Raw genomic sequence first — 227,027 nt, 5'->3', positions numbered from 1 at the left:
CCTGTTCCTCGGTTGGCAGCTCTGGTGGAACGACGCCATCATGGCCGGACAGCAGTCGTCCGCGGCATCCGAGCTCAGCAAGGAATGGCAGGAGCAGGCCCGCGCGACGCAGGGAGCGACGCCTCCGCCGGACCCCGCGAACTACGGCGCGCCCGTGGTGGACGCGACCGAGTACGCCAACGGCGACGCCTTCGCGGTGATGTACGTGCCCCGCTTCGGCGAGGACTCGCAGCGCAACATCGCCGAGGGCTACGGGCTCGACGTGCTGAACAGCTTCGACCTCGGCGTCGGCCACTACCCGCAGACGCAGCGACCCGGAGAGGTCGGCAACTTCGCGATCGCCTCGCACCGCAGCGCGTACGGCGGCGGCATGCACGAGATCGAGCAGCTGCAGCTCGGCGACGCCATCTACATCCAGACGAAGGACGGCTGGTACACCTACCGGTTCCGCGACTTCGAGTACGTGACCCCCGAGACGGTCGACGTGCTGGCGCCGGTGCCGCACCATCCCGACCTCGCGCCCACAGACCGCATCGTCACGCTCACGAGCTGCAATCCGCTGTACTCGACCGCGGAGCGCATCATCGCCTACGGCGTGCTCGAGTCCTGGCAGCCGAGCGCCGCCGGCCCTCCGGCCGAGATCGCGCCCATCGTCGCAACCTGGGGGAGCTGAGACATGTACGGTGCACTCTGGAGAGTGCTGCCCGGCCCTGTGTGGCTGCGCATCATCCTGCTGCTGCTGCTCGCCACGGCCGTCGTCTTCGCGCTGTTCACATGGGTGTTCCCGTGGGTCGACGGCGTCCTGAATCCGATCAACGTCACGGTGGAGTGAGCTGACATGGAACACACCTCGACCCGGGTGCTCGTCGTCGACAACTACGACAGCTTCGTCTACACCCTGAACGGCTACCTGCAGGAGCTCGGCGCCGAGACCGAGGTCGTACGCAACGACTCGTTCGGCATCGACGAGGTGCCCGCGCGGATCGCCGAGTACGACGCCGTGCTCATCTCGCCCGGGCCCGGCAAGCCCTCGGATGCCGGTGTGTCGATCCCCATCGTCGAGGCCGCCCTCGCAACGGGGCAGCCGATCCTCGGCGTCTGCCTCGGCCACCAGGCGATCGCCGAGGCGTTCGGTGCGGTCGTCACGAACGCCGAAGAGCTCATGCACGGCAAGACCTCTCTCATCACGCACGACGGCAGTGACTTCTACGACGGCGTGCCGCAGCCCTTCACGGCGACGCGGTACCACTCGCTCGCCGTCGTCGACGACACCGTGCCCGGCGAACTCGTCGTGACGAGCCGCACACAGGGCGGCGTCATCATGGGACTGCGCCACGAGAGCGCCCCCATCTTCGGCGTGCAGTTCCACCCCGAGTCGGTGTTGACCGAGGGCGGCTACCGGATGCTCGGCAACTGGCTCGCGGTCGCGGGCTTCCCAGCCGCCCGCGAACGCGCCGTGGGTCTCAGCCCGCTCGTGCGGGCGACGGCGGGCTGACGGCCGCACGCGGCTTCTCACGACACAGGTGCGCGAGGCTGCGTGCGTGCACGCACGCACCGCCCGGGGCTTCGGCGGGCGTGCAAGGGCTCCGCCGGGGCGTCAGCTCGCGGAGCGGGGCGTCAGGCAGCGGAGCAGGGCGTCAGCCCGCGCAGTAGGTGAGTTCGACCGTCGAGTGCTGGGGCACGTCGCCGGGCGCGAGCGACTGGTTGGTGACCGGCGAGCCCGGTTCCGCCTTGCAGGAGGCGTCGGGCTTCGGCACCGCCGTGAGCTGCAGGTTCTCGGCCGCGAGATACGAGGTCGCGGCTTCGAGGGTTTGTCCGGTCACGTCGGGGAGCGTGACGCTGCCGCTCGAGATGCGGAAGTCGACCGTCGAGCCGACCTCGGCAGCAGCGCCCGCCTCGGGCGTGGTGCCGAGCACGGTGTCGCCCGGCACGGTCGGCGACGGCTCGCGGTTCTCGGCGCCGGGCACGAGTCCGAGGGCGATGAGATCGGCCTTCGCCTGCTCGAGCGTCTTGTTGCGAAGATCGGGCACCGCCACGGCCTGCTTGCCGGTCGAGACGAACACGGTCACTGCCGTGCCGTTGTCGACCTTCTCGCCGGCGGGCGGATCGGTGCCGATGACCTGGCCTGCCGGCACGGTGTCGTCGGTCTTCTCGACAGAGCTCGCCGGAAGTCCGAGCTCTTGGAGCGCGTCGACCGCCTCTTCGTACGTGCTCCCCGTCAGTGTTGGGATCTCCTTGACGTTCGGCGGCAACTCGGCCGTCGGCTGCAGGTTGAACGCCCAGTACATGACGGCGATGACGATGACGACGACGCCGATGATGCCCGACCAGATCCAGATCGCGGGCGGGCGACGCTGGGTTCGCGTCATCGTCTCGTCTTCGGCGAGCTGGCGCAGGGCGAGCTCGGAGCTCGAGAGCGAGCCGGTCGGCGCCCCGAAGAGCATCGTGGCCTGATCGGGTTCCCGGTGGACGGGCACGCGACCGGATGCCGCGGTGTCGACGTCCGTGCGGAACTCGGCGGCCGACTGGTAGCGCTGGTCGCGGTTCTTCGAGAGGGCGTGCATCACGACGGCGTCGAGGGCCGGTGAGACCTTCGGGTTGATGACGCTCGGCTTGACCGGCTTCTCGCTGACGTGCTGGTAGGCCACCGCGACCGGGGTATCGCCGCGGAACGGCGGACGACCGGTCAGCATCTCGAAGAGCACCACGCCGGTCGAGTACAGGTCGGTGCGGGCATCGACGGTCTCGCCCTTCGCCTGCTCGGGCGAGAAGTACGAGGCGGTTCCGAGGATGGCCGTGGTCTGCGCGACGGTCGTCGAGGAGTCGGAGACTGCGCGCGCGATGCCGAAGTCCATGACCTTCACCTGGCCGGCGGTCGTGATCATGATGTTGCCGGGCTTGATGTCGCGGTGCACGACACCGGCTCGGTGCGAGTACTCGAGCGCGGTCAGCACGCCGTCGATGACGCGAACCGCAGCGGCCGCCTCGAGGGGTCCGTCGTGGATGATGTCCTTCAGCAGCCGTCCTTCGACGAACTCCATCACGATGAACGGCAGCTGCACCTCTTGACCGGCAGCGTCGACCACGGTCTCTTCACCGGCGTCGAAGACGCGCACGATCGTGGGGTGGGCCATGCGGGCCGCCGACTGCGCCTCTTGACGGAACCGCATGCGGAACGCCGGGTCGGTCGCGAGCTGCGGTTTCAGCAGCTTGATCGCGACCTGCCGCCCCAATCGGGTGTCGGTGCCCACGTGCACGTCGGACATGCCGCCGCGCCCGATGAGAGCGCCGACGCGGTATCGACCCGCGAGCACTCGTCCTTCATCGTTCACCGTGCAGCTCCATGCCCTTTCTCGTGTTCCGCGGTTCCGTCGGTCAGTTGTCGACGGTCACCGTCAGCGGAGGCGAGGTCGGGGAACTCACCGGGCCGCAGAAGTACAGGTAGGTCACCTGGAACTCGTCCTGCCCGGCCATGACCTGCGCCGTTGTGGTACCGGCCGGCACCGGACCAGGTGCTGTCGCGTCACCCGTGACCTGCACGGAGTAGCCGGTCAGCTCCTGCCCGGAGGGGCACTGCTGAGCGCTCCACGAGATCGTGACGGGCACCTTCGCGTTGGGATCGGACGACGGCGTGAACGGGTTCGGGTTCGCGGTCGGTGCCGACGTCGGCGCAGTCGGCGCCTCGGGAGCGGCGTAGTACGTGATCGTCACCTCGGAGCCGATCTTCATGTTGCCCGTGGGGTTGACGTCGTACACGCGGCCGGCTTCGTCGGCATTCGCGGCGGGATTGCCCTCGACGGCGTTCACGACCATGCCGATGCCCTCGAGCTTCGCGCGGGCCTCGTCGACCGTGAGACCGAGGTAGTCTTCACGGTTGACCTGCGCGTTCGTGGGGGCCTCGGTGGTGGGCGGCGGGGGCGGCGTCGTGGCCGTCTTCGACGGAGGAGTCGAAGGTGCCGTCGACGGCGCCTCTTTGCCGCCGCCGTTCAGGGCCAGCGCGATGATCGTGCCGATCAGCACGATCGCGAGCAGCGCGATGAGGACGATGAGCGGCCAGGTCCAGGGGCTGCGCTTCTTCTTCTCTTCGAGTGGCTCTTCGCCGTCGAGCGGCGCGCCCGCGGCCGACGGCATCACCGTCGTCGCGGCCGTGGCACCGGCAGCGGGCATGAGCATCGTCGCGGCGGTGGCGCCGGCAGCGCCCAGTACGGCGGGCACGGCAGCGGCGGCAGCCTGCACGTCGCCGCGGCGGAGGGCCGTGGCTGCGCGTGCGAGGTGCGCGGCGGACTGCGGCCGGTCGGCCGGGTTCTTCGCGATGCATCCGTAGACCAGGTTGCGCACCGGCTCCGAGACCGTCACCGGCAGGTCGGGCGGCGTCTCGTTGATCTGCGCCATCGCGATCGCGACCTGCGACTCGCCCGTGAACGGACGGCGGCCCGCGAGGGCCTCGTAGGCGACGATGCCGAGCGAGTAGATGTCGGTCGTCGGCGAGGCCGGGTGACCCGACGCCTGCTCGGGCGACAGGTACTGCACCGTGCCCATGACCTGGCCGGTCGCGGTCAGCGGCACCTGGTCGGCGATGCGCGCGATGCCGAAGTCGGTGATCTTGACGCGCCCGTCGGGCGTGATGAGCAGGTTGCCGGGCTTGATGTCGCGGTGCACGAGGCCCGCTGCGTGCGCGGCCTGCAGTGCCGCCGCGGTCTGCGCGACGATGTCGAGCACCTTGTCGGTGGAGAGCACGTGCTCGCGCTCGAGTATCGTCGACAGCGCTTCGCCGGGCACGAGCTCCATGACGAGGTAGGCGCTGCCGTCCTCCTCGCCGTAGTCGAAGACGTTGGCGATGCCCTCGTGGTTGACGAGCGCGGCGTGGCGGGCCTCGGCGCGGAAGCGCTCGAGGAAGCCCGGGTCGCCCAGGTACTCGTCTTTCAGGATCTTGATCGCGACCTGACGGCCGATGACGAGGTCTGTGGCCTGCCACACCTCGCCCATCCCGCCGATCGCGATGCGGGACTGCAGTTCGTAGCGCCCTCCGAAGGTGAGCCCTGCGCTCGGTCTCATTTGTTCAGCACCGCCTCTAGTACCTGCTTTGCGACGGGTGCGGCGATGAGATTGCCGTACCCCTCCTGGCCAAGTCCCCCGCCATCCTCAACGAGCACTGTGATCGCATACTGAGGATTGTCGGCGGGGGCAAAACCGGTGAACCAGAGAGTGTAGGGGTCACTCTCGCCGTTCTCCGCTGTACCTGTCTTACCGGCCACGCTGACGCCGTCTATTCTTGCATTACTCGCGGCACCGTTCTCGACGCCGTTGACCATCATCCCCACCATCGTGTTCGCCGTCTCCTCGCTGATGGCCCGCCCGAACTCCTTGGCCTCGAACTCCTGCAAAGGAGTGAAGTCGGGAGCCGTGATCTGATCGACCAGGTTCGGGTCCATGACGATGCCGCCGTTGGCGATCGCAGCCGACACCATGGCCATCTGCATGGGGGTCGCGCGCAGCCCGTCGCCCTGACCGAATGCGCTCAGCGCGGTCTGCGGTTCGTCGAGCACTCGCGGGTACGTGCTCACCTCGGTGACCGTCGGGATCAGGAACTCGCTGTTGAACCCGAACTTCTCGGCCTGATCGCGGATCGCGTCGTCGCCGAGTTCCATGCCGAGCTCGGCGAACGGGATGTTGCACGAGAGACGGAGCGCGTCGGCGAGGGTGACGGTCGCGCCGCCGCCGCACGACCCGCCGCCCGAGTTCCGCACGATGGAGTCGGTGCCGGGCAGCGTGAGCTCGCCCGGGTTCGGGAACGTGGACTCGGGCGTGTACCGGCCCGACTCGAGCGCCGCCGCGGTCACGACGAGCTTGAACACGGATCCGGGCGGGTTCATGTCGCCGCCCGTGGCACGGTTGAAGAGCGGGTCGGCCGGATCGGCGAGGAGGCCGTCGTAGGTGGCCGTCACCTCCGCCGAGTTGTGCACGGCCATCGAGTTCGGGTCGAACGTGGGCTTCGTGACCATCGCGATGATGCGGCCGGTCGACGGCTCGGTGACGATGACGGCGCCCGTGTAGTCGCCGAGGGCGTCCCACGCGGCCTGCTGCGCGACCGGGTCGATCGCCACCTCGACGGATGCGCCCATCGGGTCCTGTCCGGAGATCAGGCGGTTGAGGGAGTCGAAGAACTGGCTCGACGACTGGCCGCTCAGGTACTCGTTGACCGAGCGCTCGAGGCCCGTCGCCTCGCCGTTGACGGGGAGGTACCCCGTGACCGGCGCGTACAGAGGCCCGTTGGCGTACACGCGCTGGAACTTGTAGTCGTCGTCGGAGGGCTGCGAGTACGCGATCGGCTCCCCGCCGACCAGGATCGGGCCGCGCTCGATCGAGTAGCTCTCGTAGAGCGTGCGCGAGTTGCGGGGATCGGCCGCGAGGGCCTCCGCCTGCACGTACTGGATGATCGTCGACGAGACGAGCAGGGTCAGGAACATGAGGAACGCGACGATGGAGACGCGCTTGAGTTCTCGATTCATCCGTCGATCACCAGCCTCGGATGGTTGCGGACCGTGTCGGAGAGTCGCAGCAGGAGCGCGACGATGATCCAGTTCGCCACGAGCGATGAACCACCCGCCGCGAGGAACGGCGTCGTGAGGCCGGTCAAGGGGATGACGCGCGTGACGCCGCCGACGACGATGAAGACCTGCAGCGCCACGACGAACGCGAGCCCGACGCCGAGGAGCTTGCCGAAGTCGTCCTGCCCGGCGAAGCCGATGCGGAACCCGCGCGCCACGAACAGCAGGTAGAGGGCGAGGATCGCGAAGATGCCGGCGAGGCCGAGCTCCTCGCCGAGGCTCGCGATGATGTAGTCGCTCTGCGGCACCGGGGTGAGATCGGGGCGCCCCTGGCCCCAGCCGGTGCCGATGAGGCCACCGTTCGCGAGCCCGAAGAGACCTTGCACGAGCTGGTAGCTGCCGCCGATCTCTGCGCTGAAGCGATCATCGCTGAACGGGTCGAGCCAGTTCGCGAAGCGGTTGCCGACGTAGTCGAGGGTCTGGCTCGCGATGATCGCGCCGCCGATGAAGAGGCTCAACCCGAGCACGACCCACGAGAGCCGGCTCGTCGCGACGTAGAGCATCACGAGGAAGAGGCCGAAGTAGAGGAGCGCGGTGCCGAGGTCGCGCTGGAACACGATGACGGCCATCGACAGCGCCCACACGATGAGGAGCGGGCCGAGATCACGCGCCCGCGGGAACTGCATGCCGAGGAACTTCGTGCCCACCATCGACAGGGAGTCGCGGTTGCGCACGAGGTAGCCGGCGAAGAAGACGGCCAGCGCGATCTTCGCGATCTCGCCCGGCTGGAAGGTCGCGATGTCGCCGATGCCGATCCACACCCGGGCGCCGTACACCTCGCGCCCGAGACCGGGCACGAGCGGGAGCAGCAGCAGGACGATCGCCAGGAGCCCCGCGAGGTAGGTGTAGCGGAAGAGCACGCGGTGATTGCGGATGACGAGGATCGTCGCGATCGCGCAGATGATCGCGATGGCGCTCCACACGATCTGCCTGACGGCCGCGCTCTCCCACCCGGCATCGCCCTCGGCGATGTCGATGCGATAGATCATCGCGATGCCGAGGCCGTTCAGCACGGTCGCGATCGGCAGCAGGAAGGGGTCGGCGTCGCGCGCCGTGTAGCGCATCGCGATGTGCAACCCGAAGACGAGGAACGAGAGGCCCGCGCCGAGCAGCACGAGCTGCGTGTCGACGCGGCCGAGCGCCCCGAGCTGCACGAGCACGATGGCGGCGGCGTTGATGAAGCACGCCACGAGCAGGAGCCAGAACTCGAGGTTGCGCAGCTTCTGCGGGATCCGGATGCGCCGGATGCCCTCTGGCGGCGTGCCCGTCAGCGGCACGGACTGGAGATCACTCAATGGATTCCTCCAGCCGCTGCACGATGCGATACGCCTCGGCGTAGGTGCCGGCGCTGATCGTCTGCTGGACCCGCTGCTGGTCGTAGGTGCGGAGCTCGGCGACGTCGAGCTCGGTCTCGGTGAACAGCTCGTGCAGCGAGATCGGTCCGAGGTTCTGCTGGATGCCCTGGTAGATGGCGACCCGGCCGTTGGACTCGCCGACGTAGAAGCGGGTCTGCGTCCACTGGTAGCCGAGCGCGAAGGTCGCCACGATCGCCCCGATCAGCAGGACGATCCAGAAGCTCCACATCCAGCGGCGGCGCCGGCGTCGGCGCGCATCCTCCTCGATGATCTCGTCGAAGAAGTCCTCGGAGTCGGGCTCGAAGTGCGTCTCTTGAACCGGGTGAGGACGGAAGGGCGTCAGGCGGATGCCGCGGGCGCGCGCCGGCTCGGACGGCTGGCCGAACGCCGGCGGGGCGGCGGCCGAGCCGACGATGAGCGGCGGCGTCGCCGGGGCGGGCGGCTCGCCGATGTCGAGGATCACGACGGTGACGTTGTCGGGGGCGCCGCCGTCGAGCGAGGCCTTGACGAGTCGGTCGGCGACCTGCTTGGCGCCGGCGTCGGCCGACATGATGTCATGGATGTCGTCGAAGGAGGCGACGCCCGAGAGCCCGTCGGAGCAGAGCATCCATCGGTCGCCGTCACGGGTGTCGAGCACGAGGGCGTCGATCTCGGGCGAGGCCTCGACGTCGCCGAGCACGCGCATGAGCACCGATCGCCGAGGGTGCACCATCGCCTCTTCGGCCGTGATGCGCCCGGCGTCGACGAGGCGCTGCACGAAGGTGTGGTCGGTGGAGATCTGGCTGAGCTCGCCCGACCGCAGCAGGTAGATGCGGGAGTCGCCGATGTGCGAGATGACGACGCGGTCGCCCACGAGCAGCACGGCGCTGACGGTCGTCCCCATGCCGGTCAGCTCGGAGTGGTCGGCGACGGTCGCCGCGAGCTGACGGTTGGCCGCGATCAGGGCGCCTTCGAGGGACGCCGAGGCCTCGGCCGTGTTGTCGTAGTCGACGTCGGCCTCGGCGATGCGCCGTGTGGCGATCGCGCTCGCGACGTCGCCGCCCGCGTGCCCGCCCATGCCGTCGGCCACGACGAACAGGCGGCGGCCGGCGTAGCCGGAGTCCTGGTTGTTCGAGCGGATCCGTCCGACGTGCGAGACCGCAGCGCTCGCCTTGATGTTCGCCATGGGCTACCGCCGCAGCTCGAACGTCGTCGCTCCGACCTTCACGGTGGCTCCGAGCGGGATCGGGGTGGGCACGGTCACTCGGGAGCCGTTGAGGAAGGTGCCGTTGGTCGAATCGAGGTCTTGGAGCATCCATCGACCGTTCCACTGCATGAGACGCGCGTGATGGGTCGAGGTGTAGTCGTCGCGGATGATGATGGCCGAGTCGCTCGAACGGCCGATCGTGATCTCGTCGTGGCCGAGCGGGAACTCTGCGCCGTTCTTCGTGCCGCTCGTGATGACGAGCCGCGTCGCGTTCTCGCTCGAGGCGAGCTCGCCGGTGCCGCCGCCGGAGGCAGCTGCGTGCGAGACCGGCGCCGTCGCGGCGGCGGGCGCCGCCACCGGGGCGCTCGGGAACGCGGATGCCGCGGCGGGGGCCGCGGGAGCCGGAGCGGCCGACGCGGTCTCGGGCCGCAACTTGCGCACGCGCTGGCCGAACAGGTCGCTGCGGAGCGCGTAGACGATCGCGAAGACGAAGACCCAGAGCAGCAGGAGGAAGCCGAGCTGGAGCACGAGGAGGGTGAGTTCGCTCATTCGCCGGGCCCCCAGAACCCGCCCATGTCGTGGCGTTCGGTGGCCGGGTCGGTGCGGCCGCGCGTGTTTGCGCCAGAGCTCGAGGCCTGCGCCAGCACGCGGAACGTGATGCGGGACCGGCCGATGCCGATGACCGAGTCGGGCTCGAGGATGGCCTCCTTCACCGGGGAGCCGTTGAGCTGGGTGCCGTTCGTCGAGCCGAGGTCGCGCACCCGCGCGCGACTGCCGTCCCACTGCACCTCGGCGTGCCGACGCGACGCGCCGGAGTCGTCGAGGGTGACGTCGGCCTCGCTGCCGCGGCCGATGACGGTGCGGCCCTTCATGATCGGGTAGCGCTTGCCGTTCACGTCGAGCACGGGGGTCCAGGCGACCTGGCCCTTCACGTTCTGCGAATCGACCTGCACCATGCCCACGGAGAGGCCGGGATCGGCGTGCAGCGACAGGGTGATGCCGCCGGCGAACTGGAAGTGCTGGCTCGCGGCGTGCTTCTGCACGAGGTCGACGAGCTCGTCGATGAGCGCCGGCCCCAGGCCGGACATGCGCGCGTGGTCGTCGGGCGCCATGCGCACCACGAAGCTGTTCGGCACGAGCACGCGGTCGCGCGAGACCACGGCCGCCTTCGTGTCGATCTCCCGCTTCAGGGCGGAGGTGATCTCGACGGGTTGCAGCCCCGAGCGGAAGGTCTTCGCGAAAGCGCCGTTGACGGCGCGCTCGAGACCCTTCTCGAAGTTGTCCAGTAGGCCCACAGGTCTCCCGCTCCAGATTTGCGCCGACGCCGTCGTTTCGAACCGACGCCGTCATGACTTGTGACATGGTAGCCCGAAGGGCTGGGAAGACTCGTGATCAGTCCATCTGGATCGCCGAGTCGGCTTCGTCGACATCGAGCGACAGGGTCGGGATCGACGCCGTCAGCAGGCTTCCGTCGGCGCGGCGGGAGCCCGTGACATCCCGCATCGTCGGCGCGCCGTACAGGCGCGGGCCCTGGCCGTCGAGCGGCACCGAGACATCCGAGCCGGTGCTCACCACCACCTCCGCCCCGCGCACCCTGACCCGTGCCTCGATGCCGTCTTCGACGGCGAACGAGATCGCATCGGGGGTGAGGTCGACGCGCAGCCGCGTGCCGCGGAGCGTGACCCGGAACGTCAGTCGCTGCCAGCCGTCGGGCAGGCGCGGATCGAACGTGAAGACCCCGTTGTGGTCGCGGAAACCGCCGAAGCCCGAGACGAGGGCGCTCCACACGCCGCCCGTCGAGGCGACGTGCACGCCGTCGGCCGTGTTGTTGTGCAGGTCGGCGAGGTCGACGAAGAGCGCCGAGCGGAAGTACCGCATCGCGAGCTCGTGGTAGCCGACCTCGGACGCGATGATCGACTGCACGACCGCCGACAGCGTCGAGTCGCCCGTGGTCAGCGGGTCGTAGTACTCGAAGTTGGCGCGTTTCGCCTCGGTCGAGAAGCGATCGCCCTGCAGGTAGAGGGCGAGCACGACGTCGGCCTGCTTCAGCACCTGGAAGCGGTAGATGACGAGCGGGTGGTAGTGCAGCAGCAGGGGGCGCCGGTCCTCGGGCGTGGCCTCGAGATCCCACAGCTCCTTCTGCAGGAAGGCGCTGTCTTGGGGGTGGATGCCGAGCTGCTCGTCGAAGGGGATGTGCATGTGCGCCGCCGCCCGCCGCCAGCCCGCGACCTCGGCCGGCGTCACCGAGAGGCGCTCGACGAGGCGGTCGTAGGCAGCCGGGTCGAGCACCTGCAGGTCGTCGACGGCGGATGCCGCGGCGGCGAGGTTCGCCCGCGCCATCACGTTCGTGTACAGGTTGTCGTTGACGACCGTCGTGTACTCGTCGGGGCCCGTGACGCCGTGGATGTGGAACACGTCGTCGGCGTTCGAGCGCCAGAACCCGAGGTCCTCCCACATGCGCGCCGTCTCGACGAGGATGTCGATCGCGCCGCGGGCGAGGAAGTCCTGGTCGCCGGTGGCCCTGACGTACTGGTTCAGCGCATAGGAGATGTCGGCGTCGATGTGGTACTGCGCCGTGCCGGCCGCGTAGTACGCGCTCGACTCCTGCCCGTTGATCGTGCGCCACGGGAACAGGGCCCCGAGCTGGTTCAGCTCCAGCGCCCGGGCGCGGGCGGCAGGAAGCATCCGCTGCCGGAATCTCAGCACGTTGCGCGCCACGACCGGCGCCGTGTAGCTGAGGAACGGCAGCACGTACACCTCGGTGTCCCAGAAGTAGTGGCCGCCGTAGCCCGAACCGCTCACGCCCTTCGCGGCGACGCCGTCGCCGTCGGTGCGGGCGGTCGCCTGCGCGAGCTGGAACAGGTTCCACCTGGTCGCCTGCTGGATCGCGGCCTGGCCCTGGACCTCGACGTCGGCTCGCGCCCAGAAGTCGTCGAGCCATGAACGCTGCTGCGCGAACAGCTCGGCCACGCCGAGTTCGGCGGCGCGGTCGAGCGTGCGGTCGCACCGGTCGACGAGTTCGCGCGTCGGCACGGTGCGGGCCGTGTGGTAGCTGATCGTCTTCGTCACGCGGATCGGCTGGCCCTGCTTGGCGTGCACGCGGTAGATGTGCTTCGCGAGGTCGTCGCCGATGGAGCTCGACTCGCTGAACTGGTTCTCGGTCGCGATCTGGTGCTCGGCACCGACCGCGATCGTCATGCCCGAGTTCGTGGTCTGGTAGCCGAGCATGTACCGCCCGCCCTCGGCCCGCTTCACCCGCGGCTGCATGACGCGCTCGTTGAACATCTCCGCCTTGCGCGGGTCGAAGCTGCCGATCGCCTCGGGCACGCCGGAGCGGTACTCGTCGCGGCCGTCCTGCCGATTCAGGATCTGGCTCGAGATGGTCACCGCCGCGTCGGCGTCGAGCATCTCGACCTCGTAGTCGAGCACCGCGAGGTGGCGGTCGGTGAAGCTCACCATGCGCCGGCTCGTGATGAGCACGCGCTTGCCCGACGGCGTGCGCCAGACGATCGACCGGCTGAGCGCGCCGAGACGGAAGTCGAGCCGGCGTTCGTAGGAGAGGAGCTCGGCGACCGTGAGCACGAGCGGCTCGTCGTCGACGTAGAGGCGGATGACCTTCGCGTCGGGCGCGTTCACGATGGTCTGGCCGACCCGGGCGAAGCCGAACGCCTCTTCGGCGTGGCGGATCGGCCACGTCTCGTGGAACCCGTTCACGAAGGTGCCGTGCATGTGGCCGTCGCGGCCCTCCTCGACGTTGCCGCGGAGGCCGAGGTACCCGTTGCCGACCGCGAAGATCGTCTCGGTGCGACCCATGTCGGCCTCGCCGAACTCGGTCTCCACGAGCGCCCACTCGTCGATCGGGAACCGCGTGCGGTTCAGCGGGTCGTGGTCTGCGAACCTCATTCGCCGTCCTCTCGTGGGGTGTCGTTCGCGTGCGTGTCGGAGCCGACGGGAAGCAGCGGGATCAGTTCATCGAGCTCGTCGACCACGATGTCGGCGCCGAGGCCCTCGAGCGCGGCCCGGCCGACGCCCCGGTCGACGCCGATCACGATCCCGAACTCGCCGGCCGCGCCCGCGGTCACGCCCGACTCGGCGTCTTCGACGACGGCGCACACCGTGGTCGGCACCCCGAGCAGCTCGGCCGCGCGCTCGAAGGTGTCGGGGGCCGGCTTGCCGGGGATGCCGTCGCGCGCGGCGACCGCCCCGTCGACGACGACCTCGAAGCGATCGGCGAGCCCGGCGGCCGCCAGCACCGACGGCGCGTTCTTCGAGCTCGAGACGACGGCCACGAGGCATCCGCTCGCCTGCACCGCGTCGAGGAAGGCGACGCTCGCCGGGTACGCCTCGACGCCCTCCTCGGCGAGGGTCTCGTTGAAGGCCTCGTTCTTGCGGTTGCCGAGTCCGTGCACGGTGTCTTCGCTCGGTGCGTCGGTGACGTCGCCCTCGGGCACGCGGATGCCGCGGCTCTCGAGGAGGCTCCGGACCCCGTCGTAGCGCGGCTTGCCGTCGATGTACGAGAAGTAGTCGGACTCGGTGTACGGCGCGGCGCCGTGCTGCTCGAGATACGGCGTGAAGAGGCGCGCCCACGCGTGCATGTGCACGGTCGCGGTCGGCGTCAGCACGCCGTCGAGGTCGAAGAGATAGGCACGGATGCCACTGAGAGCCCGGGTGGACTCGCTGGGGAGCGTCAAGCTGCGGTCCTTTCGTCGCGACGGTCGGGGCAACGGAACCCGGTGATCGATGCTATTCCCGCGTGGCAGGGCAGCGCGAGGTGCGAACCGGACTCGGAGGAATCGTGGAGGGTCGGGTGCCGGTCCTTCGGCCCCCCGGCGCTGTGGCAGGCAACTCGGCCGGGGCGTGCTGAGTCGCAGGTCGGATCTCCCGACACGCCGGGGGCCGTCGGCGTGTCGGCGCGTTCATCCTGCGACTCAGTGCACCGCCCGGGGCATCCGCTGCGCTCGAATGGCTTTGCCGGGCGCGAGATGTTAGTCTCTCGTGGTTGGACGCACGAGAGTGCGACCACACGTGCGCGAGTGGCGGAATTGGCAGACGCGCTGGCTTCAGGTGCCAGTACTCGCAAGGGTGTGGGGGTTCAAGTCCCCCCTCGCGCACCACACATCGAACGGTCCGGGTCTCCATGAGGCTCCGGGCCGTTTTCGTTTGCGGCGCGGGTCGCATGCGCGCGAGTCGGATGCGCGTGTCACACCTCGGGCGCTACGGCGTCTTTCTCAGTAGGGCCGGCAACAGGCGGGCCCCATGAAGAAAGGCCTCGTCCATGGCGAACCCCGTCACCTCGCTCGACCAGCTCAACCTCGCGTTCGCCGACCGGTTCAACGCGCGCGACCTCGACGGCCTGATGGCGCTGAACGTCGACGGCGTCGTGTTCGTGCCGGCGCCCGGGCAGCCGGTGCAGGGCGAGGAGAACGTGCGCGGCGCGCTCGAGCAGTTCCTCGGCCTGAACCTGCCGATCACGATGATGGTGCGCCACGTGTTCCAGCGCGGCGACACCGGCCTCGCGATCGCCGACTGGACGATCACGGGCACCGGCCCCGACGGCTCCGACATCGCGCTGGCCGGCACGACCGCCGACGTCGCCGTCCACGACGAGCAGCACGGATGGCGCTACGCCGTCGACAACCCGTTCGGCACCGCCTGACGCACGCCACGGGAGGGCCGGCCGCTGGGGGAACAGGGCCGGCCCTTCCGTCGGGGGAGTTGCGTGCACCGGTTCGACCGTGAGCTCGATCCGGTGCACCCGCAGGGGCGGGGAGCGAGTCAGCCGGCGTCGGACATGCCGGACTCCCGGCACTCGGCGAGCGACTTGCGGGCTCGGGAGATGCGCTGTCGCGCGGCGGCGGGCGTGATCCCGAGGCGCTCGGCGATCTCGGGTGCCGGGAGCTCGTCGACGACGCTGAGGAGCAGCGGTTCGCGAAGGGAATCGGGAAGGCCGCGGATGGCGTCGAGGGCGCCGTCGAGGATCAGCCGCATCTCGACGTCTCCGGCGACGCTCGTGCCGTCGGCGAGATCGGGCAGGTCGGCGTCGAGCGCCGCCACCGGTCGGCGGGCCCGCTGGCGGGCGAGGTCGGCCGCGGCGTTCCGTGCGATGACATCGAGCCAGGAGCACATCTGCCCGGGTTCCGGCGCGTGCAGCTGCTCGATCGAGCGCCAGGCCCTGAGCAGCGCCGTCTGCGCGACATCCTCTGCATCATCGGGCGCGACGCCGAGCGAGATGCTCCGCCGACGGAGCCGGTCGGGCTCCGCGGCGATCATCGCGGCGAGCGAGGCGCGACGGCCGTCGTCGCGGCGGTCGCGCCCGCTCGGCGCCTGCTCGGACGTCATGCCTCCGAGGCTAGCCGTTGGTCGACAACGTGTAGTCGCCGTCGGCGCAGCCCGTCACGATCCATCCGCCCGGAACCTCGGTCGTCTCGACCTCCTCGATGCCGGTGACCTCGACGTCGGGTTCGGCCGCGCCGGGGATCCACACCTCGAGGTCGCAGCCGCGGTCGGGCGTCGTGCCGGCGAGATCGACGGCGGCGCCCTCGGCCTCGAGCGAGGTCAGCACCCCAGGAGCGGACTGCGGGTAGGCGCGGCTCAGGATCTCGAGAAGATCCGCCTTGGGCGGAGCGTCGCCGCCGGTCTCGCACTCCTGCATCATGAGGGCGTTGCCGAAGGGTCCGATGCCGTTCTGCGGGTCGCCGCAGGCCTGCTTCCAGACCCAGTACGCGCTGCCGAGCCTGCGCTCGTCCTCTTCGTCGGCGTAGCGGTTCATGCGGGCGAGCACGTCGTCGTCATCGCCCCAGTAGCCGTACTCGCCCGACCACAAGGGGGCGTCGTAGAGGTCGGCGACGCGCTGAGCGAGCGCGAACTGGCGCTCGATGCTGACGATCGGCGGGATGCCCAGGTCGCGGTCCATCGTGATCGACTCGGCATAGAGGTGCGGCGAGAAGACGATGTTGTCGTCGTCGGTGAACCCGGGGGTGGGGCCGGTGTCGAACCCGAGGCCCGACCAGAGGATGCTCGGCTCGAAGAACACGATCTGCGGTGCGCCGGCCTCGCGGATCTCGTCGATCGCCCGGTCGTAGAACCTCCCGAGCTGGTGGGAGGTCGTCACGGGCGCCGTCTCGCCGAAGCCGGGCTCGTTGATCAGGTCGAAGCCCGCGACCATCGGCTCGTCGGCGAACTCCGCGGCGAGCTCGCCCCAGGTCTCGGCGAACGCCGTCTGCACCCCGTCGGTGTCGAAGTAGAAGTTCTGGAAGGCACGGTCGCCGGCGGGGGAGATGTCGCGCCCGGTGAACTGGCAGCGCGGCGCGTCATCGGTGATCGTCGCCCATTCCGGGGCGCCGTCGTAGCCCCACATCTCCTCGGTGCCGGGGCGGCACGCGGTGCCCGCTTCAGTGGGGCCGTTCCACCAGCCGTCCTGGTGCATGTCGAGCACGGTGTAGATGCCGTACTCCTCGCCCCACGCCACCGCTTCCTCGATCTTCGAGAGGTATTCGGGGTCGAGCGTGCCCCGCTCGGGCTCGAGCGCCGACCACGAGAGGTTCAGTCGCACGACGTTGAAGCCGTACTCGGCCATGCTCGCGTAGTCGTCTTCGGTCAGCGGCCGCGTCGCGGGCACGTCGGGCTGGTGCTGGTAGAAGTCGACGAGCTGGTTGACGTTGACGCCCCGCAGCAGCACCTGGTTGCCGGCGCCGTCGGTGATGATCGAGCCCTCGGCGCGGAGGAAGCCCTCGGGGGGCGAGGTGCTCGCGTCGACTGCGCTCGCGGCATCCCCGCCGGGCAGGAGGAATGCCGCGCCCATCGCGACGACGGCCACCGACGCGGCGACGAGCTGCGGGCCGCGCGACGCGCCGCGCCGCGCCAGCACCCGGTCGGTGACGACCGCGCTCACCCCGACGATCCAGCCGGCGCAGGCGCCGAAGGCGAGCCCGTCGGCGACCGTCACGTACGCCGCCATCAGCGGCCAGATGTCGCCGGCGAAGCCGCCGTCGACGATGAGGGCGACGACCGCCTGCACGATGCCGACGAGTCCGCCGGCGACGAGTGCCGCGAGCCAGCCGCCGAGCACGCCGGGCACGCGTGCCCGCATCCAGCGCAGGCACAGGGCGGTCGCGCCGGCGATCAGGACCACGGCGATGAGCATCGAGGGGATGCCGCGGTCGAGGCGCGCCACCGGGATGCCGTCCGCATAGACGGCGCCCGTCCACCAGAGGCCCGCGAGGAGCGGTGCGAGGACGGCGAAGATCACGGCGGCAGGCCAGATCGAGCCGCGTTGGAACGACCGGCGATCCGTCGGGCCGCCGAACCAGCGCGCGAGGGCTGCCACGATGAGCGCCGCGGGCACGGCCTTCGCCGTCACGAAGCCGGCGGCCCACGCGGCGACCGCGAGGTCCCACGTCATGACGAGGCAGGCCGCGGCCTGGGCCAGCAGGACGGCGAGCACGACGCCCGCCGTGAGCGTCCAGAACCGGTCGCCGGCTCGCACGGCCGCCCACCACACGACGCCGAGCACCACGGGCACGAACACCAGGTACGGCGCGAACGGCCAGACGCCGGCACTCGCCTGCGGAATCGCACCCGACCAGCCGACGAGGGCGAGCAGTCCGGTCGGGTCGGCGACGGCCTGGACGACGATCAGGGCGAGCATCGCGATGACGGCGACGAGCGGGCGACGAGCGGCGTGTCGAGCCGCGGTCGTCTCGGAGGTGGCCTCGGAGGTGGTCTCGGAGGCCGTCTCCTGGGCCGCGCGATCCGCCCGATCGTCGGCGTGCGTCGTGGGGGCGTCGTGCATCGGGAACCTCGCTGTCCGTCGAACTGGGTCGCTTGACCCAGTTCCGGCCAACACTAGCCGTCGGCGACGGCGCGCGGAAGGGTCGTTCGATCACGAGACCGCATCGATGGCGACCGCAGCCGACCGGAGATCAGTCGACGACGCGGATGCCCAGGTGACTCGCGAGCGTCGTCGCGAGCAGCGCGACCTGCATGCCGTCCATCGTGGCGCCCCGCAGCCCGTCGATACCGGCGATCGCGGCGAGGTCGAGACCGCGCAGGTCGACGTCGGTGAGCCTGGCGCCCGTCACGTCGAGCGATCGCACGTCGCACTGCTCGAACGCGACGCGGTCGGCCCGCGCGTTGCCGAGGTCGAGCTCCTCGATGGTGCAGTCGGTGAAGCGGATGTCGCGGACCTCCGCACCCCGCAGGTTGACGAAGCCGAGCTTGCAGCCGACGAAGCGGACCGACTGCCAGGTGTTGTCGTAGAACTCGACCGACCCGATGCGGGAGCCCGACACGAGCACGTCGCGAAGCGTCGCGCGCGGTGCGCGCAGCACGGGGGCCTCGAGCCGCTCGACCACGGTCTCGGTGAGTGTCGCCCCGCGGAGCAGCGCATCGTGGGCGAACACCCCGACGAGCTCGCACTCGCCGATGGTCACCCCGGTGAGGTCGCGTTCCGAGAGATCGCCGCCGCGGAAGCGACGGCCTTCGACGCGGTCGCCGGCGGCCAGTTCGTCGATCTTGCCGTCGACGAGGTCGGTGAGCACGATCTCGTCGATGCGGGGCGGCTTGAGTCGAGCGTCTTTCGGCATGGCGTCCTTCGTCTGCTGCCCGTGATCGCGGGCCGAATCGAGGTTAATGCCCGGCGCCGACAGCGCCGACTCCTCCGCCGGCGGCGCGGCCTCCTACGATGAGGGCATGCGTGGCACGCTGTTCGTCATCGTAGGGATCCTGCTCAGTTGGGTGCTCGGCGCGGTCGTCGTGCGCCTCGGCCTCGACTGGGCCGACACGTTCCCGTACAGCGAGGCATCCGAGTGGCGCTACCTCGGTGTCGCCGTCGCGGCACTGCTCATCGCGGTCGGCGGCTCGGTCGCGACGCTGCTCATCGCCCTGCGACGCCGTCGGCGCGTCGCCGCGACGGAGAGCTGAGCGCTCGCGGAGTTCGGCCAGCCGAGTTGGCTATCCCGGGCGCTGCGCGATCGGCAGCACCTCGGCGTTCGGCAGTCTCGCGAGCAGCGCACCCGGGACGAGCAGCTTCGAAGCGCGGATGCCGCTGCCGACGATGAGCCGTTCGTGCTCGGCGACGGACTGGTCGACGAGGATCTGCCAGTCGGCGGGCAGGCCGATCGGCGTGATGCCGCCGTACTCCATGGCGGTGAGCTCGACCGCGGCGTCCATCGGGGCGAACGAGAGCTTGCGCGCGTCGAGATGCCGGCGCACGGCGCCGTTCACGTCCAGCCGGTCGCCGCCGCGCACGAGGCACGCGGCGTGCCAGGTGCGCTCGCCCCGGCGCGCCTGCACGATCACGCAGTTCGCGCCGTCGCCCATCGAGATCTCGTAGTGCTCGCAGAAGGCGGCCGTGTCGGCGAGACCGGGGTCGATCGCGGAGACCAGCACCGCCGAGGCATCCGCTGCCGGCATCGCGCCGACCGCGGCCGCCGTGGACGCCGCGAGCAGGGCGGGGGAGGCGGCGGCGGGCGTGAAGTCGAGCGTTCCGAAGCGCATCCGAGCAGCGTACTCGGATGCCGTGCGCCATCGCCCGACCGGGTGCGACCAAGAGGGCGCCGGCCGCGGGACTGCGATCGGCGCCCTCTGTGACGCGTCGCTACTGCCCGCGGCGCAGGTCGAGCTGTCCGGTGCTGACCGCGGCGACGACACCGCCGTCGACCAGCAGGTCGGTGCCGGTGATGAAGCTCGCGTCGGGACCCAGCAGGAACGCCGCGGCATCCGCGATGTCGTACGGGGTGCCGACTCGACCGGTGCCGGAGCCGGCGATCATGGCGCGCATCTGCCCGCCGGACTCGCCGGCGAGCTCCTGCTGGCCCATCGGCGTCGAGATGACGCCGGGGCTGATGCTGTTGACGCGAGCACCGCGTGCGCCCCAGCGGGTGCTCGCTGCGCGAACCCGCAGGTGGTTGCCGTGCTTGGCGAACGGGTACGCCGCCGTGGCATCCGTGACCGAGGCGAGCACCGGCAGGGCGAGCAGCTCGTCGCTCGGGGTCGTCGCGAGTGCGTGCGAGACCTCGGGCGGCAGCGGTGGCAGGAAGTGACCGGCCATGCTCGCGATGACGAGGCCGGCACCGCCCGGGGCGATCACCCGCTCGAACTCGTCGAGCACGTGCGCGGTGCCGAGCAGGTCGACCGCGAGGATCGCGTCGCGCGGCGCCTGCACCGGGGAGAGCCCGGCCGTGTGGACGACCTGCGTCACCCGGCCGAGCTCGGCGGCCGCATCGGCGAGTTCGGCGACGGAGCCCCGCGACGAGACGTCGACGACGTGCGTGACGACCTCGAAGCCGTCGCCGCGCAGAGCCCCGCCGACGCGTTCGAGGGCGGCCTCGCTGAAGTCGGCGAGCACCACGGTGCGACCGGTGCCCTGCCGACGCGCGATCGCCTCGCCCATGCCGCCGACGCCGATGACGACGAGCACGTCGCGCTTGCCCGCCTCCGCGCCGGTGCTCATGCCGCCGACCAGCCGCCGTCGCTCGCGAGCACGACGCCGTTGATGTTGACGCCGTCGTCGCTCAGCAGGAAGGTGATGGATGCCGCGAGCGCCTCTGCCTCGGCGGCGTCGGGCAGGATCGTCATCGCGAGCTGCACGCGCTCGGCGCCGAGCGGTGAGGCGAACTTCGCCTCGATGTTCGTGATCGTGGCACCGGGAGCCACCGCGTTCACGCGCAGTCCGCTCGGGCCGTACATGAACGCCGTCGACTTCGTGAGGCCGACGACCGCGTGCTTCGACGCCGTGTAGGCGACACCCGCGGCCGAGCCGCGGAGGGCGGCCTCGGAGGCGGTGTTCACGATCGACCCGGTGCCGCGCGCGACCATGACGGGCACGACGGCCCGCATGAGCTTCATGGTGCCGTCGACGTTGACCGAGAAGACGCGCTTCCAGACGGCGTCGGTGAGCTCGCCGATCGGCGTCATGTCGTCCATGATGCCGGCGATGTTCGCGAGGCCGTCGATGCGGTCGCCCGCTGCGGCGACGATCTCGGCGACCTTCGCGTCGTCGGTGATGTCGGCCACGAGCGTCACGATCTCGGCGCCCGCGTGCTCCGACGCGAAGTCGTCGAGGCGCTCCTGCGAGACGTCGACGGCGATCACGCGGCCGCCCTCGCGGGCGATGCGGGAGGCGGTCGCCCGACCGATGCCGGAGCCGGCGCCCGTGACGATGACGGTCTTGCCGGCGAAGCGGCCCTGGTCGAGGCGCTCGACCCACTCGGGACGCTCGACCGCGGATGCGACGCCAGCGGCACCGCCGGCATCGGCGGACTCGGTCGTCGGCTCGGGCGCCTCGGCGGAGGCATCCGCTGCTCCTGCCGGCACGTCGCCTGCCGCGGCGCGCGCGACGAGCTGGTCGACCATCTCCTGGCTGAACTGGCCCTTGCTGAGCTTGATGAGGCGCTTGATGGCGAGGCGCTGCACGGGGCGCATGACGTCTGCGTCCTGCCCGGCCTGTGCGAGCAGGTCACGCAGGATCGGGCCGCCCACGGGGTGCTCGAGCCAGGTCTTGATCGAGTCGTCGCCCGTGAGGGTCTTGGGGGTGTTCATGTGGTGCTTCCTTCTCTTCGATGTGGTGCGAAGCCATACCGGACATCCTTGTCCGGTAGTAAGGTAGCACCCGTGCCTGAACGCGGGAAGGGAACTTCCGAGGGCCGCAAGGCCAATCGCGGGCCGAGCGCCGGCCCCGGCAACCGGCGCGCCATCATCGCCGCCGCGCGCGAGGTCTTCGCGACCGACGGCCTGCAGGGTCCGTTCAACGCCATCGCCAAGAAGGCGGGCGTCGGGCAGGGCAGCCTCTACCGCCACTTCCCCGATCGGCTCTCGCTCGCCGTCGCCGTCTTCGACGAGAACATCGACGAACTCGAGTCCGCCGTCGAACACGAGGGCGCCACCCTCGACGACCTGCTCGAGGCGGTCATCGGGCAGGTCGTCGTGTCGACGGCGCTCATCGACCTCATCTGGCAGCACCAGCACGACGACCGGGTCGTCCACCTCGGTGAGCGGCTCGGAGCGGTCGTCGGCGCCCTCGTGGCACGCGAACGAGTGGCAGGCCGCATCGGCGACTCCGTCGAGGACGCCGACGTGCTGCTCGCCGTGTCGATGCTCGCCGACCTGCTCGCGCGCACCGGCGCCGAGGATCGCCGGCAGGTCGCCCAGCGCGCGTGGTCGATCTTCCACGCGGCATTCGCTCCGCGCTAGCAGGCGGCGCGTTCGTCGGCGCGCGCGGCGATCGTCAGGCGGTGACGGATGCCTCGGCGTCGGCGTCATCGCCGACGGTCTGCGTCTCGGCGTCGGCCGCGGCATCCGCTTCGTCGCCGTCTGCGCCGTCGCTGTCGGTGCCGCCGCTGCCGCGCCCGGTCGTCGCGACGATGGCCGCGACCGCGCCGACCACGAGGCCGAGCAACGCACCCGTGATCGCGGAGACCACGACGTTCGCCGCCGTGGTGCCGAGGTACGTGCCGAGGTCGGCGTGCACCGTGAAGCTCGTGAACACCCCGCGCACGAGGTTGCCGGCGACGACCGCGACGGTCGTGACCCACACGCCGCGGCCGAATGCGCGACCGGGGCTCGGCACCGCACGCCGCTTCGGTGCGCGGAGCATGACGAACGCGACGAGGAGCATGACGAGCACCCCCGCCACATCCGCGAGCCAGAACGCCCACGTCGTGTCGCCGAGCGGCATCAGTCGCAGTGCCGGGATCAGGTACGGCAGCCCGGCGGCGGCGGGCACCGCGAGAAGCGGCACGTACGTCGTGAGGACGCCGGTCAGCGGCCAGATGCCGACGAGGATCGCGAGCGCGACGAGTGCCGCGAGGACGGCCCGATCGGCTCGATGGAGACGATGTGGGTCAACTGTCCTAGTCGGCATGGGTTTGATGATAGCCTCCCCCTCACATACGTCAAGGAGGACCGGATGTTCGCCGCTCGAAGCACCGTCGCCGCAGGGTTGGGAGTGCTGCTCGTCGTGGGCGGCGTGGCCGCGGCGATGCGGACGCCGGGGCCGGCGGAGGCCGCCTCCTTCATCACCGACGGCGACGGGCGCTCGCTCGTGCAGCACGGGTTCTCGACCGCGAGCAGCTCGAAGAGCGTGCCCGACGGCATGCCCGACTTCACCGAGGACCAGCTCGTGCAGGAGCAGGCCGACATGGGCACGAACTTCGTGCGCTTCCTCATCTCGTGGCGCAAGGTCGAGCCGAGCCCCGGCGTCTACGATCAGGGCTACCTCGACGACGTCGAGGAGCGTGTGGGCTGGTACGAGGAGCGCGGCTATCACGTGATGCTCGACATGCACCAGGACCTCTGGGGTTCCGGCATCACGCCCGAGGGCGACAACGGCAACGGCGCGCCCGAGTGGGCGACGTACCTCGACGGCTTCCCCGTCGCCCACCACGACCAGTGGGAGCTGTACTACCTCGAGCCCGGCGTGATCCACGCGTTCGACAACTTCTGGAACACGACGGGCGAGCACCCCGAGCTCACCGACCACTACGCCGGGGCCTGGCGAGCCGTCGCGGAGCGGTTCGCCGACAACGACGCGGTGGTCGCCTACGACCTCATGAACGAGCCCTACGGCGGCACCGTGCAGGGACCGGCCTTCGAGGCAGGCCCGCTCACCGCGCTCTACCAGAAGACCGTCGACGCGATCCGCGAGGTCGACCAGGACTCCTGGGCCTGCCTCGAACCCCAGGCGCTCGGCTTCAACTGGGGGCTGCCGAGCGCGCTCGGCGCGGTCGACGACCCCCGCGAGGGCGACCCTCGCATCGCCTTCTGCCCGCACCTCTACCCGCTCCCGATGGATCTCGGCGAGGGATTCAGCGGCACCTCGCGCGACCTCGTCGAGACGACGGTGGCCGCGTGGCGCTCGAACACGCTGCGCACGGCCGAAGCCCTCGGCGGGGTGCCGATCATCCTCGGCGAGTTCGGCCTCGACACCACGCTGCCCGGCGCGCTCGACTACGTCGACCTCGTCTACACGACGTCGGATGCCTCGGGCATCGGCATCGCGTACTGGTCGCGCGACCCGGGGCCGTGGGGGCCGTATGAAGAGGACGGAACGCCGCGCAACCTCATCACGGTGCTCGACCGGCCCTACCCGCGCGCGATCGCCGGCGAGCTGCACACGTGGAACTCCGAGCCCGACTCCCTCGAGATCTCGGTCACGCCGACCGCCGACGGCTCTGCGACGAGCGAGGTCTACCTGCCTGCGGGCGGGTTCCCCGACGGCGGGGTCGTCGAGGGCGGCGAGGTCGTGTCGTGGGACCCGGAGCTCCGCATCCTCCGCTTCACGATCGACGCCGGCGACGACGGCGAGGGCGGCGCGCAGACGGTCGTGGTGCGACCGAGCTGACGCCCGCGGTTCCGTCTTTCGTTCGATGCGTCGGCGGCCCGCAGAAGGGGAGTATCGAGGTGAGGCTCGACCACCTCGCCTGCCTCCGAAGGGAACCGCCATGCAGAAACTGTTCTACGCATCGTTCGCGTACATGATCGTCGGCGTCGCCTCCGGCCTCTTCTACCGGGAGTTCACGAAGGCCAACGACTTCCCCGAAGGGCAGTTCACCCAGCTCGGCCTGGCCCACACCCACCTGCTGACGCTCGGCTTCATCGTGCTGCTCATCGTGCTCGTGATCGAGAAGGTCTTCGTGATCTCGAAGAGCCACCTCTTCGAGTGGTTCTTCTGGGTCTACAACGCGGGCGTCATCGTGACGTCGGCCATGCTCATCTGGCACGGCTCGCTCACGGTCATGGGCGAGGAGTCGACCTCGGCGATCGCGGGCATCGCGGGCCTCGGCCACATCGCGCTGGCCGCGGGCATGGTGCTGCTCTTCCTGGCACTGCGCAGTCGCATCGTGGCACCGGCGGCGGCCCAGCCGGTGGTCGAGGCGACGGCCGCCGAGTAGGCGGCGACCGGCCTCGTCGCGACTGTCAGGTGCGTGCGTCACACTGAAGTCGTGATCGCCGACCATGCCCTCAGCTGGCGGCCGCGGCATCCGACCGATCTGCGCCAGACGCTCGGAGCGCTGCGGCGCGGCGTCGGCGACCCGGCGTTCCTGCTCGACGCGACCGGCGCCGTCTGGCGCACGACGCGCACGCCCGAAGGCGATGCGACCCTGCGACTGACCCAGCCCGATGCCGAGACGCTGCGCTGCGAGGCGTGGGGGCCGGGTGCCGGTGCCGCGGTCGTGCAGGCGCCCGAACTGCTCGGCGACGCCGACGACCCCACGGGCTTCGAGCCGCGACTGCCGATGCTCGACGACGCGCACCGGCGCAATCCCGGCCTGCGCATCACGCGCACCGCGCAGGTCTTCGAGGCCCTCGCCGCAACGATCCTCGAGCAGAAGGTCATCACCCTCCAGGCGCACGACTCCTGGCGCCGCCTGCTCATCGGCTTCGGCACGCCGGCCCCCGGCCCGACGCCCCGGCCGATGCGGGTCGTGCCGTCACCCGAGGTCTGGCGCACGATCCCGAGCTGGGAGTGGCATCGCGCGGGCGTCGACCCGAAACGGGCGCGCGCGCTTGCGAACGCGGCGGGATACGCCGACAAGCTCGAGGCCGTCGTCGCGATGAGCCCCGCGGATGCCGCGGCTCGCCTCACCCTCATGCCGGGCGTCGGCCCGTGGACCGTCGCCGAGGTCGCCCAGCGCGCGCTGGGCGACGCCGATGCGCTCTCCGTCGGCGATTACCACCTCTCCAACTACGTGGGACACGCGCTCGCGGGGCGCGACATGACCGACGACGAGATGCTCGAGACGCTCGAGCCGTGGCGCGGCCATCGCTATCGCGTCGTGCGGCTGCTCGGCGCCGCGGGAGTGCGCGGGCGGCCTCGGCGGGGCCCGCGCATGGCGTTCGTCGACCACCGCGCGATCTGATGGAGAGGCGCGGGAGCCGTTCGTCGTCCGGGAGATGTTCCCCTCGCGCATAGGACACGCATAGGCTCTGCAATTACCGTGCTCTGAGGCCGACCCGGCCTCTCCCGATTGCGAAGGACACACACATCGTGAATACAACCGCCTCCAAGGTCAACGTGCCGCTGATCCTGCTCTGGGTCGCGGCAGTGGCGCTGATCGGCGGGGGCTACTGGCTCCTGAGCTCGTCGACCGCCAGCCAGGTCGAGTTCTACACCTCCGGCTCGCAGGATGTCGCCGGGCTCCTCGGCGCGCAGACGAACACGACGGTCGCGGGCCTGCTGCTCGCGGTCGGTGCACTCGCCGTCGTCATCGCCCTCGCGGTGCACGCACTCGGCCGGAGCGCTCGTGTCGCGTCGGCGGAAGCCGCCGCGCTCGTCGCAGCTGAGGATGCCGCCTTCGAGGCGGAGCTCGATCGCGCCGAGGCGGAGTTCGACCGCGCCGAGGCTGAGGCCGCCGCTGCCGGGGTCGCGCCCGTCGCCGAAGCGCCTGCCGTCGTCGAAGAGGTCGTCGTCGAAGAGGTCGAGGCTTCCGAAGCCCCGGCCGAGCCCGCTGCGGACGCGGCATCCGCACACGCCGCCGCCGCCGAGCCGGGAACGTCGGGCGATACCAAGTAGCAGGGACCGCGCGCTCCAGCTGCGCCCGACCTCCGGCCGAACGCGTCGCATCCCGACGATCGAGCGTGACCATCCCGTCTCGTCTCGTCTCGATGCGGCGCGTTCGCGTCTTCGCCGACAGGCCGAACGCGAGTGACATCTGTCACGATCGAGACGAGACGAACGGCTCTGCCGTCGCCTGCATACGGTTTCTAACCTCGAATCATGACTGCACAACGCGAATCCACTCACACCCTCGGCACGTCGCCGAGCCTGCGGCGGGGTGCGCCGCCGGCGCGGGCGACCGGTGCCGTACTCGGAGCCGTCTTCGGAGCGCTGCTCATTTGGGCGATCGCGGTGCCGATCGCCGGCATCGACCTCGAAGCGCGAATGGGTGCCGGTGCGCAGCCGGTCGGCCCGGCGCTCGTCGCGATCGCGGCCGTCGTCGGCGCGGCCGGCGCCCTGGCCGTTTCCGCGCTCATCGCCAGGTTCGCACGGAACGCGCGGCGACTCTGGTTCGTGATCTCGATCTGCGTCGGAGTGCTCTCGCTCGCAGGCCCGCTTCTGAGCGCGGCATCCGGTGCCTCGACGGCCGTGCTGCTCGTGATGCACGTGGTCGTGGGCGGGTCGCTCATCGTCGGACTGGCGCCGCGCCGCGCGGTCGAGGTGCGCCGATGACGGATGCCGCGAGCGGGCGCTCGAGTGCCGGCACGAACCAGTGGCGCCCGGGCGCTCGAGCCTTGGCAGCGGGCTCCACGGGTTGGTTCCTCGCGTGGATCGGGAGGCACACCGGACTGTGGATGACCGTCCTCTGGTGCACCATCCTGCTGTTCGCGCCGGCCGCAGATCTCGTCGGGCTCGTGCTCGATGGCGCCGAACCGTTCCGGATCGCCCTTGCCGTAGCGTTTCTCGTCGGGGCGGCGGCGACCTTCGCGGTGGCCGTCGCGGTCGGGTCGCGCCGCCGGGACGCGCCGCTCGCCGTCGGCGCGCTCGTCCTGCTCGCGGGTATCGCGTGCGCGAGCATGGGCGCATTCTCATGGGTCACGCCGCTCGCGCTGCCCGCGATCGCAGCCGGGGTGGCGCTGCACGAACGTGTGGTGCTGCCGGTGATCCTCGCCATGTCGGCGTTCGCCGGCCTGCTCGTGGGTTTCGTCGCGCTCGACGTGTTCGCGGGTCTCGGCGCCGCCCTCTTCGTCTTCCTCGCCGGGCTCGGCAACTTCGTGGTGCACCGGCTCGTCGCCGTGATCGCCGAACTCGACGCCGCACGCGAAGAACTCGCACGGGCCGCGGTGGTGCACGAGCGCGTGCGATTCGCGCGCGACCTGCACGACCTGCTCGGACACAGTCTGTCGGTGATCGTCGTGAAGGCGGAGCTGGCGCGACGGCTCGCGCACGACGACGCGGATGCCGCTGCGGCGCATGCCGCCGATATCGAGACGATCGGGCGACAGGCGCTCGCCGACGTGCGCGCGGCCGTCACCGGCTATCGCGACGCGGGCCTCGCGCTCGAGCTCGAGCGCGCGCGCCTCGCTCTCGTCTCATCCGGCCGCGCCGTCGATATCCGCAACGATGCCGGACCGCTCCCGACCGCGACCGACGAGCTCTTCGGCTGGGTGGTTCGCGAGGGGTCGACGAACATCATGCGGCACTCGACCGCGCGGCGCTGCCGTGTCACGATCGAGCACGTGGAGGGCTTCGACGTCATCGAGATCTCGGACGACGGCCGCCCGGCGTCGACGCCTGAGCCGACGCCGACGCCGGACGGAACGGGACTCCGGGGTCTCCGTGAACGGGTCGCCGAGGCGAACGGCGAACTCCACGCCGCCCATGCGGCAGACGGGTTCCGCATCGTGGTGCGCGTGCCGACGAGCGATCGGCTGAAGGGGGAGTCATGAGGATCCTGCTCGCCGAGGATCAGACGATGTTCCGCACTGCTCTCGGAACCCTGCTCGATCTCGAACCCGACTTCGAGGTCGTCGCGCAGGTCGGGCGTGGTGACGCCGTCGTGGCCGCCGCCCGCGAGAGTCGTCCCGACGTCGCCCTGCTCGACATCGAGATGCCCGGCGCCACCGGGCTCGAGGTCACGCCGCTCCTCCTCGCCGAGGTGCCCGGCGTCGTCGTCGTGGTGCTGACGACCTTCGGGCGTCCGGGCTACCTCAAGCGCGCACTCGAGGCGGGCGCGCGAGGATTCCTGCTGAAGGATGTGCCGGTCGAGCGGCTCGCCGAGCAGTTGCGGGCGGTCGTCGGCGGATCGATCGTCGTCGACCCGCAGCTCGCGGCATCCGCTCTGGCGACTCCGCCGAGCCCGCTGACCGATCGCGAGCGGGAGGTGCTGGTGGAGGGCGCCCGCGGGGCGACCGTGCAGGAGATCGCGGTACGACTGCACCTGTCGCCGGCAACGGTGCGCAACTACCTGTCGTCGGCGATCGGCAAGACCGGTGCCAGCAACCGCGTCAGTGCGGCAAAGGTCGCCGAACAGCAGGGCTGGCTGTAGTCCGTGCGTGCCTGCCGGCGTCAGCCCGCAGTCTGGCGCTCGGTGGGAACGACACGTGCCTGACCCCACTCGACGAGCGGCTGCAGCAGCTCGATGAGCTGCAGGCCCGCGGTGCTCGGCGTGTAGGTGATCGTCACCGGCGTCGTCGCCCGCACGTGCCGTTCGAGGACGCCTTCGTCTTCGAGCTCCTTGAGGCGGGCGGCGAGCAGCCGGTCGGAGATGCCGGTGACGGTGCTGCGGTACTCCGAGAACCGGCGGGCCCCGCGCACGCCGGCGAGCAGGATGGCCGCGTTCCACTTGCGGCCCGCGAACTCGACCGTGCTCTGGAATCGGCGGCACTGCGCCTCGTCGATGTGGCCGAGTTCGTGCAGGCGGGTGCGTCGGTCGTCGAGCAGCGCGACGGCCGCGTCATCCGCGTCATCCGTCTCCGAGTTGCTTACCATAGGTAAGTAGCTTACCCCTCTCGTGCGACCGCCGCACCCCGTGCCGGAGGATGGGAGCGTGGCGCAGGACGATGCCCGTGCGCCCGCGATCGATCGGAGCACGATGCACTACGGCCACGACCTGCAGTTCGGCACCTTCATCACGCCGAAGAACGACCCGCCGCAGTTCGCCGTGCGACTCGCCGAGCTCAGCGAGGCATCGGGCTACGACCTCGTGACGTTCCAGGACCACCCGTACCAACCGGCGTTCCACGACACGCAGACCCTGCTCACCTGGGTCGCGGCGCGCACCGAGCGCATCCACCTCGCCGCGAACGTGACGAACCTGCCGCTTCGGCCGCCGGCCGTGCTGGCCCGTGCCGCCGCGAGCCTCGACCTGCTCTCGGGCGGACGCTTCGAGCTCGGCCTCGGCGCCGGCGGGTTCTGGGATGCGATCGACGCGATGGGCGGCCGCAGGCTCACCCCCGGGCAGGCGGTCGACGCGCTCTCCGAGGGCATCGACGTCATCCGCGGCGTCTGGGACCAGGGCGAGCGAGCGCGTTTCCAGGTCGACGGCACCTACTACCGGGTCGACGGCGCGAAGCGCGGCCCGGCGCCGGCGCACAACATCCCGATCATCATCGGTGCGCTGAAGCCCCGCATGCTGCGACTCATCGGCCGCAAGGGCGACGGCTGGCTGCCCTCGCTCGGGTACATGCAGCCGGGCGACTACGCGGCCGGCAACGCACGCATCGACGAGGCCGCGATCGCCGCCGGCCGGGACCCCCGCGAGATCCGCCGGATGGTCAACATCGGCGGCCGGTTCGGCGGCGGCGGGTTCCTGAACGGGCCGGCCGCGCAGTGGGTCGACGACCTGCTGCCGTACGTCGTCGACGACGGCGTGGGCACCTTCATCCTCGCGAGCGACGACCCCGGCACGATCGTGCACTTCGCCGAGGAGGTCGCGCCGGCCCTTCGCGAAGCGGTCGCACGAGAGCTGCGAGCAGCGGATGCCGCGGCATCCGCCGACTCGATCGCTCTGTCTGCCGGGAGCCCTTCGACAGGCTCAGGGAACGGGGGTGCAGGCTCAGCGAGCAGACCGGTGCGCAACTCGGCCGTGCGCGGTAAGCGACGCGACGGCATCGACTACGACGCGGTGCCCGCCTCGCTCGCCGCCGACGCGATCGAGCCCGGCGACGCCGGCTACGTGCGCGTGAAGTCGACGTACATGCGCGGCGGAGCCCCCGGCCTCGTGCTGCGCCCGGCCGATGCCGCGCAGGTCGCCGAGGCGGTCGACTTCGCACGTGCGAACCCCGAGGTGCCGCTCGGCGTGCGCAGCGGCGGGCACGGCATCAGCGGTCGATCCACGAACGACGGCGGCATCGTCATCGACCTCTCCCGGCTGAACGCGATGGAGGTGCTCGACGAGGAGCGCCGGCTCGTGCGCGTCGAGGCGGGTGCGCGCTGGCAGGACGTCGCGGCGTTCCTCGCGCCGCACGGCTGGGCGCTCTCCTCCGGCGACTACGGGGGAGTGGGCGTCGGCGGACTCGCGACGGCGGGCGGCATCGGCTGGCTCGTGCGCGAGCACGGCCTCACGATCGACCACGTGCGCGCCGTCGAGATGGTGCTGGCCGACGGCTCCGTCGTGCGAGCGGATGCCACGCGGCATCCCGACCTCTTCTGGGCCGTTCGCGGCGCCGGCGCGAACATGGGCATCGTCACCGCCTTCGAGTTCGAGGTCGACGAGGTCGGCGCCCTCGGCTTCGCGCAGCTCGCGTTCGACGCGAGCGACACCGCCGGGTTTCTGCAGGCCTGGGGCGACTGGGTCGTCGACTCGCCGCGCGACGTCACGAGCTTCCTGCTCATGGGAGGTGCCCGCCCGGGCGAGCCGCCCGTCGCGCAGGTGATGGCGGTCATCGACTCCGACGACCCCGACACGGTCGTCGCCCGACTGCAGCCGCTCGCGGAGGCCGCGCCGCTCATCGGGCAGGACGTGCGCCTCACGACCTACGAGTCGATCATGGCGAACGCCGCCGACGGCAGCCACGCCGCCGAGGGCGAGCCGACCGCGCGCACGGGCCTCATCGGCCGCATCACCCCGGAGTTCGCGGCGGATGCCGCGCGATTCATCGAGAGCGGGGCGACCTACTTCTTCCAGTTGCGAGCCGTCGGCGGCGCCGTGCACGACGTGCCGGCGGATGCCACGGCCTTCGCCCATCGCGCGGCGGAGTTCTCGGTCGTCGCCTTCGGCTCGAGCCGGCACCGCACGAGCGAGCGGTGGAACGAGTTCATGGCGCCGCACTTCTCGGGCGCGTACGTGAGCTTCGAGACCGAGGTGGGTCCGGCGTCCGTCACCGCGGCGTATCCTCCCGCGACCCTCGAGCGGCTGCGCGCGATCAAGGCCGAGGTCGACTCCGGCAACATGTTCCGCGACAACGCCAACCTCGAACCCGCCTGACTCGAATCGTCATTCTCGGAATCGGATCGGCATCCTCGGAATCAATCCGCGTTGCACGCGTTGCATCCCAGCATGACGAACCTCGCTCCAACTGACATCGGAATCATCGGCGCCGGCAACATCGGCGGCGCGCTCGCTCGAAAGCTCGTCGAGCTCGGTCACCGCGTGACGATCGCGAACTCGCGCGGCCCCGAGACGCTCGCCGAGCTCGTCGCCGAACTGGGCCCGAACGCGTCGGCCGGCACGGCCGCCGAGGCCGCGGAGGCGGGGGAGTTCGTCATCGTGACGGTTCCGCTGAAGGCCTACCGCGACATCCCCGTGGCACCGCTCGCCGGCAAGATCGTGATCGACACGAACAACTACTACTGGGAGCGCGACGGCCGCATCGCCGAGCTCGACTCGGGCGAGGCGACCGTCTCGGGGCTGCTGCAGGCGCACCTGCCCGAGTCGAAGGTCGCCAAGGGCTTCAACAACATCCTCGCCGCCTCGATCCTCACCGACGGCACTCCCGCAGGAACGCCCGGTCGCCGAGCGCTGTCGACCGCGAGCGACTTCGACGACGCCGCGGCGCTCGTCACTGCGCTCCTCGACGACTTCGGGTTCGACTCGGTCGAGTTCGGTCCGCTCTCCGAGAGCTGGCGCGCCGAGCGCGATCAGCCGGCGTACGTCACGCCGCAGACGCGCGAGGAGCTCGTGGCGAACCTCGCGCGCGCGGAGCGGCTGCTCGCGGCCTAGCCACGGCCGCCTCAGCGGCTCATCGCCGGATGGCTCGCCTCACTCGAGCCATTCGGTGATGAAGGTCGGGCTCGCGTGGATGTGGGTCGAGATCATGGCCTCGGGTCCGATGATCACGAACTTGTGCGGGGTGTGTGCCGGCACGACGAGCACCTGGCCGCCGACGGCTTCCAGTTGTTCATCGCCGACCGTGAACAGCGCCCGCCCATGGCGGATGACGAACGTCTCGGAATACGGATGCAGGTGCAGCCGCGGACCGGAGCCGACCTTCGAGCTGTACGTGAGGATGAGCGACACGTCGGAACCGATCGAGGCGCCCTCGATCGACTCGTGCCAGTACACGTCGTCTTCGGCCACGCCGCTGCGCTGGTGCATCAGAACCATGGTGTGCTCCTCGCTTTCGCGGCACACGGTACACCCGGCGACGTCCGGCCGCATGCGGGGTCGGCCCGCACCAGATGCTTCCCTGCCCAGCTGCGCGAGTGCGGCTGCTCAAGCGACCGCGGCCGTACGAATCGGACCGGCGCGCCGACGGGCGAGTGCGGCGGCGCGCCGAGCCGGTGACACCGTCGATGCGCGCCACCGCTGCGGCCCCATGCCGGGCGGCGGCATCACCTCGGGCGTGCCGTCGTTCATGCGAATGCGCCACCCCGAGCTGTCGATCGAGCGGTGGTGGAACCAGCAGCGCAGCACACCGTTGTCGGTGTGGGTGGCGCCGCCATGCCACCACGGGACGACATGATGCACCTCGGTGGCCCACGCAGGGGTGTCGCATCCGGGAATGATGCAGCCGCCGTCGCGTGCTGCGAGGGCACGACGCTGTGCGCGGTTGAAGCAGCGCTCGGTCGTACCGATGCCGACGACCCCGCCGTTGGCGGCCAGCGTGACGTGCTGTATGCCGTTCGCGCTCGCATGTTGTTCAACAGCCCGCATCGAGATCGGTTCGTCGATGCCGTCGACGTGGCCGACGCCATGACCGGCGCGGAAATCGTCGGCGAGCACTGTGACGACGATCGTCGGGGACGCGCCTCCGAGGGTCGGAAGCTCATCGGCCCGTGCCGCGATGTCGAACACGGTCGCGATCGCGTCATGCTGGCGCTGCGCCCGGGTGCGCGGGTCTCTGCTGCCGGATGCCTCGGGCTCCGCCTGCTTGACGTCGTCTTCGACGGGAGCGGCCGCCGAAGGATCGGCGACCGGCACGAACCCGGTCGACTGCCGAAAGTTGGTGATCGAGTCGAACACTCGCCGCACCATGCCCGCGACCTCGGGCAGCAGTGCGCCACGCACGGGAACGAGGCCGTCTCGAGCGGGAAGGAGTTCGAACCCGCGGGCCGCCCACTGCCGATGCGACGGCTCGGCGCCGTCGGGGTCGAGGACTTCGGCCCACACGGCGGCCTGCATGCGCGTCTCGGTGGCCGTCACGGGGGCCGAGACCTCAGCGCCCGGCGCAGCGGCGACGCCGATCGCCGCGCAGACGAGTTCGTGTTCAGCCGCGCGCACTCCGTCGAGGTCGCCGTTGGCGTGGCGCGGGAGCACCGCGTCGAGTGCCTTCGCGATGGCGACCGCGGAGTCGAAGCCGAGCTCACCGGTGCACAGGCCCCCGGCGAGGCGCTCGAATCGGGGTGGCGTCGAATCGCCGAGCAGCGTGGACGTGCGGCGAACTGCCGCCCCGAGCCTGAGCCGCGCACGCGCGGTCGGCGAGGAGACGCGAGTGAGGCGTTGAAGGAGCTCGGCGGCGCTCGTACACCCCTTCTTCGCCGCGAGCCCCTCGCGACCGAGCGAGGTGCGGCTGCGGTGCTCGATCTCGCCCGCGGCATGGACGCGCAATGCATCGGCGAAGCGGCCGAGCCGTTCGACCTGCGCGACGAGTTCGAGGAGTTCGACGTCGCGCGCCGAAGCCAGGGCAGGCACCGTGTTCGCCGGCCCGCTCGCGGCATCGAGGAGGTCGCCGACCGGATCGGCGACCTCGGCGATGCGAGCGGTGAGGGCGTGCTCCATGTCTTCGACACTAGGGGCGACCACTGACATTTCGGTTCGAATGAAAATCAGCGCTGACCTGCATATGTAGCTGTGGAGAACGAGGGTCGACGGCTGCCTGTGGAGGAGGAGTGGGGAGGGTGCGGTGGGTCTCGATACGCTCGCTGGCGCTCGCTCCTCGACCGACGTGGGTGCTCGTCCGGTGGGTCTCGATACGCTCGCTGGCGCTCGCTACTCGACCGGCCTCGGCGCCGCGTCGAGCACCCCGTCGAGCGCGGGGTGCAGGTGCCGCGTCGTGAGCACGGTGGCGGCATGCCGCGCGCCCGCCTCGAGCGCCTCGTCGAGCGCCGCTCCGTCGAGGTGCGCGTCGAGCACTCCCGACATGAAGGCATCCCCCGCCCCGTTGGTGTCGAGCACCTCGACGGGCACCGCCGCGACCTCGGACCGGAGCATCCGACCGTGGTCGCCGGCGCTGATCGCGATCGCGCCCTGCGCGCCGAGCGTGCAGACGACGACGGATGCCCCGCCGCGCACGCACTGCTCCATGAACGGCCGCGGGTCGTCGCCGATGCGGTCGGCGTTCATGAAGATCCAGTCGGCGGCCCTGATGAACGGGCGGTGGAACTCGGCACTGCCGTCGTAGTCGTGGATGTCGGTCCAGATCGGGCGGCCGGTGGCGCGCGCCGCGCCGATGAGCCCGTGCGAACGCTCCGAGAGGTCGAGCACGATCGCCGGGGCATCCCGCATCGCCTGCGCCAGCTCCGTCGACGGCGGCGTGCCGGGGTCGGCGGGCGCGCTCAGGTAGAGCGAGACGCGCTCGCCCTGCCGGGTCATGAGGTTCAGGTGGCTCTCGGTGCGCGCTGCGGCGAGGCTCGCGAACGCGACACCGGATGCCTCGAGCGCACCCCGCACGCGCCGCCCCTCCTCGTCGTCCCCGATGAGCGTGTGCAGGAGCACGGGCCGGCCGAGGGACGCGAGCCCGAGCGCCTTGCCGGCGGAGGTGCCGCCGATCGTCTCGTAGTCGTCGAGCGCGAACTGCATGTGCGGCACCGGCTCGGGCAGGTGCTCGAGGTAGACGATGCGGTTCCAGGCGGCCGGGCCCGAGACGACGATGGGTGCGTTCATGGTTCGCAGCGTAGCGGCGGCGACGTGCCGATCCTCCGGGCCGGCACTGATGCCGCAGCGTGTCGCACGGTCGAGGCTGATCATGAGGATCACTCACGAGGGGAGCGCGCCATGTCGGTCAGCATCGGGGGAGTGGAGCTCTACATGGGGCCGGTCGCAGTCGGCGGCCCCGACGACCTCGACCAGGCGATCCGCGACTTCATCGACGCGGCGCAGCACAGCCTCGCCATCGCCGTGCAGGAGATCGATTCGCGGCCCATCGCCCAGGCGATCCTCGCCGCGAAGCTGCGCGGCGTGCGGGTGCGCGTCATCCTCGAGGGCGACTACCTCACCGAAGAGAAGGCCCTCGCCGACCCGTGGGGCGTCACCGGCGCGCACGAGGAGAACCGCGTCATCATGGGCGCCCTGCTGAAGGCACGCGTCGACGTGATCAGCGACCTGAATCCGAAGATCTTCCATCAGAAGTTCATCGTGCGCGACTCGGGCAAGCCCGGTGCCGCGGTGCTGACGGGCTCGACCAACTTCACCCTCACCGACACCGGCAAGAACGAGGAGGTCGGCATCGGGGCCGGCCAGAACCTCAACCACGTGGTCGTCCTGACCGGCCAGCTCGCCGCCACCGAGTACCTGCGCGAGTTCGAGCGGATGCGGTCGGGCACGTTCGGCGACCTGCACGAGCGCGTCGAGCCGAGGCCGAAGGAGTTCGACCTGCCCGACGTGCGGGTGAAGCCCCTCTTCGCACCGCGGCATGGCCCCGAGATGGAGATCATGAAGCAGATGCTGAAGGCGAAGGACTCGATCGACTTCGCGATGTTCACCTTCGCCCAGTCGTCGGGCATCGACGACACCATGATCCGCTTGCGGCCCCTCGTCTCGCGCATCCGCGGCGTGCTCGACCGCGACCAGGGCGCCGCGAAGTGGGCGGCGACGAGCGACCTCGGGCACGGCGACGTCGAGCTCTTCGCGAACCGCCGCAACACGGGGGTGCGCAAGCTCCACCACAAGCTCATGGTCATCGACGAGCGGCTCGTCATCGTCGGCAGCTTCAACTACACGGCGCCGGCCAACACCCTGAACGACGAGAACATCATCGTGATCGGCGACCTCGAAGAGGAGGCGGGCAGTGCAGCGGATGTCGCGCAGCGCACGCTCGCCCGCTATGCGCTCACCGAGATCGACCGCATCATCGACGACCTCTCCGCGCCGGTGCCCGTCGTGCCGTAGCGCGGTCGGGCCGTTGGCGCTCGACGAGACCGGTGGCTGACGGCGAAGTGGTAGCGTCGCCATCGTGAACGCGACCGGCACCCTCGCCATCGACGCCGGCCAGTCGGGCATCAAGGTCAGGCACTCGGATGCCTCGGGCTCCGGCGAGTGGTCGGCCCCCGGCATCCGCACCGACCTGCCGCTGCTGCCGCAACTCGCACGCGTCATCGAGCAGGCTCACGAGGGCGGTCGATCCGCGGAGCGCATCGGACTCGGTGTCTCCGGGCTGACCGAGGACGAGGTCGACGCCGGCTACCTGCTCGCCGCCGCGGCCCCGATCGGCGCTCGCAGCGTGCACCTCGCCCACGACTCGATCACGGCGTACCTCGGTGCGCTCGGCGACGAGCGCGGCGTCGTCGTCGCCGCGGGAACGGGTTCCGTCACCCTCGCCGTCGGTGCCGTCGAGATCGCGAGGGTCGACGGGTGGGGCTACCTCATGGGCGACGCCGGCAGCGGTTACTGGCTCGGTCGGGCGGGGCTCGAGGCGGTCATGCGCGACTACGACGGGCGCGGGCCCGCGACCGCCCTCAGCGAGGTCGTGCGTGCGGACTTCCCCGACGTCGAGGCGGCCTACATCGAACTGCAGGCCGACCCCGAGCGGGTGCAGCGCATCGCGTCGTACGCACGGGCGGTGGCGGATGCCGCCGCCGCGGGCGACGAGGTGTCCGTGGCGATCGCCTCCGCCGGCGCGCGAGAGCTCGCGATGTCCGCCATCGCCGGACTCCGACGAGTCGGCGAGCTGGGTGCCCCCGTCTCGCAGGTGCGCGGGGTCGGCGGCCTGTTCCACGGCGAGGTGCTCGGCCGCGAGTTCGTCGAGACGCTGCGCGCCGAGCTGCCGGGTGCCGAAGTGCGGCTCGGCGAGGCGCACCCGCTCGACGGTGCCGCGGCACTCGCCGACGTCGCGCCGACGAGCGCGCTCGCGGCGCACATCGCCGTCGCGCGGATGGGTCCGTCGGTCGAGTAGCGACGCAGGAGCGCATCGAGACCTGGTGCGGGGGTCTCGACACGGCCGCGGGCGGCCTACTCGACCGGCGAGTGGGCCGCGGGCGGCCTACTCGACCGGCGCCCGGGGCTACATCGTGTCGAGGATCGCGACGAGGTGCTCGAACGTGGTGTTCGGGTTCACGATCGCGAAGCGGGTGTTCGGCCGCCCGGCGTGCGAGCTCGGCGTCACGAACGCACGCTGCTCGTCGAGCAGTCGAGCCGACCACGCGTCGTAGTCGGCCTTCGTCCAGCCGTCGCGCTCGAAGACGACGACCGAGAGCTGCGGGGAGCGCACGAGGCTGAGCCCGTCGCGCCGCTCGATCTCGTCGGCGATGCGCTGCGCGAGCGCGATCGAGCTCGAGATCGCCTCGCGGTAGGCGGTGCCGCCGTAGGTCGCGAGCGAGAACCACAGCGGCAGGCCGCGTGCCCGTCGCGTGAGGTGTGCGGCGTAGTCGGACGGGCTCCAGTCGCCGCCCTCGGTGAGCGTGTCGAGGTACTCGGCGTGCTGCGTGTGCGCACGGCGGCCTTGCTCGGGGTCGCGGTAGATGAGCGCGCACGCGTCGAAGGGGGCGAAGAGCCACTTGTGCGGGTCGACGATCACCGAGTCGGCGTGCTCGACGCCCGCGAAGCGGTCGCGCGCGAGCGGCGAGAGCATGCCGGCGAGCCCGTAGGCGCCGTCGACGTGGAACCAGAAGTCGAAGTCGCGCTTCAGCGCCGCGATCGAGGCGAGGTCGTCGACGATGCCGAAGTTCGTCGAGCCGGCGGTCGCGACGACGGCGAAGACGGATGCCCCGTGCTCCTCGAGTGCTCCTCGAACGTCGTCGCCGCGCAGCATGCCGTCACCGGCCGGCTTCACGGGCACGACGTCGACGTCCATCACGCGGGCGGCCGAGGCGATCGAGGAGTGCGCCTCTGCGCTGCACACGATCTTCCATCGACCGCCGGGCGGCGCGGGCACCGCGGCATCCGCTGCCCCTTCGCTCAGGCGGTGACGCGCGTGCTCGCGTGCGGCGACGAGGGCCGAGAGGTTGCCGAGCGTGCCGCCCTGCACGAAGACGCCGCCCGAGCCCGCGGGCAGGCCGAACTCGCGGCCGAGCCACGAGAGCACCTCGTTCTCGGCGTAGACGGCGCCGGCGCCCTCGAGCCAGGAGCCGCCGTAGAGCGCACTCGCCGAGACCACGAGGTCGAACGCCGTCGCCGCCTTCGTCGGCGCGGTCGGGATGAAGGAGAGGTACTGCGGGTGGTCGGTCGTGATGCAGGCGGGGGCGAGCACGTGCTCGAAGAGCGCCAGGGCCCGAGCGGCGCCGATGCCGTGCTCGTCGATCGTGCGGCCGGCGAGGCGCCGCAGCTCGGGCTCGGTCACCGGCTTGTCGAGCGGGGTGTCGTCGCTCAGGATGCGGCGGCGCGAGTAGGCGAGCACGAGGTCGACGAGGTGCGAGGTCTCGTCGGAGGTCGAGTGCATGCGGGTCGCGGGGTCGCGCGGCTCGTTCGCGTCGAGGTCGAGTTCAGTGCGGTGCATCCGGATGTCCCTTTCGGCTCGGCCGAGCCGGTTCGCCGGCGGGCCACGGAAAAGCTTCACATATCCTTGCGGTTTCGCAAAAAAGCATCACGAATCCTGCGTCGTGCGCCAGTTTCGGCCGGAAAGCGACACGCGAACGCAATGGATGCTACTGGTGACGCAATGCCGCTCGTAGATGCTCCTCGGGGTCGACGAGGTGATTGTGGTCGTCGACCCCGAGGGCGACCTCGGCCCAGTTCAGGGTGCCGCTGAACGCGCCGCCCCACACCTTGTAGCCCTCGTACGCCGGCATGCCGGTGTCGCAGCCCGTGTCGAGCCCCTCGTCGAACGAGAAGTAGAGCGCGTGCGTGTGCTCGACGCGGCCGCTGCCGACCGCCTTGCCGTCGATGAACAGCGAGACGTCCCCGCCCTTGCCGATGCCGCCGCCGTCGTAGGCGAACTCGACCCGCACCTGGTGCTCGCCCGCGCCCATCGCGGCATCCGACAGCGTCGTCGAACGCTGCAGGCCGCAGTAGTTGTAGTGGAAGCCGAGCTTGCCGTCTTCGGCGAAGAACGACCACCCCCCGGTGCGGCCGCCCTGTGCCACGATGGCGCCCTCGAGCGAGCCGTCGTCGGGCACGACCACCTCGGAGGTGACCGAGAACGAGCGGTTCTTCACGTTGATCGCGACGTTCTCGCCGAGGCGCACCATGCCGGGGTAGAGCCGCAGGCGGTCGCCCTTCACGAGCGTCGGCCGGCCGGCGAGCTCGGGGTTCATGCGCTCGGCGGCGCGGTCGTCCATCGGGAACACGTTGTGGCGGGCCGCCTCGATGAGGAAGAGCCGCTGCAGCTCCGCGAGCTTCTCGGGTTGCTCATCGGCGAGGTTCCTCGCCTGCGTCCAGTCGGTCGTCGTGTCGTAGAGCTCCCAGACGTCGAGCGAGAAGTCGGGCGCCTTCGAGACCACGTCCCACGGGGTGCGGTGCTTCGTGACGGCCGTCCAGCCACGGTGGTAGATGCCGCGGTTGCCCATGAGCTCGAAGTACTGCGTCGTGTGGCGCTCGTCGGCGGATGCGTCGTCGAAGCTGTAGGCCATCGAGACGCCGTGCATCGGCTCCTGCGTGACGCCGTTGAACGTGTGCGGCTCCGCGAGCCCGGCTACGTCGAGCACGGTCGGCGCCACGTCGATGACGTGATGCCACTGCTCGCGCACCTCGCCCTTCGCGGCGATGCGGCTCGGCCAGTGCACGATCGTGCCGTTGCGGGTGCCGCCGTAGTGCGAGGCGACCTGCTTGGTCCACTGGTACGGGGTGCACATCGCGTGCGCCCAGGCGACCGAGTAGTGGTTGTACGCCTCGGGGCCGCCGACCTGGTCGAGGTGCTCCTTCCAGAACTCGACCGTCTCGAACTGGCCGCCGCCGTTCGAGGCTGTCGTCAGCATGTAGGCGCCGTCGATGCCGCCCTCGGCCGAGGCGCCGTTGTCGCCGATGATGTAGTAGATGAGCGTGTCGTCGAGGATGTCGAGTTCCTCGAGCGCGTCGATGACCCGGCCGGTGTGGTGGTCGGCGTACTCGAGGAAGGCCGCATAGACCTCCATCTGGCGGGCGAGCACCGGCTTCTGCTCATCGGGCACGTCGTCCCAGGCGGGCAGGCCCTCGGGGCGGGCTGTCAGTTCGGAGTCGGCGGCGATGACGCCGAGTGCCTTCTGGCGGTCGAAGGTCTCCTCGCGCTGCGCGTCCCAGCCGAGGTCGAACCTGCCCTCGTACTTGGCGATCCAGTCCTTCGGCACGTGGTGCGGTGCGTGGGTCGCCCCTGGCGCGAAGTACACGAAGAAGGGCTTGTCGGGCGTCAGGCTCTGCTGCTGGCGCACGTAGTCGATCGCCTTGTCGGCGAGGTCGGGCATCAGGTGGTAATCGGGGTCGGTCGGCGGCGCGATCGCGGTGAGCCCGTCGATGAGCGCCGGCGTGTACTGGTTCGTCTCCCCGCCGATGAAGCCGTAGAAGCGCTCGAACCCGCTCTGCGCGGGCCAGTGGTCGAACGGGCCGGTCGGGCCCGACTCCCACACGGGTACTTCGTGGCACTTGCCGAACTGCGCGGTGTTGTAGCCGCTCTGGCGGAGGATCTCGGGCAGCGGCACCGCGGTGTTCGGCCGCGTCGAGCGGTAGCCCGGCGCGGGCGTCGCGGTTTCGGTGATGTGGCCCATGCCGACGGAGTGGTGATTGCGACCCGAGAGCAGCGCGGCCCGTGTCGGCGAGCAGAGCGCGGTCGTGTGGAACCGCGAGTAGCGCAGGCCCTCGCCCGCGAGGCGTTCGGCGGTCGGCGTGCGGATGGGGCCGCCGAAGGCGCTGGATGCCCCGAATCCGACGTCGTCGAGCAGGATCACGAGCACGTTCGGCGCCTGGGCCGGTGGGCGCGCCGGCTCGATCGGCGGGAACTTCTCGTCGAGCTTCTTCGCGTCGTACGCGACCGGCCCCTGGTACGGGCGATCGGGCACGGGAAGCACGGATCCCGGTCGGACGTCGTTCATGTGTTCCCCCTCATGCACGTCGGGCGTCGTCGCGCCATTCGATCATCGCAGCCGCGTCGCGCGTGAGGGGGAGTGCCGCTCAGCGGCGCACGAACTCCTGCACGAAGTCCTCGTCGACGCTCACGCCGAGGCCCGGGCCGGTCGGCACGGTGAAGTCGCCGTTCGGCGCGACCTCGAGCGGGGTCGTGAGGATCCGGTTCGCAACCGGCAGTGTGAGCGGCTGGTACTCGAAGGCGAGGAGCGACGGCGAGCTCGCGGCGACGTGGAGGCCGGCGGCCATCGCGATGCCGAACGCCGCGGAGTGATGCGGTGCCACCTGAGCGTGGAACGCGTCGGCGACGGCCGCGATCGCGAGCCCCTCGGTGATGCCCGTGCGCCCGATGTCGGGCTGCGTGAGGCCGACGGCCCGGCGTGCGAGCCAGTCGGTGAACTCGAAGCGACTGCGCATCGCCTCGCCCACCGCGACGGGGGTCTCGATGGATGCCGCGAGGTCGCGGTGGCCCTCGACGTCCTCGGGAGCGAGGGGCGCCTCGAAGAACCAGGCGTGGCGTTCGTCGAGTTCGCGGCCGAGCGCCTTCGCCTCGCCGAGGCGGTAGCTCCAGTGCGCGTCGAGCGCGACCTTGAGGTCGGGGTGCGCGTCGTTGACGGCGTCGAAGGTCGCGAGGTCGGTGCGCAGGTCTGTGCCGAGGTGCATCTTGAACCGGCGCACGCCCGCTTCGACGAGCACGGCGGTCTTCTCGGCGATCTCGGCGTCGTCGGCGCCGCGCACTCCCGACACGTAGGTCGGCAGCACCTCGGCGAATCGTCCGCCTGCGAGCTCGGAGACCGAGAGGCCGGTCGCCTTGCCCCAGAGGTCCCACAGTGCGATGTCGACGGCGGCCATGGCGTCGGCCTGGTGGCCGGTCAGGTGCCCGCGTTCGCGCATCGACTCCGACATCCGGTGCCAGAGCGTCCGCACCGAACGCGGGTCCTCTCCGATGATGAGCGGCGTGAGGAGGTGGTCGACGATCGCCGCCGCGACCTCTGGGGCGACGGGTGCGAGCCCCTCGCCCCAGCCGACGAGGCCGTCGTCGGTCTCGATCTTCACGATGAGCGTCTCGTAGCCGGGGGAGTAGAGGCTCCGCCACGGCGGCCTGATCATGTAACCGCGGTGCTCGACCGCCGCCTCGCCCGCGTAGGAGTCTTCGGCATCCTCCTTCGAGATGAAGAGGGGGAACGTTTGGACGCGCGCGATTCTCACAGGGTCTCCGATGACGAGGGATGATCGAGAAGCCGTCGACGGATGCCGCGGCGTGGGGTTCGAGTGTCGGGGTCTACAGGGCGGCGTACGCCGTCGCGGAGTGGGAGGGGCTGTAGCCGAGGGCGACGGAGATCTCGTCGGCGGCCTCGATGACCTGCAGCGCGATCTCCTGGTGGGGCGCCTGCAGGTCGAGCACCGAGAGCGGACCGCTCGCGGAGAGGCCGGCGACGATCTCACCGGCGCGGTTGCGAACGGGTGCCGCGATGCAGGCGCGCCCGAAGGCGAGCTCCTCGATCTCGGTGGCGTACCCGCGGCTGCGCGTCTCTTCGAGGGCGATCTCCATCGCGTCGCGGTCGACGATCGTGTGCGGGGTGAACCGCTGGGGCGTGTTCGCGAAGTACTCGTCGATGAGGTCGGACGGCATGCCCGACAACAGCGCCTTGCCGAGCCCCGTGGCGTGCAGCGGCGCCGTGCGCCCGGCCATCGCGAACGACTTCGGGGCGAGCGCGCCCTCGAAGTTGCAGAGGTAGGTGAAGGTGAAGCCGCTGAGTTCTGCGACGTTCACGCCGATGCCGAGCCGGTGCGCCAGGTTCTGGGCGATCTGGCGCGAGGCGCGGAAGATCGGGGAGCCGTTGAGGGCGATGGTGCCGAGCGAGACGGCGGCCGGCCCGAGCCGGTAGAGGCCGGTCCGGTCGTCCTGCACCACGAACCGCATGCGGTCGAGCGCCGACATCATGCGCGACACGGTCGATTGCCCGAGCCCCGTGAGTGCGCAGAGCTCCGACACCCGCAGCTCGCCGGCCTCCTCGGTGAAACACGCGAGCAGGGACATAGCCCGTTCGACGGTCTGTGTGCCGCCGACCGATTCCGATGCCATCGGGACTCCTTCTCATGCAGTTGCCGCGCGTCGTTGCTTACCCGCTCGGGCTGCGCCGTTGCCGTCAGTGTAGTAACCGGAATCGGCTGAGGCAATCCAAATATGGGTGAGTTATGCATTTTGTGGATTTCGCATCCGCATTGTGGTTTACTGGCCGCACGTCAGCGTTGACCACTTGTGACGACGACGCACAGGGGCCCCTGATGAGGGGTCGCCATCTCTCGGGAAGTGAACGCAATGCAGCAAGCCATCCTCGAACGACCCGCGACACGCGAGGCGACCGAGCCGACCGGGCCGCGATCCGGGCGGCGTTCGACCCTCGGTGCGAAGGATCGCACCTTCGGATTCATGATCGCACTCCCCGCGGTCCTCCTCTTCCTCGTGATCGCGATCTACCCGCTCGTCTCGAGCATCGGCACGAGCCTCTACGACCAGTCGTTGCTCACGCCCGATCGCACCTTCGTCGGCTTCGACAACTACGTCGCGATCTTCGGCGAGTTCATGGCGCGGCTCGGCACGACGCTCACCTTCGCGACGCTCGCGACGATCTTCCCCGTGCTCCTCGGCGTCGCGCTCGCCGTGCTGTTGAACGCACGACTCCGCGGTAGAAACATCCTGCGCGGCACGCTCATGCTGCCGTGGCTCCTGCCCGGCGTCGTGGTCTCGTTCCTCTGGGCGTGGATCTTCAACGACAGCTACGGCGTGCTCAACCACCTGCTGACGATGGTGGGCCTGCCCGAGGTGAGCATGCTCGGCAACCCCACCGGCGCGATGGCGGCCGTCGTGATCGCGAAGACCTGGCACTCGTTCCCCTGGATCATGGTCGTCGCCCTCTCGGTGCTGCAGACCCTGCCGGCCGAGCAGCTCGAGGCCGCGACGATCGACGGGGCCACGCGTTCGCAGCGGTTCCGCTACATCTCGCTGCCGCACATCGTCGGCCCGGTCGCCCTCGTCGCGACGCTCGAGTTCATCTACAACTTCGGCAACTTCGACACCATCTTCGTGATGACGGGAGGCGGCCCCGGAGATTCGACGACGACGCTCGCCGTCAGCCTCTATCAACTCGCGTTCGGCAGCTACGAGCTCGGCAAGGCATCCGCCATGGGCGTGCTCTGGCTCATCCTGCTCGCGATCATCTCGAGCGCATACCTGCTGCTCAACCGACGTCTGGAGAAGCGATGAGTCACGGCCGCGACATCGGAGAGGCGATCATCCGCCCGAGACTGTCGATCCCCGGGCGCCTTGGGCTCATCCTGCTCGCCCTCTTCGGCCTCCTGCCGATCTACTGGCTGACGTCGACGGCGTTCATGAAGAAGGAGGCGGTGTTCGCCCTCGATCGGCCGCTCTTCCCGGTCGACCCGACGCTCGACAACTTCATCGGGTTCTTCCAGAACGACGCGCTGCTCCAGGCGCTCGCGAACAGCTTCATCGTCTCGACGGGCACCGCCGTGCTCTCCGTGCTCGTCGGCGGCATCATGGCCTACTCGCTCTCGAAGTTCCGCTACCGCGGGCGCAACGCGATCATGTTCATGTTCCTCATCGGGCAGCTCATCCCGGGGGCGCTGCTCCTGATCTCGCTGTACCTCATGCTGAGCTCGGCCGGCCTGCTCTACACCTACACGGCGCTCATCATCTCGTTCACGACGTTCACGCTGCCGCTCGTGGTGTTCCTCCTGAAGGGCATCATCGACGGGCTGCCCGACGACATCCTCGAGGCGGCGAAGGTCGACGGCCTCTCGCGCATCGCGACGATGTTCCAGATCGTCTTCCCTCTCGTGGTGCCCGGCCTCATCACGGCGGCGATGTTCGCCTTCATGCGCGGCTGGAGCGACCTGCTGTTCGCGCTCACGCTCGCGGGCCCCGACAAGCAGACCCTGCCTGCCGGTCTCACCCAGGCCTTCATCCGCGAGGGCACGGCCGACTGGCCGGCACTCATGGCGGCATCCCTCATCACCTCGCTGCCGCTCGCCATCATCTTCATCCTCCTCCAGCGCTACTTCGTCTCCGGCCTCGCGTCGGGGGCCGTGAAGGGGTAGCCGTGATCCGCAGCACCGCACCGAACACACATTCCGACGAAGGAGCAGTCCACATGAACCTCTCGACCTCGCAGCTCAGCCGCCGCGCCTTCATCGGCGGCGGTACGGCATTCGCCGCACTCGGCGCGCTCGCGCTCGCCGGCTGCGCCACCCCGGCCGCACCGGGCGCCAGTGCCGGCGCCAACGCTGCGACCAAGGCGAAGACGATCAACTTCTACGGCAACTCGCTCGGCGAGGAGGCGCTGAAGCCCGCATGGGAGGCGATCCTCAAGGACTTCTCCGCGGAGGAGGGCGTCACCGTCTCGCCCGTCATCTACCCCTACGACCAGGCCGCGACGCAGCTCGCACTCACCGGTCGCTCGGGCAAGCTCATGGGCGTCGGCCAGTCGGGCGGATGGCAGGTGCTCACGCCCATGGACGTGCTCGCCGACCTCTCCGACCTCGCCAAGGGGCTCGGCATCCCGCAGGGCGTGCTCGACTCGTACACGATGGGCGGCAAGCTCCTCGTGCTGCCGCTCACGGCGTCGGGCATCGGCATCATCACGAACGGCGAGATCGCCAAGAGCGTCGGCATCAAGTCGGGCATGACGGTCGAGCAGTTCGCGACCGCGCTCGAGAAGATCAAGTCGCAGGACTCCTCGTTGATCCCCTACGCGGCGGTCACGAAGAACCCCGACCTGAAGGATGCCGCGCACTGGATGTGGGGCTGGGGCAGCCCGGTCGTCACCGACGACTTCGAGTGCACGATCGGCGACAAGGAGAGCGTCGAGGCGATCACCTGGTACAAGGCGCTGCAGGACGACGGCCTCACCCAGGCGAACGTGGCCCGCAGCGACGCGCGCATCCTGTTCGCGAGCGGCCGCGCCGCCCTCTACGACGACGCCCCGCTCGCCTCGACCTTCGTGAAGACGAACGGTGCCGCGCAGAACATCATCGACAACATCAGCGCGATCGAACGACCCACGGCCAACGGCAACCCGTCGTACAACCGCGCCTGGGGCGGCGGACTGTTCGCGAGTGCCGGCGAGGGCGAGCTCACGAGCCGCGACTTCATCACCTACGCCGCGACGAACATCGACGCCGCGACCGCGCAGTACGAGCAGTCGGGCGTCGCACCGGCCGCGAAGTCCGTCGCCGACCAGATCCCGGCGCTCGCCGCCGACGAGTACCAGACCACGTTCCGCACCGAGGTCTCCGAGCACGCTCGCGGCGCCGCATGGGACCGCGTGCCCGTAACCGCGCAGATCGACGCGGCGATCGGCGCCGGCGTGGCGACCATCCTCGCGGGCCAGGTCGACGTGCAGACGGGACTCAACTCGCTGAAGAAGGAAGTCCAGGACCTGCTCGACGCGAACTCGTAGTCGATCGTTCGGCGTGCGCCGCGGCATCCGCTTCGTGACGGATGCCTCGGGCCGCTCGCCGCGTGCTCAGGCCAGGCGGTCGTCGGGGAGCGCGAAGAAGTCGGCGGCGTGCTGCCGCGCCATCCGCTCGGAGACCTCGGCGATCTGGCCGTCGAGGTGCCCGTTCGCGCGCACGGTGAGCCGCTTGGGCCCGGTGAGCGCGTGGAAGACGGCGAACTGGCCTCGCGGGTCGACGGCCGGGTCGAGCACTGCCGCCGCCACGTGCACGGGCACGCGGATGCGCCGAGCCGCCACGGCGGCGTCGAAGTAGCCGAGCACCTCACGCGCCTCGGGGTGCTCTTGCACGTGCTGTCGCACGGCCTCGCCACTGCCCGTGCAGCGCCGGGTGAGGCGGATCGCGTGGTGCCCGAAGCTCGGGACGTCGAGCGACGCGCGCCGGAAGCGGGCGTCCCAGGGCAGGGCCATCGCCCCGATGCCGCCGCCGAAGCTGCCGCCGCTGAAGTCGAGCGCCGCGGCTGCCGCCGGGGCGGCGTCGAGCAAGACGGTCGCGGCTCGCCAGACGTCGGCGGCGGCGAATCGGTGCGAGTAGGTGTCGCGGTGCGCGATGCCCGCGAGCACGTGCTCGTCGGGGAGCGCCGGGAAGCGACTGCCCGTGTTCGGCAGCGTGCCCGGCGCCGCGGGGAAGATCGCGGCGGTGTCGGCGGGCACCTGATCGAGGTCGGGCGCCGTGCGGCCGCCGTATCCGTGCCCGATCACGAGGCCGCGTCGGATCGCTGCCTCGAGGCGCGGCACCATCAGGAACGCCACGGCCGGCTCGCCGGCGGACGAGTCGAACCGGATCTGCCTCACCTGGTGGGTCTCGGTGGCGTCGAGGTCGCGCGTGGCCTCCCAGCCGACCCGGCCGGCGCCGTACGCCTCGAAGGTGCCGCGCCAGAACTCGTCGAAGTCGGCCGGCTCCTCCGGCGGCCCAGGCGGCGTCAGCAGCGCGGTCACCGAGTACTCGGTCAGTTCCTCGGAAGGGGAGTTGGTCACTGCGTGGTCCTCTCGGGAGTCGGCATGGTCGACGCTATCGGCACCGCTGGTTGCATTGCCATTGACACTGTCGCATAACGGATGCATCATATGCATCATGGATTCAAGGATGAGCCCAGCGGCCGACCACGATTCGATGGACCCCGACGCGTCACCAGCGGATGCCCCACCAGCTGCCCCCGGGCAGTGGAGCCGGCGCTCTGCGCTGCAGCTCCTGCTGGCGGCCGGCGTGCTCCCTGCCGTCTTCGGAGGCCACCCGGAGGCCGCTGCGGCGGATCCCGGGTTCAGCGGCACCAGCGGCGCCTACGCCGACGCCCTGCGGCGTCTCGACAAGCCGAACCTCTCGCTCACCCGCGTCGCGCGGCTCGTCGGGCGAAACCATCGCATGACCTTCCACCAGGCGCGGTGGGACGGCGGCGAGACGATCGTCCGCGACCTCGAGATCAAGCACGACGGACAGTGGCTGTCGGTGACGAGCCCCGACCACCGCTTCGACGAGCAATGGGTCGTGCTGGCCGGCACGCTGCCCGACGGCAGCGCACCCGAGCTGTACGGGCCGCTGCAGCCGAGCTGGCTGGGGTTCACCTCGTATCGACGCCTCAGCGGGCAGGTGATCGAGCTGCGCACCAGCACCGACGACGTCGAGCTCGTCGTGCGCTGGCGGCTCGACGGCGACCAGCCCGAGGCGCACTACGTGCTGAAGGCGAAGCAGGCCGGCGACTACCTCGTCGGCTACCAGAGCCAGGACGTCAAGGGCATCGACGACCTCGACGAGGTGCTCTGCGGCTCGTACCAGCACGCGCTCACCGTGGTCGACGGCTCGGCCCCGCTCGGCGCGTGGGAGCTGTTCGCGCCCATGGCGCTGACCCAGTACGCCGTCGCCGGCGTCGCCGTCACCTCGGGCGTCTACCTGCCGGCCGAGGTGGCCGAGTTCGTGCACGAGCGCCAGCTCATGTCGGATCGGCAGCCCTACGGGATGAGTCTGCGCAACGACAGCCTCGACGTCGTGCCGAGCGTCTACGCGCCGCAACCGGGCCTGCGGACGGCCATGGCGGCCGGAGAACGTCGCGGCTTCGCCTTCGGCGTCGCGGCCCGTGTCGGCAGCCTCTATGACGCGTACACGGCGCTGTGCCGCGGCGAGTACGGCCTGAAGGCGTACCGCAGCAACGTCTACGACCGCTCGCTGACCGATGCCGTCCACGCGATGACGGAGCTCATCGCGATCGAGCCCGACGGCGACGACTCGGTCGACTTCATCCCCTCCTACTCAGGTTGGTGGAACCGCGCCAAGGGATTCGTCGACGTCGAGAACGAAGACGCGGTGCGCACCGCGGCAAGCGGCGTGCTGCTCTCGGCGCACTACCTGACCGGCACCGCCGACGGCACCCTCTACGACCGCCGAGCCCGGCCCGCCCTCGAGTACCAGCTGTCGCGCAAGGGGATCGGCCACTCGCCCGTCATCGGCGGCTCGGTCTACAACGACAAGACGCAGTACCGGATCGGCCGGATCCCCACCGACGCGGTGAACCTCGCGGCGCTGTCCCAGCTCACCCACGGGCGCAACGCGGCCTTCCAGCGGCTCGCGGTGCAGGCCACCAAGGCCGGCGTCGTCGGGCAGAGCCGGGCACCGTTCGCGACCGCCCTGGCCACCTATCAGCTGACCGGCGACCCGGCCTACCTGACCGAGGCGACCCTGATCGGCCGGCGCTACGTGCAGGAGGAGATCCTCACGCCGTACCGCGGCAACGGGCAGCCGCCCGGTGGATTCGCCTACAGCTTCTCGAAGTACTGGGTCGACCTCCTGGTGCTGTTCGAGCTGACCGGCGAGGCCGTGTTCCTCGAGGGCGCGCATCGCGAGGCGCAGCGATTCATCACGCAGACGGCGGTTCGGCCGGTGCCCGACCAGACGATCACGGTGCCCGAGGGGCACGTGGTCGTGCAGCAGTACGACTGGGAGTCGCGATCGTCGCTTCCCGACTATCCGACGACGGATGTCGCGCCCGAGACCGTGCCCGCCTGGTACGTCTCGCCGACCGGCCTCACGTTCGAGGCGCTGTCGTCGTTCAAGCTCGGGACCAGTTCGCTGACCGATCCCGGCGGCGGGTACGTCTTCAACCCGTGCTGGGCCGGCGCCCTGCTGCGGCTGGCTCACCACGCCGGCGACCCGCTGCTCGCCGACGTCGCGCACAACATGGTCATCGGCCGATTCACCACCTACCCCGGCTACTACAGCCGCCAGTTCCAGGTCGCGCAGATGAAGCCCGACTTCGCGACGAGCGGCCCGGTCGGGATCACCGGCTACTACTTCCACCACGCACCCGCCCAGCTCGGCCTCGCGATGGACTACCTCATCAACGAGAGCTTCTACCGCAGTGCAGGGCAGATCGACTTCCCGCACGTCTTCGAGGCCGACTTCGCGTACTTCAAGTACTTCGCCTACGGGCACGCCCCCGGCACCTTCTTCGGCGAGGACGGCGTGTGGCCGTACTTCCCGGCCGGCCTGATCTCGCTCGACAACCCGTTGGTCAACTGGATGACCGGGGTCGGGAACGACGCCCTGTACGTGAGCCTCACGAACTCGGCGGCCGATGCGCAGTTCGTCGTCGTCGACCTCACCGGTGAGCTCACCGGGCTGACGGGCGGCGACGCCCCCGCGGTCGAGGTGGTGGCCGCCGACGGCACCCGTTCGGCGCAGGTCGCCGCCGGCGGACGCATCAAGGTGCGAGTGCCCGGCCACGGGCTCGTCGCCCTCGTCGTCCGCGGCGTCACGGTCGACCGGCCGGCGCAGCCGTTCGACGACCTCGTCGATCGCGGCACCGACAGCTTCCACGAGGTCGACTCCGACCCGGGCACCGACTACGGCCTCGCCCGCGGCGTGCTCCTCGTGCGACCCGGCGGCGACGGATACGACGCCTACGTGCAGATCGACACGGAGGAGCCGGCCACCCTCGGCTACCGCATCGGCGACGAACCCGTGAAGCAGGCGGCGTCGAAGGGCTACCCGTACGAGTGGACGATCCCGGTCGCCTCGTCGGCCGACGCGTTCAGCTATACGATCACGGTCGGCGCCAAGACCACCGAGGAGGTCACGCTGCGCGTGCCCGGTCGCATCGGCGGCGCCGATGCCCCGATCGCAGGCGACGTGGTCGCGCAGGCGACGAGCACGGCCGGCGACCGGGTGCCGCTCATGTTCGAGGTGCGCAATGCGAGCGACGACCCGTTCGCCGGTGAGGTGGCCCTGACGCTGCCTGCCGGGTGGCAGCTCGACGGTGCGGTGCCGGCGGTCTCCGTTCCGCCCCAGGGGTTCGCCCGGGTGGAGTCGGCGGCGATCATCGCGCCCGGCACGCCGCCGGGCGAGGTCCAGGTCGAGGCATCCGTGTCGGTCGCCGAGGGCGACCCCCTCGAACTGCGGCCCGCGTCCATCGAGGTGATCGACAGCCGCCGACTGGTGTCGCTGACCACCGACACCGCGATCATCAGCGGCCCGGGCGCCACCGCGCGACTGACGGCTCTGGTGATCAACACCGGCGTCACCCCCCTGCGCGGCACGCTGTCGCTCTTCGGCTTCTCGGGGTGGACCGTCGGCCAGAAGGACGTCGTGATCGAGGTGCCGCCGCGCTCCGACCTGACCCACACCTGGACGGTGACCGCGGGCGCGGCCGTGAAGCCGGGATCCACGACCCGGTTCGAGGCGCGACTCGACGGGACCCTGCGTCGCGGCGTGCTGGTGCGGGTCGCCGACGAGGGCGTGATCGCCCACACGCAGTCGCCGTGGCCCGGCTACCTGGAGACCGGGTTGTGGTTCCCGAGCGGCCTGGCGGGCTGGAACGGCACTCGCACCCGCTACAGCGACGTCGATTCGGTGGGCAGCACGGTGACCTGGCAGGTGGACCTGCCGGACGCCGGCGAGTACCGGGTCTCCGTCTGGTATCCGACGAACCCGACGACGACGACATCAGCGGCCTACATCGTCGAGCATCAGGGCGGCAGCACCGAGGTCATCGTGGACCAGACCGTCGGGGCGGCTGCGTGGCGTCCGCTCGGCACGTTCCGGTACGACGCCGGTGCGGTCGGCGTCGTGCGACTGGAGGTCCGCAACACCTCGTTCCACCGGGTCAGCGCCGCGCAATTCGTCCGCGTCGGGAACTGACGGCGAACGCCTGCCGGCCGAGTGCGAGAGCACCGGCCGGCAGGCGTTCTGCTGCGGAAGGCGCAGCGATGAGCAGGTGGCGTGCAGCGCCGGGCGCCGGGCGCCGGACCGGGGCTCAGAGCCAGCGGTCGCGCAGGGCGGGCTTCAGCCAGGCGGCGGGCGACGAGATCGACAGCCCGCCGTCGACGGCGATGGTCGTGCCCGTGACGAACGAGGAGGCGTCGGAGCCGAGGAACGCCACGACGGCGGCGACCTCTTCGGGGCGGCCGATGCGGCCGAGCGGGTAGCCCTCGCTCTCGCCGGTGTCGGTCGCCGAGATGCTTCCGGGTGCCACCGCGTTGACCCGGATCCCGCGGGGGCCGTAGTCGAGGGCGAGCTGGCGCACGAGGCCCTCGACGCCGGCCTTGGCGGCGGCGTAGGCCGGCAGCGCCGGGGCCGCGAGCGAGGCGTTCACCGAGGTGACCGCGACGATCGACGAGCCCGAGGCGAGGCGAGGCAGCGCCGCACGTGCCACGAAGAACGCGGAGTCGAGCGTCGCCCCGAGGGACCCCCGCCAGTCCTCGTCGCTCGTGGCGTCGGCACGGCCGATGGGCATGCGGGCGGCGGCGAGCACCACGACGTCGAGCCGGCCGAGCGCGAGCTCGGCGTCGGCGACGGCCTGCGCCGCGGCATCCGCTCGGCTGCAGTCGGCGACGAGGTACCGTTCGAAGACGGGGTCGGCGGATGTCTCGAGCCCGACGCCGACGACCGCGTCGCCCTGCTCGGCGAAGGCACGGGCGATCGCGAGCCCGATGTCGGAGCCGCCGCCGATCAGCAGGACGCCGCGGCGGGTCACACGCGCACCGCGGTGGGCAGCGGCGGGAGGTCGAGCTCCTCGATCACGAGGTCGACGGCGGCGCGGCTGCCGGCGTCGAGTCGGGCGGCCGGGTAGCGCACGGTGGCGTGGTCGATGATGCCGCGCGCCACGAGCACCTCCTTGTGCACCGCCCACGCGATGCCGCCCTGCAGGCCCACCAGCACGAGGGGGAGCATACGTCGGAACCCGGCGCGCGCCTCGTCGACGCGCCCGGTGATGAACTGCTCGAGCACCGGCGCGAGCAGGTCGGCGAACTCGCAGGCCGGCATCGTGCCGACCGCGCCGCGCGCGTACTCCTCGAGGCAGAACTGCGCGTTCTGCCCGCCGAGCACGGCGAAGTCGGCGTCGCCGATCGCCTCGACGACCGCGCCGACCTTGGGCGCCGTCGGGGGAGCCTCGATCTTCACCGAGTCGACGCCGTCGAGGCGGGAGAGCTCGGCGATGAGCGACGGGGCCATGGCGACGCCCGTCACGCCGGGCGCGTCCTGCACCATGACCGAGAGGGAGGTGGCGGCGGCGACCTCGGCGTAGAAGTCGACGAGGCTCGCGGCGGGCGGCTTCACCATGAACGGCGGCAGCACCATGAGCGCGTCCGCGCCGCCCTCCTGTGCGATGAGCGACTGCTCGATCGAGGTCGCGGTCGAGGTGCCGTTGACCCCGGCGATGACGGGCACGCGGCCGTCGACGAGTTCGACGACGTCGGAGAGGATGGTGCGCCGCTCGGCGGCCGTGAGGGCGAAGCCCTCGCTCGCCATGCCGAAGACGGCGACGCCGTCCACGCCGGAGGCGAGCTGGAACTCGACCAGTCGGCGCAGGCTGGGGCGGTCGAGCGCGCCTGATTCATCGAACGGGGTGGCAAGAATCGGCATCAAGCCATGGAGCATCGGGGCCATCGGCCAGTTCCTCACTTCAGCGTCGTTGCTTCTGCCAGTCTCGCAACTGACATTCATATTGTGAGATAGCCTGCCACATATCGGGTAACACCACCACCGAAGGATGACACGGATGTCGCGCTCCACTCCCTCACGAACCGTCGAGATCATCTCCGCCGAGCGGTACGTCCAGGCCGAGTCCCCGCGTTGGGACGGCCGTGACGGCGGCCTCGGCTGGATCGACATGGCGACCGGTGCGTTCCACCGCGGGCGTCTCGACGGCGGAATGGTGGTGCCGACGACCGCGACGATCGTCGGGCGGCAGATCGGCGCGCCCGTGCCGCTCGCCGAACGAGGCGCCGGCTGGGCCGTGGCCGTCGACCAGGGGCTCGTGCATGTGGGCGACGACGGTGTCGTCTCGCCGATCGCGGTCGGCATCGCCTCGGGCGACGACTACATGAACGACGGTGGGGCCGACCCGCTCGGCCGCTTCTGGGTGGGCAGCCAGTCGATGCCGAGGGACCCGCATTGCTCGCTCTGGAGCTTCGACGCCGACGGGGTGGCGACCGAGCGCCTCGGTGGCGTGACCGTCTCGAACGGGCTCGCGTTCGATCCCACCGGCGAGACGCTGTACTACATCGACACGCTGCCGCACCGGAGCATCGAGGCCTTCGACGTCGCGCCCGACGGCGCGCTCGGCAACCGGCGCACCGTGTGCCGGGTCGAGGGCGGCAACCCCGACGGCCTGGCGATCGACCTCGAGGGCATGCTCTGGGTGGCGGTCTGGGACGCCGCCGAGGTGCGCCGCTACTCGCCGAGCGGCGTGCTGCTCGAGACGATCGAGCTCCCGGCGAAGCGGCCGACGGCCGTGGCGCTCGTCGACCGGCTGCTCGTGATCACGACGGCGAGCATCGGGCTGCCGGATCCGACCGATGCCGACGGCGCCCTCCTCGGCGTCGAGGTCGAGGTCGGCGGCGCCCCGGCGTTCCCGTGGCGCGGCGTGCCGCCGCGGGTGCTCTCCAGCGCTCTCGCGTAGGCGGGAGCGTCGACGACCCGGCCGGGTTGCCATTTCCGCGTCACGGATCTAAACTGACTAGTCAGTACAAGTCCGAAGGATGCATCGTGTCGATCATCGTGCGGGCGCACGAACTCGCCCTCCACTCCAAGCGCGGCCCCGTCTACGGCCCCGTCAACCTCGTCGCCGACCGCGGCCTCACCGTGCTGCACGGCCCGGCCGGCAGCGGTCGCACCTGCCTGCTGCTCACGCTGGCCGGCCGCATGAAGCCCTCGAGCGGCACCGCAGAGACGCTCGGCTACGAATTGCCGCGCCGCGCGCGACCCGTGCAGCGCGCCACCGCGATCGCCGGGTTCCAGGGCATCGACACCCTCGAGGAGTCGGTCACCGTCGGTGCCGCGATCCGCGAGCGCGCCGCCTGGCTGGCGCCCTGGTGGGCGATCGTGCGCCGCACCGACGACGCGGAGCTCCGGCGCGTGCTCGCCCCCGTCTTCGGGAACGTGCAGCTGCCGTCGGTCGACACCCTCATCTGGGACCTCGACGAGGTGCAGACCGTGCTGCTGCGCATCGCGCTCGCGATGATGAGCGAGCCCGAGGTGCTCTTCTTCGACCAGATCGAGCAGGTGCAGTCGCCCGCCGCTCGGCGCGTGCTCTGGCAGCGCCTCGACGCGATCACGCGGGCGGGCACCGCCGTCGTGGCATCCGCTGCCGCGCCCGACACCGTCATCTGGAACGAGCTCGGCATCGCGCCGCTCGCCTTCGACCTCACCACCACCGCGCCCGAGGTTCCGGCAGAAGCCGACCCCGACGCCCTCGACCTCATCCTGGAGCACGCCTGATGTTCGCCTTCCTCTCCTCCGGCACGGAGCTGCGCCGCTTCGGCAAGGGCACGCTGCCCAAGATCGCGCTCGTCGTGCTCCTCTTCATCCCCCTCATCTACGGCGCCCTGTACCTCTGGGCGTTCTGGGCGCCGACCGACGAGTTGAAGAACCTCCCCGTCGCCCTCGTGAACGAAGACGTCGGCGCGAGCCGCGACGGCGAGCCGATCACCGCCGGTGACGACCTCGTCGACGAGCTCACGAGCCGGAACGACCTCGACTGGCAGGTGACGGATGCCGCGGACGCCACGACCGGCGTCACCGACGGCGACTACTACTTCGCCGTCACGATCCCGGCCGACTTCTCCGCCAGCGCCGTCTCGGTCGGCTCCGACGACCCGAAGCCCGCGACCGTCGAGGTCGACTACAACGACTCGAACAGCTTCCTCGCGTCGACACTCGGCAAGCAGGCCATGATCCAGCTCCGCGACACCGTGGCCGAACAGGTGGGCCAGCAGACCGCCGACGCGATGCTCATCGGGTTGAACGACGCCGGCGACGGCATCCGCTCCGCCGCCGAGGGAGCGACGACGCTCGCCGACGGCATCGCCACCGCGAACGACGGGGCCGGCCGACTCGTCGTCGGCCTCGGCGACCTCGCGAGCGGCGCCGGCACCCTCGATGCGGGTGCGGTGCAGCTCGCCGACGGCACCGGCACCCTCGCCGACGGCCTCCAGCAGCTCGCCTCGGGTGCCGGCACACTCTCGGCCGGGGCGACGCAGGTCTCGAACGGCGCGGCCGAGCTCTCGGGCAAGGTGAACGACGCAGCGAACGGCTCCGCCGTGCTCGCCCAGAAGGCGCACGGCCTCGCGGACGGCGCAGCAGGGATCGCGGCGAAGACCGGCGACCTCGCGGCCGGCACGGAGCAACTCTCGGGCTCGCTCGAAGCGCTCGCAGCGCAGATGCAGGCGAACCCCGACCTGCCCGCGAGCAGCCTTCTTCCGGCAGTGCAGGCGATCTCGGCGGGTGCCGGCGAGCTGAACAGCGGGGCACAGGCCGCCCTGCCGACCGTGCAGGGGTACGCCGGGCTCAGCAGCCAGTACGCCGGGGCCGTCGACCAGCTCTCCGCCGGACTCACGGCCGGTGCCCCGAAGGCTGCGGAACTCGCGGCGGGCGCCGCCCAGGTGAGCGACGGAGCGTCGACGCTCTCGACGAAGTCGGGCGAAGCGGCATCCGGCGCCCAGACCATCGCGAACGGTGCCGCGCGGCTCAGTTCCGGCACCGACGGCCTCGTGAGCGGCACCGGCGAGCTCGCCGCAGGCGGCACCGCGCTCGCCTCGGGTGCCGCGCAGCTCTCAGACGGCAGCCGGACGCTCGCCGACAAGCTCGGCGAGGGCGCCGCGGAGGCGCCGCAGCTCAGCTCCACCGACATCGAGGTGAAAGCCGACGTCATGGCAGCACCAGTGCAGCTCGACGAGAGCTGGCAGAACGAGTCGAAGAGCTTCGGCGAGGGCTTCGCCCCGTTCTTCATCGCCCTCGCGACCTTCGTCGGCGGGCTGATCACGTGGCTCATCCTGCGCGCGCTGCCGACCCGGGCGCTCGCCGCCTCGGCCACGGGCCTTCGCGCCGTCATGACCGGCTTCCTGCCCGCGATGGCGATCGGTCTCGGCCAGGTCGTGATCATGGTGCTCGTGCTGGTCTACGGCATCGGCCTCGAACCGGTGTACTGGCTCGGCACCTCGGCGTTCATCTACCTCGTGACCCTCGCCTTCCTCGCGCTGCAGCAGATGTTCATCATCGTGCTCGGCACCGCCGCCGGCCGGGTGGTGAGCCTCGTGCTGCTCATGCTGCAGCTCAGCTCGTCGGGCGGCACCTACCCCGTCGAGACGACGCCGGCCTTCTTCCAGTGGCTGCATCCGTACATGCCCGCCTCCTACGTGGTGAGCGGCCTGCGCGAGCTCATCACCGGAGGGGTGGACTCTAGACTGTGGCTTTCGGTGCTCGTGCTCGCCGGCATCCTCGTGGGCTCGCTCGCGATCAGCGCCTGGAGCGCCGGCCGGCAGCGCATGTGGAGCGTCAGCCGGCTGCACCCCGAGCTGGCGATCTAGCCGGCCCGGCGGCAGCCGGCAACGCCACCGCACAGCTCGAGCGAACGACGAGGAGACGACATGGCACGCGCGAACACGACGAAGCGCGCCATCCTCGACGCCGCGCTCGAGCTGGCGGCCACCAAGGGCATCACCGGCACGACGATGGACGAGGTCGCCGAACTCGCCGGCGTCGCCAAGGGCAGCCTGTACTACAACTTCAGCTCGAAGGACCAGCTCTTCGAGGCCATGCTGCAGGAGGGGGTCGGCGCGCTCGCCGAGTCCCTCCGCAGCGCCAAGGGCGAGCTCCGCGGATGGGACGCGGTCGACGCGCTCGTCATCCGGCTGCTCGACATCGTCGCCGAGAACTCAGCGCTCGCGAGGCTCATGGCGTCGGAGATCTTCCGCACCGACCGGGCGTGGCAGGAGACCCTGTTCGCGCTCCGGCACGATGCGCTCGCCGTGTTCGCCGAGGCGATCGACGAGACGGATGCCGCGGCCGGGCGCAGCAGCATCATGGCGTCGGGCGTCTTCGGCGCGGTGCTCATGTCGGGGCTCGAGTGGCTCGTCTTCGAGCCCGAGCGCAGCCGCGACGAGGTCGCCGCCGCGATCCTCGCGACGCTCCACGTGCGCTGAGCGCCGGTCCACGTTCGCTGAGCGCCGGCCGACCTGCGCTGAGTGGTCGGTTCGTTCGAGACTCCAGATCGCGCATGTGAGACCTGCCTCATGTGAGGCGGATCTCACACGAGGCATCCGGTCGATCCGTGCACGAGTGCGGGGGACGCGCGCGTCGCCGGGTGAGCGTAGGGTACGCGCATGGCAGCCGATGTATTCGACGTCGCAGTGGTGGGCGGGGGTCCGGCCGGGCTCAGCGCGGCGCTCTCGCTCGCGCGGGCGCGCCGGCGAGTGATCGTCTTCGACGCGGGCGACCCGAGGAACGGGGTTGCCGAGCACATGCACGGAGTGCTCGGTCACGACGGCATGCCCCCGACCGCCCTGCTCGAGCGGGGTCGCGGCGAAGTCCAACGGCACGGTGGGATCGTCGTCGAAGGGCGGGTGGGCAGGGTTCGCGTCGGCCCGGCCGGCATCGACGTGGACGGCCCCTCGGGTACCGTGCGGGCACGGCGGCTGATCGTGTCCACCGGCCTCCGCGACGAACTCCCCGAGATCGCCGGCCTGCGGGAGCAGTGGGGTCGTGGCGTGGTCGTGTGCCCCTACTGCGACGGGTGGGAGCGGCGCAACGACACCATCGGCGTGATCGCCACCGGCCCCAAGGGCATCGATCAGGCGCACCAGCTGCGCCAGTGGTCCGACACGATCGTCTACTTCCCGAACGACGTCGGCGAGCCCGGCGCCGGAGCGCTGCGGACCCTCGAGGGGCGGGGCATCCGGGTCGAGCGGGGTCGGGTGCGAGCGGTCCGTTCGAATGAGGGCCGGGTCGGGGCCGTCCAGCTGGACGACCGGTCGGTGCAGGTCGAGTCGATCTTCACGGCGACGACGCTGCACCCGCGAGATCGGCTGCTGCGAGAACTCGGAGCGCGAACCATCGATGACGCCGACGGTTCGTGGGTGGAGGTCGATGCCGACGGCCGCACGAGCGTCGAGCACGTCTGGGCCGTCGGGAACGTGGTCGATCGACGCTCGAACGTCTCGGTGTCGCTCGGAGCGGGGTCGCTCATCGCCGGAGCCGTCAACGCCGACCTCACCGCAGAGGACATCGCACGATCGGTGCGGCGGGACCTCGAACGCTGAGCGAGCCGTCGAGGTCAGGCGCTCTCGGTGCCCTTCAGCTCGATGCTGATCTGCTCGGCGTCGAGGTCCTCGAGCGCGGCACTGAGCGCCGCGGCGCTGAACGTGCCGTCGTCGCGCGCGTCGAGCAGGGCGGTGCGCTCCGCCTCGATCATGCGGAGCCGCAACAGGCGCACCTGCTCGGGATCGATCCGGCGGGCGGATGCCGCGGCGCGAGACCCGGCCGAGTTATCCGTGTCGTCCGCAGCATCCGAGGCATCCGTGTCGTCCGAGGCATCCGTGTCATCCGCAGCATCCGCTTCGCCCTCGGCGTTCGAGAGCTGCCAGGCGGCGCGCATGCGCTCGGCGACCTCGCGCACTGCGGGGTCGTCGTCCCTCGCCATCTCGGCCATCGCGGCGCTGCGCAGCACGCCCTCGAGCTCGCGTCGCTCCGCGAGGCTCTCGCCGGGGTCGCGGGCAGGCAGGAGCCGGTGCACGAGCCACGGCAGCGTTCCGCCCTGCACGAGCAGCGAACCGACCGCGACGACGAACGCGATCAGGACGAGGAGTGAGCGGCTCGGCGTCTCGGACGGCAGCGTCTGCGCGGCGGCGAGCGTCACGACGCCTCGCATTCCCGCCCACACGACGATCGTGCCCTCGCGCCAGCCGAGCGGCTGGGCGAGGAGGTAGTCGATGTCGGCGACACGTCGCCGCCACACCGTGCGGAACCGTTCGGCCGTCGCCGGCGAGGGAGGCTTCGAGCCGCGGCGCCCGTCGCCGAGCGAGGCCCGATGCTCGAGGTGCTTCGTCTCGATGGCGGCGCGCCCGCGCTCCCGGCCGCGGCCGGGCCCCCGCTCGAGGCTCGCCGTACCGCCGGCGGCGCGGTCGGCGATGACGTCCTTGATCGTGGCCGCGCGTCTCGCCTGACGCGAGAGCGCGGCGAGCAGCGGGGCGACGAAGGCGGCCCGGATGAGCACGGTGGCCGTCAGCGCGATCGCCGCGAGCCCGACCGCGAACCAGGCGCCCTCGTGGGCCTCCTCGACGTCGGCGACGATCGCGGTGAGCTCGAGCCCCATCACGAGGAACACCGCGCCCTCGAGCACGAGCTCGACCGTGCGCCAGTTCTGGGCGTCCGACAGTCGATGCTGCGGGCTGAGGTAGCGCGCCGCGCCGCGGCCGGTGACGAGCCCCGCGACCACGGCGGCGACGAGGCCCGATGCGCCCAGGTGCTCGGCGGGGATCGCGGCGAGGAAGGGCATCGTGAACGAGATGACGGTGTTGACCGTCGGATTGGCGATGCGGGCGCGCACCCGCAGGTTGACCCAGCCGACGGCGACGCCGATCACGGCGGCGATGACGATCGAGTAGACGAACGAGCCGGCGACGCCCCAGATCGAGACGGATGCCGCGGCGCCCGCGATCGCCGCACGCAGCAGCACGAGGGCGCTCGCGTCGTTGAGCAGGCTCTCGCCCTCGAGCATCGCCACCACGCGGGGCGAGACGCCGAGACGTTTCACGATCGAGGTCGCGACCGCGTCGGTGGGGCTGACGATCGCACCGAGCGCGATGCCCCACGCGATGCCGAGTCCGGGGATCAGCCAGGCGAACAGCAGGCCGAGCAGCACCGCCGTGATGACCACGAGCACGACCGAGAGCCCGCTGATCGCACCGAAGTCGCGGCGGAACTCCATCGCCGGCATCGAGACCGCGGCCGAGTAGAGGAGCGGCGGCAGCACGCCCGCGAGGATCCACGCCGGGTCGATCTCGAACTCGGGCACCGCCGGCAGCAGGCCGACGCCGAGGCCCACGAGCACGAGGAGCAACGGCGCGGCCACGCCGAGCTTCGGCGAGACGGCGGTCGCGGCGGCGATGGCGAGCAGTGCGAGCACGCCCGCGAGGAGCAGATCCATGTGAGCATTCTGCCGCGACAGCGCTCGCCGCCGCTCGGTCGCTACGCGGCGGCGGCGACCCTGAGGCCCGGTGGTGGCCTAGTGCTGCCTGCGCATCTCGCGTACCCCGAGGACCACGAAGACGACGGCGACCACGAGGGCGATGCCGGCGATGCCGAACGGCCCGATCGATCCGAGCAGGGCCGAGAAGCCGGCGCGGCGGCCCGAAGATCCGTCGGCGACCTCATCCCAGAGCGGGGTGAAGCACGCCACGGCGATCGTGAGGGCGATCGCGCCGCCGCCGAACCATCCCCACGGTGTCTCGCGCTCCTCGTCGTGCGCAGTCGACGGATCGGCGTCCGACGCCGCGGGCGGTGTCTGCGGCTCGTTCGGGGTCACGGACGCCACAGCGCACCGCCTTCGTCGAGGTTCGAGGAACCGACGTACACCCCGATGACGCCGTTGTCGCCGTCGGACGAGAGCGGGAAGCATCCGGAGACCGTCTCGCCGGCCGCGAGCGCCTCGACGATCTCGGTCGGGCTTCCGCCCTGCGCGCCGTTGCACTCCTCCATGCCGGTGAACGTGGAGTCGAGGTAGTCGCCGTTCGCGAGTTCGGAGTAGATGCCCGAGAAGAGGAGGTTGAGGGTGGCGGGGTCGTCGACGGCGTCGCCCGTGTAGCGGAAGTCGATGTCGGCGAACCAGATCTCGTCGCCGCCGGAATAGGCCTCCGCGACAGCTGCGGGCGCCTGCTCGAGCGAGGTCACCGAGACCTCCACCGGCAGCGTCGCCTCGCCGGCGGTCAGGTCGAAGCTCGCCGACTGGCCGATCTGCTTCGTCTCGGGTCCGGAGCTCGAGCATCCGCTGAGCATCAGGGTCACCGCGGCACCGGCTGCCGCGAATGCCATCAGGGTCGGCTTGGTCGCCATTCGTGTCTCTCCTCTGCACACAGCCGCGAACGCGGCGGACCCATCCTGTGGTGGGCGGAGCGTGCGTCGTGAGTTTCCCGAACGAGCCCGAACGGCCGTCGCGATCCGCTCAGCCGACCAGCGCGACGCGTTCGCGGAGTTGCGGGGTGCGCGCGTGGCCGATCGATTCGAGAAGATCGAGCGCGCGTCGGGCCGCGACGCCGGCGGCCGCAGGATCGCCGGCCGACTCCAGCACCGCCGAGTGCACTGCGAGCGACCTCGCCAGCTCCAGAGGATCGCCGATGGCCTCGGCGACCGACTGCGCCGCGGTCGCCCGCCTGCCCGCGAGGCCGAACTCGCCGGTGGCGACGGCGATCTCCGCGAGCGTGTTCAGGGCGTCGGCCTCGACGAGCGGCCAGCCGACCTCCCTCGCCTCGCGGAGCGCTCGCGCCCCGGCCGCCGAGGCGTCGCCGAAGCGCCCGCGCGCGAGCTGCACCTGGGCCTCGAGCACGTCGAGCTCCGGTTCGACCTCGATGCCCTCCGAGCCGTCGAGCATCGCGCGGCACTCGGCGATCGTCGCCGCGGCTTCGTCGATGTCGCCGGCCGCGACCAGGATGCCGGTGCGCACGACCCGGAGGTACGACGCGGAGAAGCCGGTGGTGCCGTGCCGGATGAGTCCGTCGATGTCGGCGAGGGCCTCTGCGGTGCGCCCGATCGCCCCCCGGAACATCGCCCGATTCGAGCGGATGATCGCGAGGTTGACCTCGTCGCCGGCCGACTCGCTGATCTGCCGAGCGTGCTCGTACCCGGCTGCCGCCTCGGTCGACCTGCCGCGCAAGCGCGAGAGATCGGCGAGGTTGCCGATCGCCCGCCCCTCGGTGATGCCGTTGCCCGCCGCCGCGGCTCGTTCTCCCGCCGTGCGGTACGCCTCCTCGGCGAGGTCGTAGCGGCCGAGCATGCGATGCACGTTGCCGATGATGTTCCAGCGACGCCCGGGCATCGCCTCGGTGCCGATGCGTTCGGCCCGGTGCAGGGCCGCGAGGGCTGCGTCGACATCGCCGAGGCGCTCGGACGCCCGGGCGAGCAGCTCGGCGATGTCGCCGCGCTCACCGGGTTCGGCCGAGGCATCCGCTCGCACCAGGAGGTCGTGCGCCTCGGCCCAGTAGCCGGCGTCACCGAGCTGTTCGGCGAAGCGCTGCGCGAGGCCGACGAGCTCGGAGCGGAGGCCGAGCTCGTCGGCGAGCAGTGCCGCGGCATGGAGCTGACCCACCCCGACCCGGTCGAGCTGCGAGCGCTCGGCGACGACCCTCACGAAGGTGCGGCCGAACTCGCGGCGAACCGAGAGCGGATCGGTGTCGAGCGCGAGGCGGCGGGCGAAGGCTCGCACGGTGTCGTGCATGCTGATCAGCCCTGATTCGGACTCCACGAGGTGCAGCGAGGTGAGGCGGCCGATGCCCGCGCCGGGTGCGAGGTACCCGATGATGTCGCGGTGGATCGGTGCCGAGAGCAGCCCGAGCGAGCGGAACAGCGCCATCGCGTCGTCGTCGAGGGTGGCCACCGTCGACCGGAGGAACGGGCGCACACGCTCGTCGGCATCGCCGCTCTCGAACCGTTCGGCGACGTCGTCGAGGCTCCACCGCGGATTGTCGCGGACGAAGCGGGCGATGACGGAGAGGTCGAGTCGGATCCCTCCCGAGGCCCGCGCCAGGCGAGCGATCGCGTCGTGCCCTCCGGAGGTGATGCGATCGCCGAGTTCCCGCTCGAGCAAGGCGATCGCCTGCTCGCTCGTGAGCGGCTCGACGACCAGGCGCCGTACCCGCGGCGACGCCGAGCGGTCTGCCGACCCCGCGCGCCCGCGCTCGATCTCGGCCTCGAGGTCGTCGAGCATCGCGCGCGACGTGACGAGGATCTGCGCGCCCGGCGTACCGATGAGGAGCGGTGCCACAGCTGACGCTGCTGCCGCGTCCTCGAGGAGCAGCAGCGTGGGGCGGCGGGCGCACGCCTCGGCGATGCGCCGGCGGAGGATGCCGGCGCCGGCGCGGTGCTCGGTTCGGGCGCCGAGGGTGCGGGCGATGCCGCGGAGCGCCTCTTCGGCAGCGACGGGCGCCTGCACGCTGTCGTAGCCGCGGAGCTCGACCCTCAGGGCGAGGTCGACCCGGCCCGCGGCCCGCTCGCCCGCGGCCAATCGCCGGGCGAGCATGCTCTTGCCCACGCCCGGCAGGCCGGTGATGACGAGCACCGTGCCGGGAGCGACGGCGGGGGTCGACGGTGGAGCGTCCGACGAGGCCGGAGACGCTGCACGGCCGGCGCCCAGCTCAGTCACGACGACGTGATCGCCGAGGGTGGCACCGGCCAAGCGGAGTGCGAGCCGCCGCCAGGCCTCGGCCGGACCGGCGGGCACCCCGAGCGCGAGCACGATGTCGCCGACGAGATCGGCGTCGATCCGTCTCCGGTCAGGTCGGAAGCAGTCGTAGACGGTCACCCGGCCGGGCGCGGCGCCCGACCCTCGTCGCTCGCGCAGCACCGCGACCTGCCTGGTGAGCTCGGCGAAGCTCGGCGCTCCCTGATCGAGGCGGAGCTGCGTGAGCGCGCGCGAGAACGCCGCGAATCCATCGATCCCGGGCGAGGGCATGAACGCGGCGGATGGCGCGGGGCTTCGCGTCGGTCCGTTCACAGCCGTTCCTCTGCATCTCGGGAGATCCGGGCGCATCGCGAGGTCACCGCCCGCACGGTCCCACCACCCTATCGAGCGGGTCGTCGCCGACCTGCACTAGTGTCGGAGGCCGCCACACCCGCGACGAGAACGGAATCCACCATGGCCTGGCTGTTCCTCACCCTCGCGATCGTGTTCGAGGTCGCGGCGACGAGCTTCATCGGCAAGACCGAGGGGTTCACGAAGCTCTGGTGGACCGTCGGAGTGCTCGCGGCCTACGGGGTGTCGTTCGCGATGCTCGCCCAGGCGGTGCGCGAGCTCGAGATCGGCATGGTCTACGCGATCTGGTCGGGCGTGGGCACGGCGGCGATCGCGACGATCGGGGTGCTCTTCCTCGGCGAGAGCCTCACGATGCCCAAGCTCTTCGGCATCGGGTTGATCATCGCGGGTGTCATCGTGCTGAACGTCTTCGCCGCGCCGGCCGCGCACGCCTGACGAGCCGCCCGGCCGCCCTCGACCTCAGTCGTGCGGGGGATCCGTCGGCGCGCGGCATCCGGCAGGCTGGACGGATGGACCTCGACCTTCTGAGCGGAGCCGCCCTCACCGGCCCCGCCCTCCTCGGTGCGCTCGCGCTGCTGGCGCTCGTCGACTCGACGAGCTTCGGCACCCTGCTCATCCCGACGTGGCTGCTCCTCGCGCCCGGCCGCCTGCGGCCCGGCCGGATCCTCATCTACCTCGCGACGGTCGCGGGCTTCTACCTCCTGGTCGGCATCGTGCTGCTGACCGTCGCGGCCACCGCCCTCCCGCAGCTCATGACGCTCGCCGCGACCCCCGGCTTCCTCTGGGCGCAGCTCATCGTCGGCGCGGCCCTGCTCGTCGGGTCGTTTTTCATCGGCGGCAAGCGCAAGCGCACGGGACCCGGCCGCTTCGCGCGCTGGCGCGAGCGAGCCGTCACCGACGTGGGGGAGGAAGCGGGTAGCCTGCTGCCGCTCATGGGGCTCGCGGTCGCCGCCGCTGCCGTCGAGGTCGCGTCGATGCTGCCGTACCTCGTCGGCATCGGACTGCTCTCGACCTCGGAGTTCGACGCCGCCGCCCGGCTGCTCGTGCTCGCGGGGTACTGCCTCGTCATGGTCCTGCCCGCCCTCGTGCTGCTCGGCCTCCGTCTCGTCGCGGCACGGGCGATGGAGCGACCCCTCGCACGGCTCGGCGCCTGGATGGAGAGGAACGCCGCCGAGACGACCGGATGGATCGTCGGCATCATCGGGTTCCTGCTCGCGCGGGCGGCGGCCGTCGAGCTCGGCCTCTTCGAAGCGATCCTGTAGCGCTCGTCCCGACCGGGTCGACACCCGAGACGCGGAACGCGCGCACCGACCGGGTGGTCGGTGCGCGCGTTCGCGTGGTGCGTCAGTCTGCCAGCAGGTCAGTCCCACTCGACGACGGCGCCGTCGGTCGCGAGGTTCATCGACGGGGTGCCGAACGACGGGCCGAACAGCACGGAGCACGTGCCGGTGGCGCCGTCCTTCGTGCACTCCGCAGTGACCTCGACCGAGCCGAGGTACCCGCCCGTCACCAGGGTGGGCACGTCGTAGCTCAGCTCGGGCTGGAACGCGCCGATCTCGGCGCGCGTCTCGGCGGGCAGCGTGCGGCTGATGGTGCCCTCGGTGAGCACGGTTCCGTCGCTCAGCGTGGCCGGAATCGTGAGTCCGCAACCGGCCTCGAGCGTCGTCGACACGATGCAGGCGTCGACCGAGGCCGAGACGGCCTGCCGGAAGGCGTCCGCCGCCTCGGGCGTGAGCACCGCGTTCATGCCACTCGTGTCGGGGTACTCGCTCGGCGCGGTCACGACGATCACGGTCTCGCCCTCGAGGGCGAACCCGTCGACGGTCACGCCGTACTCGTACGCGCCGGGGAACGCATCGACGTACTCGCCGCTCACCGGGACGCCGTTGATGGTCGGCTCGAGGCCGTCGAGCTGGTAGACGCTCAGCTGACCGGTGCCGCCCGTGACCGTCCACCCGTCGGAGTCCTGGGAGACGGAGATCTCGGTCGTGACGGGCGTGTCTCCGATCGAGTAGGTGACGGGCACCAGGCCGTAGCCGCCGGTGATGTCGGGCTCGCCGATCACGATGTCGGTGAGGGGTGCGAGCTCCTGCGACGCGGCGAGTACGTCATCGGTCAGCAGCGGGCTCGACGAATCCGGTGCGTAGATGAACGAGAGCGCCGCCTCCGCATCGCCGTCGGCGATGGCGGTGAGGTATCCCTCTGCCGTCTCCTCGGCGCTCCCGCCCCCGGCGAAGGGGCTGCCGCCGCCTGCGATTCCGCGCAGGGCGCTGATCGCGAACACGATCGCGACGATGAGGACGACGAGCACGACGAGCCCGCCCCCGACGATGCCGAGGATCGCGCCCGTGCCGAGGCCTTTCTTGGGCGCGGGGGCCACGCCGCCGGGTGCCGCAGCCTCAGGAGCCACCGCCGGCGCGGGCGCCGCCTCGGTCGTCTCGGGAATGGTCTCTTGGGGCTCTTCGCCCCGGGAATCTTCAGTCAATGTTCCCCCTTCGGTGGCCAGCCTATGTACGCCGGTGAGGGGGTCACGGCGGGCCGGGGGTGGAGGGCTCCCCATTGCGGATTTGTCGGCAGGTCGTGGTCGACTCTGGGCATGGGATTCGACACGCAGTTCCTCGGAGTGCCCGCACCGATGCCGCGAGCAGGTGAGGTCGAGGCCGCGGCTTCCGTCGATCTCGAGTACCTCCACTTCTCGGTCGTGCTCGACACCGTGCGGCGCCTCGCGCGGGTCACGGGCGTCAACGTCGACGGGCCGTCGCTCATCGACCTGCCGCGCGGCGACGACTGGAGGCTCGACGAGCGCATCCCGGCCGATTGGCAGGCAGGCCCCGAGATCTACGCCCGCAACGACTTCGACCGCGGCCACCTCGTGCGCCGTCGCGACCCCGTCTGGGGCGCGCCCGAGATCGCGGCGCGGGCGAACGCCGAGACCTTCCGCTACCCCAATGCCGCCCCGCAGGCCTCTGGCTTCAACCAGTCGAAAGAGCTGTGGCTCGGCCTCGAAGACCACGTGCTCGAGCACGCCGAGGTCTACGGTCTGCGGCTCAGCGTGTTCACGGCACCCGTGCTCGCGGCGGGCGACCCGCCGTATCGAGGCATCCGAGTGCCCCTTCGGTTCTGGAAGGTCGTCGCGTGGAACGACGGCGGACGCCTCGCGACGACGGCCTTCGTGGTCGACCAGGCGCCGCTCGTCGACACGAGCGAGGTCGTGGCGCCGACTCCGGGCGAGACGCCGCCGCTCGGGCCGTTCCGCACCTTCCAGGTGCCGGTGTCGGATGTCGCGGAGCTCACCGGCCTCGTCATGCCCGAGCTCGAGGCAGCCGACGTGCTGCCCGTGACCGTCGCGGTGACCGGCTGGCGGCAGCTCGCGGGCGCCGGCGACATCCGGCTCTGAGCCCGCGCTCCCGGGCGCTCGCTACTCGACCGGCGAGACGGCCGGCGCGAGGGGCGCGCGTTTCGCCTTCCGAGCCGCCTTCGCCGCGGCATCCGACTCGGCCATGAGCGCCTTCGTCTCGTCGAGCTCGCCGAGCATCGGGCGGAGCCAGAAGGAGTTCGGGTTCGAGTCGACGAGCACCATGCGCACGAGCAACGTGAGGGGAATCGCGAGAATTGCGCCGATCGGGCCGATGACGACCGCCCAGAACAGCACCGAGAAGAACGTGATCGTCTGGCTCAGCGCGACGGCGTTGCCGACGACGCGCGGCTGGATGACCGACTGGATCACGGCGTTGATGACTCCGTAGACGACGATCACGGCGATCACCGTCGGCCAGCCGCCCACGAGCGCGCCGAAGATGATCGGCGGGATGATCGCGATGAAGTAGCCGATGTTCGGGATGAAACTGCAGAGGAAGGCGAGCAGACCCCAGATGAACGCGCCGGGAACGCCGATGATGAGGAGCGCGATCCAGTTCACGACACCCTGCGCCACGCCGAGCACCGTCGTCACGACCATGTACCGGCGGACGTTGCTGCCGTAGTTGACGAGCGAGGTCGCGACGAGTGGGCGATGCGGCCGAAGCTGCCGCAGCAGTGTCGGCAGGTAGCCCGCGTCCATCGCCATGAGCAGCAGCATCGTGAAGAGCACGACGAGCGTCGTCGTCCACCCGGCGAGGCCGCCGACGAGTCCGCCGACGAACCCGATGACGGTACCGGGATCGAAGTCGGAGAACAGCGCGTGCACCTCGTCGGCGTTGATGCCGATCGAGACCAGCCACTGGGCGAGGTCGGCGCCCCACGACTTGATCTCGCCGGCGAACTCGGGCAGCAGGTTCGCGAACTGCCCGAACGCGACCATGACGGCGTAGCCGAAGGCGACCAGCAGCAACGTGACGGCGGTGATCACCGACCCCGTCGCGATGCCGCGGGGCACGCCGTGGTCTTCGAGCCACACTCGCAGGGGATGCACGCAGATCGTGAGCACGAGGGCGAAGAAGACCGGGGCGATGATGCCGGAGAGGGCGGCGATGCCGAACGCGGCGACGGCCGCCCCGCCGAACCCGATGAGGATGAACGCGTTGCGGTGCTCTCCGCCCGGCACCTCCCTGCGGAGCGCTTCGGCCTCGGCCTCGCTCGTGACGCCCTTCGGCCCGGTTCGCTTCCTGTTCCACCACATGAGGACTCCGTTCGGCACGGTGCGCGCGCGTCTTGCCTCACGATAGCGAGCGGCGATGCCGGGCAGCGGGAGCGGCGCGGCACGGCGGGGCTCAGGGTGCCGGCGCCGACCGGCCCGGCAGGAGCGGCGGGCTCGCGGCATCGGAGAGCGTGAGGACCGCCCGGCCCACCTGCCGATGCTGTTCGAGCGCGTCTTCGAGCGCGCGCAGTTCGGCCGCGACATCCGCTTCGCCCCGATCGCCCACGAGGTCGACCGCTGCGATCACGAAGACCGTGTCGGGCCCCGTGAACTCGATGTGGAGGAAGGTGACGCGATCGATCTCGGGTCGCTCGAGCAGTTCGGCGAGCACCACGTCGCGCGACTCCTCGTCGATCGCCTCGCCGAGGAGGAAGGCGCGGTTGCGGCCGATCAGCACGACCGCGACGACGCCGAGCAGCACGCCGACGAGGATCGAGCCGAGGGCGTCGTAGACGGGCGAGCCCGTGACCTGGTGCAGCAGCACGCCGAGGAAGGCGAGCACGAGGCCGATGAGGGCGGCGGCGTCCTCGGCGAACACGGCCCGAAGTGTGGGGTTCGAGCTCTTCGCGACGTGCTCGATCGTGTGCCGGCTGCGCTCGCGTGCCGCTGCGCGCGCCTGACGGTAGGCCCGTACGAACGAGATCGCCTCGAGCACGAACGAGACGGCGAGCACGACGTAGGCGACGCCGAAGTCGCTCGCCGGCTCCGGATCGATCAGCTCGGTGATGCCGTGCTGGATCGAGACGACCGCGCCGGCGGTGAAGAGGCCGAATGCGGCGAACATCGACCAGATGTAGGCGTCCTTGCCGAAGCCGAGCGGATGCCGCGCATCGGCCGGTTTCCGCGAGCGGCGCTCGGCGATGACGAGCAGGACCTCGTTGCCGGTGTCGGCCCAGGAGTGCGCGGCCTCGGCGACCATCGACGCCGAACCGGTGATCGCCGCCGCCGCGGTCTTCGCGATCGCGATGAGGGCGTTCGCGACGAGTGCGATGACGACCGTGAGCAGGCTCTCGCCCGCGGTGTCGTTCGCGCTGTCGCCGTCGGTGTCGCCCATGCCTGCCCTCCCCGGTTCGAGTCTGGCATCCGGCGCGCCTCGGTGCGACAGTGGAGGCATGGGCGCGGGCGCAGGGCGCATCGACACCGACGTGCTGATCGTCGGTGCCGGGCCGAGCGGGCTCATGACCGCGGTGTGCCTCGCGAAGCTCGGGGTCGACGCGGTGATCGTCGACGGGAAGCAGGGGCCGACCCGCGAGTCCCGGGCGCTCGCCGTGCAGGCCCGATCGATGGAGCTCTACGACCAGCTCGGCCTCGTCGACCGGGTGCTCGCCGAGCGCTCGGCGGCCACGACCGTGGTGCCGGGGGCCGGCCGGGGTCGACGCCCGTTCGGGCGCATCCGCCTGCGTGCGCTCGGCACCGGGGTCACGCCGTATCGCGAGATCACGGTGTTCGAGCAGAGCCGCAACGAGCGCCTCCTCGTCGATGCGCTCGGTGAGCTCGGGCGCGAGGTGCGGTGGGGCCATCGGCTCGAGCGGCTCGATGTCGCACCGCATACGGACCGAGACGACGACGGCGGCGACGGCGGGCGAGCGGATGCCGCGGCATCCGTCACCGCGACCCTCGTCGGACCCGACGGGCCGGTGACCGTGCGCGCCCGCTACTGCGTCGGCGCCGACGGCGCCCATTCGCCCGTGCGCGAGTCGCTCGGGATCCCCTTCGAGGGCGTGACGAACGAGCACACCTTCTACGTCTCGGATGCCTCGGGCGTCACCGGGCTCGTCGGCGACGCGATCAACGTGCGCGTGACGGCCGAGCACTTCCTGCTCGCGTTCCCGATGGGGCCGGGGCGGGCACGCCTCCTCGGCGTCGTGCGGGACCGCGACCGCGACGAGCACGGAGAGCTGCCCGAGGCCCTCGTGCGCGGCATGCTCGACCGGGAGTTCGGCGTGCGGTACGCGGCATCCGTATGGTTCACGACGTACCGGCTGCACCACCGCCTCGCCGCGCGCTTCCGCGACGGGCCGTGCTTCCTCGTCGGCGACGCCGCCCACATCCACTCGCCGGTCGGCGCGCAGGGCATGAACACCGGCCTGCAGGAGGCGCACGGTCTCGCCTGCGCGCTCGCCGACGTCGTGGTCGGCGGCATGCCCGACGCGCGGCTCGACCGCTACGAGGCGGAGCGGCGACCGGTCGGGAAGGTGCTCGTCGCGACGACGGATCGCGCGTTCGCCGCGGTGACCTCGGCCTCACCCGCCGCGCGCTTCGTGCGCGGCCGCGTCGTGCCGCTCATCGGCCCGATCGCCGTGCGCCTCGCGCCGCTGCTCATCGGCGGACGGCGGGTGTTCGGCTACCTCTCGCAGACCCGCGTCCGCTACCCGGTTCCGGATGTCGCGGGCACCCGCCGGGACGCGGCGGTGGGCGTTCGCCTGCGATGGACGGGGGAGAACTTCGGCGCGCTCCGCTCGATGCAGTGGCAGGTGCACGGGTACGGCGTGCCCGAGCGGGCCGTGCGGCGCATCGCCGGCGAGCTCGGGGTGGAGGCGCACGTCTTCGGTCGTGACACCGGGCATCCGCGTCGAGCCCGGCTGCGGACCGATCGGGTCTACCTCGTGCGCCGCGACGGCTTCGTGGTCGCCGAGGTGCTCGCCCCCGGCACCGGTCGCGACCTCGATGCCGCGAGGGCCCGCCTCGCCGGATTCTGAGGCGCGCTCGGCGACGCGTATCGTCGTATGGTGACCGACGAGACCATGCCCGCTGCGGCGCCCGCTCACGGTGCGGAGCGAGGCAGGAGCCTCGCCGGAGCCGCCGTGCAGCTCGGCACCGAGGTCTCCATCAACTTCGGCTCATCCCTCGCGGGCCTCGTGATCCCGGTCGTCGGCTCGTTCGTCGTCGTCGCCGTGCGACAGCTCGTGATGGTCGTCGCCGTGCTGCCGTTCTACCGTCCGAAGCGCGCCGAGCTCACGTGGCGCCGCCTCTGGCCGGCGGTCGCGCTCGGCGTCGTGCTCGCGATCATGAACGTGACGTTCTACGAGTCGGTGCACCTGCTCGGCCTCGGCGTCGCCGCGACGATCGAGTTCCTCGGGCCGCTCGCCATCGCGCTCGCGAGTTCGCGGCGCGTGCTCGATGTGATCTGCGCGCTCGCCGCAGGGGCCGGGGTCGTACTGCTGATCGGCCCGGGCGCATCGGATGCCGCGGGCATCGACCCGTGGGGCCTGACGCTCGCCCTGACCGCGGCGGCCGCCTGGGCCGGGTACATCCTGCTCACGCGCAAGGTCGCTCACGGCCTGCCGGGGCTCGAGGGGCTCACCGTCGCGAGCATCGTCAGCCTCGCGCTGCTGGCACCGTTCGCGGCGGCGACCTTCGACCCGGCGGTCGTCGACTGGGCCGTCGTCGGCCTGCTGCTCGGCGTCGGAGTGCTGTCGTCGGCGTTGCCGTACAGCCTCGACACGTGGATCCTGCGCCGCATCTCGCCGCGCATCTACGCGATCGTCACGAGCTTCGGCCCCGTCATCGCGGCCGTGTTCGGCTGGCTCGTGCTGTCGGAGACCTTCTCGCTCACCGAGGTGATCGCGATCGTCATCGTCTGCGGGGCCGCGGGCACGGCGCTGGCCACCCAGCGCGCACGGCCCAAGTCGCAGCTCGAGCAGACCGCAGAGGGCATGGCCTAGTCGTACTGACCGGAGCGGCCGATCGAGCGACTCACTCGCCCCGACCGTGCACCGGTCTGGCGTTCGCCGGGGGTTCTCCGACCTCCTGGATGGTGTGGCCGCTGCAAGCCGTCTTGGTCACGCTGGCTCGCTCGATGCGCGACACGGTGAACCATCGCATCGCATTGCGCAGTCGGCACCACCCGACCAGGTACCACTGGCCGTTCGGGGAGGCGAACAGCACCGGTTCGACGTCGCGGGTGGTCGTGGTCCCCTCTCTCGACGTGTAGCGGATGCGGACGACGCGCTGCTCGGCCATCGCCTCCTCCAGTGCCGACCTGGTTGCGCGCGAAGCGGGGGAAGGAATCGCGTCGACCCAGACGCGGCCGGCCAGCTCGTCGGCTCGTGCTCGGGTTCTGGGATCGAGCACGTCGAGGATCTTCCGGATCCCGGCTGCTGCCAGATCGGCGTAGGGGGCATCGGGTGCAGCGGACACGGCCGCCATGAGCGCCACGGCCTGCGCCGGCGACAGGCTGACCGGCGGCAGGGACGCGCCTTCGGCCAACCCGTATCCACCGCCCGGACCTGGGCGCGACCATACGGGCGCGCCGCTGTTCTCGAGCCCATCGAGGTCTCTCTTGACCGTTCGCACGGACACGCCGAACTCTCTCGCCAATCGTTCGGCGGAGACTCCTCGCGCGCCGCTGCGGCGCAACATCTCGGAGAGGGCATGGAGCCGTTCGGTTCGCTTCACCGTTCGGATCCCGACGAATTCATGACAGAAATAGTGACACACTCTTGTCCATGGGGCCTGTGAGAGTTGTGACATGACAACTCCCGCGACCAGTCCGACCATCATCCTCATCGCCGGCCACTGGCTGGGTGCTTGGGCCTGGGATGACGTCCTCGAACACCTGAGCACCGACCACTCGCGCGCAATCGCAATGACGCTGCCCGGTCTCGACGGGGACGATTCCGAACGTGCGGCGAAGACGCTCGACGACCAGGCGGATGCGATCCTCGGAGTCATTTCCCAACATGGAGATCGGCCCGCGGTCCTCGTCGCCCACAGTGGGGCGAACGCCCCCGTCAGTCTCGTCCTCGACCGGCACCCGGAGCTCGTCCACCGGGTGGTGTGGGTCGACTCCGGCCCCGTGGCGGCGGGTAGTGTCTTCGCTCCCGACTTCCCGGATGAGGCGAAGGAGTTGCCGCTGCCGTCGTTCGATGTGCTCGCACAGCAGGCGAGCCTCGAAGGCCTGAGCCCGGAGGTCCTCGAGCGTTTCCGGGCCCGGGCCGTCCCCGAGCCGGGCCCCGTGCTTCGTCAGCCCGTCGAGCTCACGAACGATGCCCGCCGCAAGGTCCGGACCACCCTGGTGTGCTGCTCGATCTCGAGCGAACAGGTCATGGAGCTGGTCCGAGCAGGCCATCCCATGTTCGCCGAAGTCGCGAACCTCGAGCACCTCGACGTCATCGACCTCCCGACGGGGCATTGGCCCATGTGGAGCCGTCCGCGCGACCTCGCCGCGGCCATTCAGTCGGCTGCTTCCCGAACCGACTGAACGGCACGTACAACCGGCAGGGCCAGCCGAATCCGGCTGGCCCTGCCGGTCCGTCAGCGCTCGGGTCGCTGCTCGTCGGCGTCGGCGCTGGCGTCCGCGTCCGTGGCGGCGGCCGCTTCCGCCTCGAGGGCCCGGAGCAGCGCGCCCACGCCGCGCGTGAGCGCCCGGAGGTCTTCGATGTCGAGCCGTTCGAGCGGCGGGCGACTGAGCTGCGGCCGGGCGGCGAGCAGCTCCTGCATCACCTCGCGACCCCGATCGGTGGCGACCACCCGGCGCACCCGGTGATCGTTGAGATCTTCGACGCGCGTGGCCATGCCCTGGCCGGTCAGCCGGTCGACGATGCCCGACATCGTCGCGAGCGAGACGCCGAGCGTCTTCGAGAGGCCCTGCACGGTGCTGCCGTCGGCGTCGGTGAGGATGATGCCGAGCACCTTGAGCTGCTGCATCGTGAGCCGGATCGAGAGCAGCGGCTCGACGAGCTCGGGCACCACGATGGTCTCCATCGCGGCCTGCAGGCGGAGGAGTTCGTCGAGGAGTTCGCCCTGACCGGCGCTGTCGACTTCGAAGCTCTCCACTCGAACACCGTACCCCGGCATTCTCAGCCGCGGCACAGGGAAGAATACGTAGCCTAAAGCGAAGCTTCGTGTGATACGAAGCAAATTCCCCCTCGGTACGACCACGCCCCGACCCCCAGGACGGCCATGTACAGACTCGCCCGATTCAGTCTCGCCAACCGGGCGCTCGTCGCGCTCGTGACGCTCGTCATCGCCGGCTTCGGCCTGTTCTCGATGACGCAGCTCAAGCAGGAGCTCATCCCGTCGATCGAGCTGCCGCAGACGACCGTCGTGACGGTCGTGCCGGGCGCGAGCCCCGAGGTGATGGACGAGCAGGTGAGCCTGCCGATCTCGAACGCGCTGTCGAACCTCGACGACGTCGAGTCGGTCGTCGCGAGCTCGTCGAGCGGGGTGTCGACGGTCTCCGTCGCCTATGCCTACGGCACCGACGCCAAGGAGTTCACGGCCTCGCTGAACGACGCGATCGCCGGGCTCGACGGAACGCTTCCCGAGAACGCCGAACCCGAGGTGCTCGCGGGCAGCACCTCGTCGCTGCCGATCATGTTCCTGACGGCAGGGGCGACGGATGTCTCGCTGGCCGAGCTCTCCGCGACGCTCGCCGACATCGTCGTGCCTCGCCTCGAGGCCATCGACGGCGTGCGCTCCGCCACGGTCTCGGGCGGCGCGACCGAGCGTGTCGTGATCACCCCCGACCAGGCCGCGCTCGCCGAGCAGGGCATCTCCCCGATGGCCGTCTCCGATGCGCTCGAGGCCAACGGGCTCGTGATGCCGCTCGGCAGCATCACCGAGGACGGCCAGCTGCTGCCCGTCCAGGGCGGCGAGTCGATCGACTCGCTCGACGCGCTCCGCGAGATCCCGCTGGCCTCGACGACGCAGCCCGGCACCGTCGTGCAGCTCGGCGACGTGGCATCCGTCGAGCTCGAGACCGAGCCGCAGACCTCGATCACCCGCACCAACGGCGTCGAGGCGCTCTCGCTCTCGATCGTCGCGACCCAGAACGCCGACGTCGTCGCCGTCTCGCACGCCGTCGACGATGCCCTCGCCGACCTGTCCGACGAGCTCGAGGGCATCGACCTCACGGTCGTGTTCAGCCAGGCGCCGTTCATCGAGGAGTCGATCCAGCACCTCGCGATCGAGGGCCTGCTCGGCCTCCTCTTCGCGATCGTCGTCATCCTGATCTTCCTCATGTCGGTGCGCTCGACGCTCGTGACCGCGATCTCCATCCCGCTCTCGGTGCTCGTGACCTTCATCGGGCTGAACCTCGGTGGCTACTCGCTCAACATGCTCACCCTCGGTGCCCTCACGATCGCGATCGGACGCGTGGTCGACGACTCGATCGTCGTCATCGAGAACATCAAGCGGCACCTCGCCTACGGCGAGGCGAAGGTGCAGGCGATCCTCGGGGCCGTGCGGGAGGTCGCGGGGGCGATCACCTCGTCGACGCTCACGACCGTCGCCGTCTTCCTGCCGATCGCGCTCGTCGGCGGTATGGTCGGCGAGCTCTTCGCGCCGTTCGCCCTCACGGTGACGATCGCGATGCTCTCCTCGCTCCTCGTCTCGCTGACGATCGTGCCCGTGCTCTCGTACTGGTTCCTGCGGCAGCCGAAGAACCTCGACGACATCGAGGCCACCCGCCTCGCCGCCGAGGAGAAGGAGCGCACGGGCTGGCTGCAGCGCGGCTACGCCCCAGTGCTCCGCGGCACGCAGAAGCATCCGGTGATCACCCTCGTCTCCTCGGTGCTGCTCCTCGTCATCACCTTCGCGATGGTGCCCTTCCTGAAGGTCGACTTCCTCGGCTCGACCGGCCAGAACATGGTCACGGTCACGCAGGAGTTCCCGGCCGGCACCGACCTCGAGACGATCTCGGCAGGAGCCGAGAAGGTCGAGGACGTGCTGCTCGACCTCGATGGCGTCGAAGACGTCATGCTCACCGCCGGCTCTGGCGGCATGATGTCGATGCTCGGCGGCGCGGGCGGTACGGCGACCTACATCGTGAACACCTCGAAGGACGTCGACCAGGCGGCGCTGCAGGACGAGCTGCGGGAGAGCCTCGCCGAGATCGACGACGCCGGCGAGATCGCCATCGCCGACTCGGCCGCGATGGGCGGCTTCGGCGGCACCGTCGACGTGATCGTGCAGGCTGCGAACGAGAGCGATCTCGCCGCGGCATCCGAGGACGTGCTCGCCGCGCTCGAAGACACCCCGAACGCCGCGGAGGTCACGAGCGATCGCGCCCCGGCGCAGCCGATCGTGCAGGTGACCGTCGACCGCACGGCCGCGCTCGAGAACGGCCTCACGGAGGTGCAGGTGCTCGGCATCGTGGCGGGCACGCTCTCGCCGCAGTCGATCGGCTCGATCGGGCTCGACGGCGAGGAGTACCGCATCTACGTCGACGGCGCCCCCGCGCCGCAGTCGATCGCCGAACTCGAGCAGGTCGTGCTGCCGAGCACCGCGAGCCCCGTCGGCTTCGTGCCGCTGTCGGCGATCGCGACGGTCGAGGAGGTCACCGTGCCCACCTCGATCGCCCGCCAGTCCGGCGAGCTCGTCGCGACGATCTCGATCACGCCCGACGAGGGCGAGCTGGGCGCCGTCACCGCATCGGTGCAGGAGAGCCTCGCCGAGCTCGAGCTGCCGCAGGGCGTCACCGCCGAGATCGGCGGCCTCGCCGAGACCCAGACCGAGTCGTTCGAGCAGCTCGGCCTCGCGATGCTCGTCGCGATCGCGATCGTGTTCATGCTGCTCGTGGCGACGTTCCGGTCGCTGCGCCAGCCGCTGATCCTGCTCGTGTCGATTCCGTTCGCCGCAACCGGCGCCATCGCGCTGCTGCTCGCGACCGGACGACCGCTCGGCATCTCGGCGCTCATCGGCATGCTCATGCTGATCGGCATCGTCGTGACGAACGCGATCGTGCTCATCGACCTCGTGAACCAGTACCGGGCCCAGGGCCAGCGGGTCGCCGACGCCGTCTTCAACGGCGCCCGTCAGCGCCTGCGCCCGATCCTCATGACGGCGCTCGCGACGATCTTCGCCCTCATGCCGATGGCGTTCGGCGTCACCGGGTCGAGCGGGTTCATCTCGCAGGACCTCGCGATCGTCGTGATCGGCGGACTCGTCTCCTCGACGGTGCTGACCCTCGTGCTCGTGCCCGTGCTGTACCTCCTCGTCGAGGGTCGCCGCGAGCGACGCGAGGCGAAGCGGGCGGCGAAGCACGAGGCGAAGGCTGCGGATGTCGCGGGGCCTGCGCTCCCCGCTGCGACCGACGCCTGACGCTCGACGCCTCGCGCGAGCGTGAAGCAGGAACGGGCGCCCCGACACGGGCGCCCGTTCCGCTCCGCTCCGCCCTTCATGTCGGGCGTCGCGTGCACGGGCGTGCCACTCATTCGGTCGTCGTGACTCGTGCGAGACCTCGGCGATCTCGTGCGAGAGCGGCCGAGCCTCGTGCGAGACCGGCCGAGCCTCGTGTGTGAGCGCCCCAGCCTCATGTGAGACCCGCCTCATGTGAGGCAGATCTCACACGGTCGGTTCGCACGCTGTTCGCGCCGCATCGGGTGCATTGCCGTGGTGAGGAGGCGACCGTATCGTGGACGCGAGGGCGCATTGCCGCGTCGCGACGTCGGGAGGAACCATGGCCACCATCGCGTGGATCGGTCTGGGACACATGGGCGGGCCGATGGCGGGAAACCTCGTCGCGGCCGGTCATCTCGTGCGGGGCGTCGACCCGGTGCCGGCGGCGCGCACCGCCGCCGCCGAGCGCGGCGTGCGCATCGTCGCGACCGTGGAGGAGGCGGTTCGGGAGGCCGACGTCGTCTTCACCTCGCTTCCGCGGAGCGAGCATGTCCGCGAGGTCTACGGGGGCGACGGCGGGGTGTGGGCTGCGGCGCCCGCCGGGGCATTGCTGCTCGACACGTCGACGGTCGATGTCGCGACGTCGAGGTTCTGCCACGAGGCATCCGTCGAACGCGGGTTCCGCTTCGTCGACTCGCCCGTCTCCGGCGGCATCGCGGGGGCGGAGGCGGCGACGCTCACCTTCATGCTCGGCGGCGATCCCGAGGATGTCGCCGAGGCCACTCGGCTCGTCGAGCCGCTCGCGGCGCACGTCTTCGACCTCGGCGGCCCCACGATGGGCATCGCCGCGAAGCTCGCGAACAACCTCATGCTCTTCGTCTCGCTGCTCGGCGTCGCCGAGGGCTCGCAGCTCGCAGCCGAGCTCGGGCTCGACCCGGCGAAGTTCTTCGAAGTGGCGTCCGTGTCGTCGGGGGAGTCGTGGCCGCTCCGCACCTGGTACCCGGCGCCGGGCGTGGTGCCGACGAGCCCGGCGAACCGCGGCTTCGACGCGACCTTCTCGGCAGTGCTCGCCCAGAAGGACCTGTCGTTCGCGCTCGCCGCGGGCGCCGCCGCCGGGCTGCCGATGCCGGCGTCGCGCATCGCGCTCGAGCAGTTCGAACGGCTCATCGACGAGGGTCTCGGCGGCAAGGACGCGAGCCTCATCGTGAAGTACGCCTCGTCCGACGGGAGCGTCGCGGGGTTCGACCCCGAGGCGTGAGGGTGCGGCGGGTCGCACTCGCCCGACCCGGCGGGCGTGGGCGCCCGGCTCAGCCGTGCTGCACGGCCGTGATGACCTCGGTGAGGCGGTCTCGCAGATGCCCCAGCTCGTCGAGGCTCATGCCGAGGCGGTCGACGACCTGCGGCGGGATCGCGAGCGCCTGCTCGCGGAGCGCCCGTCCGGTCGGAGTGAGCGCGACGTCGAGGGCGCGCTCGTCGCGCGTGCTGCGCTCGCGCGTCAGGTAGCCCTGCGCCTCGAGCCGCTTCAACAGCGGCGACAGCGTCGCGGGCTCGAGCTGGAGCGCCTCGCCGAGGTCGCGCACGGTGCGGGGGCTCCGCTGCCAGAGCGCGAGCATGACGAGGTACTGCGGGTGCGTGAGGCCGAGCGGCTCGAGGATCGGACGGTAGACGCCGATCACGCCGCGCGCCGCGACGGCGAGGGCGAAGCAGACCTGGTTCTCGAGCGCCAGCAGGTCGTCGGTCGCAGCAGCGCCGCCGGGCTCAGCGGATGGCGCGGCAACCGGCTCGTCGGTGGTGTCGGGGAGTGCGCTGCTGGCGTTCATGGGCTTCCAGTATGACGTGGCGACAAATCATTAGTACACTAATGATTGTGACACGAAGAAAGCGGGACACGCCACCCGGGGCCCAGCGCGGCTACGCCGGCTTCATCGACCGGCTGAACGCTAGGCTGCTGCCCTACATCGGGCCTCCTCCGCTCGGCCCCTACGACGAGGAGCCGGCGCCAGCCACGCCTCCCGCCTGCCCGCTCTGCGGCGCGCCGATGTCGAGCCACACGATCGACCGTTCATTCGAGCGCACGCAGCTGCACTGCCCCTGATCCGCGGGCGCACGGTCGCTCGTGCTCGTGCTCGTGCCCGTGCCCGCGCCTCGTGCCTCGCGCGAACCCGCCGCGCGCGTCCCATCGCTCCGCGACCGTCGAGATGACGCTTCTCGTCGGTTCGACGCGGGTCCATCCGACAAGAAGCGTCGTCTCGATGGGTCGAAGCGGCGAGGCATCCCATGAGGAATGCCGCGGCAGCGTGTCGGCGCCGCCCGCTACTCTGGCGACGTGAGCGACTACGAAGTGCTGGAGATCGGCGGCCTCGACGAGTGGCGGGAGCACTTCGGCGGCTTCCGCCCCGAGAGTTCGCGCGACGGTCGGCGGGTCGTCGACCACGACCTGACGATGCAGTACATCGGCATGACCGCCAACGCCCTCGAACCGGGCGAAGAGGCCGGCTACTGGCACACCCACTCCCGCGTCGAGGAGCTCTACGTCTTCCTCGGAGGCCGCGGGCAGATGGGCCTCGACGGCGAGGTCGTCGACGTCGGCCCCGGCAGCGTCGTGCGCGTCGGCCAGGGGGTCTGGCGCACTTGGCGCTGCGTTCCCGACGGTTCCGAGCAGCTGCGCTGGCTGTGCATCCGCGCCGGTGGCTCCGAGCTGCCGCACCTGCCCGACGACGGGCAGCGCGACAACGACCGCCCGTCACCCTGGTAGTCGGCGGCAGAACGACGACCGAGACGAGCGCCGCGCGAGTGGGTGACATGTCGATCAGCGAAGTGCGAGCGGCCTACACCGAGCGAGCCGAGGAGTACATCTCGCTGCTCGGATCGGTCGCCGACACCCACGAGCTCGACCGCGAACTCATCACCCGATGGGCCGCGTCGCTCGACGGACCGCTGCTCGACGCCGGGTGCGGACCGGGGCACTGGACCGATCACCTCCGACGGCTCGGTCATGACGTCGAGGGCGTCGACCTCACTCCCGCGTTCGTCGCCCGCGCGGCTGAGCGGTTCCCCGCGGTGCCGTTCAGGGTGGCGTCGTTCGACGACCTCGGCGTGCCCGCTGCCGGCCTCGCCGGGATCCTCGCGTGGTACTCGCTCATCCACCTCGAACCCGACCGTGTGCCGTCGGCCCTCGATGAGCTCGCACGATGCATCCGCCCCGGGGGGAGCCTGCTGCTCGGCTTCTTCGACGGCGTGAGCATCGAGCCATTCGCGCACAAGGTCGTGACCGCCTACTTCTGGCCGCCGACCGCCATGGCGCAGCGCCTCGAGGCGGCGGGGTTCGCGGTCGAAGAGGTGCACACCCGCACCGACCCCGGCCGCCGACCGCACGCGGCGATCATCGCGCGGCGAACCTCCTAGCTCTGCGCCGCCAGCCGCCGGCTCACCCAGCGGTCGTACTGCGCCCACGGGTCGGCGATGCCGAGTCGCAGCTCGGCGATGTGCGCGAGCAGTTCGTCGTGCACCCCGAACCATTCGGTGCCCGCGAACCGGTGTCTCGCGAACTGCGCGTGACGGCGCTGCTCGACCGTGCGGTCGCCGAGCTCGAAGGCGAGCACCTCGTCGTGCGGCAGGCTCGCGAACCGCACCCGGGGGTTGCCCGAGGTGCCGATCTTGATCTGGTCGCGATAGCCGAGGTAGTAGACGACGTCGACCCGGGGATCGGCCAGCCCGTCGTCAGGCGCGTCGCCGAAGCGCCACTCGCAGATCGCGCAGATGCGACCCGACGGGTACACGATGCCAACCCGCGAGCCGCAGACGAGGCAGGGCCCCGGCAGCAGGTCGGTCACCCCGACGTCTCGCGCCACCCAGTCGTATGCCTCGAGCAGGTGCCGGGTGCACAGGTCGAGCGGCGCGCCCGGCTCGACCGACGCCGCGCACGGGCCGTCATCGAGGCGGATGCTGCACGCCCGCCCTGCGGCATCCGCTCGGTTCATACCGGAAGGCTAACCGCGACCACCGACGCGAGAGTGAGCCGCGATAGGCTCGATCTCCGACGCCGAATGGCGGCGGACACCGACGTTCGGAGGTCGATCGGCATGCCCCTGTGGCGCAAGCGGCAGAGAAAACGGTTCAAGCCGTTCGACCGCACCGCGCTGCCCGAGGCCCCGACGCCGACCTTCGACGAGATGCTCGCGGAAGGCGTGCTCGTCGCCGAGTCCGCCGGGCGCATGGCGTTGAAGAACCGCATGATCGTCGAGGCGCTGCGCGGTGAGGAGCCGTTCGCACCCGAGCGCGCCGCCGCCGCCGCTCGCGAGGTGCTCTACGAACTCGTGCAGGAGGCCGACGAGGTCGCCGAGATTACGAGCGAGGCCCGGTCCGCCGCCGCCAAGCGCGACGGCCGTTCATCCCACGAGCACGACTACCGAAGGGCGGATGCCGCGAACCTCCGCCGCCGCGAGCAGGTGTATGCCGCCGTCGCGAAGGAACTGTGGGAGCGCCGCAACGACCCCGAGTACCTCAGGGCCTTCGCCGAGCGCGCACGCGAAGAGGCCTGGGACGAGGTCTCGGGTGCGATCGAGACGCGCCTCGACCGCGAGTGGGGCGAGTGGCCCGAGATCGAGGTCGACGAGACCTACGAGGCCGAGCGCGACGACCGCATCCACGACTTGCTGGCCGACCTCGATCGAGGCGTGGCGGCTGCCGAGGCCGAGCGTGCGCGCCGCGCCGAGGCGAACGACCCGTTCCGCGGCTTCGCGGGCTGAGCCGGGCGGCCCGAACGTTCATCAGGGGTTCACGGCCCGCAGCGGCGGTCGTCGGCGCTCCGCGATAGCGTGGGAATGATGAGCCGCACCGACCGTATCGACCGAGTCGAAGCGTCGCCCGTGCCGGCCGGTCGGCCGGGCCTGCGCCTCGCCGCGCTGTCGATCGGGCAGGTCGTCAGCTGGGGCATCCTCTACTACGCGATGATCGTCGCGGCGCCCGAGGTGGCGCGCGAGACGGGCTGGTCGCTCGTCGCGATCACCGCCGCGTTCTCGGCCGGACTCGTGGTGTCGGCGCTCGCCGGGGTCTTCGTCGGCCGCCTGCTCGACGAACGCGGACCGCGCACCGTCATGAGCCTCGGCTCGCTCGTGGGTGCGGTCGGGCTCGTGGGCGTCGCCTCCGCGCCCGACCTCGTGCTCTTCGCCGGCGCCTGGATCGTGTGCGGCATCGCGCAGTCGGCCGTGCTCTACCAGGCCGCCTTCACCGTGATCACTCGTCGCTACGGTGCACGCCGCCAGCTGCCGATGACGATCCTGACGCTGGCGGGCGGGCTCGCCTCGACGATCTTCGCCCCGATCGTCGCCGGTCTGCTCGCGGTGCTCGACTGGCGGGCGACCTTCCTCGTGCTCGCCGCGGTGCTCGCGATCATCACCGTGCCGCTGCACCTGCTGTCGCTCGAGCGTCGATGGCCGCACCGGCACGCCGTGCACGACGAAGCCGTGCACACGGTCTCTTCAGTGCTTCGAACGCGTCGCTTCTGGATGCTCGAGAACACCATGATCACCGTCAGCGTGGCGCTCATGAGCACGACGCTCGCGGCCGTGCCGCTCTACATGGAGAAGGGCCTGACCTTCGAGTTCGCGGCGCTCGCGCTCGGCCTGATCGGCGCCGGCCAGGTGATCGGCCGGTTGCTGTTCCTTGTGCTGCCTCATGGCGTGCGGCCGTGGGTGCCGGTCGCGATCGTCTGCGCGCTCGCCGCGATCTCGCTCGCCGCGCTCGCACTCGTGCCCGGTCCGATCTGGCTGCTCATCGTGATCGGCGTCGTCGCCGGTGCCGTGCGCGGCGCGTACACGCTCGTGCAGGCGTCGGCGGTCGCCGACCGCTGGGGCACCCGCAACTACGGTGCCATCAACGGCGCCTTCGCTGCGCCGATCACGATCGCGATGGCCCTCTCTCCTGCGATCGGCGCGGCGGTGGCCACGGGCGTCGGATCGTACGCCGCGATGACGGCCGTCATGGCGGGGCTCGCGTTCGTCGCGATGCTCACGGCGCGCGCGACGTGAGCCCGACGAAGGTCGATCACGAGACGTCGGATATCCCACCGTCACGAAGGGCGGGAGACGTGAGTGCCGCGGTGTGCTGGAACTCGGCTCGGTAGGCGACGAAGAGCGAACCGGCGAACACCAACAGCACCACGCAACCGATCCAGCCGCTGAGGTCTCTCAACGCGGGGACGGCGAAGATGGCGACCGCCCCGACCGCCACCAGGACTCCGGCCAAGACACCGTACGAGCGCATCCCGTAGAGCGAGATGAACGTGAGGTAGTGGGCCCCCACGATGATGAGCGAGGCCGGCAGGAACAACGAGGGTTCGACAGCGCCGAGCGCGATCGCCACGAGCAACCCCAGCGGCACGGTGAATGCGCTTTGCATGGCGAGGGCGATTGAAGGGTGCCCTTTGGCCAGGGAAGCCGGTCCACCCATCAGCTTCAAAACAAGCGAGGACAGCGGAAAGATCAACATCCCCCCGAAGAAGAGGACGGCCATTGCTGTTGCCGAGGAACCCCACTGAGACGCGGCCGACGCCGCCGCCCAGATCACGGCGGCGACGAGTGGACCCGAGAATCCTGCCCGGTAGACACGGCGAACATCCTCTTGCGCCTGTTTCACGTTCACGCGTTCATACTCGCAGAAGACGCGCGAGGGGCTCGAGAGCGGCCGGAATCGACCGTGTGTCCGGCGTTCGCGAATGCGGTCATCGACCGCAGCCGAAGCCTTGTCAGACTTGCCCTAGGCGCCGACGGGCGCGATCTCGGCGATGAGCGCCTCGACGCGAGCACGAATGTCGTCGCGCACGCGCCGGACCGTTTCGAGCTCCTTGCCGGCGGGGTCTTCGAGCTCCCAGTCCTCGTACCGCTTGCCGGGGAAGATCGGGCACGCGTCGCCGCAGCCCATCGTGATCACGACGTCGGATTCCCTCACGGCGTCGACGGTGAGGACCTTCGGCGTGCTGCCGGCGATGTCGATGCCCTCCTCGGCCATCGCCTCGATGGCGACCGGGTTGATCTCGTCCTTGGGCTCCGAGCCGGCCGAGAGCACCTCGACGCGGTCGCCCGCGAGCGCCCGCAGGTAACCGGCGGCCATCTGGGAACGGCCGGCGTTGTGCACGCAGACGAACAGGACGGTGGGGGTGTCGTTCACGGGTTCTCGCTCTCGATGGTCGGCAGCAGCCTAGACGGGTGAGGTGACGCCGGGGTGAACGAGCGGTTCAACTGCAGCATCCGCTCGCCTCCGCCGCAGCGCCGCCGCTCGTCGCGGCTGCAGTGCCCGTGGAGCACACGCCCGTGGCGGGCAGCACGAGCTCGACGTCGCGGGCGGCCGCAGCGTCGCCGGCGAGCCACGCCGACACCGAGCGGACCTGCTCGTACCCGGTCGCGAGCAGGAAGGTCGGCGCCCGCCCGTAGCTCTTCATGCCCACGATGAAGAAGTCGCGCTCGGGCTGGGTGAGCTCGGCGAAGCCATGCGGTTCGACCGTGCCGCAGGAGTGCACGTTGGGGTCGATGAGGGGGGCGAGGCGGCGGGGCGCTTCGACGATGTCGTCGAGCTCGAGCCGGATCTCGCGGAGCATCTCGAGGTTCGGGCGGAAGCCGGTCGCGTTCACGATGCGGTCGGCCGAGATCGTCTCGAGCCCGTCACCTCGGCGGCCGGTGATGCGGGCGACGGATGCCTCGTCGTCCAGGCCGCGCGCGAGCCGCACGATCTCGAACCGATCGACGAGCTCGATGCGTCCGGCGTCGACGAGCGCGTCGACGCGCGCCCCGATCGATGCCCGCGCCGCGAGCTCGTCATCGGGTGAGGTCGAGACGCGTGCCGCGGTGGCGTTGCGGATGACCCAGGTGATGCGGGTGCTCGGCTCCTGCTCGGCCAGCGTCGCGAGCTTCAGCAGCGTGTTGGCGGCGGAGTGCCCGGCTCCGACGACGACGGTGTGCCGGCCGGCGAAGGCGGCTCGTTCACGACCGACCACGTCGGGCAGCGCGTGGCTGACGAGGTCGGCCACCTCGGGCAGGCCGAGCGGGTCGAGTCCCGAGGAGCCGAGACTGTTCGGGGTGAGGTACGTGCCCGAGGCGTCGATCACGGCACGCGCGGTCAGCTCGTCGACGCCGTCGGCGGTGCGCACGCGCAGCAGGAACGGCGTCTGCGCCCGGCCGGTGGTGCGCGTGCGGTCCATGCCTTCGCGGGTGATGTCGGTGACGTCGACGCCGAGACGCGTGCGCCCGGCGATCGCCGGGAGTGCCGCCAGTGGTGCGAGGAACTGTTCGACGAGCTCTGCACCCGTGGGCAGGGAATCGGCGGGCGGTTCGACCCAGTCGGTCTCGGCGAGCAGGCGCTTCGCTGCAGGGTCGACGAGGTGCTTCCACGGGGAGAACAACCGGGTGTGGCCCCATTGCTCGACGCTCGCGCCGATGCGGTCGCCGGCTTCGAGCAGCACGAAGTCGATGCCGCGCTCGGTCAGGTTCGCCGCGGCGGCGAGGCCGATCGGGCCGGCGCCGACGATGGCGACGGGCAGGCCCTGCAGCCGCGAGGGAGCCGTGGTGGTCGGGGTGATGAGGTCGATGAGGGTCATCCGTGTCTCTCATTCATTGAAGTTCGTCGATAGAGCGAGTGTGGCGACTATATCGATAGATGTCAATATACGGGTAGAGTGGTGCTCGTGACCATGATCGAGCTGCCCCTCCTCTCGCGCGACGCCGCCGAGGCGGAGGCCGTCGCTGCCGCCGGGGCCGCGCCCGCCGCGTGCTGCGGTCCGCTCACCCGGGAGACCATCACCGCCGCCGATGCCGACGTGTTCGCCCGGAAGCTCAAGGCGCTCGCCGACCCCGTGAGGCTGCGTCTCGTCTCGATCGTCGCGGCATCCGAGGGTCAGGAGGCGTGCGTGTGCGACCTCACCGAGCCCGTCGGCCTCAGCCAGCCGACCGTGTCGCACCACCTGAAGATCCTCACCGAGGCCGGTATTCTCTCGCGTTCGAAGCGCGGCACATGGGCGTACTTCCGCTTGGTGCCGGGTGCGCTCGAGGCGATCGCGGCACCGCTCGTCAACGTCTGACGCCGCGCCCGAAGCGGGCGAGGAACGTCGTGACCGCCTCGTCGGCGATGCGATCGAGCTCGACGTCGTCGTAGGGCCGGGCGGTTCCCTCGAGCGTGAGCCGGTTCAGCGGTACGGCGATCACCAGCCACGTGAACTGCTCTGCGGCGATGTGGGCCGGCTCGGCGTGCAGCACGCCTCGCTCCGAGAGCACCGAGAACGCGTTCGCGAGGGCCGTGATGTTCCGCTCCCAGCTGCGCTCGACGTAGTCGGACGCGATGGCGGGGAAGCGTGCGGCCTCGGCCGCCACCAGTGTGCGCATCTGCAGGACGGCCGGAGAAAGCACGCCGCGCTGCAGCACTCCAGCGAGCTGTCGCAGCTGCGCGGCGGGATCGTCCGCGATCGCCAGGGCGTCGGTGTGGGGCTTCATCGCATCCCGCCCGCGCTCGACCCAGTCGGCGACCACCGCGGCGAACAGTTCGTTCTTCGACGGGTAGTCGCGGTAGAGGGAGGCCTTGGAGATGCGTGCGGACGACGCGACCGAGTCCATGGTCGTGCCGGCGAAGCCGTGCGACAGGAACTGCGCCCTCGCGATGTCGAGGAGCGCGGCGCCGGCCGTTCCGCGTGGGCGACCGAGGCGGCGCGCTTGGCTGGTGACCATGTTCCTCCGATTTAGTACTTGACAGTACTTTACAGGGCGCCTACCGTGTAACTAAAGAACCCAGCAGTACTAAAGTCGAAGGGTCGGGAGATGGTCTTCCTCGGAATCGCGATCGCGGCGGTCGCCGCCTTCATCCTCAGCTCCGTCTACTACATCGTGGCGCCGAAGGCACCGCCGGCCTCCGCCGAACGCGGCACCGCCCGCGACGAGCGCCCCAAGCCGTGGCAGATCCTGCTCGAACTCGTGCGCAGCGCCATCGTCGCCGGTCTGCTGGCCGGCCTGATGATCGCCGCCGGATGGTCAGGGGCCTGGGCCGGTGCGCTGCTCGGGCTCTCGCTCTTCGCGCTGCCGCTCGTGCTGCTCGCCGGATCCGTGCAGTGGGAGAAGGTTCCGGTCTCGACCGCAGTGCTCCACGCCGGCGACTGGCTGCTCAAGCTCGTGCTCATCGGCGTCATCGTCGGCCTGTTCGTCTGAGCCAGGAGACGTGTTCGTCAACGAGGAGAAAGGATGATCATGACCAGCAAGGCAGGGCCGCTCGACATCACGTTCAACGCCGTGCTCGGCAAGGCGCAGCCGGGAGACACCTGGACCTGCGTCAAGCTGCCCGACTCGGCCGCCATCTTCGGCACCCGCGGACTCGTCAAGGTCGCCGGCACCGTCGACGGGGTGGAGTTCCGGAGCTCGTTCATGGCGCTCGGCGACGGCACCCACAAGCTGCCGATCGCCGCTGGACTGCGGCGTTCGATCGGGAAGACCGACGGCGACGAGGTCACCGTGCACCTCACCGAACGCCTCGGGTGACGAGGCGAGACCAGTGAGCGGATGCCCCGGCGCGCTGCCGGGGCATCCGCTCACTGCCGTCTCATCCGGCCGGCTCAGTCAGCCGGCGCGATGTTGTGGTTGCGGCGGAACACGTTGCCCGGGTCGACCTGCCTCTTGATGCGGCGCAGGCGCTCGAGCGTCGCCGGCGGGTACATCGACGCCGTGACCTCGGGGCCGTACTCGGCCGAGAAGTTGCCGTAGGTGCCGCTCGTGAACGCGAGCGCGGCATCGCTGCCCGCCTTCACGGCCGCGAGCTGCTCGGGCGAGGCATCCGCCGCGAGCACCCCGTTGACGATGAGGAGCGCCTCGGCATCGCGGTGGGGGATCGCCGTCGCGTCGGGCGCGACCCGGGAGAAGGCGCCGCCGAGTGCGCGGAGCAGCACCATGGTGGGCACCTCTCGGGCGTATGCCGCCGCGACCGCGTCGAGCGCCGCATCGGACAGGTCGGGCACGAAGCCGTTGCCGCCGACGAACAGGAACGGCGGCCGACCCGGCGGGGCGTCTTCGAGCAGTTCGCTGTAGGCGACCGGGGCGAGAGACACCTCCACGACCGACGGGAGCGCGAGCAGCGGAGCGAGGAGCTCGTGGAGCCTGGACTCGTCGCCCTTCAGGGCCACGCCGAGCTGCGGCCCGCCGGGCATCTCGGGCCCGAACGGCGGCAACAGCATGAGGGACGAGTTCAGTTCGTCAGGGCCTGCCCGCATGACGTCGCGCCACGCGCGGAGCACCGCGGGCACGTCGGAACGGTCGAAGCGCACGAGCCCGCCGACGAGCCCGTCTGCGGGGATCGCCTGGAAGACGAACCTCGTGGCGACGCCGAAGTTGCCGCCGCCGCCGCGCACCGCCCAGAAGAGCTCGGGGTGCGACGTCTCGCTCAGGGTCAGCACCTCGCCGGCCGCCGTGACGAGCTCGACCTCGCGGAGCGCGTCGATGGCGAGGCCCTGCTCGCGCACGAGCCAGCCGACACCGCCGCCGAGCGCCAGGCCCCCCACGCCGACGTCGCGGGTGTCGCCCGAGCTCACGCCCAGCCCGTGCGGGCCGAGCACGGCGGCGACGTCGCCCCAGTGGGCACCGCCGCCCACAGTGACGAGGCCGGTCGCGTCGACCTCGATCGCGGTGAACTCGGCGAGGTCGACGACGAGGCCGCCGTCGACCGGAAGCAGGCCGTGACCGCCGCTGCGCACGGCGATCGGCATGCCCGCCGCGGCGGCGAGGCCGACGGCGGCCGCGACCTCGTCGACGGTGTGCGGTCGAACGACCGCGTCGGGTTCGCCGACGCCGGCGAACACGGTGCGCCCGGCGTCGTACTCGGATGCGCCGGGACCATGGGCCCGGCCTGGAACTCGTTCGCTCAGATCGGAGAGAAGAGACATTTCGTCAGTCTGGCAGCGGCCTGCGACATCCGGAACGGTGCTCGCTCTGCGCGGAATCGGTGCGTTCGCATGCACCGATGCGGGTGTCGGCGGAGCGGCGTACGGTGTCGCGCATGACGTTCAACGACGGCCTCGTCACGGCCAACCTCTCGATCTCGCTCGACGGATTCGTCGCCGGCCCGAACCAGACCCGTACCGACCCGCTCGGCGAAGGCGGCGAAGACCTGCACCGGTGGATGTTCGAGCAGCCCGACGAGAACGCCGGCATCGTCGAGCAGATCCTCGCGCCGGATGCCTACATCATGGGCCGCAACATGTTCGGGCCGATCCGCGGCGAGTGGACCGACGAGGACTGGAAGGGCTGGTGGGGCGAGAACCCGCCGTACCACGGGCCCGTCTACGTGCTCACGCACCACCCGCACGACCCGATCCCGATGGAGGGCGGCACGACCTTCCACTTCGTGACGACCGGCATCGAAGACGCGCTCGCCCAGGCGAGAGCTGCCGTCGGCGACGATGGCCGCATCTCGATCGCGGGCGGCGCGAGCACTGTGCGGCAGTACCTCGCCGCCGGCCACATCGACCGCATCATCATCACGATCTCGCCGATGATGCTCGGCGGCGGCGAGCGGCTCTTCGAGGGCATCGACGACCCGGCCCTCACGCCGGTCGAGGTGCTGAACACCCCGCTCGCGACGCACATCACCTACGAGCGGCGACGCTGAGCTCACTCGCCGCTCGGGTGCGCCCCCGCCGCGTCGACGACCCACGCGTAGGCGAACGCGCGCTCGCGCCAGGCCGCATAGCGGCCCGAGACGCCGCCGTGCCCGGCCGCCATCTCGATCTTCAGCAGCGGGTCGGCCCCGACGTCGCGGAGCTTCGCCACCCACTTCGCCGGCTCGACGTAGAGCACGCGCGTGTCGTTCAGCGAGGTCACGGCCAGGATCGGCGGGTAGTGGTTCACGTGCACGTTCTCGATCGGCGAGTACGACTTCATGTAGGAGTAGACCTCCTCGTCGTCGAGCGGGTTGCCCCACTCGTCCCACTCGATCACGGTCAGCGGCAGCGACGGGTCGAGGATCGAGGTCAGCGGGTCGACGAAGGGAACCTCGGCGAGGAAGCCCGAGAAGTACTTCGGCGCGAGGTTCGCGACGGCGCCGATGAGCAGGCCGCCTGCGCTGCCGCCCTGGGCGACGAGCCGGTCGGGGGCGGTGATGTCCTCATCGATCAGGTGCCGCGCGACGGCCGCGAAGTCGGTGAAGGTGTTGCGCTTCTCGAGCTTCTTGCCGTGCTCGTACCAGAGCCGCCCCATCTCGCCGCCGCCGCGCACGTGGGCCACGGCGAAGATCATGCCGCGGTCGAGCAGCGACAGCCGCGGGATGCCGAAGCCCGGGTCGATCGAATGCTCGTACGAGCCGTAGCCGTAGAGCAGGGTCGGGGCGGGCCTGCCGAGGTCGACGAGGTCGTGCCGATACACGAGCGAGACGGGGATGCGCGTGCCGTCGTCGGCCGTCGCCCACTCGCGTCGCTGCGAATAGCGGGTCGCGTCGTAGTCGCCGAGCACGGCCTGGCGCTTGCGGAGCCGTCGCTCGCCCGTCGCGACGACGACGTCGTAGACCGTCGAGGGGGTCACGAAGCTCGTGTACCCGATGCGCAACGTCGGCTGCGCCCAGTCGGGGTTGCCCGAGAGGCCCACCGCGAAGAGGGCCTCGTCGAAGGCGAGCTCGTGCAGGGTGTCGTCGGGCGTGGCGTCGGCCGGGAGGCCGGCCGCCGGCACCTTCGCGACGGCCACGCGCGGCAACCCCTCGCGGCGGTACTCGACGGCGACGAAGTCGCGGAACGCGTCGACGCCCTCGAGTCGCACGGCCGGGTCGTGGGGCAGTAGCGTGCGCCGGTCGCCCTGCGGGTCGGATGCCGCGACGCTCACGAGCTCGAAGTTCACGGCCTGGTCGTTGTGCACGATGAGCAGGCGGTCCTTGCCGCCGGCGACGACGTGCTCGACGTCGTACTCCACCCCGTCTTTGCGGGGCCAGACGACGGAGAACTCGCCCGTCGGTTCGGCGGCGTCGAGCAGCCAGGTCTCGCTCGTGACGTTGGAGCCCGCCTCGATCACGAGGAACCTGCGGCTCCGCGTCACGCCGACGCCGAGCCAGAAGCGCTCGTCGGGCTCGGAGAAGACCGAGACGTCGTCGGATGCCGCGGTGCCGATCTCGTGCCGCCAGATCGTGTCGGGCCTCCACGACTCGTCGACCGTCGCGTAGAACACGAAGCGCCCGCTCGGGTCGAACGTCGCTCCGCTCGAGGTGCCCTCGATGACGTCGTCGTACTCCCGCCCCGAGCCGTCGAGCGAGCGGAGCCGGATCGTGTACCGCTCATCGCCCTCGAGGTCGGTCGCGTAGAGCAGGGTCGCGCCGTCGGCCGTGACGTCGAAGCTGCCGAGCGAGTAGAAGTCGTGGCCCTCGGCCTCTGCGTTGTCGTCGAGCAGCACCTGCTCGCCGGGCAGTGGGGAGCCCGAGTCATCCGTCACGGGGGGCTCCCAGTCGTCGGGGCCTGCGGCGGGCACCCGGCAGTGGATGCCGTATTCGCGGCCCTCGACGGTGCGGGTGTAGTACCACCAGTCGCCCTCGCGGGTCGGCACGCTGAGGTCGGTCTCCTTGGTGCGGGTCGTGATCTCCTCGAAGATCTGCTCCTGCAGGATCGAGAGGTGCTCGGTGCGCGCCTTCGTGAAGGCGTTCTCCTCGTGCAGGTGCGCGAGCACCTCGGGGTCGTCCTTGTCGCGCAGCCACTCGTAGTCGTCGACGACGACGTCGCCGTGGTGCACGCGTTCGGTGGGTCGCTTGTCGGTCTTCGGCGGAGTCAGCACGAACCCACGCTACGCCCCTGTGCGCGGCCGGTGTCATCCGCCCGCGAAAACCGTGACCAGCATGGCAATCCGATGTGACGACCGAGGTTCGCGGGAACGAGCACCTTAGGTTAGCCTTAGCTCAATCCACTCCATTCGTACCGGGAGACGCGCGTGCTCGCCAACTACCTGATCGGCCTTCGCGAAGGCCTCGAGGCGGGGCTCATCGTCGGCATCCTCATCGCCTACCTCGGCAAGATCGGCCGCCGCGACCTCTTCGGCCGCCTCTGGTTCGGCATCGGCATCGCCGTCGCCGTCTCGCTCGGCGTCGGTGCGCTGCTCACGTGGGGCCCGTACGCCATGACGTTCCAGGCGCAGGAGATGCTCGGCGGCACGCTCTCCCTCGTCGCGGTCGCGCTCGTGACCTGGATGATCTTCTGGATGGGCACGCACGGCGCCGGCCTCTCGAAGGAGCTGCGCGGCCAGGTCGACGCCGCCGTCGACCGGTCGTGGTTCGCCATCGTGCTGCTCGGCGCGCTCGCCGTCGGGCGCGAGGGCATCGAGACCGCCCTCTTCGTCTGGGCCAACGTCTCGGGCGGCAACGACCCCGTGCTCGGCACCGTCGGCGCGCTGCTCGGCATCGTGACCGCGATCGTCATCTCGTGGGGCATCTCCCGCGGGCTCGTGCGCATCAACCTCTCGAGGTTCTTCACGTGGACCGGGCTCTTCCTCATCCTCGTGGCGGCGGGCGTGCTCGTGTACGGCATCGGCGACCTGCAGGAGGCGTCGGTGATCCCGGGCTGGGGCACGCACGCGTTCAGCCTCGTCGAGGCCGTGCCGCCGGGCAGCTGGTACGGCACCGTGCTCGCGGGCATCTTCAACTTCACCCCCGAGCCGACCTGGGCCCAGGTCATCGGGTGGGTGCTCTACGTCGCGATCACGACGACGCTCTACCTCGGCATGCTGCACCGCCGACGCCGGCCGGTGACCGCCGTGGCTCCCGCCTCGGCCGCGCCGACGACCGCCGCCGTTGCGGCGAACTGACCCCGACCACCCCCCGTCTCACCCCACCTCGAATCCAGGAGCATCCATGACCCGACGCGCCCTCGCGGCATCCGCTGCCGTGACCGCACTCGCGCTCGCCCTCACCGGCTGCGTCGCGAAAGCCGACCTCGCATCGGCGATCGCCGTCGACATCACCGATGACGGATGCGCCGTGGCCGCCGCCACCGCGCCCGCCGGCGCCGTGACGTTCGCCCTCGCGAACAACGGCACCGACGTGAACGAGTTCGAGATCCTCGCCGACGACCAGCTGCGCATCGTGGGCGAGAAGGAGAACGTGACCCCCGGCCAGGAGATCGACTTCACCGCCCACCTCGAGCCGGGCACGTACTACACGGCGTGCAAGTTCCAGCAGGTCGGCGCACCGATCGGCCTCGCCGAGTTCACCGTGACGGGCGAGGCATCGGCGGTGTCGGCCGGCGACGAGGAGCTCTCCGACCAGGCCGTGACGGAGTACCTCGCCTACGTGCGCTCGCAGTCGGCCGAGCTGCTGCCGCTCGTCGAGGCGTTCGCCGCGGCCTACGCCGCCGGCGACGACGAGACCGCCCGATCGCTCTTCGCCGCGACCCGCGTGCCCTACGAGCGCATCGAGCCCACGGCCGAGGCGTTCGGCGACCTCGACCCGAAGATCGACTTCCGCGAGGTCGACGCCGTGGCCGACGGCCTCGAGTGGACCGGTTTCCACCGCATCGAGAAGGACCTCTGGGCCCCGGCCCCCGGTGACCTCAACTCCGACGGGCAGGACGCGTTCCTCGACTGGGCTCCCTCGACGCCCGAGGAACGTCAGGCGTACGCCGACGGCCTCGTCGCGGATGTCACCGAGCTCCACGACCTCGTGACCGCCGACGACTTCACCGTCTCGCTCGACGCCATCTCGAACGGCGCGATCGCGCTGCTCGACGAGGTCGCCGCCGGCAAGATCACCGGTGAGGAGGACTGGTGGTCGGGCACCGACCTCTCCGACTTCGCCGCCAACGTGCAGGGCGCCGGCGTCGCCTTCGGCGCGGTGCGCGCGCTCGCCGAGTCGAAGGGCGACGAGGGCACGGCGCTCGCGACCGAGATCGACGAGCAGTTCGCCGCCCTCGAGGCCGCGCTCGCCGAGTACGGCTCCCTCGAATCGGGCTTCGTCGACTATGCGACCCTGACCGATGTCGACAAGAAGACGCTCAGCGACGAGGTCAACGCGCTCGCCGAGCCGCTCTCGCAGCTCACCGCGACGGTGCTCGGGGCCTGATGGTCGAGGAGCGCGACGCCGGTCGAGAAGGACGCGACGAGGGAGCGACCGTCTCGAGACCTGTCTCCGAATCGGAGCAGGGGTCTCGAGACGGCGCTGGAGCGCCTGCTCGACCGGCGGAGGCCGGCGTGAGTCGCCGTGGTCTCTTCGGGCTCCTGGGCGCGGGCGCGGCCGGCGCCGTCGTCGGGGCTGCAGCGGGGGCCGGCGTCGCCGTTGCCGTGACGGGCGGGGCGGATGCCTCGGGCCCCGCGGCATCCGTCTACCCGTTCTTCGGCGAGCACCAGGCCGGCATCGTGACCCCGGCTCAGGACCGTCTGCACTTCGCGGCGTTCGACGTCGCCGAGACGCTCGACCGCGAGGGCCTCATCGCGCTGCTGACCGAGTGGACGGACGCTGCGGCGCGACTGAGCCAGGGGCTCGAGGTCGCCGAGGGCGGGGCCGTCGGCGGCTCCGACTACGCGCCGCCGGCCGACACCGGCGAGGCGCTCGGCCTGCCCGCGAGCGGGCTCACGATCACGTTCGGGTTCGGCCCCGGCCTCTTCGCCGACGCCGAGGGCGCCGACCGCTTCGGCATCGCGACCCGGCGCCCGGCCCTGCTCGAGCCGCTCCCGCGCTTCCAGGGCGACGCGCTCGTGCCCGAGATCTCCGGCGGCGACCTCTGCATCCAGGCGTGCGCCGACGATCCGCAGGTCGCCGTGCACGCGATCCGCAACCTCAGCCGCATCGCCTTCGGCCGCGCGAGCCTGCGCTGGTCGCAGCTCGGCTTCGGTCGCACCTCGTCGACCTCGACGACCCAGGCGACGCCCCGCAACCTCTTCGGCTTCAAGGACGGCACGGCGAACGTCAAGGCCGAGGAGACGGCAACCGTCGACGAGCAGATCTGGGTGAACGCGAGCGACCAGCCGGCGTGGCTCGAGGGCGGCTCGTACCTCGTGGCACGCCGCATCCGCATGATCATCGAGAACTGGGACCGCGTGCAGCTCGGCGAGCAGGAACAGCTCGTGGGGCGCTCGAAGGGCGAGGGCGCGCCGCTCTCGGGCGGCACCGAGTTCACCGAGCCCGATTTCGAGAAGACCGGAGCGACCGATGCGCCGCTCATCGGCACCGACGCGCATGTGCGGCTCGCGCACCCGACGTCGAACGGCGGAGCTCGTATGCTCCGCAGGGGATACAACTTCGTCGACGGCAACGACTCGCTCGGCCGGCTCGACGCCGGGCTCTTCTTCCTGTCGTTCCAGCGTTCGCCGCAGCAGTTCATCGACGTGCAGCGGAACCTCGCGCGCGACGGGCTGAACGAATACCTGAAGCACGTCGGGTCGGCGATCTTCGCGGTGCCGGGCGGCGTCGCCGAGGGCGAGTTCGTGGGCCAGGCGCTCTTCGACACCCCCTGATCGGCTCGAGGGAGCCCGGTACCGGACCCCCCGAACGGCCGGAACTGTTGTTATCTCACCTTGCGCGGCGGGACACTCAGTCATGTCCACTACACGGCGGGGCCCGGTGCTCGGGCGAATCGTGGTGTTCGCATGCGCGCTGGGCCTGCTCGCCGCATGCACATCGGGCGGCGCGACGCCTGCTGCGTCACCGAGCCCCCTTCCGGCATCGACGGCGCCCGATGCATCCGATGAGGTCGCAGCTGACGACGCCGTGAAGGCCGACGCCGTGATGCAGATCGTGCGCGACTACATGGAGGAGGCGCACCTGAAGGCCGTCATCGTGAAGGTGTCGGTCGACGGGGCCGAGATCGTGACCGCCGCCGAGGGTGAGTCCATGACGGGGATTCCGGCGACGCCCGACATGCACTTCCGCAACGGCGCCGTCGCGATCTCGTACGTGTCGACCCTGATGCTGCAACTCGTCGACGAGGGTGAGATGAGCCTCGACGACAAGGTCTCGATGTACCTGCCCGACCTGCCGCACGCCGACGAGGTCACGGTCGGGCAGCTGGCCCAGATGACCTCGGGCTACCAGGACTTCGTGCTCGGCAACGAGGAGTTCGCCGAGATCGCCTACGCCGACCCGTTCAAGGCGTGGACGACGGAGGACCAGCTCGCCCTCGCGATGGACAAGCCGTTGTGGTTCGAGCCCGGCACCAACTGGGCCTACGCGCACACCAACTACGTCATCCTCGGGCTCGTGCTCGAAGAGGTCACGGGGATGTCGCTCGAGGACGCCTTGCAGGAGCGGGTCCTCGATCCGCTGGGCCTCGCGAACACGACGGCCTCGCTCACCGCGGAGATCCCCGAACCGGCGCTGCACGCCTACAGCTCGGAGCGACGATCCTTCCTGAACATCCCCGAGGGAGTCCCGTTCTACGAGGACTCCACGGGCTGGAATCCGTCGTGGACCATCAGCCAGGGCGCCATCCAGACGAGCAACATCGACGACCTGCTGACGAGCGCGATCGCGGTCGGCACGGGCGAGCTGCTCTCGAAGGAGTCGTACGAGGCGATGACGTCGACCGACCTGCGCGGAAAGACGACCGCGATCGACGGCTGCGTCAACTGCCGCCCGCTCGACGAGTTCGCGACGTACGGACTCGGACTGTGGATCTCGGGCGACTGGCTGCTCCAGAACCCGCTCTTCTACGGATACGCGGCGGTGAACGCCTACCTGCCGTCGGAGAGGATCGCGATCGCGGTCGCGGTCACATACGAGGAGGAGGCCTTCAACAGCGAAGGCCAGTACTCGAACGGCGGCGACGAGTTGTTCCGGAGGATCGGCGCATACCTCGCGCCCGATGACGCTCCGCCCGTGCGGCCGACGCCGTAGCGCTCAGCCCCGGAGCGGCGTCGCCGTCCTGAGTCGCCGACCTGAGTCGCCGACCTCAGTCGCCCAACTTCACGAGCCAGCGCCCATCACCCTGGTCGATCAGCATGCCGCTCACCCGCGTGCCGTCGGCGCGTTCGGCCGTGAAGTCGATCGGCGGCAGGCCCTCGTCGGAGAGGGCCATGCCGCCGCTGAAGGTGGGCGAGATGTAGCCGAGCTCCTCGAGCGCCTGCTCCCGCGCTTGCGTGTCCCAGATGCCCGACAGCGTCCACGCCATCGCGCCAGCGGTGAGCGCTGAGACGAGGAAGAGCACGTAGCCGAGCTCGCGGAGCGGCTTCGAGCGGCGCCGCGTGCCGACGAACGAGACGACGACGCCCGCGAGCAGCACGAGCAGCGGGATCGCCACCGGCCAGGGGTTCCACGGCGCGATCGTGATGACGACCTCGGTCGCGGCGGCCGGGGTCATCCGGTCTTCGTCCAGTCGAGGTTGATGACGTCGCCGATGTAGACGTTCTCCCCGAAGTCGTGCACCTGCGCGTTCATGCGCAGGAGCTGCTGCTGCGGCAGGTCGAAGCGCTGCGCGATGTCGAAGAAGCTGTCGCCCGCGACGACGACGTAGCTGATCGGCATGCCGCTGCCGTCGAGCGACGGGGTGCCGTTCGCACCGTCGCGCGCCCCGAGGTCGACGGCCGGGCCGGGTTCGTAGACGGGGGCGGGCGCATTCGGCACCGGCTCGGGGGCGGGGGCCGGCGCGGGTGCGGGTTCGGCCGGGGGCGCGGTGGGCGTCGGAGTCGGCTTGGGCTTCGGGGTCGCGGTGACGGTCGCGACGATCGTCACCGGCGGGGGCGTGGGTGCCGCGACGCATCCGCTCAGGAGCAGCGCCACGGCGACCGTTCCGAGCGTGACGGATGCCCCGATACCACCGACTGCTCGCCGCACTGCGCCTCCAACCGTAGGGTGGCGTGCCACCCCTCGGCGCGCCGGTCGGTTCACCCTATCTGCTGCGCCGGGCTCGCGACAGCGGGCCGAAGGTCGCATTCGCGGGGTTCGCGCCCGCCGGCGCCGGCCGCCGTCGAGATGACGTGAATCGTCGCCGCTGGGCGCGCGAGGCGACGATTCCCGTCATCTCGAGGTCACGCGGCGAGTGCGTCGAGGACGGCTCCGCGGATGCGCCCGAGCGCCTCGACGAGCTGCGTGTCGCTCGGTGCGGCGTAGCCGAACACGATGCCGTGACGCCGCGTGGTGCCGGGGGCGGCCCAGTAGTCCGAGAGCGGGGCGACGGCCACGCCCTCGTTCGCCAGCCGGGTCACGAGGGCAGCGGATGCCGCGGCATCCGGAAGCTCGACGACCGCGTGCAGCCCGCCGTCGAGTCCCGAGAGCGGTGCGCCCGGCAGCCCGTCGAGCGCGGCGAGCACGAGTCCGCGGCGATGGGCGTACTCGCGACGGGCGACCGTGATGTGCCGTCGCACGGCGCCGCTCGCGAGCAGCTCGGCGATCGCGTGCTGCGCGACGCCCGGAACCGGGCAGGCCTCGTCGTCTCGCGAGGCGGCGATCGCGTCGCGGAGCCGCCGGTTCGCGGCGGGCAGCACCAGGTAGCCGAGGCGGATCCACGGCGTCAGCACCTTCGAGAAGCTGCCGATGAGCACGACCCGGCCCGTGTCGTCGAGCGAGGCGAGCGCCGGGAGGGGCGGCCCGAGGTGCCGGAACTCGCTGTCGTAGTCGTCCTCGATCACGAGCGCGTCGTGCGCGCCGGCCCACGCGAGCAGCTCGAGCCGGGTCGCGACCGGCAGGCGACCGCCGAGGGGGTACTGGTGGCTCGGCGTGACCATGACGGCGGCGGGCACGACCGGCAGCCGCCGCAGGGCGCCGACGTCGAACCCGTCGCCGTCGGCCCCGACGGGGTGCGTGCGCACGCCGCGACGTTCGAACAGGCGCCGCGCCGAGGGGTAGCCCGGATCCTCGATCGCGAGGTCGGGAGCACTGCCGGCGATGTGCGCGAGCACGGATGCCACGAGCCCGAGCGCCTCGCTCGTGCCGGCGGTGACGACGATGTCGTCGGGCGAGCAGGCGAGTCCGCGCGCGTGCCGCAGGTGGTCGGCGATCTCGGCGCGCAGTCGGGGCACGCCGAACGGCGGCGGCGAGTCCGCCGGGATCTCGAGCGAGGCGGCGCCGCGCCAGGCCGCGCGCCAGGGGCGGGGGTCGATGCGCGAGGTCGACGGGCGGCCGGGGAGGAGGTTGATGCGCGGTTCGGGCGAGGCTGAAGGTTCCGCCGCCATCGCGGATGGCTCGGCCCCTGCGGCACGGGCGGATGCCGCGGCATCCGCTGCCCGCTCGACCCGGGGCACGAGCTCGGCGACGCGGGTGGCAGCACCCTGTCGCGTCTCGAGGTAGCCCTCGCCGGCGAGTTGGTCGTAGGCCGTCACGACGACGCTGCGCGAGAGGCCGAGGGCGCTCGCGAGCGCCCTCGTCGACGGCACCGGATCGCCCGGGCGGAGCTCGCCGGCCAGCACGCGCCGCCGCAGCCCGTCGACGAGCTGCACGCCGAGGGGCACCGTCGACGTGCGGTCGAGGTCGATGATCGGGCCGTCCATCCGACTCCCAACTGGACTGGTTGATTCTGCGAGAACTGGACTGCGAACTCAACCAGTGTACGCCCGAGACTCGAAGGGTGACCACGAACGACGCCGCAGCCCAAGCCCCAGCACCCCGCCGCATCCGCCGCATGTCGGAGCGCCAGACGACCGATCGCGATGCGCTCTTCGAGCTGCTCGACGGCGAGCTCGTCGGCCACCTGGCCGCGGTCGTCGACGGCGTGCCGATCGTCGTGCCGATGGGCTACGCCCGCGATGGCGAGCACGTGCTCGTGCACGGCTCGACCGGCGGCGGATTCGCGTTGCGCGCGGCATCCGAACGGCAGGTCGTCGCCTTCGCCGTGACCGCGCTCGACGGACTCGTCTTCGCCCGCTCCCTCTTCGACAGCTCCATGAACTACCGCAGCGTCGTCGCGTACGGGGTGCTCGAACCCGTCGAGGGCGAGCGAGCGGATGCCGCGCTCCTCGCGCTCTCGGAGCGGCTCATGCCCGGCCGTGCCGACGAGGTGCGGGCGACGACCTGCAAGGAGATCGCGGCGACCCGGGTGCTCCGGCTCCGCCTCGACGACGTCGTCATGAAGGCGCGGGCCGCCGGCGCGTCGGAGGAGCCCGACGACGGCGAGGACCACTCCGTGTGGGCGGGGGTCGTGCCGCTCGGCCGCCGCTGGGGCGCGCCGGAGCCCTCCGTGCTGACCCCGGCGGGCACCCCGATACCCGACTCCGTGGTCGCCCTGACGACGTCGACGGAGCCCGACGACAAGCTTCACTGAGATTTCGTCAGATTCCGTGAAGACCTGCAGAAGGGAGGTGCGCCATGTTCTCGACACTGTTCCTCGCCGTGCTCGCACTGGTCGCCGTCGTGGCGATCTCCGCCGCGGTCGTGCAGTTCGGTCGCGACGGCTACCGCCGCACGCCCACGATCCTCGGCTGAGCGCCGGCCGCTCGGTCCCCGCTCGCGGTGCCGCCTCAGACGGATCTGAGGCGGCATCCGCATGAAATAGGGCGATCGCCCGATGAGCCTCAGGTGCCTCAGAGCGCACGCTGGAGGCATCCGGTCGAACGATCGGGGAGACCCAGGAGGGGAACATGCAGTTCTCTGCAGACTTCATGGCACTGCACGCGCACCAGAGCGACGTGCACCGCGCCGAGTGGGAGCTCGGGCTGCGTCGCGCGGCCGACGAGTCCGGTTCCGACGACGCGGGGGCGTCGCCCGAACCGGCTCGTCGCCACCGCCGCATGCACCGGGCGCCGCGTCTCGCCCTGCGGTGAGCACGACCGCGACGGCGGAGGCGGTTCGCACGGTCGATCCGCCGATTCCGCCATCCGCGATCACGGGTGCCGCGGCAGCTGCCGCTGTCGGGGGGACGTGGCACGATGAGATCGTGACCACGTCGACGGCGGCCATGGTCGGCCGCGACGCCGACCTCGCGAGGCTCAACGAGCGCCTCGACGAGGTGCGCGCCGGCGCGCCCTTCACCGTCGTGATCGGCGGTGAGGCGGGCATCGGCAAGACGCGGCTCGTGCGCGAGTTCGAGCGCGGGCTGCCGTCAGACGTGCGCCTCCTGGCCGGGCAGTGCGTCGACCTCGGCAGCGTCGCGGCGCCGTACGCGCCCGTCAAGGCGGCGCTGCGCACGCTCATCGCCGACCTCGGGCGCGAACGCGTGCTCGAGGCGGCCGGCCCCGGCCGGCCGGCGCTCGCGGCGCTCCTGCCCGAGCTCGCGGCATCCGACCCCGACGCGGCCGCGGCCGCAGCCCCCGCCGGTGTCGGCGCCGCAACGGGCCAGCTGCACGAGGGCATCGCGGTGCTGCTCGAGAGCGTCTCGCGCGAGCGGCCGGTGGTGCTCCTCATCGAAGACCTGCACTGGGTCGACGCCGCCACGCTCGCCCTGCTCCGATTCCTCATGCGCGCCCTCGGCTCGAGCCGGGTGCTCACGGTGCTGACCTACCGCAGCGAAGACGTCACCAGGGGGCATCCGCTGCGGGCCTTCCTCTCCGAGGCCGAGCGCGACCGCTGGGTCGAACGACGCGACCTCTCGCGCCTGACCCGCGCCCAGGTGCGCAAGCTCACGAAGTCGCTCGTCGGCGATCCGCCCACCGACGCGGTCATCGACACCGTCTTCCGCCGCAGCGACGGCGTGCCGTTCTTCGTCGAAGAGCTCGTCGGCCTCGACGGGTGCCGCGATGAGCGCGAGCTGCCCGACACCCTCCGCGAACTGCTGCTGGCGCGCTACGAGCGCCTCAGCGATCCGGCCCAGGCGCTGCTGCGGGTCATCAGCGTGGGCGGCGTGCGCATCTCCCATGCCATGCTCGAGACGGTCTTCGACGGCTCGGCCGACGAGCTCGAGCTCGCAGCACGTGAGAGCGTGGTGGCCGGCGTGCTCACGATCGACGGCGACGACTACGCCTTCCGGCATGCGCTCGTGCGAGAGGCGATCCTCGCCGACCTGCTGCCCGGCGAGCGGGCGCGATTCCACTCGCGGTACGCCGAGGCCTACGAGGCCGCCGCCGCCGCAGGCACGCGGCGCCTCGCGGCCGAGATCTCGTTCCACTGGCTCGGCGCGCACGACGCGGCTCGCGCATTCCCCGCCACGATCCACGCGATGCGTGAGGCGCGCGCCGCGGCCGCCTACGCCACCGCCGCACAGCTCGGCGAGCGGGCGATCGGCCTGTGGGACGTCGTGCCCGAACCCGAGCGATCGTCGGGCATGACGAAACTCGAACTGATGGGGCGCACGGCCTCGCACCTGCGCAACGCCGGCGAGGGCGAGCGCAGTCTCGCGCTCGTCAAGGCCGCGCTCGCCGAGTGCCCGCGCGACGAGCCGCAGTACCCCCGATTCCTGCGCGACAAGGCGATGGATCTCGCCAGCGTCGGGCGACCGGGGTCGATCCCCGTGCTCGAAGAGGCGCTCGAGGTCCTCGGCGAGCGTCCGAGCGAACTCCGCATGACCGTGCTCATCGTGCTCGCCGGCCGGTTCATGATCGAAGGGCGTCTCGACGAGGCCGTCGACACCGCCGAGCGTGCGCTCGAGGTCGCCATCGAGGTCGAATCGCCCCGCTACGCCTCGCTCGCCGCGAACGTGGCCGCCGTCAGCCGGGCGAGTCGCGGCGAGGTCGATGCGGGGTTCGCCGGCCTCGAGCATGCACGAGAGCTCTCCCACGGCGACGGCGCTGCGATGCTGCGCTACTGGGTCAACGCCTCCGACCTGCACTTCCTCGTCGGCAACTACGCCGAGGCGGTGCGCCTCGCCGAAGAGGGCCTCGAGCAGGCGAGGGCGCAGGGCGTCGAGCGCAGCTCCGGCCTGATCCTCGCCTCGAACGCCGTCGACCCGCTCTTCGCGCTCGGCGAATGGGATCGCGCGGCGGTGCTCATCGAGCGCGCCCTCGCACTCGACCCGCCGGGGCCGTTCGGGGTCTACTTGCAGCGGGCGCGCATCTGGTCGATCCTCTGGCTCGGCGAGCCCGTGCGTGCCGCCGAGCAGTTGCGGAGGGTCCGCTCGACGATGACCGAGATCATGGAGGTCGAGGTGCAGACGCGCCTCAGCGTCAGTCGTGTCGCTGCCGAGGTCGCACTCGCCGGAGGCGACGTCGCCGGCGCATGGCGCGAGGCGAAGCGCGTGCTCGACGAACGGGGCGGGCCCCTGCCCGGCTACGGACTCCCGCTCGCCTGGGTCGCGGCCCGGGTCATCGGGGCGGCCCGTGCCGGCGCGGGAGGGGTCATCGGCCGTGAACAGGCCGGCGGCATCCCCGCCGAGCTCGTCGCCGAGATCAGCGCGGCGGAGCCCGCCCTTCGCGAGGTGCTCGCGGGCATGGACTGGCCCACCCGCTCCCTCTGGGCCGCGTTCTTCGAGGCCGAACTCGCCGAAGCACCCGACGGGGCGGCCGGCTCCGACGCCGAAGCCTGGCGGGTCGCGGCGAAGGCGGCAGCGGCGCCCTCGGCCCCGGGATACCTCGCGCCGTACGCCCTCACCCGCCAGGGAGAGGCCGAGCTCGCCGCCGGCGACCGCGCCGCCGCGAAGGTCACGCTGCAGAGCGCCTTCGACCTCGCCCTCAGCGGCGGCGTCGGCGCGGTACGCGATCGCGTCGAGCAGGTCGCCGCGGCCGCCGGGCTCGCGCTCGACGGCGGCATGGGGTCGGGCAGGCCCAAGGCCGGGGCGGGTGCCGGCCCGGGCCTCGCGGGTTCTGCGGCATCCGATGCCATTGCGGCCGCCGAGGTGACCGCCGAGCTCACCGCCCGTGAACGGCAGGTGCTCGAACTCATCGCCGAGGGGCTCAGCAACCGCCAGATCGGCGAGCGGCTCTTCATCAGCGGCAAGACCGCGAGCGTGCACGTGTCGGCGATCCTCCGCAAGCTCGGCGCGGCCACCCGCACCGAAGCGGCCTACCGCGCCGGCGTGCTGCGCTGACCCTGCCGGCACCGGGCCGTTGCGTGGTGCGAGAGGCACCGTCTCGCGTGGCAGGCACCCGCTTCGCGTCCTCCGGCACGCTTCGTTGCCCCGACGTGCGCCGCAATGGCCCTGCGTCAGCGCGCCGCCTGGAACCCCCGCGCCACGTCGATGAGGATCCGCGTGCCGAACCCGGTGGCGCCCTTCGAACGCCACGATTCGTCGGCATCCGACTGCATCGTGCCCGCGATGTCGAGGTGCGCCCACGGCGTCGTGCCCACGAAGTGGTCGAGGAACAGCGCCGCCGTCGTCGCGCCCGCGAAGGTGCCGCCGAGGTTCGAGAGGTCGGCGACCTGCGAGTCGAGCTGCTTGCGGTAGCGGCGCTCGAGGGGCAACCGCCAGACCTGCTCGTCGGTCGCCGCTGAGGCGCGCTCGACCGAGGCGAGGGTCGTCTCGTCGTTGCCGAAGAGCGCTGCGGTCGAGGTGCCGAGCGCCATGAGGGCGGCGCCCGTGAGCGTCGCGATGTCGATGATCGTGTCGACGCCCTCCTCGTTCGCGAGGGCGATGGCATCCATCATCACGAGCCGGCCCTCGGCATCGGTGTTCTTCACCTCGACGGTCGTGCCGTTCCGCGCGGTGAGCACGTCGCCGAGCTGGTACGCCGAGCCCGACGGCATGTTGTCGGTGCACATGAGCCAGCCGGTGACGGTCGCGGTGGAACGCAGCGCCCGCAACGCGGTGAAGGCGCCGAGCACGGATGCCGCGCCGCCCATGTCCATCTTCATGAGCAGGTGCATCGGGTCGGACGGCTTCAGGCTGATGCCGCCCGAGTCGTACATGATGCCCTTGCCGACGAGCCCGAGATGCCCGGTCGGGGTGCCGACGGGCGTGTAGCGGAGCTTCACCATGCGCGGTTCCTCGGTCGAGCCGCGGTTGACGCCCAGCAGGCCGCCGCACCCGAGCTCGATGAGCTGCTGCTTGTCGAAGACCTCGACCTCGAAGCCGAAGCGCACGCCGAGCGACACGGCGACGTCGGCCAGATCGGTCGCGGTCAAGTGGCCCGGGGGAGTGTTCGCGAGGTCGCGGGCCACGTTGGCCGCGCGCGCGGTGACGAGGCCGGCCTCGATGCCGGCGGCGAGTTCGACGGCATCGGAGCCGGCGGTCGGCACGTCGCCGATGCGCAGGACGAGTCGCTCGAACGGTGCACCGCTCGGCTTCGTCGAGCGACCGGTGTACCGGTAGCTTCCGAGGGCAGCGCCCTCCGCGATCGCCTGACCGGCCGATGCCCGGTCGAGCGAGCCGAGCTCGGGGATCTCGAACCCGATGCGCGAGGCCTTGGCGGCGGCGCGCACGAGGGCCGCCGCGGCATCCCGCAACCCGTTGATCGTGAGTTCGGCGGTCGGGCCGCCGCCGACGAGCACGGTCGGCTCGGCACCGGGCACGTACAGCGTCTGCCCCGTTTTCGCCTCGAAGCCGGCGCGCTCCCATGCTGCCTGGTCCAGACCGGCGATCGACTCGGCGTCGGCGACCGGGGTGGTGACGAGCACACCCGTCACCTCGGTGTCGCCCAGCGCTTCGTCGAGCACGACGGACGGGGAGTTCGCGAGCGACGACACCGCGTCGAAGTCGTCGGGGATGAGCTTGTTCGCGCTGCGGGTCATGCCGGTGTCTCCTTCTGGGCGAGGTCGTCGAGGTCGAGTCCATCGAGGTCGTTGACGTCATCGAGGTCGACGGGGTCGATCGGATCGCCGTCGTCGGGCTCGAGCTTCTCGGGCAGTTCGTCGCGACGGCGTCCGGGCATTCGGGTCGCCGGCACGATCGCGAGGAGCGAGAGCGCTGCGAGGCCGAGCAATGAGACCTTGAGCGCCTGCAGGCGCGCCTCGGCGTTGATCGCGATCGCGGCGTCGAGCTGCGGCCCGCTCGCTCGGGACTCGAGCACGGCGGCGAGCTGCTCGTTCGTGAGGAAGTCGGCTTCGTTGATGTTCACCTGCGCGATGAGCTCGTCGGAGATCTCGGGATGCTCCTGCGCGCCGCTGAGCAGCAGCGTCGAGAGCATGCCGACGGCGAACGCCGTCGCCACCGCGATGCCGACGCTGCCCGAGAGGTTGTGCACGAGCCCGCGCCACGCACCGACGTCGCCCGCGAGCTGCCTGGGCGCGGAGGAGAGCAGGGTGTTGAAGACGAGCGCGACGATCGCGCCCTGGCCGAGGCCGAGCAGGATGAGTCCGGCGACGACGAAGCCCTGGCTCCATTCGCCGCGCACGGTGAAGGCGAGGAGCGTGAGCGCCGACGCCACCACGACGAAGCCGGCACTCGCGATCGCCTTCGGCGTGAACCGGCCGTAGAGCGAGGCGACGAACGTCGAGGCGAGGAAGATCGAGAGCGTGTAGGGGATGATCGAGAACGACGTCTCGATGCTCGAGCGGCCCTGCACGACCTGGATGTAGAGCGGGATCAGGAAGTTCGCCGCGGTGCCCACGAACAGCATGATCGCCATGCACGCCGTGATGGCCCGCTCGGAGCCCGTCGCGAGGACGCGCAGGTCGAAGATGCGCGGCTTGCCCTCGCGCCCGCGGCGACGCAGCCAGGAGAAGAACACCTGGCCGACGATGAGGCCGGCGATCACGAGCAGCGGTGCCGGCGAGATGCCGAGGATGTCGAATGGCGCCTGACTCGTCGCGAGCCACACGCCCCAGGTCGAGAGCCCCGAGAAGCCGAAGCTCAGGAGGATGACCGCGACGGCCGCGAGGATGGCGCCGGTCCAGTCGATGGAGAGACCGGGCTGTGCCGTCACCCGCTTGAGCTTGAAGCTCAGCAGCAGGTTGACGACGGCGAGAGCGACCATCAGCACGAACGACCAGCGCCAGCCGATCGTGTTCGCGAACCAGCCGGCGAGCAGGAGTGCCAGCACGCCGGCCGCGGGGATGGCCGCCGCCAGGAGGCCGATCGCCCGGCCCTGCTGCAGGCCGTGGTAGTTCGTCGCGATGAAGACGGTGAGCGCCGGGGCGATGAGGGCGATGACCGCGCCCGACGAGGCTTGGGCGATGAACAGCATCGCGGGCGACACGCTGAGCGCGACGCCCAGCATGGCCAGTCCGTGGATCGCGACGGCGATCTGGAAGACGCCGCGGCTGCCGAACCGCGAGCCGATCTTCGCCCCGAGCAGGATGAATGCCGCCATCGCGAAGGTTCCCGCGGTGATCGCCGTGCCGACCGTGCTCGCCGGAGTGTCGAGTTCGGTCGTGATGCCGGCCATCGAGACGGTGAGGGCGTTCACCGCGAACGAGACCTGGATCTGCGTCATGACGACGACGACGAGGGCGAGCCACGATGTCTTCGCGATCGGTGCGACGACGGATGCTTCGGCCTGCGTGCTCATGAACGTCCCCTCGAGTTCAATCTGCTGTTGCTGCTCACCGTAGCGGCACACGGGTCGCCGGCGATACGGCACGGCGTTGAGCCCCTCGGGCGGCCGAGACTACAGTGAGCGACATGTCAGCCGGGGGGCGAATGCGGATCGTCGTCGCGATCGGCGCGCTCGCCGGCGCGGCATGGTTCGGCATCGGGTGGATCGCGGCGACACCGCCGGCCGCTTGGGCGACGTCGACGGCGAGTGTGACGGCGCCGGGGGCCGCGCCGATCGTCGAGCCGCTGCCGACCGATGAGCCGATCGAGTCGACGCCCCCCGCCACGGAACCCGAACCCGAACCCGAACCCACCCCGACGACCGAGCCGGAGCCGACCAATGAGCCGGTGCCGACCACGCCGCCGCCCACGACCGAGGCGCCCGCGTCGGAGGTGCCGCCGACGCCGACCGAGACGCCGTCGCAGGCGCCGGTGCTCGAACCCGTGCCGCCCGCGGTGCTCGACGAGAGCGAGTCGCCGTGGTCGTGGATCATCGCGGCGGTCGTGCTGCTCGCGAGCGCAGCGGTGCTCTTCGCGATCCGCAGGCCCGGAGTGTCGGAGGAGGACGCGGCGACCGGTGAGCTCGTCACGGGCGTGCTCGCACCGGGAGGGCCGCCGGCGGGCACCACCCCGCCGCCCGCCGTCACGCTCGCCGCGATGGAGTCGGTCGGCGAGGCGATGATCGATGCCGGCTACTCGGTGACCACCGTGCACGCCGCCCTGCTCGACATCGCCACGGTGAACGCCGCCCCGGCGACGGAGATCATCGTCTTCCCGACCGCCCTGATCGTCTCGGCCCGCGGCGTCGGCGACCTCAGCACCGGTGCCGTCTCGAGCGGCAGCAGCAAGCTCACGCTGTCGCAGATCGACGCGCTGAACCGCACGGTCGAGGCCGCCCGCTCCGGTGCGATCGACCCAGCCACGACGCGGCGACGCATCCGCGCGCTCCGCCGGCAGCCGATGCCGTACTCGCCGGTGCAACGGGTGGTGGCGTACGCGCTCCTCTCCGGCGGACTCTCGGTGCTGCTCGGCGCCTCGTGGGCGGGCGCGGGAGCCGCCGCGGTGCTCGGCGTGTTCGCGGGCGCGGCACAGCTCCTCTCGGCTCGAGCGCCGCGCGACTACCAGGCGCTCGTGACGGTGGCGATCGCGTTCGGCGTCTCGATCGCCGTGTTCCTGCTCATCAGGGCGGGTCTCGACCCGGGTGTGCTCCCCGCCCTCATCGCGCCTCTCGTGACCCTGCTGCCCGGTTCCCTCCTCACGACCGGCGTCATCGAGCTCGCGACCGGCCAGATGATGTCGGGCGGTGGTCGCCTCGCCGCGGGCACCATGCAGCTGGTGCTGCTCGCCGTGGGCATCGTCGGGGCGGCCGCGCTCGTCGGGGTGCCGCGCATCGACTTCACGACGGCGTCGCTGCCGATCGGTCCGATCGCTCCCTGGATCGCCGTCGCCGTGTTCGGCGTCGGCATCGTCGTCTACAACTGCGGGCGACGCGACTCCATCGTCTGGATCCTGCTGGTGCTCTACTCGGCCTACGGCGCCCAGGTCATCGGCGACGTCTTCTTCGGCGGCGTGCTCTCGGCCTTCGTGGGAGCGCTCGTGATGACGCCCGTCGCGGTGCTCGTGGCTCGGCAGCGCACCGGCCCGCCGGCGGTCGTCAGCTTCCTGCCGGCATTCTGGCTGCTCGTCCCCGGGGCGATCGGGCTCGTCGGCGTCGCCACGATCCTCGGCGGCGACCAGGCCGGCGCTGACACCCTCGTGACCACGGCGTCGACGATGGTCGCGATCGCGCTCGGCATCTTGGCGGGGTCGGCCGTCACGGGACGGCTGCGGTCCTCGCGCGGCCCCCTCCTGTAGCGGATGCCTCACAGCTAGTCTGTGCCCATGGACCCCGTCGCGACCACGCTCGTCATCCTGGCGCTCGCGATCATCGCGTTCATGTCGAACCGCGTGCCGCTCGGCATCGTGGCGATCGGCGTCTCCGTCGCGCTCTGGCTGACCGGCATCCTCGATCTCGGGCAGGCGCTCGCCGGGTTCGGCGACCCGACCGTCATCTTCATCGCCGCCCTCTTCGTCGTCAGCGAATCGCTCGACTCGACGGGCGTCACGGCCTGGGCCGGGCAGCAGGTCATCGGCCGGGCCGGCACGAGGCGCGGCCCGCTGCTCCTCGTCGTGTGCCTGCTCGTCGCGGGGGTCACGGCGCTCATCAGCGTCAACGGGGCGGTGGCCGCGCTCATCCCGGTCGTCGTCGTCGTCGCGACCCGCGTCGGTATCGCGCCCTCGCAGATGCTCATGCCGCTCGCGTTCTCGGCGCACGCGGGGTCGCTGCTCGCGCTGACGGGCACCCCGGTGAACATCATCGTGAGCGAGGCCGCCGCCGACGCCGGTGCGCGCCCGTTCGGCTTCTTCGAATTCGGCCTCGTCGGCGTGCCGCTCGTGGTCGGCACCCTGCTGATCATCTCGCTCCTCGGTCGTCGGCTGCTGCCCGAACGCGCGGCGACCACGCTGCCGCAGGACGTCGGCAAGCACGCGCGCACGCTTCGCCAGCAGTATCACCTGCCCGAGGGAACCGAGCTCATCGGGGTGCGCGAGGGCGCCACCGAGGTCGTGGTGGCACCGCGCTCGTCGCTCATCGGCCTGCACCTCTTCCCCGGGATGTGCACGCCGAGCGGCGATCTCGTCGTGCTCGCCGTGCAGCGCGGCGGCGAGGACCTCGTCGGCAGCGACTCGCTGCTGCAGGCCGGGGACACGCTCCTCGTCAGCGGCCCGTGGGGCGAGCTCGAGCGCAACACCGCCGGCCCCGACGTGCTCGTCGTCGACGACCCGGCGACGATGCGCCGTTCGGTGCCGCTCGGTGCCGGCGCGAAGCGCGCGCTCGTGATCCTCGCGGCCATGGTCGTGCTGCTCGCCACGGGTCTCGTGCCGCCGGCGATTGCTGGGCTCGCCGCGGCATCCGCTCTCGTGCTCACCAAGGTCGTGAGCCCGACGCAGGCCTATCGCAGCATCTCGTGGACGACGGTCGTGCTCGTCGCCGGCATGATCCCGCTGTCGACGGCGTTCATCTCGACCGGCACCGCGGCATTGATCGCCGACGGCCTGCTCGGCCTCGTCGGCGACGCCTCCCCGTACCTGGCGCTGTTCGCGATCTGCGCGCTGACGATGGTGCTCGGCCAGCTCATCTCGAACACCGCGACCGTGCTCATCGTGACGCCCGTCGCCGTCGTCGTCGCCGCGGACCTCGGGGTGTCGGTGCTGCCGTTCATGATGGCGCTCACGGTCGCCGGTGCGGCCTCGTTCCTCACGCCCGTCGCGACGCCCGCGAACACCATGGTGCTCGAGCCCGGCGGCTACCGCTTCGGCGACTACTGGAAGCTCGGGCTGCCGCTGCTCCTGCTGTTCCTCGTCGTCGCGGTGTTCTTCGTGCCATTCGTGTGGCCGTTCTGACGACGCCCCTCAGGTGCTCGGGGTGCGAATCATCCGCTGCACCCGCAGCCGACCTCGGAGATCTGCATTGGATCGGACGGAGGTGAACCCTCCGCTCGAATCGCCGCAGATCTCCGAGGTCGCGCCTGCGCTCGCGCGGCTCGCCCGGCCTGCCCGGCTCAGCCGGCCACGCGCACGAGCAGCTCGCCGCTCGGCGTGACACCTGCCGAGTTCTCGACCTCGACCGAGTAGCGGTGCTCGCCCGGCGCGGCATCCGTGACGTCGAACTCGACGACCCGGCCGTCGCCGGCCGAACGGTAGACGCGACCGACCACCGAGCCGTTCTCGACGAGGCGGACGACGGTCGTCGGCTCGCCCTTGGCGACCTTGACCTTGACGACGAAGTCGCCGTCGGCATCCGGGCCCTTCCGCGGCCCCGTGAGCGCCGACACCTCGGCCGCAGCCGGTGCCGCCGTGGCATCGTCGGCACCCGCCTCCCGGTACATCGCGCCGTGCATCGGCGTCACCGTGAGCGACTCGAGGGTCGAGCCCTCCCCGTCGGCCCAGAGCCCGATGGTGTCGGCACCGGCGTTCGGGAACACCTGGTCGGTGATCGTCGTGCGCCCGTCGGCCGTGAACACCTCGACCGAGGAGCGGTCGATGTAGGCGGTCAGCGTGACCGTACCGTCGGCGTCGAGCGCGACGGGAGCGTCGTCGAGCGAGGCGAACGCCGGGTGGAAGCCCGTGTTCCCCGAGTCCCGCCGGTCGACGAAGAGCCGGCCGGATGCCGCGTCGTACCCGATGCGCGTCGCCGACTCGTCATCGCCAAGCACGCTGAGCCCGACGGCGTCGGCGTCGCCGGGTCGCAGCACGGCGTCGATTCGCACGACCTCGCCCGAAACGGGCAGCGTCGAAGCACCGTCGGCGATCGGCCGCGCGGCATCCGTGAAGGCCCGATCGGTCTGCTCGAGCTCGGCGAACTCGGGTACGACCTGCTGCACGAGTCGCGGTCCGCGCCCGGTCGTCACGAGCGACACGTCGCGCGGCAGGGCCATGGCGCTTCGCCACGTGCCGGTCGGGATGTCGTTCGCGTAGTCCCAGTTGTTCATCCAGCCGAGCATCACGCGCCGGCCGTCGGGAGCGCCCGAGAACGACACGGTCGCGTAGTAGTCGCGGCCCCAGTCGAGCCAGTCGTAGCCCTCGATGCGCGGCGCGGCCGCGACATCCGAGAACATCACCTGGTCGACGAGCACGTGGCCCCAGCCGAAGCGGTTGTTGTCGACGATGCGAACGGATGCCTCCTGCCCGGCGAACTCGGCGACGTTCCAGTTCACCCAGTCGAGGTTCTCGCTGCCCCGGCCGGTCGCCGTGCGCACGACCTCGCCGTCGATGATGAGATTGACGCTCGTCTCCTCGCTGCGCGGAAGGGCTGCTGCTGCGCCGAGCATGAGGTGGTCGACCGTGAGGTGGCCCCAGCCGCCGGTGGCGTCGTCGTGCACCTGGAACTGCGCGTCGCGGCCGGCGAACTCCGAAACATCCCACGACTGCCAGTTGAGCTGTCCCCCTTCGGGGCCGTACGCCGTGCGCACGACCTCGCCGTCGACGAGCAGACGCGCCTCGAGCGTGCCGTTGAAGCGCTTGCCGCCGCCGAGCAGGAACGACAGGTGACCCTCGCCCGGCTCGATCGTGAAGGCGGGCGAGGTGAGGTCGCCCAGGTTGGTGTCGCCGTACGGCCCGGATTCGAAGGTGTTGATGCGCTTCTGACCGAGGTAGTAGTCGCCGCCCTGCGTCGACGGGCTGCGGCTCGGGTCGATCGCGAAGTCGCCCGTCGCCGTCCAGCCGGTGTCGGCGAGGGTCGTGCCGTCGGCGAGCTCGAAGCCGTCGAAGAGCAGGCGCCCGGCGGGCGGCTCATTGCCGAGCTGCGTGCCGTCCACGTGCGGGTGGTTGCCACCCCCGACGAGCAGGTTCACGAAGGGCTCGTCGATCGTGAACTCGGGAGACTCGAGCGTGCCGACGGGCCAGTCGAAGTCGTTGAACCCGTTCACGAGGCCGGCGCCGAGGTGGCCGGTCACGGCGTTCTGGCCAGGCAGGGTTCCCGACGCGGGGGCGTCGCCCCAGGGCCCGTTCTTCCAGTTGCCCGGCTCGTTGCCGACGACCCAGTCGCCGTACGTGCCGTCGTCGAACCCGGCGAAGAGCTCGCCGGGCGGCACCGCGGCATCCGACACCGTGCTCTCGGAGGTGAAGGTCGTGCCGTCGAACTCGCCCACGAAGTACTGGCCGCCCGAACCGCCGGCGACCGCACCCGGGTTCAGGTTGACCACCATGACCCATTTGGTGTCCGCGGGGTCGCCGTCGACCGGAAGCGGGAAGAGGTCGGGGCACTCCCAGATGCCGCCAGCGGCGTTCGCCGGACCGAAGTCGCTGAGATGCGTCCATGTCTTCAGGTCGTCACTCCGCGAGAGCACGACCTTGTACTGCAGGGCCTCGACCGCGGCCATCACCCAGTACGACTCGCCCGTGGCCGGGTTCGTGTAGCGGAAGACCTTCGGGTCACGGAAGTTCGCGGAGTCGCGGTCGTAGACGGGGTTGCCCGCGTACTTCGTCCAGGTCTGCCCGTGGTCGAGGCTAAAGGCGAGCGACTGGGCCTGCTTGCCGGCGTGCGTCGGATGGGCGCTCGTGTAGGCGCTCGTGTAGATCGCGATCATCGGCGGGTTCTCGGCCGTGCCGAAGCCGCTCGTGTTCTCGTCGTCGACCACGACGGAGCCCGAGAAGATGTCCTCGATCGCGACGCCGTTCTCGTCGAACGTCTGCGGGATCGCGACCGACTGCTCCTCCCAGTGCACGAGGTCGGTGCTCGTGGCGTGACCCCAGCTCATGTTTCCCCAGCGGGTGCCCGACGGGTTGTGCTGGAAGAAGAGGTGCCACGTGCCGTCGTCGTAGACGAGGCCGTTCGGGTCGTTCATCCAGTTGCGCTCCGGCGAGAAGTGCAGCGAGGGCCGGTACTGCTCGGAGGCAGGGTCCGGACCCGTGTCTGCGCCTTCGGCCATCGCGGGCATCGCGCCCAGGAGTCCGAGCGCGACTGCCGCGGCCGCCGTAGCGCCGACGGCCGTGCGCCATCGTGATTTCGTCGTCATCGTTCGAATCGCCCTTCATTGCACGAGTGTCGATGCCTGCTTGACATCGTTGTCAGTCAACGACGGCGATGCTACGGACTGTCCGGCGGACATTGCAAGCGGTCGGACGGATGCTCCTTCGCCCACCCACCCCGTACCCTCGACGAATGCACCACACGAGCATCCGACCCGCTGTCATCGCCGACGCCCCGGGCATCGCCCGGGTGCACTGGGACAGTCACCAGACCACCTACGTGGAGCCCGGTCGTGTCGCGCGTGAGCGGGTCGAGGCGTGGACCATGGCTGACCGCATCGCGCGGTGGACGGCGAACCTCGCCATCTCGAATGACGTGTACCCGGCACCCGAGGGGTTCCATCGCATGGCGATCTGGGTGGCCGTGGTCGACGGCCGGATCGTCGGCTGGGCGAATACGAGCGCGGGCCGCGACGCCGACGGTCCAAGGGACCTCGAGCTCGAGGGGCTCTACGTGCTCGACGCCCACCACGGCACCGGCGTCGGCCAGGCACTCCTCGATGCGGCGATCGGCGATCGACCCGCCTACCTCTGGGCCCTCGCCGACAACCCGCGCGCCCACGGCTTCTACCGGCGCAACGGCTTCGTCGCCGACGGCACGCGGAAGTTCGACGACCTCTGGCAGATCACCGAGGTGCGCTTCGTGCGCTGACGGTTCAGCTGGAGTGCACGGCCTCTGCATCGGCACGCGGCATCCGCAGCAACGCACCCTCGTGCCGAACCGTCGCCGCGGCGATCAGCATCGCCTCGTGCAGCGCCTGCGCCCAGGCCGTGTCGGTCGCAGGCAGCCCGTCGGCGGCAATGCGTCGCACCATTGCCGCGAGGGTCGCGTCACCGGCACCCATCGTGTCGATCACCAGCCCGGGCAACGTCACGATGCTCGCGTGCACGGGGCTGTCGACGTGGTGCAGCGTGGCACCGTCGCGCCCGGCCGTGGCGAGCACAGCCGATGCGCCTGCGGAGCTGAGCCGCCCCACGAAGGCGTCGAGCGTGTCGCCCAGCAGCAGCTCGGCGTCTTCGTCGCCGACCTTCACGAGGAGCGAGCGCGACGCGAAGTCCTCGAAGTTCGCGAGGAAACGTGCGCGATCGGCGAGCATGCCGGCGCGCGGGTTGCCGTCGACGATCACGCGGCCCGCGGGGTCGGCGATCGCGCCGACGAGCTCGGCGTATTGCTCGGCGTCGTCGAACGGGAAGCAGCTGACGACCACGAGGTCTGCCTCGTCGATCGCGGCGCGGGTGGCGTCGTCGAAGCGGATGCGGCGCCGCTGCGCGGCCTCGTTGAACTCGTAGCGCGGCTCGCCGTCGGTGCGGTCGGAGACGGCGCGCGACGTGCCGTGTTCGGACGGGCTCTCGATGAGACGCACACCGTAGTCGCGCAGGTAGGCGCGGATGCGCGTCGCCGGTTCGTCGTCGCCGAGCATCGCGACGAGCGTCGCCTGTTGGCCGAGCAGGGCGAGCCCGACGGCGACGTTCAGCGCTGCACCGCCGACGAACTCGCGGGCGCCCCTCGGGTCGCGGAGCTCGTCGATGAGCGCGTCGCCGATGACGGTGACACGCGCCACGGAGCCGGACCCGGAGGAGCCGGTGCGTTGCTGCGGCAGTTGCTGCGACATCCGTTCAGCCCTCCGCTCGCGGGGCGATCTCGCCCGAGCCCCGCTCGAGCAGCCGCGTCGGAACGATCGTACGCGCGGCGACCGAGGCATCGCCGTCGAGGCGCGCGAACACGCGTTCGGCGGCGATGCGTCCGATGGCCTGCGGGTTCTGCGCGACGACCGTGACCCCGGGTTCGAGGAGGTCGCCGAGCGGCACGTCGTCGAAGCCGACGAGCGCCGTGTCGTGCTGGCGCCCGAGTTCCCGCAGCGCGCGGATGACGCCGATGGTCACGAGGTTCTGGCTCGAGAAGATCGCGGTGGGCGGGTTCGGAACGTCGAAGAGGGCGAGGGTCGCGGCGCGTGACGTCGCCTCGTCGTGGAGCCCCTCGACGACCTGCTGGCCCCGGGTCGAGACGCCCGCACGACCGAGCTCGTCGAGGTAGCCCCGGTGGCGCTCGCGCGCGGTCTGGATGTCATGGCGGTCGCCGAGGTAGGCGATGCGGCGATGCCCGTGCTCGAGCAGGTGCCTGGTCGCGAGGGCGGCGCCGTCGGAATTGTCGCTGACGACCGCGTCGGAGGTGAGGCCGGCGGGCTCACGGTCGACGAAGACGACCGGGGTGCCGCGCCGCAGTTCGGGCGCGAGGTAGGCCTGGCTCTCGGAGATGGTGGTGAGGATCAGGCCGTCGACGCGGCGGCGGAGGAAGGCGGAGACCGCCTCCTGCTCGCGATCGGGGTCGTCGTCGAGGCTCGACGCGAACACCGAGACCCCGCGAGCGAGGGCGGCGTCTTCGACGGCCCGGTGCACGGCGCCCGAGAACGGGTTGTCGACGCTGCCGACGAGGAGGCCGAGCGTGCGCGTGCGGCCGTCGGCCCTGCGCAGGTTTCCGGCGTGCAGGTCGGGCTGGTAGTCGAGCGTGCGGGCCGCGGCCTCGACCTTGGCGATCGTCGCCGCGGAGACGTTCGGCTCGCCGTTGATGACGCGCGAGACCGTCTTCACGCCGACACCGGCGAGGGCGGCCACGTGCCGCATCGTCGGTCGCGAACGTGCGCTGTCCGGCGCGGTACTCGAGTTTGACAACGGTGTCACGATTTGCTCCCAAATGTGCAAGTTGGACTTGACTATACATGCGACGGTGAGCTAGACCTATCCCTGACATCGTTGTCAAGGCGACAACGGGCCTTCCAACACCAGAGGAGATTCATCGATGAATCACACAGCACCAGGTGCGCTCCGCCGCCGCCTCATCGCCGCAGGATCGCTGACCGCCGCAGCGGCGCTCGCCCTGACCGGCTGTGCCGCCGGCGCCGACGCAGGCGGCGACAGCGGTGACGCCGACGCGATCGGCGTCTCGCTCATCGTCAAGACCACGACCAACCCGTTCTTCGTCGCCATGCAGGACGGCGCCGAGGCCGCCGCCGACGAACTCGGCGTCGAGCTCACGCTCGCCGCGGGCAAGGAGGACGGCGACGAGGACACCCAGATCCAGGCCATCGAGAACGCCATCTCCAAGGGCGACGCCGGCATCCTGATCACTCCGAACGGGCCCGGCGTCGAAGACGCGCTCGTGAAGGCCCGCGACGCCGGCCTCTTCGTGATCGCGCTCGACACGCCCCCCGCCGATCCCGAGGCCGTCGACATCACCTTCGCGACCGACAACTTCGCGGCCGGCCAGGAGATCGGCGAGTGGACCGCCGCCAAGCTCGCCGGCGAGAAGGCGACCATCGCGCTCATCGACCTCTTCGACGACAAGATCGTCTCGGTCGACTACAACCGCGACCAGGGCTTCCTCGACGGCATGGGCATCGACACCGCCGACGCGGCAGTCAACGGCGACGAGGCGAAGAGCGGCACCTACAGCGGCGGCGACTACGAGATCGTCGGCAACGAGGCATCCGGTGGCGCCGAGGACGGCGGCCGCACCGCCGCCGAGACCCTGCTCTCGAAGAACCCAGACATCAACGTCGTCTACACGATCAACGAACCGGCCGCCTACGGCGCCTACGAGGCGTTCAAGGCCGCCGGGAAGGACGACGTGATCGTCGTCTCCGTCGACGGCGGCTGCGCCGGCGTCGACCAGGTGGCCGAGGGCATCATCGGCGCGACGAGTCAGCAGTACCCGGTCAAGATGGCCGAGCTCGGCGTGCAGGCGATCTTCGACCTCGTGAAGACGGGCAAGGCCCCCGAGACGACCGAGGGCCTCGACTTCTTCGACACCGGCGTCGCGCTCGTCACCGACGACCCGCAGGAGGGTGTCGACTCCATCGACACCACCGAGGGCGGCGAGATCTGCTGGGGCTGATCCCCGGCACCGCATCGTGAGCGGTGCGGGCCGGTGAGGATGCCGCGACGCGGCGCCCCTGGCCATGACCCCGCCCCGCGGCATCCGGTCCCTCCCGGCCCGCACCGCTCACTCACCGAACAACGGAGTACAACGTGACCCAGCAGACCACCGAGCCGCCGACGTCGGCGCTCGACCTGGCCGAGGAGTTCCTCGACCGGACCACCCCGCTCAGCCGCATCCGAAACACGCTGCACCGCTACCCGGCGGTCAGCCCGGCGATCGTGCTCGTGCTCGCCGTCATCGTCTTCGGCCTGCTCAACGATCGGTTCCTGAACCCGGCGAACCTCTCGCTCATCACGCAGCAGGTCGCCGTCGTCGGCACGCTCGCCGTCGCCCAGACGCTGATCATCCTCACCGCGGGAATCGACCTCTCGGTCGGCGCGGTCATGGTGCTGAGCTCGATGGTGATGGCGCAGACGAGCGTCCAGCTCGGCCTCCCTGGCGTGCTCGCCATCTTCCTGGGCCTCGTCGTCGGACTCGCGGCCGGCGCGTTCAACGGATTCCTCGTCACCCGCCTGAAGTTGCCCCCGTTCATCGTGACCCTCGGCACGCTCAGCATCTTCGTCGCGCTCACCCTGCTGTACTCGGGGGGCGCCACCGTGCGCGGCGCCGAGATGCCCGAACTGCTCACCGCGATGGGTGCCACCTTCAACATCGGCGGCGTGAACTTCACGGTCGGCGTGCTGATGATGCTGCTGCTCTACGTGGTGGTCGCCCTGATCCTCGGGAAGACGGCCTGGGGCCGACACGTCTACGCGGTCGGCGACGACCCCGAGGCCGCGCGCCTCGCCGGCATCAGCGTCAATCGGGTGCTCATGAGCGTCTACCTCGCGGCGGGCGCGATCCTCGCGCTCGGCGCCTGGATCCAGATCGGTCGCACGAACGCGGCATCGCCCAACGCGGGCGCTGAACTCAACCTCGACTCGATCACCGCCGTCGTCATCGGCGGCACGAGCCTCTTCGGCGGTCGCGGCACCGTCTGGGGCACCCTCCTCGGCGCGCTCATCGTCGGCGTGTTCCGCAACGGCCTGTCACTCGCCGGGCTCGACGTGCTCTGGCAGACCTTCGCCGTCGGCGTGCTCATCATCGTCGCCGTCTCGGTCGACCAGTGGATTCGAAAGGTACGCAAATGACCACCGCAACGGATGCCGCGGGCCAGGCGCCCGCCCCCGGCCCCGCAGAGACCCGCACCCCGATCCTGCGCGCCCGCCGACTCGTCAAGACGTTCGGCCGGGTCGTCGGCCTCGACGGGGTGAGCCTCGAGCTCTATCCCGGCGAGGTGCTCGCGATCATCGGCGACAACGGCGCCGGCAAGTCGACGCTCATCAAGTGCCTCACGGGCGCCGAGATCCCCGACGAGGGCGAGCTCTTCCTCGACGAGAAGCCGGTGCACTTCAAGCGCCCGCAGGACGCCCGGGCCGCGGGCATCGAGACGGTCTACCAGAACCTCGCCGTCTCCCCGGCGCTCGACGTGGCCGCGAACCTGTTCCTCGGCCGCGAGGAGCGCAAGCGCGGCATCCTCGGCTCGGTGTTCCGCGTCGTCGACCAGAAGGGCATGCGCGAGAAGGCGCGCAACGAGCTGAAGGCGCTCGGCATCTCGACCCTGCAAGACGTCACGGTGCCGGTCGAGAACCTCTCGGGCGGGCAGCGGCAGGCCGTCGCGGTCGCCCGGGCCGCGGCGTTCGGGTCGAAGGTCGTCGTGCTCGACGAGCCGACCGCCGCGCTCGGCGTGCGGGAGTCGAACCAGGTGCTCGAGCTCATCAGGAACCTGCGCGACCGGGGCATCCCCGTCATCCTCATCTCGCACAACATGCCGCATGTCTTCGACGTGGCCGACCGCATCCACATCCAGCGGCTCGGCAAGCGTGCCGCGACGATCACGCCCGAGTCGCACACGATGACCGACGCCGTGGCGATCATGACCGGCGCGCTGCGCGCGTGAGCGAGGCTGCCCCCGACGCTGATGGTCGAATCGAGCTGATCGCCGAGTTCACCGCGATCGCCGGCCGTGAGGAGGAGGTCGAGCGCCTCCTCCTCGCGCTGGCCACCGACGTTCGTCACGAGAGCGGATGCCTCGACTTCACGCCGCACCGCGTGGTCGAGGCGCCGAGCGGGCCCGTCTTCGCGGCGGCAGCAGCGGCGACCGGGCCGGCGCCGGTCGGCGCTCGGTTCGTCGTGACCGAGGTCTATCGCGACGCCGCGGCATTCGCCGAGCACCTCGCCGCCCCGTACGGCGCCGACTTCAATGCCGCGCTCGGTCCGCTGATCGTCGAGCGCGGTTCGGTGCTGACCTTCCTGTCGTCGCTCGACTGACGGGCGCCGACGGGCGCCGGCGGTCGTTCGGGCGCCGACCGCGCGGTTACGCTTGGGGGTCGAGCGCGAGGAGCAGCATGAAACCCGGACCGAGGCGCAGTGTCAGCCAGGTCGACATCGTCGACGCGGCGTTCGAGATCCTCGAGCAGAAGGGCTTCGCCGCCGTGTCGGTGCGCGGGGTCGCCGCGGCGCTCGGCCTCACGCCCACGGCGATCTACACGTACTTCCCGTCGAAGAACGCGCTGCTGCGCGCGATGGTCGAGGAGCTGCTGTCGAGCCTCGACCTCGCTGCCGCGGCCGACACCGGCGCCCCCTGGCGAGAGCGCGTGCACGCGCTCGCCGCGGCGATGCGCGCACGCATCGCCGAGCACACGGGCGCCATGGTGCTCGTCACGAGCGGTCCGCTCGACGGGCGGCATGCACTGGGGCTGAACGAGACGCTCATCGCCGGCTTCATGGCCGAGGGGATGCCGCAGGCCGATGCCGCCCGCGCCGCCTACGCCGTGCGGGCCCACGTGCTCGGGGTCGCCGCCCTCGATGCCGCCGAGCGGGTCGACGACGTCGAGAAGGCAGCCGACCGGTCGACGGCCGGGGCGCTCTGGTCGGATGCCGCGAGCCATCCGCTCACCGAGGCGACCGAGCACCTCGTGTCGGGCGATGCGGAGCCATCGGCCTTCGCGTGGGGGCTCGATCGATTGCTCGACGGCGTGCTCGTGGGTAGCGCCGCCTCCTGAGGCCGGCCCGGTATCGCCGCCGGGCGAACGGCGGATGCGCCTGACACGCGGCGAGGCGCCGGCCCCCGAAGGGAGCCGACGCCTCGTCGTTCGTGCCGGTGATTCCGATCAGCCCGCCGTGGGCGGAGTGATCGAGATGAGGGCGGACTGGTTGCCCTTGAACGCCTTCTTCACCGTGATGACGGTGCCGTAGCCCACACCGTCGTCGGCAGGGTTGCCGGTGCCGAAGACGCCACCGAGCGGGCTGGCCGCACCGTACAGATCGGTCAGCGGGTTGCCGTCGAAGTCGACGATCCGCGTGCTGTACGGCGCGTTTCCGACCGACGGCACGACTGCCGAACCGTCGCGGAAGCGGCGGGCCATGCGGCCGTCGGGCAGCACCTCGAGACCCGAGGTCCAGCCGAGGTCGTCGGTGAACGTGCTCACCGGCGCGCGCGACGGAACGTCGGTGCAGTACTCGGTCGTCAGCTCCGCACCCGTGATGCACTCCGTGAAGGCGTGCGTCGGGGTGAGGCCGAAGGCCACGTCGGAGGACTGCGAACGCGACGGCAGGTTGTGCTGCAGCGTGCCGTCGGCCGCGGCGGCGTCACCGGTGCGACGCAGCGGGTCGAAGTGGCTGTCGACGAGCAGCAGGCCGCCCTTCGCGCCGTAGCTCGGCAGTGCCGTCTCGTTGGTGCGCACGTGGTTGGTGTTGCCGTAGGTCGTGTCGCGGTACCAGACCAGCGCTCCGGGAGCGTTGTACGCGACCTTCTCGACCTTCCACGCGCCGGCGCTGTACACCGAGTTGTAGCCGTACTTCAGGCCCTCGTCGAACCCGTCGAAGTTGCGCCACTCGACCATGTAGTACTGCGCCTTGTGCGACGTACCGGTGTCGATGCGCCAGCCGGGGCCGGTCGTGTCGGCGAAGCTGGCGACCTCGGCGGTCCAGCCGTTGTCACCGCTCTCGACGTCGTCGGTCCAGACCTCGGTCGCTCCGCTCGTGACGGCGAAGTCGTCGGCGAACCATCCGCGCTCCTGGAAGGCGGCGTCGGTCGCGAGGCGCAGGCGAACGCCCACCGTGGTGCCCGCGTACGACGAGAGGTCGATGTACTGGCGAGCCCAGCCGTCGCTGCTGCCCGTGAGGCCGTACGTCTTGTCGCCGAAGGTGGCGAGGTTGCCGTTCGGGTCGGGGTAGTCCTCGGACGTCGTGGCCTCGGTTCCGTCTTCGTTGAAGACCTTCACGTCGGTCCAGGTGGTGCCGCCGTCGGTCGAGACCTCGACGAAGCCGAAGTCCCAGTCCTCCTCGATGACGAAGTTGTTGCTCATCCAGAACTTCGCGTCGGTCGGGACGTCGACCGTGCGCGAGATGCGGATGTCGCCCCAGTCCTGGTCGGCACCGGTGTACCACATGTTCTCGCCGCTGGCCGGCTCTGCGAGGGTGATGACCTTGTCGGGCAGGTTGATCTTCACGCCGTCTTCGGTGCCCTTGGGCGAGCGGGACGCCTGGCCGACCTTGATCGTCTCGGCGTCGTCACCGGGGTTCATCACGACCGGGTCGACCCAGCCGAGGACCCACTTGTCCCAGATGCCCATGTGGCTCGGCATCGACTGGAAGATGGGGCCGGAGTGCGAGCCGGAGCTCATGAGGTCCCAGAAGTCGATGTCGGAGTTGCCCTGGTTCGACGTGTCGTACAGGTCGGGCAGGCCGAGGTCGTGGCCGTACTCGTGCGCGAACACGCCGACGCCCGAGTCCTCGGGCTGCACGATGTAGTTCGACAGCTTGAGGTCGGTGCCCGGGATGTCCGCGCCGCCGGCGACAGCCGAGGAGTGCGCCCAGATGGCGTACGTGCCCTGCTCGCCGCCGCCGCCCGACTTGTCTTCGCCGGCGTGCACGAGCACGACGTGGTCGATCACGCCGTCGGGCTCGTTGAAGTCGCCGTCGCCGTCACGGTCGCCCTGGTCCTCGATGTCGTAGTCGCTCCACGGGAAGTCGGGCTGCGCCTCTGCGAGTGCCGCGACCGCGTCGATCGGCAGCTGACCCGCGGCCTTGGGGTTGTCGGGGTGGCCGTTCTGGTCCTGGATCTCGCCGGCTTCGTACTCGCCGGCCTCGTTCAGGAAGCAGCGGCTCGCGCCGTACCAGGCTTCGGAGTGCGGCACGGTGATCCAGGGAGTGGCCTCGCCGTGCACCGTGTAGGCGCCGCGCGACATCTCCTCGTACATGTTCTTCATCGTGTAGCCCGAGATGTCGAAGCCGGGCTTGCCGTCGGGGCCGGTGAGGTCGGTGCGCACTCGATCGGTGATGCCGTCGTCGGTGAAGAGCATCTTGTTGTAGTGCTCCGACGAGAAGTCGGGCACCCACATCGAGTTGTTGTCCTCGAGCTCGTAGTCGGCCGGGTTCGGGATGCCGTTGTGCGTCGGGCCGTTCTGGATGTCGCCCGGCTTGCATTCCTTCGAGCCGAACTCGGTCGGCACGTAGGTGCCGGTGAAGTCGTCGTTCGCGTTCTCGTTGAACTCGACGAGGATCGTGAGCAGCTTCGCTTCCTGCGTCGACTCGGCCTGCTTGAAGTTCGTCTTCTTGGGCTTCTTGTCGTGCTTGGGCTTCTTCAGCTCCTTGGGGTTCTTGCCCGTGGCGAGCGACTTCGCCTCCAGCGAGGCGAGCCCCTTCGCGGCGATCGGGTTGCCCTGCGAGTACTTGCGGTCGACGGCCTCGGCCTCGGCCAGGACCTGCGCCGACGACCTCGCGCTTGCGTCGGCTCCGTCGACGAGGACTTCGCCGTCGGTGTCGAACTGCCCCTCCGCGCGAGGTGCCACGTAGTTCATGTAGTACTCGGAATCGCTGATCACCGGTGGTGAGACCGGCGATTCAGCCGCGACCGCTCCCGATGCGCCGAATGACACCAGACCGGTGGCAGCGAGCGCGAGTACCGGGATGACCGCAACCGCGCGCTTGCGCGCGCGGCCCGTGAATCCAGACATGCTTCTCCCTTCGAACGCCCCGTGGAGGTGACCGCGGGGCGCGTACGACGTTCGTCGGTGGGCGAACGTAATCGGAATACTGCACTGCACTGCCTGCCTATGGAAGAGCTGTACCTGCTTTCGAACAGCACGACGCATGTCTGTTGCGTTCGCTTCGTGATCCGCGTCGATCATGCGCGCGTGCCACCCGGATGGGGGAGATTCTTGCGATCCCTCGACGCTGAGGATCCATCAAGTTATGTATTCGCCCTGAGCGTCGGCGGCGATCGGGTGGGGGTGCCGCGCGGCATCCGCTCGGTCTACGCTGAACGGAACGGCACCGGGGGGCGCCGCGGGCGGAGGGGTGCACGATGGCCGATGGAACGAGTGCGAGCGAGCGGATGCCCCGTGCCGGGCGTCGCGCGGTGCCGCCCCTGCTGCTCGCGGTCGCGGCCGGCGCGCTCCTGCTCGCCGGGTGCTCCGCCGGATCCGGCACCGGCACCGGCGCCGACACGCTGCCAGCGCCCGTCGTCGTCGAGATCGCCGACATCGAGGGCGAGACCATCGAGGTGGTCGACGGCAACGTGATCGATCTGACGGGCGACGACGAGACCTACGCCGAGTGGGACGCCGAGATCGAGGACCCCTCGATCGTCGAGTTCACGCCGGGCCGTGACGACGGGAGTGCGCAGTTCAACCCCGGACTCACGGCGCTCGCCGTCGGATCGACCGCGGTGACGCTCGAGAACAGCGAGACCGGGGAGACGGTCGCGTTCACGGTCGAGGTCGTGCCGGTGGCATCGGACTACTGAGTCCGTCAGCCGAGCAGCAGGTTCCGCAGCTGGTCGGCCGAGTGCACGACCGCCATGGCGTCGGCGGCTTCGTCGGGGGAGCCGTAGCCCCACTCGACGAGGATCGTGGGCACGCCGTTGGCGAGGGCGCCGAGCGTGTCGTATCCACGATCGCCGACCATCACGGCGTTCTCGGTGTCGACACCCGTCGCTTGGAGGCGGCGCAGCGCCTCGGCGACGACGTCGGCCTTGGTGCTCCGCTGCTCGTCGTCGCTCGCGCCGGCGATCTCGGTGAAGTACTGGCTGAGACCCTGGTGGTCGAGCACCTTGCGGGCCATCGACTCGGGCTTCGACGTCGCGAGCGCGATCGGGATGCCTGCGGCGTGCAGCCGTTCGAGCACGCCGGCGACGCCGGGGAACACGGGGGAGCGCAGCACGTGGTCGGCATAGTGCTCGCGGTAGATGGTGAGTGCCTTCCAGGCCTCCGCGTCGTCGAACCCGGCGGACAGCCGCAGGCTGTCGAGCAGGGGCGGGCCGACGTATGCACGCAGCACCTCGTCGGAGGGGACGTCGAGGCCGAGCGTGGTGAACATGTGCGCGAGGGACCCGGTGATGTCGGCGGCCGAGTCGACGATCGTGCCGTCGAGGTCGAACAGCACGGCCGACCAGGTTCGCGGCGGCGCGACGGTCTCGATGGGGGTCGTGGAAGTCATCGTGACATCCTACGGCTAGCAAGCCTGAGGGATTCTCAGGAAGAGAACCTTCCCACGTCGCTCCTGGCGCGTCAACCCCTCGCGCGGATCAGAACAAGCGGGAGTGACCGTCGTCGACCCCGCGCATCGCGTCGTAGTCGAGCACGAGGCAGCGGATGCCGCGGTCCTCCGCGAGGGTGCGGGCCTGCGGCTTGATCTCCTGCGCCGCGAAGACGCCGGTCACCGGTGCGAGGTGCGGATCGCGGTTCATGAGCTCGAGGTAGCGCGTCAGCTGCTCGACGCCGTCGATGTCGCCGCGGCGCTTGAGCTCGACGGCGACCGAGGCGCCCGAGGCATCCGTCGCGAGGATGTCGACCGGGCCGATCGCCGTCATGTACTCGCGGCGCACGAGCCGGTGGCCGTCGCCGAGGAGCTCGATCTGCTCGGCGAGCAGCTTCTGCAGGTGCGCCTCCACGCCGTCCTTCTGCAGGCCGGGGTCGATGCCGAGCTCGTGGTTCGTGTCGTGCAGCACCTCGTGGATCGAGACGATCAGCTGGTCGGCCGTCTTCTGGTGCACGACCTTCCAGAGCTCGACGATGCCCGCGGCGCGCTGGTCGTCGTCGGGCTCGAGCGTCGTGAGGGTGCACGGCGGGCTCATCCAGTTGAGCGGCTTGTAGCTGCCGCCGTCGGAGTGCACGAGGAGGCTGCCGTCGCCCTTCACCATCAGCAGGCGGGTGGCGAGAGGGAGATGGGCCGCGAGGCGCCCCGCGTAGTCGACGGAGCAGCGGGCGATGACGAGACGCACCCGATGAGTTTATGCGTCGGATGCCGCGGCGGCGGACCCGTTCGCCGGTCCGTCGGACTCGCCGCCCGTCGCGCCGGGCATGCGCGAGCGCTCGCGAGCCGCAGGAGCCGCGAGGCCGGCCATGACCATGAGCGCGAGGATCACGAGCAGGGCGTTCAGCAGCCCGAAGTGCTCGCCGAGGAAGCCGATGAACGGCGGGCCGACGAGGAACGCGCAATAGCCGATGATCGCCACGGCGCTCACCCGGGCGGCGGCCTGCGCGCGGTCGGGAACGTCGGCTGCGGCGGACATGCCCACCGGGAAGCCCATCGACGCGCCGACCCCCCACATGATCGTGCCGATGACGATGACCCACATCTCGGTGCCGAAGATGAAGAGGCTGAGTCCTACGACGCCGGTCGCGGCGAGCACGCGGAGCGTCGCGACCCGGCCGAACCGGTCGACGAGCGGCCCGCCGAGCACGCGGGCGGTGGTCATCGACACCGCGAAGACGGTGAAGATCGCGGCGCCCACGGCGGGGTCGAGGCCATGGCCGTCGACCGCCGCGAGCGTGAGCCAGTCGTTCGCCGATCCCTCGGCGAACGACATGCCGAGCATGATGACGCCGATGAGGAGCAGCCGCACGTCGCCCCAGACCCTGAGGCCGTCGCGGAACCGTTCCGTCCAGGGGCGTGCGGATGCGGCATCCGCTCGCTCGTCGGCGGCGGACGGGTCGCCGAGTTCGCTGCGCTTGGGCACGAAGCGCACCGAGACGATCGCGCCGATCGCGATGACGGCGGCGATCGCGGACAGGTGCACCGCGACCGGCACGGCCAGGGCTGCAGCCGCGGCCGCGATGCCGGCGCCCGCGACCGTGCCGAAGGAGAAGAACGCGTGCATGAGCGGCATGAGCGTGCGGCTGATCTCGCGCTCGGCCTCCGCGCCCTCGACGTTCATCATGACGTCGACCGCGCCGTTGCCGAAGCCCGCGAAGGCCAGGCCGATCGCGATGAGCGGGATCGACGGCAGGAGCGAGCCGCCGAAGCCGATGAACACGAGCCCGAGCGAGACGGCGATGAGCGCGCCGGCCATGCCCGCTCGGGCGCCGAAGCGCGCCATGAGCGGCGGGGCGGCGATGAGGCCGAGCACGGACGCGATGGAGCCGGAGAGGATGACGAGCCCGACGCCCTGGGTGCTGAGGCCCGTCTCGTCGCGCACCTCGGGGAGGCGGGCGACCCAGCTCGCGAGGCTCAGCCCCGAGAGGAAGAAGATCGCGAAGACGGCGTTGCGCCACGAGAGGAGTTCGCGGCGGGCGCGAGTGGGGTGCGTCGTGTGGCCGGGGGTCAAATGCTGCCTGTCTCTCTTCCGCGGATCGGCAGGAGTCGAATCGATTCGATCGCGCCGATCCGATCACACTAATCGCACCGCCGCGTGCTCGCAACCGAAGCGCGCCTCGTCAGGCGCACGCGGGAATCGCAGCGGCCGTGCCCGCCCGGAAATCCCCGGGCGGGCACGGCCGCCGGTCATGCGATCAGTAGCTGGCCGTGACGCTCACCCCTGCGAACGCTTCGACGGCGGTCAGGCCGACGTAGTTCCACCCGGGCTGGGGCCAGGCGACCACGACGCTCTCCTCGTTGCTGCCGCGCTTCGTCGAGCGGGCGACGTGCGCGTTCGCGCCGGCCCAGTCGTAGCAGTTGTAGTAGAGGTCGGCGTCGCCGGTGCCGCCCGTCGTCGTGACGGTCACCTGGGCGGTCCCGGCGGGGATCCAGATGTAGAGGCCGTCGGTGTCACCACGTGCCGAGGAGCGCCCCGAGCGGACGCACTCGTCGTCGAGCTGGCGGCGGTCGGAGCCCGTGCACTCGGGGAGTGCCGGGCCGCCGTCGTCGTCGACGGCGACGGGCAGGGTGACCGTGCCGGTCGCCCCGTCGTCGTCGGTCACCGTCAGGGTGACCGAGTACGTGCCCGCCGCGGCGAAGGCGACCGACGGGTTCGCCTCGGTCGACTCCCGGCCGTCGCCGAACTGCCAGCGGCGCGAGGCGATCGAGCCGTCCTCGTCGGTCGACGTGTCGGTGAAGCCGACGTTCAGCCCGTCGATCGAGATCCCGAAGGACGCCACCGGCACGCGGTTGACCGGGTCGGTCCCGCCGCCGAGGTCGGCGCTGCACTCGCCCGCCGCGCATCGCTCGAGGTACGCAGCGAAGTCGGCGTCGTACCGCGTGCCGATCGTGTCCGTGATGTAGGTGCGAGCCGCGTCCCAGTCGCCGGCGCGGTACGAGCCGAGGATGGTCTGCAGTTCGGCCGGGCGCTCGTTGAGCATGAACGCCGCGGCGAGGTAACCCCAGCGGTAGACCCGTTCCTGTCCGTGGTCGTAGTTCGTGTCGAAGAGCTGGCTGAGCCGGTAGGTGCCCTGCGCGGCCGCCGCCTGCGCGGCCGTGTAGTCCTCACCCCGGTAGTGGTACGAGATGAACTCCGCGAAGCCCTCGACCCACCAGATGGTGGGCGTCTGCATGCCCTCCTCGAAGTCGCCGTGCATGTTGAACCGGCCGTCGAGGTAGTGGGTGTACTCGTGGTTCAGGTTCCACACCGCGAACGCCGGACGGAGCCATTCGGCCTCGTAGGCGATGAAGCGCGCGACGTTGTCGGCCGCCGAGGGGTCGCCCTCGAGGTACATGCCGCCGTTGTTCGTGTCGATGCCGAAGATGGCGCCGGCGTAGCTCTGGTAGTCGCTGCTCGAGTCGAACACGACGACCTCGATGCTCGAGTTCACGTCGTTCGGCACCGGCCCCGGGTCCTTCGCGACCGCGTGGAAGTACCGGTCCTGGGCGAGCAGGCTCGAGCAACTCGCTGCGAGCTGGTCGGCGCTGATCTCCTGGGCGCGGATCGTGATGCTCGACGAGCAGACGTGCTCGGTCGGGAGCACGGCGTCGGCGACGCGTTCGGAGAGGTTGCAGGTGCCGTAGTCGGCGCAGGCCCCACCGTCGTAGTAGTTCGCGACGGTCGCGGTCGCGATCCAGAGCGGCGCGGTCGGCGAGTCGAGCGAGGTGCGCGTCAGCAGGTCGACCACCAAGGGCTTCGCCGCAGCGCGCACCGCGTCATCGCCGAGGAAGCGGGCGAGCTCGCGTCCCGCGTTCGACGGCAGGAAGGCGGAGCCGCCTCCGAGGAGGTCGAGGTGGGCGACCGCGAAGTCGCGCAGCGTGGTGAGCAGGCCCGGGTCGGCCGCGATGGCCGAGACGAACGCCGGCACCTGGTGTCCCCTGAACAGCACGGTGAAGGTGTTGTTCACCGCGTTCCGCATCCACCAGGATGCCTCGTACTCGGAGTCGTAGCTCGTGAGCAGTCGCTCGACCACGTCGAGGTACCGCGCGTTCAGCTCCGAGCTGTCGATGAGGATGACGGCCTCGCCGAGGATCTCGCCGTTCGCGTCGGTCACGTCGCGGGAGCGTGCGTTGCCGAAGAACGCGTCGAGCGCCGCGGCGGTCGCGGTGGACAGGGCGTCGCCGTAGTCGCCGACGTTGTCAGGGTCGTAGTACTGCACGTAGTAGCCGGCCCGGAGGAAGAGCACGAGCTGTGCCGCCGAGGTGCTGTTGTCACCCGGATACGCGGCGGCGACCGTACGCAGTTCGTTCGCGATCGTCACCATCTGCGACTCCGCGAAGATCGCCTTCGCGTCGGCGCCCTTCGCCTGGAACAGCGTGTTGACGCAATCCGTGGTGCTCGCCGTCACGAGGTCGACGAGCGCCCGGCCTTGCACGGCCGCGAATGCCGCGGTCGAGCACTCAGCGGCTGCGGCGCGGGCCGTCGATCGGCTCGCCGTCCCGGCGGAGGGCCGGTCCGGCAGTTCGGCCTCATCGCCGGCCTCGGTGCGGTGCACCGCCTCGTTGGCGGTGAGCGGGGCCGTCGCCTCGAGGGCGTCGGTGCCCGAGGCGTCACTCACGCCTGCGGCGTCGGCCGTGCCGCTGTCGGACGCGGGGCCGAAGCCGCTCGCCGTGGCGGCGGGTGTTGCGGCGTTCGCCGCGAGTGGGGTGCAGAGACTGAACAGGAGCGTGAGCGACAGTGCGACTGCCGCCCCCGCCCCGCCCCGTCGTCGGAATGTCGTGGTCATCGTTGACCTCCATCGGTTGTCTGCCTTGTGGTCGGAGAAACCGGCACTTCGGGTTCCCGGCCCTGTGCTGACCCCGGCACGAGCCGGAGACGGCGCGTCGTCATCGAGCGCCTCGGACAGGATGTCATGTATTACACATCACGCGCTACATATTGCATACAAAAAGTGTCCCCCGTTCTTCGATCGGACCGTTCGGTCGCGCGCCGCGCCACCGCGATGCCGGGCGCGAGTTCCCGGGGCCCTCAGGCCCTCGGCTTCGGCGTCCATGTCCCCCATTCGGCGGATCACGGTGACGTCGACGCCGGGTGCGGCTCACCGCATGGCAGGGCGGGCGGGCCGGCCTTGTCGAGCGTCGAGCCGCGGGCTAGGGTCGTGCTAATCGATTAACAACTCGAAGGGGAGTGCCATGCCGGCCTCGATCAGCGGTGATGGGCGTGACGACGCGAACCCAGGAGGAGCATCCGCTCCATCGCGCCCGAACATCCTCCTGATCGTCTCCGACGATCACGGCTACGCCGACCGATCGGCCCTCGGCATCGACCCCGAGGTGCGCACTCCGGCGCTCGACCGCCTGGCTGCCGAGGGCGTCGGCTGCGATGAGGCCTACGTGACGGCACCCGTCTGCTCACCCTCGCGCGCCGGCCTCATCGCCGGTGCCTACCAGCAGCGGTGGGGTGCGCACTGGTTCGACGACTCGTCGATGGCGGGCCCCGAGCGCCCCTCGCTCGCCGAGCGGCTCCGCGACGTCGGCTACCGCGCGGGGTATTACGGCAAGGTGCACTACGGCGCCGAGCGCGAGGGCGATCGCGGAGCACCGCCGCAGCACGGCTTCGACGACAGCTTCTACGGGCTCGCCGGTCAGTCGATGGGACGCCTCAACTACCTGCGGCACTCGAGCGCGGCCGTCGACGAGTACGGCGGGGCGGCGAAGGCCATGGCGGTGCAGCCCATGTCGGCGGGCGGGGAGCCGGTCGAGGTCGAGCGATTCCTCACCGATGAGATCGCCGACCGTGCCGCCGCCTTCATCGCCGCTGACGACGATCGGCCGTTCTTCGCGATGGTCGCCTTCAACGCGGTGCACAACTTCTGCTGGCAGCTGCCCGACGAGGAGCTCGAGGCGCGCGGGCTGCCGAGATTCGAGGACTGGTACCCCGGGGCATCCGACTACCTCGACTGGTACGACGGCGCGATCAGCCCGAACCTGGCGAACGGGCGGGCCTACTACCTCGCCCAACTCGAGCTGATGGACCGGCAGGTCGGCCGCCTGCTCGATCTGCTCGACGAGCAGGGAATCGGCGACGACACGATCGTCGTCTACACGACCGACAACGGCGGCTCGCAGTGCAACTACGGCCTGAACACTCCGCTCCGCGGCACGAAGTACACGCTCTACGAGGGCGGCATCCGCGTGCCGTTCCTCGTGCGCTGGCCGGCGGCGCTGCCGGGCGGGGTCGTGCGCGACGGACTCGTGAGCTCCATGGACATCGCGGCGACGGCGCTCGCCGCGGCGGGCGGCGGGCTCGACGGGCTCGACGGCCGCGACCTCCTGGCCTTCCTCCGCGGTGACGGCGGCCCGGTTCGCGACCAGCTGCACTGGGACTGCCGTTGGCAGTGGTCGGTGCGGCAGGGCCGGTGGAAGCTCGCCTGGGTCGAGTCCGGCTCACCGCATGCGGCGGAGATCCGGCGCGTCGAGCACACCGAGCCGGGCGACGGCCTCCGCCTCGTCGATCTCGTGGCGGACCCCTCCGAGCAGCGCGACGTGCAGGCCGAGCATCCGGAGGTCGTCGCCGAGCTCACCGCCGCGCGCCGGCGATGGCGGGCCGAGATGGACCGATCGTCCGTGGTTCCGAAGTGAAGCTTGCGTCGCCCCGCGACCGCCGCTACAGTCACGTGTTAATCGTTTAGCTAAACGATTAACATTCGGCGGGCGCAGCCTCGCCATCCTTCACCAAGAGACAGATCCAAAGGAGGATCGGATGCTTCGAAGTGCAATCACCCGTCGCGGGGCCGCCGCGGTGGCCTTGGCCGCCACGGCCGCACTCGCGCTCAGCGCGTGCAGCGACTCGGGTTCGGACGCGGGCGACGGCGAGGCGGTCACGCTCGAATACGGCGTCTGGGACCAGAAGCAGGAGGCCGCGATGAAGGAGATCGCCGCCGCCTTCACCGAGGAGCACCCCGAGGTCACCGTCAAGCTCGTCACGACGCCCTACAAGGAGTACTTCACGAAGCTGCAGACCTCGGTCTCGGGCGGCTCGGCCCCCGACGTCTTCTGGATGAACGGCCCGAACTTCCAGCTCTACGCCTCGAACGGCGTGCTCGCCCCGCTCGACGACCAGGGCATCGACCCGGCCGACTACCCGCAGGGACTCGTGGACCTCTACACCTACGACGGCGAGCTCTACGGCGCCCCGAAGGACTTCGACACCGTCGGACTCTGGTACAACACGGAACTCTTCGATGCCGCGGGAGTGGCCTACCCCGAGGCCGGCTGGACCTGGGACGACCTCAAGGCGACCGCCGCGAAGCTCACCGACCCCGCGACGGGCCAGTTCGGCATCGCCGCCTCCCAGTTCGGCCAGGAGAACTACTACAACTCCATCGCGCAGGCCGGCGGCGAGGTCATCAGCGCCGACGGCACCGAGTCCGGCTACGGCAGCCCCGAGGCACTCGCGGGCATCGAGCTGTGGACCGACCTCATCGCCGCCGGCTCCTCGCCCACCGCGCAGCAGATGACCGACACCAACCCCGAAGACCTCTTCTTCTCGGGCAAGGTCGCCATGTTCCAGAACGGCTCGTGGGCCGCCGGCGCCTACGCCGACAACCCGGACATCGCCGACAAGGTGAACGTCGCCCCGCTCGCCGCGGGCGCCGACGGCAACCAGAGCGTCATCCACGGCCTCGCCAACGTCGTGAACGCGGAGAGCGACCACCTCGATCTCGCCAAGCAGTTCGCCGCCTTCGCGAGCGGCGACGCGGCGTCCGACATCATGGCCGATTCGGGCACCGTCATCCCGGCGTTCGACGGCAAGCAGCAGGCCTGGGTCGATGCGCTGCCGCAGTACGACCTCCAGGTGTACATCGACGCGCTCGAGACCGCCGTGGCCTACCCCGTCTCGAAGAACACCGCCGCGTGGACCTCGATCGAGATTGAGATCCTCTCGCAGGTCTGGGCCGGCTCGATCTCGCCGAAGGACGGCCTCCAGCAGCTCGCCACCGAGATGCAGGCGGCGCTCGACTCGGAGTCGGAGTAGCACCATGACCGACCTGATCGCGCAGCGCGCGAGCGCGCCGATCTCCGAACTCGATCGGGGGCGGCTCGCGGCCGCCCCCGGTCGGGGGCGGCGGCGCGGGCGGGGACCCGGCCAGTCGTCGTGGTGGGCGCTGCTGTTCATCGGCCCGACTGCCGCCGGCCTCGTCGCGTTCTACCTGTGGCCGACCGTGCGCACCTTCCTCATGTCGTTCACGGAGTCGGGCCCCTTCGGCGGCTCCGAGTTCGTGGGCCTCGACAACTACGTGCGGCTCTTCCAGGACCCCGAGCTGCTCGGTGCCCTCCGCAACACCGCGCTGTACACGGTGATCGCCCTCGTCGGCATCCCGCTCGCGGTCGCCATCGCGGCGCTGCTGAACACGACCGGGCTGCGCGGCCGTGGCATCTACCGCACCCTCTACTTCATCCCGGTCGTCACCATGCCGGCTGCGATCGCGCTCGTCTGGCGCATGATCTACAACGGCGACTACGGCGTGCTCAACGAGGTGCTCGGTGTCTTCGGCATCGAGGGCGCGAGCTGGCTCACCGACCCGAGCACGGCGCTCATCGCGATCGCCGTCGTCGGCATCTGGGCCGGCCTCGGCACGAACATCGTCATCTTCCTCGCGGGACTGCAGGGGATCCCCGACACGGTCATGGAGGCCGCCGACCTCGACGGTGCCGGCCCCGTGCGCAAGTTCTTCTCGATCACCATCCCGCTGCTGAGCCCGAGCATCTTCTTCGTCAGCGTGATCAGCGTCATCGGGGCACTGCAGGTCTTCGACCTCATCTACATGATGCTCGGTACGTCGAACCCGGCGATGCCGAACACCCGCACGATCGTCTACCTCTTCTACCAGGCCGGGTTCATCGACAACGAGAAGGGCTACGCGGCCGCGATCGCGTTCCTCCTGCTCATCATCATCCTGGTGCTGACGGTCGTGCAGTTCCGGCTGCAGAAGAAGTGGGTGCACTATGAGTGACCTCTCCCTCGACACTCGGGCGATGACCGGCGCGGATGTCTCGAGCACACGCGCCGGCGGGACATCCGCTGCCCGTGGCCGCCGCAACCGCGGTCACTGGCTCGTGCACCTGCTGCTCGCCGGCGGCGCGATCCTGATGGTCTTCCCGTTCGTCTGGCAGACCCTCACCGCGTTCAAGACGTTCCAAGACTCGGTGCAGGTGCCACCCGTCGTCATCCCCGACCCGTGGGTGTTCACGAACTTCGCCGAAGTCTTCGACTCGATGCCGTTCGGCCAGATGTTCCTGAACTCGGTGCTGCTCACCGTCGGCCGCACCGTCGGCCAGGTGGTGCTCTGCACGATGGCGGGCTACGCCTTCGCACGCATCCCCTTCCGCGGCCGCAACGTGGTGTTCGTGCTGTTCCTCTCGGTGCTCATGGTGCCCTCGCAGCTCTACCTGCTGCCGCAATACGAGATCATCCAGAGCCTCGGCTGGCTGAACACCCTGCAGGCGCTCATCGTCCCGGGCATCTTCAGCGCGTTCGGCACCTTCCTCATGCGGCAGTTCTTCATGTCGATGCCGTCCGAGCTCGAAGAGGCCGCGCGCATCGACGGCGCGAATCCGTGGCAGACGTTCTGGCGGGTCATGGTGCCGCTCGCGAAGCCCGGCATCATCGCGCTCACAGTCTTCACGGTGCTGTGGTCGTGGAACGACCTGCTCTGGCCGCTCGTCGTGACGACCGACCCCGAGAAGATGCCCCTCTCGGTGGGCCTGTCGCAGCTCGTCGGCCTGCACGGCACTGACTACCCTGTGCTGATGGCGGGCGCACTGCTGGCGACGCTGCCCATGCTGATCACCTTCATGATCCTGCAGAAGCAGTTCATCCAGGGCATCGCCTTCTCGGGAACGAAGGGGTGACGTGATGGTGCGGACGAACGTGGACGGATCGACGACGGGCGGCGGCCACAGCGGTCACCTCGGCAACGGCGGGGGCAGCAGCGCCGCGGGGCGCCGGCGGCCGACGCTGCGCATGGTCGCCGAGCTCGCGGGCGTCTCGACGGCGACCGTGTCGTACGTGTTCTCGGGCCGCAGCGGCGGAGGTTCGGGGGTTGCCGAGCCGACCGCGAAGCGCGTGCTGGAGGCTGCCGAGCAGCTCAACTACCGTCCCAACCGCGCGGCCCGCACGATCCGCACGGGCCGCAGCGACACGGTGCAGCTCTCGCTGCACATGCTGAGCGACCCGTGGTCGCTCGCCGTCGCGGCCGCCGTCAACGAGGAGGCGAACCGGCACGGGCTCACGACGCTCATCCTCGCCGACGGCGACTGGTACGCGGCGCTCGACCGGGTCGAGAGCGACGTGGCCTACCTCGACGGCGCGATCGGCACCGATGACGCCGAGCAGAAGGTGCAGGCCCTCGCCGAGCGCGGGCAGCGCCTGGTGGTCTTCAGCGAGACGCTCGAGCCGAACGGCTACGACGTGATCCGCTCCGATGCGATCCCGGGTTGCTACCTCGCGATGGACCACCTGCTCGAACGGCACACCGCGATCGGATGCCTCGTGGCCGAGGACGCCGTGCACGCCCCCCAGGGCTCGCGGTACACGCCCTACCTCGAGCGCATGCGCGAGCGCGGCCTGCCGATCGTGCCCGAGCACACCGCGACGTACGCCGGAACGCAGGCGAGCGCCTTCACCGCGGCCGTCGGGCTGCTCTCGCGGAAGGATCGTCCGACGGCCGTCTATGCGACGACGGACTTCGCGGCGATCGCGGCGATCAACGCCGCGCACATGCTCGGCCTCCGTGTGCCGCACGACGTCGCCGTCATCGGCGTCGGCAACACCCCAGACGCGCAGTCGGTCGCGCCGACCCTGACGACGGTCGGCCCGACCGACTTCTACCGCCGGCAGGCCGAGATCATCGTGGCGCGCGCGCTCGAGCCGGACGCGACCGAGGCCCGCCTGCACGAATTCCCCTGGTCGCTCGTTCCGGGCGGCTCGACCGATCTCGACGCCGCGCCTCGCGCGGCGCGCACGCTGTGACCCCGCGCACGCGGAACACCTGAAGGAGCAACACCCCGTGGATCTGAACATCGGCATCGTCGGCTTCGGCGCACGCTCGACCCTCTGGAAGGAGGCGCACCGCCCCGGCCGGGGTTCGCGCGTCGTCGCCGTGTGCGACCTCGCCGAGCGGTCACGGGCGGATGCGCGAGCGGTGCTGCCCGAGGCATCCGTCACCGACTCGCTCGACGAACTGCTCGCGAGCGGGATCGACGCGGTCATGGTGCTGACGCCCGACCACCAGCACGCGCCGGTTGCGATCGCCGCGCTCGAGGCGGGCGTGCCCGTCTTCTGCGAGAAGCCGCTGGCCGTGACGGTCGACGACGCCGACGCGATCCTCGAGACCGCGCGGCGCACGGGCACCCGGTTGTACGTCGGGCACAACATGCGGCACATGTCGGTCGTGCTGCTCATGCGGCGCCTCATCCTCGAGGGGCGCATCGGCGAGGTGAAAGCGATCTGGTGCCGGCACTTCGTGGGCAACGGCGGCGACTACTACTTCAAGGACTGGCACGCGGAGCGCGAGAAGACGACGGGGCTGCTCCTCCAGAAGGGCGCGCACGACCTCGACGTCATCCACTGGTTGGCCGGGGCGTACACGAGCGAGGTGCAGGCGATGGGCTCGCTCAGCGTGTACGGCGACATCGGCGACCGCCGCGACCGTTCGGGGGAGCGGATGCGCGACTGGTTCAGCCTCGACAACTGGCCGCCGGCCGCGCAGAGCGGTCTCAACCCGGTGATCGACGTCGAGGACATCTCGATGGTCAACATGCGCCTCGGCAACGGGGTGCTCGCGAGCTACCAGCAGTGCCACTTCACGCCCGACTACTGGCGCAACTACACCGTCATCGGCACCGAGGGGCGCATCGAGAACTTCGGGGATGTCTCGGGCTCGGAGGTGCGGCTCTGGAACCGCCGCCATCAGGGTGCGGCGCCGGCCGACGAGACCTTCATCGTGCCCGAGGCGCCCGAAGACGTCGGGCACGACGGCGCCGACGCGCTCCTCGTCGCGGAGTTCCTGCGGTTCGTGCGAGACGGCGGCACGACCGAGACGTCTCCGGTCGCGGCCCGCGAGGCCGTCGCGGTCGGCGTCCGGGCGACGGAATCGTTGCGCGGCGACGGCGCCACCCTCGCCGTGCCGCAGCTGGCACCCGACCTCGTCGACTACTTCGAGGCGGGACAGGTCGAGCCGGCGTCGGCGCACCGCTGACGCTGCGTAACATATTACTCCGCGCCGATACGATTGACCTGTCATCCGGCGCACCCACCGGACCACTCGCATGAGCCGCCGCACCCAGTGGCTCATGTTCTGAACAACGGAGTTTCTGCGATGAAGGCCCTCTTCAAACCCGCCCCCGGCGCCGGCCTGGAGTACGTCGAGCGGCCGGAGCCCGAGACGGGCCCCGCCGACGTGAAGATCCGGGTGCTGCGCACCGGCATCTGCGGCACCGACCTGCACATCGAGAAGTGGGACGACTGGGCCGCGTCGACGATCGCCGCGCCCCTCATCCCCGGTCACGAGTTCTTCGGCGAGGTGGTCGAGGTCGGGCCGCTCGTGCACGACGTCGCCGTCGGCGACCGCGTCTCGGGCGAGGGACACATCGTGTGCGGCATGTGCCGCAACTGCCGCGCGGGCCGCCGCCAGATGTGCATCCGCACCAAGGGCGTCGGCCTCCATCGCGACGGCGCGTTCGCGGAGTACATCGTCATCCCCGGCGAGAACGTGTGGGTGCACCACGCCTCGGTCGAGCCCGAGGTCGGGGCGATCTTCGACCCGTTCGGCAACGCGGTGCACACCGCGCTCGCCTTCTCGGTCGTCGGCGAAGACGTGCTCGTCACGGGCTGCGGCCCGATCGGGCTCATGTCGATCGCGGTCGCCCGGCATGTCGGCGCCCGCTTCATCGTCGCCACGGATGTCTCGCCGGCACGCCTGTCGCTGGCGCTCGAGATGGGCGCCGACGCCGTCGTCGACGTGTCGAAGGAACGGGTGCGGTCGGCGCAGGAGCGACTCGGCATGCGCGAGGGCTTCGACGTGGGCTTCGAGATGTCGGGCTCGGCGAAGGCGCTGCCCGAGATGATCGAGAACATGAACCACGGCGGTCGCATGGCGCTGCTGGGCCTGCCGGCGGAGCCGTACGCGATCGACTGGGGCAAGGTCGTCACCCACATGCTCACCATGAAGGGCATCTACGGACGCGAGATGTTCGAGACCTGGAACTCGATGAGCGCGATGCTGCAGACGAGCCCGCAGCTGCGCTCGCGCGTCGCCTCGATCATCAGCGACCGATACCCTGCGCGCGAGTGGCGTGCGGCGTTCGACGCGGCCGCCTCCGGCGGCGTCGGCAAGGTCATCCTCGACTGGACGGAGCTCTAGACATGTACGGAACGGTTCGCGACCAGCTTCGCAGCGAGCTCGACGAGATCGAGGCCGCGGGTCTCACGAAGCGCGAGCGCGGCATCCACGGCCCGCAGTCCTCCGAGATCGAGGTCGCCGGGCGCGAGGTGCTGAACTTCTGCGCCAACAACTACCTCGGGCTCGCGAACGACCCGCGCATCGTCGCGGCGGCGCACGCCGGGCTCGACGAGTGGGGCTACGGACTCGCGAGCGTGCGGTTCATCTGCGGCACGCAGGAGCTGCACCTCGAACTCGAGAAGCGGGTCTCGTCGTTCCTCGGCTACGACGACACGATCCTCTTCTCCTCGTGCTTCGACGCCAACGGCGGCGTCTTCGAGGTGCTCTTCGGGCCCGACGACGCGATCATCTCCGACGAGCTGAACCACGCCTCGATCATCGACGGCATCCGGCTCTCGAAGGCCGGCCGGTACCGCTACAAGAACCGCGACATGGCCGACCTCGAGGCGCAGCTGGTCGCGGCATCCGATGCCCGTCGCCGGGTGATCGTGACCGATGGCGTCTTCTCGATGGACGGCTACATCGCGCCCCTCGCCGAGATCTGCGACCTCGCCGACAAGTACGACGCGCTCGTCTTCGTCGACGACTCGCACGCCGTCGGCTTCGTCGGCGAGCACGGCCGCGGCACGCCCGAGCACTGCGGCGTCGAGGGTCGCGTCGACATCACGACCGGCACCTTCGGCAAGGCGCTCGGCGGGGCATCCGGCGGCTACGTCGCCGCCCGCCAGGAGATCGTCGACCTGCTGCGCCAGCGCGCCCGGCCCTACCTCTTCTCCAACACCCTCGCCCCGGCGATCGTGGCGGGCACGATCCAGGCGCTCGAGCTGCTCGCCTCCTCGGGCGAGCTGCGCGAGAAGCTGCGGGCGAACGCGTCGCTCTTCCGGTCCCTGATGACGGATGCCTCGTTCGACCTGCTGCCCGGTGAGCACCCGATCGTGCCCGTGATGTTCGGCGATGCCGCCCTCACCGCGCGCATGGCCGACGCGCTGCAGCGGCACGGGGTGTACGTCACCGCCTTCAGCTTCCCGGTGGTGCCCCGCGGGGCGGCGCGCATCCGCGTGCAGCTCTCCGCTGCGCACTCCGAGGAGGAGATTCGGCGCTGCGTCGCCGCGTTCGTCACGGCTCGCGACGAGGTGGGCTCGCCGGTCTCGCCGGTCGAGTAGGCCTCGCCGGTCTCGCCGGTCGAGTAGGCGCGCCAGCGCCGTATCGAGACCCGTGCTCCCAGAAGCAGGTTTCGAGACGCTCGCTGCGCTTGCTCCTCAACCCACGAGGCAGGCGTGTCAGCGCCCGCGGGCCCCGATGCGGGCGCCGACCGATCCGGGCGCGAACCGCGCGAGGCCGACGAGCAACCGGTAGCGGAGCGAAGGCACCGAGAGGGACTTGCCGCGGGCGGTGTCTCGCAGTGCCTCGGCGACGACCTTCCGCGCGTCGAGCCACATCCAACCCGGAACCCCTTCCTGGCCCGGCGGCAGTCCCAGCCGCTCGTGGAACTTCGTGTGCGTGTAGCCGGGGCACACGGCCGTCGTCGTGACCCCTTGCCGCGCGTACTGCCCGTTCGCCCACTCGCTGAACACGACCAGCCAGCGCTTGCAGGCGCCATATGTCGATCGCGGAATGAACGCGCCGACCGACGCGATGTTGATGATCCGCCCGCGTCGGCGGGGGAGCATCGACCGCAGGGCTGCGTGGCTCAGACGCAGGGGCACCTCGACGTGCAGGTGCAGATGGCGCACCTCGACCTCGACGTCGTTGGCCGCGAAGTCGAGCGGCAGGCCGAACCCCGCGTTGTTGACGAGCAGGTCGATCGGCCGTGCGGCATCGGAGAGGCGCTCGACGACCCGGGCCAGGTGACGCGGCTTCAGCAGGTCGGCCGGCAGCACCTCGACCTCGACGCCGTGCTCGCGGCGGATCCGCATGGCCAGCTCGTCGAGGGCGGCGCGATCACGCGCCACGAGCACGAGGTGGGCGCCGGTGGCGGCGAGCTGTCTGGCGAACTCGGCGCCGAGCCCGGAGCTCGCGCCGGTGATGAGGGCGGTTCTCGACATGCGGCCGAGCCTAGGCGATGCCGCGGGTCGAGCGCTCGGCACGCCGCGGATCGCCGATCGAATCGATTCGGCCTAGACTCGGCCCCATGCAGCCCGATGCCGCTCAACGCCCGACGCTCGCCGATGTCGCGGCACGCGCGGGCGTCTCGCAGTCGACCGCCTCGCTCGCCTTCAGCGGCTCGGGCCCCGTGTCCGCCGCCACGAAGGAGCGCGTGCTCGCCGCGGCATCCGATCTCGGTTACGCCGGTCCCGACCCGCGCGCACGGTCGTTGCGCCGCGGGCGTTCGGGCATCGTCGGCGTCGTGCTCGAGGAGCGCGTGCGCGCGGCGTTCCTCGACCCCGTGAAGATCCAGATGCTCGACGGCATCTCCGAGGGCATCGCGCCGCTCGGCGCCGGCCTCCTGCTGCTCACCGACACCGGAGAGGCGGGCGAGAACGCCGTCAGCATCGAGAGCGCGCCGGTCGACGCGGTCGTGCTCGTGGGCTGCAGTCCGCGCCTCGGCGTCACGATCGAGGCGCTGCGTCGCCGCGGCATCCCCGCCGTCGCCATCGAGGGCGACACCGGTGAGGACATCCCCGAGATCTCGATCGACAACCTCCAGGCGACTCGGCGGGGCGCCGAATACCTGCGGCAATTGGGCCATACGGATGTCGCGATCGTGACGCTGCCCTTCGACGCGGCGCGCACTCGGGGCCCCCTCACCAGGGAGCTGCTGGAGTCGAGCACGGCGGCCACGGCGAGCCAGCGCCTCGCCGGCGCTCGTGAGATCTTCCCCGAGGCGACGGGCCGCGCCGCAGGGGCCAGCTCGATCGAAGAGGGGCTCGAGGCTGCGCGGGCGCTCCTCGCCGACCCGGAGAACCGTCCGACGGCGATCATCGCGCAGAGCGACCTGCTGGCGGCGGGGGTCATCCAGGCGGCCGAGGAGCTCGGCATGCAGGTGCCGGCCGATCTCAGCGTGCTCGGTTTCGACGGCATCCGGGTCGACGGCCTGCAGCACGACCTCACGACGCTCGCGCAGCCCTCGGTCGCGAAGGGAAGGGCGGCCGGCGAGGCCGTCGTTCAGATGCTCTCGGGCGAGCCGCCCGCGTCGCGGTGCTTCACGAGCACGCTGCACGTCGGCGATACGACGGCCGTGCCCCGAACGGCGGGTTGACGGCGCTCGCTGCTCGCCGCCCGCTGCTGGCCGCCCGCTGCTCGATGCCGCTCCGGCTCTCCGGTCATCGAGATGCCACTCGTTGTCGGTTGCGACCGTGTCGATGCGACAACTTGCGTCACCTCAATGCCACGCACCCCGGGCATCCGCCCAAGGGCGCCCACGCGCGCCCCGGTGACGCCGCAGGGCCACGCGGTCCGGTCGCCCCGCGGCATCCGACCCCGCTCCCGTAAGGGTTCCGTTAGGAAGATTCACAAATTTGTGAAACGAGCGTAGTGTCGGCCTCATGAACACCGTCATCGAAACACGCGGTCTCGAGAAGCACTTCGGCCGCGTGCGTGCACTCGACGGGCTCGACCTCAGCGTCGAGGCCGGCGAGGTGCACGGGTTCCTCGGCCCGAACGGCGCGGGGAAGTCCACCACCATTCGCGTGCTGCTCGGCCTCATCCGGGCCAGCGGCGGCAACGCGACGCTCTTCGGCCGCGACCCCTGGCGCGACGCCGTCGAGCTGCACCGGCGCATCGCCTACGTGCCGGGCGACGTGAACCTCTGGTCGAACCTCTCGGGCGGTGAGTCGATCGACCTGCTCACGCGCCTTCGGGGCGGCACGACCGACAAGCGCGCCTATGCGGCGCGGCGCGAGCACCTCGCCGAGGTCTTCCAGTTCGACCCGTCGAAGAAGGGCCGCACCTACTCGAAGGGCAACCGGCAGAAGGTCGCGCTCATCGCCGCGCTCGCCACGCCAGCCGACCTGTACATCCTCGACGAGCCCACCTCGGGCCTCGACCCGCTCATGGAGGCGGTCTTCCGTCAGGAGATCGCGGCCCTCCTCGGCGACGGCGCGACCGTGCTCCTGTCGAGCCACATCCTCTCGGAGGTCGAGCACCTGTGCGACCGCGTGAGCATCATCCGCGCCGGGCGCACGGTCGAGACGGGCACGCTCGCCGAGCTCCGCCACCTCACCCGCACCGAGATCTCCTTCGCCGGCGAGGGGATCGACCACGCCGCCTTCGCGACCATCCCCGGCGCGCACGACCTCGTGGTCGACGGCGCCCGTGTGCGCTTCACCGCCGATTCCGACGCCATGCCCGACGTGCTCGCCGCCCTTAGTCGCCTGCGTGCCACCGGCGTCACCGTGAACCCGCCCTCGCTCGAGGAGCTCTTCATGCGGCACTACCACGACGAGATCGACGAGCCGGCGCGATCGAGTCTCGAGGGCGTGCGATGAAGACCCTGCCGACCCTGCTCCTCGCGCGGTTCCGCCGCGACCGGGTGCAGATCATCGTGTGGCTCGCGCTCTTCGCGCTGCTCGAGGTCGCCGGTCGCGGCGCCGTCACCGAGACCTACGGCGATGACGCCGAACGGGCGAGCGTCATCAGGCTCGTGATCATGAGCCCCGCCATCCTGATGCTCCGCGGCACTCCGCAGGGCACCGACCCCGACGCATTCCAGTTCTTCCTGCTCTTCGGCTTCCTGGGGCTCATGGTCGGCCTGATGATGACGTTCCTCGCCGTGCGACACACGCGCGGCGACGAGGAGGCGGGCAGGGCCGAGCTCGTCGGATCCACTCCCGCCGGCCGCATCGCACCGCTGCTCGCGACGGCGCTCGAGGGCGTCATCCTGAGTGCGCTGGTCGGGGCGATCATGGGCGGCGTGGCCTTCGCGTACGGGGCGGATGCCTCGGGCGCCCTGCTCTACGGCGCGGCACTGTCGGCCGTGGGCATCGCGTACCTCGGCGTCGGGCTCGCGTGCGCGCAGCTCATGCGCACCTCGCGCGGGGCGAACGGGCTCGCGGCCGCGATCGTGACCCTCGGCTACGCCTTCCGCGCGATGGGGGATGCCACGGGCACCGTGCAGCCCGACGGGCTCAGCATGGAGGCGGGCTGGTGGAGCTGGCTCAGCCCGATCGGCTGGGGCCAGGCGGTCGCGCCGTACACGCATCAGCGACTCTGGCCGCTCGCGCTCTGCGTCGCCCTCGGGGCGGTGCTCTTCGCCGCCTCCGCGTGGCTGCAGTCGCACCGCGACCTCGACTCGAGCATCGTGCCCGAGCGGGCGGGCCGCCTGCATGCGCCGCTGAGCCTCTCGGGCCCGATCGGCCTCGTCTGGCGCACGCTCCGCAACCCCGTCATCGGCTGGACCGTCGGCGGTGCGCTCTTCGGACTCGTACTGGGCGCCGTCGGGCAGACGGTCGTCGACCTCGTCAACACCCCCGATGGCCAGGAGGCCGGGCAGGCGATCACCGACACCCTCGCCGCGATCGCGGGGCCGAACGCCGAGGGCGGGTTGATCGACCTCTTCACGACCGGGCTCTTCGGATTCGTCGGCGTGCTCGCCGCGGTCGGCGGCGTGCAGGCGATCATGCGAGCCCGGCAGGATGAGGCCGGCGGCACGGCAGAACTCGTGCTCGCCGCGCCCGTCTCGCGGTTCCGCTGGTTCTCCGCGTACCTCCTGATCGGCGCCGCCTCGGTCGCTGCGGTGCTGGCCTTCGCGGTGCTCGGCGCCTTCGTCGGACTCATCGGGTCGCCGGATGTCGGTGAGCGCATGTCGACCGTCGCCGAGGCGGGGCTCGCCCAGCTGCCGGCCTGCCTCGTGATCGTCGCGGTCGCCGCCCTCGTGTTCGCCCTCGTGCCTCGGGCGTCGATCGCCCTCGGCTGGGCGGTGCTGCTCGTCGCGATCGTACTGGGGCAGTTCGGCGGCCTCTTCGGGTTCCCCGAGTGGGTGCGCGACATCTCGCCGTTCACCCACACCCCGATCGTCACGGCCGAGACGATCGACTGGTCGGCCGCGTGGGTCATGTCGGGCATCGCCGTTGTCGTGGCCGCGGGGGCCACGGCCCTCGTGCGGCGACGGGACCTGGCACTCGGCGGGTGATGACGGGCGCGGGGCATCCGCTCGGCCCCGCTCGTTCTGTGAGGATGGGGAGATGGCGCGAGACGAACAGGCGATGAACGAGTTCGTCGAGCAGTCCGCCGCGGCGATGGCCGAGGCGGGCTTCCCGCGCATGCCGGCGAGGGTGCTGATGGCGCTCATCGCCGCCGAGTCGACCGGGCTCACAGCCCGGGAGCTGAGCGACCAGCTCGTCGCGAGCGCCGCCGCGATCTCGGGCGCCGTGCGGTACCTGCAGACGCTGCGCATGGTGCGCCGCGTGTCGCAGCCCGGCTCGCGTCGGGTGCTCTACGAGCTGCCCGAGCATGCCTGGTACACGGTGACGATGGGCAAGAACCCGCTCTACGACCACCTCGAGGCGCTCGCGTCGAAGGCCGTCGCGGCGATCGACGACCCCGACTCGCTCGCCTCGCAGCGCATCGCCGAGATGAGCGACTTCTTCCTCTTCATCCAGCGCCGCATGCCCGAGCTGCTCGTCGAATGGCGCGCCGAGCGCGGGGCCTGAGCGCCCGTCGACCCCGGCCTAGGCTGACGGCATGAGCCTCGATCTCGCCGCCGTCTACCGCGACCTGCATGCCAACCCCGAACTCTCGTTCCAGGAGCACCGCACCGCGGGCATCGTGGCCGAGACGCTGACCGCGCTCGGATTGACGGTCACGACCGGCATCGGCCGCACGGGCGTCGTGGGCGTGCTCGAGAACGGCGACGGCCCGACCGTGCTGCTCCGCGCCGACATGGACGGACTGCCCGTGCTCGAGGCGACCGGCCTGCCCTATGCGAGCACGGCGCGCGGCACCGACCACGAGGGCAACGACGTGCCCGTCATGCACGCCTGCGGGCACGACGTGCACGTCACGTGCCTGCTCGGCGCGACCGAGCGGCTCGTCGCGGATCGCGCCGAGTGGTCCGGCACGCTGGTGGCGCTCTTCCAGCCCGCCGAGGAGTGGGGCGGCGGCGCCGAGGCGATGGTCGCCGACGGACTCTTCGATCGCGTGCCGAAGCCCGACATCGTGCTCGGCCAGCACGTGGCGCCCCTGCCCGCTGGATTCGCGGCGGTGCGCGGCGGCGTGGCGATGGCCGGCGCCGACTCGCTCACGATCCGGCTGCACGGCACGGGCGGGCACGGCTCGCGACCCGAGACGACGGTCGACCCCGTCTACCTCGCCGCGTCGACGGTCGTCCGGCTGCAGGGCATCGTCGCTCGCGAACTCGCGGCGACGGATGCGGCCGTGGTGTCGGTCGGCCAGATCCACGCCGGCACGAAGAACAACATCATCCCGGCCGAGGCCTCCCTCGGCCTCAGCATCCGCAGCTTCGACGAGACCGTGCGCACGAAGGTGCTGTCGGCGATCGAGCGCATCGCGAAGGCGGAGGCCGCCGCGTCGGGTGCACCGCGCGAGCCCGACTTCGACTACGAGGAGCGCTTCCCGGTCACCGTGAACGACGCGGCGGCCACGGAGCGCACGGCGGCAGCGTTGCGCGGGGTGCTCGGCGAGGCGCGCGTGATCGACCCCGGGGTGATCTCGGGCAGCGAAGACGTCGGCGTGCTCGCGACGGCCGCGGGAGTGCCCCTCGTCTACTGGATCCTCGGCGGCTCCGACCCCGCCCTCTTCGGCGATGCGCTCGCGACCGGGCGCATGCCCGACGACATCCCGTCGAACCACTCGCCGTTCTTCGCTCCGCTCATCGAGCCCACGCTCGAGGTCGGGGTCGCCGCGCTCGTCGCCGGCGCGCGCGAGTGGCTGGGCGAGCCGACCGCCTGACCTCCCGTGCGCCCCGGCGCTGCGCCGTCAGCGACCCTCGCCGACCACCATCCACGCCGCACCGCGCGCCCGCAGCCCGAGCGTGACCGCCCGCGCCCCGAGGTAGCCGATCGCGAACGCCGCCATGAGCCACGCCGGTCCGGCGGCTCCGGCCGGGGCGACGGCGACCACCCAGAGGGCGAGCGGCACGAACACGACGAGGTTCACGATGCCGGTCCACGCGAGGTACCGGGCGTCGCCGGCGCCGATGAGCACGCCGTCGAGCACGAACACGATGCCGCCGAGCGGGGCGGAGAGCGCGAGCACCACGAGCGTCGGGGGCAGGAGCGCCGCGACATCCGCCGAACTCGTGAAGAGGGCGGGCAGCACCCACGCCGTCGAGAGCAGCAGCACGCCGATCGCGGCGCCGCTGCCGACGCCCCATTGCAGGCAGCGTCGCAGCACCGCGCGCACGCCGGCGAGGTCGCCTGCGCCGAGGTCGCGGCCGATGAGGGCCTGCGCGGCGATGGCGAGGGCGTCGAGCGCGAAGCCGATCGTGAAGTAGATCGTCATCGCCACCTGGAACGCGGCGAGCTCGTTCGAGCCGAGCGAGGTCGCCGCCCACGTCGCGAGCAGCAGTGCGAGCCGGAGGCTCAGCGTGCGGAGGAACAGCCAGCCGCCGGATGCCGCTCCGCGCAGCACTCCCGCATGGTGCGGCCAGGGGCTCGCGCCGGCGCGGGCCGCGTGCCGGGCGACGACCACGAGGTAGACGGCGACCATGCCCCACTGCGCGACGACGGTGCCGACGGCCGAGCCCGCGATGCCCCAGCCGGCGACGTAGATGAAGACGTAGTTCAGTGCGATGTTCACCGCGAAGCCGACGCCGGCGACCCAGAGCGGGGTGCGCGTGTCCTGCAGTCCGCGCAGGAGGCCGGTGGCCGCGAACACGATGAGCATCGCCGGGAGGCCGGCCATCGAGATCGAGAGGTAGACGGATGCCTCGGCGGTCACCGCCTCGGAGGCGCCGAAGAGTCCGACGAGCATCGGTGCCGCGAACCATCCGGCGACGGCGAGCACGACGCCGATGCCGAGTGCGAGCCACAGCCCGTCGATGCCCGAGGCCACCGCGCCCCGCACGTCGCCGAGTCCGACCCGACGCGCGACGGCGGGCGTGGTCGCGTAGGCGAGGAAGACCATGAGCCCGATGATCGTCTGCAGCACCGCGCTTGCGAGGCCGAGGCCGGCGAGGGGCGTTGCGCCGAGGTGGCCGATCATCGCGGTGTCGGCCAGGAGGAAGAGGGGTTCGGCGATGAGCGCGCCGAGCGCGGGTACCGCGAGCCGGAGGATCTCCCGGTCGACCCCGCTGCGCGGCGGATTCGTCGGCGGGGTGAGGCTCGATGGTTCGTTGCGGGGCTCGTTCATGGGCGTTCCGAGCCTACGGGCGCCCGCCGACGGCGGCAGCGTCCACGTGCCCTCGCCTGCGAGGGCGAGCGGAATGGACCCGGGTCGCGCTCGACGGCGGCACCCGCGCCGAACGCCGGGATCCCGGCGATCTCTGGGAGTTTCACGCACCTTCCGCCAGACGCGTGACCCCGCGCCGGACCGCCGCCTAGGCTGGGGGGATGACCGATGTCGCGCTGCCCTCCGGAATCAAGCAGGACGAACTCGACGCGGGCATCCGCCCGCAAGACGACCTCTTCCGACACGTCAACGGCAGGTGGATCGAGCGCACCGACATCCCGGCCGACAAGGCCAGGTACGGCTCGTTCCTCGTGCTGCACGAGGAGGCCGAGCAGGCCGTGCGCGAGATCATCGAGGAGTCGCAAGGCGCCGAGCCCGGCACCGAGGCGCGCAAGGTCGGCGACCTCTACGCGAGCTTCATGAACGAGGAGCGGGCGAACCTGCTCGGCGCCACGCCGATCGCCGGCCAGCTCGTCGAGGTCGACCTGATCGACTCGGTCGACGCCTTCCTCGCGACCCTCGGGCGGCTCGAGCGCCAGGGCGTGCCCGGCTTCCTGCAGCTCTACGTCGACAACGACCCCGGCGACCCCGAGCGCTACCTCGTCTTCGTCGAGCAGGGCGGCATCGGTCTGCCCGACGAGAGCTACTTCCGCGAAGACCGCTTCGAGTCCGTGCGCGAGGCGTACCGGTCGCACCTCGAGCGGATGCTCCGGCTCGCGCAGCTCGAAGCGCCGGGCGAGCGCGCCGCCCGGGTGTTCGAGCTCGAGACCGCGATCGCCGCGGCGCACTGGAGCAACGTCGAGACCCGCGACAGCGAGAAGACGTACAACCTGTTCTCGTGGGACGACGCGGTCGCAGAGGCATCCGCTCGGCAGGGCACTGACGGCACCGTCGACCTGAACACCTGGCGCGACGCCATGGGCGTGCCCGCCGGTGCGTTCGACGAGATCGTGCTGCGCGAGCCCTCGTTCGTGCAGGGCCTCGGCGCGCTGCTCACCGAAGACCGCCTGCCGGCGTGGAAGGACTGGCTCGCCTGGCAGGTCGTGCGCGGCAGCGCCGCGTACCTCTCGAACGACTTCGTCGAGGCGAACTTCGACTTCTACGGCCGCACGCTCACCGGCACCCCGCAGATGCGCGAGCGGTGGAAGCGCGGCGTCTCGCTCGTCGAGGGCGCCATGGGCGAGGCCGTCGGCCGCATCTACGTCGAGCGGCACTTCCCGCCCGCCGCGAAGGAGGCGATGGACGACCTCGTCGCGAACCTCGTCGAGGCCTACCGGCAGTCGATCGACGCGCTCGAGTGGATGGGCGAGGAGACCCGGGCGAAGGCGCTCGACAAGCTCGCGAAGTTCACCCCGAAGATCGGCTTCCCGGTGAAGTGGCGCGACTACTCGGTGCTCGAGATCACCGACGACCTGGTCGGCAACGTGCGGGCGACCGCGGAGTACGAGTTCAACCGCGAACTCGGCAAGATCGGCAAGCCGCTCGACCGCGACGAGTGGTTCATGACGCCGCAGACGATCAACGCGTACTACAACCCCGGGTTCAACGAGATCGTCTTCCCGGCGGCGATCCTGCAGTACCCGTTCTTCGACGCCGAGCGCGACGCCGCCGCGAACTACGGTGCGATCGGCGCCGTGATCGGGCACGAGATCGGCCACGGCTTCGACGACCAGGGATCGAAGTACGACGGCGACGGGCGCCTCACCGACTGGTGGACCGAGGCCGACCGCGCCGCGTTCGAGGAGCGCACGGCGGCCCTCATCGCCCAGTACGACGCGCTCGTGCCGGCACAGCTCGAGGCCGCGCAGCTCGAGCCCGCAGCGGGCGAGAACAACGACGCGGCCGACAGCGAGCAGCAGCCTGAGGCGGATGCCGCGGGCGACGCGCCGCACGTCAACGGCGCCCTCACGATCGGCGAGAACATCGGCGACCTCGGCGGACTCGCGATCGCGTGGAGGGCCTACGTCATCTCGCTCGGCGGCGACGTCGAGTCGGCTCCGGTGATCGACGGCCTCACCGCAGCGCAGCGCTTCTTCCTGTCGTGGGCCCAGGCCTGGCAGATGAAGGGCCGCGATGAAGAGGTCGTGCGGCTGCTCGCGATCGACCCGCACTCGCCCAACGAGTTCCGCTGCAACCAGATCGTCAGGAACATCGACGAGTTCTACGCTAGCTTCGAAGTGACTCCCGACGACGACCTCTGGCTCGACCCAGCCGAGCGTGTGACGATCTGGTAGTCCTGTACGTACATTCGAGCAATATCGAGCGCGCCGCTTCAGCGGTGGGGGAGCGCCGACCGTCAGAGGAAGGCCGTGGGAGCACCGTGGTGACGTCGTCGCAGGGTTCGGAGCGGCGTGCACGGCACAGCGACCTGAGGCGCGGCAAGCATCGCACCGAGGAGCCGGGCGAGAACTTCGCCCGCGGGTTCGACGCACTCGGCGAGCTCGCGCTCGCCGGCGTGCAGGTGTCGGCCCGGGCGACCGACCTCGCGACCGGCAAGGTGCTCTTCTCGGTCGACGACCACGTCGTCATGCCGACGGCGTCGATCGGCAAGGTGCTGCTGCTCGTCGAGGTCGCGTCACGGCTCGCCGGAGACAGCAGCGAGTCGTTCACGGTGCTCGACCGGGCGCCGCGTGACGCCGTCGGCGACTCCGGCATCTGGCAGCACATGCAGTCGCCGTCGCTGCCGCTCGCCGACCTCGCGGCGCTCATCGGTGCGACGAGCGACAACCTCGCGACGAACGTGCTCATCCGCCACGTCGGCCTCGAGGCGGTGCGCTCCCGCACCGAGGCGCTCGGACTGACCCGCACGGCGCTGCTCGACCTCGTGCGCGACCACCGCGGGCCCGACGACGCCCCGCAGCTCTCGATCGGCTCGGCGAAGGAGCTGACCTGGCTGTTCGCCTCCCTCGCCCGCGGCGAGATCGTCTCGCCCGAGGTGTCTCAGCGCGTCGTCGGCTGGCTCTCGCTGAACGCCGACCTCTCGATGGTGGCGAGCGCGTTCGGGCTCGACCCGCTCGCGCACCGCACCCCCGATCACAACGTGCTGCTCATGAACAAGACGGGCACCGACGGCGGCGTGCGCAGCGAGGTCGGTGTGCTCCGCGGCCCGCGTGCGAGCGTCTCGTACGCGGTCTCGATGTACTACGCCGACACGATGATCTCCTCCCGCCTCGCGGTGCTCGACGGCATGCGCCAGGTCGGCCTCGACCTGCTGGAGTACGTGCACTGACATGCTGATCCGGTCACTCGAATCCGCCGATCACGCCGCGGTCGAGCACCTGTTGGCGGTCGCGTTCGCCACGCCGGCCACGACCGCCGACGCGCCGCCGATCGAGGTCGGGCTGAACACGGCGCTGCTCGACTCCGACGCGCTGCTCCCGCACCTCGCGCTCGTCGCCGAGCTCGAGGGCGAGGTCATCGGCTACTGCATCAGCACCCGCGCGAGCATCGGCGAGTCCGACGCGCTCGGTCTCGGGCCCATCGGCGTGCTGCCGGGCCAGCAGCGACTCGGCGTCGGCTCCGCACTCATCGCCGAGACCGTGCGCGTCGCCGAGGCGCACGGCGAGGGCGCGATCGTGCTGCTCGGCGACCCTGCGTACTACGGGCGGTTCGGATTCGTCCCGGGCTCCGAGCTCGGCATCGTCGCGCCCGAGCCCGCGTGGGGCGAGTACTTCCAGGCGCTGCCCCTCGCAGCTGTCACCGACGCGCACCGCGGCGCGTTCCGCTACGCGCGTCCCTTCGAGGAGCTCTGAGCGGTCGGACCGTCCGGCGTGTCGGCGTTCGTGTCGGCGTCCGCGTCTGCGTCCGCAACTGCGTTCGTGTCTGCGTCCGCAACTGCGTTCGTGTCTGCGTCCGCACCTGCGTCAGCGTCCGCCTCTGCATCCGCACCCGCATCTGCATCCGCACCCGCGTCCGCATCCGCGTCGGTGTCGATCGCGGCGGCGATGGTCGCCACCGCGGCGGCGATGACCGCCTCCGGTGGGGCCGAGAGCGACTCGACCGCGGTGACGACGGCCGCGGCCGTCTCGGGCGCCGAGAGGATCCGGAAGTGGCCGGCCACCGGCAGTCGGCGGTTCGTGGCGCCGGCGAGCGAACTGCCCTCGGGCAGGTGGGGGTCGAAGACCCCGAAGAGCGACACGATGCGCGAGTTGACGGATGCCGCGCTCGCGAGCTCGACGATCGTCGCGCTGTCGGGGTCGAACTCGCGCATGCTCGGGTCGAGCAGGTAGCGGGCGAGCCGCGCGCCGCCGAAGGGGGTGGCGATCGCGACGAGCCCTCGCACGTCGAGGTGGTGGTCGAGGTCGCGGAGCAGCAACAGCTTGCCGATGAGCCCGCCCTTGGAGTGGGCGACGACGACCCGGCCCTCCGGCGGCGTCGGGATGCGCGCGAGCGCGCGCGACACCCGCTCGGCGGTGTCGGGGATCGCGAGCAGGTTCGCGCCGAGCCCGTGGGCGACCTGCACCCGGTAGCCACGGGCGTTCAGCGCGTCGCCGAGCGGCTCCATGAACGACCAGTGCTCGTAGACGCCGGGCAGCAGCAGGATCGTCGGCTTGCCCGTGTCGCCTCGCGCCCATCGCTTCGGCAGCTTCGGCACCGTGAGCACGCGCAGCTGCTGCTTCGCGGCATCGAGGTAGTCGAGCGCCCACCACACCGCCGCGGCGAGGAGCGGGATCGGCTTCGCCCGTTCGACTTCGACGCCCTTCGTCGAGGCGATCGCCTCGGCGGCGGCGGCGGCGGCGGTGGCGGTGGCGGCCGTGGCGGCGGTGGCGGTGGCGGCGGTGACCGCGGGGTCCGCGGCGTCGGCGATGCCGGGCACCTCTGATCCGACGAGGTCGCCGCGTGCATGCCGCACGATGAGGTCGCCCACCTGTGCACCGGCCGTGATCATCGTCTCGTGCCCACGACCGGGCACCTCGACGAGGCGCGCATGCGGCACCATCCGCGTCACCTGTTCGGCCCACGCGCGGGGCACGATGCGGTCGCGCTCGCCGCGGATGACGAGGGTCTCCGCGGAGATGCCCGGCAGCGTGCGTTCGATGCGATGGGCCATGACGGGGCGCAGGGTCTCGAGGTACCAGCCCACGCCGGCTCGAGCGTACGACCACAGCCCCAGGCCGAGCACCTTCGGGTGCGCGAGCACGAGGTCCTGCGCGAGCCTCGCCGCCTGCTTCGGCACGGATCGCTCGCGCGGGTTGACCGTCGGACCGATGAGGACGATGCGCTCGAAGAGCTGCGGGTGCCGGGCTGCCGCCTCGGCAACGGCCTGCGCGCCCGACGAGTGCCCGATGAGCACGGGGTTCTCGATGCCCTCGGCCTGCACGAGCTCGGCGAGGAGGTCACCGGCCGCGGGCATCGACAACGGGTGCTCCGGTTCGGGCGTGTCTCCGAAGCCGGGGAGGTCGAGGGCGTGCACGGGTCCGGTGCGACCGAGTGATTCCGCGACATCCGACCAGTACTCGTGCGCCATGCCGATGCCGTGCACGAGCACGTAGCCGGGGCCGTCGTCGATGCCGGTGCGAGTGATGCGCGTGACCCGGTCGCCACGGCGGAACTCGCGGATGGTCGGCATGAGCGAAGTCTACGAGGGGGAGCCGGCTCCATCAGCAGCCACGCGCGCCCGTCTGCCGCGGCGGGTCAGTCGATGAGACCGGCGGCGGAGAGGCGCTCGAGCACCTCGGCCCCGGCGGGCGGGCATCGATCGACGTCGGCGGTCGTCACCCAGTGCAGGCTGCCCACCTCGGCCGACGCGAAGGGCGCGGCATCCGTCTCGGCGCGGAAGACCCGCATGCGCACGAGGCGGCCGTCGGGTTCGCCGTGCGCCGCCGCCACGACCTCGAAGAGCTCCACGAGTTCGGCCGGGTCGAGCACGAGGGCCACCTCTTCGAGGGCTTCGCGCGCTGCGGCCTCGGCCGCCGTCTCGCCCGCGTCGATCTTGCCGCCCGGCATGTAGTACACCTCGCGGTCCCGCGCAGTGACCATGAGCACGCGCCGGTCGCGCACGAGGGCGATGGCGGCGACGCGGAGATCGGGGAGCTGAGGCATCCGTTCCACCCTACGTCGTGTCGGGTGACGGGGCGGCGGCGATGACGAGGGCGCGGTCGGCCCTGTCGCCGGCCGTGCCGTCACGGCTACGCTGGCTCGCACCCGACACCGCGAAGGAGCGAGCCGATGGCCAGCACGAGAGCACCCGGCGCCGGCGAGAGCGCATCCGGGGCCGTCCCGCGAGGATTCGCGCGCGACGTGCAGTCCGAGGTGTACCGGGCCGGGCTCTCGGGCATCCGCCCCGCGGTGCCCGTCGACCACGACGCCCTCGAGCGTGCTGCACGCAAGGCGGTCTCGGCCGAGGCGTTCGCGTACCTCGCCGGTGGCGCGGGTGCCGAGGCGACGATGGCGGCGAATCGCGCGGCGTTCGCGCGCCGGCGGATCTGGCCGCGCGTGCTCCGCGACGTCTCGGAGCGCGACCTCTCGATCGAGCTGCTCGGCCGGAAGCGTGCGACGCCCTTCGTGTTGTCGCCCATCGGCGTCGCCGAGATGGCCCACCCCGAAGCGGATGTCGCGGTGGGCCGGGCGGCCGCAGCGCTCGACGTGCCCTACCTGCTGTCGAACCAGGCCTCGCGCCCGATGGAGGAGGTCGCGGCCGCGATGGGCTCGCGTTCCCGGTGGTTCCAGCTCTACTGGAGCGCCTCCGACGAGCTCAACGCCTCCTTCGTGCGTCGCGCCGAGGCATCCGGTTGCGAGGCGATCGTCGTCACGCTCGACACGCACCTGCTCGGCTGGCGCACGCGCGATCTCGACGCCGCCTACCTGCCGTTCACGCGGGGGCAGGGCATCGCGCAGTACACGAGCGACCCGGTCTTCGCCGAGCTCGTGCGGCAGCGGGCCGCCGCCGGTGCCGGCGGGGGAGCACGCCCGAAGGTCACCCCGAAGCTGCTCGCCTCGGCGTTCTCGATCGCCCGCGCCGGCGCGAGAACTCCGCTCGTCGACGGCGGCGTGCGCGCGGCCCTGCGCTCGCCGCTCCCGCGGGCCGCGATCGAGACCTTCCTCGACGTGTTCTCGAACCCGGCGCTCACCTGGGCCGACCTCGCGAAGCTGCGCGAGTGGACGAAGCTGCCGGTGCTGCTGAAGGGCGTGCTGCATCCGGATGACGCGGCGCAGGCGCTCGACCACGGTGTCGACGGCCTCGTCGTCTCGAACCACGGCGGGCGCCAGGTCGACGACTCCGTCGCGAGCCTCGACGCCCTGCCCGGCGTCGTCGAGCGGGTGGGCGGGCGCGTGCCCGTCATCCTCGACAGCGGCGTGCGGGGCGGCGCCGACGCGTTCATCGCCCTCGCCCTCGGCGCCACGGCCGTGGGGATCGGCCGCCCCTACGTCTTCGGCCTCGCGGTCGCCGGGGCCACGGGGGTGCGCGAGGTCGTGCGCAACCACATCGCCGAGTTCGATCTCACCCTCGGGCTCGCAGGCCATCGCTCGGTCGCCGAGATCGGGCCGGGCTCGCTGACCGAGGCGTGAGCCGCGGCATCCGCTCGGTGTGGAAACGCGCAGGCGCTCGAGTCGGCCGTGGGATGTCGGCCCCTGTTCGGGGTGCGTCCGAGGCCGGGCCGGGTCGCTTGCCGCGGTGTAGCCTGAGTGGCCTGCCTTTCTGGAAGAGGGGTGGCACAGCGTTCCGGGTCGCGCGTTACGGGTGCGGCCCGGAATGCGCCGCCTGCAGCCGGGCGTGCGAGAGCCCCAGCCCGCCGAGGCGGACCGGGGCTCCCGGGTGTCAGCGCAACTGCGCTATCGGAGGTCGGCGATCACCGCCTCCGCCGCGCGGATGACGAGCGCCGCAGCCTCGGCATCGGTGCGGATGCGGCTCGGCACCTTCGCGACGATGAACTCGAGCTTGCTGATCGCCGTGGCGGTGTCGCCGGCGGCGAGGGCCGCGTCGGCCTCGGCCAGCGTGTCACCGAACGATGCCGCCGCGCCGTGGGTGATGCGGCCGTCGTCGTCGAGACTGCCGAGCAGCGCACGGATATCGCTCGTCGACGTGGTGAACTCGAGCTGGTCGAGGTCGACTCCGCCCGTGCTCGTCACGTACAGCCGATCGGTTCCCTCGGGCACGGTGACCAGCGGCGCGGATGCCTCCAGCCACTCGGCGCCGGCACTGGCCACGTCGATCGTCAGGAACGGCTCGGCCTCGGCGCTGCCCCACCGCAGTGAGAGCGAGCCGGTGCCGGTCGCGCGTGCCTCGACGCCCGTGATGCCCACGAGGTTCACCGGGTCGTACGCCAGCCAGTCGCCGGCGTCGAACGAGGCGACCTTGCGGAAGGCGCGAGCTGTCTCGTCGTCGACGATCGTCGTCTCGCCGCCCTTCGCGTCGGCGTGCTCGGCCTGCAGCTCGCGCGGGTTCAGCAGCGTCACGTCGTCGGCAGAGAGCGCCGGAGCCGTGGCGCTGCCGCCGTCGGTGTACGAGGCGCCGATCTGGGCGTAGATGTTCTCGGTCTCGCCGTGGCCGGCCTCCTCCTGCATCTCGATCTCGGCCGTGCAGCCGGTGCCGGTGAACAGCGGGTGGGCGTGCGTGTTGTCGTGACCCAGTGCGTAGCTCCAGTTCACCCGCGAGCAGTCGATCGTCGTGTCTTCAGGGTCGGTGACCTTCACCTCGAAGGCGACGGTGTCGCCCCAGTCGGCGAAGGACCCGTTCTCGGGAGTCACGATCTCGATGGTCGGCGCGGTGTTGCCGACCGTGATCACGACCGACGAGAGGCTGACGCGTCCGCTCGAGTCGGTGACCCGCACGCGGGCCGTGTACTGGCCGTCGGCCGTGTACGTGTGGCTCACCTCGGCGGGGCCGTCGGTGAAGGTGCCGGTGCCCTCGAGGTCCCACGCGAAGCTGAGCGCGAGGCCGTCGGGGTGGGTGCTGCCGGCGGCCGAGAAGTCGACCTCGAGCGGGCCCTGGCCCGACGTCACCGAGGCGTCGAGGTCGACGCGCGGGCCCTTCGTGCCCTCGACGTAGTCGACCCGGTAGAGGCCGGCGTCGGGGTTCGGGCGGAAGAAGCCGTCGCCGTAGTCGAGCACGTAGAGCGATCCGTCGGGGCCGAACTCGAAGTCGATCACGTTGTCCCACGGGGGCATGCCCGCCGCGTTGAGTGCGGCGTTCGGCAGGAAGTCCTCGATCTTCGTGACCTCGCCGTCGGGGTCCTCCTGGCTGAAGGCGAAGATGCGGTCGCGTGAGAACTCGGCCATGAACGTCTTGCCGCTCCAGTACTCGGGGAACTTCGTCGTCGACGCGTTCTCCTCGTCGTAGCGGTAGGTCGGGCCGCCCATCGGGGCCTGTCCGCCGGCGCCGAGCTCGGGCCACGGCTGATGGGTCGCCTGGTCGCCGTACCAGATCTGCGGCGCCGTCGCGGCGGGCAGCTGCGTCAGGCCGGTGTTGTGGCGCGAGGTGTTCGTCGGCCCGGCGTCGCAGTCGAACCAGTCGCCCTGGGTGAGCGTCTCGTAGTCCCAGTCGTTGTAGTTCGCGTTCGGTCCGTGGCAATAGGGCCAGCCGCCGTTGATCGGCTTCGTCGTGCTCTGCCACTCCACGTACCCCATCGGGCCGCGCAGGTCGCTCGCAGTGCCCGCGTCGGGGCCGTAGTCGCCCCACGTCAGCGCGCTCGTCACGGGGTCGTAGTCGATGCGGAACGGGTTGCGCACGCCCATGACGTAGATCTCGGGGCGGGTCTGCGGGGTGCCCGGGGCGAACAGGTTGCCGGCGGGGATCGTGTAGCTGCCGTCGTCCTGCACGTCGATCCGCAGGATCTTGCCGCGCAGGTCGTTCGAGTTGCCGGCGCCGCGACGCGAGTCGAGACCGGGGTTGTACCCGATGCGGTCGTTGTTCGGGGCATAGCCGTTGGCGCCGGGCGTGCTCGCCGGCGTGTTGTCGCCGGTGGCGAGCAGCACGTTGCCGTCGTTGTCGAACGCGACGTCACCCGCGACGTGGCAGCACTGGCCGCGCTGCACCTCGACCGTGATGATCACCTGTTCGCTCGCGAGGTCGAGCGAGTTCGTCTCAGCGTTCCAGTGGAAGCGGCTGAGCTGGTTGTAGCCCTTCCACTGGTTCCAATACGACTCGTCGGCGCCCGCCGGCAGGGTGTTCGGTGCCGATCCCGTCGGCGTCGTCGCCGGGTAGGGCGACACCATCGTGCGGGGCGCGTAGTAGAGGTAGACCCAGCCGTTCTCCTCGAAGGCCGGGTCGAGGGCGATCGTCTGCAGGCCGTCCTCGGAGTTCGCATAGACGTCGATCGTGTTGACGACCGTCGTGGTGCCCTGCGAGGGATCGGTGAGGCGCACCTGCCCGTTGCGCGTCGTGTGCAGCACGCGCGAGTCGGGCATCACCGCGAGGTCGATCGGCTCGCCGACGTCTCTCGTGAGGGTCACGCGTTCGTAGTTGGCCCAAGTGGTGGCGCTGACCTCGTCGCCGTGGTCCTCGCCGTCATGTGCGAAGGCGGCGGCCCCGGCGCTCACGGTGAGCGACGTGGCCGCCAGCAGTCCGCTGAGCACGAGGGCGCCCAACCGGATTCTGGATGTGGACATGGATGTCTCCTTGGAAGAGGGGTGTGCTGAAACGAGGAATGCCCCGGGCCGGGTTACGGCCTGGCCCGGGGCAGTGTGCTGCGTCAGCCGCGGAGCGCGGCCATGCCGTCGTACGCGACCTGTGCGAACGCCAGCGACTGGCCGGGGTTCGCGCCGCCGCCCGGTGCCGTGTCCTGCTCCCACATCGAGTTGTGGTACCCCTTGGCGCCGATGCGCTGGAAGAACGTCGTGTAGTCGATGTCTCCCTGGCCGAACGGCACCATGTCGTACCCGTTCGGGGTCGCCGTGTTGATGCGCCCGTCCTTGGTGTGGAACAGCGGGAACCGGGTGGTCTGCGCCGAGACGACCCCGGCCGGGTCGAAGAGGCTCTCGACCACGGTGCCGTCGGGCGCAGTGAAGCTGCGGTGCTTGTACTGCGCGACGTGGGCCCAGTAGATGTCCATCTCGAGGTAGACGTAGCTCGGGTCGGTGTTCTGCAGGAAGTACTCCAGGCGGCGGATGCCGCTGGAGCGCGTCGGCCGGCCGAGCGCGTCGAGCGGACCGCTGTCGAGCAGGAAGCTGTACGCGATGTCATGGTTGTGCGTGTACAGCTTCAGCCCGTGCGACGCGGCGCGCTCGCCGAAGAAGTTCCACCGCTCTGCGGCGAGATCCCAGTCGGCGACGAACGCGCTGCCCGTCGGGTCGTTGCCGGTTCCGATGTGGCCGAATCCGAGGATGTTCGCGACCTCGCACTGTGCGTCGAACGCGGCGATCGTCGCGTCGCTGATGGTCGACGGGATGTTGCCGTGGTTGCCCTCGGCCTCGAGCCCGTTGTCGTCGAGCCAGGTGCGCAGCAGCTGGGCGCCGGCGACGTTGTTGACATTGCCGCCGTCGGCGTTCGCGTGCTGTCCGTAACCGGCGAACTCGATCTGCTTGTAGCCGATGCGCGAGAGCTCCTGGAACACCTCCTTGAAGCCCGATGCCAGATCGGTCGTGTTCGGGTCGCGCGAGATGGCGTCGCGAACCGTGTAGAGGATGATGCCGCGCTTGCCCGGGGGCAGGAGCACGCCGTTGCCGGCTGCCTTCACGCCCCCGGAGGCGGCGGCTCCGCGAGTGACGGCGTGGGCCGGCCCTCCGCCGAAGGCCGCCGCGCCGAGTGCCGCGGCCGCAGCCATGCCGGTCGTCGCTGCGAGCAGTTGTCGGCGGGAAAGACCAAGGCGCCGGCCCAGCTCGGGGTTATCGTCGCGGTCGATGAGATCGTCCATGATGCTCCTTTGCATGAAGAGGGATGGATCGAGACTCGGCACCGTCGCCACCTCGCGCCGAAACCGCGCCTCGCAAGGATGCGCGATGCCCTGGTTCGCACCGGTCTCCGCGTCCCCAGTCGGCCAGTCGTAAATACCGACCGGCGTTCTTTTTCGAACGGTACGCCACATCTTGCGGACGGGTCAAGCGAAAGTCGGATGCTATACGGTATTCTTTCGTCAGTTGTTCGGCAAAAGTTTCGTTGCACAAAAGGCGATTCGCCGCGCGCGGTGGCTGGCGGTGGCATCCGCTCGATGTGGTCGGCGAACGCTACTTCGTGAGCGTCTTCACGAGGGCGACGGCCTCCGCCGGCGAGACCTCCGGCAGATACGCCTTGCCGATCGCGAGGCCGATCGTCGGCAGGGCGAGCGGGTCGGGGTAGGCCATCGAGATGGTCTCGTAGTCGGGGTTGAACTTCGCCTTGAACCTGAACAACGACGAGAACCCGTACGCCGGTTCGAGCGTCGAGGCGAGGAAGTCGAGGAGCCGCGTCATCACCGTCGGCTCGGGCGGCGTCTCGCCCGGTTCGAGCGGCTTCGTCGCGAGCGGTGCACCCGAGAGGCTCAGCACCTCGGCACCCGTGTCCTTCATGTGCAGCGCCGCCGACGCGATGAGGAATTCCATGATGCCGTTCATGCTGCCGTCGGCGCGGCGCATGAAGTCGATGGTCCAGCCGATCACGGAACCGTCGCGATGCACGGGCAGCCAGCTCGTCACCGCCTGCAACCGCCCGTCGGGCCCGACCGCGAGCATGAGCCGGACCTCGGGGTCCTTCAGCTCCTCGATGCCGCCGAGCGTGAAGCCCATCTCGGGCAGCTCCTTCTCGGCGACCCACTCCTCGGAGATCGCCTCGATCTCCGCGAGCGTGGCGAGGGGCAGTTCGTCCCAACTCGTCCAGACCGTGGTCATGCCCTCCTTGATGCCGCGGTTCAGCGCCTGCCGCACCTTCTGCCACGGCTTGCCGGCGAGCTCGAGCCCCGTCGTGCGCACGAGCGTCTCCTCGCCGACCGACATATGCTGCCAGCCGAGTTCGTCGAACACCGGCAGGTACTGGGGATGCACGCTGTAGAAGACCGGCACCCAGCTGTTCGCGTCGCAGAAGGCGGCGAACTCGCGGATGACGCGGCCGCGGTTCCCCGCCGCGCAGATCGGGTCGGACATCGTGATGGCGACGCCGTTGATCACCCGGTACGCCACGGCCGAGTCGCCGTCGTCGCTGAACCACGCGACGTTGCCCGGCCAGGTCGCCATGAACCCGAGCGTGCCGCCGCCGTTGCGGTGCAGCAGTTCGCGGAGCCGGGCGTCGTCGGCGGTCTTCGCCGCCGAGCCGGTGCGCGACATCAGCCGGATCGACGCGGCGATGAACACCGCCCAGAACACGGGACCGACCGCCTGGGCGAGGAAGCTCGTGACGTCATGCCCGGGCAGCACGATCGGGTCGACGACGGCGAGGAAGTGCGGCGGCACGAACCGCTTGAACGTGTCGAGCAGCACGTCCCACCCGGTCGCGGCCGGCCAGTACTCGCCGACGGTCGCGAGCCCGGCCACGAGGTAGGCGCCGGCGAGCACGACGAAGGTGCCGACGACGACCACGGCGAACCGGGCGAACGCCTCCCGCGGTGCGCGGATCTGGAAATGCCGTCTGGTCACGACCAGCATGACGATGATGCCGATCGGCAGTGCGAGCACCGCGACGGCCCACACGACGAGCTCGCCGAGGTCGAACACGGTCCAGGTGCCGTCGTCGACGTCGGCCGTCGTCACCGTGACGTCGTAGGCCGTGCGGGCGAAGAGCAGGATCGCGGCGTTCACCGCGATCGCGAGCCAGCGCGCGAAACGGCGACCGTGGCGCAGCCCCCACGCGGCGACGAGCAGGAGCAGCACCGGCACGAACGACAGCAGGAACATGCCGAATCCCTGCGCGCTGAGCAGTGCGAGCTGGGCGGTGCACGACTCGGATGCCGCGGCGGCAGCCGTGGCCGCCTCCCCGCCGCACGTGGCCATCACGGCTGCGAGCTCGAGCGGCTCGTCGGCGAAGAGGTACGAGCCGAAGGCGAAGGGGGTGAGCTCGGAGCGGTTCACGAGGGCGACGATCGGACCGACGGCGGTGACCGCGACGACGGCGGCCACGAGCGTGCGGGTCTCACGGTGGGAGCTGCGCTTGGCCGAGAGGGTCGAGGCGTCGCGAGTCAGCACGGCGCCGAGCAGGTAGCCCGCGATCGCCGCGACCAGTCGGTAGGCATTCGACGAGTCGCCGTCGTAGAGCACGAACACGAGGATGAAGGCGATCGTCACGACTCGGATGCGTCGGCGCCACAGCCGGCCCATGAACGCCGTGGCCGTCATGAGTGCGCCCACGATGCCGGTGAGCGGGTCGAGCGTCAGGTCCGCGGCGGTGCCGGTCGCCCACCACTCGCCGGCGAGTGAGCCGACCCACTGCAGGAGCGTGCCCACCGCGACGCCGATCGCACCCGTCACGAGGAACGCGACGATCGTGCGCCACGTGCCCATGCGTCGCTCGGCGACGCCGAGCAGCACGAGTGCCGCGAGCACGCCGAACACGAGCTGGAACGGGTCGAACGGGATGACGAGCGCCGTCGCGACGGTCCACCACTGCCGACCGTCGACGGTCGTGATCACCCCGGCCGCCCACGTGGTGGCGGTCTCGTCGGATGCGGCGCCGAAGAACGTGCCCGTCACGAGCGCCGTCACGACGAGCAGCACCGCGACGGCGATGCTGAAGGGCACGCGACGGATGAATCCGCCGAGTGCCTCCGCGGTCGAGCGCAGACGCCCGCTCGGCTCGAGGTCCTCGGTGTTCTCGGCGTCTCCGACACGCCCAGTCGTCTCGGTCATGGCGCCGACAACCCGAGTCGCGGAGAGAGCACGTCGAATCCCTTCTCGAGGCCGCCTGTGAGCGCCATGACGTCGTGGTCTGCGCCGGGCACGAGGAACAGCGTCGTCTGCATGGCCGCGGCCGTCGCGGCATCCGCCAGTCGTTCGGTGCCGCTCACGAACGCGAGGTCGTTCTCGCCGACCGTGAAGACGGCCGCCGAGTCGGGGTACGGGGCCTTCGCCGCCATGATGTTGGCGGGCTTCACGAGGTCGTAGGCGAACCGGTCGCCGCCGAAGATCTCCGCGAGCACCTCGTCTGGGTTTTCGGCGCCCGCGTACTCGACGGGGGAGACTGCGAGCAGGTTGCCGAACACCTCGGGGTACTTCGCGCCGAAGTAGGCGGCGCAGCCGCCGCCGTTCGAGTACCCGGCGACGGTCGTGAACGTCGCGCCCTGCAGCACGCCGAGTCGCTGCCTGGCCCACGGCACGACATCCTGCATGACGTAGCTCTCGACCTTGCCGAGCTCGCTGTCGAGGCAGAGCGGATCGGCTGAGGGATCGCCCAGCTGGTCGATGACGAGGGCGATCGGTGCGAGTCCGTCGTGGTCGGCCGCGAAGTCGTCGAGCACCTCGCCGATGAAGCTCGCATCGGGGTCGCCGGGCTGGCCCATCATCATGACGACGAGTGGGAGGCGCGGGGCATCCGTCACGAGCGCGGCGGGCGGCAGGTAGATCTGGGCGGGCCGGGCCTCGAAGCCCGACACCGTGTTCGGCACGCCGCCCTGCACGATGCCGACCTCTCCCGTCTCGGGCATGTCGGGCGGTGGCGTCCACGTCGCGTACAGCGGTTCCGCCGGGTCGGCGATCGTCGCGGGGTCGGGCACGGGCGGGTCGATCGTGTCGGCGGTCGAGATGTGGAACATCGAGCCGAGCGTCGGATTCAGTCCGTATGCGGCGTTCACGCCGAACGCCGCCGTCGCCGAGAACAACGGGATCGCGAGCAGGGCGATGAGCTTGCGCCACCACCGCGAGTACCAGAGGTTCCAGATCGCCACCGTGATGCCGGCGAACGCCGCCGGCACCCAGAGCCACGCCGAATCATCGACCGGGCCGCCGAACGCGTCGAGCACGTTGACGCCGATCCAGAGCACCGCGACCCCGATGAGCGAACCCACGATGAGCAGCACGATGACCGTCAGCACCCACGACCAGCCGGGGCCGCGGAACAGCAGGTACAGGAACACCAGCGCCGCGAGGCCGTACACCGCGACGACGAACGGGCCGTCGATCACGTTCAGTTCCCAGATGAGATCCCACACCGTCGCCCCCTCGGCCATGGTCGTGATGGGCACAGCGTACCGACCGTGCGCTCGTTCGTGGCGGCACCCGCCCGTAGGATGGTGACACCGTGTCGTTTTCCGGCATTCGCCCGTCTTCGGCATTCGCCTTCGCCCGATCCCCAGGACCATTGGAGCCACCGTGGCCGCACCCAGCCGTCTCGAATCCGTCATCGCCCTCGCCCAGCACCGGGGGTTCGTCTTCCAGGCCGGCGAGATCTACGGCGGATCCCGCTCCGCGTGGGACTACGGCCCCCTCGGCGTCGAGCTGAAGGAGAACATCAAGCGGCAGTGGTGGCGGTACATGGTCACCGGTCGCGACGACGTCGTCGGTCTCGACTCGAGCGTCATCCTGCCGAAGCAGGTCTGGATCGCCTCCGGGCACGTCGGCGTCTTCACCGACCCGCTCGTCGAGTGCCTGCACTGCCACAAGCGGTTCCGTGAAGACCACCTGCTCGAGGCCTTCGAGGAGAAGAAGGGTCGCGCCCCCGAGAACGGCATGGGCGACATCGCGTGCCCGAACTGCGGTACCCGCGGTCAGTGGACTCCGCCGCGCGACTTCAACATGATGCTGCAGACCTACCTGGGCCCGGTTCAGGATGAATCGGGGCTGCACTACCTCCGCCCCGAGACCGCTCAGGGCATCTTCACGAACTTCGCGAACGTGCTGCAGGCCGCTCGCATGAAGCCGCCGTTCGGCATCGGTCAGATCGGCAAGTCGTTCCGCAACGAGATCACGCCCGGAAACTTCATCTTCCGTACGCGCGAGTTCGAGCAGATGGAGCTCGAGTTCTTCGTCGAGCCCGGCACCGACGACCAGTGGTTCGAGTACTGGCTCGACTACCGCTGGCAGTGGTACGTCGACCTCGGCGTCGACCCCGAGAACCTGCGTCGCTTCGAGCACCCCGCAGAGAAGCTGTCGCACTACTCGAAGCGCACCGTCGACATCGAGTACCGCTTCGGCTTCACCGGTGGTGAGTGGGGTGAGCTCGAGGGCGTCGCGAACCGCACCGACTTCGACCTCACGACCCACTCGGAGCACTCGGGCAAGGAGCTGTCGTACTTCGACCAGTCGAAGAACGAGCGCTGGATCCCGTACGTGATCGAGCCCGCGGCCGGTCTCACCCGCTCGCTCATGGCATTCCTCGTCGACGCGTACCACGTCGAAGAGGTGCCGAACGCGAAGGGCGGCGTCGACACCCGCACGGTGCTGCGCCTCGATCCGCGTCTCGCGCCGGTGAAGGCCGCCGTGCTTCCGCTGAGTCGTAACGAGAAGTTGTCGCCGCTCGCTCGTGAGGTCGCCGCGTCGCTGCGCAAGCACTGGAACGTCGACTTCGACGATGCCGGTGCCATCGGGCGTCGGTACCGTCGGCAGGATGAGATCGGTACGCCGTTCTGCATCACGGTCGACTTCGACTCGCTCGACGACAACGCGGTGACCGTTCGCGAGCGCGACAGCATGGAACAGGTGCGCGTGCCGCTCGACGAGCTCGAGGGCTTCCTGGCGTCGCGCCTCGTCGGCGCGTAGCGGGAGCTGCACGGCGAAGGCGGGCTTTGCGCCGCGCGTCGCGGGAGCTGCACGGCGAAGGCGGGCTTCGCGCCGCGCGTCGCGGGAGCTGCGTGGCGAAATCTGCAGCGCCGGCATCGGGCTCGCCCGTCCGGGGCGCCTGAGACCGGTTTCCAGCGAGATCGGTTTCCACGTGTCCGGGTTGTGCCGTGTCCGGTTTCCGGCGCGCCGGTAACCGCCACGTCTTCGTACGCCGGCGTCCGCTCGCGTCCGCGCGTTCAGGCTCCGTCGACTCCCGTGCGCCAGCCGCCACCGCGCTCGAGTATTCGCCGCGCTGGGCCGCGCTGGGCCGCGCTGGGCAGATCTCTACCCAGCGACCGGAAGCACTCGTTCAGGCTCGGCCGGCCTCGCTCGGACAGATGCGAGGTGGGGCCGCGCCGGATCGACAGGATCCGCGAGCCGGGCATCGCCCGGGTTCGCGAGACGCTCCGGGTCGACCGGATTGATGAGATCGGCGGGCGTCTTCGCTCGCATCAATCTCGGGGTCTGGTCTGGATCGACGCCGGGCGGAGGTATGAGCCAGTAGTTCGTGCCGGTGCGCCGCACCTCCCACCCCTGATTGTGGTACCTGAGATGATCTCGACGGCAGAGCAGGATGCCGTCGGCCAGATCGGTGCGCCCGCCGTCGCGTTGCCAGTGGTCGATGTGATGGGCTTCGGTCCACGAGGGCGGGCGAGTGCAGTCGGGATCGAGACATCCGCCGTCGCGAATCGCGAGTGCCGTCTTCTGCTTGTCGGTGAAGAGTCGCTCGTCACGGCCGAGGTCGAGGCAGGCGCCGTCGGCGTCGAAGAGGACCGGCAGGTAACCCTCGCAGAGCCCCGTGCGGATGTCGACGAGCGGAACGCGGTCGGGGTGGCCCTGGATGGCGCCCGAGCCCTCGCCCGTACTGAGTGAGACCGCGTTCACGATGAGTCGGACCGATGGCTTCTTGTCGTTGAGCAGGCGGGTCGGGTCGACACTCGCACCGGCACGGAGCAAATGCACGAGGCCTTCGGCCGCGTCGCGCTCGCGCGTCGCACGAGCATCGGAGAAGGCCGCGTCGCCCCGCACCGGATCGCCGAAGCTGCGTCGCACCGGGGCCGCCGTGCGTCGAGGATGGGTGAGCTGGTCGAACACCGCCTTGATGAGCATGCCGCTCTCGGCGTCGAGCTCGAACTCCCCGCGCACCATGCCGTCGGGCTTCACCCACACGCGCCAGAACTGCGCCTCACGCTGGTGCTCGGTGCGCGCGGCCACGCCGGCGGCGTCGATGCGATCGCGCGCTTGACGGGCGAGGCGACGAGCCGCGTCGGCGTGCAGCCCGCGACTGTCGGCCAAGATGCTCGCGAGTACGGATGCCAACGCCGAGGCCAACGCCGACTCGTCGGCATCGCCGCCGGGTTCACCGAGCCCGGAACGGATCGCGTCGGCGACCGCCACGGTCAGCACCCCGCTGGCCACGGCACGGCTCAATTCGGAGAACCACGGCGCGACCGGTTCGGGCACGACCGCGGCGAGCTCGGGATCATCGCGTCGTGCGAGCTCGAGCTCGGCGACCGCCTCGGTCTCGGCGACCATGCGCCCGACCCCGATGAGAGCGGCGGTCTCACGTTTCGACGAATGCGTGATCGACTGCAGCAGATCGCCCGCGCTCGCGTGGCCGGTGCGCTGAGCGAGCCCTTGAAGCCCGAACGCGACTTTCGAACGCCGCACCACCTCGGCCGCGGCGAGAGCCTGGGCTCGCTCGACCTCGTGCCGGAGCGCGGTGATGGCCTCGACAGCCTCGACGAGGGCGCGATCGTCGAGCGCGCTGAAGGTGCTCGACGACGGTGCGCACGACGACATCAGGGCGGTCAGACCGCTGAAGTCGGGGAGCGCTTCGGCCATGTTCCATTGTCTCGCGGGCGGCCGACATTCGAACGTATGTTCCACAGTCTGTGGATAAGTCTGTGGAGAATCGGTGATGAGGGGAGCAGAGAGGGCGAGGAAGGGCGAGGCGGTGAGGGGGCAGGGAGGGAAGGACGGGCGAGGCGGTGAGGGGGCAGGTAGGGAAGGACGGGCGAGGCGGTGAGGGGGCAGGGAGGGAAGGAGGGCGAGGCGGTGAGGGGGCAGGGAGGGAAGGAGGGCGAGGCGGTGAGGGGGCAGGGAGGGAAGGACGGGCGAGGCGGTGAGGGCGAGGAGCCGAGAGTGGGCGCCGGGAAGGCGAGTGCCTGCCTACTCCCGAGCGCCCGCCCACTCGCGCCGCAGCACGCCGTACAACGCCGTGTCCTGCCATTCGCCGTCGTTGTACTGCTCTTCGAGGATCGTCGCCTCGCGTCGCATGCCGAGCCGCTCGCACAGGCCGGCGGATGCCTCGTTGCGCGCGTCGAGGAATGCCTGGATGCGGTGCGGGCGCAGCGTCTCGAACGCGAAGTCCCTGATGGCGATGCCTGCCTCGCGGGCATAGCCCTTGCCCTGGAAGTCGGGATGCACGACCCAGCCGAGTTCGAGCTGAGCGTGCTTGGCGCTCGAGACGCGCACCATCATGTCGCCGATCACGCGGTCGCGCGCCGTCGAGCCCGTCGGCTCCGCACCAATCGGCTTCCCACCCGTCGGCGCCGTACCGGTCGACATCGCACCCGTCGACATCGCCCCGGTCGACTCCGCACCCGTCGACTCCGCACCCGTCGACTCCTCGACCGACGGCACGCCGGGCAGCGTCATCGCGAGCACGAAGAAGTCGCCATCACCCTCGAGCACCCGTGCGGCGGCGCGCTTCGCCGTGTGCTCGTACGCCTCGGCGCGGTCGCGCTCGGGCCACGGCAGGTACCTCAGCACCTCGGGGATGCGCTGGTACTCGAAGACGTCTGGCGCATCGGATGCCTCGAGCGGCCGCAGCACGAGACGCTCCGTGTTGATCGGCGTCTCGGTGAGCGCGGTCGCATCGAAGGGGAACCGCAGCGCGGGTGGCCCGTCGGCGGCTGCCGCGGCGGCGCGGTCGAGTGCGGTCGACGCGGTCGACGCGGTCGTGGTCGCGGGGTCAGGCGTGGCGTTCTCGTGCATCGTCACGAAGCGTAGCGCGCGCCTCCGACGTGGCGGCCGAGGCATCCGCTGCGGGGGTGACGCCGAAGATGGCGGCGATGCCGTCGATCCAGGCCTGCTGCTCGCCGGCGCGCGCGAGTTCGCGCGAGCGCACCATGGGCGTGTGCAGCAGCACGCCGGCCATGTGGCGCAGGGCCTCCTCGGTGCGTCCATCGGCGTCGCCGCGCGTGCGGGCGCGTTCGATCTCGCCGTCGAGCAGGTCGAAGACGTGGCGCCGGAGGGCGACGACGGCGGGCGCGACATCCTGCTCGTCGCGGGACTCGCCGAAGGCCCGGGCCGCTCCGCCGACGATGGCGCGCGCGGCATCCGTCGCACCGAACTCTTCCAGCGGGGCGTGGATGCGGATCGTCTCGAGGTCGAGCAGTTCGACGCCGTGCACCTCGACGACGTCGGGCGCCACGTTGCGGGGAAGGCCGAGGTCGATCACGAGCTGGCGCTCGACGGGGGCTTCGGCGGGTCCGGCGACGAGGCCGAGCGGGCGAGCGGCAGCAGCAGTTCCGGCAGCAGCAGAACCGGCGGCAGCAGAACCAGCGGATGCCCCGAACCCGGCCCGGCCCGCTTCGAGCAGCGCGCGGTCGACGACGTGGTGCTCGGCCGTGGTGCACGTGACGATGACGTCGGAGGTGGCGGCCGCCGCAGCGACGTCGCGATGCCCGACCGCCTCGATGCCGTGGCTCGTGGCGAACTTCGCGGCGCGGCCGGAGGGGGAGAAGACGCGCACGTCGGTGACGCCGCGGTCGCGGAGCGCGGCGAGCGAGGCCCCTGCGAAGCGGCCCGTGCCGACGAGCAGCACGCGGGTGGCCGACCAGTCGGTGATGCGGCTCTCGGCGAGTTCGAGCGCGAGGCGCACGACCGAGCGGCCCTCGTTGCCGATGCCGGTCTCGTTCTTCACGCGGCGCGAGATCTGCGAGGCGCGCTGGAAGAGCCGTTCGAGGTCGGGGGTCGTCGTGCCCTCGGCGCGGGCTCGCTCGAGCGAACGGCGCACTTGGCCGGCGATCTCTCCTTCGCCGACGACGACCGACTCGAGGCCCGAGGCCACTGCGAAGAGGTGGCCGGCGACCGCGTTGCCGTGCACGAAGCCGAACGTCGAGCGCAGCTCTTCGGGCTCGAGGCCGGCGACGGCGCCGACCGAGCGGATGGCCTCGTGCACAGCGGGCACCGGCGAGTCGCCCTCGGCCGCGTCGAGGTCGAGGTACGCCTCGAAGCGGTTGCAGGTGGCGACGACGACGGCACCCTGCACGGCGGAGTGGCCGTTGCGGATACGGGGACCGGCGGCGTCCGCGGTCGCTGAGAGGCGCTCGAGCATGTCGAACCCGGCGTTCTTGTGACTCGCGGTGAGGCAGATGAGCACGAAGGGATTCTACTCGCCGTCGAATCCGGGTTCGCCCAGAGCGACTCCGAGGGAAACTCAGCGACCGGCGAGCGCCCCCGCGTTCTGCGGGATGATCTGGATCGGCGCCGTGAGCGGCGGCAGTTCGAGGCCCTCGGCCGCGAGCGCTTCGCGGTGCTTGGCCTTCCAGCTGCGAACCACGGCGAAGAACGGGGCGTCGGAGAGCGCGTACCGGCCCGGTCGTTCCGCGGCGAGCACGATCGGCAGCTCGACGCTCACGCCGGCGCGGCGCACGCGCAGCACGAGCACGGAGAGCACCGTCTCGCCCGCGATGAGCGAATCGCTGCGGATGCCGCGGACCTCGCGCCACGCGAACTGCGCGGCGCGACGCGGGCGGCGCCCGCCGTTCCAGAACGCGACGCCGAGTTCGTCGGCCACGATCGAGTAGCGCGCCGCGAGTGCGATCGGCGGCGCGTCATCCGTCGTCAGCTCGTTCAGGCGGGCGACGAGCTCACGGCGACGGATGCCGCAGCTCACCTCGCCGCGAACGCTGGCCTCGAGGGCGCGGCGACGCGAACGGGCCCGGCCCAGCTCGCCGAGGCGCACCAGCATCCAGACCAGCGCGGTGATGAGCGCGAGCACGGAGACGCCGACGGCGATGCGTTCGCCGCCCGGGATCTCGGGGAGTCGGAACATCACGCGGTCGAGGAAGCCCGATCCGGCGATGAGCGCTCCGATGACGATCGCGGCGGCGGCGGCGACCATGAAGGTGACGCCGGTGCGATGCGGTGCGGCCGCGTTCATCGCATGGCTCGCGTGGCTCGGGGAGCGGGGTATGGCAGGCGGGGGGACGACAGGCGCAGTGGGGACATGTGATTCTCCGTGGGATGCGGAGGCGCACGTGCCCGGGGGCTCGTGCGTCGTCGTGCTCGGGGGCGCACAACGTCTCGACCATAGCGCTGATGGGAGCGCGAATGTAAGGCTTCCGAACGAATCGGCCGAACGAGTCCCGGTCGTCCTGCGGTTACCCCTCAGCAGCCGCCTTGATCGAGCGCAGGCGGCTCTCCCACCCCTGTGCGAGGGCGTCGAGGTCGCGCGCGAGGGCGCTCAGGCGCGACCCGATCGCGCGGTAGCGCACCTCGCGGCCATGGATCTCGGTCTCGACGAGACCGGCCTCGCGCAGCACCTCGAGGTGCCGGGCGACGGCCTGCCTGCTGATCGGCTGGTCGGCCGCGAGTGCCGTCGCCGAGGCGGGCGCCGTGCCGAGTCGCTGCAGGAGTCCCCACCGCGTGTCGTCGCCCAGGGCGGCGAACGCGGCAGGGAGGCTCTCGGTGCCGATGGTCATCGACCCGCCGCGACGTCGACCGAGGTCTCGTTCGCGACGTGGTCGCGCGCGTACTCGAGTTCGATGGCCCAGCCCTCGGTGTTCTCGTCGAACATCCTGCGGCGCTCCTCGGCGCTGCGGTCGAGCCCCTCGAATCCGCTCTCGGCGACGCGCAGTACGACACCGCCGTCGGCGCGTTCCTCGATCCAGAACTCGACGAGCGTCGACGTGAGTGCATCGAGTGCGGGGTCCGGCTCGGCTGAGGCGGGGGGCGCGTTGAACCACCGGAACGCGGCGTAGCGCGGGGCGTCGAGCGATTCGACGCCGAGCGTGAACGAGCCCCACTTCTCGTCGTGAACGACGACGCGCGAGCCCTCTTCCTCGATGCGGTGCTCGACGACTCTGTCGTCGTTGATCCACCAGCCTGCGGTGGAGACGAGCTCCCACACGCGCTCCGCCGAGGCGTCGATGTCGATCTGCTGTTCGATCCGGTCGAGTGATCCGGTGGTGCCGTTCATGCGTCCTCCTCGAGTGCCGTGCTGAATGATGTGCAATGCAATCGTTGCACTACTCCTCACGAAGTGCAATGTTTTTGTTGCACTGCAAGGCGGTGCGATTCCGACGGGATCCGGGGTGGACTCAGCCGCGCGATGCCCGATAGCCGGGATGCACCTCGGGATCGAGCTCATGAGCGGCCGCGATGCGCGCGAGCAGCCGCCCGAGCGTCTGCCGCTCCTCCTGGCTGAGCTCGGCGACGAGATCATCCTCGTGCTCGCGGCCGATGCGGCGCATCTGCGCCATCACATCGCGACCGCGGTCGGCGAGATGCAGTTCGTGCGTGCGTCGATCCGTGGTGCTGCGGGTGCGGGTGACGAGCTCCTTGCGCTCGAGCGCGTCCACGAGTGCGACGACGCGACTCGGGACCACGCCGAGCTTGCGAGCGAGCGACTGCTGGCTGAGGCCGGGCTCGACCGCGATCATGCGCAGCAGTCCGACATCGCTCGGCTGCACGTCGAGCTCGGCGAGGCGTTCGGCGAAGCGTGTCGAGGCGAAGGCGCCGACCTGCGAGAGCAGGAATCCGACGCGGTCGGCGGGCGGCCGGAACGGTGCCTCGTGCGCGGTCGTCTCCATGTCGACGACTCTACCAGTTGCGGATGAATCATTCTGTGCTATGAATGATTACATGCACAGAACGAATGATGCGGCGGTCGGAACCGCCGCGGCCGAGTCCCAGCACTCCGCCTCGTCCACCGGCGCGCGGCGCGCACCAGCAGGGCCGCCGTTGCCGCCTCTCGCGATCGTCGTCGTCGCGCTCTCGATGGCCTCGATCGTGCTGCCGACCGTGCTCGCCGGCGGCGCGACCTACCCGTCGCCGTTCGGTGACGGCGATGCGATCGTCGCCTACTTCCGTGAGCACGAGCTCTCGGTGCTGATCGCGGCGCTGCTGCAGTTCGCGGCATCCGTGCCGCTCGCGATCTTCGCGGCCGCCGCGACGACGCGACTCACCCAGCTCGGCGTGCGCGCACCGGGGGTGTCGATCGGCTTCGCCGGAGGCATCATCGCCGCGGCGTCGATGGCGTTGTCGGCCGGCTTCAGCTGGGCGCTCACGCGACCGGAACTGCTCGAGGAGCCCGGCATCGTGCGCCTCCTGCACGACCTGGCGTTCTTCGCCGGCGGCCCGGGGTTCATCGTGCCCCTCGGCCTCCTCATCGCCGGGCTCGCCGTACCGGGACTGCTGGCCGGCCTGCTGCCGCGCTGGCACGCGTGGGCGGGACTTGTGCTGGCCGGCCTCGCCATGGTCGCAACGCTCGTGGTCGCGATCCCCGAGCTCGCGGTGCTGCTGCCGATCGTGCGCTTCCCCTCGTTCGCGTGGATCGTGCTCTGCGCATTCCTGCTTCCACTGCGGCGAGCGGATGTCGCGCGGCCCGCGCGCAACCGTTCCGACGCGACCTCGGAGCCGCGGTCGTGAGGGATGCGATGCTCGACAAGCTCGTGCGCTTCGAGCGGCCGGAGCGCTCCCTTCCCTATGCCTGGGCGATGGACGACGCCGCGAGGGCGGGCGTCTTCGGCGCTGATCCACAGGCCTACGCCGACGCGGTGCACGCCCTCGACGCCCAGCGCACCGACGCCGTGCGTCGCCTGGCAGCAGCGCCGTCGGCGCAGGCCGCACTCGGCCGAGGGCCGTTCGCAACCGGCGCGCGAATCCTCGCGCTCGGCGAGAGCACGACGGCCGATCGGCTCTCGTGGTTCGAGCTGTTCACCGAGCTGTTCGCCTCCGAGCGGCCGCAACTCGAGCTGCAGTTCGAGAACCTCGCGATCTCGGGGTCCACGTCCACGCAGACCCTCGCGAGCCTTCCCGCTGTCCGGCGCCGGCAACCCGACGTCGTCTTCTGCATGCTCGGGACCAACGACGCCCGTCGCTTTCCCGGCGCAGGCGGTGACCGGCTCGTGAGCACCGCCGAGACCACCCGCAACCTGCAGCTCATCCGCCGCGACGCCGCGAGCGCGCCCGGCGTGCGCTGGATCTGGGTCGCGCCGACGCCGATCGACGAGCAGCAGGTCGCCGCCCACCCCTATCTCGGCGGGACCGGGCTCGCCTGGACCGACGCCGACGTGCGCGGCACCGCCGCGATCCTGCGAGTGGTGGCCGAGCCGGGAGACCTCGTCATCGACCCGGCGGACGCTTCCGGCCCGTTGCCCCTTCTCGACGACGGCCTCCACCCGCAGCTCACGGCGCAGGCGACGCTCGCGGCGCATGTGCTCGAGATGCTGGCTGGGCCCGAGCGCTGAGCCTGCAGCTGATCGATCTTGGTGCTGCATCCGATCGCCGGATCTTCACTCAGCCGATCGCCGGATCTTCACTCAGGCCGATACGAGACAATGTCAGGCGTGATCCTCTCCCCGCAGCATCCGCTCTCCGCCGGCCTGACCTCCGACTCGCGACTCGTGCGCGCATACCGGGGAGAGCGTGCCGACGCGACACCCGTCTGGTTCATGCGGCAGGCGGGGCGCTCGCTGCCCGAGTACCGCGACCTCCGGGTCGGCACCCGCATGCTCGACGCCTGCCTCGACCCGGCGATGGCGAGCGAGATCACGCTGCAGCCCGTGCGCCGCCACAGGGTCGACGCCGGCATCTTCTTCAGCGACATCGTCGTGCCGCTGAAGCTCGTGGGCGTCGACGTCGAGATCCAGCCGGGTCGCGGTCCGGTCTTCGGGCGGGCCTACGCGGATGCCGCGGGCGTCGCCGAGCTCACGGCGATCGACCCTGCACGGCTCGACGAGGCATCCGCCCCCATCACCGAGGCCGTCGCCCGCACGGTCGCCGAGCTGAACACGACCGACAACGGCTCGGGCACCCCGACGCCGCTCATCGGCTTCGCCGGCGCCCCGTTCACGCTCGCGGCGTACCTCACCGAGGGCGGCCCCTCGAAGGACCACCTCGCCGCCCGCACCCTCATGCACGCCGATCCCGGCGCATGGCGCGCGCTCATGGACTGGACCGCCGAGCTCACCGGCCGCTTCCTGCGCACGCAGGTGCTCGCCGGGGCATCCGCCGCCCAGCTCTTCGACTCGTGGGCCGGCGCCATCTCGCTCGCCGACTACGAGACGCACGTCGCCCCGGCCTCGGCGGCGGCGCTCGCCCACGTGCACGACCTCGCCTACGAGACCGCGGATGCCTCGGGCGGCGCCGATGCCGCACCGACCACCCGCAGCGTGCCCGTCGTGCACTTCGGCGTCGGCACCGGCGAACTGCTGGGCGCGATGCACGGCATCGGCGTCGACACGGTGGGCGTCGACTACCGCATCCCGCTCGACGTCGCCGCGGCGCGCGTCGGCGAGGGCGTGCCGCTGCAGGGCAACCTCGACCCGGCCCTGCTCGCCGCCCCGTGGCCCGTGCTCGAGGCGGCCGTGCGCGACGTGCTCCGCCGTGGGCAGGCCGCTCCCGCGCACGTCTTCAACCTCGGGCACGGCGTGCCGCCCGAGACCGACCCGACGGTGCTGACGCGCGTCGTCGAACTCGTGCACGGGGCCTCGGCATGAGCGACCGCCCGACGCCGGCGGGCGACCCGGCCGCAGAGCCCGTCGTCGAGCATGTCACCGCCGACGTCGTCGTGATCGGCGGCGGTGTCGCCGGCCTCGTCGCGGCACTCGAGTGCGCGAAGGTCGGTCTGCAGGTCACCCTGCTCGAGCGCCGCGAGGAACTCGGCGGATGCGTCGGGCGCATCGAGCTCGACGGGCTCACGCTCGACAGCGGAGCCGAGTCGTTCGCGACCCGCGGCGGCACGGTCGCCGAACTGCTCGGCTCCCTCGGCCTCGACGCCGACGTCGAGAACCCGAACCCCGCCGGCGCCTGGCTCGTGATGCCCGGCAAGCAGGGCCTCGACGCGGCGCCGCTGCCGAAGACGGGCATGCTCGGCATCCCGGCCAACCCGCTCGGCGACGACGTGCGGCGCATCATCGGCTGGAACGGCGCGATCCGCGCCTACCTCGACCGCGTGAAGCCGATCCTCCGCATCGGCCGCGCCCGCAGCCTCGGCGAACTGGTGCGTGAGCGCATGGGCCAGGCAGTGCTCGACCGGCTCGTCACGCCCATCTCCGCGGGCGTCTACTCGACCGATCCCGTCGCCCTCGACCTCGACCTCGTCGCCCCCGGGCTCAACGAGGCGATGACGCGTACCGGTTCGCTGTCGGGAGGTGTCGGGCAGCTTCTCGAGGAGCGGAAGGCCGGCAGCGCCGTGCGCGGCATCCGCGGAGGCATGCACCGTCTCGTCGACGCCCTCGAACGAGAGCTCGCACGCTTCGGCGTCACGGTCGTGCGCGGCGCCGAGGTCACGGGCCTCGAGCGCGACGCCGCGACCCGCGAGCGCGACGCCGTGTCGTCGGCCGAGGCATCCGGATGGCTCGTCACCGCGACGACCTCGACCGGCCGGATGCTGGTGACCGCCCCCGACGTCGTGCTCGCCGCCTCGGGCCATGCCGCGCTCTCGCTCGTCGACGACGCGCTCGACGGCTGGACGCACACGAGCGACGCCGACGGCGCGGCCTGGCCCGCCGCCGCTTCCGTCGAACTCGTCACGCTCGTCCTCGACGCGCCCGCCCTCGATGCAGCCCCGCGCGGCACCGGCGTGCTCGTCGCGGCCGACGCGCCCGGGGTGACGGCGAAGGCCCTCACCCATTCGACCGCGAAGTGGTCGTGGCTGGCCGAGCAGGCGGGCGGCCGCCACGTCGTGCGCCTCTCCTACGGGCGCGCCGGTGCGGCGAACCCCCTCGACGGGCGTTCCGACGCCGAGGTCGCGGAGCTCGCGCTCGCGGATGCCTCACTGCTGCTCGGCGTGCAGCTCGACGAGCGGATGCTCCGCGCCTCGGGCCGCACCGTGTGGCGCGACGCCATCTCGCAGGCGACCATCGGTCAGCACGAGCGGGTGCACGCGCTCGAGGACGCGCTCGCCGCGGAGCCCGGCATCGAGGCGACCGGCTCGTGGGTCGCCGGCACCGGTCTCGCCTCGGTGGTGCCCCATGCGCTCGAGGCTGCACGACGCGTGCGTCACCGCCGGGTGCAGCCCGACGGCAACGCATAGCCGGAACGGAATATTTCGACGCAACCCCCTTGCGCGGCCTCGTGCGGGGTCTACGCTTGAAACGAGCTGTGGTGAACCACAGGGGGAGATGGGGTGCATATGAAAGGCAAGATCCTCTTCGTCGTGGGGCTCGGAGTCGGCTACGTGCTCGGTACGCGGGCCGGTCGAGAGCGCTACGAGCAGATCCGCAAGGCGGCCGAGGGCGTGTGGAACACGCCGGCCGTGCAGCAGGGAGTCGACTCCGTCAAGGGGTTCGCGGCCGACAAGGTCGGCGACCTCTCCGACACCGTGCTCGACGGCGTGAAGTCGTTCATCGGCAACGCGACCCGCGGCGCCGGCGCCACGAAGGGCGACGTCAGCGGGGCGGCGAAGTCCGCGAAGCAGAACGTGTCGAAGACCGCCGCCGCGGCGAAGTCGGCCGTCGACAGTGCGGCCTCCGCGCTCGGAGACGCGATCGACGATGCCGCAGAGGTCGCTTCATCCGCGGCATCCGGGGCGAAGGGCGGGGCGAAGCGCCCGCCGGCGAAGCGCGGCACCACGGGCAAGGCCGAGCCCGCCGCATCCGACTCCTGAACACGGAGGTGTTGACGCGATGACCGCGCCCTCGAACGACGACCGCTCACTGTTCACGCTGATCGGCGACCTGCCCGACACGATCTCGTCGCTCGTGCGCGCCGAGATCGACCAGATCAAGGCCGAGATCTCCTACAAGGTCAAGCACTTCGGCATCGGGTCGGGGCTCGTCGCGGGCGCCGCCGTGGTCGGCGTCTTCCTGCTCTTTACGCTCATCACCACCGCGATCTTCGCGCTCGCGCTCGTGATGCCCGCGTGGGCGGCCGCGCTCACCGTGTCGGGCGTGCTGCTGCTCATCATCGCGGTCCTGCTGTGGATCGCCTACGTCAACTTCAAGCGGGGCTCGGAGCCCCTCGAGTCCGTCGAGAGCCTGAAGGCCGACCTCGACGCCCTGAAGGGAACGGGTGACTATGACCGCCGCTACTGACGCCCCCGGCCCCCGACCCTCGAAGCGCGACGCCGCGGCGCGCGAGCGCAACCTGACGCGCGTGCAGGCGAAGGTCGCCTCGCAGCAGGCCAGGGCCGAGTTCGCCGAGACGCTCAACGCCCTCGAAGACAAGCTCAACGTGCCGAAGCAGGTCGGCATCCGCACCGAGCGCGCCAAGCGCAAGCTGCGCCGATTCGCCGATGAGCAGCCCGTGGCGGCGGTCGTCGCGGCCGTCGGCGTCGTGGCCGTCGTCGGCATCGGCGTGTGGCTCATCGTGCGCTCGAAGTTCGACTGATCGCGCCGTGGCCTCAGCCACCGACAGCAGCGGCACCGCTGGCACCACCGTCGACCGGGTCGCCGGCCTCGTGCGGGCCGAGATCCTGAGCGGGGTGCTCGCCCCCGACACGCCGCTTCGCGAGGAGGCGGCCGCCGAGCAGTTCGGGGTCTCGCGCCACACCGTGCGCGCCGCGTTCCAGCGGCTCGTCTCCGAACGGCTCGCCGTCGCCGAGGCGTACCGCGGAGTGCGGGTGGCGAGCTTCGACCGTGCTCACGTGATCGCCCTGCAGCAGTACCGCGCGGCGCTCGAGGTCGAGGCCGTGCGCATCGCCGGTGAGCGCCACGGCGAGGAATGGCCCGGCGAGGTGCTTGCGCCGGCGCGAGCGACGCTCGACGCGCTCGATCGGCTCGCCGACACCGACGCCGACGTCGACGCAGGTGGGGGCATCGACTGGCTCGAGGTCGAGCGCCTGCACGCCGAGTTCCATCACGCGGTCGTCGCCGCGTCGATGAGCCCGCGCATCATCGAGGCCCACGCGGCACTCGGCAGCGAACTGCTGCTCTTCCTGCTGCACGTGCGCCCGCACTACACGCTCGACACGCTCATCGAGGAGCACCGTGCCCTGCTCGACGAGCTCCCGACCCGCGGCGGCGACGCCGTGCGGGAGCACCTCGAGCACTCCACGAGACTCCTCACCGGCGCCTGACGCGACCGCACCGGGCCGGAAGGAAGGGGACGTCGACGTGACGGAACAGCCCGACGAGACGCCCACGCCCCCGAGCGGCGACGGGACGACGGCCTTCGCGGAACGGGTCTTCGGCGACATGCTCGGCGCGTTCGAACTGCTCAGCATCCACCTCGGCGATCGGCTCGGTTGGTATCGTGCGCTCGCCGACGGGGGGCCGCTCGACCCGCGTGCGCTCGCCGAGCGAACGGGAACGGATGAGCGCTACGCCCGCGAGTGGCTCGAGCAGCAGGCGGTCTCCGGCATCCTCACCGTCGAGGACGCCGAGCCCGAGGCATCCGCTCGCCGATTCGTCCTGCCGCCGGCGCACGCCGATGCCCTCGTGAATCCCGACTCGCTCGACTACGTCGCTCCCCTCGGACGCTTCATCGCCGCGGTCGGCGCGCAACTCGGGCCCCTGCTCGAGGCATATCGATCGGGTGGAGGCGTCTCATGGGCGCAGCTCGGCGACGACGCCCGATCGGCACAGGGCGATGTCAACCGGCCGTGGTTCCTGCACCGGCTCGGCGACGCGCTGGCGAGCGTCCCGTCGCTGTATGACGTGCTCTCGCGGCCGGGGGCGCGCATCGCGGACATCGGCATGGGGCACGGCTGGTCGTCGATCGCCCTCGCACAGGCGTACCCGTCTGCGCGGGTCGAGGGCTTCGACGTCGACGCCGAGTCGGTCGTCGCGGCACGCGGGCACGCCGCCGAGGCGCATCTCGGCGACCGCGTGCGCTTCCACCACGTGGCCGGCGAGGGAATGCCGCAGGAGGCCGTCTTCGACGCGGCTTTCGTGTTCGAGGCGCTGCACGACATGCCGTTCCCGGTCGAGGTGCTGACCTCGATCAGGCGGGCCGTGAAGCGCGACGGGGAAGTCGTGATCATGGACGAGGCGGTGGCCGAGGCGTTCGCGCCCGACGGCGACGACGTCGAGCGCATCATGTACGGGTACAGCATCTTCATGTGCCTGCCCGACGGGCTGTCCACGCCCGGTTCGGTCGGCACCGGTACCGTGATGCGCCAATCGAGGCTCGAGCGGTACGCCCGAGAGGCGGGGTTCTCGGGCATCGAGCTGCTGCCGATCGAGGGGTTCGCGTTCTTCCGCTTCACGCGGCTGCTCCACTGAGGTGCAGCTCTCCTGAGTTGCGGCTGCTCTGTTGAGCTGACGGTCACGCCGTGATGGCGGCGTACCAGATGAGCAGCATCGTCACGAGGAATCCGACGACGTAGTTGATGAGGAGGAAGAGCCGCCACCCGGCGTTCGCGCGACCCGACGACGCGTCGGTGACGCCCCTGAACGGTGCGGCCGCCGCGATGTACGGCGCCACGAGCACCGCGGCGAGCGGGCCCGGCCACGAGGTCGCGAGCATGAGCACGCCCGCGGTCACCCACATGGCGATCGCGAACCGCACCGTGCGTCGCGCCCCGAGGGCGGTCGCGATAGAGGCGATGCCCGCGGTGCGGTCCGGCACCACGTCCTGGACGGCACCGAAGGCGTGGCTCGCGATGCCCCACGCCAGGAACGCGAGCAGCAGTGCGATGAGGGGCGGCGTGAACGCCGCTCCCGCGAGCACGAGACCGTACACCGCCGGGCTCACGAAGTGCACGCTCGATGTCAGCGAATCGAGGAACGGCACCTCCTTGAACCGCAGCCCGGGCACCGAGTACGCCGCGACCGCGAAGAGGCTCACGGCGAGCACCGCCCATGACGCCGGCCCGCCCAACGCGAGCAGCACGATGACGAACGGCACGCAGCCCGCGACGGCCGCGATGATCGTCATGCGGTGCCGATCCGGCACGAGGAGCGCCCCCTCGACGCCGCCCTTGCGCGGGTTCGCGGCGTCCGAGGCGTAGTCGAAGACGTCGTTCACGCCGTACATCGCGAGGTTGTACGGCACCAGGAAGAAGAGCGTGCCGACGACGAACGCGACGTCGATCTCGCGTGCGGTCAGCAGGTACGCGGCGGCGAACGGGAACGCGGTGTTCACCCAGCTCAGCGGCCGGGAGGCGGTGAAGAGGTCGGCGATCACGCTGCGGCGAGTGTCAGTCGGCATCGGCTCGTGCTCCCATGAGGTTCCAGAGTCCGCTGAGGAGGAGCACGCCGGCGATCGGATAGGCGAGGTCCTCGAGCGGGGCGAGGCCCACGCGGACTCCCGAGATGTGCGCATCGGCGTAGTCGAACAGCCCCGTCGCGATCATGATCGAGTCGAACGCGATCGTGAGCGCGACGAGCACGAGTGCCGAGAGCAGCACCGCCCGCCCATGGCCGCGCGGTCCGCGACGCCAGCCGGCGACCGCGATGACGGCCGCCACCACGAGGAAGGCGGCGGAGAGCAGCAGGTAGGTCATCGACGCACCGCCTCTTTCACTGCGATCAGGCGGAGCGCGCCGGTGTAGAGCACGAGCGTCAGGTAGCAGAGGAAGCCCAGGAAGACGAGCTCCTCGAGGGGTAGTTCGGGGGCGAGCAGGATGCCGGTGCTCACCGCGTTCTCGCCCCGGTGGAAGATGCCGAGGGCGATGCCCGCGATGTCCCACGCCAGGAAGAACACGAGCCCTGCGCCGAGCACGACGATCGCCCGCAGTCGCCGTCCGGGGACGCCGAACACGAGTCGGAACCGGGCGTCGAGCAGCGCCATGCAGGCGATGGCGGCGAGGAGCACCCCGAGGTAGGCGAGCGTCATGCCGTCACGCTCCGCACGGTGGGCTCGGCGAGCGGGCCGGCGCCGCGCTCGCCGCGCAGCGCCTTCGCCACGAGCTCGGCGCTGATCAGGCACATCGGCAGCCCGATGCCGGGCACCGTGGTCGCTCCCGCGAAGTACAGGTCCTCGACCGTGCTCGATGCGGTGCGCCCCCGCAGGAAGGCGCTCTGGCGCAGCACGTGCGCCGGTCCGAGCGCCGAGCCGCGCCACGAGTTGAAGTCGGCCTCGAAGTCGGCCGGGCCGACCGTGCGGCGCACGACGACGCGATCCGCGAGGTCGGGCACGCCCGCCCACGAGGCGATCTGGGCGATCGCCGCGTCGGCGATGCGCTCGACCGAGTCGTCGCCTGCGCCGTCGACGCCGCCGCGTCCGATCGACGGGTCGGCCGGCACCGGCACGAGCACGAAGAGGTTCTCGTGGCCGTCGGGCGCCACCGAGGGATCCGTCGCGCTCGGCCGGCACACGTAGAGCGACGCCGGGTCGGGCACCGAGGGCGATCGGCCGAAGATGCGGTCGAAGTTCGCCGCCCAGTCCTCGGTGAACAGCAGGGTGTGGTGCAGCAGCTGGGGGAGTTCGCCGCGCACGCCGAGCATGACGAGGACCGCGCCGGGGCCGGGGTCGGCGCGGCGCCACGAGGCATCCGACCGGCTCCTCGACGCGGGAGGCAGCAACGCCGTCTCGGTGTGATGGACGTCGGCGGCCGAGACGACGACGTCGGCCGCGACCTCATGCGCGACTCCGTCGCGATCGAGGTAGAGGATGCCGCGCGCCGCACCCGACTCGACGGTGATGCTCGTGACCCTCGCGTCCGTCACGATGCGCGCCCCGGCCTCCTGCGCCAGCCGGGCCACGCTGTCGATGACCTCGCGGAATCCGCCCTGGGGATAGAACACGCCGTCGTCGAGGTCGAAATGGCTCATCAGGTGGTACAGGCTCGGCGCGGCTGACGGCGAGGTGCCGAGGAACACGGCGGGGTAGCCGAGCACCTGGCGCAGGCGCGGGTCGCGGAAGCGTCGGGCGATGAAGCGATCGAGGGGCTGCAGGAGCAGCCGGCCGAGGCGACCGATGCGCCGCAGCACCGGCGGGACGAGCAGGGTGCCCGGGGAGGAGAAGTCGTTGTAGAGGAAGTGGTCGAGCGCGAGACGCGTCGTCTCCCCGGCCGAGTCGAGGTACTGCTCGAGGCGGCGCCCGGCACCCGGCTCGATCGCCTCGAACGCCGCTGCCGCCCGTGTCCGGTCGGACGCGAGGTCGAGTGGCTCGGACCGGCGCTCGAAGAGCACGCGGTACCCGGGCTCCAGTCGCACGAGGTCGAGCTCGGCGGCGGCGCTCGTGCCCATCAGCCGGTAGAAGTGCTCGAACACCTCGGGCATGAGGTACCACGACGGGCCGGTGTCGAAGCGGAACCCGCCCGCGTCCCATCGCCCGGCGCGACCGCCGACGGTCTCGTTCGCCTCGTAGACGGTCACGTCGTGCCCGTCGCGGGCGAGCAGCGCCGCCGTCGCGAGGCCTGCGATGCCGCCCCCGACGATCGCGACCCGGCTCATGCCGGCGCCCCGGGCAGCGGAGCGGGCTGCGACGCCGACGCCGCAGGTGCGCGCCGCGGTCGCGTGCCGGCGGCTGCGGCGAGGAGGAGGAGCTTCCGCGGCGTCGACACGCGCACCCTCGCGACGAGCAGCTCGCGCGCCGGCGTTCGGCGCAGCCGTGCCGACAGGGCGGAGAACAGCGCATGCGCGGCGGCGACGGCCCTGCGGCATCCGCTCGGCAGCTCGGGAATCACCTCAGCGGCGATCGCGAGGTCGCGATCGAGGTCGTCGAGCAGGCGCAGCTTGTCGGCTTCGTCGAGGTGCGCCGGGTCGACGCCCGGGAAGTAGCGGCGGCCGAGGGAACCGTAGTCGTCGGCGAGGTCGCGCAGGAAGTTCACCTTCTGGAACGCCGCGCCGAGATGCCGGGCCCCCCGCTGCCAGCGCGCGTCGCGCTCGTCGTCGACGGGAAGCCCCTCGCTGAAGGCGCGCAGGCACATCAGCCCGACGACCTCCGCCGAGCCGTGGATGTACTCGCGGAGCTCGGCCTCGTCGAAGTCCACCGGGTCGAGGTCGCGCCGCATCGACGCGAAGAACGGCCGCGTCAGCTCGCGCCCGAACCCCGTGGTGCGGGCCGTGCGCGCGAAGGCGTGCACGACGAGGTTCGAGCTGTAGCCGCGGGCGATCGCCTGCTCGGTCTCCACCTCGAGGGCATCGAGCATCGCGCGCCGTTCATCCGGCCCGAGCCCGGCCTCCTCTGCCGGGCCGTCCACGATCTCGTCGGCGATGCGCACGAGCGCGTAGACGTCGGCGAGGTGGTCGCGCACCGGGCGCGAGCACAGGCGGCTCGCGAGCCCGAACGACGTCGAGTAGTGCGTGATGACCTGGGCGGAGCCGAGGTGGGCCGCGCGATCGTAGAGCGCGAGCCCGGTCGCCCCGGTCATCGTGCACGCTCCGTGCAGGTGCGGGCCGTCATCGTCAGCGACTCCTGCAGGCCGTGCGGCAGGTCCGCCGCCGCGATCGCGTCGACGGCGGCGGCGCAGCGCGCGTCGATGAGGCGCTCGACGCGGTCGCGGGCGCCGCTCGTCTCGATCGCACGTCGGAGTCCCGTCGCCCCGGCGTCGTCGAGCTCGGGACTCCCGAAGCCGGCGGCGGCGCGGTCCCAGTCGGGATGCACGCGGGCATAGGCGACGAGCAGCGTCTCCTTGCCCTCGCGCAGGTCGGAGAGCGATGACTTGCCGGTGACCGTCGCCGAGCCGAAGACGCCGAGCACGTCGTCGCGCAGCTGGAACGCGACGCCCAGATGGCGGCCGATCTCGCCGAGTCGCGCGACCGAGGCAGCAGAGGCGCCGCCGAGCACCGCTCCGGCCTGGAGGGGCGCACTGAACGAATATGAGGCGGTCTTGTTCTCGATCATGGCGAGGATGTCGCGCTCGCCGGGGGCGGCACCGGCGTGCCGCACGTCGGCGTGCTCGCCCGCCGCCGCGAGGAAGACGCACTCGTCGACGATCTCGAGCAACGAGGCCCGTACCTGGCGTGGCGCCTCGAGCTCGGCCACCACCCGCAGGGCGCCCGCGATGAGCAGGTCGCCGGCGAGAATGGCGGATGCCTCGCCGTAGTCGTTGGCCCGATCGACCGGCAGCCCCCGGCCGACCCCGTCGAGCGCGAACCGGCCGGCGACGTTGGGCGCTCCCCGTCGCACGAGGTCGTGGTCGATCACGTCGTCGTGCATGAGGAACGCGGTGTGCAGGAGCTCGAACGCCGAGGCCAGCCGCACCGATTCCGCCGAGCTCCCGCCGGCGAATGCGGCATGGGCGGCGAGCACGAGTTCGGGGCGGATGCGCTTGCCGCCGGCGGCGCCGTCGCGGGCGGCGACCCAGAGCCGGACGTAGTCGTCGCCGTGGCTCGCTGCGCGCTCGAGCTGCCGGGCGAAGTAGTCGTCGAGGAACTCGGAGACGGCGATGCCGCCGCCGTCGATCCGTCGATCGAGGGTCGCGCCGATCATGATGCGATGGCCTCGCGCCGGTCGAGGGAGCCCCCGAGGAACGGCAGCAGCTGCGCCTGCAGCACGAACCACGGGCTGAACGCCCACGGCGCGTGCTCGATCGCCGAGGCGAGACGATGCGGTGCCACCCAGGCGAAGTCCATGACCTCGCCCGGGTGCGGCTCGAGCTCGGAGGTCGCGTACGCCGTGTAGACGGGGCAGAGCTCGTTCTCGACGAGCCCCGAGGCATCCGTCGCCCGGTAGTGGAAGAACGGGAGCACCGGCTCGATGCCCTCGAGCGAGAGCCCGAGTTCGAACTCGCCGCGTCGGCGGATCGCGTGCGTCAGGGTCTCCGCCGGGGCGGGATGGCCGCAGAACGAGTTGGTCCAGACACCTGGCCAGGTCTGCTTCGAGAGGGCGCGCCGGGTCACGAGGAGCTCGTCGCGCTCGTTGAAGACGTGGCAGGAGAACGCCAGGTGGCGCGCGGTGTCCGCGCCGTGCACGCTCGACTTCGGCGCCCGGCCGATGGCACGGCCGTCGGCGTCGAGGAGCACGACCTCTTCGATGTCGCTGAGGGTCATGGGGACTCCCTCCTTTGCTGCATTGGCTAGAAGTTAGCTTAGCGAGAAATAAACAAACTGGCTAGAATCAAGCCATGGCAACTGAGCGGGAGGGGCGGCACGACATCGCGGCCGCGATGCACGACCCCCGCATCTCCGACCACGACGAAGAACTCGTGAACCGTTCCGGACTCGACGACGAGCAGGTCGACCAGATCGTGCGCGTCATGCAGAGCCTGCGGGGCTGGCACGAGGCGGAGCGCCGCATGAGCGAGGCGTCGAGCCGCTACATGAAGCTCAACCCCACCGACATGCGCGCCCTGCGCTTCCTCATCGCCGCCCGCAACCAGGGCGAGATCGCGACGCCCGGCGCGATCAGCGAGTACCTCGGCATCTCGAGCGCGTCGACGACCAAGCTGCTCGACCGGCTCGAGCGCGGCGGCCACATCGTGCGGGCGCCGCACCCGAGCGATCGGCGCGCGCTCGCCATCTCGGTGACCGACGACACCCGCATTGTGGCGCGCGAGTCGGTGGGCCGCTTGCACGCCCGGCGATTCGACGCCGCGGCCGCGCTCACCCCAGACGAGCGCGAGGTCGTGATCCGCTTCCTCGACGCGCTCAGCGCGACCGAGCAGGATCACGAGTAGCCGCGATCACGGCGCGGCCGCGCGCTCCCATGATGCGACGGGTCCGTCGACGACCGTGAAGAGCGGATGCGGGTCGGGCAGCTCGATGCCCGACCACCGGGCAGCCAGCTCGGGGCTCCTGACCGACAGTTTCCTGAGCAGGTGCTCCCACTCGAGCGCGAGCTGGCCGTCCGTCACCTCGAGCCGCACCGCGGGCGTACTCCGCCGGTGCACCTTGCTGCCGTCGAAGCGGTAGCCGCGGGCGGTCGCCTCCTCGGCGATGCCGGCGAGGTGGTCGCCGATCGCGCCGAGGGGGTCGGACGCGGCGCGGAACCGTTCGAGCTGCGGGTGCCGGGTGTAGCCCCGGGTCGCACCCTCGAGCACCGCCTGCGCGAGCAGGGTCTCGCGCCAGCAGGCCGTGAGCCCCTGGCGATCGAGGTAGCGCGGGTGCAGCGACCAGATCCTCATCCGACGAGCGTACGTCGCCGGGTCATCCGCACGCTCTTTTGGCCGATCACGCGGAAAGGGGGAGACTGGAGACATGTCTTCCCCCGCTGCCGAAGCGGCAGCCGACGCGCTCCGTCCCGAATCCGAAACCGATTCTCCCGAGGGCTTCACGGTGTTCGCCGTGCTCCGGCGGGATCCGGCGAGGCCCGATGACTACGACGGCCACGACGTGCGCCGTGTCGTCGAAGAACTCGACGGCGTCATCGCGCTTGTCGAGAACGAAGGGGTCACCCTTCGCGGCATCTACGACGTCTCGGGGCTCCGCGCCGACGCCGACGTGATGCTGTGGCTGCACGGCCCCACCGCCGAGGGCCTGCAGTGGGCCCTCCGCGAGCTCCGCCGCGCCCGCATCCTGAAGCACCTCCTGCCGACCTGGAACGCGATGGGCGTGCACCGCGACGCCGAGTTCAACAAGTCGCACGTGCCGGGCTTCCTCCGCGGCATCGAGCCCAAGTCGTGGCTCACCGTCTACCCCTTCGTGCGCAGCTACGAGTGGTACCTCCTGCCCGCCGAGGAGCGCAGTCGCATGCTCGCCGACCACGGCCGCAAGGGCGCCGCGTTCCGCGGGGCCATCGCCAACACCGTCAGCGCCTTCGCGCTCGGCGACTACGAGTGGCTGCTGCCCATCGAGTCCGACGAGCTCACCGAGCTCGTCGACCTCATGCGCGAGCTGCGCGACACCGATGCCCGCCGACACGTGCGCGAAGAGGTGCCCTTCTACACGGGCCGCCGCATCACGACCGCCGAACTCGTGGAGGTGCTGCAGTAATGGCCGCGGTCAACCTCGGCTCGGATGCCGCGCCGGCACCGTCCCACGGCCGCAAGCCGGCTCCCGCCGCCTCCGCACCGTGCGCCCTCGGGGCGGTCGTGCCGGGCGCGACCCCGGCCGCGCAGGGCGGCCCCGAGCACGTCACCGAGCCCGTCGCCTACGACGCGATCCTGCTCGCGGGCTTCGGCGGACCCGAGGGGCAGGATGACGTCATCCCGTTCCTGCGGAACGTGACGAGCGGCCGCGGCATCCCCGACGAGCGGCTCGAAGAGGTCGCCCACCACTACCGCCACTTCGGCGGCACGAGCCCCATCAACCAGCAGAACCGCGAACTGAAGGCCGCGCTCGAGGCCGAGCTCGAGCGCCGCGGCATCGACCTGCCCGTCTACTGGGGCAACCGCAACTGGGATCCCTACCTCAACGACGCGCTCGGCGAGGCGAAGGCCGCGGGGCACACGACGCTCATCGCCATCGCGACAAGCGCCTACAGCTCGTACTCGAGCTGCCGGCAGTACCGCGAGGACTTCGCGGACGCGCTCGCCGACACCGGCCTCGGCGACGAGGTGCAGATCGACAAGGTGCGGCAGTTCTTCGATCACCCCGGTTTCGTCGCCCCGTTCGTCGAGGGGGTGCGAGACGGGCTCGCGGGCCTCGAGGCATCCGGAGATCTCAACCGCACCACCGAGATCGAGGTGCTCTTCGCGACGCACTCGATCCCGTCGACCGATGCCGCGAAGTCCGGCCCGGCCGAGCGCGGCTTCGGCGAGGGCGGCGCGTACGCTGCGCAGCACCGTGCGGTCGCCGAGGTCGTCATGGCCAAGGCGGGGGCTGCGGATGTCCCGTGGCAGCTCGTCTACCAGTCGCGCAGCGGTCCTCCGTCGATGCCGTGGCTCGAGCCCGACATCAACGACGCCATCGAGGAGCTGCCCGCCGCGGGCCGCAAGGCCGTCGTGATCGTGCCGCTCGGTTTCGTGAGCGACCACATGGAGGTGCTCTGGGACCTCGACAACGAGGCGATCGAGACCGCGGAGCAGCACGGCCTCGCAGCTGTGCGCGTGCCGACACCCGGCACGCACCCGGACTACGTCGCCGGCCTCGTCGACCTCGTGCTCGAGCGCGTCAACGGCACGCCGGTCGCGGAGCGACCCGCCGAGACCGAGCTCGGTCCCTGGTACGACGTGTGTCGCCCTGGCTGCTGCGAGAACGTCCGCCTCGGGTTCCGGCCCGCGCTCGCCGGGATCGCGCCGTGAGCCCCGTCATCCGCGTCGGCACGCGGGGCAGCGCGCTCGCGATGGCGCAGACCCGCCAGATCTCCGAGCGGCTCGCCAAGGCCGCGAAGGCCGAGATCGAACTCGTGCCGATCACCACGCAGGGCGACACCTCGCGCGCCTCGCTCGCGTCGATCGGCGGCACGGGCGTGTTCGCCGCCGCGCTCCGCGAGGCCCTCCTCGCCGGCGAGTGCGACGTCGTCGTGCACTCCCTGAAAGACCTGCCGACCGCCGAGCACGAGGGGCTGCGCCTCGGGGCCGTGCCGAAGCGGGCCGACGCCCGCGACGCGCTCTGCGCTCGCGACGGGTTCACGATCGCGACGCTGCCCGAGGGCGCACGCGTCGGCACGGGCTCGCCGCGTCGCATCGCCCAGCTCGGTGCCGCGCGCCCCGACGTGATCGCCGTCGACCTGCGCGGCAACATCGACACGCGCCTCGGCAAGGTCGAGTCGGGGGAGCTCGACGCCGTGCTGCTCGCCGCAGCGGGCCTCGGCCGGCTTGGCCGTTCCGATGCCGTGACCGACCTGCTGTCGCTCGGCGACTGGCCGACGGCGCCCGGCCAGGGCGCCCTCGCGATCGAGGTGCGCCGCGAGCAGGGCGACCGTGCGCTCGAACGCGCGCTCGACGCCGTCGACCACACGATGACGCGTGCCACGGTGCTCGCCGAGCGCCTCGTGCTCGCTGGTCTCGAGGCCGGTTGCTCGGCCCCCATCGGCGCCACGGCGTTCATGGAGGACGAACTTCTGTTCCTGTCGGCGAGCGTGTACAGTGCCGACGGGGCCCGGCGACTCGTGAGTTCGCACGCGGCCACCCCCGAAAGCCGCTCGGCCGCCGACCTGGCGGATGCGGCGCGCGACCTCGCTCAACGCGTCGTCGCGGAACTCCTCGGCAACGGCGCCGCTGATCTTGCACCACCAGAGGAGTCGCTGTGAGCGAATTCGAATCGATGACGGGTGCCATCAACCTGCCTGCCTCCGCCGGCAAGCCGCTCGCCGGATGGCGGGTGCTCGTGCCGCGCGGCGGGCCCTGGGGTGATGGCGTCGCCGCCGCCCTGCGCGCCCGTGGCGCCTCGCCCGTGGTCGCCCCGCTGATCAACTTCGCGCCGAGCGACGACCAGCCGGCCCTCGAGGCTGCGCTCGCGAAGCTCGCCGCCGGCGGCTTCGACTGGCTCACGGTCACGAGCGCGACGACGGTCGACGTGCTCTCGACCTACAACGCCGTCATCCCCGAGACGACGAAGGTCGCTGCGGTCGGGGAGACCACCGCAGCCGCGCTCATCGCGGCGGGGTACCAGGCCGACATCGTGCCCTCCGAAGACAACTCCGCGCGCGGCATGCTCGAGGAGTGGGAGGCCGCGACCGACGGCGCGTCGGGGCTGAAGGTGCTCGCACTGCGTTCGGCGATCGCGAAGCAGGTCCTCTCCATCGGCCTCGAGCGCATGGGGCACCATGTCGAGGCGGTCGTCGCATACCGCACCATCGGCGTACCGGTCTCCGCGAAGGTCGCCGAAGACGTGCGCTCCGGCCGCGTCAACGCCGTGCTCGTGACGTCGGGCAGCGTCGCCGAGCAGGTGCAGGAGCAGCTCGGCCCGATCCCCGAGTCGATCCTCGTGGCCGCGATCGGCCCGCAGACGAAGAAGGACGCCGCCCAGGTCGGCCTCCGGGTCGACGTGATCGCGCGCGAACGCACCGCGGAGTCCCTCATCGACGCCGTCGTCGAGGCCGCCACGGCCAAGGCCTGACCCGCAGCCGGGTCATCGGCGCGCTTCCTCGCACCCGGCCGGCAGCCGGGTCACGGCGTCAGCCGTGTCACCGCGCATGGGCCGCGGAGGCCCCCGATGCCGTTTCCGTGTCGCCCGCCTTCGCGACGACGCCACGCATCGCCGACCAGTACCAGACGGGGGCGAGCCGTGTCGCGATGTCGGCGAGTCGTGCGTCGCGCCCGATGAACACCCGCGGCCGGCGTCGTTCGATGCCGTCGACGATGCGCGCGGCGGCCTCCTGCGCCGTGGTGCGATACAGCGACGCCTGTGCGTCGGCGGCTCGCGCTGCGACGTCGGCGGGCACTCCCTCCGCGACCCGTGCGTTGTGGATGATGGCCGTCCGCACGCCTCCCGGGTAGACGGCGGACATCGTGATGCCGGTGCGCTCGAGCTCGTGGCGCAGCGCGTCCGTGAAGCCGCGCACGGCGAACTTCGAGGTGACGTACGGCACCCGACCGGCGGGCGCGCCGAGCGCGTAGAGGCTCGCGACATTGGCGATGTGCGCCGCTGGCCGCCGCGCGAGCGCCGGCAGGAACGCCTTGTTCATCGCGACCGTGCCCCAGAGGTTGATGTCGACGACCCAGCGGAACTCGTCGAGGCTCAACTGCTCGAAGCGCCCGAGCATCGAGACTCCAGCGCAGTTCAGGAGGACGTCGACGCGACCGTGGGTGGCGAGCACCGCGGCCGGCAGCGCCTCGATCGCGTCGGTCTCGCGCAGGTCGATGACGTGCATGCTGACCGTGGTGCCGCCCGCACGCAGTTCCACGGCGAGGTCGTGCAGCGCCGCGCCATCGCGGTCGACGATCACGAGCTCGGCGCCGCGCTGGGCGAGGAGGCGGGCGGACTCGAGTCCCATTCCGCTCGCCGCGCCGGTGACGACGCAGACGGCGTCGCGAAGCTCGAGGCGCGCGCGGCGGGAACGGTAGGCGGGGTTGATGCGTGGCATGGTCGGGTTCCTTCGTGGCGACCACCTCGGCGCCGGTTCGATCCGGGAATCTATCACGTCAGCGACCGTCCAGCGCGGCCGACGTAGGCTTGACGGGTGAGCCCCACGCCCGTTCCCCGTGTCCGCCCGCGCCGCCTGCGTGAGACCCCGGCCCTGCGCCGTCTGGTCTCCGAGACCCGGTTGCACCCCGCCGAGCTCGTGCTCCCGATCTTCGTCCGCGAGGGCGTCTCCGCCGCCGTGCCGATCGGCTCGATGCCGGGCGTCGTGCAGCACTCGCTCTCGAGCCTGCCTGACGCCGTCGAGCAGGCGGCAGCAGCAGGCGTCGGCGGCGTCATGCTCTTCGGCGTCCCCGAGGTGCGCGACGCGCGCGGCACGGGTGCCACCGACCCCGACGGCATCCTCAACCTCGCGACGAGGGTCGCCGCCGAGGCATCCGCCGGCCGGCTCGTCGTGCAGACCGACCTGTGCCTCGACGAGTTCACCGACCACGGCCACTGCGGCGTGCTCGACGACCGGGGCCGCGTCGACAACGACGCCACCCTCGAGCGCTACACCTCGATGGCCCTCGCCCAGGTCCGTGCCGGTTCCGAGCTCCTCGGCCTCTCGGGCATGATGGACGGCCAGGTCGCGGCGGTGCGCGACGCCCTCGACGACGCCGGGCACCACGACGCGGCGATCCTCGCCTACTCGGCCAAGTACGCGAGCGCGTACTACGGCCCGTTCCGCGACGCGGTCGAGTCGACGCTCGACGGCGACCGCCGCACGTACCAGCTCGATCCCGGCAACCGCCGCGAGGGGCTCCGCGAGGCGATGATCGACATCGACGAGGGCGCCGACGTGGTGATGGTCAAGCCGGCCGGCAGCTACCTCGACGTGCTCGCCGATGTCGCCGCGGCATCCGAGGTGCCGGTCTGGGCCTACCAGGTGTCGGGGGAGTACTCGATGATCGAGGCCGCCGCCGCCCACGGCTGGATCGATCGCAAGCGCGCCGTCATCGAGTCGGTGCGCGGCATCCGCCGAGCGGGCGCCGACGCCGTGCTCACCTACTGGGCCGTCGAACTGGCCGAGTGGATCCGCGAAGGAGACGCGGCATGAGCGCCCCCACCAACGACGAGCTGTTCGCCCGCGCGCAGGCCGCGATCCCGGGCGGGGTGAACTCGCCCGTGCGCGCCTTCCGCTCGGTCGGCGGCACGCCGCGATTCCTCGTGTCGGCCCGCGGCCCCTACGTCACCGACGTCGAGGGTCGCGAGTACGTCGACCTCGTCGCCGGCTGGGGTCCCGCGATCCTGGGTCACGCCGACCCGCGGGTCATCGAGGCCGTGACGGATGCCGCGGCTCGCGGCCTCTCGTTCGGCGCGTCGACGCCCGCGGAGACCGAGCTCGCCGAGCTCGTCGAACAGCGCGTCGGCCCGGTCGGGAAGCTGCGCCTCGTCTCGACGGGCACCGAGGCGACGATGAGCGCCATTCGCCTCGCGCGCGGCTTCACGGGCCGCGACCTGCTCGTGAAGTTCGCCGGGCACTACCACGGCCACTCCGACGGGCTCCTCGCCGAGGCCGGTTCGGGTCTCGCGACCTTCGCCCTGCCCGGTTCTGCCGGAGTACCGGCCGACATCGCCGCGCTCACGCTCGTGGTGCCCTACAACGACCTCGACGCGCTCGCGGCGGTATTCGCCGAGCACGGCCACCGCATCGCCGCCGTCATCACCGAGGCAGCGGCGGCGAACATGGGCGTCGTGCCCCCGGTCGCCGGGTTCAACCGCGCCGTCGTCGAGCTCGCGCACGCGCACGGCTCGCTCGTCATCTCCGACGAGGTGCTCACCGGCTTCCGCGTCTCGGCGGCCGGATGGTGGGGGCTCGAAGACGGCACCGACACCTCGTACACCCCCGACCTCGTGACCTTCGGCAAGGTCATCGGCGGCGGCATGCCGGTCGCCGCCCTCGGCGGCCGCGCCGAGATCATGGACCAGCTCGCGCCCCTCGGCCCCGTCTACCAGGCGGGCACGCTCTCGGGGAACCCGGTCGCGGTCGCCGCCGGCGTCGCCACCCTCAGGGCAGCGGATGCCTCGGTCTACCGCAAGCTCGACGCCACCGCCGAGGCGATCAGCGACGCCGTCTCGGCCGCGCTCGACGCCGAGGGGGTGGCGCACCGCGTGCAGCACGCCGGCAACCTCTTCAGCTTCGTGTTCGGCGAGGAGGCCGCCTCCGCGCCCGTGCGCGACTACGCGACCGTGCAGCGACAGGAGTCGTGGCGCTACGCCCCGTTCTTCCACGCGATGCTCGACGCAGGGGTCTCGCTGCCGCCGAGCGTGTTCGAGGCGTGGTTCGTCACGGCGGCGCACGACGACACGGCGATCGCCCGGGTCTTCGAGGCCCTTCCGGCTGCGGCGCGCGCCGCGGCATCCGCTCGACCGGCGTAACCGCCTGTGCAGGTTGAGCCTGTCGGAACCGCCCAGGATGGTCTCGACAGGCTCGACCCGCAGAGGAAACCGTTATCGCTTTGTGGGGCGTCGACACGACACCGGATGCGCGACTCGGGCAGGATGGAAGCATGGCGAAGCTGCGCGTGCACACCGACCGGATCGAGGTACACCTCACCCCGGCCGAGAAGTCGCTCGCGCTCCGCAGCGCCGATCTCGTCGTGCAGCGCGATGACATCCGCTCGGCGACGATCACCGACGACCCGTGGATCTGGATCCGCGGCATCCGTCGTCGCGGCACCGAGGTGCCGCTCGTCGTCGCCGTCGGCGTGTGGAAGTACCACGGCGGCAGCGACTTCGTGATCGTCAAGGGCAAGCGCCAGGCGGTCGTGCTCGAGCTCGCCGCGGGCGAGTTCACCCGCATCATCCTGAGCACGAATCATGCCGCAGAGCTCATCGACCGGCTGAAGCTCACGGCGACGCCCGACATCGTCGAGGGCGACTGATCGGTCCGGTCGACGAGCGCCGCGGCATCCGCTCGCTCGGCTCCTCGTCGGCTCAGGCGAAGGCGAACAGCACGAAGCCGATGAGCGGCAGCGTGCCCTGCACGAGCGCGGGCTTCAGGTAGCCGCGCCCGGTCGTCGTGAGCACCGCGGCCGCGAGGAACATGCACGCCGTCGCGAAGAGCACGAGCGTCTTGCCGACGGCCATCGCGTCGGCCCAGTAGAGCACGAGGCCGAGGGCCGCGCCGATTCCGAGGAAGAGGTTGTAGAAGCCCTGGTTGTAGGCCATGGGCTTCGTGACGTCGGCGGCTGCCTGGTCGGCGACGCCGAAGCGCTTCCACGTGGAGGGCCGGGTCCACCAGACGCTCTCCATCAGGAAGATGTAGCCGTGCAGCAGCGCGGCGAGGGCGACGAACACGGTTCCGATGACGGCCATGTCGTGATCGTAGCGGGCGGCGCCCTCGCCGCGGCTCAGCTCACGCGGCGAACCGCTCCGAATCCGCGAACCGCTGTGCCGCCTCGATCGTGGCAGCGAGCGCCACGCGGCGCGACGCCTCGACATCGGGGTTCACGACGGTCGGTGCGAAGTGCACCTCCTCGACGTCGGCGATGCCGATGAAGCCGAGCCAGTCGCGGAAGAAGTTCGTGGTGAAGTCGGCCCCGAACGACGGCGGCAGTCCCTCGGCGTAGACCCCGCTCGTGTACACGACGAAGGCGCGCTTGCCCTGCAGCAGGCCCCGGTACCCCGAGTCCGGCGAGAAGTCGAAGGCCCAGCCGGGCTGGGTGATCACGTCGATGAGCTGCTTCAGGGGGTACGGCACGCCCGCGTTCCAGAAGGGCACGTTGAAGACGTAGGCGTCGGCGGCGTCGAACCGGTCGAACACGGTGCGCGCCTGCGACCAGGCCCGCTCCTCCGCGACGGAGTGGCCCTGCCCGGCGAACGTGGCCATCTTGGCGCCGGCGGCGACGGTGCCGAACTCGGGCAGCGAGCCGTCGAAGACGTCGAGGCGGTCGACGGTCAGTGCCTCGTCGACGGTGTGGAGTTCGCCGATGAAGCGGGTCGCGAGCTCGAGCGAGCGGCTGGCGTCGCCCCTGGCGGAGGCGTTGACGTGCAGCAGGTGGGTCATCTGGTGTCCTTCGGTGATCGACGGGGGATCCGGGAATGGATGGGCCCCTGTGGCGGTTTCGATCGTCACATCGCCGTGATACCGGCACCAGCAGGCACTTCAGAGTGCCGTGGGATGCCGGCGGTGCCCATCCGTCCGTGTCGACCGACCTTCGTCGACCGAGAGCTTGGAGACCCAGTGACCCTGACCGCCGACCAGCAGCGCGCCGCCGCGAAGGACGCCTATGCGTCGTACCTCGCCGAATGCCCGTCACGCCAGGTGCTCGACATCCTCGGCGCGAAATGGGCGACGCTCGTGCTCCTGCCGCTCGAGGAGGGACCCCAGCGGCACTCGCAGTTGCGCGCCCGGGTCGCGGGCGCCAGCCAGAAGATGCTCACCGAGACGTTGCGTCTGCTCGAACGCGACGGCCTCGTCGCCCGGGAGGTGAAGCAGGTCTACCCGGCGCACGTCGAGTACTCGCTCACCGCCCTCGGCGAGAGCCTGATGCCGATCGTGCATCACATGAAGGTCTGGGCCGACGCGAACATGGCGGAGGTCGAGTGGTACCGGCGGGCCGCCGAGTCGTGAGCCTGCGCTACGGCATCAGCCGGCCGGGCGTTCGCGCTCGATCGTGACCGGCGCGCCGAGGAACCGCTCGACCTCGGCGACGGATGCCGCGAGCCCGCGCTCCTCGCGTGCCGAGAACGTGCGCCACGGCACGAGCCTGACGACCGCGTTCCTCCCGGAGGTCACGGGCGCCCAGCGGCCGGCCATCACGCCGTCGATCATGAGCGCGTGCATCGGGAACTCGGGGTGCACGGGAGTGCTGCGGCCGGGTGGCTGCAGGAAGGCCCGGGGTGCGGCGTAGCCCATGATGTACTCGTCGTAGGCCTGGAGCAGGTCGACCGCGCCTGCTGGTGGAGGCGGGGCATCCATCGCCGCCACCGTCTGCTCGACGTCGTGCCAGTGCATCGCCCCGTCGACCTCGATCGTCTCGACGGCGCCGACGTGGGCGCCGCCGCTGCCGGCGCCGCCACTGCTGTCTCCGCCGCCCCCGTCGACGACCGCCGCGAACGCCCGGCGCGTGTCGCCGAGCGTGAAGCCCGACCACGCCGCGAAGTCGCGATCGGTCACCGGCCCCCGCGAGCGGATGAATCGTGCCGCGAGCTCGACGAGCGCCTCGTCACGCGACTTCGGGGCCGACGCCGGCACCCGCTCGTCGAAGGCCGCATAGGTGCGCTGCCGGCCGGCGTTCGCGCCGCTGATCGCGACCCGCTCGAGTTCGGCGAGCATGAGCACGTAGGTGAAGCCGAGCCCGGTCGATGGCTGCCCGGCGGCGTCGAGCGCGGCGGCGAGCTCGGCTCGCGTGCGGTGACCGCCCGCGAGCGAGGCGGCGACGGTGTCGAGCGCGCTCGTGCCGGCCTCCCCGTCGACGCCCGTGCGCCGGTAGTAGGTCGCGTTCGCACGGTGCACCCGCTCGGCCGAGAGTTCCATGAGCCACCGGGCATCCGCCGGGTCGACGAAGTGCCAGGTCGGCCGCAGCACGTGGGTGCGCAGGATCTCGCCGCGGTCGAGTGCCGCCGTCACCGCCGCGAGGTCGGGACGGCGCTCGGCCGGAACCCGCATCGCGAGTCCCCACTGCGCGGGCACGAACTCCTGCGACTGCACGGCGACGAAGTCGCGCACGACGGCCGGGGCCGAGGTCGCGCGCTCGGCTCGCAACCCCTGCACGTGCAGGCGGATGCGGCGGAGCTCGGCGAGCTGCACCCCTACGACACGTCCCGTCGCCAGGTCGTCGCGCCGCCGATCACGGTCGCCACGACCGCGATGCCGAGCAGCACGAGCCCGCCCTGCCACCACTCGAGGGTGTCGGTCGAGCCGAGCGAGGCGATGTTGTAGAAGGATGCCCCGACCAGCGCGTCGCTCGCAGCGCCCGGCAGGAACCGGCCGATCGAGGCGGTGACGTCGCTGAGCGAGGCCACGACCCGCAGGATCGGCTCGAGGAACTGGGTGAACGCGATGACGATGACGATCGCGGCCACCTGGTTGACGACGAGCACGCCGAGGCCGACGCCGATCGCACCCCAGAGCGCCATCGCGAGCACGCCGCGGCCGACGAGCGCCCACGTGTCGCTCGAGTCGAGTCCCGTGTCGAGGCCGAAGGCGGCGAGAGCCGCTGCGCCCGCGCCGACGGAGACGGCGAAGGCGACGACGCCGAGGCCCGCACCGATCACGAGCTGCGAGATGAACTTCGCGCTCAGCACGACCGTGCGGTGCGGCTCGGCGAGGAAGGTCGGCGTGAGGGTCTTGTGACGGAACTCGCCCGTCACCGCGAGGGCGCCGAGCAGCACCGGGAAGACGTAGCCGACCGACGAGGCGAAGCTGTAGATCAGCGGCGCGAGTTCGGTGCCGGGCGGCACGGTCGTCGAGCCCCCGGCGGATGCCGCGGCATCCGGATTCTCGCTCGCCCAGCCCAGGAAGGCGCCGAGGCCGCCCGACATGAAGGCGACGTAGGCGGCGAGGAGGATCGCGAGGAGCCACCACATGCGCGTCGTGAAGACCTTCTGGAACTCGGAGCCGATGGCGCGCACGAGGTTCACGACTCCTCACCGCCGCCGACGAGGGAGAGGAACGACTCCTCGAGCCCCGATCGCAAGCGGTGCAGGGCCGCGAGTTCGACGCCGCCGACGAAGGCGGCATGCCCGACCCTGGCGGGGTCGGGCTCGTCGACGATGAATCCGCTGCGGCCCTCGGTGTATTCGAGTCCCGCTGCCTCGAGCGCGGCGGCCAGGGCCGGTCGATCGGGGGAGTCGGCGATCGTGCGCGGCGCCGAGTCGAGCTCGAGGCTCGAGAGCGTGCCGCTCTTCATGAGCCGCCCCTTCGCGATGATGACGACCTCGTCGACGCTCTGCTGCACCTCGCTGAGCAGGTGCGAGGAGACGAGCACGGTGCGCCCCTCGCGCGCGAGGTTCTGCAGGAACCCGCGGATCCACTTGATGCCCTCGGGGTCGAGCCCGTTGATCGGTTCGTCGAGCACGAAGACGCCCGGGTCGCCGAGCAGCGTGTACGCGAGTGCGAGTCGCTGGCGCATGCCGAGCGAGTAGCCGCCGACCCGGCGATCGGCGTAGTCGGACATGCCGACCTGCTCGAGCACGGCAGGCACGCGAGACGACGACAGCCCCGTCGCCGTCGCGTAGACCTTCAGGTGGTTGCGCGCCGTGCGCCCCGGGTGGAAGTTCGCGTCGAGCGCGGCGCCCACCGTCTCGAGCGGCCGCGGCAGGGCCGAATACGGGGTGCCGTCGAAGGTCGCGGTGCCGGCGCTCGCGCGCTCGAGCCCGAGCAGCACCCGCAGCGTCGTGGTCTTGCCCGCGCCGTTCGGACCGAGGAATCCGGTGACCTTCCCCGGTTGCACCGTGAAGCTCAGGTCGTCGACCGCGGTCACCGGGCCGAAGTGCTTGCTGAGCCCCGAGATCTCGATGGGGATGCCGCTCGCCATGCGCTCTCCTCACGTGGGGGCGAGCTCGGTCGCGCAGGTCGCACCCCCGCACGACCCGGGCAGCCAGGCCGCCTCACGCTCACCCTAGCGAGCAAGCGGGGCCGGATGCATCCGTCGCGCGGGGGATTCGCGGATTCGGGTGCGGATCACCGGGGCCGCTGCGGCGGCCCCGGCATCGGATCAGCGTCAGTTGAGCGGCCGGATGCCCTCGGGCAGCACGCCGCCGTCGTAGAGGCTCGTCGCGAGATCCTGCAGGGCGCCGAGGGCGACGCGCTGCGTCGTGGGCCCGTACGAGACGCGGGCGACGCCGAGCTCCTGCAGGCGCGCGGGCGCCGGCACGCCGGGCAGGCCGATGAGCGTCACCTTCAGCTCGCCGATGCCGGCGACGAGCTCGGCCACGACCTCTTCGCCGAAGATGCCGGGCACGAACACGCTCGTGGCGCCGGCGTCGAGGTAGGCACGGCCGCGCTCGATGGCATCGGCGACGTTCACCTCGAGCGGGCGCTCGCGGCCGCGGAGGAAGGCGTCGGTGCGCGCGTTCAGGGCGAAGGGGACGCCCTCGGCCTCGGCGGCGGCCACCGCAGCGGTCACGGCGGCGACGGAGTCGGCGAGCGGCTTCAGCTGGTCTTCGAGGTTCGCACCCGCGATGCCCTCGCCGATCGCCCGGCGGACGGTGTCGCCGGCGTCGCCGTAGCCCGCTTCGAGGTCGGCACTCACCGGCACGTCGACGGCGCGCGCGATGCGACCGCACATGTCGAGCATGAGCTCGACGGGGATCTGCTCGCCGTCGGGGTAGCCGAACGTCGCGGCGATCGAGTGACTCGCGGTGGCGATCGCCCGGGTCTGCGGCAGGGCTGCGACCGCGGTGGCGCTCACGACGTCCCAGACGTTCACCACCTGGAGGAGTTCGGGAGCGGTGTGCAGGCGGCGGAGTTCGGCGGCGGTGTCGGCGAGAGTCATGAATCCAGCGTATGGCGAGCCGACGACCCGGATGACAGGGCCACCGGGTCGGGTCCGTTTCCCGCCAGGTCGGTCGAGTGCGGGTCAGCCGAGCGCGGCGGCGAGGCCGTCGAGCAGCCGCTCGACCTCGCTCGCGTCGGTGTACGGCGCGAGGCCCACTCGCAGGCCGCCGGCATCGCCGAGCCCGAGGCGCCGTGACGCCTCGAGCGCGTAGAAGTTGCTGCTCGGCGCGAGCACCCGGCCCTCGGCGAGGCGCTTCGTGACCTCGGCTGCCTCGTGGCCGTCGAACGTCATGAGCAGCGTGGGAGTTCGGCGGGCGGCCCGCGACCACACGGTGACCCCGGGCAGCTCGGCGAGCCCGGCCTCGATCCTGGCGAGGAGCGCCGCCTCGTGCTCGTGCAGTGCTGCGTACGAGGCGATGAGCCGAGCGCGGCGCGAGCCAGCGGCATCCGCTTCGCCGTTGCCCACGAGAGCCGCCAGGGCGTCGACCGCCGCGGTTCCGCCCGCGAGCAGCTCGTAGGGCAGCGTGCCGAACTCGAACCGCTCGGGCACGGCGTTCGTCGACGGCGCCAGCTTGTCGGGCTCGATCGACTCGAGCAGTTCGGGGGCGGCCGCGAGCACGCCGAAGTGCGGTCCGAGGAACTTGTACGGCGAGCACGTGAAGAAGTCGGCCCCGAGCGCTCCGATGTCGGGCAGCTCGTGCGCCGCGGAGTGCACGCCGTCGACGTAGACGAGTGCCCCGATCGCGTGCGCTGCCGCGGCGATCGCGGGGATGTCGGGCATCGTGCCGATGAGGTTCGAGGCCGCCGTGACGGCGACGAGCCTCGTGCGGCTCGACAGCACATCGGCGACGGCCTCCACCGGCAGCTCACCCGTGGCCGGGTCGAAGTCCGCCCAGCGCACGACGGCGCCGACGCGCTCGGCGGCCTGCACCCACGGGCGAACGTTCGAGTCGTGGTCGAGCCGCGTCACGACGACCTCGTCGCCGACGGCCCACTGCTTCGAGAGGTGACGCGAGAAGTCGTAGGCGAGCTGCGTGGCGCTGCGCCCCTGCACGATGCCGCGCGGGTGCCCGTCGACGAGATCGGCCATCGCGAGCCGGAACCCGTGCACGGCGGCCTCGGCGCGTTCCTCGGAGACACCGGTCGTGCCACGGTTCGAGAGCGGGCCGGTGAGCACGGATGCCACGGCGTCGCCCACCGACCGCGGCGTCTGCGTGCCGCCCGGCCCGTCGAACTGCGCCCACCCGCTCTCGAGCGACGGGAACTCCGAACGGATGCGTGCGACGTCGTAGGCCATGGAGCGAGGATAGCCACCCGGAGCACCGCGCACGGATAGCATGCACACATGGGCGAGGTGGGGGCCGAGGCATCCGGTGGCCCGATCGGCGGGGTTCCGGTCGGCGGTGCGCCGATCGCGGTCGAGCGCCCGCGCCGGGTCTCGTTCAACGCCGTGCTCGACGGCTTCTTCTTCGTCTACGCGGGCATCGCGGCCGTGTGGCTCGCGTGGCTCGTGCTCACCGAGTCGTTCGCGTTCGGCTGGTTCGGCATCCTGTTCTTCCTCGCCTTCTGGGTCGTGCTCGCCTATCTCGTGCTGCCGCGACTGCACCGGATCCTCACGACCATCTACGTGCCCGACTACTTCATCGGGCGCGCACGCACGAGCGACGGACTGCTCGGAGACCCGGTGAACCTCGCCTTCGACGGCGACGAGGCATCCGTGCACGCGGCGATGCGGACGGCCGGATGGACGCGCGCCGACGATGTCACCGGGGCGTCGAGCTGGCGCATCATCGCCTCGACCGTCACCCGTCGGAGCTACGACGAAGCACCGGTCAGCCCGCTCTTCCTCTTCGGCAGGCAGCAGGACTTCGCCTACCAGCAGGAGGTCGAGGGCAACCCGGCCAGGCGCCACCACGTGCGGTTCTGGCGCACGCCCGACGGCTGGCTGCTGCCCGGCGGCCGCCGCGTCGACTGGCTCGCGGCCGGCACCTTCGACCGGGCCGTCGGCTTCTCGCTCTTCACGCTGCAGATCACCCACAAGATCGACGCCGACATCGACATCGAGCGCGACCACATCGTCGACACGGTGATCGCCGCGAACCCCGAGGCGCGGGTCGACCTGCTCGCCGACTTCTCGACGGGGTACCACTCGAGGAACGGCGGCGGCGACACCATCACGACCGACGGCGACCTCCCGGTCGTCGACGTCGGCGCGGTGCCGGTCGTGCCGGAGGTCGCCCGATGAGCGTCGAGAAGCGGCCGGCATTCGAGCCGCCCGCCGTGCTCGTGAGACCTGCGCCGGTCGCGCCCATGCTGCGCCGCCCGGTCGCCACGACGTTCGGGGCGGTGCTCGTCGTGCTGCGGGTGCTCGCCGGCGTCATCTGGCTCGTCTCGCTCGGGCTGCTGTGGCGGAAGACGCTCGTCGAGGATCTCGGCGTGCCGCTCGACTCCGATGTCGAGGCCGACGCGGGCTCGAACGCGGTGCTCGCCGTGGTGCTCGGCGTCGGCGCGGTCGTGCTCGCCGTCGAACTCGTGCTCGCGCTGCTGATCTACCGCGGCAGCAACTGGGCACGCATCACGGTGATGGTCTTCGCGACGCTCAGCATCACGGGCTCGGCGTTCGACTACTTCGGGGCGGACGCCGAGATCACGCTGCGCACGACCCTCGTCACGCTCGCCCTCGACATCCTCGTGCTGCTCGCGCTCTCGAGCCGGAACGCGCGTGCCTACGCGCGGCGTCCGCGCAGTGCGAAGCGGCGGCCGCGCGGCTGAGGGGCGAGCCGCGCCGCACCGGCGCCGGTGCAGGCCGGCCGGTTCACGCCCGCAGCCACCGGTCGGCGACGAGTTCGCCGACGAGCACCTCAGTGAGTGCGGCGACCTCGTCGCGCTCGTCGCCGGGGAAGCGGATCGTGAGCTCGGCACCCGGCAGCTCGCGGCCGACCGCGGCGAACCGCGAGCCGCGCTGCGCCATCCAGTCGAGCGCCTGGGCGTCCCAGGCAGACCCGGCGAACACGAGCGCCCGGTAGTCCTGCGTCTTCGTGAGGTACACGTCGACGTGCGACCAGTCGCCCGTCTCCGAGGCGTAGGCGGCGCGCCGCGGCACCTCGCGCAGCATGAGCGCGGCCTGCTGCGCGCTCGAGGCGCGCTCGGCGGGGGCGAGCGCCCACGTGCCCATGGGTGCGGCGAGCAGATCGGCGAGCGGGGGCAGCCACTCGGCCTGCGTCTCGAACAGCGAGCGGGTCGCGGATGCCGCGGCGCGCACGGATGCCGCGTCGAACCGCTCGGCCGGCGCCGTGCCGAGCAGGCCCTCGAGCACCGCGTCGAGCACCGGGAAGGTCGCGCGGAACGTGCGGCACGCCACGCCCGACGCCTCGACGCCCGCGAGGAGGGGCACGATGATGTCGGCGATGCGCCCGAGCGCCGAGTCGGGCCGGTTCGTCACCGCGACGAGCCGACCGGTGCCGCGATAGCGCTCGACCGCCCGCAGCACCTCGGCGCTGCCGCCGGTCGCCGAGACGGCCACGACGGCGAGGTCTGGCGCCGAGGGCGGGAGCAGCTCGGCGCTCGCGAGCTCCACGACGACGTTCGCGCCGATCGCACGGAAGCGCCGCGCGACGACGTCGGCGGCATAGCGGCTCGAGCCCATGCCGAGCACGAGCACCCGCGAGGCGCCGAGCACGGGCAGGCGAGAGGCGCCGGGCAGCTCGGCGTCGAGCGCGTCGGCGAGGGCGTCGAGGGTCTCGGGGATCAGCTCGAGGTCGGCTCGAAAGGCGGTGGTGTCCACGGTTCCTCCGGGTGTTCGTTCGTCGACGGATGACGGTACGTGATCGCGGCGTCGGGCGCGTACACCCAGACGGGCAGGAAGCGGTCGGCGTAGCGCAGCTCGGCCACGAGCTGCTCGGCTTCGAAGCCCGGCAGCAGCGCCTCGTCGAGCAGCTCGCCGTTCGGTACGTGCGCACGATAGGCGTCGAGGAAGTCGCGTCGCGCCCGATCGGACCACGCGAAGGCACGCGCGTCGGCCCGCTGCATCCGCTTCTGGGCGACGGCCGCGACGAGGTCGAACGAGACGAGCATGTGCGCGATGTCGCGCGCCGCGGCATCCGGAGCCTCTCGCTCGTCGACGGCGAGCTGCGGGTCGCCGTCGAAGTCGATCACGGTGTACCGGGGCGCGTCGGTGCCGTCTCCGGTGCCGGGGGAGCGCAGCACCTGCCCGACGTGCAGGTCGCCGTGGATCGGGAACTCGACGCCCGGGGCGGTCGATCCGAGCGAGCGGATGTCGCGGGCGAGCGACTCGTGGCGATTGCGGAGGCGCGCCCCGGCCTCGCCGCTCGCGAGCCGCAGCGCCGATCGGAGCGCCGTCGACGCGCGATCGGCCCTGGCCGCCGGGGCCTCGGCTTCGGAGTGCACGGCCTCCTCGCCGAGCACACCGTGGATGCGCGCGACGCGCTCGCCGAGGATCGCGGGCCACGCCGGCTCCGGTCCGCCTTCGAGTGCCGCGACGACGTCGTCGACGGCCCAGGTCCACCCGTCGACCGCGCCGGGCAGGTACTCGGTCACGACCGCGAGCGTCGAGGTGCCGAGCGAGGGATGCCGCCACTCGACGCGCCCCACGAAGCGGTCGACGTCGTCGGAACCGGCGGCCGCGAGGCGCTCGAGCAGTGCCGAGGCGCGGTCGGCGGCGCTCCACCTGCCGACGAGCTTCACGATGAGCCGTTCGCCGACGATCACCGAGGTGTTCGTCTGGTCGACGGTGATGGCCCGCTCGGGGGCATCCGCCTCGACAGTGTCGTCCACGAGGCGCGCGACGGCACGCGCGATGCCGTCGCCCGCTGCCGGTCGCGCCTCGCCGGCGAGCACCCGGCCGTCGGCGTCGACGAGGAGCGCATGGTCGCCGACGACGATGCGTTCACCCTGAAGTATCGAGTTCATTGAATTCGGATTGTAACTATTCGGCATCCGTCATTCCAGCCCTGTCCCAGAACCATTGCGGTTTCTTGATCCTTGGTGCAACAATCGCTCAACCTTTCCCGCCTGTCTCTGGAGGTACCACATGACCACGACGCGACGTATCGTGGCGGCCGCGGCCGGCACGATCGCCCTCGCCTTCGCCGTCTCATCCTGCTCCTCCGGCGGCGGTGAAGCCGCGGAGACGCTCGACCCGAACGCCGACCTCAGCGAGCAGACGCTCACCGTCTCGATCTGGGCCGACTACTCGCCGGAAGACCTCGCCGAGCAGTTCGAGGCCGCGACGGGCGTGAAGACCACGATCGTGAACCACACGACGAACGAGGACATCGTCGCCAAGCTCACCGCGAGCGCGGACTCGGGCATCGACGTCGCCTTCGTCTCGGGGCAGTACGCCCAGGCGCTCGGTGAGCAGGGCCTGCTGGCCGAGCTCGACAAGTCGCTCATCCCGAACGAGGAGCACCTCTACCCCGAGGCGCTCGAGCTCGCGTACGACCCGGGCAACGTCTACTCCGAGCCGTACGCCTGGGGCACCACGGGCCTCTGCTACCGGCCCGACCTGACAGGCTACGACCCCACCTCGTGGAACGACCTGCTGAACCCGAAGCCCGAGCTCGTCGGCAAGACCACGATGCTCTCGACCGACCGCTGGCTCGCCGAACCCGCCCTCAAGGCCGCCGGTACCTCGATCAACACGACCGACGACGACGAACTCGCCGCGGCCAAGGAGCAGCTGCTCGAGACCAAGTCCACGCTCCTCGCCTACGACGACACGACGTTCTACTCGAAGCTCGTCTCGGGCGAGGCCGCGATGGTGCAGGCGTGGGACGGCTGGTGCAACTACGGCATCGCCGAAGACCCGTCGATCAAGTTCGTCGTGCCCGAAGAGGGCTCCGACCTCTGGGTCGACACCATGACCGTGCTCGAGTCGTCGAAGAACAAGGAGGCCGCGATGGCCTTCCTGAACTACATCCTCGACCCCGAGGTGCAGACGTGGGTCGCCGAGAACATCCTCTACAAGGTTCCCAACAAGGCGGCCATGGAGGCGCTCGACCCGGCCCTCATCGAGTCGTACCCGACCCTCGGCATCACCGTCGACGAGCTCATGGAGCAGGAGGCGATCGTCGACCTCGGCGAGGACACGTTGAAGTACGTCGACCTGAACGCCGAAGTGCTCGCCACGAACTAGCACCGTGACCACGACGAACCACCCGGCCGCCCCCGCCGCACGCACCGTGCGGCGGGGGCTCGCGCCCGTTCCCTTCCTCGCGCCCGGCATGATCTACCTGATCCTGTTCATGGCGCTGCCCGTGGGCCTCCTCGCCTTCTACACCTTCTTCAAGCGCGGGCGATTCGGCGGCATCGTGTTCGAGTTCACCCTCGACAACTGGGTGAAGCTCCTCGAACCGCTCTACGTCGGGGTCATCCTGCAGTCGATCGTGCTGGCGGGCATCGTGACGCTCCTCGCCCTCCTCATCGGCTACCCGATGGCGTACGCGATCGCAGGGCTCTCGCCGAAGTGGCGCACGGTCGCGCTCATCGCCGTCGTGCTCCCGTTCTGGACGAACTTCCTGATCCGCACCTACGCCTGGATCCTGCTCCTGAACAACGCCGGGTGGGTCAACCAGTGGCTGCAGGGCCTCGGCATCACGGATGCCCCGATCAGCATGCTCTACACCCCGCAGGCGATCGTCGTGGGACTGCTCTACATGTACCTGCCGCTCATGGTGCTGCCGCTCTACGCCTCGCTGCAGCAGCTCGACCCCTCGCTCCGCGAGGCGGCGACGAACCTCGGCGCGACGCCCTGGCGCGCGTTCCGCACGATCACCCTGCCGCTCTCGATCCCGGGCGCGCTGACCGGCTGCATCTTCGTGTTCGTGCCCGCGATGTCGAACTTCGTGATCCCCGAGCTCATCGGCGGCGGCAAGACGATCATGGTCGGCAACCTCGTGCGCGACCAGTTCTTCGAGGCCCGCGACTGGCCGTTCGGCGCGACGCTCGCGCTCCTCCTCACGATCCTGCTCGTCATCGTCATCGTCGTGCAGACCGCGGTGTCGCGCCGCCTCACGGAAGGACCGCGCCGTGGTTGACACGACTGCGCCGACGACCACGGCGATGCGCGAGCTCGAGCCCGAGGCCCGGCCGAGGGCCGTGCGCAAGCCCCGCGGCATCCTCGTGCCCCTCTGGCTCGGCTACGTGTTCCTGTACCTGCCGATCCTCATCGTCGTGATCATGAGCTTCAACGCGTCCGAGAACCTCTTCGTCTGGAAGGGCTTCTCGCTGCGCTGGTACCCCGAGCTCTTCGCCGACGAGAAGATCATGCAGGGCCTCGGCAACACCCTCATCGTCGCGACCGGCGCCACCGCGATCGCGACGGTGCTCGGCACGCTGCTCGCCTACGGCATCCAGCACTACACGCGCGGCGGGCTCATCAGGGCGTTCGCCATCGCCCCGGCGATCCTGCCCGACCTGCTGCTCGGCATCGGGCTGCTCACGCTGTTCTCGCTCGCGAGCGTGACGCTCGGGCTGCACTCGGTGATCCTCGCGCACGGCGTCTTCGCGACGGCCTTCGTGACGGCGATCGTGCTCGCCCGCATGGCGAACCTCGACCCGAGCCTCGAGGAGGCCTCGCGCGACCTCGGCGCCGGGGCGGTGCGCACCTTCATGCGGGTGACGCTGCCGCAGCTCGCACCCGGCATCGTCGCGGGCGCGCTGCTCGCGTTCACGCTCTCGATCGACGAGTTCGTGATCGCGTTCTTCACGACCGCGCCGACGCAGCCCACCCTGCCGATCGTCATCTACTCGATGGTGCGGTTCGGCGTGACCCCCGAGGTCAACGCCCTCGCCTCCATCCTCCTCCTCGTGAGCGTCGTGACGGTGATCGCGGCGCAACGACTGACCCGACTGACAGGAACCACACGATGAGCTCCGCCCCCCTGCTCCGCGTCGACGGCGTTCGCGCCGTGTACGGCGACACCGTCGCCCTGCACGGCGTCTCGCTCGACATCGCCCACAACGAGTTCTTCGCCCTGCTCGGCCCGTCCGGCTGCGGCAAGACGACGCTGCTGCGCTCGATCGCCGGGTTCGAGACCCCGGCCGAGGGCCGTATCGAGGTCGAGGGCGAAGACCTGCTGCGCCTGCCCGCGCACAAGCGGCCGGTCAACATGATGTTCCAGAGCTACGCGCTGTTCCCGCACATGAGCGTGGAGAAGAACGTCGCCTACGGCCTCGAGGCCGATGGCATCGGCGCCGCCGAGGTGCGCTCGCGCGTCGCCGACGTGATGGACGTCGTCGGGCTCGGCCCGCTCGCCAAGCGCCGGCCCACGCAGCTGTCGGGCGGCCAGCGCCAGCGCGTCGCACTCGCCCGCGCGATCGTGAAGCGGCCGAAGCTGCTGCTGCTCGACGAGCCGCTCTCGGCGCTCGACCGCCAGGTGCGCGCGTCGATGCAGCTCGAGCTGAAGCGGCTGCAGCACGAGGTCGGCCTCACCTTCGTCGTCGTCACGCACGACCAGGAGGAGGCGATGTCGATGGCCGATCGCATCGCGGTGCTCCGCGACGGGCGCCTCGAGCAGCTCGCCTCGCCGCAGGAGCTCTACGCGCACCCGGCCTCGCGCTTCGTCGCCTCCTTCATCGGCACGGCGAACCTGCTCGACGGCACGGTGACCGCAGGCGCCGTCGAGGTGCCCGGGTTCGGCGCGGTCATCGCTTCGCACGCGCTCGCGGCGGGCTCGCCCGCGACGGCGGTCGTGCGGCCGGAAGACGTCGAGCTGACAGCGGATGCCGCGGCTGCCGCCCTCTCGGGCACCGTGGTCGACACGTACTTCCTCGGCGGCGCGACGACGATCTCGATCGAGATGCCCGGCCATGCCGATCCACTCCTCGCGACGGTGCACGGGGCGACCCGGCTCGAGCGGGGCGCACGTGTCGGGGTGCGCTTCGGCCGGGCGACGGCGGTCGCCCGCGAGGCCGGTGCGGGCGCCGAGGCATCCGCTCAGGTGCCGCCTGTCGCTCCCGAGGCGCCGGCGCCTCAGGAGGAGGTCAGCGCGTGACCCGTGGCGAGCCTGGCGTACGACACGATGAGCTCGAGGGCAGCGTGGTGGTCGATCGTCGGGTGCTGGGCGATGATGCGGTAGCCGTAGGCGTCTTCGAGCGCGACGAGGTTGCGGGCGATCACGAGCGAGGGCTGCGAGAGGGTGAAGTGGCCGCGGGCCGCGCCCTGCTCGAGCACGACCTGGTACATGCCGACCTGGCGGTCGTAGAGCGTCGTGAGGAGCGAGGCCATGAGCGGGTTGCGGCCGGCCGAGCCGCCGAGCTCGCAGAGCAGGCGCACCTCGGTGTCGCCGGCTCCGCTCGGCAGGCCGGACTTCGCGAGGGCGAGCAGTCGCTCGACCGGGTCGTCGTCGAGGGCCTCGAGCATGCGCACGCGCTCCTCGTAGAAGCGCTCCATGCCGGCGCGGTTCGCCTCGAACATGAGCTCGTCGATGTCGGGGTAGTAGTAGAGCACGGCGCCCGAGGTGAGGCCGGCCTCCTCGGCGACCCGGTTGAGGCGCGCCCCGTCGGGGCCGTGCGCTGCGATGGCGCGCTGCGCCGCAGCCACCAACTGGCTCCGTCGCTCCTCCTGGCGTTTCGGCCTGGCCATCGTGCTCCCTCCAGATCAGACAGATTGTCTGCATCGATGGTCAATATTAGGCCGAACTGACTTGAAAACACATGGGCACAGCCCGGAAGAATTCTCTCTATCCATATGCAAGGAATTGCCGAAGGAGTCACCGATGACGGAAGAGCGCCGCACGTTCCTGTTCATGCCCGAGAGCGCGTACGGCCCGACGAACAATTGCATCGGCATCGGCGACGAGCTGCTCCGCCGCGGACACCGGGTCGTGTTCGCCGCTGAGCGCTCGTGGGAGGGCAAGCTCGTCGCCCTCGGCTTCGAGGAGGACCTCGTCGACCTGGCACCCGCCCCCGAGGAGGAGGTGGAGCAGGACGCCGGGCAGTTCTGGAAGGACTACATCAAGGAGATCTCCCCCGAGTTCCGGAAGACGACCGCCGAGCAGCTCGAGACCGTGGTGCTGCCCATCTGGGAGGCGCTCGTCGACGGCGCGAAGTTCTGCGAACCGCAGCTGAAGGCGATCATCGACCGCGTGCAGCCCGACGTCATCATCGAGGACAACGTGCTGACCTTCCCGGCCCTCGAGACCGCCGGCCGCCCCTTCGTGCGCATCGTCTCGTGCAATCCGCTCGAGGTGCCGGGCGAGGGCATCGCGCCGGCCTTCTCTGGGCTCGCCGATGACGACCGCGCCGGCTGGTCCGAGTTCCGCGCCGAGTACGACCGCACGCACCGCGCGCTCTGGCAGTCCTTCGACGCCTGGGTGCAGGAGCAGGGCGCGGCGCCCCTGCCCGACCTCGAGTTCATCCACAACGGCGACGCCAACGTCTACGTCTTCCCCGAGGCGCTCGACTACGACGCCGAACGGCCGCTGCCCGAGAGCTGGCACCGCGTCGACTCCTCGGTGCGCGAGACCGAGACCGAGCTGCCCGAGCTGCCCGCCTCCTTCACCGACGGCTCGCGCCCACTCGTCTACTTCAGCCTCGGCTCGCTCGGTTCGGCCGACGTCGGGCTCATGCGCCGGGTCATCGCCGCGCTCGCCGACGCCCCCGTGAACGTCATCGTCTCGAAGGGGCCGCTCCACGACGAGTTCGAACTCGCCGACAACATGTGGGGCGCCGAGTTCCTGCCGCAGACGAAGCTGCTCCCGCTCGCCGACCTCGTCATCACCCACGGCGGCAACAACACGACGACCGAGGCGCTGCACTTCGGCAAGCCCATGATCGTGCTGCCGCTCTTCTGGGACCAGTACGACAACGCGCAGCGCGTGCACGAGCGCGGCTTCGGCCTGCGCCTCGACCCGTACCGCTTCACGCCCGAGGAACTCACGGGCGCCGTGCAGGCCCTGCTCGACGACACGGCGCTCCGCGAGCGCATCGCCGCCGTCGGCGCCGACATCCGCTCGCGCCGCGGTCTCGCGAACGCTGCCGACGTGATCGAGCGCGTCGCGGTGTCGGAGCACGTGTGAGCACGCAGCAACAGGCGACGGATGCCGCGGCATCCGCTCTCGCAGGCGCCGCGCCGAAGCCGTACTGGATGGACCGGGCCGACGCGCCCGGCCCTGGCGCGCCGCTCGCCGACCGCGCCGAGGCCGATCTCGTCGTCATCGGTGCCGGCTTCACCGGGTTGTGGACGGCGTGGCGGGCGCTCGAGCGCGACCCCGGAGCATCCGTCGTCGTGCTCGAGGCCGACCGCGTCGCCCACGGCGCGACCGGGCGCAACGGCGGCTTCGTCGCGAGTTCGCTGACCCACGGCCTCACGCACGGCACCGCGATCTGGCCCGACCAGGTCGGCGCGCTCGCCGAGGAGGGCGACCGCAATCTCGCAGACCTCGTCGCGACGATCGAGGCCGCGGGCATCGACTGCGACCTGCGCCGCTCGGGCAAGACGACCCTCGCCGTCGAGGAATGGCAGCTCGCCGGCCTCCGCGAGGCGCAGGAGCTCGGTGCCCGGCACGGCGTCGAGCTCGAGCTGCAGTCGCGCGACGAGGTGCAGGCCGACGTGCACTCGCCGAGCTACCTCGGCGGCCTCCGCGACCGCACGGGCACGGTGCTCATCGACCCGGCGCGACTCGCGTGGGGGATGGCCGCCGAGCTCCGGCGTCGCGGGGCGCGGATCTTCGAGGCATCCGCCGCCACCGGCATCGAGACCAACGGGCCGGGCGTGCGCGTGCGCACCGCGCTCGGCCACGTCGACGCCCGTCACGCGGTGATCGCGACGGCCGCCTACCCGGCGCCGCTCAAGCGCCTCGGCTCGTACATCATGCCGCTCTACGACCACGTGCTGATGACCGAGCCGCTGACCGCCGCCCAGCAGGCGTCGATCGGCTGGAGTGAGGGGCAGGGCCTCACCGACGCGGGCAACCAGTTCCACTACTACCGGCCCACCGCCGACGGGCGCATCCTCTTCGGCGGATGGGACGCCGTGTACTACCGCGGCGGCAAGGTCGACGCGAGCCTCGAGCAGCGCGACAGCTCGCACGAGCTGCTCGCCCGGCATTTCTTCGAGACGTTCCCGCAGCTCGGCGGCCTGCGGTTCACGCACCGCTGGGCCGGCCCGATCGACTCGACCACCCGGTTCACCGCGGCCTATGGCACCGCGCGCGGCGGCCGAGTCGCCTACGCGGTCGGGCACACCGGCCTCGGCGTGGGCGCGTCTCGGTTCTCAGCGGATGTCGCGCTCGACCTGCTCTCGGGCGAGGCGACGTCGCGGCTGCGCTACGACATCGTGCGGCGCCGCCCGTTCCCGATCCCGCCCGAGCCGTTCCGCAACCCCATCATCCAGTTCACCCGGCACTCGATCCTCGCCGCCGACGCGCACGAGGGACGGCGCAACCTCTGGCTCCGCACCCTCGACCGCTTCGGCCTCGGCTTCAACTCCTGAGCAGCACGCCATGAACGGCGACGTCCGAGCAGCACCGGCACGCGGCATCCGTCGCGGCCCGAAAGGAACACCATGACCACCGGCACCTTCATCGGCGAGTACCGCAGCGGATCGGGCGGCGACACCGTCATCACGAACCCCGCGACCGAGCAGGAGGTCGCGTCGTTCACCGCTTCGGGCGTCTCCGACGTCGACGAGGCCGCGGCCGCAGCTCGCGCGGCGCAGCCCGAGTGGGCCGCGAAGACGCCGGGGGAGCGCTCGCTCGCCCTGCTTCGCCTGGCCGACGCGCTCGAGGCCGATGCTGAGAACCTGGCGAAGCTCGAGGTCGAGGACTCGGGCAAGCCGTGGACGACCGCCTTCGACGGCGAGCTGCCATTCGGCATCGACAACCTGCGCTTCTTCGCGGGCGCCGCCCGCTCGCTCGACGGCACCGGCGCGGGCACCCTCTCGAACGGGTACACCTCGATCATGACGCGCCGCCCGGTCGGCGTCGTCGCCGGCATCACGCCGTGGAACTTCCCGCTCATCATGGCGATCTGGAAGGCGGGGCCCGCGCTCGCCGCGGGCAACGCCGTGATCGTGAAGCCCGCTCCGGCCACACCGCGCACGACCCTTCGCTTCGCCGAGCTCGCCCTGCAGGCGGGCCTTCCCGCCGGCCTCTTCAACGTCGTCACCGGCGACGCCGAGGTGGGCCAGGCGCTCGTCACGCATCGCGAGGTCGACATGGTGAGCGTGACCGGCTCGACCCAGACCGGCAAGGCCGTCATGCGCGGCGCCGTCGAGGGCGTCAAGCGCGTGCACCTCGAACTCGGCGGCAAGGCGCCGGTCATCGTGTTCAAGGACGCCGACCTCGGCGCCATGGCGCACGCCGTCGCCCTCGGCGCGACCTACAACACGGGGCAGGACTGCACCGCGGCGACCCGGGTCTACCTCGAGCGCTCGGTCTACGACGACGGCGTCGCCGCGCTGCGCTCCGCCATCTCGGGCATCGTGGCCGGCGACCCGATGGACGGCGACACGCACATCGGCCCGCTCATCTCGAAGAGCCACCTCGAGCGTGTGTCGGGCTTCGTCTCACGGGCCGTCGCCGAGGGCGCCGAGGCACTCGCCGGCGGTCACGCGATCGACCGCATCGGCTCGTACTTCGCGCCGACCCTGCTCGTCGGCGCCGCGCAGTCGTCGGAGATCGTGCAGGGCGAGGTCTTCGGCCCCGTGCTCGTCGTGCTCCCGTTCGACGGCGAGGCCGAGGGCATCGCCCTCGCGAACGACAGCGCCTACGGGCTCGCCTCGTCGGTGTGGACCTCGGATGTCTCGCGCGCCCTGCGCGTCAGCCAGTCGCTCGACGTCGGCGTGACGTGGGTCAACGACCACCTGCCGATCGCGTCGGAGGCGCCGCACGGCGGCGTGAAGGGATCGGGCTTCGGCAAGGACATGTCGATCGAGCCGATGCTCGACTACTCGGTCACGCGCCACCTCATGATCCGGCACGCGCCGCCGCCCGAGACGACGGGCTTCCGCCCGGCCTGACGGCGTCGCCCTACCTACCTGCCGGTCGAGTAGCGAAGCGTATCGAGACCACTCGACTGGCCTCGATACGCTCCTTCGTCGCTACTCGACCGGCGATCGTTCGTCGCTACTCGACCGGCGTAGCGCGCACCGGGGCGGGCGCCGTGACGGGGAGCGGCAGCTCCTCCTGGTTCGCGGCGAACATCTTCTTCACGATGGGGCGGGCGAGCCGTGAGAGCATCACCTTCGTCATCGCCCGCGACATCAGTGCCTCGAACCGGTTCGCCGGCACCATGCGCTGGATTCCGCCGCCCATGAGCTGCTTGCCGGCCTCGGCGAACGGCACGATGTCGGCCGAGTACCGCCGTGCCGAGGCCGCCGGGTCGCCGGGGGTCTCGGCGATGCGAGCGCCGAGCAGGTACGCACCGATGAGCGCGGTCGCCGTGCCCATGCCCGACATGGGCGAGCCGCACGCCCCTGCATCGCCGATGAGCACGACCCGGCCGTTCGCCGCTTGGGGAACGTCGATGCGCGCGAGCTCGTCGAAGTAGAAGTCGGATGCCTCGCGCATGGCGTCGATCACCGTGGGCGCGTGCCATCCGGCGTCTTCGAGAGACCTGCGGACGAGCGCCTCCTGTGCGGCCCGGTCGCCGCGCAGCGCGGGGTCGCGGTCGACGCGCAGCGTGATGATCGCCTTCGAGGTCGCGGGGTCGAAGTCGGGCCGGATGCCGAAGGTCGCCCCCGGCACGAACCGCATCGAGAACCAGCCCGGCTCGACGTCGGAGGGCGTCGGAAGCGTGAAGAACGCCATGTAGCCGCCGAGGTACGTCGAGAAGTCCTCTTCCGGTCCGAACGCGAGGCGGCGGGTCGCCGAGTGCACGCCGTCGGCGCCCACGACGAGGTCGAATCGCTCGCCGGCCGCGCGCTCGAAGGCGACGTCGACGCCGTCGGCATCCTGCGCGATGGCCGCGATGCGGTCACCGTAGCGAAGGTCGAGGAGGCCCGGCGCTTCCGCGCTCGCCGCCGCGAGCGCCTCGCGCAGCACCTCGTCGAGGTCGCCGCGGGCGATCTCGATCTCGGCGACCGCGCCCTTGCCGTCGAAGTCCTCCATGGACATGCGGCCGAACACCCGGCCGCTGCCGTCGACGTAGGAGAGACCGCGTTCGTGCAGCAGCCGGGCCTCGATGCCGGGCATGAGGCCCATGCGCTCGGCGACCACGCGGCTGGCTCCGCGCAGGTCGACGGCCTGGCCGCCGGCTCGGGGAGCGTCGGCACGCTCGACGACGGTGGTGCGGATGCCGCTGCGCACGAGCTGCAGCGCGAGCGCGTGCCCGGCGATGCCGCCGCCGGAGATCAGGATGTGCGGGGTGGTGTCGGTGGTGGTCATCGCCGTGCCTCTCTTCGATTCATACGTTTGTCTCATACGTATGTCTAACAACGATTGAGACAGATGTCTAGTACGAATGTCTGAATCGTTCGCTACGATCGACGCATGGGCAATCGTGAAGACCTGCTGGCCGGTGCGCGCCGGGTGATCGTCGAGCGCGGAGTCGCCAAGGCGACCGCTCGCGACATCGCGACGGCCGCCGGTGTGAGCCTCGCCGCGATCGGCTATCACTTCGGCTCCAAGGAGCAGTTGATCACCGAGGCGCTCATGGAGTCGCTCGGCGACGGCATCGGCGACAGCATGGAGGCCGTCGTCGGCGAGACCGCCGCCCTGCCGCTGCTCGACGGCTTCGCCGCGCTCTGGAACCGCATGCCCGAGGTGTTCGCCGCGAATCGCGAGCCGCTGCTCGCGAGCCTCGACAACACCGTGCGGGTGCTGCGCGACCCCGAGGCGAGCCGGCATCTCGCCGAGGCAGCGGGGGAGGGCTACCTGGGCATCGCCGAGCAGCTCCGCGCAGCGCGGCCCGAACTCTCCGACGAACAGGTCGACGCGGTCGCGAAGCTCGACTTCGCGCTCGTGCAGAGCCTCGGCATCCTGTGGCTGCTCGCCCCCGACAGCCTGCCGAGCGGCGACGAACTCGCCAGGGCCGTGGCCGTCATCGCCGGCGCCGAGCCGCCCGCGGCCGCCTCGCCCGTCAGCCCCGCAGGGTGACGTCGAGCATCGCCTCGGCGACCGAGCGGATGAGCGCCGTGACCTCGTCGCGGGTCTTCGTGCCCGCGAGGATGTCCATCACGAGCCCGTCTTCGAGGGCGACGAGAGCCCAGGCGACGTCGTCGATCGCGAGGCGCGGCCGGAACACTCCGTTCGCGACGCCGTCGTCGAGGATCTCGCGGTAGATCGCGACCTGTCGCCGGTCGAGGGCATGGTCGGCGTCGTTGAGCGAGTCGTCGCGCAGCCCGAGCGACCAGAACTCGTAGAGGATGCGGGACTCGTCGCCCGCGAGCCCGCCGGTCGAGCCGGCCTCGATCGCCGCGTCGAGTCGTGCGGCGGGGCCCGACGCCGCCTCGACCGCCTCGTGGATCGTGTCGATGAACCGGTCGCTCGCGGCGTAGACGAGTTCGCGCACGAGCTCGCCGAGCCCGTCGAAGTAGTAGAGCACCGCCGACGGCTCCATGCCGGCCGCCGTCGCGATGGCACGCAGCGTGGTGCCCTCGGCGCCCTCGCGCACGGCGACGCCCCTGGCGGCCTCGAGGATCGCGAGGCGGCGTTCGGCGCGGCGGTTGGGGCGGGGCATCCGTTCATTCTGCCGCAGCGCGACGCGTCGGGCGAGACATCCGCGCCCGAAATCTGAATGTCGTTCCGAAAACCTTGACAAAGGCTGCCCGCAGTTGTTTGAATGCCATTCAACTTACCTCTCGGTCGAAGGAGACTCGATGAGCCACACCCCTGTCGACGCGGTACCGCCCGTCGTCGCCGAAGCCCCCGACAAGGGCCTCAAACCCGACGCGATCGGCCTCGGCCGGATCGTCGCGCTCGGCCTTGCCGCGGTCGCCCCGGCGTACAGCCTCGCGGTCACCCTCGGCTACGTCGTCCGCGCCGTCGGCGTGCACACCCCGGCCGCGTTCCTGCTCGGCTTTGTGCCGATCCTGTTCACGGCGTTCGCCTTCCGCGACCTCAATCGAGCCATGCCCGACTGCGGCGGTGTCTTCGTATGGATCTCGCGGGCGCTCGGTCCGGTCGCCGGCTGGTTCTTCGGAGGCTGGGTGCCGCAGATCGCGACCTTCATCGCGACGGCCGCGCTCGCCCAGGTCGCGACGGTGTACCTGCTCGCGACCTTCGGGCTCGAGGCGGTCGCCGAGAACCCGGTCGCGACGGTCTCCCTCGCCGTCGCGCTCATCGGGATCAGCGCGCTGATCGCCGTGCGGGGAATCCAGCTCGCGGCGTGGGTGCAGTACGCGCTCATCGCCCTGCAGATCGTCGCGATCGGCGGCTTCTGCTTCGGCGCGTTCAGCGCGATGGCGGCCGGCACGGCGCCCTCGACCGGCGAGCCGGTGAGCCTCTCGTGGTTCAACCCGTTCGCCGTCGACGACCCGAGCGGCCTCGTGGCGGGCGTCATCCTCTGCCTGTTCATCTACTGGGGCTGGGACGCGCTCATCTCGGTCAACGAGGAGACGACCGAACGCTCGCGCACGCCCGGCCGCGCCGTCGTGATCTCGACCGTCATCCTGCTCGTGCTCTACTGCGCCGCCTCGGTCGCGGCGCTCGGCTTCGGCGGCGTCGAGCTCATCACCTCGGATGCCGCGATCGACGACGTGCTCTCGGTGCTCGGACCGCTCGCCACCGGCGACGTCTTCGGGCGCGTCATCACCCTCGCGATCGGCCTCTCGGCACTCGCTGCGCTCTTCACCGTCGCCGTCAGCACCCCTCGCGGCTGGCTCAGCATGGCGACGTACCGCGCGCTGCCCGCCGCCATCACGCGCGTGCACCCGGTGCGCCGCACGCCGAATGCCGCCACGTGGTGGTGGGCGGGCATCAGCGCCGCCACGATCGTGCTGCTCACGCTGCTCTCGACCGACTTCATCGGCCTCGCGATCCTCGCGATCGGCCTGCTCGTCGCCGCGTACTACGCCGCGACCGCGATCGCCGCGGTCGTGTACTTCGCACCCGAGTTCCGCCGCGATCCGCGCCAGCTCGTGGTCGCCGGCATCCTGCCGGCCCTCGGCGCGCTCCTCATGGTCGTCGCGTTCGTCGTGAGCGCGATCGACATGGCGAGCCCGGAGTACGTCGGCGAGGCGATCCTCGGCGTCGGCACCGTGTTCTGGATCGGTGTCGGCGCACTCGTGGTCGGCGTCGTCGTCACGCTGGCACTGCGGCCGGCCTTCCCCGAGTTCTTCGGGCGGCGGACGATTCCGGTCGGCACGGTTCGCGACCACGACTTCACCATCGCCGACCCCGCGGATGTCCCGCTGCCCGCCACGGCGACCGCCGAACCCCACCATCGAGAGGAGCGCTGACGTGCGCACCCTGTCCATCGCCGCCATCCAGACCGCCGCGGTCGCTCGCGACATCGACACCACCTGGGCGCAGTTCGAGGCGCAGGTGCGAAAGGTCGTCGCCCTCTGCCCCCACGTCGACCTCGTCGTGGTGCCCGAACTGCTGCTCGCGGCGCCGGCGCCGATGCTCGTCGACGACCCCGACTTCGACGAGCGCGCGGCGACGACGATCCCCGGCCCGCTGACCGACCGGCTCGGGGCGCTCGCCCGCGAGCTCGGCGTGTGGCTCGTGCCGGGCTCGCTCGTCGAGCGCGACGGCGACGTGCTCTACAACACCGCCGTCGCGATCACCCCGCAGGGCGAGATCGCCGCGCGTTACCGGAAGCTCTTCCCGTGGCGGCCCTACGAAGAACTTCAGCCGGGACGCGATTTCACGACGTTCGAGATCCCCGGCGTCGGGCGGGTCGGCCTCGCGATCTGCTACGACGGCAGCTTTCCCGAGGTCGCGCGCCAACTCGCGTGGCTCGGTGCCGAGGTCATCATCCAGCCGACGCTCACCACGACCCGCGACCGCGAGATGGAGGTCGTCATGGCACGCTCGAACGCGTTCGCGAATCAGGTGTTCGTCGTGAATCTGAACGGCGCGGCGCCGTCGGGCGTCGGCGAGAGCGTGATCGTCGACCCCGAAGGCACGATCATGCAGCACGCCTCGGGCGGCGAGGAGGTGCTGTTCGCCGTGCTCGACCTCGACCGGGTGACGCAGGTGCGCGAGTACGGCACCTTCGGCCTCAACCGGCCGTGGGCCCAGCTCGCCGACCAGTGCGCGCTCGTCGAGTACCCGATGTTCGGCGAAGCGAAGTTCGTGCCGCCGGCCTGGGCGACCGGGTCGGTCGGGTAGCGGTCGCCGCTATTCGACCGGCGTCGACGCCGCGGCGTGCAGCTCGCAGGTCGCGGTGTCGCACGACGCGCACAGCACGAACTCCGCGTCGCACGAGGCATCCGTGCAGTTGGCGGTGCGATTGGTCGCGGAGCCGCAGCGCGCGCAGGTTCCGATGACGGCCGCGTGGTCGCTGAAGTCGATCGAGCCGCGTTGGTCGAAGACGTAGAGCGAACCCCGCCAGAGGCCGTCGTCGCCGAATCGCTCGCCGTAGCGCACGATGCCGCCCTTGAGTTGGTAGACCTCGCCGAAGCCGCGGCTCGTCATGAGGCTCGAGAGCACCTCGCAGCGGATGCCGCCGGTGCAGTAGGTGACGACGGGCTTGCCCTTCAGCTCGTCGTACTTCCCGGAGTCGAGTTCTTCGACGAAGTCGCGCGTCGTCTCGACGTCGGGCACGACGGCGCCGGCGAAGCGGCCGATCGCGGCCTCGAGGGCGTTGCGCCCGTCGAAGAAGACGACGTCGTCGCCGCGCTCGGCCATGAGCTCGTGCAGCGCCTCGGGGGTCAGCTTCGTGCCGCCGCCGACGACGCCCTGCTCGTCGACGGAGAGCTCGCCGGGTGCGCCGAACGAGACGATCTCATCGCGCACCTTCACGCTCAGCTTCGGGAAGTCGGTGCTCGCGCCGTGCTCGTCGAGGCCGGTGCCCTCGCTCCACTTGAAGTCGATGTGCTTGAACGCGGGGTACTCGCGGGTCTTGCGCACATAGCGCTTCAGCGCCTTCATCTCGCCGCCGAGCGTGCCGTTCAGCCCGTGCTCGGAGATCAGGATGCGCCCGCGGAGCCCCAGCGACGCGGCGAGGTCGCGCTGCCACAGGCGCACGGCGACGGGGTCGGCGAGCGGGGTGAAGACGTAGTAGAGGAGGATCTTGGCGAGGGCCACCCCGAGATCATACGGGCGGATGCCGCGTGGCCGCCGGGAGCGGTGAGGTTGCAGTACGGCCGGTCGGCCTGAGTGCGGTCGGCGGCTCCTTCCGGCGTTCTTCGGATCTCCCCCTTCGGTACGCGCTCGGGCGACCCCGCAGCCCAACCTTTTCCATTTCGGATATGCCAGTTCCCCCTCATCGATGAGGGGGAACTGGCATACCGATCCGGTCAAGAGTCGGTCGACGCCAGGGTCGGCGCGACGAGTCGGCAGGCAGCAAGTGAGCCCGTCGAGCCTTTGGAGCCCGAGGGACCCCCAGTCAGTCAGTCGAGAGGTGGTCCGACTCGGGCGGCTCGCTCCGCCGGCCATCGCGGCGGCCGCGTTGCCCCCGGCGACCCGCGCGGTGCATGTGCGGTTGACGCGTCGGCGACGCAGGGTGCGCAGGGAACTGCGGCGCGCGACGAACGCCCGTGCCGTAGCGCTGCTCCCACAGGGTGAAAAGCTCTCCGACGGCACCATCGAGGCGTTCGAGGTACTCGCCGTTCACGACGTAGAGTCGCGACTGCGGCAAGCCCTGGTCGGGCGCGACGCTCACGACGCCCTCGTCTCGCAAGATGCGCAAGTGGTGCGAGACGGCGGATCGGGAGATCGAGAACTCCATCGCGATCACGTCGTTCAGGATCCCGACCGGGTGCTCGCCGACCGCGAGCACCTCGATGATCCTGCGCCGAACAGGCTCAGCGACGATCTCGAACGGATGCATCATCGCGGCAGCGTACCGAGCGGGCGCCCGTGTGCGGCCCGCCTGTCCACAGGAGATGCGGCTACGGTGGCACTCGTGAGCGACCACATCTCTGCGAGCGTCGCCGACGGTGTCGGCCACGTCACGCTCGACCGTCCGCAGGCGCTGAATGCCCTCAGCTACGAGATGATCCGCGAGCTCGCCGCGATCTTCGAGCTCTGGCGCACCGACTCCGAAGTCGGCGTCGTCGTGCTCGACGGCGCGGGGGAGCGCGGCTTCTGCGCCGGCGGGGACATCCGCGAGCTCTACACGTACGCCTCGAACGACGACCACGCCGAAGCCCGGGCGTTCTTCCGCGCGGAGTACCGGCTCGACGCGATGATCGCGCGCTACCCGAAGCCCGTCGTCGCGCTGATGGACGGCATCACGATGGGCGGCGGCATCGGCCTCGCCGGCCACGCCTCGATCCGCATCGTGACCGAGCGCTCGCGCGTCGCGATGCCCGAGACCCGCATCGGCTTCACTCCGGATGTCGGTGGCAGCTGGTTGCTCGCGAAAGCTCCGGGTGAGCTCGGCGTGCACCTCGCGCTGAACTCGCGCACGATGGATGCCGCCGACGCGATGCACGCCGGCTTCGCCGACTCGTTCGTGCCCTCCGAGCGGCTGCCGCACGTCATCCAGGCGCTCGCCGAGCGAGCCGACCCCGGCAGCCCGGCCGAGATCGTCATGCTCTTCGACGAGACGCCCGGCCCGTCCGCGCTCGCGCTCGCCCGCGACTGGGTCGACGCCTGCTATTCGGCGCCCACGGTCGCTGAGATCATCGAGCGACTGCGCGCCTTCGCCGAGGGACGGGCGACGGCGACCACCGGGGGCGCCTCGTCGAGCTCCTTCCCGCAGCATCCGCTCGACCCCGGCGCGACCGCCTACGCGGCCGCCGCCGCCGACGAGCTCGAGACCCTCTCGCCGACCGCGCTCACCGTGACGCTCGAGTCGGTGCGCCGCGCCCGCACGCTGCGCAGCCTCGAAGACGCCCTCGAGCAGGAGTTCCGGCTCGTCTCGTGGTTCATCGAACAGCACGACCTGCGCGAGGGCATCCGCGCCCAGGTCATCGACAAGGACCGCACCCCCCGCTGGAACCCGTCGACGCTCGCCGAGGTCGAGCCCGGTCTCGCGACGAGGGTGCTCGACGATGCGCGCTTCGAACCGGTCTGGCCGCCCGCCTAGCGTTTGTATACATCAAGCGCAAGCTGGATGACCATTTGCGCGATCCTCTGCCGCAGCGTATACATAAGTGGGGGAGGGTGAGCATGAGAGCCAGCGAGCGCGCATATCGGGAGCTCCGCGAGGAGATCCTCGACGGCGTGCTCGCACCGGGCACCGCGCTCGCCGAGGTCGAGCAGGCGACCCGGCTCGGCGTCTCTCGCACGCCGGTGCGCGAAGCCCTCGCCCGACTCGAGGCCGATGGTCTCGCCACCGCGGCCTCCGCACGAGTGCTGCAGGTGAGCGAGCTCTCGCCCGCGAGCATCACCGCGCTGTACGAGCTGCGCGAGGCGCTCGAGGAGCAGGCCGCGCGGCTCGCCGCGACCCGGCGCGACCCTGCGCGATTCACCGAGCTCCACGAACGGCTCGCGGCAGCACCGCGGCTGCTCGACAGCGGCGACGACGGCCTGCGCACCTACTACGACACCGTCGACGCGCTCGACGCGGCGATCGACGCCGCCACAGCCAACCCCATGCTCGTCGCGGCGCTCCGCAGTGCTCGCCTGCACTCGGTCCGGGTGCGGCGACTGGCCCGACACAATCCCGATCGGCTCCGCGCCGCGGCATCCGAGCACCTCTTGATCGTCGAGGCGATCATCGCCGGCGACGCCTCGCTCGCCGCCCATGCCAGCCATGTGCACCTGCACATGAGCCTTCGTCACGCACTCGCATCCATCGAGTCTCGTCAGTCCGATGGGCACCGCGTAGCCTGACCGTTGGAACAGTTCTGAAAGGGCCGTCAACATGCACCTCCACCACCTTCGCACGCACCGCAGCGACGAGAACCTCGCACGTGAGGGCCAGCTCGCCTGGAAGCTCGCGAGCGTCGCGACCGACCCGGTCGAGCTCGACGACGACGTCGTCGACATGGTGGTGAACCGCGTCATCGACAACGCGGCCGTCGCGGCCGCCTCGATCGCCCGCGGCCCCGTCGTCTCGGCCCGCAGCCAGGCGCTCGCCCACCCCGTCTCGATCGGCGGCGACGGCGCCACCGTCTTCGGTGCGGATGCCGCGCGCCGCACGTCGCCCGAGTGGGCGGCGTGGGCCAACGGAGTGGCTGTGCGCGAACTCGACTTCCACGACACCTTCCTCGCCGCGGAGTACTCGCACCCCGGCGACAACATCCCGCCGATCGTCGCCGTCGCCCAGCACCTCGCGGCGAACCGCGGCCTCACGGGGCGCGACATCGTGCGCGGCATCGCGACGGGCTACGAGATCCAGATCGACCTCGTGAAGGCGATCTCGCTGCACAAGCACAAGATCGACCATGTGGCCCACCTCGGTCCGTCGGCCGCAGCCGGCATCGGCACCCTGCTCGGCCTCGACCAGGAGACGATCTTCCAGGCGATCGGCCAGGCACTGCACACGACCACCGCCACGCGGCAGTCGCGCAAGGGCGAGATCTCGACGTGGAAGGCGCACGCCCCCGCGTTCGCCGGCAAGATGGCCGTCGAAGCGGTCGACCGCGCGATGCGCGGCCAGACGAGTCCCGTGCCGATCTACGAGGGCGAAGACGGCGTCGTCGCCTGGCTCCTCGACGGGCCGGATGCCTCGTACGAGGTGCCGCTGCCCGAGGTGGGAGAGGCCAAGCGCGCCATCCTCGACTCGTACACGAAGGAGCACTCGGCCGAGTACCAGGCGCAGGCGTGGATCGACCTCGCCCGCAAGCTCCACGACGAGTACCCCCTGATCCTCGACGACCCGTCGCGCATCGAGTCGATCGTCCTGCACACCTCGCACCACACGCACTACGTCATCGGCTCGGGCGCGAACGACCCCCAGAAGTACGACCCCGATGCCTCGCGCGAGACGCTCGACCACTCGATCCCGTACATCTTCACCGTCGCCCTGCAGGACGGCACGTGGAACCACGCCGAGTCGTACTCGCCCGAGCGCGCCCACCGCGCCGACACCATCGAGCTGTGGAACAAGGTCACCACGGTCGAAGACGAGGAGTGGACGCGCCGCTACCACTCGAACGACATCGCCGAGAAGGCGTTCGGCGGTCGAGTCGTCATCAAGCTCGCCGACGGCGGCGAGATCGTCGACGAGATCGCCGTGGCCGACGCGCACCCGCTCGGCGCCCGGCCGTTCGCGCGCGAGCAGTACGTGCAGAAGTTCCGCACGCTCGCCGAGTGGGCGCTGACGCCCGAAGAGATCGAGCGCTTCCTCGACGTCGCGCAGCGACTGCCCGAGCTCGGCCCCGATGAGCTCGGCGGCCTCACGTTCAACGTCGCCCCCGGCGCGCTCGTCGGCGTCGAGGTGCCCGAGGGACTGTTCTGATGCTGTACGCGACGACCACCCCGTCCGAGAAGCGCCGGCTCTTCCGCGAGCGACTCGCGACCGGTGAGATCATGCGGTTCCCCGGGGCGTTCAACCCGCTCTCGGCGAGGCTCATCGAGCAGAAGGGCTTCGAGGGCGTCTACATCTCGGGCGCCGTGCTCTCGGCCGACCTCGGCCTGCCCGACATCGGCCTCACGACCCTCACCGA

The 227,027-nt window shown here is 71.0% G+C and carries 204 protein-coding genes, 1 tRNA gene and 1 pseudogene (2 of these 206 running past the window's edge); 111 read left to right on the top strand and 95 right to left on the bottom strand.

The annotated features are described in order from the left end of the window. The 3 genes in view from ESP57_RS10700 to ESP57_RS10695 are tightly spaced (at most 6 nt apart) and all read left to right on the top strand, a layout consistent with a single transcriptional unit that may run on beyond the window. A protein-coding gene (locus ESP57_RS10700) for a class E sortase (protein ID WP_082571194.1) crosses the window boundary here: on the top strand, positions 1-673 show its 3' portion. 119 nt of this gene lie to the left of the window's left edge; only the last 673 of its 792 coding nucleotides appear in the window; the start codon falls outside the window, past its left edge; it ends in the stop codon at positions 671-673. A 3-nt stretch (positions 674-676) separates the two neighbouring features. Beyond that, on the top strand, positions 677-832 hold the full coding sequence (locus ESP57_RS18430) for a hypothetical protein (RefSeq protein WP_165877438.1): 156 nt from the start codon (positions 677-679) through the stop codon (positions 830-832). 6 nt (positions 833-838) lie between these two features. Beyond that, positions 839-1,495: an anthranilate synthase component II gene (locus tag ESP57_RS10695; RefSeq protein ID WP_129231525.1), complete on the top strand. Its 657-nt coding sequence runs from the start codon at positions 839-841 to the stop codon at positions 1,493-1,495. A gap of 142 nt (positions 1,496-1,637) precedes the next feature. On the opposite strand, the gene pknB is transcribed toward ESP57_RS10695, so the two are convergent. The 9 genes from pknB to ESP57_RS10650 form a co-directional block, all read right to left on the bottom strand. Then, positions 1,638-3,332 (bottom strand): Stk1 family PASTA domain-containing Ser/Thr kinase, encoded by a 1,695-nt coding sequence (gene pknB / locus ESP57_RS10690; protein ID WP_129231524.1) that lies wholly within the window; start codon positions 3,330-3,332, stop codon positions 1,638-1,640. Between the two features lie 43 nt (positions 3,333-3,375). Next, positions 3,376-5,055: a protein kinase domain-containing protein gene (locus ESP57_RS10685; protein WP_129231523.1), complete on the bottom strand. Its 1,680-nt coding sequence runs from the start codon at positions 5,053-5,055 to the stop codon at positions 3,376-3,378. Further along, complete coding sequence (locus ESP57_RS10680; RefSeq protein ID WP_129231522.1) at positions 5,052-6,509, bottom strand: peptidoglycan D,D-transpeptidase FtsI family protein; 1,458 nt, start codon at positions 6,507-6,509, stop codon at positions 5,052-5,054. Before ESP57_RS10680 ends, ESP57_RS10685 begins: the two co-directional genes overlap by 4 nt. After that, a complete protein-coding gene (locus ESP57_RS10675) occupies positions 6,506-7,903 on the bottom strand; it encodes an FtsW/RodA/SpoVE family cell cycle protein (protein WP_056007037.1) in 1,398 nt (465 codons plus the stop codon). The genes ESP57_RS10680 and ESP57_RS10675 overlap by 4 nt, the downstream gene beginning before the upstream one ends. Further along, positions 7,896-9,128 (bottom strand): PP2C family protein-serine/threonine phosphatase, encoded by a 1,233-nt coding sequence (locus ESP57_RS10670; protein WP_056007034.1) that lies wholly within the window; start codon positions 9,126-9,128, stop codon positions 7,896-7,898. Before ESP57_RS10670 ends, ESP57_RS10675 begins: the two co-directional genes overlap by 8 nt. A 3-nt stretch (positions 9,129-9,131) precedes the next feature. Next, positions 9,132-9,698 carry an FHA domain-containing protein FhaB/FipA gene (locus ESP57_RS10665; protein ID WP_056007031.1) on the bottom strand — a complete coding sequence of 189 codons (567 nt, stop codon included), beginning with the start codon at positions 9,696-9,698 and terminating at the stop codon, positions 9,132-9,134. After that, complete coding sequence (locus ESP57_RS10660; RefSeq protein ID WP_056007028.1) at positions 9,695-10,444, bottom strand: FhaA domain-containing protein; 750 nt, start codon at positions 10,442-10,444, stop codon at positions 9,695-9,697. Before ESP57_RS10660 ends, ESP57_RS10665 begins: the two co-directional genes overlap by 4 nt. Before the next feature lie 97 nt (positions 10,445-10,541). Continuing rightward, on the bottom strand, positions 10,542-13,052 hold the full coding sequence (locus ESP57_RS10655; protein ID WP_056007025.1) for a glycoside hydrolase family 65 protein: 2,511 nt from the start codon (positions 13,050-13,052) through the stop codon (positions 10,542-10,544). Beyond that, positions 13,049-13,840: an HAD family hydrolase gene (locus ESP57_RS10650; RefSeq protein ID WP_129231521.1), complete on the bottom strand. Its 792-nt coding sequence runs from the start codon at positions 13,838-13,840 to the stop codon at positions 13,049-13,051. Before ESP57_RS10650 ends, ESP57_RS10655 begins: the two co-directional genes overlap by 4 nt. 336 nt (positions 13,841-14,176) lie before the next feature. Between ESP57_RS10650 and ESP57_RS10645 the strand changes: the two genes are divergently transcribed. Together ESP57_RS10645 and ESP57_RS10640 are read left to right on the top strand one after the other, a co-directional pair. Then, positions 14,177-14,263, top strand: a tRNA-Leu gene (locus ESP57_RS10645). A gap of 161 nt (positions 14,264-14,424) precedes the next feature. Beyond that, positions 14,425-14,805 (top strand): YybH family protein, encoded by a 381-nt coding sequence (locus ESP57_RS10640; RefSeq protein WP_129231520.1) that lies wholly within the window; start codon positions 14,425-14,427, stop codon positions 14,803-14,805. 119 nt (positions 14,806-14,924) lie between these two features. Here ESP57_RS10640 and ESP57_RS10635 read toward each other — a convergent pair whose 3' ends face one another. The 3 genes from ESP57_RS10635 to ESP57_RS10625 all read right to left on the bottom strand — a co-directional run bounded on the left by ESP57_RS10635 (position 14,925) and on the right by ESP57_RS10625 (position 18,733). Continuing rightward, positions 14,925-15,488 carry an RNA polymerase sigma factor gene (locus tag ESP57_RS10635; RefSeq protein ID WP_056007015.1) on the bottom strand — a complete coding sequence of 188 codons (564 nt, stop codon included), beginning with the start codon at positions 15,486-15,488 and terminating at the stop codon, positions 14,925-14,927. Positions 15,489-15,498: 10 nt separating this feature from the next. After that, positions 15,499-17,940: a glycoside hydrolase family 5 protein gene (locus ESP57_RS10630; RefSeq protein ID WP_129231519.1), complete on the bottom strand. Its 2,442-nt coding sequence runs from the start codon at positions 17,938-17,940 to the stop codon at positions 15,499-15,501. Between the two features lie 130 nt (positions 17,941-18,070). Further along, positions 18,071-18,733 carry a pentapeptide repeat-containing protein gene (locus ESP57_RS10625; protein ID WP_129231518.1) on the bottom strand — a complete coding sequence of 221 codons (663 nt, stop codon included), beginning with the start codon at positions 18,731-18,733 and terminating at the stop codon, positions 18,071-18,073. Between the two features lie 106 nt (positions 18,734-18,839). On the opposite strand from ESP57_RS10625, the gene ESP57_RS10620 reads away from it, so the two are divergent. Beyond that, a complete protein-coding gene (locus tag ESP57_RS10620) occupies positions 18,840-19,070 on the top strand; it encodes a hypothetical protein (RefSeq protein ID WP_129231517.1) in 231 nt (76 codons plus the stop codon). Positions 19,071-19,100: 30 nt separating this feature from the next. Here the strand turns inward: ESP57_RS10620 and ESP57_RS10615 are convergent, their stop codons facing one another. From ESP57_RS10615 to ESP57_RS10605, 3 genes are all read right to left on the bottom strand, one after another. Then, positions 19,101-19,646 carry a YbaK/EbsC family protein gene (locus tag ESP57_RS10615; protein ID WP_129231516.1) on the bottom strand — a complete coding sequence of 182 codons (546 nt, stop codon included), beginning with the start codon at positions 19,644-19,646 and terminating at the stop codon, positions 19,101-19,103. A 100-nt stretch (positions 19,647-19,746) separates the two neighbouring features. Further along, positions 19,747-20,601, bottom strand: a complete 855-nt coding sequence (locus ESP57_RS10610; RefSeq protein WP_129231515.1) for an SDR family oxidoreductase — start codon at positions 20,599-20,601, stop codon at positions 19,747-19,749. Continuing rightward, positions 20,598-21,689: an SDR family NAD(P)-dependent oxidoreductase gene (locus ESP57_RS10605; RefSeq protein ID WP_056006998.1), complete on the bottom strand. Its 1,092-nt coding sequence runs from the start codon at positions 21,687-21,689 to the stop codon at positions 20,598-20,600. The genes ESP57_RS10610 and ESP57_RS10605 overlap by 4 nt, the downstream gene beginning before the upstream one ends. Positions 21,690-21,761: 72 nt before the next feature. Here ESP57_RS10605 and ESP57_RS10600 point away from each other — a divergent pair, with 72 nt between their 5' ends. Next, positions 21,762-22,340: a TetR/AcrR family transcriptional regulator gene (locus ESP57_RS10600; protein ID WP_056006995.1), complete on the top strand. Its 579-nt coding sequence runs from the start codon at positions 21,762-21,764 to the stop codon at positions 22,338-22,340. 34 nt (positions 22,341-22,374) lie between these two features. Here ESP57_RS10600 and ESP57_RS10595 read toward each other — a convergent pair whose 3' ends face one another. Continuing rightward, positions 22,375-23,010 (bottom strand): hypothetical protein, encoded by a 636-nt coding sequence (locus ESP57_RS10595; protein ID WP_129231514.1) that lies wholly within the window; start codon positions 23,008-23,010, stop codon positions 22,375-22,377. 45 nt (positions 23,011-23,055) lie between these two features. On the opposite strand from ESP57_RS10595, the gene ESP57_RS10590 reads away from it, so the two are divergent. From ESP57_RS10590 to ESP57_RS10560, 7 genes are all read left to right on the top strand, one after another. After that, positions 23,056-24,489, top strand: coding sequence for a cellulase family glycosylhydrolase (locus ESP57_RS10590; protein WP_129231513.1), 1,434 nt, complete (start codon positions 23,056-23,058; stop codon positions 24,487-24,489). 100 nt (positions 24,490-24,589) lie between these two features. Then, positions 24,590-25,039 carry a DUF2871 domain-containing protein gene (locus ESP57_RS10585; RefSeq protein ID WP_056006982.1) on the top strand — a complete coding sequence of 150 codons (450 nt, stop codon included), beginning with the start codon at positions 24,590-24,592 and terminating at the stop codon, positions 25,037-25,039. A 51-nt stretch (positions 25,040-25,090) separates the two neighbouring features. Next, complete coding sequence (locus ESP57_RS10580; RefSeq protein ID WP_207904529.1) at positions 25,091-26,008, top strand: DNA-3-methyladenine glycosylase family protein; 918 nt, start codon at positions 25,091-25,093, stop codon at positions 26,006-26,008. A gap of 128 nt (positions 26,009-26,136) precedes the next feature. Continuing rightward, on the top strand, positions 26,137-26,661 hold the full coding sequence (locus ESP57_RS10575; protein ID WP_129231511.1) for a hypothetical protein: 525 nt from the start codon (positions 26,137-26,139) through the stop codon (positions 26,659-26,661). A 204-nt stretch (positions 26,662-26,865) separates the two neighbouring features. Continuing rightward, positions 26,866-27,318: a DUF6069 family protein gene (locus ESP57_RS10570; RefSeq protein ID WP_129231510.1), complete on the top strand. Its 453-nt coding sequence runs from the start codon at positions 26,866-26,868 to the stop codon at positions 27,316-27,318. Then, positions 27,315-28,535 carry a sensor histidine kinase gene (locus ESP57_RS10565; protein ID WP_129231509.1) on the top strand — a complete coding sequence of 407 codons (1,221 nt, stop codon included), beginning with the start codon at positions 27,315-27,317 and terminating at the stop codon, positions 28,533-28,535. Before ESP57_RS10570 ends, ESP57_RS10565 begins: the two co-directional genes overlap by 4 nt. Further along, positions 28,532-29,134: a response regulator transcription factor gene (locus tag ESP57_RS10560; RefSeq protein ID WP_129231508.1), complete on the top strand. Its 603-nt coding sequence runs from the start codon at positions 28,532-28,534 to the stop codon at positions 29,132-29,134. The genes ESP57_RS10565 and ESP57_RS10560 overlap by 4 nt, the downstream gene beginning before the upstream one ends. A gap of 20 nt (positions 29,135-29,154) precedes the next feature. Here the strand turns inward: ESP57_RS10560 and ESP57_RS10555 are convergent, their stop codons facing one another. Beyond that, positions 29,155-29,577 (bottom strand): winged helix-turn-helix transcriptional regulator, encoded by a 423-nt coding sequence (locus ESP57_RS10555; protein WP_129231507.1) that lies wholly within the window; start codon positions 29,575-29,577, stop codon positions 29,155-29,157. A gap of 58 nt (positions 29,578-29,635) precedes the next feature. On the opposite strand from ESP57_RS10555, the gene ESP57_RS10550 reads away from it, so the two are divergent. Both ESP57_RS10550 and ESP57_RS10545 read left to right on the top strand, forming a co-directional pair. Continuing rightward, positions 29,636-32,014: an LLM class flavin-dependent oxidoreductase gene (locus ESP57_RS10550; protein WP_341539079.1), complete on the top strand. Its 2,379-nt coding sequence runs from the start codon at positions 29,636-29,638 to the stop codon at positions 32,012-32,014. A gap of 60 nt (positions 32,015-32,074) precedes the next feature. Beyond that, positions 32,075-32,749, top strand: a complete 675-nt coding sequence (locus ESP57_RS10545) for an NADPH-dependent F420 reductase (protein WP_341539085.1) — start codon at positions 32,075-32,077, stop codon at positions 32,747-32,749. Positions 32,750-32,788: 39 nt separating this feature from the next. Here ESP57_RS10545 and ESP57_RS10540 read toward each other — a convergent pair whose 3' ends face one another. The 3 genes from ESP57_RS10540 to ESP57_RS10530 all read right to left on the bottom strand — a co-directional run bounded on the left by ESP57_RS10540 (position 32,789) and on the right by ESP57_RS10530 (position 35,851). After that, positions 32,789-33,133, bottom strand: a complete 345-nt coding sequence (locus ESP57_RS10540) for a cupin domain-containing protein (RefSeq protein ID WP_056006969.1) — start codon at positions 33,131-33,133, stop codon at positions 32,789-32,791. A 108-nt stretch (positions 33,134-33,241) separates the two neighbouring features. Beyond that, positions 33,242-34,747: an HNH endonuclease signature motif containing protein gene (locus tag ESP57_RS10535; RefSeq protein WP_165877437.1), complete on the bottom strand. Its 1,506-nt coding sequence runs from the start codon at positions 34,745-34,747 to the stop codon at positions 33,242-33,244. A 210-nt stretch (positions 34,748-34,957) separates the two neighbouring features. Further along, the gene (locus tag ESP57_RS10530; RefSeq protein WP_129231504.1) at positions 34,958-35,851 is read right to left on the bottom strand and encodes a carbohydrate kinase family protein; all 894 of its coding nucleotides are present in this window, start codon (positions 35,849-35,851) and stop codon (positions 34,958-34,960) included. A 111-nt stretch (positions 35,852-35,962) separates the two neighbouring features. Here ESP57_RS10530 and ESP57_RS10525 point away from each other — a divergent pair, with 111 nt between their 5' ends. Together ESP57_RS10525 and ESP57_RS10520 are read left to right on the top strand one after the other, a co-directional pair. Beyond that, on the top strand, positions 35,963-37,075 hold the full coding sequence (locus ESP57_RS10525) for a phospholipase D-like domain-containing protein (protein ID WP_129231503.1): 1,113 nt from the start codon (positions 35,963-35,965) through the stop codon (positions 37,073-37,075). A 64-nt stretch (positions 37,076-37,139) separates the two neighbouring features. Continuing rightward, positions 37,140-38,078: an N-acetylglucosamine kinase gene (locus ESP57_RS10520; RefSeq protein ID WP_129231502.1), complete on the top strand. Its 939-nt coding sequence runs from the start codon at positions 37,140-37,142 to the stop codon at positions 38,076-38,078. A gap of 108 nt (positions 38,079-38,186) precedes the next feature. On the opposite strand, the gene ESP57_RS10515 is transcribed toward ESP57_RS10520, so the two are convergent. The 4 genes from ESP57_RS10515 to ESP57_RS10500 all read right to left on the bottom strand — a co-directional run bounded on the left by ESP57_RS10515 (position 38,187) and on the right by ESP57_RS10500 (position 44,237). Continuing rightward, a complete protein-coding gene (locus ESP57_RS10515; protein ID WP_129231501.1) occupies positions 38,187-39,617 on the bottom strand; it encodes a pyridoxal phosphate-dependent decarboxylase family protein in 1,431 nt (476 codons plus the stop codon). Positions 39,618-39,765: 148 nt separating this feature from the next. Next, on the bottom strand, positions 39,766-42,120 hold the full coding sequence (locus ESP57_RS10510; RefSeq protein ID WP_129231500.1) for an arylsulfatase: 2,355 nt from the start codon (positions 42,118-42,120) through the stop codon (positions 39,766-39,768). Positions 42,121-42,199: 79 nt separating this feature from the next. Beyond that, positions 42,200-43,360 carry a mandelate racemase/muconate lactonizing enzyme family protein gene (locus tag ESP57_RS10505; protein ID WP_056006949.1) on the bottom strand — a complete coding sequence of 387 codons (1,161 nt, stop codon included), beginning with the start codon at positions 43,358-43,360 and terminating at the stop codon, positions 42,200-42,202. A 73-nt stretch (positions 43,361-43,433) separates the two neighbouring features. Beyond that, on the bottom strand, positions 43,434-44,237 hold the full coding sequence (locus ESP57_RS10500; RefSeq protein WP_056006945.1) for an IclR family transcriptional regulator: 804 nt from the start codon (positions 44,235-44,237) through the stop codon (positions 43,434-43,436). Positions 44,238-44,474: 237 nt separating this feature from the next. Between ESP57_RS10500 and ESP57_RS10495 the strand changes: the two genes are divergently transcribed. From ESP57_RS10495 to ESP57_RS10485, 3 genes are read left to right on the top strand one after another with little or no spacing between them, the layout of a single operon-like run. Beyond that, positions 44,475-45,419, top strand: coding sequence for a carbohydrate ABC transporter permease (locus tag ESP57_RS10495; RefSeq protein WP_056006942.1), 945 nt, complete (start codon positions 44,475-44,477; stop codon positions 45,417-45,419). Next, positions 45,416-46,273 carry a carbohydrate ABC transporter permease gene (locus tag ESP57_RS10490; protein WP_056006939.1) on the top strand — a complete coding sequence of 286 codons (858 nt, stop codon included), beginning with the start codon at positions 45,416-45,418 and terminating at the stop codon, positions 46,271-46,273. Before ESP57_RS10495 ends, ESP57_RS10490 begins: the two co-directional genes overlap by 4 nt. Before the next feature lie 53 nt (positions 46,274-46,326). Beyond that, entirely contained in the window at positions 46,327-47,634 is a 1,308-nt protein-coding gene (locus ESP57_RS10485; protein ID WP_115959457.1) for an extracellular solute-binding protein, read from the top strand. A 66-nt stretch (positions 47,635-47,700) separates the two neighbouring features. Here the strand turns inward: ESP57_RS10485 and ESP57_RS10480 are convergent, their stop codons facing one another. After that, the gene (locus tag ESP57_RS10480; RefSeq protein ID WP_207904528.1) at positions 47,701-48,666 is read right to left on the bottom strand and encodes an acetylxylan esterase; all 966 of its coding nucleotides are present in this window, start codon (positions 48,664-48,666) and stop codon (positions 47,701-47,703) included. Positions 48,667-48,775: 109 nt separating this feature from the next. On the opposite strand from ESP57_RS10480, the gene ESP57_RS10475 reads away from it, so the two are divergent. Further along, on the top strand, positions 48,776-52,816 hold the full coding sequence (locus ESP57_RS10475; protein WP_129231499.1) for a golvesin C-terminal-like domain-containing protein: 4,041 nt from the start codon (positions 48,776-48,778) through the stop codon (positions 52,814-52,816). A 115-nt stretch (positions 52,817-52,931) separates the two neighbouring features. Here ESP57_RS10475 and ESP57_RS10470 read toward each other — a convergent pair whose 3' ends face one another. Continuing rightward, complete coding sequence (locus ESP57_RS10470; RefSeq protein WP_129231498.1) at positions 52,932-53,651, bottom strand: SDR family NAD(P)-dependent oxidoreductase; 720 nt, start codon at positions 53,649-53,651, stop codon at positions 52,932-52,934. Beyond that, positions 53,648-54,541, bottom strand: coding sequence for a dihydrodipicolinate synthase family protein (locus tag ESP57_RS10465; RefSeq protein WP_243648482.1), 894 nt, complete (start codon positions 54,539-54,541; stop codon positions 53,648-53,650). The genes ESP57_RS10470 and ESP57_RS10465 overlap by 4 nt, the downstream gene beginning before the upstream one ends. A gap of 136 nt (positions 54,542-54,677) precedes the next feature. Between ESP57_RS10465 and ESP57_RS10460 the strand changes: the two genes are divergently transcribed. From ESP57_RS10460 to ESP57_RS10440, 5 genes are all read left to right on the top strand, one after another. Then, entirely contained in the window at positions 54,678-55,580 is a 903-nt protein-coding gene (locus ESP57_RS10460; RefSeq protein ID WP_165877436.1) for an SMP-30/gluconolactonase/LRE family protein, read from the top strand. Positions 55,581-55,666: 86 nt separating this feature from the next. After that, positions 55,667-56,398, top strand: a complete 732-nt coding sequence (locus tag ESP57_RS10455) for an ATP-binding cassette domain-containing protein (protein WP_165877435.1) — start codon at positions 55,667-55,669, stop codon at positions 56,396-56,398. Then, the gene (locus tag ESP57_RS10450) at positions 56,398-58,485 is read left to right on the top strand and encodes a YhgE/Pip family protein (RefSeq protein ID WP_129231494.1); all 2,088 of its coding nucleotides are present in this window, start codon (positions 56,398-56,400) and stop codon (positions 58,483-58,485) included. The genes ESP57_RS10455 and ESP57_RS10450 overlap by 1 nt, the downstream gene beginning before the upstream one ends. A gap of 60 nt (positions 58,486-58,545) precedes the next feature. Continuing rightward, the gene (locus ESP57_RS10445) at positions 58,546-59,100 is read left to right on the top strand and encodes a TetR/AcrR family transcriptional regulator (RefSeq protein WP_056006917.1); all 555 of its coding nucleotides are present in this window, start codon (positions 58,546-58,548) and stop codon (positions 59,098-59,100) included. A 180-nt stretch (positions 59,101-59,280) separates the two neighbouring features. Next, on the top strand, positions 59,281-60,216 hold the full coding sequence (locus ESP57_RS10440) for an NAD(P)/FAD-dependent oxidoreductase (protein WP_129231493.1): 936 nt from the start codon (positions 59,281-59,283) through the stop codon (positions 60,214-60,216). A 14-nt stretch (positions 60,217-60,230) separates the two neighbouring features. Here ESP57_RS10440 and ESP57_RS10435 read toward each other — a convergent pair whose 3' ends face one another. The 4 genes from ESP57_RS10435 to ESP57_RS10420 all read right to left on the bottom strand — a co-directional run bounded on the left by ESP57_RS10435 (position 60,231) and on the right by ESP57_RS10420 (position 65,660). Continuing rightward, entirely contained in the window at positions 60,231-62,102 is a 1,872-nt protein-coding gene (locus ESP57_RS10435) for a cation:proton antiporter (protein WP_129231492.1), read from the bottom strand. Positions 62,103-62,180: 78 nt separating this feature from the next. Continuing rightward, entirely contained in the window at positions 62,181-62,489 is a 309-nt protein-coding gene (locus ESP57_RS10430) for a hypothetical protein (protein WP_129231491.1), read from the bottom strand. After that, positions 62,477-63,007 (bottom strand): hypothetical protein, encoded by a 531-nt coding sequence (locus tag ESP57_RS10425; protein ID WP_129231490.1) that lies wholly within the window; start codon positions 63,005-63,007, stop codon positions 62,477-62,479. The genes ESP57_RS10430 and ESP57_RS10425 overlap by 13 nt, the downstream gene beginning before the upstream one ends. 109 nt (positions 63,008-63,116) lie before the next feature. After that, positions 63,117-65,660, bottom strand: coding sequence for an AAA family ATPase (locus ESP57_RS10420; protein ID WP_165877434.1), 2,544 nt, complete (start codon positions 65,658-65,660; stop codon positions 63,117-63,119). Positions 65,661-65,801: 141 nt separating this feature from the next. Between ESP57_RS10420 and ESP57_RS10415 the strand changes: the two genes are divergently transcribed. Together ESP57_RS10415 and ESP57_RS10410 are read left to right on the top strand one after the other, a co-directional pair. Then, complete coding sequence (locus tag ESP57_RS10415) at positions 65,802-66,134, top strand: DMT family transporter (protein ID WP_056006900.1); 333 nt, start codon at positions 65,802-65,804, stop codon at positions 66,132-66,134. A gap of 74 nt (positions 66,135-66,208) precedes the next feature. Further along, complete coding sequence (locus ESP57_RS10410) at positions 66,209-66,961, top strand: GAP family protein (protein ID WP_129231488.1); 753 nt, start codon at positions 66,209-66,211, stop codon at positions 66,959-66,961. Between the two features lie 98 nt (positions 66,962-67,059). Here ESP57_RS10410 and ESP57_RS10405 read toward each other — a convergent pair whose 3' ends face one another. Further along, positions 67,060-68,184, bottom strand: a complete 1,125-nt coding sequence (locus tag ESP57_RS10405) for a hypothetical protein (RefSeq protein WP_129231487.1) — start codon at positions 68,182-68,184, stop codon at positions 67,060-67,062. A 111-nt stretch (positions 68,185-68,295) separates the two neighbouring features. On the opposite strand from ESP57_RS10405, the gene ESP57_RS10400 reads away from it, so the two are divergent. Continuing rightward, entirely contained in the window at positions 68,296-69,096 is an 801-nt protein-coding gene (locus ESP57_RS10400) for a DNA/RNA non-specific endonuclease (protein WP_129231486.1), read from the top strand. A 21-nt stretch (positions 69,097-69,117) separates the two neighbouring features. Here ESP57_RS10400 and ESP57_RS10395 read toward each other — a convergent pair whose 3' ends face one another. Further along, positions 69,118-70,317, bottom strand: coding sequence for an AI-2E family transporter (locus ESP57_RS10395; protein WP_129231485.1), 1,200 nt, complete (start codon positions 70,315-70,317; stop codon positions 69,118-69,120). Between the two features lie 91 nt (positions 70,318-70,408). Beyond that, positions 70,409-71,389 carry a cation diffusion facilitator family transporter gene (locus ESP57_RS10390; protein ID WP_129231484.1) on the bottom strand — a complete coding sequence of 327 codons (981 nt, stop codon included), beginning with the start codon at positions 71,387-71,389 and terminating at the stop codon, positions 70,409-70,411. 58 nt (positions 71,390-71,447) lie between these two features. Between ESP57_RS10390 and ESP57_RS10385 the strand changes: the two genes are divergently transcribed. Continuing rightward, complete coding sequence (locus ESP57_RS10385) at positions 71,448-73,034, top strand: FAD-dependent monooxygenase (protein WP_129231483.1); 1,587 nt, start codon at positions 71,448-71,450, stop codon at positions 73,032-73,034. A 30-nt stretch (positions 73,035-73,064) separates the two neighbouring features. Further along, positions 73,065-74,000 carry an EamA family transporter gene (locus ESP57_RS10380; RefSeq protein WP_235507627.1) on the top strand — a complete coding sequence of 312 codons (936 nt, stop codon included), beginning with the start codon at positions 73,065-73,067 and terminating at the stop codon, positions 73,998-74,000. Between the two features lie 31 nt (positions 74,001-74,031). Here ESP57_RS10380 and ESP57_RS10375 read toward each other — a convergent pair whose 3' ends face one another. Continuing rightward, positions 74,032-74,733: a helix-turn-helix transcriptional regulator gene (locus tag ESP57_RS10375; protein ID WP_129231482.1), complete on the bottom strand. Its 702-nt coding sequence runs from the start codon at positions 74,731-74,733 to the stop codon at positions 74,032-74,034. Positions 74,734-74,806: 73 nt separating this feature from the next. Between ESP57_RS10375 and ESP57_RS10370 the strand changes: the two genes are divergently transcribed. Beyond that, positions 74,807-75,538 carry an alpha/beta fold hydrolase gene (locus ESP57_RS10370; RefSeq protein WP_129231481.1) on the top strand — a complete coding sequence of 244 codons (732 nt, stop codon included), beginning with the start codon at positions 74,807-74,809 and terminating at the stop codon, positions 75,536-75,538. Between the two features lie 53 nt (positions 75,539-75,591). Here ESP57_RS10370 and ESP57_RS10365 read toward each other — a convergent pair whose 3' ends face one another. Then, on the bottom strand, positions 75,592-76,113 hold the full coding sequence (locus tag ESP57_RS10365) for a MarR family winged helix-turn-helix transcriptional regulator (RefSeq protein WP_158556720.1): 522 nt from the start codon (positions 76,111-76,113) through the stop codon (positions 75,592-75,594). 126 nt (positions 76,114-76,239) lie between these two features. Here ESP57_RS10365 and ESP57_RS10360 point away from each other — a divergent pair, with 126 nt between their 5' ends. Together ESP57_RS10360 and ESP57_RS10355 are read left to right on the top strand one after the other, a co-directional pair. Next, complete coding sequence (locus tag ESP57_RS10360; protein WP_129231479.1) at positions 76,240-79,380, top strand: efflux RND transporter permease subunit; 3,141 nt, start codon at positions 76,240-76,242, stop codon at positions 79,378-79,380. Between the two features lie 358 nt (positions 79,381-79,738). Beyond that, positions 79,739-80,656 (top strand): NAD(P)-dependent oxidoreductase, encoded by a 918-nt coding sequence (locus ESP57_RS10355; RefSeq protein WP_129231478.1) that lies wholly within the window; start codon positions 79,739-79,741, stop codon positions 80,654-80,656. Between the two features lie 49 nt (positions 80,657-80,705). Here the strand turns inward: ESP57_RS10355 and ESP57_RS10350 are convergent, their stop codons facing one another. Further along, positions 80,706-81,218 (bottom strand): MarR family winged helix-turn-helix transcriptional regulator, encoded by a 513-nt coding sequence (locus ESP57_RS10350; RefSeq protein WP_129231477.1) that lies wholly within the window; start codon positions 81,216-81,218, stop codon positions 80,706-80,708. Between the two features lie 506 nt (positions 81,219-81,724). Here ESP57_RS10350 and ESP57_RS10340 point away from each other — a divergent pair. Both ESP57_RS10340 and ESP57_RS10335 read left to right on the top strand, forming a co-directional pair. After that, complete coding sequence (locus ESP57_RS10340; protein ID WP_129231476.1) at positions 81,725-82,153, top strand: cupin domain-containing protein; 429 nt, start codon at positions 81,725-81,727, stop codon at positions 82,151-82,153. A 47-nt stretch (positions 82,154-82,200) separates the two neighbouring features. Continuing rightward, a complete protein-coding gene (locus ESP57_RS10335) occupies positions 82,201-82,803 on the top strand; it encodes a class I SAM-dependent DNA methyltransferase (RefSeq protein WP_129231475.1) in 603 nt (200 codons plus the stop codon). On the opposite strand, the gene ESP57_RS10330 is transcribed toward ESP57_RS10335, so the two are convergent. After that, positions 82,800-83,378 (bottom strand): GIY-YIG nuclease family protein, encoded by a 579-nt coding sequence (locus ESP57_RS10330; RefSeq protein WP_207904527.1) that lies wholly within the window; start codon positions 83,376-83,378, stop codon positions 82,800-82,802. The two genes, ESP57_RS10335 and ESP57_RS10330, sit on opposite strands and share 4 nt — an antisense overlap. A 102-nt stretch (positions 83,379-83,480) precedes the next feature. Between ESP57_RS10330 and ESP57_RS10325 the strand changes: the two genes are divergently transcribed. Both ESP57_RS10325 and ESP57_RS10320 read left to right on the top strand, forming a co-directional pair. After that, positions 83,481-84,146, top strand: a complete 666-nt coding sequence (locus ESP57_RS10325; protein ID WP_129231474.1) for an asparagine synthase — start codon at positions 83,481-83,483, stop codon at positions 84,144-84,146. Between the two features lie 78 nt (positions 84,147-84,224). Beyond that, entirely contained in the window at positions 84,225-85,427 is a 1,203-nt protein-coding gene (locus ESP57_RS10320; protein ID WP_129231473.1) for an MFS transporter, read from the top strand. 16 nt (positions 85,428-85,443) lie between these two features. Here ESP57_RS10320 and ESP57_RS10315 read toward each other — a convergent pair whose 3' ends face one another. The 3 genes from ESP57_RS10315 to ESP57_RS10305 form a co-directional block, all read right to left on the bottom strand. Continuing rightward, positions 85,444-86,040, bottom strand: a complete 597-nt coding sequence (locus tag ESP57_RS10315) for a DUF7010 family protein (RefSeq protein WP_129231472.1) — start codon at positions 86,038-86,040, stop codon at positions 85,444-85,446. A 114-nt stretch (positions 86,041-86,154) separates the two neighbouring features. After that, positions 86,155-86,565 (bottom strand): arsenate reductase ArsC, encoded by a 411-nt coding sequence (locus ESP57_RS10310; RefSeq protein WP_129231471.1) that lies wholly within the window; start codon positions 86,563-86,565, stop codon positions 86,155-86,157. A gap of 67 nt (positions 86,566-86,632) precedes the next feature. Further along, positions 86,633-87,988, bottom strand: a complete 1,356-nt coding sequence (locus tag ESP57_RS10305; protein WP_129231470.1) for an FAD-dependent oxidoreductase — start codon at positions 87,986-87,988, stop codon at positions 86,633-86,635. 93 nt (positions 87,989-88,081) lie between these two features. On the opposite strand from ESP57_RS10305, the gene ESP57_RS10300 reads away from it, so the two are divergent. Continuing rightward, entirely contained in the window at positions 88,082-88,468 is a 387-nt protein-coding gene (locus tag ESP57_RS10300; protein WP_129231679.1) for an ArsR/SmtB family transcription factor, read from the top strand. Here the strand turns inward: ESP57_RS10300 and ESP57_RS10295 are convergent. Continuing rightward, on the bottom strand, positions 88,458-89,108 hold the full coding sequence (locus ESP57_RS10295; RefSeq protein WP_129231469.1) for a TetR/AcrR family transcriptional regulator: 651 nt from the start codon (positions 89,106-89,108) through the stop codon (positions 88,458-88,460). The genes ESP57_RS10300 and ESP57_RS10295 overlap by 11 nt on opposite strands. 90 nt (positions 89,109-89,198) lie before the next feature. On the opposite strand from ESP57_RS10295, the gene ESP57_RS10290 reads away from it, so the two are divergent. Beyond that, positions 89,199-89,582: a DUF1761 domain-containing protein gene (locus ESP57_RS10290; protein ID WP_115959396.1), complete on the top strand. Its 384-nt coding sequence runs from the start codon at positions 89,199-89,201 to the stop codon at positions 89,580-89,582. A gap of 39 nt (positions 89,583-89,621) precedes the next feature. After that, positions 89,622-89,909 (top strand): DUF1905 domain-containing protein, encoded by a 288-nt coding sequence (locus ESP57_RS10285; protein WP_129231468.1) that lies wholly within the window; start codon positions 89,622-89,624, stop codon positions 89,907-89,909. A 74-nt stretch (positions 89,910-89,983) separates the two neighbouring features. Here the strand turns inward: ESP57_RS10285 and ESP57_RS10280 are convergent, their stop codons facing one another. Further along, positions 89,984-91,303 carry an FAD-binding oxidoreductase gene (locus ESP57_RS10280; RefSeq protein WP_129231467.1) on the bottom strand — a complete coding sequence of 440 codons (1,320 nt, stop codon included), beginning with the start codon at positions 91,301-91,303 and terminating at the stop codon, positions 89,984-89,986. Positions 91,304-91,416: 113 nt separating this feature from the next. On the opposite strand from ESP57_RS10280, the gene ESP57_RS10275 reads away from it, so the two are divergent. After that, positions 91,417-92,028, top strand: a complete 612-nt coding sequence (locus tag ESP57_RS10275; RefSeq protein ID WP_129231466.1) for a dihydrofolate reductase family protein — start codon at positions 91,417-91,419, stop codon at positions 92,026-92,028. Positions 92,029-92,030: 2 nt separating this feature from the next. On the opposite strand, the gene ESP57_RS10270 is transcribed toward ESP57_RS10275, so the two are convergent. Continuing rightward, positions 92,031-94,166, bottom strand: a complete 2,136-nt coding sequence (locus ESP57_RS10270) for a S9 family peptidase (RefSeq protein WP_129231465.1) — start codon at positions 94,164-94,166, stop codon at positions 92,031-92,033. 153 nt (positions 94,167-94,319) lie between these two features. Here ESP57_RS10270 and efeU point away from each other — a divergent pair, with 153 nt between their 5' ends. From efeU to ESP57_RS10250, 4 genes are all read left to right on the top strand, one after another. Continuing rightward, positions 94,320-95,189 (top strand): iron uptake transporter permease EfeU, encoded by an 870-nt coding sequence (gene efeU / locus ESP57_RS10265; protein ID WP_129231464.1) that lies wholly within the window; start codon positions 94,320-94,322, stop codon positions 95,187-95,189. Positions 95,190-95,235: 46 nt separating this feature from the next. Next, entirely contained in the window at positions 95,236-96,441 is a 1,206-nt protein-coding gene (gene efeO, locus ESP57_RS10260) for an iron uptake system protein EfeO (RefSeq protein ID WP_129231463.1), read from the top strand. A gap of 128 nt (positions 96,442-96,569) precedes the next feature. Beyond that, positions 96,570-97,832, top strand: coding sequence for an iron uptake transporter deferrochelatase/peroxidase subunit (gene efeB, locus ESP57_RS10255; protein ID WP_243648481.1), 1,263 nt, complete (start codon positions 96,570-96,572; stop codon positions 97,830-97,832). Positions 97,833-97,914: 82 nt separating this feature from the next. Next, positions 97,915-99,210, top strand: coding sequence for a serine hydrolase domain-containing protein (locus ESP57_RS10250; RefSeq protein ID WP_129231460.1), 1,296 nt, complete (start codon positions 97,915-97,917; stop codon positions 99,208-99,210). A gap of 55 nt (positions 99,211-99,265) precedes the next feature. On the opposite strand, the gene ESP57_RS10245 is transcribed toward ESP57_RS10250, so the two are convergent. The 3 genes from ESP57_RS10245 to pdxR form a co-directional block, all read right to left on the bottom strand. Further along, positions 99,266-99,673, bottom strand: a complete 408-nt coding sequence (locus tag ESP57_RS10245; protein ID WP_129231458.1) for a hypothetical protein — start codon at positions 99,671-99,673, stop codon at positions 99,266-99,268. After that, a complete protein-coding gene (locus ESP57_RS10240; protein WP_129231457.1) occupies positions 99,670-100,146 on the bottom strand; it encodes a LysM peptidoglycan-binding domain-containing protein in 477 nt (158 codons plus the stop codon). Before ESP57_RS10240 ends, ESP57_RS10245 begins: the two co-directional genes overlap by 4 nt. 194 nt (positions 100,147-100,340) lie before the next feature. Further along, a complete protein-coding gene (gene pdxR / locus ESP57_RS10235; protein ID WP_129231455.1) occupies positions 100,341-101,798 on the bottom strand; it encodes a MocR-like pyridoxine biosynthesis transcription factor PdxR in 1,458 nt (485 codons plus the stop codon). A 77-nt stretch (positions 101,799-101,875) separates the two neighbouring features. On the opposite strand from pdxR, the gene ESP57_RS10230 reads away from it, so the two are divergent. From ESP57_RS10230 to ESP57_RS10220, 3 genes are all read left to right on the top strand, one after another. Next, positions 101,876-102,568: a pyridoxamine 5'-phosphate oxidase family protein gene (locus tag ESP57_RS10230; protein WP_207904526.1), complete on the top strand. Its 693-nt coding sequence runs from the start codon at positions 101,876-101,878 to the stop codon at positions 102,566-102,568. A gap of 316 nt (positions 102,569-102,884) precedes the next feature. Next, positions 102,885-103,067 (top strand): hypothetical protein, encoded by a 183-nt coding sequence (locus ESP57_RS10225; RefSeq protein WP_056006814.1) that lies wholly within the window; start codon positions 102,885-102,887, stop codon positions 103,065-103,067. A 113-nt stretch (positions 103,068-103,180) separates the two neighbouring features. Next, the gene (locus ESP57_RS10220; protein ID WP_243648480.1) at positions 103,181-106,201 is read left to right on the top strand and encodes a helix-turn-helix transcriptional regulator; all 3,021 of its coding nucleotides are present in this window, start codon (positions 103,181-103,183) and stop codon (positions 106,199-106,201) included. Between the two features lie 116 nt (positions 106,202-106,317). On the opposite strand, the gene ESP57_RS10215 is transcribed toward ESP57_RS10220, so the two are convergent. After that, entirely contained in the window at positions 106,318-107,841 is a 1,524-nt protein-coding gene (locus ESP57_RS10215; protein ID WP_129231454.1) for a leucyl aminopeptidase, read from the bottom strand. Continuing rightward, the gene (locus ESP57_RS10210; protein ID WP_129231452.1) at positions 107,838-109,559 is read right to left on the bottom strand and encodes an MFS transporter; all 1,722 of its coding nucleotides are present in this window, start codon (positions 109,557-109,559) and stop codon (positions 107,838-107,840) included. Before ESP57_RS10210 ends, ESP57_RS10215 begins: the two co-directional genes overlap by 4 nt. Positions 109,560-109,672: 113 nt before the next feature. Here ESP57_RS10210 and ESP57_RS10205 point away from each other — a divergent pair, with 113 nt between their 5' ends. Then, on the top strand, positions 109,673-111,439 hold the full coding sequence (locus ESP57_RS10205) for a threonine/serine exporter family protein (RefSeq protein ID WP_129231450.1): 1,767 nt from the start codon (positions 109,673-109,675) through the stop codon (positions 111,437-111,439). 27 nt (positions 111,440-111,466) lie between these two features. Further along, on the top strand, positions 111,467-113,026 hold the full coding sequence (locus ESP57_RS10200; protein WP_129231448.1) for an SLC13 family permease: 1,560 nt from the start codon (positions 111,467-111,469) through the stop codon (positions 113,024-113,026). A gap of 158 nt (positions 113,027-113,184) precedes the next feature. On the opposite strand, the gene ESP57_RS10195 is transcribed toward ESP57_RS10200, so the two are convergent. Further along, positions 113,185-116,139: a GH32 C-terminal domain-containing protein gene (locus ESP57_RS10195; protein ID WP_129231446.1), complete on the bottom strand. Its 2,955-nt coding sequence runs from the start codon at positions 116,137-116,139 to the stop codon at positions 113,185-113,187. A 146-nt stretch (positions 116,140-116,285) separates the two neighbouring features. Between ESP57_RS10195 and ESP57_RS10190 the strand changes: the two genes are divergently transcribed. Continuing rightward, the gene (locus tag ESP57_RS10190) at positions 116,286-116,804 is read left to right on the top strand and encodes a GNAT family N-acetyltransferase (RefSeq protein WP_056006799.1); all 519 of its coding nucleotides are present in this window, start codon (positions 116,286-116,288) and stop codon (positions 116,802-116,804) included. Positions 116,805-116,808: 4 nt separating this feature from the next. Here the strand turns inward: ESP57_RS10190 and ESP57_RS10185 are convergent, their stop codons facing one another. Next, a complete protein-coding gene (locus ESP57_RS10185; RefSeq protein ID WP_056006796.1) occupies positions 116,809-117,765 on the bottom strand; it encodes a carbohydrate kinase family protein in 957 nt (318 codons plus the stop codon). Positions 117,766-117,769: 4 nt separating this feature from the next. Continuing rightward, the gene (locus ESP57_RS10180) at positions 117,770-118,774 is read right to left on the bottom strand and encodes a LacI family DNA-binding transcriptional regulator (RefSeq protein ID WP_056006792.1); all 1,005 of its coding nucleotides are present in this window, start codon (positions 118,772-118,774) and stop codon (positions 117,770-117,772) included. A gap of 175 nt (positions 118,775-118,949) precedes the next feature. Between ESP57_RS10180 and ESP57_RS10175 the strand changes: the two genes are divergently transcribed. The 5 genes from ESP57_RS10175 to ESP57_RS10155 all read left to right on the top strand — a co-directional run bounded on the left by ESP57_RS10175 (position 118,950) and on the right by ESP57_RS10155 (position 123,133). Further along, positions 118,950-120,044, top strand: coding sequence for a substrate-binding domain-containing protein (locus tag ESP57_RS10175; RefSeq protein ID WP_056006789.1), 1,095 nt, complete (start codon positions 118,950-118,952; stop codon positions 120,042-120,044). 134 nt (positions 120,045-120,178) lie between these two features. Beyond that, a complete protein-coding gene (locus ESP57_RS10170) occupies positions 120,179-121,219 on the top strand; it encodes an ABC transporter permease (protein WP_129231443.1) in 1,041 nt (346 codons plus the stop codon). After that, complete coding sequence (locus ESP57_RS10165) at positions 121,216-122,028, top strand: ATP-binding cassette domain-containing protein (RefSeq protein ID WP_129231442.1); 813 nt, start codon at positions 121,216-121,218, stop codon at positions 122,026-122,028. Before ESP57_RS10170 ends, ESP57_RS10165 begins: the two co-directional genes overlap by 4 nt. Beyond that, positions 122,025-122,399: a putative quinol monooxygenase gene (locus ESP57_RS10160; RefSeq protein WP_243648479.1), complete on the top strand. Its 375-nt coding sequence runs from the start codon at positions 122,025-122,027 to the stop codon at positions 122,397-122,399. The genes ESP57_RS10165 and ESP57_RS10160 overlap by 4 nt, the downstream gene beginning before the upstream one ends. Positions 122,400-122,476: 77 nt before the next feature. Beyond that, positions 122,477-123,133 (top strand): TetR/AcrR family transcriptional regulator, encoded by a 657-nt coding sequence (locus tag ESP57_RS10155; protein ID WP_129231440.1) that lies wholly within the window; start codon positions 122,477-122,479, stop codon positions 123,131-123,133. Positions 123,134-123,241: 108 nt separating this feature from the next. Here ESP57_RS10155 and ESP57_RS10150 read toward each other — a convergent pair whose 3' ends face one another. Then, complete coding sequence (locus ESP57_RS10150) at positions 123,242-126,088, bottom strand: immune inhibitor A domain-containing protein (RefSeq protein WP_129231439.1); 2,847 nt, start codon at positions 126,086-126,088, stop codon at positions 123,242-123,244. Between the two features lie 350 nt (positions 126,089-126,438). Between ESP57_RS10150 and ESP57_RS10145 the strand changes: the two genes are divergently transcribed. Beyond that, positions 126,439-126,879: a hypothetical protein gene (locus tag ESP57_RS10145; protein ID WP_129231437.1), complete on the top strand. Its 441-nt coding sequence runs from the start codon at positions 126,439-126,441 to the stop codon at positions 126,877-126,879. A gap of 5 nt (positions 126,880-126,884) precedes the next feature. Here the strand turns inward: ESP57_RS10145 and ESP57_RS10140 are convergent, their stop codons facing one another. From ESP57_RS10140 to ESP57_RS10125, 4 genes are all read right to left on the bottom strand, one after another. Further along, on the bottom strand, positions 126,885-127,571 hold the full coding sequence (locus ESP57_RS10140; protein ID WP_056006753.1) for an HAD hydrolase-like protein: 687 nt from the start codon (positions 127,569-127,571) through the stop codon (positions 126,885-126,887). An 88-nt stretch (positions 127,572-127,659) separates the two neighbouring features. Then, entirely contained in the window at positions 127,660-128,355 is a 696-nt protein-coding gene (nucS, locus tag ESP57_RS10135; protein ID WP_115959351.1) for an endonuclease NucS, read from the bottom strand. A gap of 9 nt (positions 128,356-128,364) precedes the next feature. After that, the gene (locus ESP57_RS10130; protein WP_056006748.1) at positions 128,365-129,681 is read right to left on the bottom strand and encodes an MFS transporter; all 1,317 of its coding nucleotides are present in this window, start codon (positions 129,679-129,681) and stop codon (positions 128,365-128,367) included. A 184-nt stretch (positions 129,682-129,865) separates the two neighbouring features. Continuing rightward, on the bottom strand, positions 129,866-132,436 hold the full coding sequence (locus tag ESP57_RS10125) for a collagenase (RefSeq protein ID WP_129231435.1): 2,571 nt from the start codon (positions 132,434-132,436) through the stop codon (positions 129,866-129,868). Positions 132,437-132,842: 406 nt separating this feature from the next. On the opposite strand from ESP57_RS10125, the gene ESP57_RS10120 reads away from it, so the two are divergent. The 8 genes from ESP57_RS10120 (at position 132,843) to ESP57_RS10085 (ending at position 142,278) form a co-directional block, all read left to right on the top strand. Continuing rightward, positions 132,843-134,291, top strand: a complete 1,449-nt coding sequence (locus ESP57_RS10120) for a sulfatase family protein (protein ID WP_129231434.1) — start codon at positions 132,843-132,845, stop codon at positions 134,289-134,291. A 121-nt stretch (positions 134,292-134,412) separates the two neighbouring features. Further along, positions 134,413-135,687, top strand: a complete 1,275-nt coding sequence (locus ESP57_RS10115) for an ABC transporter substrate-binding protein (RefSeq protein ID WP_129231433.1) — start codon at positions 134,413-134,415, stop codon at positions 135,685-135,687. 4 nt (positions 135,688-135,691) lie between these two features. Beyond that, positions 135,692-136,666, top strand: coding sequence for a carbohydrate ABC transporter permease (locus ESP57_RS10110; protein ID WP_056006737.1), 975 nt, complete (start codon positions 135,692-135,694; stop codon positions 136,664-136,666). Continuing rightward, entirely contained in the window at positions 136,659-137,564 is a 906-nt protein-coding gene (locus ESP57_RS10105; protein ID WP_129231431.1) for a carbohydrate ABC transporter permease, read from the top strand. The genes ESP57_RS10110 and ESP57_RS10105 overlap by 8 nt, the downstream gene beginning before the upstream one ends. Before the next feature lie 4 nt (positions 137,565-137,568). Then, positions 137,569-138,684 carry a LacI family DNA-binding transcriptional regulator gene (locus tag ESP57_RS10100; protein WP_129231430.1) on the top strand — a complete coding sequence of 372 codons (1,116 nt, stop codon included), beginning with the start codon at positions 137,569-137,571 and terminating at the stop codon, positions 138,682-138,684. Between the two features lie 37 nt (positions 138,685-138,721). Continuing rightward, positions 138,722-139,912 (top strand): Gfo/Idh/MocA family protein, encoded by a 1,191-nt coding sequence (locus ESP57_RS10095; protein WP_056006734.1) that lies wholly within the window; start codon positions 138,722-138,724, stop codon positions 139,910-139,912. A 120-nt stretch (positions 139,913-140,032) separates the two neighbouring features. Next, positions 140,033-141,076, top strand: coding sequence for an L-threonine 3-dehydrogenase (gene tdh / locus ESP57_RS10090; RefSeq protein WP_056006729.1), 1,044 nt, complete (start codon positions 140,033-140,035; stop codon positions 141,074-141,076). Positions 141,077-141,078: 2 nt separating this feature from the next. Further along, positions 141,079-142,278 (top strand): glycine C-acetyltransferase, encoded by a 1,200-nt coding sequence (locus tag ESP57_RS10085; protein WP_129231429.1) that lies wholly within the window; start codon positions 141,079-141,081, stop codon positions 142,276-142,278. 117 nt (positions 142,279-142,395) lie between these two features. Here ESP57_RS10085 and ESP57_RS10080 read toward each other — a convergent pair whose 3' ends face one another. Next, positions 142,396-143,160: an SDR family NAD(P)-dependent oxidoreductase gene (locus ESP57_RS10080; RefSeq protein ID WP_129231428.1), complete on the bottom strand. Its 765-nt coding sequence runs from the start codon at positions 143,158-143,160 to the stop codon at positions 142,396-142,398. 86 nt (positions 143,161-143,246) lie between these two features. Between ESP57_RS10080 and ESP57_RS10075 the strand changes: the two genes are divergently transcribed. From ESP57_RS10075 to ESP57_RS10055, 5 genes are all read left to right on the top strand, one after another. Beyond that, on the top strand, positions 143,247-144,314 hold the full coding sequence (locus tag ESP57_RS10075) for a LacI family DNA-binding transcriptional regulator (RefSeq protein ID WP_129231427.1): 1,068 nt from the start codon (positions 143,247-143,249) through the stop codon (positions 144,312-144,314). A gap of 286 nt (positions 144,315-144,600) precedes the next feature. After that, entirely contained in the window at positions 144,601-145,542 is a 942-nt protein-coding gene (locus ESP57_RS10070; RefSeq protein WP_129231426.1) for an ABC transporter ATP-binding protein, read from the top strand. Next, entirely contained in the window at positions 145,539-147,185 is a 1,647-nt protein-coding gene (locus ESP57_RS10065) for an ABC transporter permease (protein ID WP_129231424.1), read from the top strand. Before ESP57_RS10070 ends, ESP57_RS10065 begins: the two co-directional genes overlap by 4 nt. Before the next feature lie 52 nt (positions 147,186-147,237). Further along, a complete protein-coding gene (locus ESP57_RS10060; protein WP_115959326.1) occupies positions 147,238-147,705 on the top strand; it encodes a GbsR/MarR family transcriptional regulator in 468 nt (155 codons plus the stop codon). Between the two features lie 31 nt (positions 147,706-147,736). After that, on the top strand, positions 147,737-148,963 hold the full coding sequence (locus ESP57_RS10055; protein ID WP_129231422.1) for an amidohydrolase: 1,227 nt from the start codon (positions 147,737-147,739) through the stop codon (positions 148,961-148,963). 27 nt (positions 148,964-148,990) lie between these two features. On the opposite strand, the gene ESP57_RS10050 is transcribed toward ESP57_RS10055, so the two are convergent. Further along, the gene (locus tag ESP57_RS10050) at positions 148,991-150,364 is read right to left on the bottom strand and encodes an MATE family efflux transporter (RefSeq protein ID WP_129231421.1); all 1,374 of its coding nucleotides are present in this window, start codon (positions 150,362-150,364) and stop codon (positions 148,991-148,993) included. A gap of 200 nt (positions 150,365-150,564) precedes the next feature. Here ESP57_RS10050 and ESP57_RS10045 point away from each other — a divergent pair, with 200 nt between their 5' ends. From ESP57_RS10045 to ESP57_RS10035, 3 genes are all read left to right on the top strand, one after another. Further along, positions 150,565-152,637 carry a M13 family metallopeptidase gene (locus tag ESP57_RS10045; RefSeq protein ID WP_129231420.1) on the top strand — a complete coding sequence of 691 codons (2,073 nt, stop codon included), beginning with the start codon at positions 150,565-150,567 and terminating at the stop codon, positions 152,635-152,637. A gap of 89 nt (positions 152,638-152,726) precedes the next feature. Further along, positions 152,727-153,632, top strand: coding sequence for a serine hydrolase (locus tag ESP57_RS10040; RefSeq protein WP_424219659.1), 906 nt, complete (start codon positions 152,727-152,729; stop codon positions 153,630-153,632). Position 153,633: 1 nt separating this feature from the next. Next, a complete protein-coding gene (locus ESP57_RS10035; protein ID WP_129231418.1) occupies positions 153,634-154,155 on the top strand; it encodes a GNAT family N-acetyltransferase in 522 nt (173 codons plus the stop codon). Here the strand turns inward: ESP57_RS10035 and ESP57_RS18590 are convergent. Continuing rightward, entirely contained in the window at positions 154,128-155,972 is a 1,845-nt protein-coding gene (locus tag ESP57_RS18590; RefSeq protein ID WP_207904525.1) for an alpha/beta hydrolase, read from the bottom strand. The genes ESP57_RS10035 and ESP57_RS18590 overlap by 28 nt on opposite strands. Before the next feature lie 65 nt (positions 155,973-156,037). After that, a complete protein-coding gene (locus tag ESP57_RS10015; protein WP_129231417.1) occupies positions 156,038-156,445 on the bottom strand; it encodes an NUDIX domain-containing protein in 408 nt (135 codons plus the stop codon). Positions 156,446-156,571: 126 nt separating this feature from the next. Between ESP57_RS10015 and ESP57_RS10010 the strand changes: the two genes are divergently transcribed. Further along, positions 156,572-157,912 (top strand): alpha-hydroxy-acid oxidizing protein, encoded by a 1,341-nt coding sequence (locus ESP57_RS10010; RefSeq protein ID WP_129231416.1) that lies wholly within the window; start codon positions 156,572-156,574, stop codon positions 157,910-157,912. A gap of 264 nt (positions 157,913-158,176) precedes the next feature. Here ESP57_RS10010 and ESP57_RS10005 read toward each other — a convergent pair whose 3' ends face one another. From ESP57_RS10005 to ESP57_RS09990, 4 genes are all read right to left on the bottom strand, one after another. After that, positions 158,177-160,951 carry a PQQ-dependent sugar dehydrogenase gene (locus ESP57_RS10005; RefSeq protein ID WP_129231415.1) on the bottom strand — a complete coding sequence of 925 codons (2,775 nt, stop codon included), beginning with the start codon at positions 160,949-160,951 and terminating at the stop codon, positions 158,177-158,179. A gap of 83 nt (positions 160,952-161,034) precedes the next feature. Next, complete coding sequence (locus ESP57_RS10000; RefSeq protein WP_129231414.1) at positions 161,035-162,195, bottom strand: sugar phosphate isomerase/epimerase family protein; 1,161 nt, start codon at positions 162,193-162,195, stop codon at positions 161,035-161,037. A 310-nt stretch (positions 162,196-162,505) separates the two neighbouring features. Beyond that, entirely contained in the window at positions 162,506-165,091 is a 2,586-nt protein-coding gene (locus ESP57_RS09995; protein WP_129231413.1) for a rhomboid family intramembrane serine protease, read from the bottom strand. Next, positions 165,088-166,422 carry an alpha/beta hydrolase-fold protein gene (locus ESP57_RS09990; protein ID WP_165877433.1) on the bottom strand — a complete coding sequence of 445 codons (1,335 nt, stop codon included), beginning with the start codon at positions 166,420-166,422 and terminating at the stop codon, positions 165,088-165,090. The genes ESP57_RS09995 and ESP57_RS09990 overlap by 4 nt, the downstream gene beginning before the upstream one ends. Before the next feature lie 127 nt (positions 166,423-166,549). Between ESP57_RS09990 and ESP57_RS09985 the strand changes: the two genes are divergently transcribed. Beyond that, entirely contained in the window at positions 166,550-167,935 is a 1,386-nt protein-coding gene (locus ESP57_RS09985) for a glycine--tRNA ligase (protein WP_129231411.1), read from the top strand. A 345-nt stretch (positions 167,936-168,280) separates the two neighbouring features. Here the strand turns inward: ESP57_RS09985 and ESP57_RS09980 are convergent, their stop codons facing one another. The 7 genes from ESP57_RS09980 to ESP57_RS09945 all read right to left on the bottom strand — a co-directional run bounded on the left by ESP57_RS09980 (position 168,281) and on the right by ESP57_RS09945 (position 174,819). Further along, the gene (locus ESP57_RS09980) at positions 168,281-169,840 is read right to left on the bottom strand and encodes an HNH endonuclease signature motif containing protein (RefSeq protein ID WP_129231410.1); all 1,560 of its coding nucleotides are present in this window, start codon (positions 169,838-169,840) and stop codon (positions 168,281-168,283) included. A gap of 327 nt (positions 169,841-170,167) precedes the next feature. Beyond that, positions 170,168-170,995: a GNAT family N-acetyltransferase gene (locus ESP57_RS09970; RefSeq protein WP_165877432.1), complete on the bottom strand. Its 828-nt coding sequence runs from the start codon at positions 170,993-170,995 to the stop codon at positions 170,168-170,170. Further along, on the bottom strand, positions 170,973-172,385 hold the full coding sequence (locus ESP57_RS09965) for a glutamyl-tRNA reductase (RefSeq protein ID WP_129231408.1): 1,413 nt from the start codon (positions 172,383-172,385) through the stop codon (positions 170,973-170,975). Before ESP57_RS09965 ends, ESP57_RS09970 begins: the two co-directional genes overlap by 23 nt. 57 nt (positions 172,386-172,442) lie before the next feature. Further along, complete coding sequence (locus tag ESP57_RS09960; protein ID WP_129231407.1) at positions 172,443-173,168, bottom strand: hypothetical protein; 726 nt, start codon at positions 173,166-173,168, stop codon at positions 172,443-172,445. A gap of 220 nt (positions 173,169-173,388) precedes the next feature. Next, entirely contained in the window at positions 173,389-173,709 is a 321-nt protein-coding gene (locus ESP57_RS09955) for an ArsR/SmtB family transcription factor (RefSeq protein WP_056006660.1), read from the bottom strand. Then, the gene (locus ESP57_RS09950; protein WP_129231406.1) at positions 173,706-174,206 is read right to left on the bottom strand and encodes an SRPBCC family protein; all 501 of its coding nucleotides are present in this window, start codon (positions 174,204-174,206) and stop codon (positions 173,706-173,708) included. The genes ESP57_RS09955 and ESP57_RS09950 overlap by 4 nt, the downstream gene beginning before the upstream one ends. A gap of 121 nt (positions 174,207-174,327) precedes the next feature. Beyond that, the gene (locus ESP57_RS09945) at positions 174,328-174,819 is read right to left on the bottom strand and encodes a MarR family winged helix-turn-helix transcriptional regulator (protein WP_056006652.1); all 492 of its coding nucleotides are present in this window, start codon (positions 174,817-174,819) and stop codon (positions 174,328-174,330) included. Positions 174,820-174,871: 52 nt separating this feature from the next. Between ESP57_RS09945 and ESP57_RS09940 the strand changes: the two genes are divergently transcribed. The 9 genes from ESP57_RS09940 to ESP57_RS09900 all read left to right on the top strand — a co-directional run bounded on the left by ESP57_RS09940 (position 174,872) and on the right by ESP57_RS09900 (position 182,397). Then, positions 174,872-175,657, top strand: a complete 786-nt coding sequence (locus ESP57_RS09940) for a hypothetical protein (RefSeq protein ID WP_207904524.1) — start codon at positions 174,872-174,874, stop codon at positions 175,655-175,657. Then, the gene (locus tag ESP57_RS09935; protein ID WP_129231405.1) at positions 175,654-176,478 is read left to right on the top strand and encodes an SGNH/GDSL hydrolase family protein; all 825 of its coding nucleotides are present in this window, start codon (positions 175,654-175,656) and stop codon (positions 176,476-176,478) included. The genes ESP57_RS09940 and ESP57_RS09935 overlap by 4 nt, the downstream gene beginning before the upstream one ends. 90 nt (positions 176,479-176,568) lie before the next feature. Next, positions 176,569-177,729, top strand: coding sequence for a uroporphyrinogen decarboxylase (hemE, locus tag ESP57_RS09930; protein ID WP_129231404.1), 1,161 nt, complete (start codon positions 176,569-176,571; stop codon positions 177,727-177,729). Then, a complete protein-coding gene (hemG, locus tag ESP57_RS09925) occupies positions 177,726-179,267 on the top strand; it encodes a protoporphyrinogen oxidase (RefSeq protein WP_129231403.1) in 1,542 nt (513 codons plus the stop codon). The genes hemE and hemG overlap by 4 nt, the downstream gene beginning before the upstream one ends. A 99-nt stretch (positions 179,268-179,366) precedes the next feature. After that, on the top strand, positions 179,367-179,840 hold the full coding sequence (locus ESP57_RS09920) for a hypothetical protein (protein WP_207904523.1): 474 nt from the start codon (positions 179,367-179,369) through the stop codon (positions 179,838-179,840). A gap of 19 nt (positions 179,841-179,859) precedes the next feature. After that, entirely contained in the window at positions 179,860-180,267 is a 408-nt protein-coding gene (locus ESP57_RS09915; protein WP_056006637.1) for a phage holin family protein, read from the top strand. Next, positions 180,251-180,562: a DUF3618 domain-containing protein gene (locus tag ESP57_RS09910; RefSeq protein ID WP_129231401.1), complete on the top strand. Its 312-nt coding sequence runs from the start codon at positions 180,251-180,253 to the stop codon at positions 180,560-180,562. The genes ESP57_RS09915 and ESP57_RS09910 overlap by 17 nt, the downstream gene beginning before the upstream one ends. Positions 180,563-180,569: 7 nt before the next feature. Continuing rightward, positions 180,570-181,250 (top strand): GntR family transcriptional regulator, encoded by a 681-nt coding sequence (locus tag ESP57_RS09905; RefSeq protein ID WP_243648478.1) that lies wholly within the window; start codon positions 180,570-180,572, stop codon positions 181,248-181,250. Positions 181,251-181,287: 37 nt separating this feature from the next. Beyond that, positions 181,288-182,397 (top strand): class I SAM-dependent methyltransferase, encoded by a 1,110-nt coding sequence (locus ESP57_RS09900; protein WP_243648477.1) that lies wholly within the window; start codon positions 181,288-181,290, stop codon positions 182,395-182,397. A gap of 43 nt (positions 182,398-182,440) precedes the next feature. Here ESP57_RS09900 and ESP57_RS09895 read toward each other — a convergent pair whose 3' ends face one another. The 7 genes from ESP57_RS09895 to idi are packed head-to-tail and all read right to left on the bottom strand — an operon-like array spanning position 182,441 to position 188,055. Then, a complete protein-coding gene (locus tag ESP57_RS09895) occupies positions 182,441-183,325 on the bottom strand; it encodes a prenyltransferase (RefSeq protein WP_129231399.1) in 885 nt (294 codons plus the stop codon). Beyond that, complete coding sequence (locus ESP57_RS09890) at positions 183,315-183,620, bottom strand: lycopene cyclase domain-containing protein (protein ID WP_129231398.1); 306 nt, start codon at positions 183,618-183,620, stop codon at positions 183,315-183,317. Before ESP57_RS09890 ends, ESP57_RS09895 begins: the two co-directional genes overlap by 11 nt. Beyond that, entirely contained in the window at positions 183,617-183,952 is a 336-nt protein-coding gene (locus tag ESP57_RS09885) for a lycopene cyclase domain-containing protein (protein WP_056006625.1), read from the bottom strand. The genes ESP57_RS09890 and ESP57_RS09885 overlap by 4 nt, the downstream gene beginning before the upstream one ends. Then, the gene (gene crtI, locus ESP57_RS09880) at positions 183,949-185,514 is read right to left on the bottom strand and encodes a phytoene desaturase family protein (protein WP_129231397.1); all 1,566 of its coding nucleotides are present in this window, start codon (positions 185,512-185,514) and stop codon (positions 183,949-183,951) included. The genes ESP57_RS09885 and crtI overlap by 4 nt, the downstream gene beginning before the upstream one ends. Beyond that, entirely contained in the window at positions 185,511-186,434 is a 924-nt protein-coding gene (locus ESP57_RS09875) for a phytoene/squalene synthase family protein (RefSeq protein WP_129231396.1), read from the bottom strand. Before ESP57_RS09875 ends, crtI begins: the two co-directional genes overlap by 4 nt. After that, entirely contained in the window at positions 186,431-187,495 is a 1,065-nt protein-coding gene (locus ESP57_RS09870; RefSeq protein WP_129231395.1) for a polyprenyl synthetase family protein, read from the bottom strand. The genes ESP57_RS09875 and ESP57_RS09870 overlap by 4 nt, the downstream gene beginning before the upstream one ends. Further along, positions 187,492-188,055 (bottom strand): isopentenyl-diphosphate Delta-isomerase, encoded by a 564-nt coding sequence (gene idi / locus ESP57_RS09865; protein ID WP_056006614.1) that lies wholly within the window; start codon positions 188,053-188,055, stop codon positions 187,492-187,494. The genes ESP57_RS09870 and idi overlap by 4 nt, the downstream gene beginning before the upstream one ends. Before the next feature lie 74 nt (positions 188,056-188,129). Here idi and ESP57_RS09860 point away from each other — a divergent pair, with 74 nt between their 5' ends. After that, a complete protein-coding gene (locus ESP57_RS09860) occupies positions 188,130-188,681 on the top strand; it encodes a MarR family winged helix-turn-helix transcriptional regulator (RefSeq protein ID WP_243648476.1) in 552 nt (183 codons plus the stop codon). Between the two features lie 6 nt (positions 188,682-188,687). Here the strand turns inward: ESP57_RS09860 and ESP57_RS09855 are convergent, their stop codons facing one another. Continuing rightward, complete coding sequence (locus ESP57_RS09855; protein ID WP_129231394.1) at positions 188,688-189,128, bottom strand: pyrimidine dimer DNA glycosylase/endonuclease V; 441 nt, start codon at positions 189,126-189,128, stop codon at positions 188,688-188,690. Positions 189,129-189,201: 73 nt separating this feature from the next. On the opposite strand from ESP57_RS09855, the gene hemQ reads away from it, so the two are divergent. The 4 genes from hemQ to ESP57_RS09835 are packed head-to-tail and all read left to right on the top strand — an operon-like array spanning position 189,202 to position 192,945. Continuing rightward, positions 189,202-189,936, top strand: a complete 735-nt coding sequence (hemQ, locus tag ESP57_RS09850) for a hydrogen peroxide-dependent heme synthase (RefSeq protein WP_115959269.1) — start codon at positions 189,202-189,204, stop codon at positions 189,934-189,936. Beyond that, positions 189,936-191,186 (top strand): ferrochelatase, encoded by a 1,251-nt coding sequence (locus tag ESP57_RS09845; RefSeq protein WP_129231393.1) that lies wholly within the window; start codon positions 189,936-189,938, stop codon positions 191,184-191,186. The genes hemQ and ESP57_RS09845 overlap by 1 nt, the downstream gene beginning before the upstream one ends. Then, positions 191,183-192,136 (top strand): hydroxymethylbilane synthase, encoded by a 954-nt coding sequence (gene hemC / locus ESP57_RS09840; protein ID WP_279387790.1) that lies wholly within the window; start codon positions 191,183-191,185, stop codon positions 192,134-192,136. Before ESP57_RS09845 ends, hemC begins: the two co-directional genes overlap by 4 nt. Before the next feature lie 14 nt (positions 192,137-192,150). Continuing rightward, the gene (locus tag ESP57_RS09835) at positions 192,151-192,945 is read left to right on the top strand and encodes a uroporphyrinogen-III synthase (RefSeq protein WP_129231673.1); all 795 of its coding nucleotides are present in this window, start codon (positions 192,151-192,153) and stop codon (positions 192,943-192,945) included. 67 nt (positions 192,946-193,012) lie between these two features. On the opposite strand, the gene ESP57_RS09830 is transcribed toward ESP57_RS09835, so the two are convergent. Then, positions 193,013-193,912, bottom strand: coding sequence for an SDR family NAD(P)-dependent oxidoreductase (locus ESP57_RS09830; RefSeq protein ID WP_129231392.1), 900 nt, complete (start codon positions 193,910-193,912; stop codon positions 193,013-193,015). Positions 193,913-194,008: 96 nt separating this feature from the next. Here ESP57_RS09830 and hemB point away from each other — a divergent pair, with 96 nt between their 5' ends. The 3 genes from hemB (at position 194,009) to ESP57_RS09815 (ending at position 196,835) form a co-directional block, all read left to right on the top strand. Next, complete coding sequence (gene hemB, locus ESP57_RS09825; RefSeq protein WP_129231391.1) at positions 194,009-195,007, top strand: porphobilinogen synthase; 999 nt, start codon at positions 194,009-194,011, stop codon at positions 195,005-195,007. After that, positions 195,004-196,329, top strand: a complete 1,326-nt coding sequence (gene hemL, locus ESP57_RS09820; RefSeq protein ID WP_129231390.1) for a glutamate-1-semialdehyde 2,1-aminomutase — start codon at positions 195,004-195,006, stop codon at positions 196,327-196,329. Before hemB ends, hemL begins: the two co-directional genes overlap by 4 nt. A 131-nt stretch (positions 196,330-196,460) precedes the next feature. Further along, positions 196,461-196,835, top strand: a complete 375-nt coding sequence (locus ESP57_RS09815) for a hypothetical protein (RefSeq protein WP_056006597.1) — start codon at positions 196,461-196,463, stop codon at positions 196,833-196,835. A gap of 52 nt (positions 196,836-196,887) precedes the next feature. Here ESP57_RS09815 and ESP57_RS09810 read toward each other — a convergent pair whose 3' ends face one another. Together ESP57_RS09810 and ESP57_RS09805 are read right to left on the bottom strand one after the other, a co-directional pair. Beyond that, complete coding sequence (locus ESP57_RS09810; RefSeq protein ID WP_056006594.1) at positions 196,888-197,268, bottom strand: DUF1304 domain-containing protein; 381 nt, start codon at positions 197,266-197,268, stop codon at positions 196,888-196,890. A 40-nt stretch (positions 197,269-197,308) separates the two neighbouring features. After that, complete coding sequence (locus ESP57_RS09805) at positions 197,309-197,959, bottom strand: FMN-dependent NADH-azoreductase (RefSeq protein WP_129231389.1); 651 nt, start codon at positions 197,957-197,959, stop codon at positions 197,309-197,311. A 177-nt stretch (positions 197,960-198,136) separates the two neighbouring features. Here ESP57_RS09805 and ESP57_RS09800 point away from each other — a divergent pair, with 177 nt between their 5' ends. Next, positions 198,137-198,526, top strand: coding sequence for a winged helix-turn-helix transcriptional regulator (locus tag ESP57_RS09800; RefSeq protein WP_243648475.1), 390 nt, complete (start codon positions 198,137-198,139; stop codon positions 198,524-198,526). 15 nt (positions 198,527-198,541) lie between these two features. Here ESP57_RS09800 and ESP57_RS09795 read toward each other — a convergent pair whose 3' ends face one another. The 5 genes and pseudogenes from ESP57_RS09795 to ESP57_RS09775 all read right to left on the bottom strand — a co-directional run bounded on the left by ESP57_RS09795 (position 198,542) and on the right by ESP57_RS09775 (position 203,693). After that, a complete protein-coding gene (locus ESP57_RS09795; RefSeq protein ID WP_165877431.1) occupies positions 198,542-199,705 on the bottom strand; it encodes a winged helix DNA-binding domain-containing protein in 1,164 nt (387 codons plus the stop codon). A 2-nt stretch (positions 199,706-199,707) separates the two neighbouring features. Further along, positions 199,708-200,538 carry an ABC transporter permease gene (locus tag ESP57_RS09790; protein WP_056006579.1) on the bottom strand — a complete coding sequence of 277 codons (831 nt, stop codon included), beginning with the start codon at positions 200,536-200,538 and terminating at the stop codon, positions 199,708-199,710. Further along, positions 200,535-201,374, bottom strand: a pseudogene (locus ESP57_RS09785) (ATP-binding cassette domain-containing protein); the annotation flags it as partial. The pseudogene ESP57_RS09785 and the gene ESP57_RS09790, both read right to left, overlap by 4 nt. Before the next feature lie 246 nt (positions 201,375-201,620). After that, positions 201,621-202,394 (bottom strand): isocitrate lyase/PEP mutase family protein, encoded by a 774-nt coding sequence (locus ESP57_RS09780; protein WP_129231385.1) that lies wholly within the window; start codon positions 202,392-202,394, stop codon positions 201,621-201,623. An 84-nt stretch (positions 202,395-202,478) separates the two neighbouring features. Next, the gene (locus ESP57_RS09775) at positions 202,479-203,693 is read right to left on the bottom strand and encodes a cysteine desulfurase-like protein (protein WP_129231384.1); all 1,215 of its coding nucleotides are present in this window, start codon (positions 203,691-203,693) and stop codon (positions 202,479-202,481) included. Positions 203,694-203,741: 48 nt separating this feature from the next. Here ESP57_RS09775 and ESP57_RS09770 point away from each other — a divergent pair, with 48 nt between their 5' ends. Together ESP57_RS09770 and ESP57_RS09765 are read left to right on the top strand one after the other, a co-directional pair. Further along, a complete protein-coding gene (locus ESP57_RS09770) occupies positions 203,742-204,641 on the top strand; it encodes an LssY C-terminal domain-containing protein (RefSeq protein WP_129231383.1) in 900 nt (299 codons plus the stop codon). Then, positions 204,638-205,168: a hypothetical protein gene (locus ESP57_RS09765; RefSeq protein WP_129231382.1), complete on the top strand. Its 531-nt coding sequence runs from the start codon at positions 204,638-204,640 to the stop codon at positions 205,166-205,168. Before ESP57_RS09770 ends, ESP57_RS09765 begins: the two co-directional genes overlap by 4 nt. Positions 205,169-205,211: 43 nt before the next feature. On the opposite strand, the gene ESP57_RS09760 is transcribed toward ESP57_RS09765, so the two are convergent. Continuing rightward, a complete protein-coding gene (locus tag ESP57_RS09760) occupies positions 205,212-206,180 on the bottom strand; it encodes an SIS domain-containing protein (RefSeq protein WP_129231381.1) in 969 nt (322 codons plus the stop codon). After that, a complete protein-coding gene (locus ESP57_RS09755; protein WP_129231380.1) occupies positions 206,144-207,325 on the bottom strand; it encodes a hypothetical protein in 1,182 nt (393 codons plus the stop codon). The genes ESP57_RS09760 and ESP57_RS09755 overlap by 37 nt, the downstream gene beginning before the upstream one ends. 121 nt (positions 207,326-207,446) lie before the next feature. Here ESP57_RS09755 and ESP57_RS09750 point away from each other — a divergent pair, with 121 nt between their 5' ends. Genes ESP57_RS09750 through ESP57_RS09735 form a run of 4 tightly spaced genes read left to right on the top strand, consistent with a single transcriptional unit; the run spans position 207,447 to position 211,410 of the window. Beyond that, positions 207,447-208,550 (top strand): polyamine ABC transporter substrate-binding protein, encoded by a 1,104-nt coding sequence (locus tag ESP57_RS09750; RefSeq protein WP_129231379.1) that lies wholly within the window; start codon positions 207,447-207,449, stop codon positions 208,548-208,550. A 4-nt stretch (positions 208,551-208,554) separates the two neighbouring features. Beyond that, positions 208,555-209,451, top strand: coding sequence for an ABC transporter permease (locus ESP57_RS09745; protein ID WP_207904522.1), 897 nt, complete (start codon positions 208,555-208,557; stop codon positions 209,449-209,451). Then, entirely contained in the window at positions 209,444-210,286 is an 843-nt protein-coding gene (locus ESP57_RS09740) for an ABC transporter permease (RefSeq protein ID WP_199470630.1), read from the top strand. The genes ESP57_RS09745 and ESP57_RS09740 overlap by 8 nt, the downstream gene beginning before the upstream one ends. Continuing rightward, positions 210,283-211,410, top strand: coding sequence for an ABC transporter ATP-binding protein (locus ESP57_RS09735; protein ID WP_129231378.1), 1,128 nt, complete (start codon positions 210,283-210,285; stop codon positions 211,408-211,410). Before ESP57_RS09740 ends, ESP57_RS09735 begins: the two co-directional genes overlap by 4 nt. Here ESP57_RS09735 and ESP57_RS09730 read toward each other — a convergent pair. Continuing rightward, a complete protein-coding gene (locus ESP57_RS09730; RefSeq protein WP_129231377.1) occupies positions 211,389-212,000 on the bottom strand; it encodes a TetR/AcrR family transcriptional regulator in 612 nt (203 codons plus the stop codon). The genes ESP57_RS09735 and ESP57_RS09730 overlap by 22 nt on opposite strands. Positions 212,001-212,133: 133 nt before the next feature. Here ESP57_RS09730 and ESP57_RS09725 point away from each other — a divergent pair, with 133 nt between their 5' ends. From ESP57_RS09725 to ESP57_RS09715, 3 genes are all read left to right on the top strand, one after another. Further along, positions 212,134-213,435 carry a nucleotide disphospho-sugar-binding domain-containing protein gene (locus ESP57_RS09725; protein WP_129231376.1) on the top strand — a complete coding sequence of 434 codons (1,302 nt, stop codon included), beginning with the start codon at positions 212,134-212,136 and terminating at the stop codon, positions 213,433-213,435. Beyond that, positions 213,432-214,850: an NAD(P)/FAD-dependent oxidoreductase gene (locus ESP57_RS09720; RefSeq protein WP_243648474.1), complete on the top strand. Its 1,419-nt coding sequence runs from the start codon at positions 213,432-213,434 to the stop codon at positions 214,848-214,850. Before ESP57_RS09725 ends, ESP57_RS09720 begins: the two co-directional genes overlap by 4 nt. 72 nt (positions 214,851-214,922) lie before the next feature. Next, positions 214,923-216,377 (top strand): aminobutyraldehyde dehydrogenase, encoded by a 1,455-nt coding sequence (locus tag ESP57_RS09715; protein ID WP_129231375.1) that lies wholly within the window; start codon positions 214,923-214,925, stop codon positions 216,375-216,377. A 106-nt stretch (positions 216,378-216,483) separates the two neighbouring features. On the opposite strand, the gene ESP57_RS09710 is transcribed toward ESP57_RS09715, so the two are convergent. After that, positions 216,484-217,743 (bottom strand): FAD-dependent monooxygenase, encoded by a 1,260-nt coding sequence (locus ESP57_RS09710; protein ID WP_129231374.1) that lies wholly within the window; start codon positions 217,741-217,743, stop codon positions 216,484-216,486. A gap of 105 nt (positions 217,744-217,848) precedes the next feature. Between ESP57_RS09710 and ESP57_RS09705 the strand changes: the two genes are divergently transcribed. Continuing rightward, the gene (locus tag ESP57_RS09705) at positions 217,849-218,454 is read left to right on the top strand and encodes a TetR/AcrR family transcriptional regulator (protein WP_129231373.1); all 606 of its coding nucleotides are present in this window, start codon (positions 217,849-217,851) and stop codon (positions 218,452-218,454) included. Here ESP57_RS09705 and ESP57_RS09700 read toward each other — a convergent pair. After that, positions 218,438-219,037: a TetR/AcrR family transcriptional regulator gene (locus tag ESP57_RS09700; protein ID WP_129231372.1), complete on the bottom strand. Its 600-nt coding sequence runs from the start codon at positions 219,035-219,037 to the stop codon at positions 218,438-218,440. The genes ESP57_RS09705 and ESP57_RS09700 overlap by 17 nt on opposite strands. Before the next feature lie 139 nt (positions 219,038-219,176). Between ESP57_RS09700 and ESP57_RS09695 the strand changes: the two genes are divergently transcribed. Both ESP57_RS09695 and ESP57_RS09690 read left to right on the top strand, forming a co-directional pair. Next, complete coding sequence (locus tag ESP57_RS09695) at positions 219,177-220,757, top strand: APC family permease (protein ID WP_129231371.1); 1,581 nt, start codon at positions 219,177-219,179, stop codon at positions 220,755-220,757. Between the two features lies 1 nt (position 220,758). Then, positions 220,759-221,634 (top strand): carbon-nitrogen hydrolase family protein, encoded by an 876-nt coding sequence (locus ESP57_RS09690; RefSeq protein WP_129231370.1) that lies wholly within the window; start codon positions 220,759-220,761, stop codon positions 221,632-221,634. A gap of 9 nt (positions 221,635-221,643) precedes the next feature. Here the strand turns inward: ESP57_RS09690 and trhO are convergent, their stop codons facing one another. Both trhO and ESP57_RS09680 read right to left on the bottom strand, forming a co-directional pair. Beyond that, positions 221,644-222,552 carry an oxygen-dependent tRNA uridine(34) hydroxylase TrhO gene (trhO, locus tag ESP57_RS09685; protein WP_129231369.1) on the bottom strand — a complete coding sequence of 303 codons (909 nt, stop codon included), beginning with the start codon at positions 222,550-222,552 and terminating at the stop codon, positions 221,644-221,646. A gap of 301 nt (positions 222,553-222,853) precedes the next feature. Beyond that, on the bottom strand, positions 222,854-223,300 hold the full coding sequence (locus ESP57_RS09680; RefSeq protein ID WP_129231368.1) for an ArsR/SmtB family transcription factor: 447 nt from the start codon (positions 223,298-223,300) through the stop codon (positions 222,854-222,856). A 72-nt stretch (positions 223,301-223,372) separates the two neighbouring features. Here ESP57_RS09680 and ESP57_RS09675 point away from each other — a divergent pair, with 72 nt between their 5' ends. From ESP57_RS09675 to prpB, 4 genes are all read left to right on the top strand, one after another. Continuing rightward, complete coding sequence (locus ESP57_RS09675; protein ID WP_129231367.1) at positions 223,373-224,500, top strand: enoyl-CoA hydratase/isomerase family protein; 1,128 nt, start codon at positions 223,373-223,375, stop codon at positions 224,498-224,500. An 83-nt stretch (positions 224,501-224,583) separates the two neighbouring features. Beyond that, entirely contained in the window at positions 224,584-225,249 is a 666-nt protein-coding gene (locus tag ESP57_RS09670) for a GntR family transcriptional regulator (RefSeq protein ID WP_129231366.1), read from the top strand. Positions 225,250-225,280: 31 nt separating this feature from the next. Continuing rightward, complete coding sequence (locus ESP57_RS09665) at positions 225,281-226,819, top strand: MmgE/PrpD family protein (protein WP_129231365.1); 1,539 nt, start codon at positions 225,281-225,283, stop codon at positions 226,817-226,819. Beyond that, positions 226,819-227,027, top strand: the 5' portion of a protein-coding gene (gene prpB / locus ESP57_RS09660) for a methylisocitrate lyase (RefSeq protein WP_129231364.1). It continues 703 nt past the right edge of the window; only the first 209 of its 912 coding nucleotides appear in the window; its start codon is at positions 226,819-226,821; its stop codon lies off the right edge, out of view. Before ESP57_RS09665 ends, prpB begins: the two co-directional genes overlap by 1 nt.

Origin of the sequence: Agromyces fucosus (genome assembly GCF_004134865.1) — a bacterium.
Lineage (GTDB): Bacteria > Actinomycetota > Actinomycetes > Actinomycetales > Microbacteriaceae > Agromyces > Agromyces fucosus.
Note: the sequence above shows the minus strand (reverse complement) of the source record. Positions and strands in the feature narration are given on the sequence as shown.

Bases quoted from the DNA above. Each gene is read 5' to 3' on its own strand.
- ESP57_RS18430 (WP_165877438.1), top strand. From the start codon at position 677: ATGTACGGTGCACTCTGGAGAGTGCTGCCCGGCCCTGTGTGGCTGCGC.
- ESP57_RS10695 (WP_129231525.1), top strand. From the start codon at position 839: ATGGAACACACCTCGACCCGGGTGCTCGTCGTCGACAACTACGACAGC.
- ESP57_RS10685 (WP_129231523.1), bottom strand. From the start codon at position 5,055: ATGAGACCGAGCGCAGGGCTCACCTTCGGAGGGCGCTACGAACTGCAG.
- ESP57_RS10680 (WP_129231522.1), bottom strand. From the start codon at position 6,509: ATGAATCGAGAACTCAAGCGCGTCTCCATCGTCGCGTTCCTCATGTTC.
- ESP57_RS10670 (WP_056007034.1), bottom strand. From the start codon at position 9,128: ATGGCGAACATCAAGGCGAGCGCTGCGGTCTCGCACGTCGGACGGATC.
- ESP57_RS10665 (WP_056007031.1), bottom strand. From the start codon at position 9,698: ATGAGCGAACTCACCCTCCTCGTGCTCCAGCTCGGCTTCCTCCTGCTG.
- ESP57_RS10655 (WP_056007025.1), bottom strand. From the start codon at position 13,052: ATGAGGTTCGCAGACCACGACCCGCTGAACCGCACGCGGTTCCCGATC.
- ESP57_RS10640 (WP_129231520.1), top strand. From the start codon at position 14,425: ATGGCGAACCCCGTCACCTCGCTCGACCAGCTCAACCTCGCGTTCGCC.
- ESP57_RS10635 (WP_056007015.1), bottom strand. From the start codon at position 15,488: ATGACGTCCGAGCAGGCGCCGAGCGGGCGCGACCGCCGCGACGACGGC.
- ESP57_RS10630 (WP_129231519.1), bottom strand. From the start codon at position 17,940: ATGCACGACGCCCCCACGACGCACGCCGACGATCGGGCGGATCGCGCG.
- ESP57_RS10625 (WP_129231518.1), bottom strand. From the start codon at position 18,733: ATGCCGAAAGACGCTCGACTCAAGCCGCCCCGCATCGACGAGATCGTG.
- ESP57_RS10620 (WP_129231517.1), top strand. From the start codon at position 18,840: ATGCGTGGCACGCTGTTCGTCATCGTAGGGATCCTGCTCAGTTGGGTG.
- ESP57_RS10615 (WP_129231516.1), bottom strand. From the start codon at position 19,646: ATGCGCTTCGGAACGCTCGACTTCACGCCCGCCGCCGCCTCCCCCGCC.
- ESP57_RS10610 (WP_129231515.1), bottom strand. From the start codon at position 20,601: ATGAGCACCGGCGCGGAGGCGGGCAAGCGCGACGTGCTCGTCGTCATC.
- ESP57_RS10605 (WP_056006998.1), bottom strand. From the start codon at position 21,689: ATGAACACCCCCAAGACCCTCACGGGCGACGACTCGATCAAGACCTGG.
- ESP57_RS10595 (WP_129231514.1), bottom strand. From the start codon at position 23,010: ATGCCGACTAGGACAGTTGACCCACATCGTCTCCATCGAGCCGATCGG.
- ESP57_RS10590 (WP_129231513.1), top strand. From the start codon at position 23,056: ATGTTCGCCGCTCGAAGCACCGTCGCCGCAGGGTTGGGAGTGCTGCTC.
- ESP57_RS10585 (WP_056006982.1), top strand. From the start codon at position 24,590: ATGCAGAAACTGTTCTACGCATCGTTCGCGTACATGATCGTCGGCGTC.
- ESP57_RS10570 (WP_129231510.1), top strand. From the start codon at position 26,866: ATGACTGCACAACGCGAATCCACTCACACCCTCGGCACGTCGCCGAGC.
- ESP57_RS10565 (WP_129231509.1), top strand. From the start codon at position 27,315: ATGACGGATGCCGCGAGCGGGCGCTCGAGTGCCGGCACGAACCAGTGG.
- ESP57_RS10560 (WP_129231508.1), top strand. From the start codon at position 28,532: ATGAGGATCCTGCTCGCCGAGGATCAGACGATGTTCCGCACTGCTCTC.
- ESP57_RS10555 (WP_129231507.1), bottom strand. From the start codon at position 29,577: ATGGTAAGCAACTCGGAGACGGATGACGCGGATGACGCGGCCGTCGCG.
- ESP57_RS10540 (WP_056006969.1), bottom strand. From the start codon at position 33,133: ATGGTTCTGATGCACCAGCGCAGCGGCGTGGCCGAAGACGACGTGTAC.
- ESP57_RS10535 (WP_165877437.1), bottom strand. From the start codon at position 34,747: ATGGAGCACGCCCTCACCGCTCGCATCGCCGAGGTCGCCGATCCGGTC.
- ESP57_RS10530 (WP_129231504.1), bottom strand. From the start codon at position 35,851: ATGAACGCACCCATCGTCGTCTCGGGCCCGGCCGCCTGGAACCGCATC.
- ESP57_RS10525 (WP_129231503.1), top strand. From the start codon at position 35,963: ATGTCGGTCAGCATCGGGGGAGTGGAGCTCTACATGGGGCCGGTCGCA.
- ESP57_RS10515 (WP_129231501.1), bottom strand. From the start codon at position 39,617: ATGCACCGCACTGAACTCGACCTCGACGCGAACGAGCCGCGCGACCCC.
- ESP57_RS10510 (WP_129231500.1), bottom strand. From the start codon at position 42,120: ATGAACGACGTCCGACCGGGATCCGTGCTTCCCGTGCCCGATCGCCCG.
- ESP57_RS10500 (WP_056006945.1), bottom strand. From the start codon at position 44,237: ATGGCATCGGAATCGGTCGGCGGCACACAGACCGTCGAACGGGCTATG.
- ESP57_RS10495 (WP_056006942.1), top strand. From the start codon at position 44,475: ATGCAGCAAGCCATCCTCGAACGACCCGCGACACGCGAGGCGACCGAG.
- ESP57_RS10490 (WP_056006939.1), top strand. From the start codon at position 45,416: ATGAGTCACGGCCGCGACATCGGAGAGGCGATCATCCGCCCGAGACTG.
- ESP57_RS10485 (WP_115959457.1), top strand. From the start codon at position 46,327: ATGAACCTCTCGACCTCGCAGCTCAGCCGCCGCGCCTTCATCGGCGGC.
- ESP57_RS10475 (WP_129231499.1), top strand. From the start codon at position 48,776: ATGAGCCCAGCGGCCGACCACGATTCGATGGACCCCGACGCGTCACCA.
- ESP57_RS10465 (WP_243648482.1), bottom strand. From the start codon at position 54,541: ATGCCGATTCTTGCCACCCCGTTCGATGAATCAGGCGCGCTCGACCGC.
- ESP57_RS10460 (WP_165877436.1), top strand. From the start codon at position 54,678: ATGTCGCGCTCCACTCCCTCACGAACCGTCGAGATCATCTCCGCCGAG.
- ESP57_RS10450 (WP_129231494.1), top strand. From the start codon at position 56,398: ATGTTCGCCTTCCTCTCCTCCGGCACGGAGCTGCGCCGCTTCGGCAAG.
- ESP57_RS10445 (WP_056006917.1), top strand. From the start codon at position 58,546: ATGGCACGCGCGAACACGACGAAGCGCGCCATCCTCGACGCCGCGCTC.
- ESP57_RS10440 (WP_129231493.1), top strand. From the start codon at position 59,281: ATGGCAGCCGATGTATTCGACGTCGCAGTGGTGGGCGGGGGTCCGGCC.
- ESP57_RS10435 (WP_129231492.1), bottom strand. From the start codon at position 62,102: ATGGATCTGCTCCTCGCGGGCGTGCTCGCACTGCTCGCCATCGCCGCC.
- ESP57_RS10425 (WP_129231490.1), bottom strand. From the start codon at position 63,007: ATGGCGACCAAGCCGACCCTGATGGCATTCGCGGCAGCCGGTGCCGCG.
- ESP57_RS10415 (WP_056006900.1), top strand. From the start codon at position 65,802: ATGGCCTGGCTGTTCCTCACCCTCGCGATCGTGTTCGAGGTCGCGGCG.
- ESP57_RS10410 (WP_129231488.1), top strand. From the start codon at position 66,209: ATGGACCTCGACCTTCTGAGCGGAGCCGCCCTCACCGGCCCCGCCCTC.
- ESP57_RS10400 (WP_129231486.1), top strand. From the start codon at position 68,296: ATGGGATTCGACACGCAGTTCCTCGGAGTGCCCGCACCGATGCCGCGA.
- ESP57_RS10395 (WP_129231485.1), bottom strand. From the start codon at position 70,317: ATGTGGTGGAACAGGAAGCGAACCGGGCCGAAGGGCGTCACGAGCGAG.
- ESP57_RS10390 (WP_129231484.1), bottom strand. From the start codon at position 71,389: ATGGGCGACACCGACGGCGACAGCGCGAACGACACCGCGGGCGAGAGC.
- ESP57_RS10385 (WP_129231483.1), top strand. From the start codon at position 71,448: ATGGGCGCGGGCGCAGGGCGCATCGACACCGACGTGCTGATCGTCGGT.
- ESP57_RS10370 (WP_129231481.1), top strand. From the start codon at position 74,807: ATGACAACTCCCGCGACCAGTCCGACCATCATCCTCATCGCCGGCCAC.
- ESP57_RS10360 (WP_129231479.1), top strand. From the start codon at position 76,240: ATGTACAGACTCGCCCGATTCAGTCTCGCCAACCGGGCGCTCGTCGCG.
- ESP57_RS10355 (WP_129231478.1), top strand. From the start codon at position 79,739: ATGGCCACCATCGCGTGGATCGGTCTGGGACACATGGGCGGGCCGATG.
- ESP57_RS10350 (WP_129231477.1), bottom strand. From the start codon at position 81,218: ATGAACGCCAGCAGCGCACTCCCCGACACCACCGACGAGCCGGTTGCC.
- ESP57_RS10335 (WP_129231475.1), top strand. From the start codon at position 82,201: ATGTCGATCAGCGAAGTGCGAGCGGCCTACACCGAGCGAGCCGAGGAG.
- ESP57_RS10330 (WP_207904527.1), bottom strand. From the start codon at position 83,378: ATGAACCGAGCGGATGCCGCAGGGCGGGCGTGCAGCATCCGCCTCGAT.
- ESP57_RS10325 (WP_129231474.1), top strand. From the start codon at position 83,481: ATGCCCCTGTGGCGCAAGCGGCAGAGAAAACGGTTCAAGCCGTTCGAC.
- ESP57_RS10320 (WP_129231473.1), top strand. From the start codon at position 84,225: ATGAGCCGCACCGACCGTATCGACCGAGTCGAAGCGTCGCCCGTGCCG.
- ESP57_RS10305 (WP_129231470.1), bottom strand. From the start codon at position 87,988: ATGACCCTCATCGACCTCATCACCCCGACCACCACGGCTCCCTCGCGG.
- ESP57_RS10300 (WP_129231679.1), top strand. From the start codon at position 88,082: ATGATCGAGCTGCCCCTCCTCTCGCGCGACGCCGCCGAGGCGGAGGCC.
- ESP57_RS10295 (WP_129231469.1), bottom strand. From the start codon at position 89,108: ATGGTCACCAGCCAAGCGCGCCGCCTCGGTCGCCCACGCGGAACGGCC.
- ESP57_RS10290 (WP_115959396.1), top strand. From the start codon at position 89,199: ATGGTCTTCCTCGGAATCGCGATCGCGGCGGTCGCCGCCTTCATCCTC.
- ESP57_RS10285 (WP_129231468.1), top strand. From the start codon at position 89,622: ATGACCAGCAAGGCAGGGCCGCTCGACATCACGTTCAACGCCGTGCTC.
- ESP57_RS10280 (WP_129231467.1), bottom strand. From the start codon at position 91,303: ATGTCTCTTCTCTCCGATCTGAGCGAACGAGTTCCAGGCCGGGCCCAT.
- ESP57_RS10275 (WP_129231466.1), top strand. From the start codon at position 91,417: ATGACGTTCAACGACGGCCTCGTCACGGCCAACCTCTCGATCTCGCTC.
- efeO (WP_129231463.1), top strand. From the start codon at position 95,236: ATGACCCGACGCGCCCTCGCGGCATCCGCTGCCGTGACCGCACTCGCG.
- ESP57_RS10250 (WP_129231460.1), top strand. From the start codon at position 97,915: ATGTCCACTACACGGCGGGGCCCGGTGCTCGGGCGAATCGTGGTGTTC.
- ESP57_RS10245 (WP_129231458.1), bottom strand. From the start codon at position 99,673: ATGACCCCGGCCGCCGCGACCGAGGTCGTCATCACGATCGCGCCGTGG.
- pdxR (WP_129231455.1), bottom strand. From the start codon at position 101,798: ATGGACGGCCCGATCATCGACCTCGACCGCACGTCGACGGTGCCCCTC.
- ESP57_RS10225 (WP_056006814.1), top strand. From the start codon at position 102,885: ATGCAGTTCTCTGCAGACTTCATGGCACTGCACGCGCACCAGAGCGAC.
- ESP57_RS10215 (WP_129231454.1), bottom strand. From the start codon at position 107,841: ATGACCCGCAGCGCGAACAAGCTCATCCCCGACGACTTCGACGCGGTG.
- ESP57_RS10210 (WP_129231452.1), bottom strand. From the start codon at position 109,559: ATGAGCACGCAGGCCGAAGCATCCGTCGTCGCACCGATCGCGAAGACA.
- ESP57_RS10205 (WP_129231450.1), top strand. From the start codon at position 109,673: ATGTCAGCCGGGGGGCGAATGCGGATCGTCGTCGCGATCGGCGCGCTC.
- ESP57_RS10200 (WP_129231448.1), top strand. From the start codon at position 111,467: ATGGACCCCGTCGCGACCACGCTCGTCATCCTGGCGCTCGCGATCATC.
- ESP57_RS10195 (WP_129231446.1), bottom strand. From the start codon at position 116,139: ATGACGACGAAATCACGATGGCGCACGGCCGTCGGCGCTACGGCGGCC.
- ESP57_RS10190 (WP_056006799.1), top strand. From the start codon at position 116,286: ATGCACCACACGAGCATCCGACCCGCTGTCATCGCCGACGCCCCGGGC.
- ESP57_RS10185 (WP_056006796.1), bottom strand. From the start codon at position 117,765: ATGTCGCAGCAACTGCCGCAGCAACGCACCGGCTCCTCCGGGTCCGGC.
- ESP57_RS10180 (WP_056006792.1), bottom strand. From the start codon at position 118,774: ATGCGGCACGTGGCCGCCCTCGCCGGTGTCGGCGTGAAGACGGTCTCG.
- ESP57_RS10175 (WP_056006789.1), top strand. From the start codon at position 118,950: ATGAATCACACAGCACCAGGTGCGCTCCGCCGCCGCCTCATCGCCGCA.
- ESP57_RS10165 (WP_129231442.1), top strand. From the start codon at position 121,216: ATGACCACCGCAACGGATGCCGCGGGCCAGGCGCCCGCCCCCGGCCCC.
- ESP57_RS10155 (WP_129231440.1), top strand. From the start codon at position 122,477: ATGAAACCCGGACCGAGGCGCAGTGTCAGCCAGGTCGACATCGTCGAC.
- ESP57_RS10150 (WP_129231439.1), bottom strand. From the start codon at position 126,088: ATGTCTGGATTCACGGGCCGCGCGCGCAAGCGCGCGGTTGCGGTCATC.
- ESP57_RS10145 (WP_129231437.1), top strand. From the start codon at position 126,439: ATGGCCGATGGAACGAGTGCGAGCGAGCGGATGCCCCGTGCCGGGCGT.
- ESP57_RS10140 (WP_056006753.1), bottom strand. From the start codon at position 127,571: ATGACTTCCACGACCCCCATCGAGACCGTCGCGCCGCCGCGAACCTGG.
- ESP57_RS10125 (WP_129231435.1), bottom strand. From the start codon at position 132,436: ATGACCACGACATTCCGACGACGGGGCGGGGCGGGGGCGGCAGTCGCA.
- ESP57_RS10120 (WP_129231434.1), top strand. From the start codon at position 132,843: ATGCCGGCCTCGATCAGCGGTGATGGGCGTGACGACGCGAACCCAGGA.
- ESP57_RS10115 (WP_129231433.1), top strand. From the start codon at position 134,413: ATGCTTCGAAGTGCAATCACCCGTCGCGGGGCCGCCGCGGTGGCCTTG.
- ESP57_RS10110 (WP_056006737.1), top strand. From the start codon at position 135,692: ATGACCGACCTGATCGCGCAGCGCGCGAGCGCGCCGATCTCCGAACTC.
- ESP57_RS10105 (WP_129231431.1), top strand. From the start codon at position 136,659: ATGAGTGACCTCTCCCTCGACACTCGGGCGATGACCGGCGCGGATGTC.
- ESP57_RS10100 (WP_129231430.1), top strand. From the start codon at position 137,569: ATGGTGCGGACGAACGTGGACGGATCGACGACGGGCGGCGGCCACAGC.
- tdh (WP_056006729.1), top strand. From the start codon at position 140,033: ATGAAGGCCCTCTTCAAACCCGCCCCCGGCGCCGGCCTGGAGTACGTC.
- ESP57_RS10085 (WP_129231429.1), top strand. From the start codon at position 141,079: ATGTACGGAACGGTTCGCGACCAGCTTCGCAGCGAGCTCGACGAGATC.
- ESP57_RS10080 (WP_129231428.1), bottom strand. From the start codon at position 143,160: ATGTCGAGAACCGCCCTCATCACCGGCGCGAGCTCCGGGCTCGGCGCC.
- ESP57_RS10075 (WP_129231427.1), top strand. From the start codon at position 143,247: ATGCAGCCCGATGCCGCTCAACGCCCGACGCTCGCCGATGTCGCGGCA.
- ESP57_RS10070 (WP_129231426.1), top strand. From the start codon at position 144,601: ATGAACACCGTCATCGAAACACGCGGTCTCGAGAAGCACTTCGGCCGC.
- ESP57_RS10065 (WP_129231424.1), top strand. From the start codon at position 145,539: ATGAAGACCCTGCCGACCCTGCTCCTCGCGCGGTTCCGCCGCGACCGG.
- ESP57_RS10060 (WP_115959326.1), top strand. From the start codon at position 147,238: ATGGCGCGAGACGAACAGGCGATGAACGAGTTCGTCGAGCAGTCCGCC.
- ESP57_RS10055 (WP_129231422.1), top strand. From the start codon at position 147,737: ATGAGCCTCGATCTCGCCGCCGTCTACCGCGACCTGCATGCCAACCCC.
- ESP57_RS10050 (WP_129231421.1), bottom strand. From the start codon at position 150,364: ATGAACGAGCCCCGCAACGAACCATCGAGCCTCACCCCGCCGACGAAT.
- ESP57_RS10045 (WP_129231420.1), top strand. From the start codon at position 150,565: ATGACCGATGTCGCGCTGCCCTCCGGAATCAAGCAGGACGAACTCGAC.
- ESP57_RS10035 (WP_129231418.1), top strand. From the start codon at position 153,634: ATGCTGATCCGGTCACTCGAATCCGCCGATCACGCCGCGGTCGAGCAC.
- ESP57_RS18590 (WP_207904525.1), bottom strand. From the start codon at position 155,972: ATGCCGACCATCCGCGAGTTCCGCCGTGGCGACCGGGTCACGCGCATC.
- ESP57_RS10015 (WP_129231417.1), bottom strand. From the start codon at position 156,445: ATGCCTCAGCTCCCCGATCTCCGCGTCGCCGCCATCGCCCTCGTGCGC.
- ESP57_RS10010 (WP_129231416.1), top strand. From the start codon at position 156,572: ATGGCCAGCACGAGAGCACCCGGCGCCGGCGAGAGCGCATCCGGGGCC.
- ESP57_RS10005 (WP_129231415.1), bottom strand. From the start codon at position 160,951: ATGTCCACATCCAGAATCCGGTTGGGCGCCCTCGTGCTCAGCGGACTG.
- ESP57_RS10000 (WP_129231414.1), bottom strand. From the start codon at position 162,195: ATGGACGATCTCATCGACCGCGACGATAACCCCGAGCTGGGCCGGCGC.
- ESP57_RS09995 (WP_129231413.1), bottom strand. From the start codon at position 165,091: ATGACCGAGACGACTGGGCGTGTCGGAGACGCCGAGAACACCGAGGAC.
- ESP57_RS09980 (WP_129231410.1), bottom strand. From the start codon at position 169,840: ATGGCCGAAGCGCTCCCCGACTTCAGCGGTCTGACCGCCCTGATGTCG.
- ESP57_RS09970 (WP_165877432.1), bottom strand. From the start codon at position 170,995: ATGCACGAGAACGCCACGCCTGACCCCGCGACCACGACCGCGTCGACC.
- ESP57_RS09960 (WP_129231407.1), bottom strand. From the start codon at position 173,168: ATGAACGCGGCCGCACCGCATCGCACCGGCGTCACCTTCATGGTCGCC.
- ESP57_RS09955 (WP_056006660.1), bottom strand. From the start codon at position 173,709: ATGACCATCGGCACCGAGAGCCTCCCTGCCGCGTTCGCCGCCCTGGGC.
- ESP57_RS09950 (WP_129231406.1), bottom strand. From the start codon at position 174,206: ATGAACGGCACCACCGGATCACTCGACCGGATCGAACAGCAGATCGAC.
- ESP57_RS09945 (WP_056006652.1), bottom strand. From the start codon at position 174,819: ATGGAGACGACCGCGCACGAGGCACCGTTCCGGCCGCCCGCCGACCGC.
- ESP57_RS09940 (WP_207904524.1), top strand. From the start codon at position 174,872: ATGCACAGAACGAATGATGCGGCGGTCGGAACCGCCGCGGCCGAGTCC.
- hemE (WP_129231404.1), top strand. From the start codon at position 176,569: ATGTCAGGCGTGATCCTCTCCCCGCAGCATCCGCTCTCCGCCGGCCTG.
- hemG (WP_129231403.1), top strand. From the start codon at position 177,726: ATGAGCGACCGCCCGACGCCGGCGGGCGACCCGGCCGCAGAGCCCGTC.
- ESP57_RS09920 (WP_207904523.1), top strand. From the start codon at position 179,367: ATGAAAGGCAAGATCCTCTTCGTCGTGGGGCTCGGAGTCGGCTACGTG.
- ESP57_RS09915 (WP_056006637.1), top strand. From the start codon at position 179,860: ATGACCGCGCCCTCGAACGACGACCGCTCACTGTTCACGCTGATCGGC.
- ESP57_RS09910 (WP_129231401.1), top strand. From the start codon at position 180,251: ATGACCGCCGCTACTGACGCCCCCGGCCCCCGACCCTCGAAGCGCGAC.
- ESP57_RS09895 (WP_129231399.1), bottom strand. From the start codon at position 183,325: ATGCCGACTGACACTCGCCGCAGCGTGATCGCCGACCTCTTCACCGCC.
- ESP57_RS09890 (WP_129231398.1), bottom strand. From the start codon at position 183,620: ATGACCTACCTGCTGCTCTCCGCCGCCTTCCTCGTGGTGGCGGCCGTC.
- ESP57_RS09885 (WP_056006625.1), bottom strand. From the start codon at position 183,952: ATGACGCTCGCCTACCTCGGGGTGCTCCTCGCCGCCATCGCCTGCATG.
- crtI (WP_129231397.1), bottom strand. From the start codon at position 185,514: ATGAGCCGGGTCGCGATCGTCGGGGGCGGCATCGCAGGCCTCGCGACG.
- ESP57_RS09875 (WP_129231396.1), bottom strand. From the start codon at position 186,434: ATGACCGGGGCGACCGGGCTCGCGCTCTACGATCGCGCGGCCCACCTC.
- ESP57_RS09870 (WP_129231395.1), bottom strand. From the start codon at position 187,495: ATGATCGGCGCGACCCTCGATCGACGGATCGACGGCGGCGGCATCGCC.
- idi (WP_056006614.1), bottom strand. From the start codon at position 188,055: ATGACCCTCAGCGACATCGAAGAGGTCGTGCTCCTCGACGCCGACGGC.
- ESP57_RS09860 (WP_243648476.1), top strand. From the start codon at position 188,130: ATGGCAACTGAGCGGGAGGGGCGGCACGACATCGCGGCCGCGATGCAC.
- ESP57_RS09855 (WP_129231394.1), bottom strand. From the start codon at position 189,128: ATGAGGATCTGGTCGCTGCACCCGCGCTACCTCGATCGCCAGGGGCTC.
- hemQ (WP_115959269.1), top strand. From the start codon at position 189,202: ATGTCTTCCCCCGCTGCCGAAGCGGCAGCCGACGCGCTCCGTCCCGAA.
- ESP57_RS09845 (WP_129231393.1), top strand. From the start codon at position 189,936: ATGGCCGCGGTCAACCTCGGCTCGGATGCCGCGCCGGCACCGTCCCAC.
- ESP57_RS09835 (WP_129231673.1), top strand. From the start codon at position 192,151: ATGACGGGTGCCATCAACCTGCCTGCCTCCGCCGGCAAGCCGCTCGCC.
- ESP57_RS09830 (WP_129231392.1), bottom strand. From the start codon at position 193,912: ATGCCACGCATCAACCCCGCCTACCGTTCCCGCCGCGCGCGCCTCGAG.
- hemL (WP_129231390.1), top strand. From the start codon at position 195,004: ATGAGCGCCCCCACCAACGACGAGCTGTTCGCCCGCGCGCAGGCCGCG.
- ESP57_RS09815 (WP_056006597.1), top strand. From the start codon at position 196,461: ATGGCGAAGCTGCGCGTGCACACCGACCGGATCGAGGTACACCTCACC.
- ESP57_RS09810 (WP_056006594.1), bottom strand. From the start codon at position 197,268: ATGGCCGTCATCGGAACCGTGTTCGTCGCCCTCGCCGCGCTGCTGCAC.
- ESP57_RS09805 (WP_129231389.1), bottom strand. From the start codon at position 197,959: ATGACCCACCTGCTGCACGTCAACGCCTCCGCCAGGGGCGACGCCAGC.
- ESP57_RS09780 (WP_129231385.1), bottom strand. From the start codon at position 202,394: ATGACTCTCGCCGACACCGCCGCCGAACTCCGCCGCCTGCACACCGCT.
- ESP57_RS09775 (WP_129231384.1), bottom strand. From the start codon at position 203,693: ATGGCCTACGACGTCGCACGCATCCGTTCGGAGTTCCCGTCGCTCGAG.
- ESP57_RS09770 (WP_129231383.1), top strand. From the start codon at position 203,742: ATGGGCGAGGTGGGGGCCGAGGCATCCGGTGGCCCGATCGGCGGGGTT.
- ESP57_RS09765 (WP_129231382.1), top strand. From the start codon at position 204,638: ATGAGCGTCGAGAAGCGGCCGGCATTCGAGCCGCCCGCCGTGCTCGTG.
- ESP57_RS09755 (WP_129231380.1), bottom strand. From the start codon at position 207,325: ATGAACTCGATACTTCAGGGTGAACGCATCGTCGTCGGCGACCATGCG.
- ESP57_RS09750 (WP_129231379.1), top strand. From the start codon at position 207,447: ATGACCACGACGCGACGTATCGTGGCGGCCGCGGCCGGCACGATCGCC.
- ESP57_RS09735 (WP_129231378.1), top strand. From the start codon at position 210,283: ATGAGCTCCGCCCCCCTGCTCCGCGTCGACGGCGTTCGCGCCGTGTAC.
- ESP57_RS09730 (WP_129231377.1), bottom strand. From the start codon at position 212,000: ATGGCCAGGCCGAAACGCCAGGAGGAGCGACGGAGCCAGTTGGTGGCT.
- ESP57_RS09725 (WP_129231376.1), top strand. From the start codon at position 212,134: ATGACGGAAGAGCGCCGCACGTTCCTGTTCATGCCCGAGAGCGCGTAC.
- ESP57_RS09715 (WP_129231375.1), top strand. From the start codon at position 214,923: ATGACCACCGGCACCTTCATCGGCGAGTACCGCAGCGGATCGGGCGGC.
- ESP57_RS09710 (WP_129231374.1), bottom strand. From the start codon at position 217,743: ATGACCACCACCGACACCACCCCGCACATCCTGATCTCCGGCGGCGGC.
- ESP57_RS09705 (WP_129231373.1), top strand. From the start codon at position 217,849: ATGGGCAATCGTGAAGACCTGCTGGCCGGTGCGCGCCGGGTGATCGTC.
- ESP57_RS09700 (WP_129231372.1), bottom strand. From the start codon at position 219,037: ATGCCCCGCCCCAACCGCCGCGCCGAACGCCGCCTCGCGATCCTCGAG.
- ESP57_RS09695 (WP_129231371.1), top strand. From the start codon at position 219,177: ATGAGCCACACCCCTGTCGACGCGGTACCGCCCGTCGTCGCCGAAGCC.
- ESP57_RS09680 (WP_129231368.1), bottom strand. From the start codon at position 223,300: ATGATGCATCCGTTCGAGATCGTCGCTGAGCCTGTTCGGCGCAGGATC.
- ESP57_RS09670 (WP_129231366.1), top strand. From the start codon at position 224,584: ATGAGAGCCAGCGAGCGCGCATATCGGGAGCTCCGCGAGGAGATCCTC.
- ESP57_RS09665 (WP_129231365.1), top strand. From the start codon at position 225,281: ATGCACCTCCACCACCTTCGCACGCACCGCAGCGACGAGAACCTCGCA.